The 189,322-nt window shown below is 30.4% G+C and carries 143 protein-coding genes, 6 tRNA genes and 2 pseudogenes; 65 read left to right on the top strand and 86 right to left on the bottom strand.

The genetic code is table 11. The features are described 5' to 3' along the window. From ETU10_RS08310 to ETU10_RS08290, 6 genes are all read right to left on the bottom strand, one after another. Positions 1 to 2,441 (bottom strand): NHL repeat-containing protein (locus ETU10_RS08310; RefSeq protein WP_146311383.1); only part of this gene is annotated, 2,441 nt, incomplete at its 3' end. 108 nt (positions 2,442 to 2,549) lie between these two features. Next, on the bottom strand, positions 2,550 to 3,866 hold the full coding sequence (gene mtaB / locus ETU10_RS08305; protein ID WP_146311381.1) for a tRNA (N(6)-L-threonylcarbamoyladenosine(37)-C(2))-methylthiotransferase MtaB: 1,317 nt from the start codon (positions 3,864 to 3,866) through the stop codon (positions 2,550 to 2,552). A gap of 60 nt (positions 3,867 to 3,926) precedes the next feature. Beyond that, positions 3,927 to 4,661 carry a carbonic anhydrase gene (locus ETU10_RS08300; protein WP_146311379.1) on the bottom strand — a complete coding sequence of 245 codons (735 nt, stop codon included), beginning with the start codon at positions 4,659 to 4,661 and terminating at the stop codon, positions 3,927 to 3,929. Between the two features lie 498 nt (positions 4,662 to 5,159). Further along, positions 5,160 to 5,282 (bottom strand): hypothetical protein, encoded by a 123-nt coding sequence (locus ETU10_RS11360; protein ID WP_260391907.1) that lies wholly within the window; start codon positions 5,280 to 5,282, stop codon positions 5,160 to 5,162. 56 nt (positions 5,283 to 5,338) lie between these two features. Continuing rightward, positions 5,339 to 7,276, bottom strand: a complete 1,938-nt coding sequence (gene gyrB, locus ETU10_RS08295; protein ID WP_146262470.1) for a DNA topoisomerase (ATP-hydrolyzing) subunit B — start codon at positions 7,274 to 7,276, stop codon at positions 5,339 to 5,341. Positions 7,277 to 7,390: 114 nt separating this feature from the next. Continuing rightward, the gene (locus ETU10_RS08290; protein WP_146311377.1) at positions 7,391 to 11,905 is read right to left on the bottom strand and encodes a translocation/assembly module TamB domain-containing protein; all 4,515 of its coding nucleotides are present in this window, start codon (positions 11,903 to 11,905) and stop codon (positions 7,391 to 7,393) included. Positions 11,906 to 11,907: 2 nt separating this feature from the next. Between ETU10_RS08290 and tsaD the strand changes: the two genes are divergently transcribed. Continuing rightward, positions 11,908 to 12,921 carry a tRNA (adenosine(37)-N6)-threonylcarbamoyltransferase complex transferase subunit TsaD gene (tsaD, locus tag ETU10_RS08285; protein WP_146311375.1) on the top strand — a complete coding sequence of 338 codons (1,014 nt, stop codon included), beginning with the start codon at positions 11,908 to 11,910 and terminating at the stop codon, positions 12,919 to 12,921. A gap of 10 nt (positions 12,922 to 12,931) precedes the next feature. Further along, positions 12,932 to 13,555: a hypothetical protein gene (locus tag ETU10_RS08280; RefSeq protein WP_146311373.1), complete on the top strand. Its 624-nt coding sequence runs from the start codon at positions 12,932 to 12,934 to the stop codon at positions 13,553 to 13,555. A gap of 167 nt (positions 13,556 to 13,722) precedes the next feature. On the opposite strand, the gene ETU10_RS08275 is transcribed toward ETU10_RS08280, so the two are convergent. Next, positions 13,723 to 14,529 (bottom strand): M48 family metallopeptidase, encoded by an 807-nt coding sequence (locus tag ETU10_RS08275; RefSeq protein WP_146311371.1) that lies wholly within the window; start codon positions 14,527 to 14,529, stop codon positions 13,723 to 13,725. 87 nt (positions 14,530 to 14,616) lie between these two features. On the opposite strand from ETU10_RS08275, the gene metK reads away from it, so the two are divergent. The 11 genes from metK to ETU10_RS08220 all read left to right on the top strand — a co-directional run bounded on the left by metK (position 14,617) and on the right by ETU10_RS08220 (position 25,430). After that, positions 14,617 to 15,888 carry a methionine adenosyltransferase gene (metK, locus tag ETU10_RS08270; protein ID WP_146311369.1) on the top strand — a complete coding sequence of 424 codons (1,272 nt, stop codon included), beginning with the start codon at positions 14,617 to 14,619 and terminating at the stop codon, positions 15,886 to 15,888. Between the two features lie 14 nt (positions 15,889 to 15,902). Beyond that, entirely contained in the window at positions 15,903 to 16,322 is a 420-nt protein-coding gene (gene ruvX / locus ETU10_RS08265; RefSeq protein ID WP_146311368.1) for a Holliday junction resolvase RuvX, read from the top strand. Further along, the gene (gene def / locus ETU10_RS08260) at positions 16,319 to 16,894 is read left to right on the top strand and encodes a peptide deformylase (protein WP_146311366.1); all 576 of its coding nucleotides are present in this window, start codon (positions 16,319 to 16,321) and stop codon (positions 16,892 to 16,894) included. Before ruvX ends, def begins: the two co-directional genes overlap by 4 nt. Before the next feature lie 36 nt (positions 16,895 to 16,930). Next, positions 16,931 to 17,512, top strand: coding sequence for a DUF5606 family protein (locus ETU10_RS08255; RefSeq protein ID WP_185145085.1), 582 nt, complete (start codon positions 16,931 to 16,933; stop codon positions 17,510 to 17,512). 80 nt (positions 17,513 to 17,592) lie between these two features. Continuing rightward, positions 17,593 to 18,366 (top strand): nucleoside triphosphate pyrophosphohydrolase, encoded by a 774-nt coding sequence (gene mazG, locus ETU10_RS08250; RefSeq protein ID WP_146311364.1) that lies wholly within the window; start codon positions 17,593 to 17,595, stop codon positions 18,364 to 18,366. Positions 18,367 to 18,469: 103 nt separating this feature from the next. Next, positions 18,470 to 18,543: transfer RNA gene (locus ETU10_RS08245), tRNA-Asp, on the top strand. Between the two features lie 24 nt (positions 18,544 to 18,567). After that, positions 18,568 to 18,641 (top strand) — tRNA-Asp (locus tag ETU10_RS08240). Between the two features lie 515 nt (positions 18,642 to 19,156). Then, positions 19,157 to 19,903, top strand: a complete 747-nt coding sequence (locus ETU10_RS08235) for a lysophospholipid acyltransferase family protein (RefSeq protein ID WP_146311362.1) — start codon at positions 19,157 to 19,159, stop codon at positions 19,901 to 19,903. 245 nt (positions 19,904 to 20,148) lie between these two features. After that, the gene (locus tag ETU10_RS08230; RefSeq protein WP_146311360.1) at positions 20,149 to 23,598 is read left to right on the top strand and encodes a glycosyltransferase family 117 protein; all 3,450 of its coding nucleotides are present in this window, start codon (positions 20,149 to 20,151) and stop codon (positions 23,596 to 23,598) included. Positions 23,599 to 23,624: 26 nt separating this feature from the next. Next, positions 23,625 to 23,698 (top strand) — tRNA-Arg (locus ETU10_RS08225). Between the two features lie 334 nt (positions 23,699 to 24,032). Next, entirely contained in the window at positions 24,033 to 25,430 is a 1,398-nt protein-coding gene (locus ETU10_RS08220) for an ArnT family glycosyltransferase (RefSeq protein WP_146311358.1), read from the top strand. Between the two features lie 466 nt (positions 25,431 to 25,896). On the opposite strand, the gene ETU10_RS08215 is transcribed toward ETU10_RS08220, so the two are convergent. The 6 genes from ETU10_RS08215 to ETU10_RS08190 form a co-directional block, all read right to left on the bottom strand. Next, positions 25,897 to 27,342: a BspA family leucine-rich repeat surface protein gene (locus ETU10_RS08215; RefSeq protein WP_146311356.1), complete on the bottom strand. Its 1,446-nt coding sequence runs from the start codon at positions 27,340 to 27,342 to the stop codon at positions 25,897 to 25,899. A 172-nt stretch (positions 27,343 to 27,514) separates the two neighbouring features. Beyond that, complete coding sequence (locus tag ETU10_RS08210; RefSeq protein WP_146311353.1) at positions 27,515 to 29,128, bottom strand: BspA family leucine-rich repeat surface protein; 1,614 nt, start codon at positions 29,126 to 29,128, stop codon at positions 27,515 to 27,517. A 181-nt stretch (positions 29,129 to 29,309) separates the two neighbouring features. Beyond that, complete coding sequence (locus ETU10_RS08205; protein WP_146311351.1) at positions 29,310 to 29,726, bottom strand: hypothetical protein; 417 nt, start codon at positions 29,724 to 29,726, stop codon at positions 29,310 to 29,312. Positions 29,727 to 29,938: 212 nt separating this feature from the next. After that, positions 29,939 to 32,443, bottom strand: coding sequence for an ATP-dependent Clp protease ATP-binding subunit (locus tag ETU10_RS08200; RefSeq protein ID WP_146311349.1), 2,505 nt, complete (start codon positions 32,441 to 32,443; stop codon positions 29,939 to 29,941). A 148-nt stretch (positions 32,444 to 32,591) separates the two neighbouring features. Beyond that, entirely contained in the window at positions 32,592 to 33,482 is an 891-nt protein-coding gene (gene folD / locus ETU10_RS08195; RefSeq protein WP_146311347.1) for a bifunctional methylenetetrahydrofolate dehydrogenase/methenyltetrahydrofolate cyclohydrolase FolD, read from the bottom strand. Between the two features lie 128 nt (positions 33,483 to 33,610). Next, positions 33,611 to 34,837, bottom strand: a complete 1,227-nt coding sequence (locus tag ETU10_RS08190; protein ID WP_146311345.1) for an isocitrate dehydrogenase (NADP(+)) — start codon at positions 34,835 to 34,837, stop codon at positions 33,611 to 33,613. A gap of 170 nt (positions 34,838 to 35,007) precedes the next feature. On the opposite strand from ETU10_RS08190, the gene ETU10_RS08185 reads away from it, so the two are divergent. The 3 genes from ETU10_RS08185 (at position 35,008) to ETU10_RS08175 (ending at position 38,907) form a co-directional block, all read left to right on the top strand. Further along, complete coding sequence (locus ETU10_RS08185) at positions 35,008 to 36,186, top strand: sigma-54-dependent transcriptional regulator (protein WP_146311343.1); 1,179 nt, start codon at positions 35,008 to 35,010, stop codon at positions 36,184 to 36,186. 48 nt (positions 36,187 to 36,234) lie between these two features. After that, the gene (gene guaA / locus ETU10_RS08180) at positions 36,235 to 37,767 is read left to right on the top strand and encodes a glutamine-hydrolyzing GMP synthase (RefSeq protein WP_146311341.1); all 1,533 of its coding nucleotides are present in this window, start codon (positions 36,235 to 36,237) and stop codon (positions 37,765 to 37,767) included. Between the two features lie 93 nt (positions 37,768 to 37,860). After that, positions 37,861 to 38,907, top strand: coding sequence for an ATP-grasp domain-containing protein (locus ETU10_RS08175; protein ID WP_146311339.1), 1,047 nt, complete (start codon positions 37,861 to 37,863; stop codon positions 38,905 to 38,907). A gap of 144 nt (positions 38,908 to 39,051) precedes the next feature. Here the strand turns inward: ETU10_RS08175 and ETU10_RS08170 are convergent, their stop codons facing one another. The 6 genes from ETU10_RS08170 to ETU10_RS08145 form a co-directional block, all read right to left on the bottom strand. Beyond that, positions 39,052 to 39,630, bottom strand: a complete 579-nt coding sequence (locus tag ETU10_RS08170) for a DJ-1/PfpI family protein (protein ID WP_146311337.1) — start codon at positions 39,628 to 39,630, stop codon at positions 39,052 to 39,054. A gap of 129 nt (positions 39,631 to 39,759) precedes the next feature. Further along, positions 39,760 to 41,352, bottom strand: coding sequence for a phosphoenolpyruvate carboxykinase (ATP) (gene pckA / locus ETU10_RS08165; protein ID WP_146311335.1), 1,593 nt, complete (start codon positions 41,350 to 41,352; stop codon positions 39,760 to 39,762). A 147-nt stretch (positions 41,353 to 41,499) separates the two neighbouring features. After that, entirely contained in the window at positions 41,500 to 42,690 is a 1,191-nt protein-coding gene (locus ETU10_RS08160; protein ID WP_146311333.1) for an ABC transporter permease, read from the bottom strand. Further along, positions 42,683 to 43,855, bottom strand: coding sequence for an ABC transporter permease (locus tag ETU10_RS08155; protein WP_246118450.1), 1,173 nt, complete (start codon positions 43,853 to 43,855; stop codon positions 42,683 to 42,685). The genes ETU10_RS08160 and ETU10_RS08155 overlap by 8 nt, the downstream gene beginning before the upstream one ends. Next, a complete protein-coding gene (locus ETU10_RS08150) occupies positions 43,855 to 44,847 on the bottom strand; it encodes an HlyD family secretion protein (protein ID WP_146262491.1) in 993 nt (330 codons plus the stop codon). The genes ETU10_RS08155 and ETU10_RS08150 overlap by 1 nt, the downstream gene beginning before the upstream one ends. Before the next feature lie 8 nt (positions 44,848 to 44,855). Next, positions 44,856 to 46,235 carry a TolC family protein gene (locus tag ETU10_RS08145; protein WP_146262492.1) on the bottom strand — a complete coding sequence of 460 codons (1,380 nt, stop codon included), beginning with the start codon at positions 46,233 to 46,235 and terminating at the stop codon, positions 44,856 to 44,858. 186 nt (positions 46,236 to 46,421) lie between these two features. On the opposite strand from ETU10_RS08145, the gene namA reads away from it, so the two are divergent. Then, positions 46,422 to 47,489, top strand: coding sequence for an NADPH dehydrogenase NamA (namA, locus tag ETU10_RS08140; protein ID WP_146311331.1), 1,068 nt, complete (start codon positions 46,422 to 46,424; stop codon positions 47,487 to 47,489). Positions 47,490 to 47,511: 22 nt separating this feature from the next. Here the strand turns inward: namA and ETU10_RS08135 are convergent, their stop codons facing one another. Then, complete coding sequence (locus ETU10_RS08135; protein ID WP_146293409.1) at positions 47,512 to 48,081, bottom strand: hypothetical protein; 570 nt, start codon at positions 48,079 to 48,081, stop codon at positions 47,512 to 47,514. Between the two features lie 206 nt (positions 48,082 to 48,287). On the opposite strand from ETU10_RS08135, the gene pepT reads away from it, so the two are divergent. The 5 genes from pepT (at position 48,288) to trmB (ending at position 54,064) form a co-directional block, all read left to right on the top strand. Continuing rightward, positions 48,288 to 49,565, top strand: coding sequence for a peptidase T (gene pepT / locus ETU10_RS08130; RefSeq protein WP_146311329.1), 1,278 nt, complete (start codon positions 48,288 to 48,290; stop codon positions 49,563 to 49,565). Positions 49,566 to 49,591: 26 nt separating this feature from the next. Next, positions 49,592 to 50,995 carry a dipeptidase gene (locus ETU10_RS08125; RefSeq protein WP_146311327.1) on the top strand — a complete coding sequence of 468 codons (1,404 nt, stop codon included), beginning with the start codon at positions 49,592 to 49,594 and terminating at the stop codon, positions 50,993 to 50,995. A gap of 95 nt (positions 50,996 to 51,090) precedes the next feature. Then, positions 51,091 to 52,281: a glycoside hydrolase family 10 protein gene (locus tag ETU10_RS08120; RefSeq protein WP_146311325.1), complete on the top strand. Its 1,191-nt coding sequence runs from the start codon at positions 51,091 to 51,093 to the stop codon at positions 52,279 to 52,281. 4 nt (positions 52,282 to 52,285) lie between these two features. Next, positions 52,286 to 53,275 (top strand): alcohol dehydrogenase catalytic domain-containing protein, encoded by a 990-nt coding sequence (locus tag ETU10_RS08115; RefSeq protein ID WP_146311323.1) that lies wholly within the window; start codon positions 52,286 to 52,288, stop codon positions 53,273 to 53,275. A 117-nt stretch (positions 53,276 to 53,392) separates the two neighbouring features. Then, positions 53,393 to 54,064: a tRNA (guanosine(46)-N7)-methyltransferase TrmB gene (trmB, locus tag ETU10_RS08110; RefSeq protein WP_146311321.1), complete on the top strand. Its 672-nt coding sequence runs from the start codon at positions 53,393 to 53,395 to the stop codon at positions 54,062 to 54,064. Between the two features lie 58 nt (positions 54,065 to 54,122). On the opposite strand, the gene ETU10_RS08105 is transcribed toward trmB, so the two are convergent. After that, a complete protein-coding gene (locus tag ETU10_RS08105; protein ID WP_146293415.1) occupies positions 54,123 to 54,389 on the bottom strand; it encodes a FoF1 ATP synthase subunit delta/epsilon in 267 nt (88 codons plus the stop codon). Between the two features lie 16 nt (positions 54,390 to 54,405). Beyond that, complete coding sequence (gene atpD, locus ETU10_RS08100) at positions 54,406 to 55,923, bottom strand: F0F1 ATP synthase subunit beta (RefSeq protein WP_146262501.1); 1,518 nt, start codon at positions 55,921 to 55,923, stop codon at positions 54,406 to 54,408. 126 nt (positions 55,924 to 56,049) lie between these two features. On the opposite strand from atpD, the gene ETU10_RS08095 reads away from it, so the two are divergent. Further along, a complete protein-coding gene (locus ETU10_RS08095) occupies positions 56,050 to 56,973 on the top strand; it encodes a bifunctional riboflavin kinase/FAD synthetase (protein ID WP_246118449.1) in 924 nt (307 codons plus the stop codon). Positions 56,974 to 57,031: 58 nt separating this feature from the next. On the opposite strand, the gene ETU10_RS08090 is transcribed toward ETU10_RS08095, so the two are convergent. From ETU10_RS08090 to ETU10_RS08080, 3 genes are all read right to left on the bottom strand, one after another. Next, the gene (locus ETU10_RS08090; protein WP_146311319.1) at positions 57,032 to 57,460 is read right to left on the bottom strand and encodes a hypothetical protein; all 429 of its coding nucleotides are present in this window, start codon (positions 57,458 to 57,460) and stop codon (positions 57,032 to 57,034) included. A gap of 194 nt (positions 57,461 to 57,654) precedes the next feature. Beyond that, positions 57,655 to 58,965: a M28 family metallopeptidase gene (locus ETU10_RS08085; protein WP_146311317.1), complete on the bottom strand. Its 1,311-nt coding sequence runs from the start codon at positions 58,963 to 58,965 to the stop codon at positions 57,655 to 57,657. A gap of 27 nt (positions 58,966 to 58,992) precedes the next feature. Further along, on the bottom strand, positions 58,993 to 59,679 hold the full coding sequence (locus ETU10_RS08080; RefSeq protein WP_146311315.1) for a hypothetical protein: 687 nt from the start codon (positions 59,677 to 59,679) through the stop codon (positions 58,993 to 58,995). Positions 59,680 to 59,946: 267 nt separating this feature from the next. Here ETU10_RS08080 and ETU10_RS08075 point away from each other — a divergent pair, with 267 nt between their 5' ends. Then, positions 59,947 to 61,605 (top strand): M23 family metallopeptidase, encoded by a 1,659-nt coding sequence (locus ETU10_RS08075; protein WP_146311313.1) that lies wholly within the window; start codon positions 59,947 to 59,949, stop codon positions 61,603 to 61,605. Then, the gene (locus tag ETU10_RS08070) at positions 61,592 to 64,057 is read left to right on the top strand and encodes a TonB-dependent receptor (protein WP_246118448.1); all 2,466 of its coding nucleotides are present in this window, start codon (positions 61,592 to 61,594) and stop codon (positions 64,055 to 64,057) included. The genes ETU10_RS08075 and ETU10_RS08070 overlap by 14 nt, the downstream gene beginning before the upstream one ends. On the opposite strand, the gene ETU10_RS08065 is transcribed toward ETU10_RS08070, so the two are convergent. From ETU10_RS08065 to ETU10_RS08055, 3 genes are all read right to left on the bottom strand, one after another. Beyond that, positions 64,041 to 64,562 carry a hypothetical protein gene (locus ETU10_RS08065; protein ID WP_146311311.1) on the bottom strand — a complete coding sequence of 174 codons (522 nt, stop codon included), beginning with the start codon at positions 64,560 to 64,562 and terminating at the stop codon, positions 64,041 to 64,043. The two genes, ETU10_RS08070 and ETU10_RS08065, sit on opposite strands and share 17 nt — an antisense overlap. Positions 64,563 to 64,655: 93 nt before the next feature. Beyond that, a complete protein-coding gene (locus ETU10_RS08060; RefSeq protein WP_146311309.1) occupies positions 64,656 to 65,195 on the bottom strand; it encodes a hypothetical protein in 540 nt (179 codons plus the stop codon). 45 nt (positions 65,196 to 65,240) lie between these two features. Beyond that, positions 65,241 to 66,032, bottom strand: coding sequence for a DUF2797 domain-containing protein (locus tag ETU10_RS08055; RefSeq protein ID WP_146311307.1), 792 nt, complete (start codon positions 66,030 to 66,032; stop codon positions 65,241 to 65,243). A gap of 148 nt (positions 66,033 to 66,180) precedes the next feature. Between ETU10_RS08055 and ETU10_RS08050 the strand changes: the two genes are divergently transcribed. The 4 genes from ETU10_RS08050 to dgt all read left to right on the top strand — a co-directional run bounded on the left by ETU10_RS08050 (position 66,181) and on the right by dgt (position 72,843). After that, positions 66,181 to 67,197, top strand: a complete 1,017-nt coding sequence (locus ETU10_RS08050) for an RNA ligase (protein WP_146311305.1) — start codon at positions 66,181 to 66,183, stop codon at positions 67,195 to 67,197. A gap of 164 nt (positions 67,198 to 67,361) precedes the next feature. Continuing rightward, on the top strand, positions 67,362 to 69,062 hold the full coding sequence (locus ETU10_RS08045) for a formate--tetrahydrofolate ligase (RefSeq protein ID WP_246118452.1): 1,701 nt from the start codon (positions 67,362 to 67,364) through the stop codon (positions 69,060 to 69,062). Positions 69,063 to 69,472: 410 nt separating this feature from the next. Continuing rightward, positions 69,473 to 71,254, top strand: a complete 1,782-nt coding sequence (locus ETU10_RS08040; RefSeq protein WP_146262510.1) for a hypothetical protein — start codon at positions 69,473 to 69,475, stop codon at positions 71,252 to 71,254. Between the two features lie 215 nt (positions 71,255 to 71,469). Further along, entirely contained in the window at positions 71,470 to 72,843 is a 1,374-nt protein-coding gene (gene dgt, locus ETU10_RS08035) for a dGTP triphosphohydrolase (RefSeq protein ID WP_146311303.1), read from the top strand. A gap of 12 nt (positions 72,844 to 72,855) precedes the next feature. Here the strand turns inward: dgt and ETU10_RS08030 are convergent, their stop codons facing one another. The 13 genes from ETU10_RS08030 to ETU10_RS07970 all read right to left on the bottom strand — a co-directional run bounded on the left by ETU10_RS08030 (position 72,856) and on the right by ETU10_RS07970 (position 98,942). Beyond that, positions 72,856 to 74,730, bottom strand: coding sequence for an acyltransferase family protein (locus ETU10_RS08030; protein ID WP_146311301.1), 1,875 nt, complete (start codon positions 74,728 to 74,730; stop codon positions 72,856 to 72,858). A gap of 1,255 nt (positions 74,731 to 75,985) precedes the next feature. Continuing rightward, positions 75,986 to 76,444 (bottom strand): hypothetical protein, encoded by a 459-nt coding sequence (locus tag ETU10_RS08025; protein ID WP_146311299.1) that lies wholly within the window; start codon positions 76,442 to 76,444, stop codon positions 75,986 to 75,988. Positions 76,445 to 76,614: 170 nt separating this feature from the next. Next, positions 76,615 to 77,091 carry a hypothetical protein gene (locus ETU10_RS08020; RefSeq protein WP_146311297.1) on the bottom strand — a complete coding sequence of 159 codons (477 nt, stop codon included), beginning with the start codon at positions 77,089 to 77,091 and terminating at the stop codon, positions 76,615 to 76,617. Positions 77,092 to 77,098: 7 nt separating this feature from the next. Continuing rightward, entirely contained in the window at positions 77,099 to 78,250 is a 1,152-nt protein-coding gene (locus ETU10_RS08015) for a hypothetical protein (RefSeq protein ID WP_146311295.1), read from the bottom strand. 15 nt (positions 78,251 to 78,265) lie between these two features. Next, positions 78,266 to 79,354: a hypothetical protein gene (locus ETU10_RS08010; RefSeq protein WP_146311293.1), complete on the bottom strand. Its 1,089-nt coding sequence runs from the start codon at positions 79,352 to 79,354 to the stop codon at positions 78,266 to 78,268. Continuing rightward, complete coding sequence (locus tag ETU10_RS11315) at positions 79,341 to 81,134, bottom strand: deaminase domain-containing protein (RefSeq protein ID WP_246118447.1); 1,794 nt, start codon at positions 81,132 to 81,134, stop codon at positions 79,341 to 79,343. Before ETU10_RS11315 ends, ETU10_RS08010 begins: the two co-directional genes overlap by 14 nt. A gap of 69 nt (positions 81,135 to 81,203) precedes the next feature. Then, positions 81,204 to 84,560, bottom strand: coding sequence for a fibronectin type III domain-containing protein (locus ETU10_RS08000; RefSeq protein ID WP_185145084.1), 3,357 nt, complete (start codon positions 84,558 to 84,560; stop codon positions 81,204 to 81,206). 11 nt (positions 84,561 to 84,571) lie between these two features. Continuing rightward, positions 84,572 to 86,380, bottom strand: coding sequence for a hypothetical protein (locus ETU10_RS07995; protein WP_146311289.1), 1,809 nt, complete (start codon positions 86,378 to 86,380; stop codon positions 84,572 to 84,574). A 48-nt stretch (positions 86,381 to 86,428) separates the two neighbouring features. Further along, complete coding sequence (locus ETU10_RS07990; RefSeq protein WP_146311287.1) at positions 86,429 to 87,796, bottom strand: PKD domain-containing protein; 1,368 nt, start codon at positions 87,794 to 87,796, stop codon at positions 86,429 to 86,431. Positions 87,797 to 87,823: 27 nt separating this feature from the next. Beyond that, positions 87,824 to 91,120 (bottom strand): T9SS type A sorting domain-containing protein, encoded by a 3,297-nt coding sequence (locus tag ETU10_RS07985; protein WP_146311285.1) that lies wholly within the window; start codon positions 91,118 to 91,120, stop codon positions 87,824 to 87,826. Positions 91,121 to 91,122: 2 nt separating this feature from the next. Then, on the bottom strand, positions 91,123 to 93,192 hold the full coding sequence (locus ETU10_RS07980; protein WP_146311284.1) for a fibronectin type III domain-containing protein: 2,070 nt from the start codon (positions 93,190 to 93,192) through the stop codon (positions 91,123 to 91,125). Beyond that, positions 93,193 to 97,638 (bottom strand): hypothetical protein, encoded by a 4,446-nt coding sequence (locus ETU10_RS07975; protein WP_146311282.1) that lies wholly within the window; start codon positions 97,636 to 97,638, stop codon positions 93,193 to 93,195. It abuts the gene before it with no gap. A gap of 1,217 nt (positions 97,639 to 98,855) precedes the next feature. Further along, positions 98,856 to 98,942, bottom strand: a tRNA-Ser gene (locus ETU10_RS07970). 324 nt (positions 98,943 to 99,266) lie between these two features. Between ETU10_RS07970 and ETU10_RS07965 the strand changes: the two genes are divergently transcribed. Further along, entirely contained in the window at positions 99,267 to 100,340 is a 1,074-nt protein-coding gene (locus ETU10_RS07965; protein WP_146311280.1) for a tyrosine-protein phosphatase, read from the top strand. Positions 100,341 to 100,405: 65 nt separating this feature from the next. Here the strand turns inward: ETU10_RS07965 and ETU10_RS07960 are convergent, their stop codons facing one another. Next, a complete protein-coding gene (locus tag ETU10_RS07960) occupies positions 100,406 to 101,059 on the bottom strand; it encodes a metal-dependent transcriptional regulator (protein WP_146311278.1) in 654 nt (217 codons plus the stop codon). Between the two features lie 106 nt (positions 101,060 to 101,165). Between ETU10_RS07960 and ETU10_RS07955 the strand changes: the two genes are divergently transcribed. Beyond that, positions 101,166 to 103,214 carry a TonB-dependent receptor plug domain-containing protein gene (locus tag ETU10_RS07955; protein WP_146311276.1) on the top strand — a complete coding sequence of 683 codons (2,049 nt, stop codon included), beginning with the start codon at positions 101,166 to 101,168 and terminating at the stop codon, positions 103,212 to 103,214. Positions 103,215 to 103,500: 286 nt separating this feature from the next. Here ETU10_RS07955 and ETU10_RS07950 read toward each other — a convergent pair whose 3' ends face one another. The 8 genes from ETU10_RS07950 to ETU10_RS07915 all read right to left on the bottom strand — a co-directional run bounded on the left by ETU10_RS07950 (position 103,501) and on the right by ETU10_RS07915 (position 111,518). After that, entirely contained in the window at positions 103,501 to 105,240 is a 1,740-nt protein-coding gene (locus ETU10_RS07950) for a sensor histidine kinase (RefSeq protein ID WP_146311274.1), read from the bottom strand. 29 nt (positions 105,241 to 105,269) lie between these two features. Then, positions 105,270 to 105,965: a response regulator transcription factor gene (locus ETU10_RS07945; RefSeq protein WP_146311272.1), complete on the bottom strand. Its 696-nt coding sequence runs from the start codon at positions 105,963 to 105,965 to the stop codon at positions 105,270 to 105,272. 7 nt (positions 105,966 to 105,972) lie between these two features. Then, positions 105,973 to 106,647: a phosphate signaling complex protein PhoU gene (gene phoU / locus ETU10_RS07940; protein ID WP_146311270.1), complete on the bottom strand. Its 675-nt coding sequence runs from the start codon at positions 106,645 to 106,647 to the stop codon at positions 105,973 to 105,975. Positions 106,648 to 106,663: 16 nt separating this feature from the next. Beyond that, positions 106,664 to 107,449 (bottom strand): phosphate ABC transporter ATP-binding protein PstB, encoded by a 786-nt coding sequence (gene pstB, locus ETU10_RS07935; protein WP_146311268.1) that lies wholly within the window; start codon positions 107,447 to 107,449, stop codon positions 106,664 to 106,666. After that, positions 107,434 to 108,222 carry a phosphate ABC transporter permease PstA gene (gene pstA, locus ETU10_RS07930; RefSeq protein ID WP_246118446.1) on the bottom strand — a complete coding sequence of 263 codons (789 nt, stop codon included), beginning with the start codon at positions 108,220 to 108,222 and terminating at the stop codon, positions 107,434 to 107,436. The genes pstB and pstA overlap by 16 nt, the downstream gene beginning before the upstream one ends. Positions 108,223 to 108,299: 77 nt before the next feature. Further along, positions 108,300 to 109,166 carry a phosphate ABC transporter permease subunit PstC gene (pstC, locus tag ETU10_RS07925; RefSeq protein ID WP_146262696.1) on the bottom strand — a complete coding sequence of 289 codons (867 nt, stop codon included), beginning with the start codon at positions 109,164 to 109,166 and terminating at the stop codon, positions 108,300 to 108,302. A 45-nt stretch (positions 109,167 to 109,211) separates the two neighbouring features. Next, positions 109,212 to 110,261: a phosphate ABC transporter substrate-binding protein PstS gene (pstS, locus tag ETU10_RS07920; protein ID WP_146311256.1), complete on the bottom strand. Its 1,050-nt coding sequence runs from the start codon at positions 110,259 to 110,261 to the stop codon at positions 109,212 to 109,214. A 201-nt stretch (positions 110,262 to 110,462) separates the two neighbouring features. After that, complete coding sequence (locus tag ETU10_RS07915; protein WP_146311254.1) at positions 110,463 to 111,518, bottom strand: nucleoid-associated protein; 1,056 nt, start codon at positions 111,516 to 111,518, stop codon at positions 110,463 to 110,465. Between the two features lie 107 nt (positions 111,519 to 111,625). Here ETU10_RS07915 and ETU10_RS07910 point away from each other — a divergent pair, with 107 nt between their 5' ends. Together ETU10_RS07910 and ETU10_RS07905 are read left to right on the top strand one after the other, a co-directional pair. Continuing rightward, entirely contained in the window at positions 111,626 to 112,222 is a 597-nt protein-coding gene (locus ETU10_RS07910) for a WbqC family protein (protein WP_146311252.1), read from the top strand. Between the two features lie 16 nt (positions 112,223 to 112,238). Then, a complete protein-coding gene (locus ETU10_RS07905) occupies positions 112,239 to 113,930 on the top strand; it encodes a S8 family peptidase (RefSeq protein ID WP_146292942.1) in 1,692 nt (563 codons plus the stop codon). A 68-nt stretch (positions 113,931 to 113,998) separates the two neighbouring features. Here the strand turns inward: ETU10_RS07905 and ETU10_RS07900 are convergent, their stop codons facing one another. Beyond that, positions 113,999 to 114,388, bottom strand: a complete 390-nt coding sequence (locus ETU10_RS07900) for an SRPBCC family protein (RefSeq protein ID WP_146262691.1) — start codon at positions 114,386 to 114,388, stop codon at positions 113,999 to 114,001. Between the two features lie 33 nt (positions 114,389 to 114,421). On the opposite strand from ETU10_RS07900, the gene ETU10_RS07895 reads away from it, so the two are divergent. After that, positions 114,422 to 115,018: an NUDIX hydrolase gene (locus ETU10_RS07895; protein WP_146311250.1), complete on the top strand. Its 597-nt coding sequence runs from the start codon at positions 114,422 to 114,424 to the stop codon at positions 115,016 to 115,018. Positions 115,019 to 115,081: 63 nt separating this feature from the next. Here ETU10_RS07895 and ETU10_RS07890 read toward each other — a convergent pair whose 3' ends face one another. From ETU10_RS07890 to greA, 4 genes are all read right to left on the bottom strand, one after another. Further along, positions 115,082 to 118,258: a DUF5686 family protein gene (locus tag ETU10_RS07890; protein WP_146311248.1), complete on the bottom strand. Its 3,177-nt coding sequence runs from the start codon at positions 118,256 to 118,258 to the stop codon at positions 115,082 to 115,084. Positions 118,259 to 118,448: 190 nt separating this feature from the next. Then, positions 118,449 to 119,108 (bottom strand): ATP-dependent Clp endopeptidase proteolytic subunit ClpP, encoded by a 660-nt coding sequence (gene clpP / locus ETU10_RS07885; RefSeq protein ID WP_146262688.1) that lies wholly within the window; start codon positions 119,106 to 119,108, stop codon positions 118,449 to 118,451. 63 nt (positions 119,109 to 119,171) lie between these two features. After that, complete coding sequence (locus ETU10_RS07880; protein ID WP_146311246.1) at positions 119,172 to 119,561, bottom strand: HIT family protein; 390 nt, start codon at positions 119,559 to 119,561, stop codon at positions 119,172 to 119,174. 5 nt (positions 119,562 to 119,566) lie between these two features. Beyond that, entirely contained in the window at positions 119,567 to 120,037 is a 471-nt protein-coding gene (gene greA / locus ETU10_RS07875; RefSeq protein WP_146311244.1) for a transcription elongation factor GreA, read from the bottom strand. A 144-nt stretch (positions 120,038 to 120,181) separates the two neighbouring features. Here greA and ETU10_RS07870 point away from each other — a divergent pair, with 144 nt between their 5' ends. The 5 genes from ETU10_RS07870 (at position 120,182) to ETU10_RS07850 (ending at position 123,894) form a co-directional block, all read left to right on the top strand. After that, positions 120,182 to 120,577, top strand: a complete 396-nt coding sequence (locus ETU10_RS07870; protein WP_246118445.1) for a hypothetical protein — start codon at positions 120,182 to 120,184, stop codon at positions 120,575 to 120,577. A gap of 70 nt (positions 120,578 to 120,647) precedes the next feature. Beyond that, entirely contained in the window at positions 120,648 to 121,697 is a 1,050-nt protein-coding gene (thiL, locus tag ETU10_RS07865; protein WP_146311240.1) for a thiamine-phosphate kinase, read from the top strand. 110 nt (positions 121,698 to 121,807) lie between these two features. Beyond that, entirely contained in the window at positions 121,808 to 122,365 is a 558-nt protein-coding gene (locus ETU10_RS07860) for a 30S ribosomal protein S16 (RefSeq protein ID WP_146311238.1), read from the top strand. A gap of 6 nt (positions 122,366 to 122,371) precedes the next feature. Then, positions 122,372 to 122,887, top strand: coding sequence for a ribosome maturation factor RimM (gene rimM, locus ETU10_RS07855; RefSeq protein ID WP_146311236.1), 516 nt, complete (start codon positions 122,372 to 122,374; stop codon positions 122,885 to 122,887). Positions 122,888 to 122,940: 53 nt separating this feature from the next. Continuing rightward, positions 122,941 to 123,894 carry an acetyl-CoA carboxylase carboxyltransferase subunit alpha gene (locus ETU10_RS07850; RefSeq protein ID WP_146311234.1) on the top strand — a complete coding sequence of 318 codons (954 nt, stop codon included), beginning with the start codon at positions 122,941 to 122,943 and terminating at the stop codon, positions 123,892 to 123,894. A 712-nt stretch (positions 123,895 to 124,606) separates the two neighbouring features. Here ETU10_RS07850 and ETU10_RS07845 read toward each other — a convergent pair. Both ETU10_RS07845 and ETU10_RS07840 read right to left on the bottom strand, forming a co-directional pair. Beyond that, positions 124,607 to 126,472, bottom strand: coding sequence for a glycosyltransferase family 9 protein (locus ETU10_RS07845; RefSeq protein WP_146311232.1), 1,866 nt, complete (start codon positions 126,470 to 126,472; stop codon positions 124,607 to 124,609). A 31-nt stretch (positions 126,473 to 126,503) separates the two neighbouring features. Continuing rightward, complete coding sequence (locus tag ETU10_RS07840) at positions 126,504 to 127,148, bottom strand: 4'-phosphopantetheinyl transferase family protein (RefSeq protein ID WP_146262679.1); 645 nt, start codon at positions 127,146 to 127,148, stop codon at positions 126,504 to 126,506. Positions 127,149 to 127,307: 159 nt separating this feature from the next. On the opposite strand from ETU10_RS07840, the gene ETU10_RS07835 reads away from it, so the two are divergent. Beyond that, positions 127,308 to 127,381: transfer RNA gene (locus ETU10_RS07835), tRNA-Arg, on the top strand. 231 nt (positions 127,382 to 127,612) lie between these two features. Here the strand turns inward: ETU10_RS07835 and ETU10_RS07830 are convergent. Continuing rightward, positions 127,613 to 129,760 (bottom strand): endonuclease MutS2, encoded by a 2,148-nt coding sequence (locus tag ETU10_RS07830; RefSeq protein ID WP_146311230.1) that lies wholly within the window; start codon positions 129,758 to 129,760, stop codon positions 127,613 to 127,615. Between the two features lie 254 nt (positions 129,761 to 130,014). Between ETU10_RS07830 and ETU10_RS07825 the strand changes: the two genes are divergently transcribed. The 5 genes from ETU10_RS07825 (at position 130,015) to purH (ending at position 134,545) form a co-directional block, all read left to right on the top strand. Further along, positions 130,015 to 130,677, top strand: coding sequence for a hypothetical protein (locus ETU10_RS07825; RefSeq protein WP_146311228.1), 663 nt, complete (start codon positions 130,015 to 130,017; stop codon positions 130,675 to 130,677). A gap of 391 nt (positions 130,678 to 131,068) precedes the next feature. Then, on the top strand, positions 131,069 to 131,428 hold the full coding sequence (locus tag ETU10_RS07820) for a DUF1573 domain-containing protein (protein ID WP_146262677.1): 360 nt from the start codon (positions 131,069 to 131,071) through the stop codon (positions 131,426 to 131,428). A gap of 25 nt (positions 131,429 to 131,453) precedes the next feature. Beyond that, on the top strand, positions 131,454 to 131,828 hold the full coding sequence (locus tag ETU10_RS07815; protein ID WP_146311226.1) for a DUF1573 domain-containing protein: 375 nt from the start codon (positions 131,454 to 131,456) through the stop codon (positions 131,826 to 131,828). A gap of 141 nt (positions 131,829 to 131,969) precedes the next feature. Continuing rightward, positions 131,970 to 133,010, top strand: a complete 1,041-nt coding sequence (locus ETU10_RS07810) for an SRPBCC family protein (RefSeq protein WP_146311223.1) — start codon at positions 131,970 to 131,972, stop codon at positions 133,008 to 133,010. Between the two features lie 26 nt (positions 133,011 to 133,036). Then, complete coding sequence (gene purH / locus ETU10_RS07805) at positions 133,037 to 134,545, top strand: bifunctional phosphoribosylaminoimidazolecarboxamide formyltransferase/IMP cyclohydrolase (RefSeq protein WP_146311221.1); 1,509 nt, start codon at positions 133,037 to 133,039, stop codon at positions 134,543 to 134,545. 88 nt (positions 134,546 to 134,633) lie between these two features. Here the strand turns inward: purH and ETU10_RS07800 are convergent, their stop codons facing one another. The 6 genes and pseudogenes from ETU10_RS07800 to ETU10_RS07775 all read right to left on the bottom strand — a co-directional run. Further along, positions 134,634 to 134,909, bottom strand: a complete 276-nt coding sequence (locus ETU10_RS07800) for an RNA recognition motif domain-containing protein (protein WP_146262673.1) — start codon at positions 134,907 to 134,909, stop codon at positions 134,634 to 134,636. 230 nt (positions 134,910 to 135,139) lie between these two features. Further along, positions 135,140 to 135,529: a VanZ family protein gene (locus ETU10_RS07795; protein ID WP_146292930.1), complete on the bottom strand. Its 390-nt coding sequence runs from the start codon at positions 135,527 to 135,529 to the stop codon at positions 135,140 to 135,142. Continuing rightward, on the bottom strand, positions 135,498 to 135,875 hold the full coding sequence (gene gcvH / locus ETU10_RS07790) for a glycine cleavage system protein GcvH (RefSeq protein WP_146311219.1): 378 nt from the start codon (positions 135,873 to 135,875) through the stop codon (positions 135,498 to 135,500). Before gcvH ends, ETU10_RS07795 begins: the two co-directional genes overlap by 32 nt. Before the next feature lie 33 nt (positions 135,876 to 135,908). Continuing rightward, on the bottom strand, positions 135,909 to 142,985 hold the full coding sequence (gene sov / locus ETU10_RS07785) for a T9SS outer membrane translocon Sov/SprA (protein WP_246118444.1): 7,077 nt from the start codon (positions 142,983 to 142,985) through the stop codon (positions 135,909 to 135,911). Between the two features lie 12 nt (positions 142,986 to 142,997). Further along, positions 142,998 to 143,579: a Holliday junction branch migration protein RuvA gene (gene ruvA / locus ETU10_RS07780; protein WP_146311217.1), complete on the bottom strand. Its 582-nt coding sequence runs from the start codon at positions 143,577 to 143,579 to the stop codon at positions 142,998 to 143,000. A gap of 125 nt (positions 143,580 to 143,704) precedes the next feature. Further along, positions 143,705 to 144,976: pseudogene (locus ETU10_RS07775) on the bottom strand (malic enzyme-like NAD(P)-binding protein); the annotation flags it as partial. Between the two features lie 294 nt (positions 144,977 to 145,270). Between ETU10_RS07775 and ETU10_RS07770 the strand changes: the two are divergent. The 5 genes from ETU10_RS07770 to tig all read left to right on the top strand — a co-directional run bounded on the left by ETU10_RS07770 (position 145,271) and on the right by tig (position 154,163). Continuing rightward, positions 145,271 to 147,592, top strand: a complete 2,322-nt coding sequence (locus ETU10_RS07770) for an ATP-dependent helicase (protein ID WP_146311213.1) — start codon at positions 145,271 to 145,273, stop codon at positions 147,590 to 147,592. Positions 147,593 to 147,831: 239 nt separating this feature from the next. Then, positions 147,832 to 149,061 carry an ABC transporter permease gene (locus ETU10_RS07765; protein WP_146311211.1) on the top strand — a complete coding sequence of 410 codons (1,230 nt, stop codon included), beginning with the start codon at positions 147,832 to 147,834 and terminating at the stop codon, positions 149,059 to 149,061. Then, positions 149,062 to 150,174 carry a DUF3810 family protein gene (locus ETU10_RS07760; protein ID WP_146311209.1) on the top strand — a complete coding sequence of 371 codons (1,113 nt, stop codon included), beginning with the start codon at positions 149,062 to 149,064 and terminating at the stop codon, positions 150,172 to 150,174. Between the two features lie 348 nt (positions 150,175 to 150,522). Further along, positions 150,523 to 152,559, top strand: coding sequence for a methionine--tRNA ligase (gene metG, locus ETU10_RS07755; protein ID WP_146311207.1), 2,037 nt, complete (start codon positions 150,523 to 150,525; stop codon positions 152,557 to 152,559). Positions 152,560 to 152,810: 251 nt separating this feature from the next. After that, entirely contained in the window at positions 152,811 to 154,163 is a 1,353-nt protein-coding gene (gene tig / locus ETU10_RS07750; RefSeq protein ID WP_146311205.1) for a trigger factor, read from the top strand. 665 nt (positions 154,164 to 154,828) lie between these two features. Here the strand turns inward: tig and ETU10_RS07745 are convergent. After that, positions 154,829 to 155,503 carry a hypothetical protein gene (locus ETU10_RS07745; RefSeq protein WP_146262662.1) on the bottom strand — a complete coding sequence of 225 codons (675 nt, stop codon included), beginning with the start codon at positions 155,501 to 155,503 and terminating at the stop codon, positions 154,829 to 154,831. A 103-nt stretch (positions 155,504 to 155,606) separates the two neighbouring features. Here ETU10_RS07745 and ETU10_RS07740 point away from each other — a divergent pair, with 103 nt between their 5' ends. Continuing rightward, complete coding sequence (locus ETU10_RS07740; protein ID WP_146262661.1) at positions 155,607 to 155,999, top strand: hypothetical protein; 393 nt, start codon at positions 155,607 to 155,609, stop codon at positions 155,997 to 155,999. Here ETU10_RS07740 and ETU10_RS07735 read toward each other — a convergent pair whose 3' ends face one another. Continuing rightward, on the bottom strand, positions 156,000 to 156,962 hold the full coding sequence (locus tag ETU10_RS07735) for an endonuclease/exonuclease/phosphatase family protein (protein WP_185145082.1): 963 nt from the start codon (positions 156,960 to 156,962) through the stop codon (positions 156,000 to 156,002). Between the two features lie 83 nt (positions 156,963 to 157,045). Continuing rightward, entirely contained in the window at positions 157,046 to 159,514 is a 2,469-nt protein-coding gene (locus tag ETU10_RS07730; RefSeq protein ID WP_146311201.1) for a heavy metal translocating P-type ATPase, read from the bottom strand. A 125-nt stretch (positions 159,515 to 159,639) separates the two neighbouring features. On the opposite strand from ETU10_RS07730, the gene ETU10_RS07725 reads away from it, so the two are divergent. Beyond that, positions 159,640 to 159,711, top strand: a tRNA-Arg gene (locus ETU10_RS07725). A 68-nt stretch (positions 159,712 to 159,779) separates the two neighbouring features. Here the strand turns inward: ETU10_RS07725 and ETU10_RS07720 are convergent. The 3 genes and pseudogenes from ETU10_RS07720 to ETU10_RS07710 form a co-directional block, all read right to left on the bottom strand. Continuing rightward, a pseudogene (locus ETU10_RS07720) lies at positions 159,780 to 159,983 on the bottom strand (class I SAM-dependent methyltransferase family protein); the annotation flags it as partial. Positions 159,984 to 159,995: 12 nt separating this feature from the next. Then, the gene (locus ETU10_RS07715; protein ID WP_146311197.1) at positions 159,996 to 160,634 is read right to left on the bottom strand and encodes a SanA/YdcF family protein; all 639 of its coding nucleotides are present in this window, start codon (positions 160,632 to 160,634) and stop codon (positions 159,996 to 159,998) included. A gap of 36 nt (positions 160,635 to 160,670) precedes the next feature. Beyond that, entirely contained in the window at positions 160,671 to 161,075 is a 405-nt protein-coding gene (locus ETU10_RS07710; RefSeq protein WP_146311195.1) for a helix-turn-helix transcriptional regulator, read from the bottom strand. 141 nt (positions 161,076 to 161,216) lie between these two features. Between ETU10_RS07710 and ETU10_RS07705 the strand changes: the two genes are divergently transcribed. Further along, positions 161,217 to 161,474: a hypothetical protein gene (locus ETU10_RS07705; RefSeq protein ID WP_146262655.1), complete on the top strand. Its 258-nt coding sequence runs from the start codon at positions 161,217 to 161,219 to the stop codon at positions 161,472 to 161,474. 156 nt (positions 161,475 to 161,630) lie between these two features. Here the strand turns inward: ETU10_RS07705 and ETU10_RS07700 are convergent, their stop codons facing one another. Then, positions 161,631 to 161,843 carry a heavy-metal-associated domain-containing protein gene (locus ETU10_RS07700; protein WP_146311192.1) on the bottom strand — a complete coding sequence of 71 codons (213 nt, stop codon included), beginning with the start codon at positions 161,841 to 161,843 and terminating at the stop codon, positions 161,631 to 161,633. A 187-nt stretch (positions 161,844 to 162,030) separates the two neighbouring features. Here ETU10_RS07700 and ETU10_RS07695 point away from each other — a divergent pair, with 187 nt between their 5' ends. Then, on the top strand, positions 162,031 to 163,350 hold the full coding sequence (locus tag ETU10_RS07695; RefSeq protein WP_146311190.1) for an aspartate kinase: 1,320 nt from the start codon (positions 162,031 to 162,033) through the stop codon (positions 163,348 to 163,350). Positions 163,351 to 163,479: 129 nt separating this feature from the next. Next, complete coding sequence (locus tag ETU10_RS07690; RefSeq protein ID WP_146262652.1) at positions 163,480 to 164,793, top strand: Na+/H+ antiporter family protein; 1,314 nt, start codon at positions 163,480 to 163,482, stop codon at positions 164,791 to 164,793. A 110-nt stretch (positions 164,794 to 164,903) separates the two neighbouring features. Here ETU10_RS07690 and ETU10_RS07685 read toward each other — a convergent pair whose 3' ends face one another. Both ETU10_RS07685 and ETU10_RS07680 read right to left on the bottom strand, forming a co-directional pair. Beyond that, complete coding sequence (locus ETU10_RS07685; protein ID WP_146311188.1) at positions 164,904 to 166,187, bottom strand: DUF6080 domain-containing protein; 1,284 nt, start codon at positions 166,185 to 166,187, stop codon at positions 164,904 to 164,906. A 182-nt stretch (positions 166,188 to 166,369) separates the two neighbouring features. Beyond that, positions 166,370 to 167,548, bottom strand: coding sequence for an acetyl-CoA C-acyltransferase (locus ETU10_RS07680; RefSeq protein WP_146311186.1), 1,179 nt, complete (start codon positions 167,546 to 167,548; stop codon positions 166,370 to 166,372). A gap of 208 nt (positions 167,549 to 167,756) precedes the next feature. Here ETU10_RS07680 and ETU10_RS07675 point away from each other — a divergent pair, with 208 nt between their 5' ends. The 3 genes from ETU10_RS07675 to dusB are packed head-to-tail and all read left to right on the top strand — an operon-like array spanning position 167,757 to position 170,037. After that, complete coding sequence (locus tag ETU10_RS07675; protein WP_146311184.1) at positions 167,757 to 168,257, top strand: GbsR/MarR family transcriptional regulator; 501 nt, start codon at positions 167,757 to 167,759, stop codon at positions 168,255 to 168,257. Positions 168,258 to 168,286: 29 nt separating this feature from the next. Beyond that, positions 168,287 to 168,997, top strand: coding sequence for a YqjF family protein (locus ETU10_RS07670; RefSeq protein ID WP_146311182.1), 711 nt, complete (start codon positions 168,287 to 168,289; stop codon positions 168,995 to 168,997). A gap of 56 nt (positions 168,998 to 169,053) precedes the next feature. Next, positions 169,054 to 170,037 carry a tRNA dihydrouridine synthase DusB gene (gene dusB / locus ETU10_RS07665; RefSeq protein WP_146311180.1) on the top strand — a complete coding sequence of 328 codons (984 nt, stop codon included), beginning with the start codon at positions 169,054 to 169,056 and terminating at the stop codon, positions 170,035 to 170,037. Between the two features lie 10 nt (positions 170,038 to 170,047). On the opposite strand, the gene ETU10_RS07660 is transcribed toward dusB, so the two are convergent. Then, positions 170,048 to 171,406 carry a WG repeat-containing protein gene (locus tag ETU10_RS07660; RefSeq protein ID WP_146311178.1) on the bottom strand — a complete coding sequence of 453 codons (1,359 nt, stop codon included), beginning with the start codon at positions 171,404 to 171,406 and terminating at the stop codon, positions 170,048 to 170,050. A 257-nt stretch (positions 171,407 to 171,663) separates the two neighbouring features. Between ETU10_RS07660 and dprA the strand changes: the two genes are divergently transcribed. From dprA to ETU10_RS07640, 4 genes are all read left to right on the top strand, one after another. Next, on the top strand, positions 171,664 to 172,749 hold the full coding sequence (gene dprA / locus ETU10_RS07655; protein ID WP_146311176.1) for a DNA-processing protein DprA: 1,086 nt from the start codon (positions 171,664 to 171,666) through the stop codon (positions 172,747 to 172,749). A gap of 73 nt (positions 172,750 to 172,822) precedes the next feature. Further along, a complete protein-coding gene (locus ETU10_RS07650; RefSeq protein ID WP_146311174.1) occupies positions 172,823 to 173,392 on the top strand; it encodes a YceI family protein in 570 nt (189 codons plus the stop codon). Positions 173,393 to 173,528: 136 nt separating this feature from the next. After that, on the top strand, positions 173,529 to 174,047 hold the full coding sequence (locus ETU10_RS07645) for a YceI family protein (RefSeq protein ID WP_221410378.1): 519 nt from the start codon (positions 173,529 to 173,531) through the stop codon (positions 174,045 to 174,047). Positions 174,048 to 174,492: 445 nt separating this feature from the next. Then, on the top strand, positions 174,493 to 174,858 hold the full coding sequence (locus ETU10_RS07640) for a septal ring lytic transglycosylase RlpA family protein (protein ID WP_146262642.1): 366 nt from the start codon (positions 174,493 to 174,495) through the stop codon (positions 174,856 to 174,858). A gap of 29 nt (positions 174,859 to 174,887) precedes the next feature. Here the strand turns inward: ETU10_RS07640 and miaA are convergent, their stop codons facing one another. From miaA to ETU10_RS07620, 4 genes are all read right to left on the bottom strand, one after another. Next, positions 174,888 to 175,799: a tRNA (adenosine(37)-N6)-dimethylallyltransferase MiaA gene (miaA, locus tag ETU10_RS07635; protein WP_246118442.1), complete on the bottom strand. Its 912-nt coding sequence runs from the start codon at positions 175,797 to 175,799 to the stop codon at positions 174,888 to 174,890. Then, positions 175,786 to 176,097 (bottom strand): YkvA family protein, encoded by a 312-nt coding sequence (locus ETU10_RS07630; protein WP_146311170.1) that lies wholly within the window; start codon positions 176,095 to 176,097, stop codon positions 175,786 to 175,788. Before ETU10_RS07630 ends, miaA begins: the two co-directional genes overlap by 14 nt. 430 nt (positions 176,098 to 176,527) lie before the next feature. Further along, entirely contained in the window at positions 176,528 to 176,959 is a 432-nt protein-coding gene (locus ETU10_RS07625) for a hypothetical protein (protein WP_146311169.1), read from the bottom strand. Next, a complete protein-coding gene (locus ETU10_RS07620) occupies positions 176,956 to 177,465 on the bottom strand; it encodes an acyltransferase family protein (RefSeq protein ID WP_146311167.1) in 510 nt (169 codons plus the stop codon). Before ETU10_RS07620 ends, ETU10_RS07625 begins: the two co-directional genes overlap by 4 nt. A 143-nt stretch (positions 177,466 to 177,608) precedes the next feature. Between ETU10_RS07620 and folE the strand changes: the two genes are divergently transcribed. The 3 genes from folE to ETU10_RS07605 are packed head-to-tail and all read left to right on the top strand — an operon-like array spanning position 177,609 to position 180,137. Further along, on the top strand, positions 177,609 to 178,277 hold the full coding sequence (folE, locus tag ETU10_RS07615) for a GTP cyclohydrolase I FolE (RefSeq protein WP_146311165.1): 669 nt from the start codon (positions 177,609 to 177,611) through the stop codon (positions 178,275 to 178,277). 3 nt (positions 178,278 to 178,280) lie between these two features. Then, positions 178,281 to 179,756, top strand: a complete 1,476-nt coding sequence (gene cysS / locus ETU10_RS07610) for a cysteine--tRNA ligase (RefSeq protein WP_146311163.1) — start codon at positions 178,281 to 178,283, stop codon at positions 179,754 to 179,756. Positions 179,757 to 179,774: 18 nt separating this feature from the next. Further along, entirely contained in the window at positions 179,775 to 180,137 is a 363-nt protein-coding gene (locus ETU10_RS07605) for a hypothetical protein (RefSeq protein WP_146311161.1), read from the top strand. 100 nt (positions 180,138 to 180,237) lie between these two features. Here ETU10_RS07605 and ETU10_RS07600 read toward each other — a convergent pair whose 3' ends face one another. The 8 genes from ETU10_RS07600 to ETU10_RS07565 all read right to left on the bottom strand — a co-directional run bounded on the left by ETU10_RS07600 (position 180,238) and on the right by ETU10_RS07565 (position 189,106). Beyond that, positions 180,238 to 180,864 (bottom strand): HAD family hydrolase, encoded by a 627-nt coding sequence (locus tag ETU10_RS07600; protein WP_146311159.1) that lies wholly within the window; start codon positions 180,862 to 180,864, stop codon positions 180,238 to 180,240. A 95-nt stretch (positions 180,865 to 180,959) separates the two neighbouring features. After that, positions 180,960 to 182,138 (bottom strand): MFS transporter, encoded by a 1,179-nt coding sequence (locus ETU10_RS07595; protein WP_146311157.1) that lies wholly within the window; start codon positions 182,136 to 182,138, stop codon positions 180,960 to 180,962. A gap of 78 nt (positions 182,139 to 182,216) precedes the next feature. Then, entirely contained in the window at positions 182,217 to 183,710 is a 1,494-nt protein-coding gene (locus ETU10_RS07590; protein ID WP_146311155.1) for an NAD(P)H-hydrate dehydratase, read from the bottom strand. 33 nt (positions 183,711 to 183,743) lie between these two features. After that, entirely contained in the window at positions 183,744 to 184,250 is a 507-nt protein-coding gene (locus ETU10_RS07585; protein WP_146311153.1) for a DNA-3-methyladenine glycosylase, read from the bottom strand. A gap of 23 nt (positions 184,251 to 184,273) precedes the next feature. Then, the gene (locus tag ETU10_RS07580) at positions 184,274 to 185,272 is read right to left on the bottom strand and encodes a 2-hydroxyacid dehydrogenase (RefSeq protein WP_146311151.1); all 999 of its coding nucleotides are present in this window, start codon (positions 185,270 to 185,272) and stop codon (positions 184,274 to 184,276) included. A 41-nt stretch (positions 185,273 to 185,313) separates the two neighbouring features. Next, complete coding sequence (locus ETU10_RS07575) at positions 185,314 to 186,456, bottom strand: 2-methylaconitate cis-trans isomerase PrpF family protein (RefSeq protein WP_146311149.1); 1,143 nt, start codon at positions 186,454 to 186,456, stop codon at positions 185,314 to 185,316. A 145-nt stretch (positions 186,457 to 186,601) separates the two neighbouring features. Next, positions 186,602 to 188,692, bottom strand: coding sequence for an FISUMP domain-containing protein (locus tag ETU10_RS07570; protein WP_146311147.1), 2,091 nt, complete (start codon positions 188,690 to 188,692; stop codon positions 186,602 to 186,604). A gap of 54 nt (positions 188,693 to 188,746) precedes the next feature. Then, positions 188,747 to 189,106, bottom strand: a complete 360-nt coding sequence (locus tag ETU10_RS07565) for a hypothetical protein (RefSeq protein WP_146311145.1) — start codon at positions 189,104 to 189,106, stop codon at positions 188,747 to 188,749. Positions 189,107 to 189,322: the final 216 nt, after the last annotated feature.

Here is a 189,322-nt window from a genome sequence, read left to right as displayed (position 1 = left end):
TCTATGCTTTGGTTTTTCTTGGTTTGTTGTTGGTTTTCTTGCTTTTTAAGTCTTAATACGGCCATGTATTCTTCTCCATCTTGGGTTTTTGTTCCGCCTATTAATATTTTACCGTCGGGCTGTACTTGTACAATTTGGGCATCTAGGGATGGATCTATGATATATATGCCTTGGTTGGCAAAATTTATGTCCAATTTGCCTTCTGGAGTTAATTGTAGAAGTTGATTTTCTCCTTGGGTGGTTTTGGCGTGTATTAGCACTTTGTCGTCAGACAATATTTGGTAGGTAAATGTACTGATCTCTAATATCGAATTTAAGTCTACTTTTCCGTGGGTTCCATAGCTTAGATCTGGATCTCCATCGGGTAAATATCTTTCTAGTTGGGTCATACTTTTGGACAATATTTTATGGTCTGACTGTACTTTTATAGGACCCCCTTTAAAGGGGGTAAATGTTTGGTCAATAGATCCATTGGAGTTAAAACGTCTAATATAATCTGGAATTAGCATGCTATTAAGAGATCCATCTGAAAAAAATTTTCCTTCTACTAACAATTGATCGCCTTGCAATGCTATACTCTGGATTTGATTTTCGTCTTGTGCATTTATTAAAAAATCTTTGTCAAAGGTAAAGGTATTATCTAAGGTCCCGTCCGGGTTATTTCTATATATATTCTGTTCTGCTACTAACAACCCTACCGCGCTAGGAAAATATTTTTTTCTTATAAATATATATTTCCCATCCGCTTGAATTGCTAATACATCCGAATGATTGCTACCTCTATCCATGGAAGGCGTGCTATTTAATAGTAATCCATTATTAGTATAACTATTGATATAAGTTCCAACAGTTTTAATACTTCCATCCATGGAATTAATTTTTAAAAAACCATTAGAATAAAAAATGTTTTGCCCTAGACTTAATGGTGAATACTCATTTTTTATAGGATTAAATCCTGAATCAAAGCTACCGTTTTCTAACAACCTCCATATGGTTGATGAGCCTAGCAATAATTTATTATCCGGTTGAACTCCCATAGTGAAGATGCTTTGCTTTTCAGAAGGTATAGGATAAATCATTTTTCCGCCTTTACCAAAAGTTAAAATAGGGTTTCCTCTTTGATCAAATTTATATAATGTTAATCCATATGTTTCCTCTCCATTGTATCCACCTATGGCAAGTATATTACCATCTTTAAGTTGTATGGTTCCAATAACATTACTTTCTGAAAGTGTTTCTTGAAAATTAGTTAAATTTATTTTACCCTGATTTCCAAAATCAGTATCTACTGTACCGTCTGATTTCAGAAGAGATAATGCGCCTTTGTACATAACTTGATTAGGGAAATTTAATTTTATCCCTCCCAAAGAACTTGCAGATATTAAAAATCCTCCACCTGAAAGCTCTAAAACACGATTATAGTTCATATAAACAGAGCCAATTTCTGGTTCTGTCAAACTACCGGTGGACCCATTAGCATTGGGATTAAAAATAGTATCAATATATTTTAATTTACCATCCGAAGAAGTTTTAGTAAAAATCATACTTGGAAAAGTTAAACCATCATCAAATTCATTTAACCCCAGTATTGAGCCGTCTTTACAAATTTTTATTTTTTGTAAATGAGCATTTATATTAGAGCCTGGTGTTACTCTTACATATTTAATCACGGAGATACCTTGACTACCCTCTCCAAAATTTGTATCTAATATTCCTTCTGAAGTATATTTTATGAGATAAGAAGCCGCTTGATTTAAATTATCATATCCAGATACTGTAGCTCCTATGATTATTTTTCCATCGGGTAAGACTAAAATATCTTCTATAGTTCGATAAACTACAACATTATCAGAGGGTCGTTTTACTTCTTGGGGTAATGGAATATTAATTGCTCCATTATTTCCAAAAGATTGGTCTATCTCCCCTTCGGAAGTAATCCTAACAAATTTCCCTCCGTTTAAGGCTAATATCAATTGATTCCCCTGCATGGAAGCTCCTATATAGTTAGCATCAATTTCTTTGGAAAAATTATAATCATTAGAAACGGATAAGATTCCTTGATTTCCAAAAGACGTATCATAACTTCCGTCAGCCAAAAAACAATGAATGGTTAGAAGATTGGGATTTGTACTCTTTTTTATTCCTATTATTTTATGATCTGCTCTTTCAAAAATTCGATCTAGCGGTATTCGTATTCTTCCATTTTTCCCAAAACTGAAATCTTGCGTATAATCTTCATTTATTCGTATAACTCCTGTAGTTCCTGATATAAGTATTTTTCCATTGTGTAATTGAACATAATCGGTGGCAAATTGTTTGTCTCCTTTTAGTTGGTGTAGGGCCATACCTTGGTTACCATAATTGGTATCTACCTCATATTGTTGTGCTTGGAAGAAGCTAAACAAAAATATACATACGAACAGAGTAAATTTTTTTTTCATAAGTTAGTTTAAATTGAGTTGTAAAGATATTAATAATTTATATTAAGTTAAAAATATGATTCTTAAAATCTTATCGTTTTTTAAGTGTGCTTTAGATATTTGAATAGATTAGATATCAATTTCAACATTACCTAAATGATCAATGGTATTCAATGATACTTTTTCTAGTTGATTTATAGATTGCTCCTGATAGTTTTTTGTTACCCGCACATAATTTTCTGTGTAGCCATACATCTTTCCATTTTTATTTTCATGTTCCCAAAGAGCCATTTTAACTTTTCCTAACTGAGATTCATAAAAAGCTTGCCGTTTTTTTTCTGAAAGTATTTTTAACATTTTGTTCCTTTTTTTTCTTTCCGATATTGGAACAATGCCTTCCATTTCAATAGCTTCTGTATGATCTCTTTCGGAATAGGTAAAAACATGTAAGTAACTAACCGGTAAATTTTGAAGGAAAGTATAGGTTTCCATAAATTTTTGTTCTGTTTCCCCGGGGAAACCCACTATTACATCCACACCAATACAGGCATCTGGTAAAAGCTCTCTAATTTTATAAACCCGATCTTCATACAGGTTAGTGAGATATCTTCGTTTCATTTTTTTTAATATATCATCGCTTCCGGATTGCAAGGGAATATGAAAATGGGGAACAAATTTTTTAGATTTACTTACAAATTCAATGGTTTCATTTTTTAATAAATTGGGTTCTATGGATGAAATCCTAATTCTTTCAATCCCTGAAATTTTATCTAATCCTTGTACTAAATCTAAAAAAGTATGTTCATGTTTTTTATTGCCGTATTCTCCCTTTCCATAATCGCCTATATTTACTCCTGTTAAAACAATTTCTTTAATATTTTTATCGGAAATTTCTTGGGCTTGCGATAGAACATTTTCTAGGGTGGACGAACGAGAAATTCCACGGGCTAAGGGTATGGTACAATATGTGCATTTGTAATCGCAACCGTCTTGTACTTTTAAAAATGCTCGGGTTCTATCTCCTATGGAATAAGAACCTATAAAGAAATCGGCTTGGTCAATTTCACAAGAATGTATTTGAGTTTCTGACTCCTTATGAATTTCTTGAAGATACTTATGAATATTAAATTTTTCTTTTGCTCCTAAAACCAAATCAACCCCTTCAATTTTTGCTATTTCCTCGGGCTTTAATTGCGCATAACAACCTATAATACAAACAAATGCTTCAGGATTTATTTGCAAGGCTCTTTTTACAATGGTTTTACATTCTTTATCTGCATTTTCAGTTACTGAACAGGTATTAATTATATAAATGTCAGCAGCTTCTTCAAATAATACTTTTTGAAAACCTTCCTTAAGTAATTGTCTTGCAATGGTTGAGGTTTCTGCAAAGTTTAATTTACACCCCAAAGTATAAAAGGCTACTGATTTATTTTTCTCTAACATGGTACAAATTTAATATTTTGCCATAAAAAAATCAGTAGCCTTATTTTTTTATTTGTTAATTTAATTATTTTCTACCCTTCTTCCATTTAAAGGCTGTATCGGTCTATTATTACTTTTGGGTAAATGTTTTGCGATATCTTCTATCTCATGTTCAGACATTAAAATAGGGTTTTTAAAAATAATCCAAGTGACATTTTCTGCACAAGGGGGTGTAGTTAATGATCCTATATAAGTATAAAAAGTTTTATCTTTAGGATATAATTTTTCAGGATTGAATGACACATGTACCTCTTGGTTTTGTTCTTTACCTAAATTTTTAAAAACCTTTAATCTTTCAAAATATGAGTTTTCATCCCCCTCTTTAACCATCACTCCAATCACCAGTACCTTACCATCCATTGACCTATGCACAAAATGTAATTCTAAAGGATAACGCACACCATCAATTGTATGCTCTGATTCTTCATGAGCATGAAACTGTGCCAAGGTAAAGTCTTGACCATTAAAATTAATCGAACTTCCTTCTTTAAAATCAAATTGCAGAGAATGTCCATTATCTTCTATCTTTTCAATCTCACCAGAACCGTATTGAAATTTCAATTTTGGTAATTTCTTGTTCTTTGTGGATTTATAAATATCTATGGGAGATTGATATTTTCCTTTTCCACATTGTTCATTCCCTTTAATCTCTCCCCAATGTTCCGGTGATTCAGATCCCTCGTATCCCCAGTGATGTTCTTGAGAGTTTGAAAATGAAAAGGAAAGTATTCCTACTAAAATAAGTAATTTTTTCATATTTAATTTTATTTTTAATTGGCATTCAAATTTATGAAACCTATTAATTAAATATGATATTAATTTTCTAAATCTATAATGGATTTATAGGAATAAAATAATTAAACAAAAAAACAAGAATAGGAATATTCTTGTTTTTTTAAATATTAATGAAATAAATTAAAACATAAATCCTAAGGTGAAAAATATATCATGTCCATAGGGGGAATATTTATCTTGTATTAATTCATAATTTAACTGCAAAAGAAATGTCTTTAAATACAAACCACCACCTACTGAAAAGGCTGGTATAAAGTGATTTTTAGTTGTTTTAATATTACTATTAGAATACTCTTTCTTTTACCAATTATTCATGACTTCAGGCTTAGCGCTTAAAACTATCCATTTTAAAGGAAAATAATTAGCAAAGAGGTTAATGCCTAGCATGTTTTCTATATACTTATAACTATCAAATTCAAAATCCGTAAATAAATCATATTGATTGTTGGATTTTCCATATCAATAACCAATTCCCGCTCCCACAATAAAATTATCAGTGAATCTATATCCTACCTGCGGAGAAATTCCAAGAGACCAGTAATTATTAGATACACTAAAACTAAAATCTCCACCATAGACCATTTTTTGAGAATCAAATTTAGAAATGTTTTGTGATTTAAAATTTGATATAAATAATTTTATACATCAATGTTTGCATAAACCGCATTCTTTTCAATAAATTCTCTCCTCGGAGGTACATCGTCCCCCATAAGCATTGAAAATATTCTATCAGCTTCCGACGCATTATTAATCGTCACTTGCCGAAGTGTTCTTTGTTGAGGATTCATTGTAGTATCCCAAAGCTGTTCAGCATTCATCTCTCCTAAACCTTTATATCTTTGTACTGTAAATCCTTTGCCTTGTGAATTTCCAATTTCAGCAGCAATTTCTTCCCTATGTTTATCGTCCCAAGCATAATACTCTTTATTTCCTTTTTTAAGTAAATATAGCGGAGGTGTTGCTATGTATATATACCCTTTCTCAATCATTTCTTTCATATAACGGAAAAAGAAAGTAAGTATTAAGGTTGTGATGTGTGAACCATCTACATCGGCATCTGTCATAATCACAACTTTATGATAACGTAGTTTGGTAAGATTGAGCTCCTTTGAATCTTCTTCAGTACCTACGGAAACTCCTAATGCTGTGTATATATTTTTTATTTCTTCGCTCTCAAATACTTTATACGTCATGGCTTTCTCCACATTAAGTATTTTACCTCTTAAGGGTAGTATGGCTTGAAAGTTTCTATCTCTACCTTGTTTGGCAGTACCTCCTGCGGAATCTCCCTCCACCAAAAACAGTTCGCTTTCTTCAGGTTTCCGTGATGAACAATCGGCTAGTTTTCCTGGTAAACCGCTTCCGCCTAAAGGGGTTTTTCTTTGTACTAATTCTCGTGCTTTTTTTGCCGCTTGCCTTGCTTTAGCCGCTAATAAAACTTTTTGAACGATTTGCTTAGCTTCATTGGGATGTTCTTCTAAATAGTTCGTTAGCATTTCGGATACTATTTTATCCACGGCTGAACTTACCTCTGAATTTCCTAACTTAGTTTTTGTTTGTCCTTCAAACTGTGGTTCCATAACTTTTACGGATATCACAGCAGTCAAACCCTCACGAAAATCATCTCCAGTTATTTCAACTTTTTCCTTGGCTAAATTAATATTTTCATCTGCATATTTTTTTAGCGTCCTTGTTAAAGCTCTTCTAAACCCTGTAAGGTGGGTACCTCCTTCATGGGTATTAATATTGTTTACATAAGAATGTATATTTTCTGTATAGGAGGTGTTGTAACGCATGGCTACTTCCACAGGTACTTCATCTATCTCTCCTTCCATATGGATAATTTCTTCCATCAAAGGCTCTCTATTTCCATCTACGAATTCTACAAATTCCTCCAATCCTCTATCAGAGAAAAATGTTTCAGACTTTTCTGTTCCATCTTCTTCTAACTCTCTTTCATCTGTAAGAGTTATTGTAATTCCTTTATTTAAAAACGATAATTCCCTTAAACGGGTTGCCAAAGTATCATAATTAAAAATGGTTTGGCTAAAAATGGTAGAATCCGGTATAAAATTTACTTTGGTACCGGTATGTTCTGAAGTTCCTATTTCTTCTACGGAAGATTGTGCTACCCCCTTAGAATAGGTTTGTTGGTATTTTTTTCCGTTACGGTTTACAGTAGCTATAAGTTGTGTAGACAAAGCATTTACACAGGAAACTCCCACACCATGCAAACCTCCGGAAACTTTATAAGAATCTTTATCAAACTTACCTCCTGCTCCAATTTTAGTCATTACCAATTCCAAGGCTGATAATCCTGTTTGGGTATTTATATCCACGGGTATACCACGTCCATTATCTTTGACTGTAATTGAATTATCCTTCCCTATAATTACATTTATTGTATTACAGTAACCGGCAAGTGCTTCATCAATAGAGTTATCAACCACTTCATATACTAAGTGATGTAAACCTCTTATCCCTACATCCCCTATATACATGGACGGACGCATACGAACGTGTTCAATACCTTCTAATGCTTGTATACTATCGGCTGTATATTTTTGTTCGCTCATTTTATATTATGTGAAAATTTTGTATTAAATAATTTTTAGGTATTTACAAAAATACGAATATTTAATGGATTTATTTCATCCGTTAATCTTTTATAAGTGAAAATCATTGACGATTTATTTCATAAATTTTAGATAGGATAATGTGTCTTTTTTAGCAGAATTTTCTTCTTTTTTAGATTTATCTTTATCTTGATCTTTTTTTGTATCTTTTTTCTTAAAAAGTTCTTTAAAGCTATTGAAAGATCTTTTATATATGATACTTCCTCCATATGCTTGATTATCGGCTCCTGAATTTGAAAGTAATGAAGTTTCCAAACCAAAGGTAGAGGGTTTAGAAAATCCACTGATAATTAGTGAACCGTCTGCATCTGTGGATACGTCGTAATTAATTTTCGCACCATAAGTCCAAACATCAGCGGCGCTTTTTTGTTCTAAAGGCATATTTACGGATCCAATGATTGATAATCTTTTATTGAGATGCAAGGTGGGATCTAATGAGATTCTATCACTTGTATTATCTACTTTAGAACCTGCATTGTAAGATGCATTCAATGAGAAGGAATTATTTATGTTATTGATTACGGAGGTTAATTGTTTTAAAACTACATCGTAAGCAGAAGATGCGTAACTACTTCCTCCCATATTACTAGCTATGAAATTTCCAAATAATACTATTCCTGCTACTTGATTAAATTTCTCTCCTTCGTTGTTGTTTAATTTGGTTTTTAATTGTTCAGCAATGGAAGAGGACACATCTGCATTAATGTCAAAAGAAATTTCAGGTTTTGCTAAATTACCGGTTAGTAATGCTGTTACCGTTACATTGGAGGCTGGTACAGTTCCTATACCTAAGTAAGCACCTATATTACTTACAGATTTTGAATAGGTCGCTTTGATATCCATAATAGCAGCTGTTGGTGCTTGATTTTCCCATCGGATGGTACTTCCCGGGGTGATGTTAAAGTCTTTATTCAAAAACATCTTATAGTAGTACTTACTATTCTCAGCAATCGTATAGGTTCCATCCATGGTAATTACTCCGGATTGATTCATTTTAAATTTCAAGTTTTCAGTATTCCCTCTTACTTCTATATTATCCCCAGTTTCATCACTAATTATTATTTTTACTACTGAATTACTATGTGCGGTTACCTCTGCATTAATGGAAAATCCGGTAGGGGGTTTTTGTTCTGAAACAGGTGCATCTTCGTCTTTTTGTTCTGGCAAAAATTTTATATAGCTAATATCTGTAGCATTTGTGGTACTACTACTGTTTATAGTCAGCGAGCTACCGTTTAGGGCAGTTGCTTTTGCCGAAAGCTGAATTCCGGAAGCAGTAGATCCGGTTAATGAAAAATTTCCTGAGGCATAAACGGTTCCAAAAAACAAGTCATTATCTGTAATGGTTGTATTTAAGACTAATAATCTATTCGTGGAAAATTCTAAATCCATGCCCCATTCAGAGAAATTTTTAGTCATTAATGGCCCAAATACATTCCCTATCGTTCCGTCTTTAGTATCTCTTAGCTCAATATTGTCTAGAAGAAATATTCCATCAGAAATCTGTAAATCTTGATCTTTGGTTAGCTCATAATCTACTCCTGTAAAATTTAACTTAAATCCTACTTTGGACATTGTTAGTATCCCTTGATATTTAGGATTAGTTATATCTCCTGTTATATGAACTTCGCCAGTAGCTGTTCCTCTAAATCTAGACAATATACTTTGTAAAAAACTGCCAATGGGTGCTACATTCATTTCATTGGCAATAAGGTTAATATCTAATTGTGCCGGTAAACCTTTCTTATTTTGAATGTACCCATTAACTAAAAAATGTTTTCCTTTAGAATCTTCTAATTGAGCATCTATTTCATACTTATTTTCTAAGGAATTATAAATAGCGTCTACGTTTAAGTTGCCTAATGCTTCTTTATTAAATTTTAGACCTTTAATTTCAAAATCCACGATGGGTTTAAATTCTTTGGAAGTTTTAAGAATTTCCACGGTTCCGCTAGCTACACCTTCAAAGGTCATATCTTTAAGCAAATTGGCGGGAATTACTTTTTCTAAAAGAACATTATTCAGGTCTAAATCAAAATTATAGTTGTCGTTAGAAGAATATTCGCCTGAAAGCATTATTTCTGAATCTGTTGATCTTAAACCAATTTTTTGCAAACTCAACTTACCAGTAATAGTGTTGTATATTGCTATTGCTTCATTTGATTTAAATTCAGGATTTAAAGTCCATACTGTTTGAGGCATTTCAATATCTGATGGCTTAAATCCAAAAATAACATCATTCCCTTTTCTTGTTTGATATAAATTTAAATCAAAATTTGTTTTATTATCTTTGGTTTTTCCATAATTAAATTTAGTTGAAGCGAATAATGAATCATTCCTTTTAAAGCCAGAAAAATTTAAGTCGTTGATTGAATTATTTCCGATGCTTAAAGAGGATAAATTGCCCATAAACTGTTTGAGACTATCTGCCGTGTTTATAAATATATTGGGATTTTTTAGCTTTATGTTATCATAGTAAACATATTCTGAAATCATTTGCACTTGCAATTGGTTCTTATCTCCAATATATCTTCCCGTTAATGTTGTTCCTGGGGAAATATTAGCTTTAATCATTAAAAGATCAAACAAATCTTTTTGTACATCAAGAATAAATGAAAATTCTTTTCCTTTAAAAACTTTCTTAGGTTTATAGTTTACCAATAAACTTCCGACCCCTTCTTGCAACATGGCTGGAACTTCATTGAGCTTATAATTTCCATAAATATTTGCTGTAAGCATATTTGATGAGAAAATATCTAAATTTCTTAATCCATTGTCCATAGACGTTTGAATATTTATATCGTTGTAAGGAATTGGAATACTATCTTTAGTAATTGTTATGGAAGTAATATTAATTTTCCCCAATACATCATCTATGGTACTAAACTTAACATCTGCATTTACATCTCCTCTAAATATGGTATTTTTATCAACCACATTAGTAAAGTAAGAAATATCTAATTTATTGATTTCTGCATCAAAAGTGGTCTTTATGGTTTTCTGCGAGAAATCCAGATTCCCTTCAAAGTTAAAGGCTACGTGCTGATCGTTCGTATTAATATTACCTTTAAAAATTTTGTTATTGATTTTACCAACCACTGAAATTCCATGGATTTCTCTGTTATTCATCTGTAAATTAGACAAATACGCGTCAAATTTAGTATCCAAGTGATTCATATCAAAACCTTTACCATCAAAACTTATTTTAGACGTTATAGGACCTAAAGCAGAGGTCTTGGTAAATGGTGCTAAATTCAAATGATGGGTATTTAAAGTTCCTTTATATGTAGGAACATTTCCTGAATAATTGGATAATTGAACATCTGCAATTACCTCACCTATAGAACTTACAACTCTTCCTTTTGCTAAAATTTCCTGTTTATCTAAAGAAAAATCGCCTTTGTAATTAGCAATACCGACGTTGGAAAATACTTCCGGAATTTTTACTGATATAAATTTCGGCAACCATTTCGTTAAAGATGTATAAGATGTTTGCAAATGAGCTTTTTCCGTTAATAATGAAATGGATTTTTCCTTGTCGGAAGAAGCCATATCTTTAATAAATAAATAAGGAGCAGAATATATGGTATTCTCAGATGAAATTATAGGGTTAATCAACTTAAGATTATTTAACGTTCCTTCCGCTTTGGAAGAAGCAACCATTGTAGAATTTGAATCCCAGTCTTTAACAAAATAGCGTATGTCTTTTCCGGAAATTTTACTTCCTGGTTTTAAATCTAGATCCCAATTTACATGGTCTGAAAAATTAGTCATTCCATTCTCTTTTGTATAAGAGAAGATTAATTTCCCTAAAAGTAAAGAGGTATCTGTTTGAAAAAATAAATCTTCAAAAGCTAATTTTGTATCGGAATAATGTACTTTCCCTTTTATTTTACTAACATTATAACTTTCATTACGTCTAATTCCTTTAAATCTTAATTCATCAACCGTTACTTGTACATCTGAATTAAATACCGATACGGATGGAGCTTTTAGATATAAATGACTCGCATCTAACCAATATTGATCATTAGTAGGTAAATTTTGATTTACTATGGATAATTTACCATCAACAAGGTCTACTTTAACCCTTAATTTAAAGTCTTTGTTGGATGGCTCGTCAGATTTAAACTTTGTTATAAATTTATTAAAATTATCAGTATTTTCTCCCTTATAGGTAATAACCTGTACTATAGGTTTATTTAAAGTTATCTGATCAATTTCAATATCATTTACCTTTTTAATAAGTATATTTTTTAATAATGAGATTGTATTGGCATAAGCCTTTAATTCTTTTATTTGGATGAACTCATGTTGATGATGGTCTTTTACTATAGCATCATGCAAAATTATATTTCCTAAATAATCAACTTCTATACTTTGAACTGAAATTTCTGTTTTAAATTTATCATTTAGAAAACTTAAAGCTTTTTGTGCTATTTTTTCTTTAACTGAAGGTAAATTTAGTATAATTAATAGAGAGATTGCTATTACAAAAAAGAATCCTAAGGAGTACAAAGCTCCTTTCAGTATTTTAGTGAATATATTTTTTATTTTTAACTTTGCCATAAATGAAAACACCCATTATTTTAGGAATTGAATCGTCATGCGATGATACTTCAGCTGCAATCATACAAGGGAGAAAAATACTTTCAAATGTTGTGTCCACTCAAAAAGTACATCAAAACTATGGCGGAGTAGTTCCAGAGCTTGCCTCCCGCGCTCACCTTCAAAATATTGTACCTGTAATAGATCAAGCAATTCAATTAGCAAATATAACTAAAAAAGATATAAATGCGATTGCTTTTACTAGAGGTCCTGGTTTGTTGGGTTCCTTATTAGTGGGCACTAGTTTTGCTAAATCTTTGGCAATGGCTTTAAATATACCTCTTCTTGAAGTGAATCATATGCAAGGACATATTTTCGCCCATTTTATTGAAGAGGATAATTTAGAATCTCCTAGCTTTCCGTTTTTATGTTTAACAGTTAGTGGTGGACATACACAAATTGTGAAAGTAAACGACTATTTCTCATTCGAAGTTTTGGGTGAAACTTTGGACGACGCTGCTGGTGAGGCTTTTGATAAGATTGGTAAACTTATGGGTTTAAACTACCCTGCCGGGGCTATGATAGATCAATTGGCGCAATTGGGAGATCCAGAAAAGTTTAAGTTTCCCATACCAAAATTAGAGGGTCTAAATTTTTCTTTCAGTGGAATAAAGACTTCCGTAATGTATTTTTTACAAAAAAATCAGAATAATCCATCATTTATATCAGAGAATTTAAAAGATCTATGTGCTTCGGTACAAAATACAATTATTAAAGCCTTGCTCGTAAAAGTAGAAAAAGCTGTTGAAAGAACAGGGATTAAAAATATTGCAATTGCAGGAGGAGTTTCTGCCAATTCTGAATTAAGAAAAAAATTTAAAGACCTAGAAATTACTCATAATTGTAAAACTTATATACCTATAATAGAATACACTTCAGACAATGCTGCCATGATAGCAATTGTGGGTAGTTTAAAATACGAGAGAAGTTTATTTACAGATTTAAATGTTTCTGCATCTGCTAGATACCATTTATAATTAAAAATTTATGAGTTATAAAATTATTGCATGCTTCTTTTCTATTCTTACACTTTTCATTTTAACTTCATGCAATAAAAAAACTACGATTTTTGAAGAAAATTTTAAAAATAATTCCAACCGTTGGGATACCTTAACTTCTGTTTATATCTCAAATAAGATAAAAAATAATCAGCTCGTTCTAAGCAATCAATTAGATAATATTTTAAATAGCTCATTAATTCGTTTAGATTTTTTTAAAACGGAAGATAAATATTCCATTTCAAGCAACTTGATTTTTGATAAATTTTATGGAAACCATGGCTTAGGCGGACTAATTTTATTTTCTGACAGTAAAGACAATCCAAAAAATTTTATTTTTTTTGGTGTTAATTCACAAAATGAAATTGTAATTTCAGAAGAAAATGCTTCACCCAACCTTTCCAAAGTTTATTATAAGCAAAAAAATCAAGCTTATAAACAAGGCGAAACCAATATATTTAAATTAAAATATTTAGATAATCATTGGCAATTTTTAGTGAATAATAAACCCATTGTTACAATTCAAAATCAGTTAAAAAATAATTATTACATGGGTTTTGGAGTTATTAATTGCCAATTAACTTCCAATCATATCATTATTGAATCTGAATAAATTTTATTTAATAGTAAATTTTAAAAAATTCTTATAGTTATATTTTACTTCAAATTACTCCGCTACTTTTTATATAGAAGAAATACCAATGTATCCATTGGTATTTCCTAGCATAGTATAAATTTTATTTAAAAAATTAAATTACAATTATCTTACCTTTAATTGGATCATTTCTTTTTGGAAGCATAGTAGTATTCTAATGCTTTTGGCATAATCCTATTTAAGTCTTCAATTCTGTTTTTCGGATCCGGATGGGTAGATAAGAACTCCGGGGTTGAACTTCCCCCTGTGGCTTCAACCATTCTCTCCCAAAATATAGGAGCTTGTCTTGGATCATAACCTGCCATAGCCATTATATATAATCCCATTTCATCAGCATCGGATTCCTGTTTACGACCATATTTAAGTAAAGTTACACCACTGGCTACGGGGTAAAGTTCACCAATCACTCCATTTAACAACTGATTATTGGTCACTCCCCCTAACAATTGTCCGCCTAATTGTGAAACATATGTTTGAGAAATCTTCTCAGCGCCATGACCTGCCAACGCATGTGCAATTTCATGTCCAAGCACAACAGCTAATCCTGTATCATCCTTACAAACAGGTAAAATTCCAGAATAAACGGCTACTTTACCACCAGGCATACACCAAGCATTAATATTTTTAGGATCCTCAATTAATACAAATTGCCACTCATACCCTTCCAAGGCAGAAGATTTCCCAATCGAAGCATAATATGCTTCCGCTGCGGCCTTAATTCTATTTCCAACCTCACTTACTTCCTTTGCATCTTTAGTACCCTTAATAATCTTGCTTGAGGTTAATACTTGACTATATTGTTGAAATGAAGAAGGTAAAATCTGGGAATTAGACACAAAACTTAATGATTTTCTGCCTGTTAGTGGATTGGTTGCACAAGAGGCAAGTGTTAAAGCAATCCATGTACTTACTAATATTTTTTTAACTTTCATATTTAATAATTAATCTCAATTATATAGTAAATTTATTAATTAAGTTCTTAAATTTGCAAAATTATATAAAATAAAATTTTAGAACATATGTCTTATTTATTTACTTCCGAGTCTGTCTCAGAAGGACATCCAGATAAAATAGCTGATCAAATTTCTGATTCTATTTTAGACAATTTTTTGGCTTTTGATTCTGAGTCTAAAGTTGCTTGTGAAACTTTAGTTACTACAGGACAAGTGGTATTGGCTGGAGAAATAAAATCTAATACTTATATAGACGTTCAAAAGATAACTAGAGATATTATAAAAAAAATTGGTTATACCAAAAGCGAATATAAATTTGAAGCAGATTCTTGTGGTATTTTATCTGCTTTACATGAACAATCGCAAGATATAAACAGAGGGGTTGACAAAGAAAAGAAGGAAGACCAAGGAGCTGGAGATCAAGGAATGATGTTTGGTTATGCGACCAATGAAACCAAAAACTATATGCCATTAGCTTTAGATATTTCTCACAATATACTAAAGGTTCTAGCTAAAGTTCGTAAGGATGGAAGTGAGATGACTTATTTGCGCCCAGACGCTAAATCTCAAGTAACTATTGAGTACGATGATCATAACAAGCCTAAACGCATTGATACCATAGTTTTATCCACGCAACACGACATGTTTGATGAAGACGAAAAAGTAGTTCTAAATCAAATAGAGAAAGATGTTAAAAATATTATTATTCCTAAAGTAAAAGCTCTTGCATCTAAAGAAATCCAAGACTTATTTGACGATAATATTATTTACCATATAAACCCAACTGGTAAATTTGAAATTGGAGGTCCTCATGGAGATACAGGGTTAACAGGTAGAAAAATTATTGTAGATACTTATGGCGGAAAAGGCGCACATGGTGGTGGAGCCTTTTCAGGAAAAGATCCTTCCAAAGTAGATCGCTCTGCGGCTTATGCAACCAGACATATTGCTAAAAATTTGGTGGCTGCCGGGGTTGCGGATGAAGTTTTAGTGCAAGTATCCTACGCTATAGGGGTTACAAAACCTTGTGGAGTATATATTAATACATTTGGAACTTCTAAAGTTGAATTAACTGATGGTGAGATCGCTTTAAAAGTTGAAAAACTTTTTGATTTAAGACCTTATTCCATTGAAAAACGTTTAAAGTTGAGAAATCCTATATATGCTGAAACTGCCGCTTACGGACATATGGGAAGAGATAATGAAACAGTAGTTAAACGATTTGAAAGAAGTGGTGAAAATGGTAAAATTGAAGTTAAGGAAATTGAAGTGGAATTGTTTACATGGGAAAAACTTGATTATGTGAACGAAATAAAATCTTCTTTTAACATTAATTAAACATTAAATTCAAAATGCCTAAAATCTTAGCCATTGACTTTGGCGAAAAAAGAACGGGTTTGGCTGAGACTGATGATCTTCAAATCATTGCAAGTGGACTAGCAGGAATTCTTACTAAAGACTTAATCTCGTTCTTAAGTAAATATATGAAGAATAATTCCGTACAAAAAATAATAATAGGTCTTCCTACTCGTTTGGATGGTACCATGTCTGTGATTGAAAACTCTATTCAAGAATGCATTAAGAAAATAAATTGTTTATTTCCTAGCGTTCCTATTGAACGTATAGATGAAAGATTTACCTCTAAAATAGCCGCTCATGCCATAAGTTTAAGCGGTAAAAATAAAAAGCAAAGAGAAAACAAACATTTGTTGGACGAAGTAAGTGCTACTTTAATTCTTCAAACTTATTTAGATAAAAATATTAAGTTATGATTTTACCTATATATGCCTATGGTGAGCCTATATTACGAAAAAAAACTATGAATATTGATAAAGATTATCCTGAATTAGATAATCTTATTGTTAATATGTTTGAAACTATGTATAGAGCCAATGGGATTGGTTTAGCAGCTCCACAAATTGGCTTAAATAAAAGACTTTTTATAATCGATGCTGCTCCACTTGCAGAAGATGAAGAATACTCTGACCTTAAGAATGAACTTCTGAATTGTAAAAAAGTATTTATTAATCCTAAAATTATTCATACAGAAGGAGACCCTTGGAAATTTAATGAAGGTTGTTTAAGTATTCCTGATATAAGGGAAGATATTGCAAGGCCAGAAAAAATCACCATTGAATATTACGATGAAAATTGGAAATTTCATACAGAAACATTTGGGGACATTAGAGCACGAATTATTCAGCATGAATACGATCACATAGAAGGTATTTTGTTTACAGACCTTTTATCGCCTTTAAAAAAGAAATTATTAAAAAGTAAATTAACACAAATTAGTAAAGGAAAAATTAAGGTGGATTACAGAATTAAATTTCCATCCAACTAAAATATTTATTAAAAACTAAAATTATAACTCAAACATATGGATCTTACTAAAGTTATATCTATTACTGGAAAGCCTGGTTTATTCGAACTTTTATCGCAAACCCGAGGAGGATTTATCGTTAAAGATTTAGATGCACAAAAAAAATCATCTATCAATGCAAATAGCCAAGTAAGTTTAATACAAAACATCTCAATTTATACCCAAGATTCTGAAGTTTCTTTAATTTCAGTGTTTATCTCCATAGCACAAAAACACAATTTTCAAGAACTGAAGTTTGAGAAAAATAATTCTGAAGCCTTACATTCTTTAATGAAAGAAGTACAACCGGATTATGCTCAAGATAGAGTTTACAATTCCGACTTAAAAAAACTTTTCTCATGGTATAATATTTTGATAAAAAATAAAATTTTAACAGAAGAAGGTGTTAAAACTTATTTAGCAAATATGGCACAGGTGGAAGCAGAAAATAACCAAGAGGTTTCAGAAAACAACCAAGCCCCGCTAGATATAGAGGTTACTGAGAGAAAAGCTTCTAAAAAAGCTGAGAAAAAAGAATCTAAGCCTAAAACTAAATCAGAAGAAAAAAGTAAAACTTCAAAAAAGAAGATTGATCAATAAAAGCATAAAGCTTAAAAAATCATAAGTTTATTAAGGTATCAAATTTTTTGATACCTTTTTAATTTAATTTTTACTTGAATATGAGTACTAGAGAAAAACAATTGGAATCTTTTAATAAACTCTTAGATATTATGGATCAACTAAGAGAAGAATGTCCTTGGGACAAAAAACAAACCTTCCAAAGTCTGAAGGATCTAACTTTGGAGGAAACTTATGAGTTGCTAGAAGCTATAGAAAATAAAGATTTCGAAGAGATAAAAAAAGAATTGGGGGATCTTATGCTTCATCTAGTATTCTACTCTAAAATTGCTTCGGAGAGTGATAAATTTGATATTGGCGATGTACTAAATTCTATATGTGATAAACTTATTTATAGGCATCCACATATTTATGGTTCAGTAAATGTAAAGGATGAAAATGATGTGAAACAAAATTGGGAAAAATTAAAATTAAAAGAAGGAAGAAATTCCGTTCTTGAAGGAGTGCCCTCCTCCCTACCATCAATGATCAAAGCATACCGAATCTTAGATAAGGTAAAAGGAATAGGCTTTGATTTCAAAAATGAATCCGAGGATATAAATAAAATTAAAGAAGAAATTGAAGAATTTGAGAATGAGAATGACTTAGAAAATAAAGAGAAAGAATTTGGAGATATTTTATTTTCACTTATAAATTTTGCACATAGACAAAATATAAACCCTGAGAATGCATTGGAAAAAACGAATAGAAAATTTATAACAAGATTCCAGACTATGGAATATTTAATTAAGAATAAAAATTTAGAAATTGAAAATCTATCTTTGAATGAATTGAATTTTTTTTGGGATGAAGCAAAATCCATATGTAATAAATAAAATCCTATATTTTTACTAAAAAAATTTGTAATATAGAAAAATGCTATTATCTTTGCACCACTAAAAAATAATAGTTCAGTTATTAATTTAACGACTATATAATGATCCGGTAGTTCAGTTGGTTAGAATACCTGCCTGTCACGCAGGTGGTCGCGGGTTCGAGTCCCGTCCGGATCGCTAAATTTTACATTTTACTACCTTGATCCGGTAGTTCAGTTGGTTAGAATACCTGCCTGTCACGCAGGTGGTCGCGGGTTCGAGTCCCGTCCGGATCGCTTTAAAAATTGATAATGATACATTATCAATTTTTTTTTACATATATATATAAGTTTTTGTACTTATCCTATTCCATTGTAAAATATATCATTAATCTACTTTAATATAAATTAATACATTGCATATAGTTTATTAATCCTATTATTTTGTTTACTAAATTTACATCTGAGATGGTCTAACTTTTGCTTTTAAAAAAATTTTCTGTAATCTTTAAACATTATTACTTTTTCATGCTTTTTAGATACCAAATAGCTTATATTACAAATCTTATCCATAATATCTTTCAAGATGGAAATAAGCAAATGATTGGAAATATTAATTTAATATCACTAGTCATCTATGGTTATTTTAAATCATTTAAATATATTTAGAAATTCAGACGTTGATTTTTTCCAAGATATAGATATTGACTTTCTAAAAGTAAAATAGCTTTTGTTAAAATTTAAGTCTATTAAGTAAATTTTGTATAAAGTTTAAAAAAATTTTAAAATCTAAAGATGTTCAATAACATAATATGAAAAAAATTATCGCATATCCTCTTTCAATAATTTATTATTTATTGTTTGGGTCTACACTAGTAATCTTTCATTTCATTCAATGGATCTGTTTAAATCTTTTTGGTTATGGTGCACATAAAAAAAGTGTAGATATCATGTGTTTTTTTCTGGTAGCAAATACTTATGTTTTAGGAACACGTTATAAGGTTTTAGGGTTAGATAAAATACCTTCCAACGTGCCTTTAATTATAGCGGCCAATCATCAAAGTTTATACGATACAACTAGTATTGGATGGTTTTTTAGAAAGTTTCATCCAAAATTTATTAGTAAAATTGAACTTGGTAAAGGTATACCTAGTATTTCATATAATTTAACCCACGGCGACTCCGTTTTAATCGACAGAAAAGATCCTAAACAATCGTTATCAGCAATAAAAACTATGGCTGAGTATATTGAAAAAAACAATAGAGCGGCTGTTATATTCCCAGAAGGTACACGAAGTAAAACAGGAAAACCTGGTATGTTTGCAAAAGCAGGTCTTAAGATACTATGTAAGAATTCACCATCCGCATACGTTGTACCTGTAACTATTAATAATTCATGGAAAATGACGCTTTGGGGAGCATTTCCTATGGGCATTGGAAATTGTATAGAATTATTAGTTCATGATCCCATAAAAGTAAACAGCATGTCATTGGATGAGTTATTTATAGAAACCGAAAATCAAATTGTTAATCATATTAACAATGATTATATAGTTTAAATTTAATTTCATAAAATTTTTTTGAATTGATTTCTTTTGAATATATATTTTAAACATCTAAATAAAATCTTGATCATCGATCACTTATATCTCACTTTATCATATAATTTTAAAGTACAACAATAATTACTTTAATCCTTACTAAATATAATTCTTTTACTTCATTATTTTTTTGTTAAAATACAACCGTATAAACAACTAAAAGTAATAATATTAGTATATTCGCGAGGCATAATTTAGGGAATATGAAATTAAGTTTTAAAAAACTAAACAACCTTGTAGGATTATTAGTATTTATCATTGCTGCAATAACATATTTATTAACCATAGAGCCTAATTTTAGTTTTTGGGACTGTGGTGAATATATTTCTTCCGCTGTAAAGCTTGAAGTTACTCACTCTCCAGGAGCCATATTTTTTCAGTTGTTAGGAGCTGTTTGGGCCATCTTAGCTATGGGTGACGGTACCAAATATTCTTTGGTTATCAATGCCATGTCTGCAATTATGAGTGCTTTAACCATTCTATTCCTTTTTTGGACAATTACGCATTTAACAAGAAAACTTTTATTTTCTAAAATAGAACTTGATGATTTAACTGCTTATCAAAAAGCTACTTTAATACTTAGTGGTGCAGTAGGTGCGCTAAGTTTTACTTTTACAGATACTTTTTGGTTTTCAGCTGTCGAAGGTGAAGTGTATGCAGCTGCATCTTGCTTTACGGCTTTGTTACTTTGGTTAATGTGTAAATGGGAAAATGATGACAGTTCTAGATCCGATCGATGGATTGTTTTAATTTCTTTAATCATTGGTTTATCCGTTGGCGTTCACTTAATGGTAATTTTAATCGTACCTACCCTAGGCTATATTTACTATATAAAAAAGTACACATTTACTTGGAAAAGCTTTATAATAGCTAGTGCAGTCATTGGATTTGTATTCATATTGGTATTTAAAGTTATTTTCCCTTACACCATGTCCTTTTTTGGTAAATCGGAAATTTTCTTTGTAAATAAACTACAAATGCCATTTAACACGGGTTCAATTTTTGCCTTTATTGTTATTGTCTTAGTTTTCTATTTCGGTTTAAAATATACACATAAACATAAACTAAGTTTAGTACATACCATAATACTTTCAATTTTATTTATGTTAATAGGTTTTTCAAGCTGGTTAGCTTTGCCTATTAGAGCTCAGGCTAACACCCCCATCAACCTAAATGATCCTGACAATGCAATTGGAATGCTAGATTATTACAACCGTGCGCAGTATGGAGATTGGCCCGTATTTTATGGTGCAAATTATACCGCTTACTTAGATCCTAACGGTATCATTGGTACAGAAGATAACGGTCCTATTTATGAAAAAAATGAAGAAGAAGGTAGATATATAGAAACCGGTAGACGCTTTAACTATAAATTTAATCCTGAACATATAAGCCTCTTACCTAGAATGTATAGTCCTGATGCTGGAGCTATGGAAAATTATGGTTTAATGGAAGGTTACCCCAAATTCTCATTAAATCCCTCATTCTATCAAAATCCAGAGGCACAAAAAATTTATGAGGATTTAAATTCTAAACTAGAAAATGGAAGCATTAGAATAAGAGATTACCAAGTTGCCAAACAAAATGATTTATTAAAGGTACAGAAACCTACACTGGGTCAAAATTTAGATTTCATGATGACCTACCAGATGGGATATATGTTTATTCGTTACTTGTTATGGAATTTCGTAGGAAAGCAAAATGATATACAAGGCAATTACGAAAGTACTAAAGGAAATTGGATTAGTGGAATTAATTTTATTGATAAAATGCATTTGGGAGATCAGAGTAAACTTCCTGCTACCTATGTAAACAAAGCAACGAATAAATATTATTTTCTTCCTCTAATACTTGGTTTTATAGGATTTTTCTTTCAACTAAACCGAGATCCTAGAAGAAATTTTGCGTTAATTGCTATTTTCCTACTTTCAAGTGTTGGTATTATTTTATACACAAGCATTAAAGCTTTTGAACCTAGAGAAAGAGATTATGCCTTAGTGACTAGCTTTTTTACATTTGCCATATGGATAGGATTAGGCGTATCTGCCATCATGCATCAATTCAAAAAAAATAATCAGAAAAAAATCGGCTTAATTTTAGGAATTTTAACTCTTGGAATCCCTCTTTTAATGGGTTTTCAAAACTGGGACGATCACGATAGAAGCAGAAGATATACTGCCTATGATTTTTCTAAGAGTTACCTAGAAGGATTGGATAAAAATAATCCTATACTTTTTGTGTATGGTGACAATGATACTTACCCACTATGGGCTTTGCAAGAAACGGAAGAATTTCGGCCAGATGCCAAGGTTATTAATTATACTTTACTAGGAACTGCATGGTACATAGATCAAACACACAGAAAAACATATTCCGCCCCTTCCCTCCCTCATTCATTATCACATGAAGAATATAGAGACGGTGTTAACGATCAAATAATGTTGCTAAATAAGAATTTCTGGAGCCAACTTTTCCAGCAAATTCCTGCCAAGGATCTTCCAGAAGAATTTATTAAGTTTAAAAAGTTTGCAACTCAAGATAGCCTTTCTGCTAAAGAAGCAATAAATTTTTTAAAAAATAAAGATGATCAAAAAAGCCTAAAAAATTTACTTGCGACTGTCTATGATGATAGAGATCTTAATAAAGATGATATTGGACTACTTCCAGTAAATAAATTCTATATACCTGTAAATAAAGAAAATGCTTTAAAATATGGAATTGTAAAACCTGAAGATGCTGATTTAATGGTAAATGACATAGTTTTAACCATAGGAAGATCTTCCTTAGGTAAAGATGGACTAGCCATGCTAGATTTATTAGCCAATTATAACTGGGATCGATCTATTTACTTTAGTTCCGGAGGAACTTACTCTCCATCCAATCTAATGTATGCGAACAATTATTTAGAATATCAAGGCTTAGTATCAAAGCTATCACCTATATATACTCCTAATGATGAATTAGGGAACTTAGGTAGAGTGAATCCTAACACTCTGTATCAATTAGTAAAAAATTATAAGTTTGGAAATTTAAAAGATCCCAAAGCTTATTTTGATGAAACTTGTAGAAGTAATATCATTAATTACCGCATATCTTTAGGTAGAACGGCTAAAGAATTAGCTAATATTGGTGAAAATAAAAAGTCTAATGAAATACTTGAACTAATAAATACTGAAATTCCTTTAAGTATGTATCCCGCAACTCCTTCATACAATTCTATAATTACTTCTTACCTACAAATTGGTAAAGAAGAAGAAGGATTAAAACTTGCTGATATTTATAAAAATCAATTACTTGACGAATTGAACTATTATTTATCACTATCCCCTAAATCACAGACCTTTGTTATTGATGACATGGATAATCTTTCTAATTCCTATACCTATTTAATTAGTGAAATTGCCAATACTTATTTAAAAATGAATCAAAAAGAAAAGGCAGTTAAATTCATAGACAATTCAATGAAACCTTTGGACAAAAGATTGCAAGAATTTAAAACATTAGGGAAAAATAGTAAAAATACTTATTCCGCTTCCTTTAATAATTTGAAGTTTTCTTATGGGCAAATGTTTCAATTATTGCATTCTATAGATTCAGTTTATGGAAAACAAAAAGCAGAAGAAATATTGAATGTTTACGAGGAATTAAAATAATATTTTATAATATTGCAAAAAATTCAGGCTGCGTAGTTCAACTGGATAGAATATCAGATTTCGGCTCTGAGGGTTGGGGGTTCGAATCCCTCCGCGGTCACAAGGACAACTCGCTATATTAGCGAGTTGTCTTTTTTTTAAAGATTTAGGAAGATAGTATAAAAGATAAAACATTGGAAAGTATTGTTATAGAGAAAATCTTAGCTTTAAGTCGTGAAATTAGACAATACTATTGACAAATTAAACTCCATGTTAATAAATAAAATTTAGTGAAAGTCCACAACACAGAAAGAATTTTAATATATCGAAAGAAAGAGCATAATATCGAAAAATAAAATATTCGTTTACATTCTTAGAATTCTTTATTGTATAGGAGATTTATACATAAGATGTAGCTAAATTTTAATGAATTACAAATAAAAAAAAACTAAAATATGAAAATTTATAATTTACCATTTATATATCTCACCTTTTCTGTGTTTTTATGTTTACTCATGCCCTATCTTGTTCAAAGAGGTATGTTTTTAGATGGTGTAACCTATGCTACTATGTCAAGAAATTTTGCGGAAGGAATATCTACTACCCAAAAACCTATATACACAGATTTATATCCATTTTACGAACAACCTGTGCTTGGCTTTTTGATACAATCTGTTTTTTACAAAATATTAGGCAATAGTATATACGTAGAAAAAATTTTTTCTATGCTAATGGCTGTTTTAAGTCTTATAGGATTAGTATTATGTTGGAAGATATTTACTAAAAAAACTTCCATATTATTTTCTTTCTGGATGCCTGCTTTAATATGGATAACAATCCCTTTAGTCTCATGGACATTTAGCAATAATATGTTAGAGAGTATAATTACTGTATCAAGTATTTTTTCTGTCTATTTTTCAATAAAGTCATTTCAAAAGCAAAGATTTCTATATACAATTATATCTTCTATATTTATAATTTTCGGCTTTTTAGTTAAGGGTCCCGTTGGAATTTTCCCTTTAGTTACGCCTATAATTTTTGGTTTTATTTTCAATAGAAGAAAAGAGGGTTTTTACAATTTTATCCTAACCTTCATTTCATGTATTTCAATATTATTACTTATTTTTTATACTTTTCCTGCTCTAAAAATCAATATTATAAAATATTTTGAGGTTCATTTATTACCTGCTATTAAAGATGAAAGAGAAATAAGTACCAAATACAGAGGTTTTATAATGTGGAAAGCCTTAATACAGCTATGTATACCATCAATTTTAGTATTAGTTTTCATCTTTATAAATAGATATAAGAGAATTAAAAATGAAGTCCCTTTTTTTAAAGAAGCCTTATTTTTTGTTTTAATCGCATTATCTGCATCATTACCTTTAATGATCACCCATAAACAACGAAAATATTACTTAACCACCTCTCTAATTTATTATAGTCTAGCTTTTGGTTTTTTATTAGCTCCATGGGTAAATTATTATATAAAAAAAATAAATTTAAAATATAGAAAAGCAATAATATATGGTTCCTTTTTTTTAGTATTCATTACTATATCCATTTGTATTATCAGATTTGACAAATACTCTAGAGATAAAGAATTAATTGAAGATGTACTTTATATATCAGACAAGCTCCCTCCACACACTGTTATATCTTTCGAAGATTGTTCTAACTATCTATTAAATGCGTATATGTATCGTTTAGGGTATTTAAACCTTGACTGCTCAGATGATAAACATATATACTACTTAACTGTTAAAGAAAATAGTTTACCAGATAATTTAAAAAACCTTTATGTAAAAGAAAAGGAATTAAATATATATACCTTATATAAGAGAATAAAATAATTAGTTTTTGATACATATTTGTTACAATTATACGTAATAAACAAATAACTAAATCAAAACTATATCCCTGCACGTTCACAATTGCTTATAAATCAAGAATAAATAACACTTAAAAAACAGACTATACATTTATAAAACATTTGTTTATATAAATACAGCTAAAATGGAAAAACTAATTCAATTATCCTCTTTTAAAACAAACTTTAGAACAAATAAAATCTTTGTTCTAATGAATACCAGATTTGTTCTAAGAACACAGCCTAATAAAAAGGGAGAGCATCGTATGTATAATTATATTTCTTAAAAGTAAAACAGAAAGTAATACTTATATTTATTTCTAATAAAAATGTTTACCTCCCCCTCACTTTTTTATAGGATTATTAAGGAGAGTATTTAAGAAATACAACCAATAAAAAAGCAAGAAGTTTAATCTTCTTGCTTTTGGTGGTAAATATTTAATTTATTTTTAACCGAAAGGAGTACCTGAAAACATATCAGTTATATCTATAGCAATACTTAAATCTAATTGCGGTTTGGTAACTAAAGAAGAACAGCCACTAAACATATTAGAAAAAATTAATCCACTAGAAGTATTTAATTTAGGAATACTTGTTAAAGCAGTACAACTACTAAACATTCCTGCAAAATTAGTACCCTTAGAGGTGTTAAAATCTGGTACACTTGTTAAAAAATAACACATATAAAACATACCTCCAAAGTTTTCTCCCTTAGAAGTATCTAATTTAGGAATGGTAGTTAAAGAATTACATACCGCAAACATATAACCGAAATCAGTACCTTTAGAAGTATCTATTAAAGGAATTGTTTCTAAAGAAAAACATCTTCCAAACATATTGTTAAAATTTGTAATATTTTTTGTACTAAATTTAGGAACTTTCTTTAATTCAAAAGCTTCAAAAAACATATCCTTAGCACTTGTAAGCCTTTCTCCATCCGATACATCAGGTAAATAATGCATCTGCGCTCCTTTAGGAGTTATTCTAACAGCTGTTTTCTCTTTATTATACCATCCAAAATACCCGGTATCAATCCAAGCTTCTTGTATGGTAGGTAATTGATTTTCTGATCCGCTTTCTGATTCGTTTTTAGGATATAATTTAGCTATAAAGGCTTTATCTCCTTCGGATAGTTCGTAATTAGCTAGTAGTTTTAGGGTTTGGGAACGTACATAGTAGGGCCATGCCATTACAGAGGCTTCATCAAGTTCTTTGGTTTCTAAGAGTTGTAGGGTATTTTCTGAGGTTAGGGGATCAAAGACATATTGTCTTATTTCTGCCCAGTCCATAGTATAGCCTTCAAAGAAGTCTTCCCAATAGGTTTGTAGTTTTTCGGGGTTTCTCCAATATCCGTTCTCTGTCCATTGTTGGTGTCGTTGTTCGTAGTCTAATCCTAGGATTTGTCCAAATACTCGTAGTACGTCTCCTTTGAATTGTTGTTCATCTTGGTATTGTAAGCCTCCGAATACGGCGGTGGGTTGATTGGGATCACTTATTTTTTTTGCGTCGTTCCCAGTATAAGACCAGGTTAACCAGTCATTTCCTTTCCAGTCAAAGGCGATTCGTACGTCTGCTTTTTGTCCGGATTCTACATAGTGGAATTGGATTCCTGCGTATTGTTCCCATTCGCTGGCTATGTCTTTTATTTTTTTTATTATGGTGGGATCTGTGGGAGTGTTGATAAATTTAATGTATATGCCTGCGTCTTGATTCCATCTTTTGGAGCCGTCGGAGACTCCTAAGCTTTGTACTCCGATTGGGGTTTGGGTTCCATACCAGCGTATTTGATGCAAAGTGGGTTGAACTTCATTTTTGGTAATGCCATCGGTTAGGTCATCACTACAGCTACTTAATAGCAAAAATAAACAACTAAAGATTAATAAAATTTTTTTCATTTTTTATGTTTTATATTTTGTAAATATATTTACTTATATATTAATTAAGTATAAATAATATTATTATTTATGTTTTTTATTTTACTATTTATACTCCAGAAAGAAAGGTAATTATTAAAAAAGCAAGTAGTTTAAACTACTTGCTTTTGGTTAGACATCTATTATTTATTTTTTAGGCGAAAGGGGTACCTTCATACATGTCTTGTACATTTGCTGTAGCAGATATATTTAATTCCGGTTTGGTTTTTAAAGATTTACAACCTGCAAACATTGAAGTAAAAGTAATTCCTTTAGAAGTATTTAATTTAGGTATAAAAGTTAAGGAAGTTGCTCCTTCAAACATATAATTAAATCGAGTTCCTTTAGAAGTATCCAGCAAAGGTATAGTTATTAAAGAAGTACATCCATAGAACATAGCATCAAAACTAATACATTTAGAAGTATCAAGATGGGGTATAGTTTTTAATGTGTTACAATTGAAAAACATACCTCCGAAGATAGTACCATTAGAAGTATCTAAGGCAGGAATAATTGTTAATGAATTACAACCTGCAAACATTGCTCCAAAATTTGTTCCTGAAGAAGTATCTAATAAAGGTATACTAGTTAAGGAGATACAATTGTAAAATATATCTTCAAAATTAAGTCCTGAAGAAGTATCATACAAAGGTATAGAAATTAAAGAACTACAATTAGAAAACATACCCATAAAGTTCTTAATGTTTTTGGTATTAAATTTTGGCGCTTTTTTTAATTTAGAATTCAAAAACATATGTTTAGCAGAATTTAACTGTTCTCCATCCGATACATCCGGTAGATACTCTTGTTGTTTACCCAATTCTGTTATTCGAAGTGCCACTGTACCCTCTTTCCACTCTAGACCAGTATTTGAAAGTGTTCTCCACTCAAAATACCCGGTATCAATCCAAGCTTCTTGTATGGTAGGTAATTGATTTTCTGATCCGCTTTCTGATCCGTTTTTAGGATATAATTTAGCTATAAAGGTTTTATCACCTTCAGATAGTTCGTAATTGGCTAGTAGCTTTAGGGTTTGGGAGCGTACATAGTAAGGCCATGCCATTACAGAAGCTTCATCCAGTTCTTTGGTTTCTAAGAGTTGTAAGGTGTTTTCTGAGGTTAGGGGATTGAAAACATATTGTCTTATTTCTGCCCAGTCCATAGTATAGCCTTCAAAGAAGTCTTCCCAATAGGTTTGTAGTTTTTCGGGGTTTCTCCAATATCCGTTCTCTGTCCATTGTTGGTGTCGTTGTTCGTAGTCTAATCCTAGGATTTGTCCAAATACTCGTAGTACGTCTCCTTTGAATTGTTGTTCATCTTGGTATTGTAAGCCTCCGAATACGGCGGTGGGTTGATTGGGATCACTTATTTTTTTTGCGTCGTTCCCAGTATAAGACCAGGTTAACCAGTCATTTCCTTTCCAGTCAAAGGCGATTCGTACGTCTGCTTTTTGTCCGGATTTTACATAGTGGAATTGGATTCCTGCGTATTGTTCCCATTCGCTGGCTATGTCTTTTATTTTTTGTATAATCGTGGGATCTGTGGGAGTGTTGATAAATTTGATGTATATGCCTGCATCTAGATTCCATCTTTTGGAGCCGTCGGAGACTCCTAAGCTTTGTACTCCGATTGGGGTTTGGGTTCCATACCAGCGTATTTGATGGGAGGTGGGTTGAACTTCGCCTGTGGTAATGCCTTCGGCTAGGTCATCGCTACAGCTACTAAATAATAATAGCAAGCAACTAAATATAAAGAAAAGTTTTTTCATTTTTTTATGTTTTATATTTTGTAAATATAAAACATAAAAAAATATTAATATAAAAAAGTGATATTTTATATTATTTATTTTTGCTTTATGTTTGAACAATTAAATGTATAAATATTATTTATTGAATAAATCAAAAAAAAGAGTTCCTAGAAACTCTTTTTCATTTTAATAATTCAAATATCTACTTAAATGGATTTTCAGCCAAAGCTTTGGGGTCTAATCTAATTCGATTAATTCCTGATTCTGCATACATAGCCGGAACATCTTCAGCTACACCTTCAATCAGTAAAGTATCCTTAGCTGGGAAATGATAAACTTTATTGCTATAAGAAAATTGGTTATTATTTATGTAAAAGTCTACTACTAGAAAAGCATCCACCGGCTGATCTGTTGTATTTACCACCATACATGTATAATAAACATCGTATTTTAATTCTCCATTGGTATTAATAGGCTCATTTTTAGATGCAATTAAAGTTGCTTGGTACTGAGGAAATTGATTGGCTGACAGACCTTTAGGAATATCATCATCTGAAGAACAAGAGATAGTTATTCCAGTGATTAATAGAACAATCGATAATAAAAAAATGTTTTTCATGTTAAATTTTTTTTCAAATATATAAATTTTTTATACCTAATTAACATAAATAATACTTTTTCAAATAGATATCCTTTAATTTGAAAGAGTTTAATTTATCAATTATACAAAATTTAAGATATAACGAAATGACTTATTGATTCACAAAATAAAAAAAATTGAACCAAGATTGGCTCAATTTTCTTTCAATTTATATTAAAACTATTTTATTGTTATTTAGATAGTATACACACTTTAGTTCCATTTTTATCCTCGTTCAGGTCTATCTGAATAAAATCTCCTTCGTGGATTGAAGTATTAATAATTTCTTCCGCAATGACGTCCTCAATATATTTTTGGATTGCTCTTTTCAAAGGTCTAGCTCCAAAATTTTTATCCCAACCTTTTTCAATGATAAATTCTTTTGCCTCTTGGGTCAATTCAATTTTATATCCTAATTTTTCAATTCTTTCATAGACTTTTCCAAGTTCAATATCAATTATTTTAGATATATCTTCCTTATCTAAATTATTAAATATAACAACATCATCAATTCTATTTAAAAATTCAGGAGCAAAAGTTCTTTTTAGTGCATTTTCTAAAGTTGATTTAGCCCTAACTTCTGAATTAGATTTTTTGGCTGAAGTACCAAAACCTACCCCATCACCGAACTCTTTTAGTTCACGAGTACCTATATTAGAAGTAAGAATAACGATCGTATTTCTAAAATCTATTTTTCTTCCTAAACTATCTGTTACATGACCATCATCTAAGATTTGCAGAAGAATATTAAAAACATCTGGATGTGCCTTTTCAATTTCATCAAGTAAAATAACGGCGTATGGTTTTCTCCTAACAGCTTCAGTAAGCTGTCCACCTTCTTCATATCCTATATATCCCGGAGGAGCACCTACTAATCTGGAAACCGCAAATTTTTCCATATACTCACTCATATCAATTCTAATTAAAGCATCTGGAGAATCAAACAATTCCTTAGCCATTACTTTAGCCAATTGAGTTTTACCAACACCTGTTGAACCTAAAAAAATAAATGTACCTATGGGACGGTTAGGATCTTTTAAACCAGCTCTATTTCTCTGTATAGCCTTAACCACTTTATCTACTGCCTCGTCTTGCCCTATAATCTTGCCTTTCATTAAATCTTTCATTTGAGCCAGTTTTTTTAGCTCTCCTTCTGCTACGCGTTGTACAGGAATTCCGCTCATCATTGAAACCACTTCCGCAACATTATCTTCGGTTACAATTTCTCTTTTTTCTTTAGATGCATTTTCCCAATTTCTTTGTGCCTGAGCCAATTTAGCCTCTGTTTCTTTTTCTAAATCTCTTAACCTTGCAGCCTCTTCATACCTTTGCTGTTTAATAGCTGTGGTTTTATTTTCTCTGGCATCTTCGAGCTCTTTTTCATAATTTAAAATTTCCTGAGGAACTTTTATATTTTTAATATGTACTCTAGAACCCGCTTCATCAAGCGCATCAATAGCTTTATCTGGAAGATATCTATCTGTAATATATCGCACAGTTAAAGCAACACAGGCTTTTATAGCTTCATCGGTATAAACTACGTTATGGTGTTCTTCGTATTTATTCTTAATTTGTTTAAGAATTTCCTCTGTTTCTTCTGGTGAAGTTTGTTCAACAATTACTTTTTGAAAACGTCTTTCTAAAGCACCGTCTTTCTCAATATATTGTCTATATTCATCTAAAGTAGTAGCACCTATGCATTGAATTTCTCCTCTAGCCAAAGCGGGCTTAAACATATTTGAAGCATCCAATGAACCGGTAGCTCCTCCTGCTCCAACAATGGTATGTATCTCGTCAATGAAAAGAATAATATCTGAATTTTTTTCCAATTCATTCATTATAGCTTTCATTCTCTCTTCAAATTGTCCTCTGTATTTAGTACCTGCTACTAAACTAGCTACATCTAGCGTAACAACTCTTTTTTTATAAAGTACTCTTGAAACTTTTTTCTGAACAATTCTCAAAGCCAATCCTTCTGCTATTGCTGATTTACCTACTCCAGGTTCACCGATTAACAATGGATTATTTTTCTTTCTTCTACTTAGAATTTGAGAAACTCTTTCAATCTCTTTCTCTCTTCCAATTACAGGATCTAACCTTCCTTCTTCGGCAGCAAGTGTTAAATCTCTACCAAAATTATCTAAAACTGGTGTCCTACTTTTTGATGTATTAGGGGCCGATTTAGGTGCTTCATAACTTCTATCCTCTCCTTCCTTTTCATCTTCAGAAAATTCATTTACTACTTGAGCAGGAAAATCGTCTTGAAATTGAAGTTTATATTCATCTCTAATTGTTTTAACATCAACATCATATTTAGAAAAAATATGTGTTACCGGATCTGATTCCATACGCAAAATGCATATCAATAAATGAATGGTTTCAATTTCTTGACTTTTAAAAAGTTTTGCTTCTAAAAAACTAGTCTTCAAAACTCTTTCTGCTGCTTTAGTAAAGGGTATTTGATTTCTATCTACTTTAGAATTTGGATTTACTACATTTAATCCTTCAATTTGATGTCTTAATTCTCTTAAATCTATATTTAAACTTCTAAGAACTGTTAAAGCTTTACTATTGCCTTCCCTTAACATTCCTAAAATAAGATGTTCTGTTCCTAAATGATCACTACCCAAACGCAATACTTCTTCATTGCTGAAGCTTATTACATCTTTAACTTGTTGTGAAAAATTTTCGTTCATGTACAATTTTTATAAATTTTAATGGATATAATAAAATCTAAAATCCATATAAAACTTTAATTTCATTTATCATGCCAGCCTAATTTAGCCATATTTAGAGAGCTTATTTATGACTAAACATCCTTTAAATGACATAATGTCGTACGTGCTAATTATTTACTATATTTTTACGTTTATATGAAAGCATAGTATTTTTTAATAGCATGGCACGTGTCATTGGTCCTACTCCTCCTGGTACAGGAGTGATCCAAGAAGCTTTTTGTGATACACTTTCAAAATCTACGTCTCCGGCAAGATAAAAACCTCGATCTTTAGAAGAATCTTCTATACGAGTAATTCCTACATCAATAATTACAGCGCCATCTTTAATCATCTCAGCTTTTAAAAAGTGTGGAGAGCCTAAAGCTGTAATTACTATATCCGCTTTTTTAGTATATTCCTCTAAATTTTCAGATTTGGAGTGTAACAAAGTTACTGTAGCATCTCCAGGATTTCCTTTTCTACTCATTAAGATACTCATAGGTCTTCCTACGATATGGCTTCTGCCAATTACTACAACATCTTTACCCACAGTTGAAATTTTGTATCTTTCTAACATTACCATAATTCCAAAAGGGGTAGCAGGAAGAAAAGTTTCCATATCTAAAGCCATTTTTCCGAAATTTTCAGGATGAAAACCATCCACATCTTTATCCGGATTTATAGCCATGATTATTTTTTCTTCATTTATATGTTTTGGAAGGGGTAATTGAACAATAAATCCATCTAAAGAATCATCCTTATTCAATTTATCGATTTCATTAAGAAGCTCCTTTTCTGATGTTTGATCTGATAATTTAACTAAAGTTGATTTAAATCCAACAGCTTCACAATCTTTAATTTTATTATCCACATATGTCATGCTAGCACCATTATTGCCTACTAATACTGCTGCTAGATGTGGAGGTCTTAGTCCATTATCTTTATATCCTTCAACCTCTTGTTTTATTTCAACTTTTATTTGCTTTGATAATTTAAGTCCGTCTAAAATATTAGCCATTGATTTAATTTGTTTAGTACACAAATATAACAATTCTAATTGTCTGTAATTTTAGTTTAGCTAAGATTTAAATAAAAAAAACTGTCAATAAATTGACAGTTCTTTAAATAACTTATAAAATTAAATGATCAATTTAATTTCTGCTTTAGTCCCTTATCTATAGCATCTAAAAAATCTTCTGTATTTAGATAATCCTCTTTAGTCATATTCTTCCCTTTAACTAATAAAGCTAAATCTTTGGTCATTTTACCACTCTCCACGGTTTCTATACAAACTTTTTCTAAAGCTTCTGCAAAGGAGACTAACTCTGGGGTATTATCTAATTTACCTCTATGCATTAATCCTCTAGTCCAAGCAAATATGGATGCAATTGGATTTGTTGAAGTTTCTTTACCTTCTTGATGTAATCTAAAATGACGAGTAACTGTACCATGAGCAGCCTCTGATTCCACAGTTTTTCCATCCGGTGTAACTAGAACAGAGGTCATCAACCCTAGAGAACCAAACCCCTGAGCTACGGTATCTGATTGTACATCCCCATCATAATTTTTACAAGCCCATACAAATCCACCGTTCCATTTCATGGCAGAAGCCACCATATCGTCGATTAAACGATGTTCATACGTAATACCTATTTTTTCAAACTCTGTTTTATAAGTATTTTCATAAATTTCTTGAAAAATATCCTTGAATCTGCCATCATAAGCTTTTAAGATTGTATTCTTCGTAGATAAGTATAAAGGCCATTTTTTGGTTAATGCCATTTGAAACGAAGAATGTGCAAATCCTTTTATAGATTCATCCGTGTTATACATGGATAATGCAACACCATCCCCTTTAAAATCATATACTTCCCAAGATTTAGATTCTGAACCATCATTGGGAGTAAAAGTCATCGTTAATTTTCCAGCACCTTTGGTAATAATATCAGTTGCCTTATATTGATCTCCAAAAGCATGTCTTCCTATAACAATGGGTTGTGTCCAACCTTGTACATAACGTGGAACATTTTTCATTATAATAGGCTCTCTAAATACTGTACCTCCTACAATATTTCTAATAGTACCATTGGGAGATTTCCACATTTTTTTTAGATTAAACTCTTTCACACGAGCTTCATCCGGTGTAATGGTTGCACACTTGATAGCTACATTGTACTTTTTTGTTGCTTCTGCCGAATCAACTGTAACTTGATCGTTGGTTTTGTCTCTATTCTCAATACCCAGATCATAATATTTTATATCAATATCTAAATATGGTAATATTAATTTGTCTTTGATAAATTTCCAAATAATTCTTGTCATTTCATCCCCATCCATTTCTACAACAGGGTTGATTACTTTTATTTTTCTCATGATTTTAATGATTTCTTTTTGATCTTATTCAAATATAATAAAATTTGTAATAAAAACATACTATTTACATTACTCAAATAAAATTTTTTTACAATTTTAAATAGAGTTTTTTAATAAATGCAATCCTTAAAGTTTTTATATATTTGTTCATCGTTAAAACTATTTAACCTATGGCTAAAATTTTAATTGTTGAAGATGAAGAATCAATTCGAAGAGTTTTAAAAAACATTCTTATTGATGAAAATAAAAAATTTGAAATTGATGAAGCGGATGATGGAGTTAAAGCCAAAGAATTTATAGATAAAAATGATTACGATCTTGTAATTTGTGATATAAAAATGCCTAAAATGGACGGGGAGGAATTGCTTAATCTAGTGATGGCTGACAAACCAAACCTTCCTTTTATTATGATATCTGGGCATGGTACTATTGATATTGCTGTTAATTGTATAAAAAAAGGTGCTTTCGATTACATTTCTAAACCTCCTGATTTAGGAAGATTATTAAGCGCGGTAAGAAATGCCCTAGACAAGAAGCTTTTAATTCATGAGAACCAAAAACTTTCCAATCAAAATAAAATCTTAAAGAAAAAAATCAGTAAGAAATATGAGATGATTGGAGATTCTAAGAGTTTAGAAGAGATAAAAAATATCATTGATAAAGTTGCTCCTACCGATGTTAGAGTATTTATTTCTGGTCCTAATGGCACTGGAAAAGAATTGGTTGCACATTCTATACATGAGAAAAGTGAAAGATCCAATAAACCTATGATTGAGGTGAATTGTGCAGCAATTCCATCCGAGCTTATAGAGAGCGAATTATTTGGACATATGAAGGGTTCATTTACGGGTGCAATAAAAGACAAACCTGGAAAGTTTGAGCTAGCAGATCAGGGAACTTTATTTCTTGATGAAATTGGAGATATGAGTTTATCTGCTCAAGCCAAAGTATTACGTGCTTTGCAGGAAGGTAAAGTTAGTCGTGTAGGTAGCGATAAAGAAACTTCGGTTAATGTTCGAGTGTTGGCAGCAACAAATAAAAATTTAAAAGAAGAGATTAAAGAGGGTAGATTTAGAGAAGATTTATACCATAGAATTTCTGTTATTGAATTAAAAGTGCCTGCTCTTAAAGAAAGAAAAGAGGACATTCCTCTACTTATTTCTCATTTCTCTAAACTAATTGCGGAAGAACATGGTTCAAAAATTAAGGAATTTACTCAAGAAGCAATTCAATTATTACAAAGTTTTGAATGGACTGGTAACATAAGAGAATTAAGAAATGTGGTTGAAAGATTAATAATCTTAGGTAATGATCCTATTACCAAAGAAAATATAAATAGCTTTTGTTAAACATTAAACACTTAAAAACTATATTTAAAGCATTACATATTTAGATAAATGAAAAACGGTATTATTATTTTAGATTTCGGCTCTCAGTATAACCAATTGATTGGACGTCGAATCCGTGAATTTGGTGTGTACTCAGAAATACTCCCATACTATACTCCCATTGAAGAGATCTTAATCCATGAACCTAAAGGAATTATCCTATCCGGTGGTCCTTCTTCTGTTAATGCTGAAGATGCACATCTTATAGAAAGAAAAATCTACGAATTAGGAATTCCTATTTTAGGTATTTGTTACGGTATGCAATTAACATCTAAATTATTAGGAGGAGAAGTTACTGAAGGTAAAAAAGGAGAGTATGGAAAATCTGAATTTAATATTATAAAAGATAACGCAATTGTTAAAGATGTTCCTAAAAACAGCACCGTTTGGATGAGTCATTTCGATGAAGTTTCAACTTTGCCGGATGGATTTGAATTAATAGGAAAATCTACGAATTCAATTGCATGTATAGCAAACGATGAGAAAAAAATCTATGCCGTACAATTTCATCCAGAGGTTTCCCACACTGAACACGGTTCTTCTTTAATTAAAAATTTCGTTTTTGAAATTTGTAATTGTGAAAAAAATTGGGAGTTAACCGATTTTATCCAGACAGAAATTAAAAGAATACAAAAAGTTGTAGGAAATAAGAAGGTTATTTTAGGACTTTCTGGTGGTGTTGATTCTTCCGTTGCAGCCGTTTTAATAAATAAAGCCATTGGTAATCAGTTGACTTGTATATTCGTAGATACGGGTTTACTTCGTAAAGATGAAGGAGATAAAGTAATGGAGATTTACGGCGAGCATTTTAATATGAATATTAAACGTGTGAACGCACAGGAAAGATTCTTTTTTAAACTTAAGGATATTGAAGATCCTGAAAGAAAAAGAAAGATAATAGGTAACGAATTTGTCTATGTTTTTGACGAAGAAGCTAGAAAAATTGAGAATGTTGACTTTTTAGCGCAAGGAACTATTTACCCAGATGTTATTGAATCTCAATCAGTCAAAGGACCATCTGCAGTAATAAAATCTCATCACAATGTGGGTGGACTTCCTAAAGAAATGAATCTTCAGCTATTAGAACCTTTACGTGAGCTTTTTAAAGATGAAGTTAGAAAAATTGGGGTTGAATTGGGAATTCCAGAAGAATTAGTCTACAGACATCCATTCCCCGGTCCTGGTTTAGGTATAAGGGTTTTAGGTGCGGTTGATGAGGAAAAAGTGAGTATCTTACAAGAAGCAGATAGTATTTTTATTGAGGAATTATATAAAAATAATTTATACGACAAAGTAAGTCAAGCTTTTGTTGTCTTATTACCCGTAAAATCTGTTGGAGTAATGGGCGATGAGCGCACATATGAATATACGGCAGTTATACGTTCTGCTAATACGATAGATTTTATGACAGCCACATGGTCTAAATTTTCCTATGAATTTTTAGAATTAGTATCCAACCGTATCATTAATGAGGTGAAAGGTATTAATAGAGTAGCATATGATATTTCTTCTAAACCTCCTGCTACAATTGAATGGGAATAAATTATTCAACGATATAAAAATCCTAAATTAACAGTTTAGGATTTTTTTTTATATTTTAGAAATACCTAAGATTTCTTTAATATGACCAATCAAATGCAAGTTGCTATTCTATATCAGGCCCATGAACCGCCTTGCATTCATGGTGTTCATAAACCCATGAAAAAAGGAGGATATTCTGATAGTGGAGCTGATATAGCTTACGCTTTAAAACTTTCCCAAATATCCGTTGTAACACCTATTCAAAATCCTGATCTATATTTAGATACCGATTGGGTATTTCCTGATACAGAACAAGGAATTAATGAAGCTATTGAAAAAGGAGCTAATATATTATGGTTAAATACTGTTTTGTATAAGGATCATCCTATTGTTAAATACTTACACAGAGTAAATTTGGTTGGACAAATACCTGAAAATGTAGAAAAATACGACGATAAATTTCAAACCAATGCATTACTAAAATTAAATAATCTTCCTGTTCCCCATTCAATTTTAATTTCTAGTAAAGATATAAATTACTCAAATTTAAAAAAATTAAATTTTCCTATAGTTATTAAGCCTATAAGAGGTAGAGGTAGCCAAGGGGTTACCAAAGTAAATAATTTTGAAGAACTTTTGATAAATATTAATTTATCATTCGAAGAAAAAATTTATGGGACTTCTTTATACTTAGAAGAATACCTACCTGGGAACGAGTTAACCATAACCGTAATGCCTCCGGGAAATTATTCTTTAAAAAATGGAACTAAAACATTTTCTGACTATTGGTGTTTACCTCCCGTAAAAAGATTTAATCATAAAAATGGAATAGCACCTTATAACGGCACAGTTGCAGTGGCAAATAATAGTAAAGTTCTTAATAACGAAGATCGCTCAAATAAATCAATTCAACAATTAATGATTCACTGTGAAAAAGCAGCAAAATTGGTTCAAGCCAAAGCTCCCATAAGAATTGATTGTAGAGCTAACGATGAGGGAAATTATTATTTATTTGATTTAAATATGAAACCTAATATGACTGGTGCTTCAAGACCTCATAGATCCGATCAAGATAGTCTTTCTGCATTAGCTGCAAGAGAAATCGGTTGGTCCTACTCTGATCTGTTAATTAATATGTTAGGGCAATATTGGAAGTTGTAATCAGTAAAAGCTAAATATTATCAAATTTTACTCTTATTATTAATTTATATTTTACTTCTATATACAAATTTGAGTAGAAAAACTCTTATAAACAAAAAATCTCCTTTAGAATTAAAGGAGATCTTTTTAAAAATAATTCTATATTTAAAATGAAACGTTAATTCCTAACATTTTATAAAATTCTTTTAAAATACTAACATTACCTGGCCATGCTGGTGAGGTTGCTAAGTTCCCGTCTACAACAGTTTCTGAAGGCCCTACCTTCTTATAATTCCCTCCGGCTAATTCCACATCAGGAGCAACTGCTTCGTAACAAGTAAGGGTTCTGTCTTTTATAACCTGCGCTGCTGTTAACACTTGTATACCATGACAAATTGCAGCTACAGGCTTATTCTCTTTAAAAAAATACTGAGTAATTTCAATAATTTTAGGATTCAAACGAATGTACTCAGGAGCTCTTCCACCGGTAATAAATAAACCATCGTAGGAATGAACATCAACCTCATCAAAAGATTTATTTATTGTAAAATTATGACCTCTAAGTTCTTGATAGGTTTGAAATCCTACAAAATCATGAATGGCAGTGGCAATAGTTTCCCCTGATTTTTTCCCCGGGCATATTACATCCACTTCAATTCCTAAAGATAAGAGTGCTTGATAAGGAACCATTAATTCGTAATCTTCTACAAAATCTCCTGCAAATATTAAAACTTTTTTACTCATTACAATTATTTTTAACTGTTACTATTACTAAGTTAGTAAATTTTATCTGGTAAAATATTTTTGTAATAAAATAGTAATAAAAAAAGCCTGAATAAGTATATTCAGGCTTCTAAAAAATTTTTTAAAAAATTAAAGTTGAGGACCGGCAGAAACTAGTTTTTTTCCTTCTTCAGTATCTGTATATTGTTCAAAATTCTTAATGTATTTAGATGCTAAATCTTTAGCCTTAACTTCCCAATCTGAAACATTGGAATAGCTGGTTCTAGGATCCAAAATATCTGACACTTGTTCTAATTGAGTAGGAAATACCAAATTTAAATATGGAATTTTGTCTTGTGGAGCATTTTCAATGGAACCGTCTATTATTGCATCAATAATTGCTCTAGTATCTTTTAAAGAAATTCTTTTTCCTGTCCCATTCCATCCTGTATTAACTAAGTATGCTTTGGCTCCATGCTTTTTCATTTTTGAAACTAAGGTTTTAGAATACATGGTAGGGTGCAAGGATAGAAAGGCTTCCCCAAATGCTGGAGAAAAAGACGGCTGTGGTTCTGTAATTCCTCTTTCTGTTCCTGCAAGTTTAGAAGTATAACCACATAAGAAATGATATTGCGCTTGTTCTTCATCTAAGATTGAAACTGGTGGCAATACACCAAAGGCATCCGCAGATAAATATATAATTTTCTTAGCATGCCCGGCTTTAGAAGGCAATACAATTTTGTTAATAAAATAGATAGGGTAAGATACTCGAGTATTTTCGGTTATTGATTTATCAGTATAATCTACTGATCCATCTGGTTTAACCACCACATTTTCTAACAAGGCATCTCTTCTTATTGCTCTCCAAATGTCTGGTTCCTTTTCTTCCGTCAAATCAATAACTTTGGCATAGCACCCACCTTCATAGTTAAAGACCCCATTATCATCCCAACCATGTTCATCATCTCCAATTAAATATCTCTTTGGATCTGCGGAAAGTGTAGTCTTTCCTGTGCCTGATAAACCAAAATAAACAGCAACATCCCCATCTTCTCCCACATTTGCTGAACAATGCATTGATGCCATTCCTCTTAAAGGCAAATAATAATTCATCATAGAAAACATACCTTTCTTCATCTCTCCTCCATACCAAGTTCCACCAATAATCTGTACTTTTTCTGTAAGATTAAACATTACAAAATTTTCAGAATTTAAACCTTGTTCTTTCCAATGAGGGTTAGTTACTTTAGAACCATTCATTACTATAAAATCTGGTTCTCCGTAATTTTCTAATTCGTATAAAGAAGGACGTATAAACATGTTTGTAACGAAATGTGCTTGCCATGCTACTTCCATTACAAAACGAACCTTCATTCGGGTATCATTATTTGTACCACAAAAAGTATCAACTACATATAATTTTTTATTGGAAAGTTGATCGGAAACAATTTTTTTTAAACCTTTATATATCTCGTTGGTTGTGGGCCTATTTATATTTCCGTCCCACCAAATGGTATTTTCAGTTACTGCATCCTTTACAATATACCGATCTTTAGGTGACCTACCTGTGAATACTCCTGTTTTAACAGAAATAGCTCCAGTTGAGGTAACCTCACCTTTTTCAAATCCTTGATTCTTTGGATCAATTTCTGCTTGAAATAATTGTTCATAAGTAGGATTATGCATAATTTCTTTAATACCTTTTATACCGTGCTTTTCTAATGATTTAATTAAATGTCCCATAATCTTTGGCTTAAACTATTATTAATTTTGATTCGTTTCTATCACGAATTTACAATTAATACTTTGTTTAATTATCTCAATATCTTATGATAATACTCAGTTATAACTAATTATTAACCAATATATATCATACGTTTTCAATGAAATCTATCTTTTCTTTGAATAATAATAAATTCTTTTCATTGATAAGACTGCCAGTATAAAATAAAACAACGCAACTCCCCAAAGATTAAACCAAATAGGTTTTATTTCTGATAATGTTGCACCGTATTGGTTTATGGCTATAAATCCTCTAGAACCTAAGGTAGAGGGTGAAAAAATGGAAATTATTTCAATCCATTTGGGGAAAGATTCTTTGGGCCAAGACAATCCGCATAAAAATAATGCCGGAATGGAACTTAAAGTAATAACCATAACAGCATCTTCCCTCTTTTTAAATAAATTCATCAAAAATATACCCAAAAAACAAACTGCGAGAAAAAAAGGCAAAAGAAATAGTATTGCTTCCCAAGGATTGCCTCTATGAGGCAAATCAAATATGGGTACAACTAATCCCATTTGCAAAATGATTATTAGAGTAGAAATTAGGCCGTAGGCCCCTGAGCGACCTAAAACAATAAACAAGCTACCTAATGGTTTTGAAATAAAAGGATAAGTTTTCTCAAAATTCCCTTTTTCTCTTTGTGTTCCGCCCAATACTCCTATGGTTGTTAATTGCACTAACTGCAAAGCAATTATAAAAACTACAGGCATTAAAAATGTGGCATATCCGGAATTTATATTGAATAATGATATGGATATTGGCTGTACAGACCTTCTTGCAGAAGTAGCTTCAGTCTGGGTTAAGCCGGAAGACATAAGTTTACTTACTTCTACCTGCGCGCTTAAAGTGCCCACGGCTGTAACAACTGCCTTTTTCATCTGCTTATAATAAAGCATATAAGAAGCGTCGTAATAGGCTGAAATAGTTGCTACTTGACCTTGTTGTATTTTTGAGGAAAAATTACTAGGAATAAATAGTATACCATCTATTTTTCCTTGATTATATAATTCTTTTGCTTGATCTATACTAGTAGAGTTATGAGTGACTTCCACTTGTTGTGAAGCATCTAACATTCGTATAACTTTATGGCTAAGCTGGCTTTGGTTCTGATCAACCACAGCTATAGACACTTTGGTAATAATCTCGTTAGAATACACATAGGTATAGACAAATCCTACAATCAGGGGCGTTATTATATAGGTTGTGTAGGCAGCTGAATCTGAAAAAATTAATTTTAATTCTGTTGTAAAACTATTCCCGATAGTTGCTAAGTATTCAAAAATTTTTTTAAGCATGGTATCCGCCTTTTTTTAGCAATATTCTATATTTATAAATGGATAAAAAGCCAATAATTATAAATATACCAAATGCTAAGTAATAGTTTAGTTCCAAATGGTTGAATGATATGCCTCTTATAGCATAATCTACGATTAATCTTAAATAGGAAGTGAATGGGAAGATATAATTTATATATTGTACTACTATAGGCATTCCCATAGCAGGAAATGTATAGCCCGTAAAAGAAAAAGATAGGGCTGCAAAACCTCCGCCAAAAGTTAATGCCGATCTTAGATCTTTTGAAATGCTAACAAAAAATATTGACATGAACTGACATACTACTATGAAACACAAAAAAAATAAATTTATAGCAAAAAAACTGCCTTGCAATGGAATTTTTATATAATAAAATAGAAGTGAGTTCATAAAAAAACCGATAATTGTAAAAACAAGGGTATATGGCAAAATTTTCCCCCAATACACTACCCATATATTTTGACAACCTTGTTCTAATAGTTGGTTTCCATTATTATATTTTAAAACATTTCCTAAAACATATATGCTAACCACCATAATAACTATTTGTAATGCCATGGGCATTAAAGCTATATTTAAATAGTAAGAATAATTCGTATAGGGATTAAAAAGAATATGCTCATCAATTTTTATGGGTACAGTATTAGCCATTGCTTGAGAGGGCATTTGACCTTTTTTATTTAAAGTCTGCAAATGAACGCCAGCTGAAAAAGTAGATGCAACTGTTTGAAAAGCACTATTGATCAAACTACCAGCTAATATATATTGCCCATTGTAATAGCATATGACATTTACAGAATTCCCTTTAAACAAATTTTTTTCAAAATCTCTAGGTATTACGATTAAAGCATAAGAGTTTTCAGATTTAATTTTTTTTTCTCCTTCCTTATAATTATTTACTGTACTTGTGAATTTTAGAGTTGGAGATGCATCAAACATCCTTATTAATTTTCTGGATGTTTGTGTATTATCTTGATCACACAATACTACGGGTAAATCTCTAGGTACACCCGAATACATTAATTTAGAATAGTAAAAGAATATTGCAACAGGAACTATAAATATGAATAATAACAATCTAGGGCTAGTAAATAACCTAATAAACTCTTGTTTTAGAATTGATAAAAAGCCCTTAAACATTTCCATTATTTTTTCAAAGATTTTTGATTGACTAAAGCAGTCATACCTGGACGTAAACCTTTAATGGGTTCTACAGGATAGGCTTTAATTTCAAAAGTTTTCATATCAAAATCTCCTTGAGTTTTGGTAGCATTCCAAGTAGCAAAATCTCCCTCAGCAGCTATATATTGCACTTGCAACTTAACCATTTGATTGTTTAATGCTGGGATTTTTGCTTCAAAGGTTGTTCCTTGACGGAAATAAGGCATTAAATCTTCTTTTATATTAAATACAACCCAGACATCGTTCAAGTCGACCAAATTAATAATAGTATATCCGGTGTTTACTAACTCTCCTCTATTGGGAATAATTTTTAAAACTTCAGCATTAGCAGGTGATACCAATTCTGCTTCTTTAATATAAGCTTCTACCTCATCTACCGCTCCTTGAGCTTGATTCAGTTTCGCAGCTGCCGCTTCTTTATCTTCTACACTTGCACCACTTAGTAATAATTTATAATTTGAATGTGCAGCATCAGCTTGGTCTTTGGTTGCTAAACTTTGCGCATAGGCCTCATCTCTTTTCTGAGCGGATACTACTTTTTCATTATATAAATTTTGCATACGCATGTAGGTCTTTTGAGCTAGCTCTGAAGCTGCTTTCGCTTGCTGCCATACGTTGTAAGCTGCTTGAATTTGTTCTGCTCTTGCCCCTTTTTTGGCTTTTTCATCCATGGCTAAAGCTGCTGCTCTCCCCGCTTTTGCCTGAATAAGTTTAGCATTTAGCTCAGGTGTACTAAGAACTGCTAGTAATTGACCTTTTTTTACTTGATCTCCTTCTTTCACTTTAATTTCTTCCAATCTACCGGGGATTTTAGGAGCAACATTGATTTGAGTGGCATCAGCTTGACCTTGAATGTAACTTTCTTCTGGTTCACTCATAAACCAAATGGATGTTCCGATAAGAGTAGCTATTACTATTATACTAAGTATGGCAGTTATGTATTTACTTTTTTTCATTCTAGTTTTTATTGGTTCATATATTGTATAAATTCTTGACTTAATCCACTATATTCTAGTAAAGAAGCTAAATCTATTACATAATTATATCTTGCTTGTAATTTTTGTAAAAGTATGCCTGAAAGATTCATTTCTGCATCCACTACATCTAGGGATGTTGCTAAACCTTCAGAAAAAGATAAAGATCTGGCTCGCAAAAGCTCTTCTGCTTGATTCACCTGAACATTAAAACTTTGTATTTGTTCCTCTTGTTTTTGTAAATCATTATAAATTTTTTCGATCATTGTTTTAATATCCGCATGCGCTTTTTTTTCGTAAAGTTCTGCGCTCTCTTTAGTTGCTTTAGCCGCCCTAATTTCATTTTTACTTTGAAGTCCTTCAAACAACGGATAAGTCAATCCAACACCTAAAACCCAAGGTTTGTCATTTTTATCTCCAAATCCTAAAGGAGTGTTATGCACTAAAACTGTTTGACCTAAGGCTAGTACAGTTGGATAATAGCTAGATTTTTTAGCTTTAACGCCTTGTTCTGCAAGTTCTATTTGCAATCTAACCTTTTGCAGTTCCGGATAATTTGCAATTGCAGATTCTTGATAATATTCTAAAGGTTGCAAGAAAGGAGTTGTAAAAAAATCTGTAATTAAATCCCCTATTTCCTCTTCAGAATTTAAAGTATTGGAAAGTGCTACTCTTGCCAAAGAAGCATCCTTTAAAGATGCCTTGTACTGCCTATCCGCTTCTGCTACTGCTACATCCGCCTGTAACCTTTCAACCGGTGCGATAATACCATTATCTTCTAATTTTTTAGCATTGTAAAGGTGCCTATTCATGCCTTCCAATATCTGTTTTCTTACCAACACTGCCTCATCTGCTAATTTTACTTGAAAGTAGCGTTGAGCTAATTCTGTAATCAGCTGATTTTTTGTACTTATAAGTTCTTTCTCTCCAATATGAGCATTTATTTTAGCAGCCTCTATCCCTGCATTAATTTTACCACCTGTAAAAACTGGCCATAAAAAATATGCTCCACCAAATAGAACGTCTCTTTTCATAAGGTTGAAATTCCAATCCCCTAATAAATTAGGATTAGGTATACTTAAGATCCCACTTACCCCATTTCTTAGATTGTTTAAATTTGCACTTATGCCTTTATCAAAATATAAGGCTGAAGCATTTAACCCAATTTTTGGATATCGCAGACCCTTGGTCGCTTTTAATTCGAATTCATGTACCTCCTCTTTCTTCTCTACAGCTTTGATCAAATGATTATGATTGTTCATAATGCTCTGAGCATCTGAAAAAGTCAACATCGAAAGTTGAGAAAAGCCTAATCTAGGTAGCAAAAGAAAAGATGTTAAAGATAAAAATAATAAGGATCTTTTTATCATTCTTAATTTATTTTTTAAATTAAAATTCTTATTTTTATTTCTTAATCCAAAAAAATGCTATATTTGCATTTATTAAATTAATTATTTATTACTAGTTTTATATCAATATCATAATAACAGCTAAAAATATACTTGTAAAAGTACCTAAAAATTAATATTTATTAACTTTTTATGTTCATAAAAATCATGCCTAAGTTACTTTCTCCCTTAAATTTAAATCAGATATCATTAAAGAATAGAATTGTCATGTCACCCATGTGCCAGTACTCTTCCGATGACGGTTTTGCAAATGATTGGCATTTTGTGCATTATAGCAGTAGAGCAGTTGGTGGTGTTTCCGCAATTATACAAGAGGCAACTGCAATTAGCCCTAAAGGCAGAATCTCATATAAAGACTTAGGACTTTGGAAAGACGAACATATGCATAATCTTAATAAAATTGTTGATTTTCTTCATAAACAAAACTGTTTAGCAGGGATTCAATTATCTCATGCCGGGCGAAAAGCTAGCACGCCTGTTCCTTGGAATCCTAAAGAAAATTTAAAACTAAATAATAATTATTGGGAAAGTGTCGCCCCTTCCCCCATTCCATTTAATTCCGATTCAGATATACCTAAGGAATTGACAATACAAGAAATAAATAAAATAATTCAGGAATTTAAAGAGGCCGCTCATAGAGCAGATAAAATTGGATATGATATAGTTGAAATTCATGCGGCGCATGGGTATTTAATACATCAATTTCTATCTCCTCTATCCAATAAAAGAACGGATGATTACGGAGGAAATTTTAATAATAGAATTCAATTTCTTTTAGAAATTATTTCTGAAGTAAAAAATGTTTTATCAAAGAAGGTATCTTTATGGGTAAGAATTTCTGCTACGGATTGGATAGAAGAAGGCTGGTCAAACGAAGATTCAATTCAATTGTCCATTCTATTAAAAAATATGGGTGTAGATGTGATAGACGTTTCTACGGGCGGATTGGTAAACGCCAAAATACCTGTACAACCCAATTATCAAGTTCCTTACGCTAAAAATATTAAGAAAGAGACTGGAATAATTACTGGTGCTGTAGGCTTAATAACAAATGCTATTCAAGCAGAAGAAATTTTAGAAAATAACGAAGCAGATTTTATACTTTTAGGTAGAGAATTGTTAAGAAACCCATACTTTCCTATGGAAGCTGCATCAATATTGGGGATTAATCCTTTAATACCACCTCCATATGAAAGAGCAAAAATTGGATTTTAAAAGTTAAATTTTTCTTTGGAACTTATTTATATAATAATACTAAAAATTGTGATTTATAGAGCTCTTCAAAATCCTGAAAGGTTTTTACTGGTGAGTTATTATTTTTTAAATAAACTTTAATAAAGTTTTCAGGTTTTCCTGTATATATTGCTTTCGCCTGCAATTCTTTATCTATGAAAATTTCAAACTCTTGACCTTTAAGACTTCCAAAGGTTAATAAAATTTCTGATTTTATAAATATTAGATTGTAAATGAAAAAATAATACTTCTCATCATTAGTTAAATTTAACGGATCTGATTGATTATTGATAATTAATAATAATTTTTCTTGATTTGGAAATAAAGAATATACATAAATATCTCCTAATTTATTTTTTCTAAATTGGATTATATTTAAGGATGTTCTATATGTAGCTATAACTATTTTTCTGTCTTCCTCTTTATAAGAACTGCAATCCGATGGAAAGTTTTGCTTATTTAAATTTATTACTTTTCTATCTAATTTTTCATAGTTAATATTAGCCTTCAATGGAATATTTCCAATAAGCACTATAAAAATTACTACATAAATTAATTTATCTTTAAGCTTCACTTTTTTTCCAAATGTACTTATTTATTTAATTACAATAATACCTCTTTTATTTAATATTCATAAAAGCTAGTTTTTCATCTTTTTATAAGCTATACTAAAATGAATTGTATTATTGATCCCCCCCTGAATATACATATTCATTAAATACCATAGATTGAATCAATTTTAATTAACTTTGAATTTATAAAATCTATTACAATTTCAAAATGTTTACATTCTTGGATGCCGAATGGCAAAATAAAATTCAAACTCGCTTTTTAAAGTATGTTAGCTTTCATTCTACAAGTAAAGAAGATGTTAATAAAATACCTAGCACAGAAAGACAATGGAAAATTGCAAACTTTATTTTTAACGAATTGATAAATATAGGTTTAACGGAAGTAACTTTAGATGAGAACGGATATATCATGGCAAGTCTTCCTGCTACCTCTAAAATAGATTTACCTACGATAGGTTTTATTGCACACTACGACACTTCCCCAGATTTTTCAGGAGAAAATGTAAAACCCATAATTTGGAATAATTATGAAGGAAATGATCTTCTTTTAAATGAAGAAACCAAATTTTATTTAAGGGTTAAAGATTTTCCTGAACTTAAAGATTATATTGGACAAACATTAATAACTACGGATGGTAGCACTTTATTAGGAGCTGACGATAAAGCAGGAATTGCAGAAATTGTTACAGCTATGGAATATTTAATCAATCATCCAGAAATAGAACACGGTAAAATCTCAATTGGATTTACCCCTGATGAAGAAGTGGGTAAAGGCGCTGATTTATTTGATGTAAAAAAGTTTGGAGCACAATGGGCATATACTATGGATGGAGGTGAAATTGGAGAATTGGAATTTGAAAATTTCAATGCAGGTAGTGTATCCATTCATATAAATGGAAAAAGCGTTCATCCCGGTTATGCCAAAAATAAAATGATCAATGCTGGATTATTAGCCTCTGAATTTAATCAAGCACTTCCTAAAGAAGAAATACCTTTTCTTACTTCGGGTTACGAAGGTTTCTTTCATCTAACACAGATACAAGGGAACGTGGAAAGTTCTTTTTTACAATACATTATAAGAGACCATGATCTTAATCTATATAACAATCGTAAGAAGATTTTATTAAAACTTATAGAAGATTTTAACTCTAAGTATGGAAAAGAAACTTTCACCATTGAAATCGTTGATCAATATTTCAATATGAAAGAAAAAATTGAAAAATGTATGTTTATTATAGATTTAGCTAAAAATGCCATGCAAGAAGTAGGAGTTAAACCCAAAATAAAACCAATAAGAGGAGGAACCGATGGTGCACAACTCTCCTATAAAGGACTTCCATGTCCAAATATTTTCGCCGGAGGATTAAATTTTCATGGTCCTTACGAATTTATACCTGTTGAATCCATGGTTAAAGCTACAGAAGTTATCATAAGTATAGCTAAAAACATCGGTAAGTTTCCATCTGCCCAAAAATTAATTTCATAATAAAAGATAATTTATACACATCGAACATGGACAAAGTATATGAATTCCAGAAAAAAAATAAAGATCGATTTTTAAATGAACTCTTAGAAATACTTAAAATTCCTTCTATTAGTGCTGATTCCAATTATTCCAAAGAAATTATTAAATGCGCAAATGCAATTTCTGACAATTGTGTACTTTCAGGATTAGACAACGTTGAAATTTGTTCTACCAATGGAAATCCTATTGTTTATGGAGAAAAAATAATTGCAAAAGACCTGCCCACAGTTCTAGTGTACGGACATTACGATGTTCAACCTCCAGATCCTTTAAATTTATGGGAAAATGATCCGTTTCAACCCATTATTAAAAAAAACAATATTCATCCTGAAGGTGCAATTTTTGCAAGAGGTTCAGCAGATGATAAAGGACAAATTTTTATGCATTTAAAAGCTCTTGAATCCTTGATAAAAACATCTTCTCTTCCTTGCAATGTAAAACTCCTCATTGAAGGTGAAGAAGAAATTGGTTCTCCTAATTTAGGAGAGTTTATAAAAAATAATAAAGATAAATTTTCATGTGACGTTATTTTAGTTTCAGATACTCATCTCTTTTCGCTAAAAGTTCCGACAATCACCACCGGATTACGTGGTCTCTGTTACTTAGAAGTGGAAATACAAGGAGCAGACCGAGATTTACATTCTGGTTTGTATGGTGGAGCGGTTCCAAATCCTATATATATTTTATCTAAGATGATTGCATCATTAATAGATTCAGAAGGTAAAATAACAATTCCTGGATTCTATGATCAGGTTGATGAACTATCAAATAAAGACCGAGAAGAATTAAATAAAATTCCGTTTGATGAAGAGATTTTTAAAAATTCGATAGGAATTAAAGGATTGGATGGTGAAAAAGGATATAATACTTTGGAAAGAACTTCCATAAGACCTACTTTAGATATTAATGGAATTTGGGGAGGATACACAGGCGAAGGTGCTAAAACAATTATACCATCCAAAGCATATGCAAAAATCTCTATGAGGCTAGTCCCCAATCAAGATCCTGACAAAATTTCTCAATTATTTATTCAGCATTTAAAAAAAATAGCCCCGCCTAATGTTACTGTAAATGTTACTTCTTTTCAAGGTGGAAAAGCCTATGTTCTACCCTCTGAACATATAGGTTATAAAGCTGCAAAAAAGGCAATGGAAAAAGGTTTTAATCTTGAAACTTTGCCTTATAGAACCGGAGGAAGTATTCCTATTATTTCTTTAATGGAAGATGTATTAAAAGTAAAGTCTGTATTGCTAGGCTTTGGACTAGATACAGATGCGATTCATTCACCCAACGAGCATTATGGAATATTTAATTTTTATAAAGGCATTGAAGTCATCCCTTACTTTTATAAATACTACCAACAGATGAAAAAAGATAAATCCCATGGATGAAAATAGATTTTGTGTCGTTACTTCTAATATTTTAACATATGATTTAAAAATTTAATCTTAACTTTTTCGTTATAAAATTTATAAAATGTTTTTCAATGAAAAAAATAAAGATAAATTTTATCTTACTACTTCTTTTTGCAGTTGTAAACTTTTCTTTTGCACAAAAACAAAACAGAGAATTAAGAGCTGTATGGATTGCTAGTGTTTTAAATATTGATTGGCCCTCCCGGTCAGGTTTATCTTCCGACCGTCAAAAAGAAGAATTTATTACCATATTAGACAATGTTGAAAAATGGAATATGAATGCAATAATTATTCAAGTTAAACCTACTGCCGACGCATTGTATAAATCCAAACTAAGCCCGTGGTCAAAATATTTAACAGGAAAACAAGGCGGCGATCCCGGCTATGATCCTTTAGAATTCATAATTGAAGAAGCACATAAACGTAATATTGAAGTTCATGCTTGGTTTAACCCCTATCGTTTAACTCTTGGAAGTGCCAATTGGGAAACATTATCTCCAGATAATATTGCCTTTAAACATAGAGATTGGGTGGTTAAATATGGAAACCAACTACTTTTGAATCCAGGTATACCTGAAGTTACTGATTATGTGGTAGATGGAATTATGGAAGTGGTTAAAAATTATAATGTAGACGGTATACATTTGGATGATTACTTTTATCCTTATAAAATTGGTACTTTGGAATATCCAGATTATAAAGAATATGCTAAATATGGAATTACCTATGCTAGCAAAGAGGATTGGAGAAGAGCCAATATTAATAATTTAGTGAAGAAATTGCACGATAAAATTAAAGCTGAAAATAAAAATTTAGAATTTGGAATTAGTCCATTTGGTGTATGGAGGAATAAAAAAACCGATCCCAGAGGTTCTGAAACTAGAGCTTTACAAAACTACGACGATTTATATGCTGATGTACTATATTGGATGGAAAAGGGTTGGATAGACTATGTAGCGCCACAATTGTACTGGCATAGAGGAAATTCTTCTGCCGATTATACAACCTTGGTTGAATGGTGGAATGAAGCGGCTAAAAATAATAATACCGATTTATATATAGGTTTGGGGGTATATCGAGTTAAAAATTGGAAACTAGAAAATGAATTAATCGAGCAAATTAATATGAACAAAGAATTCTCTTCGATTAAAGGAAATATATTTTTTAGTTACAAATCTCTTTTAGAGAACCCCAAAGATATCATAAATCAATTAACTTCAGGACCTTTCTCAGAAAAGGTTAATAGTAAACTAGTAAAATAATTATATGCTGAAATTCACAGCCAAAGCTTGGGAATGGAAAAGAAAAGGAGAACCTAATGAACTATCTTTAAAAGACTTCATCATTGAAGATCTTAAAGACGATGAGGTTATCGTTCAAAACCATTATATTGGATTAAATCCTGTCGATTGGAAATTAATAGGTGGAGGACATCCAAGTTGGAAAACGGGTATAATCCCCGGCGTGGATGGAGCAGGTATAATTGTAAAGACAGGTAAAAAAATGAATCATTTACAAATGGGAAGCAGAGTTTGTTATCATGCAGATTTAACAAAAAATGGTAGTTTTTCCACACATACAATTGTGAATGGTAAGAGATTGATATATATTCCTGAAAAAGTTAGTGATATCATTGCAGCCTCTTTCCCCTGCCCTGCTCTTACTGCTTGGCAATCTTTAAAAAAAATTCCTGAGATAAAAAATAAATACGTTTTCGTAAACGGAGCAGGAGGATCTGTAGGGTATTTTCTAACTCAGCTTCTGCTAGAAAAAGGTGCTAGAGTGTTTCTAACCTCTTCAGAAAAACATCATCAAGAGTTTCTAAATATGGGTGTGATTAAAACCTTAGACTACAGAGATCCTAGTTGGAAGGATGTTATGAGTGAATCTTTAAATGGTAATCTTTTCGATGTAATTTTTGATACCACGAATAATAGTAATACCAAGGAACTACTTAATTTAATTGGTTATAACGGCCATATAGTTTCCATTCAAGGCAGAATTAAAGAAAATTTACTACCTGCCTTTACCACTTGTATTTCTCTTCATGAAATAGCCTTAGGCGCCTACCATCAATTCGCATCAGAAAAACAAATCAATGATTTAATGATGGATGCTGAACATTTATTAAATCAAATAGGAAGTGGTAAATATAAATTAAGAAATTATAAATTAAGCTCTTTCGATGATCTTCCAGAGCATTTAATGGAAATGAAAAATAACAATTCAGAGTTAAAATATATTGTAAAAATTTAGTTGAACTAAAGGAATAATTTATAAATATTATGATCAAAAATTCTAACAAACTTTCAAAATTCTTATTTATTAAAATCATCTGAATTATATTTACTTTTGTAATTCTAATAAATTAAAATGGGAAAAGATAAGCTTCGGAAGTTTGCAGAAACTAAAACATTTACTAATGTCATTCAACCAACTAGAGATGAAATAGTTAATAACTTCTCTTATAAAGGTAATTGGAATAAGCTTTTTTTTAAAAATTCTAATCCAATTGTATTAGAATTGGGTTGTGGAAAAGGGGAATATTCAGTAGGTTTAGCTAAATTTTTCCCTAATAAAAATTTTTTAGGTATTGATATTAAAGGCGCTCGTTTCTGGCGAGGGGCTAAAACTGCTCTAGAAAACGGTATTACAAACGTAGGTTTCTTGCGTACGCAAATCGAACTTATCGAACATGCTTTTTCCCCTAACGAAGTAAGTGAAATCTGGATAACCTTTCCTGATCCTCAAATAAAATATAAAAGAACAAAACATCGATTAATTAATGAGGAGTTTTTAAAAAAATATAAAAATATTATGTCTTCAGAAGGAAATATCCATCTAAAAACGGATAGCGAGTTTCTTCATGGATATGCGAATGGACTGATTCACGGATTGGGTTTAAATATTATTTCCTCCCATCATGATATTTATGGTGCACCAGAATATGAATTACCTTCTTATGTTAGAGATATAAAAACTCACTACGAAAAATTATTTTTAAAGGAAGGAAAACCAATAACATACTTAAATTTTAAATTTTAGTAATAAAAAAAGGGAATATAAAATTTTATATTCCCTTCTTTTTTATTTATTATTTTATTTAATGACAAAAAATAATACCTTTATTTTTATTAAATTCTAGTATTCCTCCATCTATATTATAAACCTTGTAATCTCCCTCCTCTTCTAAGTGATCATTTAATGAAGATACAGGATCTTTAAGTTTTATTTTTCCTTTTTCTAAAGTTGATACAATTCCGGCGTGGTCTTTCAACATTTGGAACTCTCCTTTAGATCCAGGCAAAACTAATGAGGATACTTCACCATCAAATACAATTTCTTCTGGAGTTAAAATTTGTAATTTCATGAATTTAATTTAAAAATTATTTATTATTAAATTCTGCTAACATTTTTTCACCGTGTTCAATAACTTCCTCTATGGTACCTTTTAAGTTAAACGCCGCTTCTGGGTATTGATCTAATTCTCCATTAATAATCATATTAAATCCTTTAATAGTATCTTTAATATCTACTAAAACCCCAGGCGTTCCCGTAAACTGTTCTGCCACATGGAAAGGTTGAGATAAGAATCTTTGTACTCGTCTCGCTCTGTGAACCACTAATTTATCTTCTTCACTTAATTCTTCCATACCTAAGATAGCTATAATATCTTGAAGTCCTTTATATCTTTGTAAAATTTCTTTTACACTTTGGGCGCAATTATAATGCTCTTCTCCTAATATTTCAGGAGTAAGTATTCTTGAAGTAGATTGTAAAGGATCTACCGCAGGATAAATACCTAAGGAAGCAATTTTTCTATCTAATACAGTAGTTGCATCTAGATAAGCAAATGTAGTTGCCGGTGCTGGATCCGTTAAGTCATCTGCAGGAACGTAAACCGCTTGAACAGATGTAATTGACCCATTTTTGGTTGATGTAATCCTTTCTTGCAAAGCTCCCATTTCACTAGCTAAAGTAGGTTGGTAACCCACGGCTGAAGGCATCCTTCCTAACAATGCTGATACTTCTGATCCTGCTTGAGTAAAACGGAAAATATTATCTATAAAAAATAAAACATCTCTACCCTTTCCTTCTCCTAAACCATCTCTGTAGTATTCAGCCAAGGTAAGACCGGAAAGAGCTACTCTAGCACGAGCTCCCGGTGGTTCATTCATTTGTCCAAATACAAAGGCTACTTTGGATGTTTTTAATGCCTCATGGTTTACCTTAGATAAATCCCATCCTCCTTCTTCCATAGATTTAAGGAAATCATCCCCATAAGAAATAATCTTAGATTCCAACATTTCTCTAAGAAGGTCATTCCCTTCACGAGTTCTCTCTCCAACTCCTGCAAATACAGAAAGTCCACCATGTCCTTTGGCTATATTATTGATTAATTCTTGAATTAATACAGTTTTTCCAACTCCTGCACCACCAAACAATCCAATTTTACCTCCTTTTGAATAAGGTTCAATTAAATCAATTACTTTAATACCGGTATAAAGTACTTCGGCAGAAGTAGATAAATCTTCAAATTTTGGTGCTGATCTATGAATAGGCAATTCACTTGCTTTAGAAACTTCCCCAATACCATCAATTGCTTTTCCAATAACATTAAACAATCTTCCATTTACTTCCTCACCAATAGGCATAGTAATAGGTTTTTCAGTACTTATAACTTCCTGACCTCTAGATAATCCATCGGTTGCATCCATGGCTATACATCTTACTGTATCTTGACCAATATGCTGTTCTACTTCCAACACTAAATTCCCCTCCTCATTATCTCTTACTACCTCTATAGCATCATAGATGTTGGGTAATTGTTCTACCTCATCAAAAATAACATCTATAACTGGGCCGATCACTTGGGATATTTTACCTTTTTTTTGAGTTGCCATATATTACAAAATTCAATAAATATAGTTTTCTTGTTTATTTGCAAATATAATATTTTATTCTAACGAGCTTTTAAAAAAAATAAAAATTATCATACTTTTGCAACGAATTTGTTTGTAAAAGTACTAGTGGAAATATATAGGGGAAATTATAACATACCAAAAAATGAAAAACTTGTTTTTACTTTAGGTATGTTTGATGGGGTTCATTTGGGGCATCAATCAGTTTTAAATTACATAAAGAATATTGCCAAAGAAGAAAAAGGTAAAACTGCAGTTATGACTTTTTCTCCGCACCCCCGTTTGGTATTAAATCCTGAAGCAGACTTTCGTTTACTAACAATTTTAGATGAAAAAATTAGTCTTTTTGAAAAATTTTCTGTAGACTATCTATTTATACAAGAGTTTTCAAAAGAATTTAGTCAATTATCCTCCGAAGAGTTTATTCAAAACATTTTGGTTAATCAACTGAATATACATGCATTGGTTATTGGGTACGACCAACACTTTGGGAAAAATAGAGAATTAAATTATGAAAATTTAAAAATCCAATCTAAAAAATTAGATTTTAAACTATACCAATTGCCTGCTGTAAGTGAAAATCAAGAAATTATTAGTTCTACTAAAATTAGAAACAAACTTTTGAAAGGTTCTATTTCAGAGGCAAATGAATGGCTAGGATATCCGTTTATATTATCCGGAAAAGTTATTGAGGGGGATAAAATAGGGAGAACATTAGGATTTCCTACTGCTAATTTAGAAATTGATCCTCATAAAATACATCCAACCCATGGGGTTTATTTTGTAAAGGTTAAAATTGATAACAATCAATTTTATGGAATGATGAATATAGGAATGCGACCAACAGTTAATGGTGTAAAAAAACAAGTTGAGGTTCATATTCTAAATTTTGATCAGGATATATATGGTAAAATAATTGAAGTCTCTTTCTATGAAAGAGTGCGAAATGAAATAAAATTTTCATCCTTAGATGAACTTAAAAATAGATTAAGCATTGATAAAATGGAGACAATTAAGTTCTTTAATCTTTAGATATTACATATAAAAAAAGTCCATTTGATTAAAATGGACTTTTTTTATACAATTAATTTTACAAATTATCTTTACGTTTTTTAAGAATCTCCTTTTCGGCTTTGTATTTTTTTTCTAAAAGCTTTTTTCTACTCTTTTTTTCGGATTTACTTAAATTATAATTATTCTCAATATTCTTTTTTTCTCTATCGTATTTTTCTTCCAATCTATCTATTTTTTTTTCAAGTCTTTCTTTTTCATTGGAATTAGAAGTAACACCATGATTATTATGGTTATGGTTTTGATTATTTCTAATCATTTCTTGTTTCTTCTTTAAAGATAATTGCTTTTTTCTTTGACCTTTTTCATATCCTGATAAAGATCGATCTTGTCCTATTTGTCTATATTTTTCACCGTACTCTCTTCCAATTTGTGAATTAGACTTTTGTGAAAATAACGCTGCAGATGTAAATAAAAATACAAAAACAGAAACTAATAATTTTTTCATAAATTTTAATATTTAACATGAATTAATAGTATAAACTAAAACTATGCCATAAGTTTATCTTAGTATTTGTATGAATAAAGTAGAAAAGAATGTTTAGCGTACAATTATATAATTCCCTACCATCTAAAATGCTAGAATTCATGAAATTAGTTTTAAAACACTAAATCTTATAAAAAAATGTTTAGTCTCCTAAATTATAAATTATCTAAAAATTTACGAGTTAAGGCAATTAATTGGTTATAACCATACAAGGAAACAGAATTATCATAAATATCATGATACCCACTTTTTCCTCCTAAAGTATAGATATAAAAAGAGGGTACCTGTTTATTATAGAAAGGACAATGATCGCTATTGCACGCACTCCCTCTAGTTTTAACTTCTTTTAAGTAATTATATTTATAATTTATAGATTCTAAAAGATTAAATTGTTTAGGAAACTCTTTACCATTTACTACCTGTATACCTTCTTCTCCAGTTCCGACCATATCAAAATTTATTAGAAATTTAATTTTATTTAGATCAATCAGTGGATGTGCTACAAAGTATTGTGATCCTTTTAAACCTGCTTCTTCCCCTCCAAAAGCTATAAAAAAAGTGGTGAATTTTGGTTTCTCTTTAGTGTATATCTTAGCCATAGATAATAGAAATGCAACACCACTAGCATTATCATTTGCTCCCGGAAAAATAGTATTACCAATTTTACCTAAATGATCATAGTGAGCGGTTAAAACCACTAAACTATCTGAACGCTCTCCAGGAATATATCCTACCAAATTTTGAGATTCAAATTTAGAATCAAAATTTGTTTTTAAATCAATATCAACTTTATCAATATTTTCTGGAACCGATTGACTATTAATAAATAAATTTACAGTTGAGGTTTGAACTGGACTTAACGAATGAATAAATCTTGAGGATGTTTGTTCAATTGCCAAAGGAATATTAATTTCCTCTAATTCTCCATTACTAATTAATTGTGGTATTTCTCTATAAAATTGATTAGCCGTATTTTCCCTTGTACTCAAATTTTCAATGAACCGAACATCAGGAAAAACGACCGGTTTATGGTTCAATCTTTGCATCTCAAGATCAAAGTATGAACGATCTCCCCATTCAAACAAACTATCAATTACTGCAGTATTAAATGGTAATGGTTTAAACGTACCCTTTAAGGAGGGAGACCCTGAACCTACCAAATAATCAATCCCTAGCGTAAGTTGTTTATCATTTATTTTCAATGAGCAATCTTCAATAATATTTACTGGATAAGTAAATGTTTGAAAATAGCTATCCCCTAATTTTAATACTCCAATTTTTTCAAACTGATTGACAATTTCATTCGCAGCTTTTTTCATTCCATCATCGACATAACCTCTACCTGAAAATTCAGGAGAGGTCAGTTTATTTATTACTTGCAAAGCATATTCTTTAGGAGTTTGAGAATATAGAGCTGAATTAAAACTTATTAAAATTATTAAACACAATATATTTAAAATTCTCACAATTTTTTTTATAAAAATATAACTTTTTTATAAAACTCTAGTTCTTAAGGATTCCAATATATTAACAACAATATTTGTTTTTGGATTAGAGGCTGTAGGTTGCACAGTTATTTCTCCAGTAGCATTATTATATTTAAAAGTTAAACCCACATTAGATGTTATTACATTTGCTTGAGGAAAATCAATGGTTACTTGCATTTTATCCGCTGAATACGTAATTCTTGGAGCTCCTACCTGAGTCAAATCATTTGCTCCAGAAGCTAAATTTGAAAGAACAAAGCCAGAAGCGTTACCAAAAGCTATAGTACCAAATAATGTTGCTTGGCTTTGAGCAGCTAAAGATATATTTGTACTAAATGAAAATCTTGCAATCGCATATTTATCAGACAAAGATACAATTGGGAATGCATTTATAGAATTAACAGGAATTAAAATTTGTTGGTCAAAGGTAGTATAATAAATCCCCCCAGTACTGTTGGCTTTATATAAATACCCATTAGGATCAATCATAACATTAACCCCCTTAGAATAATCGATTTGTGTATATTCTTTTGTCCTCCTATCTTTAATGTTTAATCTTACTTCTGGTATTTCTAAATTACCTTGAACGTCTAAATTTGCCAAAGGTTGATCTGTATTAATACCTACTTGCGCTTTTACATTAGTTAAAATAATAAAGAAAAATATTAATATTTTAAAGTTTTTTGATTTCATTTTATTTAATAATTTTAAGTTTAAAATATTTATTTTAATACAAATATAATAAGTGTTATTTAATTTTAAATAACCCAAACAAGCACTTCAATACACAAAAAATTTACCTATTAAATAAAATGATATTCATATTTAGCTCAATTAATACACATATAAAAAACAACTAAATTATATTGATATAAATATATGTGACTTTTCTATTAATAATTATTTTTTTTTTTTTTTTTGATTTTATTACTTTTGATTTTTAAATCAATTAAAAATTTAATGAAAAAAATTGCTCTAATTACTTTTTTTCTTTCAAAACTGTTAATTTCACAAGATTTCCCTAAAGATTTTAGATCTCCCGTTCAAATCCCTATCTCTTTATCTGGAAATTTCGGTGAATTAAGAAACAATCACTTTCATGCAGGTATAGACATTAGAACCCAACAAAGAATTGGTGTAAAAGTTTTAGCGCCTAAAGATGGTTATGTTTCAAGAATAAAAATTTCCCCTTATGGATATGGCAAGGCCATTTATATAGATCACCCCAATGGATATACTACCGTTTATGGTCATTTAAGTGAACTAATAGGGGATATTGACACAAAAGCTAGGGAAGAACAGTATAAAAAACAAAATTATTCTATTGACTTATATTTAAAGCCGAATGAACTACCAGTTACTGAAGGTGATCTAATTGCTCTTACTGGAAATACTGGAGGTTCCGGAGGTCCTCATTTGCATTTTGAAGTTCGAGACACAAAAACTGAAGAAATTTTAAATCCCTTTTTATTTGGGTTTGATATAGCAGATAATGTTCCACCACAAATTAATGGCACATGGATCTATCCTATTGAAGGAATTGTAAATGGAAGCAGAGAAAAAATAATGGTTTCTCAAGGCGGAAATTATTTAGCAGCTGGTAAAATTGGTTTTGGTATTAAAACCTATGATAAACAAAATGCATCTAATAACCTAAATGGAATATATTTTATTAAGACTTATGTCAACGATGAACTTATTTCTGAATATAAAGCAAATAGACATTCTTTTGATGAAAGTAGAGCTATAAATGCAACAATAGACTATAAAGAAAAATTAAATAGGAATAGTTGGATTTATAGAACTTACTTACTTCCTGGAAATACTTTACAGATGTATGAACAAACCCAAAACAAGGGCATCGTTGAAATAGAATCTGGTAAAAATTATTCTATTAAGCTAGTAGCTGGAGATTTTGCAGGAAATACAACTACCCGTTCATTTACAGTTCAGGGAATTGAAAATATATCCACCTCTACAAAACCTGCTAAAGGAAAATATACTGCTGAAATTCTAAAACCTTTAGAAATCAAAGAAAATGGTATTCATATTAAATTTGATAAAGGTTCCTTTTATGAAAATATTGATTTTGATTTTCAACCTTTAGAAATCAATAAATTCAAAATCCATAATTCATCTGTACCTTTACATAAAGCCTTTGAATTAAGTATTAAACCTGATTGGTCTACTTTAGATAAGAATAAAGCTGAGCACTATGTGATTTTTAGACAATCCAACTATGGTCCAGCGAAAAAGCAATATTTACCAACCACCTATAAAAATGGGATTTTCACTGCATCACCTAAAGATTTAGGAGAATTTTCTTTGGTTTTAGATGATATACCACCAACGATTACTTCTCCAATGTTAACTAAATCTAAGCAAGTTGGAAAAAAACTAAGTTTTATCATTAAAGATGCAGAATCAGGAATTAAAAGCTATGATGTATGGATTGATGGTAAATGGATATTGGCTGAATATGAATATAAACAGAACAGTTTATTCATTCCAGACTTATCAAAAGAAGGAATTGATAAAGGATTTCATGAAGTTGAAGTTAGAGTAATGGATGAGGCGAACAATTTAAAAATTTACAAAAATAATTTTGAGAAGCTTTAAAAAAAAACTAACCCTTTGTTTCTCTATAATTACAGTTTGTTTATGGAGCCAATCCATAACATTGTCTGGTAAAATTATAGATAAAGAAGGAAAACCTTTAATAGGGGCAAAAATATCAATTACAGATTCAACCATACAATATTCGGATAGCCTCGGCTTATATTCTATAGCTATTCCGAAAGATAGAAGTTTTACTATTTCCATTCAAAAAAATAATTTTGAACCTGTTGAAAAAATTATAGAGTCAACTAGTATTAACTTAACTCAAAATTTTTCACTTGCCTCTTTAGTAAATAACGATAAAATAGAATATCATTCATCTTTAGAACCGGTAATATTTATTGGTAAAAAACAACCTTCAGATTTAACTTCTGTTGAGCTAGATGTCTCCCATCTAAATTATATGCCAAGTTTAGGCTCTGGTGTTGAAGGTTTGCTAAACACTTTTGCAGTGAGTACCGCTAGCGAATTAAGTTCTAATTATAGAGTTAGAGGTGGAAATTATGATGAAAATTTAGTATACATTAACGGAGTAGAAATCTACCGACCATTAACATTAAGAAGCGGACAACAGGAAGGTATGAGCATTATCAACCCCAATATGGTGTCTACGATAAATTTTTCTGCCGGCGGATTTGAATCCAGATACGGAGATAAGATGTCTAGCGTTTTAGATATTACTTATAAGCTTTCTAAAAAATTTGAAACCTCTCTGGAAGCTAGTTTATTAGGTGGGGGTATAACTTTGGGTTTTGTTGACAATAAAGACCAAAATAAACAAAAGCTCACCGGTATAGTAGGTGCTAGATATAGAAATACCAACTTAATATTAAATACCTTTGACGGAGATACAAATTTCAATCCCGAGTATTTTGATGTTCAAACCTTTGTACAATATAAAATTTCTTCCCTTTGGAAATTGTCTTTCTTAGGAAACTACTCTTCTAACTACTTTAAAATGGAACCTAAATCTAGAGAAGTAGAGTTTGGTACTCTAAATAATCCAATTCATCTGAATGTAACCTATCAAGGAGATGAAAAAGATAAATACCAAACGATGAATGGTACATTAGCATTGCAATTTAACCCTAATGCAAAATGGGCATTTAATCTGGATACTTATGCTTTTCATTCTAAAGAAAAAGAATCTTTTGATATTACTTCTGCCTATCGTTTATACGAAAATGATACCGAAACCGGAAGCTCCATTCCTACATTTGGAATTGGTGGACAGGTAGACCATGGAAGAAATAATTTAGATTTGCTCGTGGCTGGCTTACACCTCAAAACTAAGTATAAAATTTCCTTAAACTCAAATCTTGAAGCAGGTATTCAATACCAAAGAGAAGACACAAGAAATTTAAAAAATGAATGGCAAGTACTAGATTCATTAGGCTATTCAATTCCCAGAAAATTCTTTCCACCGGGGGAAATAGATAATTCAGATTTAGTACTTAACTATCACACAGCTGCAAACAATCATTTAAAAGCAAATAGAATTTCAGGATATTTACAATACACCACAAAATTTTTATTAAAAGACGATACACGTGTATTAATCAATACAGGGATAAGAGGTACTTATTGGGATTTTAACGGAGAAACCAACCTAAGCCCACGAGCACAAATAGCTGTTAAACCTTCTTGGAATCTAGATATGCTTTTTCGCTTCGCAACAGGCTTTTATTATCAACCTCCATTTTATAAAGAAGCTATGCGTTTAGACGGAACTTTAAATAAAAATATTAAATCACAACGTTCCTTACATTTTATTGTAGGAAATGATTTTGAGTTTAAAATGTTCAAGAATCGTCCCTTTAAACTAACTACGGAAATTTACTATAAAAAAATGGACAACCTTATCCCTTATTTTATAGATAACGTAAGAGTAATTTATACCGGTGAAAATAATTCCAAAGGATACGCCTATGGTATTGATGCAAGACTAAATGGTGAATTTGTGCCAGGGGCAGAATCTTGGTTTTCCATTTCTTACGGAAGAACTGAAGAAAATATTGATGGAAGAGGTTATATACCCCGCCCTACAGATCCACGATTAAAGTTAGGATTATTTTTCCAAGACTATATGAAAATTTATCCGCAGCTAAAAGCCAGCGTTAATTTAGTTTATGCTTCTGGCCTACCCAACGGAGCTCCCTTATTTACCGATCCCTATCAATACCAAACCAAGCTTTCTGACTATAAACGGGCGGATATAGGTTTAACCTACGTTTTTGTGGATCAATTTTTAAATAAAGCGAAAAAAGGTTCAACTTGGGAAAAATTTAAAGATTTTTCTATAGGGTTAGAAATTTTTAATGTTTTTGATATCAAAAATACAATTAGTAACCAATGGATCAGAGATATTAATAGCCCCCAGTCTATATACTATGCCGTGCCAAATAAATTAACTGGACGATTTTTTAACCTAAAACTTAACGCAAGATTTTAATGGAATCATGAAAAAGCACTAAATACGGATAGCCCTGATTCAAAGGTTTTAAAGTATCTAGCTGATTGTTTATAATGTATTTATTAGAGATTTGTCTATCAGTATTTATAGCATCATTTAAGTCTTGAAGTTTTAAAATATTATTTTCTATTACATATTTCCCTTTGTAATAGCATTGATAATGGTTATCTATAACAACAATTTGGTAATTGTTATTCTTAAACATCTCTAAACTATAATTTTTTTTATAAGTTGATAATTTAGAGATTGTATCAAATCTATACAAGGGCTTTTGATTGGTAGCTAAATATCCAATAGTTAAACTAATAATTAAAATAGATAATAAAGTTAAAACTATTTTATTTGTAATACTATAGTCACTTTTAAATGTATCTGTTATATATAGGATTATTAGGTTTATAATTGTTAATATACCAATCAAAGGAATTACAAAAATATTTACATAAATATCACTGCAATAGTCTCCAAACCTTTTAGTTAGCAAAAAAAAGACACTAAAAAGTAATATAAGTGTAAAATATTTTAAAATAATTTTTAATAGTATCATCTTAAGTCACAAATAAGAGTTTCTCAAATTTTAAGAATTATTTTTTATTTCATATAGAACTCTTTCCCCCATCATTGTTGTTACATAGCCCATTATTACAACTTTCATTCTTTTTTCATGTATATTAAAAGTTGCATCAATGGAACAATCATAGGGAATAAATATCCAAACAGTTTTACCTTCATTAGGCTCAAGTTGTTTAATATATTTTTCATCACAACCCTGAATTTTAATATTTTCTATAGTTTCTTGGCTTTTATTAATTATAGTAAGCTGTATTGTATTTAATAAAATTAAAAATCCAATTTCATAAATTTTAGCTATTGGGATATTAAGAAAGATAATTAAAATTGTTATAACAATTTTCTTTCTCCCATCTTTTCTAACAAATAATTTATATAATAATAATATTAAAAAGGATAAATTAATAATTATCATTATTAAAACTAAAAAAAAACTGAAGAGAGCCCAAGTATCAGATAAAGTTAAGGTAAATACAGCAAATAAAATCGTTCCTAAAATAAAGGAAATTAAAGCTATATTTCTTCCGATTTTATTTATATCATTCACAGTAAAATTTCATTTATAGATTAATTAAGGTCAAAAAAGTATAAATTAAAATTCTAAGTCTATGGCAAAACCTTCATGGCTACGAATATTAAATGCTAAATGATTTTCAAACAACCAATATTGCCCTTTAATACCGATTAATTTTCCTTCAAATTCAGGAACTTTCTTTAAATTCACTGAAGTTATTTTTAATGGATATTGTACAATAGGATATTTTAGATGAATCATTTCTGATTCTTCTAAATAATATTTTTGAAGGAAATCAGGAATATCATCTTTTAGTTCATCTTTTTTCTTTTCTAAATCAAAAAAAGAAGCTTCCGATTGTAACATTTTTCTATAGTTAGTTTTATCAGAAATTTTTTCTTTTAAAGCAACTTCAATCAATCCAGCCTCATATCTGTTTTCTGTTTCAGCCAATGGAATTGCATATTCAGCACCCTGATCAATCCAGCGGGTAGGAATTTGAGACTTTCTGGTAACTCCCACTTTTATGCCTCCTGTGTTCGCTAAATAAACTACATGAGGTTGCAACTGCGCTTTAGATTCATAGGTTAAATTCCGGTCTTCTTCTCCTAAATGTGCTTTAGAAAGCTCAGGCCTCACCACCCACTCTCCCGTATGTGGAGAAGAAAAATAACATTTTTTACAAAAACCCATCGCAAAAATTTCAACATAATTTTCGCATTCTAAACATTGACAATGGTTAAATTTTACCTTGATATTTTTATTAAGAAGCTGATTTACTGAGATAATTTCTTCTTCAAAATTTAGATAATAGTGTATAGGATTATCCAATTCAGTCACCATTTTGGTAAGCAGCCCTGTAATTATCATAGAATTTAAATGCAAAGGTTATATTTATGAGTAAATATACAGCTTATCGCTAAATTGTATAAAAAAATTATAGAATCAATGGCTCCACGCAAATAAACCGCGTACCTCCTTAATAACTTTGTTACTTTTAAACTAAAAATTATTTTTCATGTTTTCAAAAGATAGATTAGAACAAGCCATAAAGGATGGTTGGATCCAAGTACAAAAACATCCAGAATATCCATGGTACATATATAATTATACACAAAAAACTCAATATGAGAAACATTGGAATGAATTAACGTTGAGTTGCAGAGGATTAATTTTAAATGAAAACTATGAGATCGTCGCACGACCCTTGCCCAAATTTTTTAATTGGGAAGAACTGAATGATGATCAGATCCCAAAGCTAGGTTTTGAAGTTTTTGAGAAATTAGATGGTTCTTTAGGTATTCTCTATTGGGTAAATAATGAACCGTATATTGCTACGCGTGGTTCATTCAACAGCTTACAGGCAAAAAAGGCAAATGAATTGCTATACACCAAGTATAAAAACTTAATAAAAAACTTAAACCCCAGAAACACTTATTTATTTGAAATCATTTATCCTGAAAACAGAATTGTTGTAAACTATGGAAGTAGAGAAGAATTAGTACTTTTGGCCATTATAGAAACTTTCACAGGCAAAGAACTTTCCATGGATGACTTAGGATTCCCCAGAGCTAAAAGAATTTTTGGTATTAACTCTATGAAGGATATGAATAAACATTACGATCTATTAAATGAAGGTTTTGTTATCAAATTTTCCAACGGATTTAGAATAAAAGCTAAATTTCCTGAATATATTCGTTTGCATAAAATAATTACAGAAGTATCATCTATAAGCCTATGGGAAGATTTAAAAAATGGTAAACCTTTGGAAGATTTATTAAAAAATATTCCTGACGAAATATTCCAATGGGTGAAAGAAAAAAGAAACAAACTCACAGACCATTATTTAGAAATTGAAAATCAATGTAAAAAAGATTTTAAAATTCTAAATTCTCGTAAAGAAACGGCTAGTTATTTCCTTACATGCTCCTATCCAAAAGTTTTATTTTCAATGCTTGATAGACGTGACTATAGTCCAATTATATGGAAAATAATTAAACCTGACTTTGAAAAACCTTTGACTAATAAATTTTAAATAAGTCTTGATTTAATGTATAATTAAATAAAATTTCTTCTTATAAAAAACTGATTTCAAAAATACCAGTAACACAGATTTAAATTTTTTGAAACTTTTGATTTATTAAATAATTGAAGAAAAATAGTACCTTTGAAATCAATTCTCAACATTGTTTAAAAACTATGAACCCATCCAAAGATTTTTCTAATAAAATACCTTCAGATATAGAAATAGCTAGATCAACAACCCTTGAATCTATTGATAAAATAGCTGAAAAAATTGATATTCCACAAGATGAATTAATCCCTTACGGAAAGTTTATGGCAAAGGTTCCTTGGAATCTTCAATCTCCAGAAAAACAAAAAAAATCTAACTTAATACTAGTAACCTCCATTACCCCTACCAAAGCAGGAATTGGTAAAACTACCGTTTCTATTGGGTTAGCACTAGGACTAAATAAAATTGGTAAAAAAGCATCAGTTGCACTTCGTGAACCTTCTTTAGGTCCTTGTTTTGGAATGAAGGGAGGAGCCGCAGGAGGAGGATATGCACAAGTCCTTCCGATGGAAAATATAAACTTACATTTTACCGGAGACTTTCATGCAATTACTTCTGCACACAATATGCTTGCAGCTTTATTAGACAATTACAATTACCAAAACCGCGGAACTGACAATGTGGTTACAGAAGTATTGTGGAAACGTGTTTTAGACGTAAACGATAGAGCTCTTAGAAATATAGTGAGTGGATTGGGTGGAACTGCCAATGGCGTTCCACAAGAATCTGGTTTTGACATTACACCCGCTTCTGAAATTATGGCAATTTTATGTCTGGCAGAAGATCCTAAAGATTTAAAAAGAAGAATTGAAAATATTCTTTTGGGCTATAAAGCAGATGGAAGCATGTTTACGGTAAAAGAATTAGGGGTAGCCGGTGCTATTACTGTTTTACTGAAAGATGCCATCCATCCAAACTTAGTACAAACCACTGAAAATACACCTGCTTTTATTCATGGTGGACCTTTCGCTAATATTGCACATGGTTGTAACTCTGTGTTAGCTACCCGTATGGCGATGAGCTTTTCTGACTATGTAATTACTGAAGCAGGTTTTGGTGCGGATTTAGGGGCTGAGAAATTTTTTGATATTAAGTGCAGAAAAGCTGGACTTTGCCCTAAGCTTACCCTTATTGTTGCTACAGCCCAAGGTTTAAAAATGCATGGTGGAGTTCCTCTAAATGCAATTAAAGATGAAAATATACCTGGTTTAATTCAAGGATTAGAAAATCTAAAAAAACACATTGAAAACATTAAGTCTTACGGACAATCCGTAATGGTTGTATTTAATCGATATAATTCAGATACTGAAGAAGAATTATCAATATTAAAAGAATTCTGTTTAAAAAGGAACATTCCTTTAGCCGAAAATAATTCATTTGGACTAGGTGGAGAAGGTGCTGTTGAGTTTGCCAATTTAGTGGTAAAAACCATTGAAGAAAATCCTTCCCAAGATCCAATTCAATTTGCATATAGTGAAGCAGATGGTCTTGAAGAAAAAATTGCTAAAGTCGCTAAAAATATTTATGGAGCTTCTTCGGTAACCTTTAGTAAAAGGGCAAAAAGTAAATTAAAGAAACTTAAGGATACAGAAATGGATAAATTTCCAATCTGTATTGCAAAAACCCAATATTCTTTTTCCTCGGATCCAAAAGCCTACGGGGTTAGTAAAAATTTTGACTTTCAAATCAACGATATAGTAATAAATAGAGGAGCTGAATTTATAGTGGCTATTGCAGGAGATATTATGCGTATGCCTGGCTTACCTAAGCAACCTCAAGCCATGAATATCGACATAGTTGATGGCCAGATTGAAGGTTTAAGCTAGTCAGCAATATTTTTATAATATTTATTTTTTAAGTCTATGAATGATTGTTTATAATCATTCATAGACTTATTTTTTTACTTAAAATTTAATGAATTTAAAAAACTAAGATAATTTTTATTTGAAATGAATAATTATTTTAATGAGAAATTTTCAATTAAATATATATCGCTAAAAATTTACATTTTGTATAGATATATGATATCCGAATACCAAGTTAATTATATCACCCCAATAAAATACACTTAAAAAAGATATAATATTTTTTTTATTATTATATCAACATAAAATAAATAAAATTATTAATAAAATTAAATATCTACCTTATTTGTAAATAATTAATAATTATTACTTTAATAAATTACTATTTTTGTAAAAAAATTAAATATACTTTTCTTTAGAAAATTCATATTATGAAATTAAAAATTCAATTAATTATAGGTATTATATTTATTCAAATTAATTTGTTTTCGCAAGTTGGAATTGGAATAGATAATCCCAATCCACATTCTTTATTAGAAGTTTACTCCCAAAATGCTGGTATACTAATTCCTAGACTTACTGAACAACAAAGAAACAGTCTTACCAGCAGCAACTCTACTGAAATTAACCTAACCGATACTGATAATAGTTTATTAATCTACAATACAACTGAAAACTGTTTTAACTATTGGAATTCCAGCGAGACTGAGTGGAAAAGCCTATGCGGTGTTAAAGGAAAAGCAAAATTTACTATAAATTGTAAAGACATAGTTATAAATGGCGTTTATATAGAAGGTAATAATTTAACTGATTCTGACTATATAAGTGTACCAGTTAATATTACTAAGCCTGGAACTTACAACATCAAAATTATAACAGATAATAACTATTCATTTCAAGCAGAAGGAGTTTTTGATTATATTGGTTCTTATACAATAAAAGTAATGGGTATGGGCACTCCTTTAAAAAAAGGTGAAAATTTATTAACAATTAAATCTCAAGATTTAGATATTTCTTGCGATACTGCAAAAACAATATCTGTACTTCCTGCTCTTGCTAATGTAAATATTCAATGTAGCACAGTTATCGTCGATGGAGTATACGTTGTTAAAAAACCTCTTACTGAAACTAATACTATTGCATTAAACGTCAGCACTACCAATGAAGGAAGCTGGGAAATTACCTCTAATACTGTAAATGGCATTTCTTTTAGTGGCTCTGGAAATTTTAGCGCCGCTGGTACTTATCCTGTAACACTTCAAGGGAATGGAACTCCTATTGAAAGTGGAGAATATACTTTTAAATTAAATGCCAGTGGTAATGGGTCAATAACCAATTGTGATTTTAAAGTTAAAATAGCAGTTAGAAGTATGAAAGTTTTAGGTTTAGGAAACAATACTACCGATGGCGTTTGGAACATTGCTGGTAATCAGAAATTTGGAGGTGTAACCAATTTTACTTACGGTTCATTAATGGAAACCGATAAACATTTCGGTAATAATCAACAAGCAACATTCCCTGTAGAAAGTATTACTATGTTACCTTTATATGGAGAAAGTCCTGATTTAGCTGGCACTATTCAATCATTCAATCCAGATGTTATTGTTGCTGAGTATAACTTTTTAAGTGGTGCTTCGACTTCGGCAGCTACTGTTAATAATATACAGGCACTAGTAAATTTTGTAAATTCTGGAGGAGCCCTTGTCTTATGTATGGACGGAGATGGACCTACAGCTGTAAGAAACCAAAATGCATTATCTATTACTAAAAGTATATTCAATGATGAAAACATAACTGTTAATGGATTAACTACTGCCAGACAATTTTTATTTGCATCCGCTAATAACAAAATAATTGACGGATATTTTTTTAATTTATTAAACCACAACTTGGGTTCTGATGGAGGAAATAATTTTTCATTTACTAATCTTCCTCCAGAGAAAACTGACTATATAGCCTATGCAGGAAGTACTGCTAGTAATGATTATATTTCTTTTAAACATAAAAATAAAGGTTATCTTTTCGTGGGGGATGGGGCTCCCTTTTCCAATAGATATGGCAATATTGCTCCATATAACTACCCTTTAAAATTTGACTCAAGTTTTAATCCATTAGTTAACGTATATTCTACTCCTCCATCTGTAAATTCCTACTTTTATTTAAATGTAATGGCTTGGGCTTTTAATTGGGCTCAAAAACATAAAATTCAATAAATTAGTTTTAGACCTAAATAAATATGACAATACTAAGTTTTAAAGTTATTCATTATGTATATAATTAATTAGTAAAGTTTTTTAAATTAATACTATATTATCGATTTTCTTTATATAGTACAAGATTAGGCTTAATTAAAAAAAATTCTTTAAAGTTTAAAATTTTAAACACTAATCTTTTTTATTAACTTTGAAGACTCTTTTATAATGTGTAGATGGACTTAAATTCATTATTTTCTGATAAACGTACCGGAACTCAATACAAATCAAATAGTAAAAAAGCAGATCCGAGAAGTGAATATCAGCGAGATTTTGATCGGGTCATTTTTTCCACTGCTTTCCGACGGTTACAGAATAAAACTCAGGTTTTTCCACTTCCCGGAAGTGTCTTTGTACATAATCGCTTAACCCATTCTTTGGAAGTTGCTTCTGTGGGACGCTCTTTAGGGAATGAAATAGGTAATTATATTTCAACAAAATATGAAAATCATCTAACTCCAGAGACTAAAGATTTGTATAAACATAGCTTATACAACGTTATTTCAACCGGCTGTTTATGTCATGATATTGGAAATCCTGCTTTTGGGCATTCGGGAGAAGATGCTATCGCCAGCTACTTTTATAGAAATGAATCTGCATTAAAAGATAGATTTACAGAAAAACAATGGAGCGATTTTATTAATTTTGAAGGAAATGCCAATGCTATTCGGGTACTTACCCAACAACAAAACGGTAAATCGGAAGGAGGAATTATGCTCACTTACTCCACCTTAGCCTCCATTGCCAAATATCCTTGCGAATCTATTGCTAAGAATAAAAAAATACTACAACAAAAAAAATTCGGATTTTTCCAAACCGAAAAATCTACTTTCTTAGATATTGCTAAGGAAACTTCTATGTTACAGAAACATGAAGATCCTTTAATATTTGCACGTCATCCTTTTGTTTGGCTCGTAGAAACGGCTGATGATATTTGCTATAATATTATTGATTTGGAAGATGCCCAGCGTTTAGGTTTTATTAGTGCTTCGGTTTGCGAAGAATTATTGCAACAAATTATAACCGAAATTCAGGGAGCTAAGAAATGGCAACGGGTGGGTAAAAAACTTGGTGGAATAGAAGATAAAAACGACCGTATTTCTTTTTTACGTGCGGTTTCTATTGGTACTTTAATCGGGCGATCTATAGAATTATATAAACAGAATTTTGAAAAAATACTAAGTGGTAGTTTGCAACTTTCTATTTTTGACGAAATTAAGCAGGAATGCAAAGCCATTCAGGAAATTGAGAGTTTTTCCATTGAACATATTTACAACCACCGTTCCGTAGTAGAAATAGAAAATGCGGGTTATAATGTAATGTACGAATTGCTGGATCACTTTATACCTCCTATTATAAAAACCAAAGAAGAACGAAAAGAATACGAAAAAAAAGCAATAAAGCTTATTCCTAAGCAATATTTATATGAAGACCTAACCGAATATGAAAGAGTATTAGGCGTATTAGACTTTGTTTCCGGAATGACAGACAACTACGCTACCGACCTCTACCGCAAAATCAAAGGAATTGATATTGGCATGACTTTGTAAATCCATTCTTTTTTATTTAAGAGAAACCCCGCATTCAATTAATTTATTTTTAATATAAGGTGCATATTGCTCTGCACCATAAAAGGTAAAATGGCCAGTATCATGAACATAAGGAATACCAACATTAGAAACTTCCTTTATAGGGAGCTTTAATAAATCTAAATATTTATCATTAAGTTTATCTTTTAAAAGTGTATTTATTTTTAAAACATTCTCCTTTAGAATTTCATCTTGTTTACGAGTAATTGAGTAGCAATTTTTTAGGTAATATTTAGTAGGAAAATCAATATCATAAATCATATTTTGACCTAAAAACAAGGTTTTTACATTGAACTGTTTAAAGTAAGATTCAGTATTATCTATCTTCTCTAATAAATCCTCATTACTAACTGCATAATAAATATAACTAGAACTAATTATTACTAAATCAATATGATTAGAATTTTTAGGAAAAAATTCTTTAAAAAAGTAATTAAAAAAAAACTTTTCTTGTTCTTTCCCTGGATTTGGATAAATCATTGGATAAGCCCCATTGGTTGTAATTTGAATTAAATTATAATCTGAATTTTTGAATATATTTTTAAAGGTCTTTATAAACATTCCTGCATGACTATCGCCTAATAAAATAACATTTTTTTTAGAAGTATCAACTTCAACTTTATTTAAATAAAAATCTAAAAAATTCTGTTTTTTAGGCTGAAAATGATGATTATTATAAGAATATTGAGCTTTACATTGAGTACTTAAAGGATAGTTAGTAGCATAATAAACTAAATTACTTTTATATCTTGTTGGGTAAATAGTACGTATATCTATTTCAGTTAATATTATAGTAAATAATGAAAAGACAATTGAAATAAATAATACAAATTTTACTTTAATAAATTTCGTTTTTTCAATAAAATGATAAGATATAATTGCAAATAATAATGAAATTAATATTAAAAAAATCCTATTTAAAATGTTAATATTTAATGAAAAATATGCAGAAAGCACATAAATCGGCCAGTGCCATAAGTACAAAGAATAGGATATATTTCCTAAATATGTTATTATTTTATTATGAAATAATTTGATATCTACATTTATAAAAATAATAATACTTACAGCAAATACAGGAACTAAAGTTAGATAAGATGGCCACGTTAAAGTCCTATTTGCAATTAATACAAATCCAAATAGTATTACTAGAGAAATTATAAAAATATATTTTTTTATATTATTATTTATTTTAATTAAATTGTAAGAGTAGATAAAAGCCAAACCACCAAACATCATTTCCCATGCTCTTAAATAAAACATATAAAATGCATATGATGGGTTTGATCTACTATATATATTCATTAATAAAAATGAAAGAGCTATTAGAAAAATATAAATTATTTTAAATATTTCAATATTTCTCAAATATATTTTTTTCAACAATAATAATAGTAATGGATATACCATATACAATTGCCATTCTACAGACAGAGACCATGTATGAAGCAAAAAATTAAATTGTGAATAGTAATCAAAATATCCACTATTTAAATAAAAAATGAAATTTGAAAAAAACAAACAACTGGAATAGGCAGATTTTAAATATATAATAAACTGAGTTGGTATAAAAAAATATAATATTATTAGAAAGAATATTAGCATAAATAACAAAGCTGGAATGATTCTTATGATTCTTTTTTTATAAAAAGTTATTAAATTAAACGTATTACTTTGAATTCCAGATAAAATAATACTAGTCATTAAATAACCAGAAATTACAAAAAATACATCCACTCCTACAAATCCACCACTAAATAAAAAAAAATTATAGTGATAAAATAGTACAACTAAAACTGAAAAAGCTCTTAAAAATGAAAGATCAAACCGAAATTGTTTATTGTCCATATACTTTTCTGCTCATGCAAATGTACATATAACAATTATCATATTACCTAATAATATAAAGATTTATTAGACATACTAATAATAATATATATATATATTTATTAATTTAGTAATTTATATTTTAATTCAATATAATTTATATAAATTAATTATTAAATTTATTTTATTTTTTATTAATTTATTTTTTATTAAAACAAAAATTTTTTAATTTATAATCTTTTTATTTTCCAATGATTGAAATTTAGATAAATTGTTTTTATTTTTTGATAGATCATAGATAATAAATGATATTTTAAATATTCACCTGTAAAATATTTAAATATTAAGTTTATAGTCAATTATTTAGGTGTATAAAAAGTTCATAATAATATCTATTTACTACAGCACATTATCATCATAAATTTGCATAGAGTGGAATTGATATATTTGTTTGATTATCTATCTCTCTCTTATATATATTAAATGCTAAAAAAAAATTTTTTTACTTTTTTACTTTTTTTTTAATTTTTATATTAAAAAATTTCCTTATTTATAACTTTTCAATTAAATTACATCTGCCTTTGAACTTTTGTTTATAAAGATCTTTCTACTATTTTATTAATAGGGTTGAAAATGCTGTTTGTAGAATTGTTTAGAAAAATTTTCTACTTTATTATTAAATTATTAAAGTAATAAATTGTAGCCTCTTAATTCTTATTCCAATTCCTTACCTAAGGAACATTTAAAGCCTTAAATATCCTTTCTACCACTTTATATTTAATAGTTTTTTTGTACCTAATCCGATAGGGCGGATTAGGTAACTACTAAATAATAAGCTAAGCTTTCTTGTTTAATTCCTAGCTTTACTATAAGTCTTGTTATATTTCTTACCTGATGTATTTTTTAAGATATCTATCTGTATTATTAAACAAAAGGTTTTAGTAAGAGTAAGTGAAATACAAATAAAGCGCATATATATTTTATATATATCTATATATAGTATAAAATCACCTTTTTATTAGATGACTATTTTTTTTAAATCTTAAAGGAAAATTCTTGTTTTATGTAATTTGTTATATCTATAACTTGTTGTGTATTAAACTCAATACCACTAATTAAAAATCTCTTATACTCATTAATCATTTTCATATTAAGTCATTAAGCATCTAATAAGCCAGATTCTTTAAAGAATTCTGGTTCATCAAAGTCAACTCTAGCTATATCATATAAACAATTTTTACCAAGAGAATGTACTATTTCATTACCATTATTTATCTCAGTTATGTTGGGGGGGGATATATAAGTTAATACTTAGATATTTTTCATTACAATGAGGGCATTTAAAATATAAAAGATCAAATATAGAAGATCTATTTTCAGGAGGAGAGATTAAAATCCAATAGTCATTCAAATAATTCATTTCTATATACGGAAAAACGGTATGGATGCTGTCTATAAATGTTCTGTTTTTATTTGCTGTTGATAATAATCCCAAATTATAAACATAGGGAAGACCTTTATTCTTACGAAATTGTTCGGATAGTATACTTATTTTATCCTTGCAGGATAAACATTCCAGACTTATATCAAACCGAGCCCCTCTGGGAAATGTATAGGGTTTTTGTAGCTCTACTTCCTGCCTTTGGGTAAAAAAATTCAATTCAATATCATATTTTGAAGGTTCTGTTGCTACTTTAATTTTTTTATTGTAGTATTCTTTTACTTTTATTTGCATAGCTCATTATTTTTTTGTCTGTATTACTGTTCCAATATATTGGCTATATTGACCATTGGGTGAGCACTTGATAGTTACTTTTATATAGCTTTTGTCTATCAAGTTCTGGAAACTAGTAAACCCTCCTTCTTTAATGGGCTTATTATTACTAATATTTATAAATTAAGTAGTTAAGCTAGTATTAATAAATAAATTAACTGATTTCTATTTTTTTTTATGTAATAAATCGGTTCTATCTCAAATTTAAAATCTTCTATTGGAGTTCGTTCTTCCCATATTTCATCTACTTCATTTTCCTCTATTTCATAAATAGGATCGTATCCATGGTGGGCATAATTCTTAAGAATTACCTGTAAATCTATAGGTGGATTTAAAACTATTTTATTTGGTTGGATAACTTTAATTATCTGACATCTATAACCTTTATAGTTACATAATGTAATTACATAGTATGCAGATTGAATATCACTTCTTTCTACATCTAAAAACACTTTGCTATCTAATTCATTGTTATTATAACTTTTAAAATTATTAGATAATGAAATATAATTTTTTTCAGTTTGAAGTCTATAAAAATTATCTGAAATACTCCAAAACCTGCATTCAATGCCTAAAAAGATAGCATATGAATTATTTCTTACTAACATAAATTTATTATTTTACATTTATAAATTTTTCTAAATCTTTATTATATATAGCTTTTAATATTTCCATGCCATCATTATGTACTTCCCATATTTCATCTCCCTCTGAAAATCTTAATCTATTAGGCAAATGCCATTCAGAAACTCCTAAAACTCCTCTTTTTCCAGCTGTAAATCCTGTTGCTGTAAATGGATAATCAAACATATCATAAGTTCCTCCTGTAGGAATGATAATCTCTTTGGGAACTTTTAAAGATTTAAATCTAATAACGCCACAACTACCTTTATCTATATAAAAAGGAGTTTTCACATAATCTAACCGTAAACCATTATATATATCTTCATATGATTTTAAATGTTTAGCATCTGAAGCTCTTGACATGAAACCTCCTACTTCATTATAATTTCCATTAATATATTTTTTAGGTATTTCTCTAAGTGTGGAAAAATTAGGTACATCCAATACTTCTTCTTTTAATAGCCTCATATGCTCTCTATTTTTACCAAATTCTTGTAATAATAAAAGAGTGGGCGAAATCAGAGGCATGTTTTCTTTTATTTTATTATCTACATAAAATACTAATGAAGCATTCAATTTTTCTACCTTGTTAAGGGTTATTTCTGTATTATACGCTAGATAAAATAGATCCTCCGGTAGAAAATGACTGGCAGTAAGGGTGTATAACCCTCTCTCGTCATTTGCACAATCTTTAATCTGAAAATTTGTTCCATAGGTAATATTGTAGTCTTCCATTTTTTTTTGTAATATAGAAGGTTTCGACCAGTTGACTATAAATTCCTGATCTTCCAGTAAATCTTTTCTTGGGGCTTTAGGGCTAAGGTTGTAAAAATCCTGCCATTCTTTTACCCCCTCCTTTCTTAATTTATTTTCTATAATGGCTAGAATTATCCCTAAACTAAAAAAATTCTGCCATTGGTATTGGCTTACTTTTAGTAAGCAATGCTCTAATCGGGGTTGTTTTTTTATTGAAAATATTGTGTATGCAATATTCTTAGAATGGGGAGTAGTTTCCAGACATTCAAAATCGGTTTGATAATCCTTATTAAAATTAGGCAATCTTTTTTTTAATACCTCTGCAGAGCGCAGGTACAATCTTACCTCTAAGGGGGCTGTAATCTGTTTTTTATTGTTTGGTTCCATTTGCTATACTTTAAACTAAGAGGGATCTTTGTTTGGAATTTCATCTCCTTTTTCAAAATCAGAGGGTTCAAAACGGCTTCCGTCTATAAATTCAGATAGGGTTAGTACTCGATAACACCCTCTTTTAACTACTCCTATTTTCTCTGGAAGTGAAGAGAGCGAGAGTTCTTTTTCTAAAACCTCTTCCAAAGCCTGGTTCAATCGTTGGCATCCTAAACCAATATCATTCAAAGACAAGGTACAGCAAACACCTTCTATTAAAGGATTTTCTTCTCTCTGATTTAAAATCCAATCCTGGATCTGACTGGATGTGGTTTCTTCTTCAATGTATTGGCGCGTAAAATTTCCTAAAATATATTTTTTAGGTATTTCTATAAGTGTGGAAAAATTAGGTACATCCAATACTTCTTCTTTTAATAACCTCATATGCTCTCTATTTTTACCAAATTCTTGTAATAATAAAAGAGTGGGTGAAATCAGAGGCATGTTTTCTTTTATTTTATTATCTACATAAAATACAAATGAAGCCTCCAGTTTTTCTACCTTATTAAGGGCAATTTCTGTATTATACGCTAGATAAAATAGATCCTCCGGTAGAAAATGACTGGCAGTAAGGGTGTATAACCCTCTCTCGTCATTTGCACAATCTTTAATCTGAAAATTTGTTCCGTAGGTAGTATTGTAGTCTTCCATTTTTTTTTGTAATATAGAAGGTTTCGACCAGTTGACTATAAATTCCTGATCTTCCAGTAAATCTTTTCTTGGGGTTTTAGGAGGGCTAAGGTTGTAAAAATCCTGCCATTCTTCTACCCCCTCTCTTCTTTGTATAGCTTCCATAATAGCTAAGACTATTCCTAAATCAAAAAAATCCTGCCATTGGTATTGGCTTACCTTTAGTAAGCAATGCTCTAATCGGGGTTGTTTTTTTATTGAAAATAATGTGTATACAATATTCTTAGAATGGGGAATAGTTTCCAACCATTCAAAATCGGTTTGGTTTTCCTCATTAAAATTAGGCAATTCTTTTTTTAATACCTCTGCAGAGCGTAGGTACAAACTTACCTCTAAGGGGGCTGTAATCTGTTTTTTATTATTTGGTTCCATTGATCAAAATTAGTTGAATATTGGGAAACATTTGGTTAAATTGTTGAATCACTCCTTGGCAAGAGCTGCAATAAGGGTTTTCTGATACTATTTTTAAGATTCCTTTTATGTCTTTAAAGACTTGGTTTGCCTGCCTGGCTCCTAATTGGTAGGCTAAATCATTGAGCATTCGGTACTCACTATCTACATTTCTAAGCCAGCTTCCTCCTTTGCCTTGAACTACAGTAGCTGTAAATACAGGGGGTGTATTTTTTTTAACATCTTTTGCATCTATAGATTCCCAAATTTTATTGTCTATTTTTTTATTCTGTACTATTCCTTCTAAATAACCTAAATTTCTACCAACTAAATTTTTATCATCTCTATATTTCAATATTTTTTGTATAGCAAGTTCTCTTTCTATAGAAGCTCCTTGGTAAGCATGGTTTAAGTTTAAATTTTTCAGTTTTGCCAATTGTCTTTCTAAAGGAACAATATCTCTTACTATATTTATATTATTCTTATTTTTTTCTACTACTAAAACCATATCTAAACCGGCGTCTAGTATAAAGTTTTTTTGCTGGTACCCATTTTCCAATACTTCGAATACAACACTAGGAGGAATTCCACCCTTAAGAGTATGCAAGGGGGTCATAACCTCAATGGCTTTTTTAGAAAAATGCCAATTTTCAATAATTGCAAATTCTTCCCCATTAAAAATAACTTTTTTATACTCAGACCAACTTGCCCACCAATTTCTCCCATATTTAGCTTCACTATAGGCAGTAAGTTCTGCTTTTACATCTAGTATTTTTTTAGCATCTTGATTACCTATACTTGCTTCTTCAACTAAAATTTTATGAACTTTTGCATCATCCATTTCAGATAAAAACTTAGCTAGTTTCCCTTTCCCTATATAACCAGCTAAACTGGTTATATTCATGGCTGCAGTTACCGCATTGTAAGCCTCTAAAGCTGATTTTAATTCTTTATTTTTAGATAAAGAGCTATTGTTATTTATTACTAAGTTGGTTGCTGCGTTTACTTTCCCCCATTTATCTATAAAAGTAAAGGTCTTAGCCAACCACTTAGTACCGGTGGCTATTTTAGTTACAGGTACAAATAAAGTTATTGCATCTAAATAATTTTGGGAATACTGTTTTATATTGGCTAATTCTCCTTTTTCATAAGCGTAATATAAGAATATAGCCGGTACTACAGCCACATTTGCATTGGGATCGAGTAAGCCTTCTACCAAATTAAAATCAGAATCATCCAATATAATAACAGGTTCAAAAGGCAGGAGTTTTTCGTCTTCCCTCCAATTTAATTCTTGGGTTGTGTAGCAAACTATTTTAGCTTCTTCAAAAGAATTGGTTTGTTTCTCTTCACATTTTTCTTTTACTTCCCAAACACCTTGGGAAATTAATAGATAATTTTTATTTTTTATAAAATGTGCGTGTAATATTTTTTCTCCATCAGACGGATATATATAACTGTTTTGAACTACCGTAAATAAACTTATTTCCTTATCTCCTTTTTTAGTTACTATTCCTTTATTAACTTCATTGAACATGACTATTAATAACCTAACAAAACCTGTAAAGTTATTATCTCCTATGAACAGTACTTGGTCGTCTAATCCGGAAAGTAAAGTTATTAATACCTCATTATTATTGTTCTGTAAGTAATCTAGGAATTTTGAATAATCTTCCGGTTGAATACCATACATTAACTTCAGTAAAGCACTTTCTTTTTTTCCACCTATAAAATTTCCACTAATTAGTATTTTGTTAATCAAAAATTCAATTTCGTTGTAGGAAAGTAATTTTACAGCGCATGCATTTATAGATTTTAAGCTGTCAACCGTTTAACTTATAGAGTGTTCAGGATTCTTAAACTCAAGTAAATGTAAAAGTGTTTGATGTTGTTTTTCTAAACTTTCATCACTTATTTGCTTACAATCAGTAGTGAAATCATCCCTTAATTCTCCTTGACAATAAAGTATCTGTAAACACTTTAAACGTCCATCCTCTACTCCTAAAAATTTTACTCCCGGTTCGCACTCTATAATCTCTGGTGAAGTAAATGTATAAAAAAAGTACTCCTTAGGTATATTCTTATAAAATGTATACCCACTAACACTTTCTTGATCTACGATTACCTTTTCTAACTTAGCTTTTAATGTAGCATCCTTAATGTTTTTTAAATTAGAAAGATCTTTTCTAAGTTCATCAAAACTTATAAGATTGTATCCTTCATGAAGGACTCCAGCTTTTTCTGTTATCGATAATATATAGGTTATTTCTTTTTCATTTTGTTTTGTGACTATTGAAGTCAATTTATTGTGTTGATCAAAAGAAATTTTAGAAATTAATTTCATTTTCTCTTCAGGTAGAGTTGCCAATGCAGTTTTTCCTATGGAAAATAAGTTGCAGTCCATTAGGCTTAAATCAAAATCTATAAAAGATGAAATTTTATTGATTTTAGCTCCTAGAAATAATTCTTGATTTGCTGCCCCCTCGTTTTTATCGTCAAACCAACCGATATGGAGTTGCGGATTTTGAATGGCTGCCCAATCCTGCCGGCTTAGCTTAGTTCCCTGCCCGTAATCCATTAACAGATCTGTTTTCCCTTGGGGAACTTCTTGCGGATGTTTCAGGCTGTATACCCCATGCCCCAGCTCATGGGCGTAGGTTTTAAGATTACTATTCTTAAAAACATAACCAAACTGCCTGCCCAAGGGCATAAACCCGATTTCTCCGCTACTGGCTGATTTCTCGGTAATTAACAGATAGTAGGTAGACGGATCAAACTCCGGCAATTCTTTTACCTTTTGGTTTATTTGCTGTTGTTGTTCGGTATATTGGGCTAGGGCTCCACTTTTATCTGTCGTTATTGTATTGTCTTCCAGAGATAAAACTTCGGATAGATCCAGACTTTCTCCTACGGTAAAGATCCCACCCGCCGGATGATAAACCTGATTCAGATACTTTTCTAATTCTTGCGAAGCAGGCAATTGGGCATTTTTATCTAGTTTTACCAATACCACCCGTGCCGGTTCTTGATCGGTGATATGTACCAAAATAAAAGCTCCGGCGGTTTGGTATTTACCTTTCTGTTTAATAACAGCCTGTACTTCTTCTTCGGCATTGTTGAATCGTCCTTCCAGCGTTAGTTTGTATTGCCCGGAACTTATTTTCTCAGATTTTATGGCTACTCCGTCTTGGGTTCGGAAAATAAGGCTATCCGCGTTTATTTCAGGATCTTCCACTACTACGTTGGCCAACAAATAATCCGTATTTCCATTTTTCACTGCTTTGTAGGGCAAGTAGTAATTAGGATCTATTTTTTTGTAGTTTTTACGTACTTCTTCCGGATCGTTTTTCTCTACAGCATCAAAAGCATAACGAGAATCCGATGCTTGGGCAAAGCTTACTTTGATGCCCTGGGCGGTTAACTGCGTAATGCTTCCTTTTGCATCTACTCCTTCGGTGGTTTTAGGATTGGAAGCTCCCGCTTCGGATAGGATCCCTCCTTCCGTAACATTCCCCTTTTCATCTATGGTATACACCTTTCCGTTACTATCCACCAATTGATAGTCTTTGCCTAAAGGATATTCTACGGTTTCTCCATTTTCTCCGATAATGAGTATCTTATCGCCTTGTACAATGATTTCTTTTACCGGGAAGTTTACTTCTATATCTTTTTTTCCATCATGACCTTCTCCAGTTAGGGTACCTACATCCGACATACCTCCCCAGCTAGGATCGTAAGTGGTATTGATAACCCCGCTAAACAATTGGTAATCCGTATTGATTTGTATTCCTCTGAACTCTACAGCGATCCGTGTGTCTGCAAAGTAAGGCACCGTAATATATCCGGTTCCATTATAAACTCCATTTTGTCCGCTAACCTGTTTTACCTTAACCGTAAAGTCTCCGGCAGAAAAACTTTCGTTTACGGCAAGATTCAGCAACGGGTTTTTATTGGTAATTTTTATTTCGGGCTGTATGCCACAATTATAAGAAGAATCTTTACTTCCCTTTTTTTCCGGAAGGGTAAATTGTTGCAAACCGGAATAAGTATAGTGTTGGGTTAATCCGGTCAGCGGTTCACAGGTTCCGCCCACTCTAAATTCATACGTTGCTCCGGGTTCTAATTCACTGACTTGTACCTGATTATTTTGCGTATAAACATCAAACCATTCGGCTCTGGGGTTTCCTTTTTTACGGAATTGAACATGGTATTTAAGGTGTTGCGGACGTCCCTGCCAATATAGTTTTACTGTTTGGCTACTGAGGGCTTCGCTTAACAAAAAGGTAGGAGCCTCGCAACCGGTACTGTATGTAAAGTAATAAATTTCGCTATATCCGTTATTTTTAAAAACATGATTCTCGGATAATCCGTTGGAAGAAACCGCTTGTACCCTCCAAGCATAGGTTTTGCCCGGGATAAGTGATGGATTAGCCATGGTGTACAATAAAGTAGTGCCATAGGTTTCTTGTGTATAATAATCCGGTGAAGAAAGGAAAGCGGCCCGTGGGTCTATCTGATTGTCCCATAGTTCTCTAAGTTGAAAAAGGTAACGGGTGTTCGGGGCATTGATATGGCGGGGCATCCACTGAAAAATTAGGTTTTGTGGAGTTCTTTCCTGTATATTTTCGCCATTTACCGGTAAATTCAGCAAAGGAGGCTCATTTTGCACGAGGTAGAGAGGAACCGTACTTTTTTGAGATAGTTTTTCGTTTGTCAGAAAATCGTAAACTTCCCAAGAAAATAAATACATTCCTTCGTTGAGCGGTCGGCTGTATTGGGCAGAATTTATGCCTTGTAAGTTTTGAAATTCAAAATAGGCACGTAGGTCTATACTTGAGAATTCTTGCATTACCCCACCGGTCAAATAAATATCCGGAGCTCCTACTACATAATCTTGAGAAACGGCTTTAAAACCACTTCCTTCTATATAAAGTTTTAATTTTACTTTACGGTTTACAACATGAATGTCCTGCATAAGCAACCGCAGGGTAAATTTATTTTCCGTACTTAGTGTATAATCACTAAGCTGGGGGCTATAGGGAGGGACGTAGTAATGGTTTACTTGTACCGGGTATACTTGTGCTTGTATAAAACCGTAAAGAAAAAAGAGAAAGAAAAGTATATTTTTTCTCTGGCTTTGTTTCTTTTTATTTTCTTTATATAGAGTATTCATAGTAGGAAGATCCATTTTCATTAGGTTTAATTGTTGTTGGGTTTCCCCTTCGGAGAGCCTAGGTCAAAAGAATAACCATAGCCAAAGGTTACTGTTAGTTCATTTAAATCAGCAGTAGTTCCTCCACTTTTAATGAGGTAAATACCGGTTAAATTAAAATTATGTTTTTTAAATAAAGTATAAGTAGCTCCGCCTCTCAGATTTATTATTTGGCTATTGGCTTGTTTACTTTCCGAGGTGTTGTAAGAAACTCCTATATTGGTATTCAATGTTTGGTTCAACAGTTTTTTATTTAGAGTTACAGAAGGCCCCCAAGATCGGGAATCGTTATCGGTAATATCTACATAAGTATAATTAAGCAAGGTGCTTATACTTAAGTTTTTTTGTGGAAAGGTTAGGTTATAGGCGGTACTAAAATTATGAAAGTTGCTAGCCTGCCCTCTGCGTATAACACCATCTGTTTTATTCGCACTAGCGGCTAAGGAATAATTAAAGTTAAAATTTTGAGAAAGTTTATCCTTAGCCGAAATATTCCAATTGGCATTTATATTGGCATTTTGCGACAATTGCTCATAGCGAAACGTCTGTAAATATTCTTGTTCAGGATCGTAATAATGATTGATCTGATCAAACTGGTTTAATCGCTGGTTGGTATAAGTGGTAAAATTGGAATAAGAACCGGTGAAGTTTAGTTTTTCTGAAAGTTGAAGCGATGCATTTACGGCTCCTACTATTCTTCTGGTATTTTGCTCTTTGGTGTTTTCTAAGTTGTCTCTTTGGTAGCCTAGATTAAAAGCTATATTTAACCGATCGTTTAAAAATGGGCGGGAACCGTGTACGGTAATATTTTCAAAATCATTAGTAAAATAATAAGCCCCTAGGGTTTCATAGCCCGGGTCTACCCTTTCGTACCCTACGCCCCATTGCATCTTTTCCACCCTAAATTCCAATCCAGCTTTGTAAGCACTGTAATATTGGGTACTATTCTTAGGATTTCCTATGAATAATCCGGACAAACCTCTTCGGTATGAGGAAGAAGCATCCCGGGTATCCCGGGTTATAGCAGAAGAGCCATATTCTGCACTTAGCTTTATATCCTTGGTTATAGCTAATTCTCCGCCTAAACTAAGGGCTAGATTTTCCTTAGGGGTTACCCCTCTATCATCCGGGATATAAGGCAGAGAATTCTTTTCATCTCTTCCATAAAAACCGGAAAATTGGATTTTATAAATTTCTTTTTCCCAGGAAGTTTTTACTCCGTATCCCATTCTTCTAAAAGTTGGAAGGGTTTGGGGTTGAAACTCATCAGGTTTTACAGCTTTTAATAATTGCCCTCCCATAACACTTATATTTAGGGGACCTTCAGGGGTAAGCTCCAATCCTGCTCCGGTAAATTGATGCCCGTCTAAAGTGTAGGGAGAAAAACTCATGGAAGCATCTCCAATATGGGCAGTGATCCATTTCCATTTAGGGTGAATGCTTAGTCTGTTAAACTTATAGGGTACTTGATAGTTTAATTCATTTCCCTGATTGGTAAGACTGTAAGAAATAGGCATGGAAAACGTCAGCCAACTTAAATTAATATTCCCTTGCAGATAGTAGGTAAAGGGTTCTCTTGAACTCCGTTGATTGGAATTATAAAACACACTATTGGCTGTTACAGCTCCATTTATTTTTAAATCTGTCGCTTGAGACATTGCTTCAAAGTCTAAATCCTGGGCTTGCAAACATCCTCCCCAAAAAAGACCTATTCCCGATAAGACATATTGTATGCGTAAAAAATAAGTAGAGATTCTCCTTATTCGTTGTTTGTTCTTAGTAGTAGTTATTTTCATAGATGGCAATTCTATTCTTTATCCTCCTTTTCTCTTCAATAATTTTATTTATTTTGCTGTTTTTTGAACTTTTATATCGCAGATAATAAAAGATTCCTCTCCTTGATTCACCATTTGATTGATTTTTATGGCTCCTTTTCTTCCATCTTGGGTTTGGAAAAGAATTACCCGAGGGGTTGTATTTCCAAATCGTTGAAGTCCTGCAGGATTTTCTTGTGGAGTAAGAGATTGAAGTAAATGATCGTCATTCATACCTTCAAATTGCTCCGGGGAAAGAAGGGTACCGCAATTGCATAATTCTTGGGAGTTAACAAAAATGGTAGGTTGCGCATTGGGTAGGATTGGAAATCCTTCGGAGGAAACTTTATCGGGAGATACAAATTTGTTATACGTAAAGGCAGGACTCAACCCAAAGAAAACCAAATCAATCTGATTACTATTAGTTTCATTTACTTCTTGTGCCGTATAGCTCCGTTGCATTACTGTAGAAAAAAAGGCTCCTTGGGTATTTTGTGTATGTGCGGAATGAATCCCTAATTTTATATTCTTAAATATTCTTAGGTTCGTATCTTTATAAATGGTTATTGTTTGCTCAGACACAGATTGGCTACTTCCGTTATCTGTTTCTAATTTTATAGTATATGTTCCCGGATTTTGATATACTACGGCCGGTTCTTTTTCTGTAGAAACGGAAGGGGTAGCTCCCTCAAAAGTCCATAAATAAGCAGTTGCATTCTTAGATTGGTTTTTCAGCTGAAGGCGCACCGGGGCTTGGTAGTCATTATCAAATAAACTTACTTCCCAATGAAATAAGGAACTTATGTTATCGGCTACGGTTATTATTTTTGATGATCTTTCTTTCTTATTTCCATTATCTACGGTTAGGGTTATTTTATGTTCTCCGGGAGTGGAAAAAATAACCACCGGAGGTATTTTTTCGGTAGAAATAGAAGGCATCCCCCCTTCAAACTCCCATAAATAAGTAAATCCTATCCCTTCCGTGTTATTTTGTAATTCTACCTGTACCGGAGGGTAATTGGCTTGATTATTTATAATCTGCGCAGAAAAATCAATTTTTATGGCATCATAGATCCGTATGGTTTCAGTATAAGTATCTTTCCCTCCATCTTTGTTGGTTACGGTAAGACTTATGGTATATTCGCCCGGAGTTTCATAGGTGATGGTTCCTGGATTTTTCTTATGGGAAGAACTAGGAATTGCTCCTTCAAAACTCCACTCCCAGTTTTCGGCTCCTTCGGATTTGTCTAGTAGATGAATCTGTACAGGTATGGAATAATTTTCTTGTACATATTTTAACTCAAAAGCTGCTTTTGCTTCAATTATGCTATCTTTATAGCAGGATTGAAGGGTTATCATAATACCTAGTAAGCAAAATAAATATTTCTTTAATTTCATAGTCTGGTTGTACGTAATTAGGCGTTTTTAATAAGTAATCATTCTTTTTACCAAAGTGCCTTTGGAGGTTTCTAATACAATAATATATATGGAAGACCCTAAGTTAAGGAGATGATACATTTCTTCATATTCTGATTTACCTTGTATTTTTCTTTCATCAAACAATTGTCCGTTAGTATTAAAAACACGTAGTACTACAGGGCTTTCTTCAGATAGTTTTACTAAAATTTTAAATTCACCTTGATTGGGATTAGGGGTTAGTGTAAATTCTTTGATCAATGGATTTTGGGTAGTTCCCGGATTGGGTAAAGATCTGCTTTGTTCTACGATTATATTTTTTTCAAAATATTGAGAACATTCTCCCTGAGTAGAAGTCAATCCAATGATATAATTTCCCTCTTTTGGAAAGTTTAAAGAGATTTGTTGATCTTCCTGATTATTTATTTTTACGGTATTAGGCACCCACCATTGAGTAGTCTCTCCTTGTGGACGACTTACATTTACAAGTATTACTTCTTCTCCTACGTAGGCTTGGGTCGCTAACAAAAATTCAGCATCTATATCTACATTAGAACGATAAATATTTATTTCATCTACAACTATGCATCCTTGCTCTGTGATTGCCGTAACTCTATAGTTTCCCGGGTCTGTAAGAGTTACCTGGGCAGATGGTGAGAAAAAACCGTTAGAAGATTCCCAGCTGTATGTGGCTGATATTCCCTCTAGGGTAGCATCTAAATCTAATGATTGCCCATTACACAATACTCTATTTCCACCTAAATTAATTTTATATTCTTCTGGATTTTGTATTTCTATTGGTTTAATCGCTATGCAACCTCTGGCATCTGTAACGGTCAGGGTATAAATTCCTTGAGAAAGATGATCTATGGATGCATGGGTATCTCCTGTATTCCAAAGATATTGGTAGGGAGCTACTCCCCCGGTAACTTGTACATGGATAGAACCGTTATTTCCTCCATAACAAGTGGGATTTTCTATACTTTCTTCGATAACTATCTCCCCAGGTTGTTGCAATGCAATACTTCCTTCTACCCTACACCCTGCGGCATCTGTAATTATTACTTTGTACACTCCCGCAATTAAATGATTAATTTGTGGTTCTGTAGACCCTGTTGTCCATTCATAGCTATAAGGAGCTACCCCTCCCAGTGGAATGGCTTTTATAAAACCGTTATTCCCCGGATAACAGGTAATATCTTCTTTTTCAAAAGATAGGGTTAATGGTTCCGGTTGATGTAAGTAAAAAATTTCGTCTTTTTGTTCTGCCAATTCATTATTTATATATTCTCCTAAAATAATTCCGTTGGCATCTTTTACATTAAAGGCATAATTACCATCGGAAAGATAATAAGCTTCCGAAGTTTCTTCTTGATCGGATTGGGTGGTAATTATTTGCCATTGATTCTCCGTTTGTTTTTTCCATGTATAAGTATACGGTTTAACTCCACCACTTACTTTTGCCTGCAAACGTCCGTTTTGAGATTCATCTCTTTGTCCATCCCTTGGATCGTTATCGGTTTCATCTCCATACTCATTTCCTACATTGCAGGAAATAGGAGTATTTAAAGTAATTTTTGCTACTAAAGGGTCTGGCTGTGACAAAATAAATTCCGATTCAAAAACTGTACAGGAAGCTTGATCTGTTGCTCCTTCATAATTGGCATCGGTTACTGTAAGTGTATATTTTCCTGCCGGTGCTCCTTTTAAGGTTATAAACCAACCTTCATTTCCTTCATAAGTGGCTGATTCTACATGGGTCCAAACAGTACCATCTTGATAAGTCCATGTATAATTATATAATTTTGAATTATTATAGGGGGTACCTCCGGTAATTTGTGCTGTTATAGAACCGTTGGTAAAGCCAAAAGCTGAAGGCTCTTTGTAATCTACATATGCTATATTTACCGGTTTTTCAGGTTCGGTTATAATTGCCGTTTGTAGGATTAGTTGCCCCAAACCTATAATATTTCCTTGTGTATTTTTTATTAATTCCCGGGCATAGCATTCGTGGGTATCTTTTACTTGAATTTTATATTCTCCGGGTAATAAATGGGAGATTTGCGTTTTTCCTCCTGTTAAAAAAGGAATCCATTCGGAAATGGTTCCATCGGGATATTCTATTTGATACAGATAGCTTCCCTGCCCTCCTTGTGCTATAATTTCTATAACACCGTCTTGTCCTCCTTTGCAATACACCGGAGTAATTTTGGTTTGAAAAGTTACCGGAGCAGGTTTCTGAATGGTAAATAATACCGAATGGTTGGAACCATCCGTATAGGTAGGAAAGCCTTTATAAAAACCTACTAATTGTACGCGGTAATCTCCTGATGGGAGATTATTAAATGCAGTATTTTCTTCATTTAATTCACGAAGATTCTCATGGGAAGCGTAAAATTCATAAAAATTTCCTGCTAAAGATTTTTTCTGGAGAGTTAAATTTATAGTTTCATTTTCTTGCAATTGTCTATCAAAAGTTAATTTTACACTTCCGTCTGTTTGGTCAAAACAAGAAGTATTTGCTACATTTGTTTTAGTAATATGAGGCGAGGATTGTTTAATGTCATGATAAACTACATTGGAAACATTGTTATTACAGGTTTTTATTCTAAAATAAACTCTTTTATTTTCTCCATTCCATACATAATACTTAGAAAGCTTAAAGTCTATATTCTTTTTGCCATTAAATTCGGGTAAATCCACCCACCGATTTTCTGTAGGTAATGCTCCTTGAGATTGGGCTACCTGATACTGCCAATTGTATGCATTAGGTAGAAAATTCATGGATCCTGCTTTTACAGATATATTTTTTATATCGTCATATCCCAAAATGGTATTGTTGGATTGCTCCAATTCCATAACAGGAAATATATCGAAATTAAAATATACAGTACTATTAGATCGTGATGCTTCTCCATATCCACTAAGGTTAGATGTAGTACATGAAGTTGAAAAATTTACACTTTGGTCAATTATAGCCGGTCCAGCACAACCATTGTTAGCTCCTTTTTTCCCACGCAATTCTGAATAAAAATTGATAGTTACTGGTCTTCGTCCTGAAATTAAATTATCTTCTAATAATTTATCTGTATGTAAATCACCTTCTGGAGATCCTTCATAAATCAATTCTTTATATCCATCACTATAAATAATACTTATTTTTAAAACATTACTACTTGAATTACATCCAGCTCTATTTACATAGTGAGTATAATGGTAATCTCTTATTATAACCTTATATTGTTGAGCATTTAAGGTTTGAAAAAATAAAAGTAATAGACAAAAGAATAAAAGTAATTTTTTCATAGTTAGTAAGTAATTTCAATTGTTTTTACGTTGGAAAATGCCCCATTGGATAAAATGGCTCTTATATAATAAGTATAAGTTTTCCCTGGATATATTTGTGTATCTACTACTCGAGTAAATTTTCCGGGCAACACTTTCCAGGTAGTAGGTTCTGTAGCTTCGTCTTTTTTATATAGGGTAAATTCTACTATTTCCTCTTTTTTATTATTTTCTATACTCCAAAATAGTTCAATGAACTTTTTCTCCCTATTTACTATTGGGGTAATTTCTTTTATTATGTTTTCTGGTAAAAGATTGATAACCTTCAAAGTTAGTTCAGGCGAAACCGCTTCTAATTTTTGGTTGTTTACTGCTTTTAATCTATATACATATTGTTTATTTGGTTGTGCTTTTTCATCTATGAAATTTTGCAGTGTATCTTTAGTCTGAAAAATTATATCCCAGTTTACTTCTTCTTCTTTTCTTCTTTCTAACAATAGGGTTATTCCGTCTTCTGTAGGAGTAATCCAGCTAAGGTTTACCTTTCCATCTTCTATTTTATACGAACTGAAAACAGGGGATGTCGGAGGAATTAGTTTAGGTTTTTCAACAACTAAGGTTTCTGAATAATCTGAATTATTAAATCGTTGGTCAACAGCCACCAATCGATAATATACTTTAGGATTTAGGGAAGCTACTTGTACGGAATCTATAAACAAATTTTCTTTGATGGGTGATACGGTAATTTGAGAAAATTCTTCACCTTCTATATTTGCCCTAAATATTCTATATCCTAATACATCTTTTTCTTGATTAGGTTCCCAGGTTATTTTTACTACTCCTAAACTATCAATCGTTCCTTTTAGACCAATGGGAGGAACCGGGGGAATAGAATCTATGGGTTGTATGAAGGTGGAATAAGAAGTCATTTTCTGATTAGGTGCTTTTCCCACCGCCGTAATGGTTAGATAATTGGTGGGTTGTAAATCCGAATAGATTATTTTTCTCTGAGATACCGGAATGTTATCTGCAATTACTATATAGGGTCCTTGATCGGTAGAGGATCTATTTAATTGAAATTTTTCAATATCCTTTTCAGATTCTTTGGGGAATTCCCATTCTATAATTGCTTCATTTTCGTTTGTGGTAAACTCATAGCTGGTTATTGCCGGAGTATTTTGTAGACTTGAAACTCCGGAACCCGAAACTATTTTAGAATTTTCGCCTTTTTCTCCGAATGGAGATATACCATACACTCTGTAATAATATTTTCGATCGTTTTGTGCCAAGGTATCTATGTAATACATTCTTTTTGCGGGCGAATCAGGAGTATCGTAAACATTGACCAAAGGTGTTTCACTTAAATCTTTAAAATTTATTCCATCTTTGGATTTTTGAATATTGTATGTGGTGTATATATCTTTATACATTTGATATTCCCAAGTAAGTAGTACGCTTTTGTCTTGCCCTAGGATTGCAACATCCATGGGGGCTGGTAAGGGATGATAATTGGAAGGATTACCAATTACTGAATTTCCTTTTATTCTAGCCACATCTTCAGGAACTGCGGTCTTAATTTTATAAATATATACTTCTCCTTTTTTTATTTCTTTATCTATATAACCCCACCCGGCTTTTACTGCAGCCGCAAAATTCATATCCGCAGCAAGTAAACTAAAGGAATACCTTTGCTCTAGTTCTTCTGAAAGGTTAACTATATCTGCTAATTTACCGCTACTTCCTGCTTCTACTAAAAAGCTTTCTCCGTATAGTCCTTGTGCAATTATGGCTGCATTATCATCTTCCATAACCATTTTCTCCCAACTAGATAATGGCTCTGCTTTTATTAATTTCTCCTGAATAAACTTAGGTTTTGATAGAATTTTACCCTCTTTCGAGAAAAGATATTTTTCTAAAATATAACCAAACTCATTGGCTTTTTGCCAAGCCATAGGCTGATCTACTGCCCATCGTAACAAAATCTGATTGGATTGCTCTCGAACTATCATTCGTAAGGATGCTTCTTTCTTTTCTTGAGCAGAAATTAATATTACAGACAATATAGCTAGAATTGAAAAGATAATTTTTTTCATTTAGTTAGACTTTATTCTATTTTTAAAGTTGATAGTTTCTTGAGTTCCTAAAATTCCTCCTGGAAGCCTGTATTTAAGAATTATTCGGTAATTTCCTTCTCTAATAAATTTATAGTCTCCCTTCATTAGGTTTAGTATAGAGCTATTTTCCGGTAATTTTCCATCTACATAATCATTCACTATCTGTCCCAATAAATCTACCCAGTCCAATTTATATTGATAAGGTAGGTTATATTTATAAGGAAAAGTACTTCTGGTCCATTCGGAATTAATGCCATACTCTATATAGGTAAGATAATCGCTATAAATAGGTAGAGACTTGGAGGGAGGAACCCCTAATTCCTGAGTATCTCTATTTTTTATAAAATATTTATTCGCTAATGGATATCCTTGATACAGGTATGGATAAATGTCTTTTTTATAATATTCGTCTTCTAGTATTGCTTCTGCCAATAGTGTTGGAATATTTTCTGTATACTCACTGCCTGTTAATTCAACCCAATCAAAATTTTCGTGATCTTTAATTTTGTTCGTTAGATAGATAACATCTGAATAAATTTTATCCCAGTTGTATGAAGTAACCGTTAAAGAATTTATTTTATTTTTCAAAGTTTTGTATTGAGAAGTTGAAAATTTATAAGACAGCCTTTCAATTTCTCCTTCTTTAGATTTACTTTCTGCCTGATTTTGTTTAATCTCTACCGTATTTTCTTCATCTTCCATACTTTCTTGCTTGTAAACAACCTCTTTTTCATTCGCATTTTTGGAAGATTTTTTAAGATTACTTACTAAGAGGAATTGATAAGTTTGTGATTGTTTCATCTTGGGCAGCGTATAATTAATTTTATTATCTCCTACCATATATTCAAAATCAGTTTTAAGCTGATTTCCCTCGCTATCCACTAATCGTAAAGTACTTTGCCATTGTTTGTCGTCAAACAAATAGCTTTGTCCTCGTTTTAATTGTATGTACCCTTGTTTATATTCGTCCGTGAAAAAATATTTCTGGTCAATAACAGGGTATGAATACTGTATATTTTGTAAAGGTATTATCTCCGGAGCTCCCCCTGTAGTGAAAGTTCTTTCCTCCATTTCTACCGCTTTTTTTCCATCTACGATCAAAGGCTGAAATATTCCATTTTTTTTCTCCATGAAACTTACCTGCACTTTAGCAGTAAGCAATGTATTGGGAGGTAAAATTTCTTTAGAGATAAAATTTACTTTATCTTTATAATCACTCCACTCAATTTTCCCTTCTATTTCTTGACCTGCATTAAATACTTTAAATTGATCTAAAAATATTTTATAGGTTTTATCTCCATCTTCTTCGGGGATCAACAATTCTTCACCAACTTTCATTGCAAATGTTGCTTGAGGTATTGCAAATACATCCGTTTCACTATTGTTATCAGGGGATAAATCTGCAATCATTTTAATCCCACCAATAGGATATTTCTCTGCAAATTCACAATCTTCTCCTAAAGTTATTTTAAACCTAAATTTTCCTTTAATTAGTCCTCCTAAAAGATTATATTGTCCTCCTAAATAACCCCGCATCCAAACTGGGTTAGGGGCCTTTGCTTGAAATAGAGCCGCAGCACCCGCTTTTATAATTGGTATTTTTTTCTTAATAAAGAATAGCTTTATTCGAATTCCTAATTCTCCTTGTAAATAGGCATAAGCCTGACCGTTAGCATACCATCCATTAATCCCTGCTTGTTTTCCTGTATTTATACACTGTGCATCTCCATAATCTCGAAGCATAATATCAAAGCCTCCTCCTGCTATAAATCTGGCATAGAAAGCTAAAAAACGCATATCGCCTGTATCTAAACTAAAATCTGTTCCGAAAGCAAATCCTCTCCCTAAAGACAAAGCATTCTCATCTCTCATATAGCGGAGACGTTCTGTATCAGTCCCTAAAATACGTGATACCATTGGAGGAGGGGGAGGACTTTCTTCTAAACGGTCTCCTATCATTAAATATCCACCCGTATTAATTGAAACCGGACCCACCCCTAATTTAATTCCTAACCTATCACTTGGCCTTCCTAAATAAGCATACCATTCGTTAGGAGAAATATGCATTACTCCTAGTCCAGCTCTATGGTTGGATCCTCTCCCCGTTAACATTCCTGCAACATTTACATAAGTTTCCAACTCTGCGTGGAATGTGTTATTAACAAAATCCTGTTGCATTCCGAATAGGATTTGTATACTCGAAGTACTTTTATCTTCATTAGGATAATCATTTTTAGCTATATCTAAAAGATTTTTTATTTTTTGATTACCTACCATTTGATTAACAATTTTTGAATTTTCGACTTTGCTAATCCCTGTTTTATCTTTCACTAGGGTGTGGAGATTAGACTTTAATTTGGATAGTTTATAAGCATATTTATCGAAATTCATTGCGCTGGCATTTCCATAAAAACCTATTTGGTTTACACCTCCCTTATTATTAAATAATATTTCAAAACCTGCACTTCCTTGTATTGCTTTCTTAGATCCTATGTTTAAGGCTACTGCTGCTTTAACACCTAATCCAATATTTTCATCAGGGATATAGGTTAGGCCTGAATCTAAAGAAGTTGTGTTATCTACGCTCCTTTTCATTTTATAGGAAGCTCCTCCGGCAAAACCTGATAAATTAATTGCGCCTACTCCTAAATTTAAATTTTCTATTGCAGCGTCAACCATCCAATATCGATAACTTGTACTTCCGAAAATAGCATTGCTTGTTATAGTACCAAAACTTCCAAAGGTTACCTGTAAAGAAGACTTAAAACCATCTCCAAAAATCCTATGATTCTCCATAATTTCCAAATTTCCAGTCAATTTAAGCGCTCCCATATCTGCTTTTAATGCAATAGTCCCTACTTCGATTCCTTTAAAACTCCATTTCTGCTTTCTGTTATATTCTTCAAATTCACCTAAGATTGAAAGTCTTGTGAATCCTGAAAATTCACTCTTCTGTGTATCTCCCATTAAATTTATTCGAATACCAAAGTATAGGTTTGCTCCATCCTTATTTGTTGTTATTCCCATTTCAGAAATTGTTATAGGGAAATTCATAAATTTTCTATCTCCTATATGCTTATACCCCATATAATCAACTGCAAACAAAGTTGCCTCTGTCTGCAACTGAAGATTCTGGAAAACAATTCCCTCAAAGCTAATTTTTTCTTTATTAGAATTTTCTTTTAACTCTTTAATAACTAAATCTCCATGAAGTACTGCCTTGGATCTAAATTCTCCTTCTTTTACTTTCAATTCTACATAACTATTGGGCTCTAAATGACCTTTGGCTTTCCATATGCTAAAATCTACAATTGTATCATTCTTAACTGAAATAAGGTATTCTTTTTGTGAAATTATTCCTACATATGATAAGCTTACTTTACTTGAATCTTTTTCTTGCTTAGAAACTGGCAATAGTATCTTTCCATTAAATTCTGCCCCTACTAATGAGTTAGCGGCTAAATTAATCCCTATATGATCTACTGAATAAGCCCAGGCTTTTTCTTTATTAGTTATACCTTCTTTGAGTGGTATAAGATTATCTGCATAAAAATCTCCTGAAACTCCGTAATTATCAATAATGAGATTATGAGAGCCAAACGCTACCTTTTTTTTATCCTTTACCGTTTGAGTAGTCATAAATTCTTTCGGCATTCTCACTTCTACAGTTTCAACATAGATACCTCTCCAAGAATTTGTATTGGGGATAAGTAAATGGTTGTTATAATAGTAATCTGGAAATTTTACAGAAGGACTATTTCTAACATCACTTAAATCTAAAACGGCTCTATTCACATAGAATTGAAAATTGCTATCATAATTTTTTCCATTTCTTTTTTCTTTCAATACAAAACATTGAATACTTACTTCCAATAGCATATCGTTCCAATCAGAAACAACCGTTTGAAATTCTCCTTTTACCCTATTAGGTACAGATTTTTTATAGGTTCCTAATTCATTAGTTTGTGATATTGTAATTTCTTTTTTATCCTCATTTACCTCACCATTAAACTCTATGGGCAAAATAAGATCTCTAGAAAATTCAACGGTTCCAGATACTCCTAATTCTTTAATACCATCACAGTTAACTGTTAAATAAGTAAGTCCTTGTATATATCCTTTTTTATAATCTAATCCACCTCTTAAATTAATTAACCATTTATTACCAGTAAAGGGTATATTAATATCTCCTAAAAGAACTAATTTAACATCTCCCATAATTCCACCATCATGTGAAATTTTAACTTTATCTGCTCCAAAAAATAGTTCATAAGGCTTACCCTTAGCATCAGTTTGAGGTAATCTAACTCTTGCAAATAAGGTTACTTCTGCATATTCCGAATATACAGTTGCATTAATAATCCCCAATGCTGCTTGCATATTACTTCCTTTATCCCCAAAAGTATACTTAATACCTACAGGCAACTCTTGTATATCCTCACTAGAAAAATTATTTATCCATGAGTCGTTTTTTCAACTAATGAAAATGTATTTTTTGCTTCAGAATTTGAATTTAGATTTTGGGCATAAAAAAATTGAAGAAATAATAAATTAGCTATTAAATAGATAATCTTTTTTTCATAGTGAGAATAGTTAGTTATAGTAGCCGCAAATATAATATTAAAAAATAAATTCAATAATATTAATAATAATGTTTATTATAAAACATTTACATTTAATATAATTTAACATAATCTAATTAAATAAATAAAATTATAAATTTATTATTTATTTTAATATAAAACAACGTCTTTAGTTAGTAATTATTTAAATTTATATAAATAATTTCATCTTACTATTTTTGTTGATTGTAATTAATTATTAAATTAAAAGTTTATGAATTATCTCAAATAATGAATAATCAATATGTAATTAAAGCAACTTAATTTCCCATATGAAAGAATTACTAATGAATTTACATTAAAGCAGACGAACCCATTTTTTATACTCTCCCATTTCTTAAATTGTGCTTATGTACTTATAGCTAAAAAGACAGTGCTACATCAATTCTTACAATATTTTCCTTAAATACAGTTTTTAGAACTTATAATTTTATTTTGACAATGATAGTTATGCCAATAACTTTTTTGTTTTTGGGTATTTTTTTAGTTTTACTAGTGTATATTAGGTTTAACATTTTTTTTTGTTTAATGAGTTTTCATTAAGCTCATCTTTTGAGGGATTTTAAATTTGTCAGGTTTTTTCATTCTCTTTCTAGTAAGTTTAGCGAATCCGGATTTAGTGATTTTTTTTAGCGTTTGTGGGGATTTCGTTGGGATAAGGTGTTTTTTTTTAATTTTTCTGATCCCGTTTTGTTCTATGGTTTTATTAGGTATTTTTTTAACTGTATTTTTTACTAGGTACTTATCTTTGTTCTAGTATAAAGCTATATAATTTGTTTGGTTTAAATTTTATACATGGGTTTCCGTACCAGAGTAAAAGTATAAGCTTATTTTATAAAGGGAGATTTTAATATTAAAGTTATTTAACAAATATTAATAAAATCCCCTTAAGGGATGCCTAAGGGGACAAATTTTTTACTTTTAATTACTTTAAATTGTTTTCACATAAGTCTGATACTTATATAATCTACTGATTTTAGTAACTTCAATGATAAATAAACTTAAGTAAAACTAAGATTGCAGAGAGGAAGGGATTCGAACCCTCGATACAGTTACCCGTATACTACCTTTCCAGGGTAGCCTCTTCAACCACTCGAGCACCTCTCTAAATTTTGGTATGCAAATGTATGAAAAATTTTACTTTTTAAATTAATTTTTTTTAATAATCTAAGTGTAAAATTCATATCATAAGATCACTAATTAAATTAAGTTATAAAAACTAATCATTATGCATTTATATTTTTAATTGAATATTATGTAATTGAATCTGATTTTAATTATATCTAAAAAACTATTCATTTAGAAGAAAATCCAATCTTCTCCCCCTAAATTATTAGAAATGAAATCAATACTTAACCAAATCTAAACCAGAAATTATATCTATACATATATCTTTGGCTTCGAAAAAATTAATTAAAGAACCTATAATTTATGAAAGCTATTTTATTTAAAACTGGCATACTATGTTTAAGCCTTACTGCTATAGCTTCTTGTAGCAATGACGACCAAGCTACGGAAAAATTGCCTTCTTCCAGTTCCTTCAAAAGCATTAATTCTTTAGTATCATTGAATTATGATAAAGCTACACAAAAGAATATTCTTGAAGTAAAAAAAGATGGAAATTGGAAGCTATCTAAGTATCCAGATGTCGGTACAAATAATCTTTTATTGAGTCATAATAAGGCTGGTAAGTACTATATTGATAATGATTTGTTTAATTTGTTCACCTTTGAATGGAATGGACATGAAAAAAATATCCTTGGTTTAAGACAATTACCACTAAACACTGTTAAGAACGTAAGAGACTTAGGTGGATTTTCTACTCAAGATGGAAAATTTGTTAAATGGGGTACGATTTTTAGATCTGGAGCTTATAGTGGTCTTTCCCAAAGAGATATTATATATTTAAATTCAATTCCTTTAGTTACCACGGTAGATTTTAGAACTCAAGAAGAAAAAGATAAAACGAAAAATTCTTATATACTTTCTGTTAAAAACAGAATTGAAATACCTATAGGTTTTGGAAATATGTCTACAGAATATATAACTCAAATTCTAACTACAGGAACACCTGAACAAGCTAAGGAATTCATGATTAATGGGAATAAAGCTTTTGTAAAGGATTTTCAACCTGAATATAAAAAGTTCTTTGCTTTGCTAATGGATCCTAAAAATACTCCTCTTATGTTCAATTGTACCGCTGGTAAGGATCGTACAGGCTTTGCAAGCGCTTTATTCTTATCTGCTTTAGGGGTAGATCGCGAAACTATAATTAACGATTATCTTTCAAGTAATAAATTTATGGAAGTTACCATGGAAAGTATGAAGAATTTATATGGAGATACACCTTTAGCAGAAAACTTTTATTATGTATCATCAGTACAAAAAGAATATATTGAAACAGCATTTTCTACCATTGAAAAGGAATACGGAAGTGTTGAAAATTATTTAAGAAATCAATTAGATGTAGATATAAATCTTTTGAGAAGTTTATACCTATATTAAATATATAAGATTAATAAAAGGTAGGGGTTAAATAATAACCCCTACCTTTTATTTTTTTAATGTTACTACTTAATCAGTAATTTATCCGTTACCATACGACTTAATGTAACTGTTTCACCTGTTTTTAAAATTCTAATCTTCATATTACCGTCAAAATTATCAACTGATTCAATTTCAAGTTCTAAATTTAGACTTAGTTTTTTTGAATTTAAATATTCCAAAAACTCTTTAGAACCATTAATAATTGCGGATAGTACAACAACCTGTCCTTCTTTGCTTTCACTTAGTTTTTTAAAATTTACCCATTGCATATTGCCATCTAGATCTGGAATTGGTGAACCATGAGGATCAAACTTTGGATTACCAAGGATTTCATCCATTTTATTAAAAAATTTTTCTGAATGAATATGCTCTATTTGCTCAGCAATTTCATGAACATCCTCCCATCCAAAGCCCATTTTTTCAACTAAAAACATTTCAGTTAGCCTATGTTTTCTAAGTATTAAGGCTGCCTCCTTCTTTCCTTTCTTCGTTAATTTAAATGGTTTATAATTTTTATAATAAATAAGTTCTTTATCCGCAAACTTTTTCATCATGCTATTCACTGTTGGCATTTTTATATCTAAAGCTTGACTTAAAGCTAAAGAAGAAACTTCTTCTTTCTCATCAGCTAAAAGATAGAGTGCCTTTAAATAATTTTCTTCTATGGATGAATACATATAAGCAAATATAATAATTAATAATACCAAAAATAAAAACAATTAACCTAAACTTATTGTTAGCTTAATCTAATTTTATATTTTTGTATTTCTAATTTTAGAATAAATGAAATTTTATTTATCACTGGTAAATTTTTTATTTTTAACACAATTTATTCATTCTCAAACTTATACCGATTCATTAAACTATTTAAAAAATGAAGTTAATGAATTAGATAAGGTTATAATAACAAGTAAGAAAAAGGATATTAAAAAATCTGAAAGCCCTATACCTACTACAATAGTGTCCTCAGAATTATTAAAAAAAAGTGGTGCCACTAATTTTTTTGATGGCATAGGAATGATTAACGGAATACAATCTCAAGTCAATTGTAATGTTTGTAACACAGGAGATATTCATATTAATGGTATGGATGGGCCTTACACTTTAATTTTAATTGATGGTATGCCTATCGTTAGCGGTTTATCAACCGTTTACGGATTAAATGGTATTCCTTCTAGCATGATTGATCGAATAGAAATTGTAAAAGGACCCGCATCTGCTCAATATGGTGCTGAAGCCATGGGAGGTGTTATCAATATTATAACTAAAAATCCTAAAAAAGCTCCTTTATTGAGTACAGATTTATCTGGATCTAGCTGGGGAGAAATAAATACAGATTTAACTTTAAAAATTAAAGCTGGTAAAAAAGTTTCCAGTTTATTAGGGTTAAATTATTTTTATTACGATCACCCTATAGACAAAAATCACGATGGATTTACAGATCTAACCCTGCAAAATAGAATTTCTATTTTTAATAAGTGGTCTTTTAAGAGAAATGAAAATAGATGGGCTGACTTTGCTTTTCGCTGGATCAATGAAGATCGATGGGGAGGTCAAATGAATTGGAACAAAGAATACAGAGGTAGCGACGAGGTATATGGTGAAAGTATTTATACGAAAAGGTTGGAAGCTCTAGGTACTTATCAACTACCAATTAAAGAAAAGGTTTATACTCAATTTTCCTATAATTGGCACAATCAAAATTCTTGGTACGGGAATAAGCCTTTTATGGCTACACAACAAATTCTTTTTGCTCAAACTTATTGGAATAAGAATATTCATTCACATAATCTTATGATGGGTGGTACATTTAGATATACCTATTACGATGATAATACCCCGGCTACAGCTTCTTCAGATGGATTAAAAAATAAACCATCTCATAGATATTTACCCGGTTTCTTTGTGGAAGATAATTGGATTTTTAATGATAAGAATAACTTGTTAATAGGATATCGTTATGACAATGATAATATTCACGGTTCAATTAATTCACCTAGAATCGCTTATAAATATAAACTAGACTCTAAAAACACTTTCCGTATGAGTCTAGGAAATGGTTTTAGAGTTGTTAATATATTTACAGAAGACCACGCCGCACTTACAGGGGCCAGGGATGTAATTATTGAAAACACTCTAAATCCTGAAAAATCCTATAACTCTAATATAAATTATACCACGTATATAACTACCAACAACTTTAATTTAAATTTAGATATTACTGGATTCTACTCTTATTTTACCAATAAAATTGTTGCAGATTTAGATACGGATCCTAAAAAAATTATTTATAATAACTTAGACGGACATGCGATCTCTAATGGTATTTCTCTTGATACTGAATGGACCTTTACTTTCCCCTTAAAAATTACCACAGGAATTACTTATATGAATGTTTATACGAGAGAAAAAAATGAAAATGGGATTTTTGAAAAAAAGAATCAATTGTATTCCCCCAAATGGTCTGGTAATTTCATTTTAAATTATAGTTTTAAAAATAAACTATCCATTGATCTTACTGGTACTTGGAAAGGTCCTATGCTATTACCCATTCAACCTAACGATTATAGAAAAGAATATTCCCCATGGCAATGGATCGCTAATATACAAATTACCAAAGGCTTTACAAATGGGTTTGAAATCTATGGAGGAATAAAAAATTTATTAAATATTAAACCTAAAAATCCTTTGATGCGTCCTTTTGATCCTTTTAATAAAACAGTGGATGATCCGATAAATAATCCTTGGGGATATACTTTTGACACGGCTTACAATTATGCTTCTTTACAAGGAATCAGGGGATTTCTTGGAATAAGATATACAATTTTTTAATAAAGTTAACCTTGTAGTTAACTTTATTAAAAATTTAAATAATCGTTTAATTATTAACTTTTACAAAAAAAATTTTAATTAGCATGTACAAGAAATAAACTTCAGCTAATAAATATTAACAGCCATATTTTCTTTCAAAGAAATAATTTAATAGTAAGCCTAGATTGAATATTAAATTCTTGGAATAATTTCAAGAACTTTCCTTTTGAATTATTCTACATTTTTTAAATTAATGAACTTCTTTAACAAATTGGTTTTATATTTAAAATCTTTTCAACTTAAATTTCTAAGTTTTCTTTAATGTAAACAGAAATGTAAGACCCGAAGGGATATTTTTTTTAATAAATATTTCTCCTCCATGAAGTTGTATTGCGTTTTTAACAATGGACAAACCTAATCCAGTTCCCCCATTATTTCTTGTTCTCCCCTCTTGTGCTCTATAAAATCGTTCAAACAACCGATTGAAATATTTCTCATCAAGACCTTTTCCCGTATCACTATAGGAGAAGTATAAATAACTTTCATCTTCTTTATAGTTATCAATAATTATCTCTATGTTTTCTCCTCCGTAATTAATTGAATTTTCTATAAGATTCTGAAAAACAGAAAATAAAAGAGTATAATTCCCTTGTAGAGTAAGTGCTTTATCAACTAATAAATTTAAATGTATTTTATTTGCTAATAACCGATCTGATAAATTAATTCTTACTTCCTGTATTAATTGATATATTGAAACAGGCTCCTTTTTAAATTGTTCTTTTGCTTCTTCTAATTTACTTATTAGACCTATATCTTCTACAAGATCAGACAAACGTATGGATTGCTGATAGGCTTTGTTTATAAATAATTGTTGTTTATCTAAAGGTAACGTTTGTTCATTCAAAGTTTCTAAATAGGCTCGAATACTGGTTACCGGAGTTCGCAATTCATGAGTAATATTGTTTGACATCTCTTGTTTAATCAAGCGTGTTCTTTCCGCTTTTGTAATGTCTTTAATTTGTATTTCAAAACTATTATCTTTAAATTTTATAGCTTCAATTAACCAAACTTTATCTTCTTTATAAATGGTAACTGAAGTATGGTTTTGGTTTTCATCCGTTTTGGAAACAAATTCTGTAACGGGTCTGAAAAAATCTTGTTTAAAAATTTCTGTAAGTTCTAAAGATGGCTGATCTGTAAGTAAATTTATATATTGTATCAATTGGGAATTATAATATATTACACTATTATCGGAATTAAAAATGCCTACTCCTTCTTCAACATGTTGAAAGTGAAAAATAATCTTCTCTTGTTCTTGTTTCAATTGTTTTTCACTTTCCAGTTTTTGTTGAAATATTTCTTGAAGCTCTTCCCCTACTTCCCCTAAATCATCGTCTTGAAAAGTTACTTGTGCTGATAAATGTTTTCCTTCTTTTACCTGACTTGCCAACAATTTTAGTTGTACTATAGATTTATTAAAACGATTGGCAACAGCATTCAATAAAATAAGTACCAATATAAAAATTATAATGGTTAAGTAAATAAAGGCGTTATCCGTTTTAAAAAATTTCTGGGTTTGTATATTGTAAGGCAAAGCAACCCGTACAAAATAGTTATCAAACAATTGGGCATAATACATATATTCATGCTGTGTGGATACAGATTTTCTTATATTTATACCTCTATCTCTTAAATAGAGCGTCTGTTTAATTTCTGGTCTATTTAAATGATTCTCTAATTTTTGAATATTTTGAACATCATTGTCATACAAAACTTTTCCATCTCTTGCAATTAAGGTTATTCTTATATCTTTAGGTAATAAATCTGCAAGATGGTTTACTTTAGAAATTTCTAAATTGTTCTTTAGCAAATGTTCTTGTTGAACATAGTTATGTATAATTTGTGTATAATTGGCTAAGGAATTTTCTAAAGCCTCTGTTTTAAACTTTTTTTCTTCTTTTTGCTGAAAAAAAACTAATACAAAGGAGTACAATGCGAAAATTATTAAGAAAGTAAAGAATATTTTGTGTTTGTAGGACAATTTCATTTTTAATAAAGCTTGAGTATGTATTTTTTTTAATGAGAGAAGCAATATCCGTAACCGGTTTTGTTTATAATAAACTTTCCATAATCGCCAATTTTTTTCCTAAGTCTAGCAATATGAACATCAACCGTACGCTCTAAAACATACTCATCTTCGTGCCAAACCCTAGTCAATATATCGTTTCTAGAAAATAATTTGTTTTGATTTTTAAGTAACAATAATAAAATTTCAAATTCAGTTTTGGTTAAATTGACTGATTGATCATCAATACATACTTCTTTTCGATCTGTATCGATTGATAGATTTTTAACTTTGAGAATCGATGATTTATTTATTATTGAATCGTCAACTTTTCCGGTTCTCTTTAAAATACTTTTAACTCTTGCTATAACTTCTTTTACAGAAAATGGTTTAGTTATAAAGTCATCAGCACCAATGGAAAATCCAGTTAGAACATCATTTTCAGTATTTTTAGCCGTTAAGAATATAATGGGTATATCATTGTTATTTTTACGAAGTTTTTCTGCCATTTTATAGCCAGATATCCCTCCCATCATTACGTCTAAAAGAATTAAATGGTAAGTAGAATTATCAATTTTTTCCAGTGCTTGCTCCGCAGAATCAGCTAAGTCTACAACATATCCTTCATTTTCCAAATTAAATTGGAGAATCTCTCTAATATCTATTTCATCGTCAACAATTAATAATTGAATCTTTGCGTCCGTCATAATATTTTTAAATTATTTTATGTCGAATATCTTTCCCTTCTGTTAAATACACTACAGCTTCCGCTATATTGGTTGCAGCATCTCCTATCCTTTCTAAATTTTGATTGATATAGCCTAAAGGAAAAATGCTTTTTAAATCGTTATCATTAATTTTTTTTTCAATAAGAACTAATTCTAAGTTGTTATTTAGATTGTAAAAAAGCTGATTTACTTGTTTGTCATCTTTAATAACCTGATAAGCCAGCTCAGTATCCTCCGTTTTAAAAGCTATTAATGTATCTCTTACCATCTGATTAACCAAATCTAGCATAGCTAAGAGCTGCTTACTCTCTTTTTGAAAGTAGGAGTTAGAAACATCCACTTTTCTAAGTAAGTTAACTATATTTAAAAGCTGATCTCCTATTCTTTCTAAATTGGTGGTGCTATCTTGATAAGCAATTATCCTTCTAAGATCTGCTGCTAATGGATTGAAAGTAAAGATTGTAAAAACTACTTCCTCTCTAATTTTCATTTCTAAACGATCAATGATAATTTCATTCTCATTAAATTCCATGTACAATTCATCAATGCGATTGTTAGTAAGAAGTTTCTGAGTGATTTGAAGTTGAGTTAACACAGTTTTTGAAATTAATTCAAAATCATTTAGTAATATTTCTAATTGTTTTATTTTTATAGGTAACATGGATGTAAATTTGTATTTAGCTAAAAACTCCGGTTAAGTAATCTTCTGTTCGTTTATTGGAAGGCTTGGTAAACATTTGTCTTGTTGAATCATATTCAACTAACTCGCCTAAATACATAAACATTGAATTATCAGAGATTCGGGCTGCCTGTGACATATTATGGGTTACAACGAGTATCGTATAGTCCTTCTTTAAATCCAAAATCAATTCTTCAATTCTATTGGTTGAAATAGGATCTAGTGCTGAAGTAGGTTCATCCATTAATAAAACCTCAGGTTTTAAAGCTAAGGCTCTAGCAATGCATAATCTTTGTTGTTGCCCACCGGATAAAAAGGTTCCTTTTTTATTTACAGAATCTTTGACTTCCTCCCACAAACCTACGTTTCTCAAATTTTCTTCTACAATTTCTTTTTTTTGGGACTTTTTTAGTCTAATACCATTTAATCCATACCCAGCCAAAACATTTTCAAAAATACTCATGTTAGGAAATGGATTGGGACGCTGAAATACCATACCTATCTTTCTTCTTACCAATATGGGATCAATGGAAAGAATATTATTATTTTTTAATAATATTTCTCCTGAAATTTTAATGTTAGGATAAAGCTCATGCATGCGATTTATAGCACGAAGTAAAGTACTTTTTCCACATCCTGAGGGGCCCATGATCGCAGTAATTGTATTTTCATTGATGGTAGCATTAACTTTTTCTACTGCATTTTTACCTGGAGTATATGATATACTTAAATCTTTAAATTCTAAAATCGGTTGTTTTATGTTTTTTTCTATTGAATTTTCCATTTTTTTGAAATTGATTTTGCTATCACATTTATAAATAGGATAACTAATAATAAAAGCAAAGAAGAAGACCATACCAAATCTGATAAATTGGGATCGTTATAAAATTCCCATATCAGTAAAGGTATTGCACTGGTTGGTTCTGCTACATTCCAGTTAATGGTTGAAGCTCCTAAGGCTGTTACCAGCAGTGGAGCAGTTTCTCCCATAACTCTAGATACAGCCAATAATGAACCTGTAAAAATTCCTCCAAATGCGGAAGGCAATAATACTTTAAAGATAACATTGGTATAAGATCCTCCTAAAGCTAAAGCCGCTTCTTTTAAAGTAATTGGTAACATTTTAACACTTTCTTCTGTAGAACGTATAATCATCGGTAACATCATAATAGCTAAGGCTACGCTACCAGCTAACGCAGAATAAGAATGCATAGGTTTAACTACCCAAATATATACAATAACTCCTATTACTATTGAAGGGATACCCTGCAACAAATCTGTTAATGAACGAATCAACTGTACGTAAAAATTATTTTTCTTTTCTGCTAAAAATATACCTGTAAATATTCCTACAGGTATAGATATTAATATAGCCATAGCTAGAATTAATAAACTACCGGTAATTCCATTTAATATTCCGCCAGGTATTAAGTCATCACTCATTTTTGCTAACATTGCATCCATAGAGGTTGGAGCAATCTCGGTAAATAAACTAAAATTAAATTGTTTATATCCTTTTTTTATCAATTCCCACAATATAAGAAATAATGGAATCATTGAAATGAAGGAAATTATGCAAATAATGTAAAAAAATATTTTACTTTTTATTTTTCTATAGGTTAGATTTGAGGTTATCATGATTTAGATTTGTTTACAGGATTAATAACTCTCATGCTATATTTAGCTATAAAATTGATTATAGCTGTTATTAAAAATAATAATAGTCCTATGGCTATTAATGAACTTAATTTTAATCCGCTTGCTTCTCCGAATTGATTGGCTATAATACTTGCCATAGTGTTTCCTGTATCTCCAATAGAAGTTGGAATTAAATTGGTATTACCGATTAGCATTGTTACAGCCATAGTTTCTCCTAAAGCTCTCCCTAAAGCCAATATGTAAGAAGTAAATATTCCTGAACCAGAAAAGGGCAATGAAACTTTTGTAATCACTTCAATTCTTGTAGCCCCCAAACTATAAGCAGCTTCTTTTAAATCGTTGGGAACCATGGATATAAACTCTGTACTTAAAGAAGAGGCATAAGGTATTATCATTATCGATAAAACTAAGGAAGCGGCTAAAATACCAAATCCACTACTATTTACACCCAAACTTACTAATACTGGGCATATAACATAAAACCCCCATAGTCCATAAACTATGGAGGGTATACCTGCTAATAAATCTACAATAGAACTAACTATGGAAGAAAGTTTGGATCCTTTAAAGTATTCTCCGTTAAATACAGCAATAGGAAAGGAAAAAAATACACAAAAAACTAGAGCTAAAATGGACGTTAATAATGTGCCTGATATGAAAGACAATGCTCCATATTGTTCATTTTTTGGATCCCATTGATCTGAGGATATAAATTTAAAAATTCCTATTTCAGAAAATGCTTTTAAACTTTGAATCACTAATGCATATACAATCCCTGTAGTTATTAATAAAATAATTATAGAAGATAAATAAAGTAAAACTTTAAACAATCGATCTTTCATTGAGTCATCTATATGTAAATAGAAATATTTTTAGTTTTTTTAATATTATTCAGCAACTGGTTTACCGTTATAAGTCATGGTATTTAAAATAGCATGAACTCTTTCAACCGCTTTTTCCGGAATTGGCGCATAGTTCAAACGAGAAGCACCTTCCTGTGACTCTGGGCTAACTATAAAGTTTAATAAATTTTTTAATGCTTGCGCTTTTTCTACTCCTCTGTTGTTATAATCTTGTTCTTGATATACAATGATCCAAGTAAAAGTACTTATAGGATATGCATCTGGAGAACTTGAATTAGTGATCATTATACGAGTATCGTCCGGCAAATCAACATTGGCTGAAGCTGAAATACTTTTAGAATTAGCTTCAATAAATTTTCCTGAAGAATTTTGCAAAGCTGCAAAAGGTATATTTTGTGCTAAAGCATATTCAGACCCTATATAACCAATGGCTCCTTTTGTTTTTGAGATAATTCCCGCAATCCCAGGATTACCCTTTGCTGCTATACCTTTAGGGAATTCTAAAGATTTTCCTGCTCCAATTTTATCTTTCCATTGCTGATTAACCTTAGACATATAATCTGTAAATACAAAAGTAGTTCCGCTTCCATCGGATCTATAAACAGGAGTTATTTCTAAATCTGGGAAATTTATTTCCGGATTAATCTCTTTAATTTTTGGATCGTTCCAGTTTTTGATATTACCTAAATAAATATCTGAAATAATAGACGATGTTAAATTAATTTTGTCTATCCCTGGCAAATTATACGAAAGAACTACAGCTCCCATGGCAGTTGGAATATGCAAGATATTCCCTCCCATTTCTTTTATTTCTTCTTCAGAAAGGTAAACATCTGTAGCACCAAAGTCAACCGTTCTGTCTTTTAAGCTTCTTATACCGCTTCCACTTCCAGTTGCCCCGTAGGTAACTTCATTCCCTGTTTTTTTAGTAAAATCTTTAAATACTAAAGTGTAAAATGGGGCTGGAAAAGTTGCTCCTGCTCCGGACAATTTAGTGCCTTTTTTTTCTCCTCCGGAATTACAAGCAACTAAAGCTATTAGAGCTGTAAATAATAAAAAAATGTTTTTTTTCATTTTCAAAATTTTAAGCAATAATAGCTTTAATTCGTAACAATTATATTACAAAATTGTTACGATATAGTTAAGTAGTTATAATTAACAAAGGCAATAACTGGATTAAATAAACACATCTGTTGAAATGAATTTTAGATTTGATTTAAATAAATTTATAAACCAAAATTTTTAATTTTAATTAGAGTAATGATAAAAAATAAATTATAATTCAGAATTGTAATATACTTTATAGTAAAACATTTTTTTATCTTCATCATACCCCTGTTCCATAAAATCTTCTGATGATTCTGGAGAATTAATATCTAGTTTTATCTGTATATGAGTATCAAGCTTTATATCTGTTTTTATTTTTCTTTTCTCACGATTTAAAGCTACTGTAGAAACATCAAAAATTTCAGAAAATTGTAAAGCGCTTGTCTCGGAGTATTCTTTTTTGTAATTCTTAAATTCTTCGGTTACCCCATAATTATCCAATAATTCTTTTTCTAAAAGCTCTTGAGAAATGGTCTCGTTTTCATTAAAAACTTGTAAACAATTGCCAATAAATTCTGTTTGCACTTTTTTTCCTTTCTCTTCCAAAATGTATTGTTGCGAAAAATCTGACAATAAATGAATATAATTCTTTGTTTGATAAGCATCGTCTTTTATGTAATCTACATCTAAAAATGATTTTTTCCAATATTCTGATTCTACTTGAGCATCGTCATGGGTGAGTACTAAATATCCGGATTCTTTTTGTACATTCAAAATAACACAACCTTTATCCAAAGATGATTTTAGTCGATACCCTTTTTGTATAGCCATTTCAACAATATCTGATTCACGAAATCTTAGAAATTTATTTTTGTTTTCCAACTTAAATATCCCAATACCTTTTACTTTAGATTCTTGCCCTACATCTATCCCTTCTAATAAGGCTATAAAAACTTCACCTTTTTTTATTTGTGGATGGTTCGAACGTTCCAATAGATGATCCAATACTTTATCTGAGAATTCTACAAAATCTTTATCTTCATCAAATATATCTTTACATAAAGTATATAAAACATTGAAGTTTATATCTTGTGTATAATGAGTAAATTGATAATATTCTGACTGGTTTTTAAATGGAGTTATGAAGAAAGGTTGCAATTCTTCTTCTTCTTTTTCACTTAAGTGAAAAAGATCTCCAGCATAAACATTCTTTTCTTCTCTTAGCTTATTACCAACAGATTGTAAAGTCAGTTTAGTTATTAGCGCAGTTCTTAAATTAATCATTTTAATTTATAATCTTTAAAATTGTACAAAAATACCTTTTAATTCTCTCTCTTTAAAATTCTTATTCCAATGGAATTAGTATTTTTGTCATTAATAAAGAAATTTGTATGGTTCTATTGCCTTGTTTTTACTTTGCCCCTATTTCGTATTACAATGTTTGGGGATTACATAAGGATAAAGCTATTGAAAGGTGGGAGAATTTCCCCAAACAAACTTATAGAAACCGATGTATTATTCAGGGAGCCAATGGTAAACTTCCATTAATAATTCCTATTGAACATTCTGGAGCTCGTATCATTAAAGATATAAAAATATCTTACTCAAGCGCATGGCAAAAAATTCATTGGAAATCATTACAATCTTCCTATCAAAGTTCTCCTTACTTTGAATATTATGAAGATTCATTATCAAAAATTTTTGAAAAGAAGGAGACTTTTCTTTTTGATTTAAATTTGAGTACTTTAGAGTGGGCATGTAAAATTCTTGATTTAGACAACAATTTTATTTATACTCAGGAATACATTCAAAAATCAGAAATCATGGATTTTAGAATTTCATTTAATGCTAAAAAAAATGATGAATATAAAAATCCATATTATATACAGGTTTTTTCTGATCGATTTGAATTTATGAATAATCTATCAATTTTAGATTTGGTTTTCAACGTTGGTCCGAAATCTGCTAATTATATTAAAACATTTTAAAAAAATACATATTTAAATGAAAAAAATACTTTTAAGCTTAGGTATTATATTTACAATTACCTCAGCTTCTTTAACTGGACAGGTGGTTAGTCAACCGGTTGATTCTACCTACTTAAAGAACTGGTATCATCAAAGTTATGAAAAAACTGGTGTTTTTGGAGTTGGAACTAATGAAGCTTTAGACTTTTTAAAGTCTAAAGGGTTAAAACCCTCACCAATAATTGTTGGTGTTATAGATAGCGGTGTACAAATAGACCATCCTGATTTAAAAAACAATATTTGGGTAAACATAAAAGAGATTGAAAAAAATGGAAAAGACGACGATGGAAATGGATATATTGACGATGTATACGGTTGGAGCTTCATAGGTAATAAAAATGGGAAAGATGTAGATCATGATACTACTGAATCTACTCGTATAGTTGTTAAATACGAAAAGTTATTTGAAACCGGAGACCCTAAAACCAACGAGTCCAATCGCAAAAAATATTCAAAAGAATTTAAAGAATACCAAAGAGCGAAAGCGAAATATGACGAAGACTATGCTGAGGCACAACAGAATTTAAACCAAATAAATTCTCAAAAAGCTATGATAGGACAGATGACTTATGCTTTACAAGAGGCTTTAGGTGATAAACCATTAACAGTAGCAAATGTTAAAGCGGCTACATTCCCTAATGATCAGATTAAACAAGCATTCTTACACATGTCTGAAGATGAAGAAATTAGCGGTAAAAATGCGGATGAAATTAAGAAAATGTTTGATGAGCAAATAAAAGATGCTGTGGATTATTATTCCAATAAGTTAAATTATATGCTTAACAAAGAATACGATCCTAGAGGAATAGTTGGAGATAACTACGAAGATGTTACAGAGAAATTTTATGGAAATAACCAAGTAGAAGGTCCTGATGCTTTACACGGAACACATGTATCTGGAATTATTGCAGCAGAAAGAAACAATCATATAGGAATGGATGGCATTGCTGGTGATGTAGCAAAAATATTAGTGGTTAGAGCTGTACCAGATGGGGATGAAAGAGATAAAGATGTTGCTAACGCAATTATTTATGCTGTGGATAACGGAGCAAAAATTATTAATATGAGCTTTGGAAAGCCTTTTTCTCCTAATAAAGAAGTAGTATGGAAAGCTATGAAATATGCTGAGAAAAAAGGGGTTTTACTGGTTCATGCTGCGGGTAATGATAATATGAATGTAGATACGGAATATAACTTTCCAACCAATTTTAAAGATAATGAACATAAATCATTTGTAAACAATTGGATTACCGTGGGTGCAAGTACTAAAGATAGTTTAAAACTCAAAGCTTCTTTTTCTAATTATGGAAAAGAACGAGTAGATATTTTTGCACCGGGTTCTGAAATTTATTCTACGGTAACGGGTAGTAAATATAAATTTTTACAGGGTACAAGTATGGCTTCTCCGGTGGTTGCTGGATGTGCTGCTCTACTTTGGTCTTACTTTCCAGGTTTAACTGCTGAACAGGTAAAAGAAATTTTATTAAAAACTGCTAATGTATCTACAGTTGCAACAACTGCAGGTGGAGAGAGTGATAATAGTCCTAAAATCACAGTTCCTTTCAATGAACTTTCCATGAGCGGTGGAGTTGTTGATGTTTATAAAGCAGTAAAATATGCTTATGAACATTATCCTTCTAAGGAAACTAAAAAATCTTCCAAGAAATAAATTGTTTAAAATGAAAAATCCTGAATTATAAATTCAGGATTTTTTTTGATTATATTTTTGAACTCTTATTAATTTTCTGATATACCTTCAGTCAATGATTTAATAAGATTTTTAAGGGGTTTCTCAACCATAGCAGATATAAACATATTAAATTTTCCATCGAAGCTAAATTGCACATGGCAAGATTGCTCATTAATATTTTCAATTCTAAGGGATAAATCAAAATTTAAAGTTTCTTTGGCAGAGGTTAAAATTATCTTTGAAAATGGTTCTTTTTCCTTAAACTTTAAAGCTATTTCAGGCATACCCTTTAATGCAAAAACAAATCCATCTTCCGTAACCTCAAACTTCTCAGTATTTTCAGGCATAAAGCTTTTAAATTCTGAAGGATTTTCTGCTTGTTTATAAACTTCCTCGGCTGATTTATGAACAACTATTTTATCTCCCTTTATATTCATTTTTTGTATTTTTGATAAAACTTAAAAAAACAAATGTACAAAATTTCAGTAAACGAAAAATTTCTATCCATAGGCAAAAAAAAAGTTAAAGGTGCCATTAACTTACCTTATAGCCCTACTAGCTTTCAAACATCTTTTGAACTGCTTTACAATTCCAAAGAAGTTCGTTATGTAAATATTTTTTCTAAAAATAAAAAAAAGACTTGGGCTAAATTTCAAGAATTTGCATTGCCCATTTATGCTGCTGGTGGAATCGTACATAATCAGTTGAATGAATTTTTATTTATTAAAAGAAATGGAATTTGGGATTTACCAAAAGGGCATGTTGAAAAAGGTGAAAGCTTTGAAGAAACAGCCCTAAGAGAAGTTGAAGAAGAATGCGGAATTAAAAATTTAGAATTAAAGGAATTTTTAAAAACTACTTATCATGTTTATTATTCTAAAGATCAATATTATTTAAAAGTTGTACAATGGTTTTCATTGTTTTACATGGAAAATAAAAGTCCTAAACCGCAAATTGAAGAAGGTATTGAGATGGTTAAGTTTGCTTCTAAGAAAGAAGTGTCTACGTTTATGAAAAATACATATCGTACTATTTATGGTCTTTGTAATAAATATATTCTTAAATAAAAATTTTATAGTTAAAAAAATGAGAATAATTAAATTCTCATTTTTTTAGATTATAAATTTCAATTAAAAAGAATACTGCATACCAAATTTAATTCCAAATTTATTTACCTTTTTAATATCTAAATAATTTCCTCTCCAGTTAAAATCTACTCTAAAAATTCTTAGATTTCCAAAACCTATATTTTCAATTCCAAACCCATATTCATAGTAAATGTCTTTATTAGGTGCAACATATTCAATATTGGAAGCATTCATGCTTTTGGAACCATCGGAAATATCTCCCCAAGCTCCTCTGAAAATAAGAACTTCTCTTAGTTGAAGTTTTTTAAGTAGAGGTATATAAGAAAATATTCTCCCGTTAAAATGATGTTCCAAGTGCATGGTTGCATATACATCTGTGACAAAGTCATAATAATTTAATAAGGCAAAAGTATTAGGAATGATTCCGTAAGATTGATTCCCCGGTATAACGCCTAAAAGTGATACGGGTAGTTTGTTAAATGTTTTTCCAAATTCCGTAGTTATATCGGTTCTACCAATAGGTCCCCAAAGTATGGGTTGGCTATACATGAATTGAACTTTATCATAGTTAAATCCGCTGTTAAAAGCTCCTTTAATTCCTCTTACATATTTTAAAATAAACGTTGGCGCTAAAGTTGTATGTTCAAATCTATCTAATCCATATCGTGAGTATTTGGCTCCCGGTCTAGCTTCAACACTAAAGGTAAGATGTGTATCATATAAATCTTGCTTTATGTTTCCAAATTTATCGTAATAACCAATGTCAAATTTTTCAGGATTTGCTGATTTTATAAACTGATACGTTCCATCTAATCTTAATTGAACATTTTTCCATGGCTCTATTGAAACAAAGGCGTTTGTTTTATTTACAGAACTTAGAAATTCATTACTACCTCTTGATATAATTGATGATGAAGCAAAAGATCTACTCATTATACTTTCTCCTTCAGTTAATGATACTCCTAATTGAGATATATCTCGTTTAGTACCTAAACCAATAGTAAATCTATTGAATTTATTAAACATTAACCTACCTTCTGCTCCATATTTAACTTGCTCATCTTTAAATCCATAGGCTGTATAACCTTCTAGTCTCCACATATCATTAGGAGTAAAATAGGTTCTAGCACCCAATCGTAGTCGTAATCCTTCTACATCATTATACCCTATAAATTGGTATAAGTTACCTATATCAATAGCTTTGCCTACATTTACATACCCTGAGGATAATATTTGCACCAAATTAGTTATGTCTCTATAAAGTTTTGTTTTGGAAACCTTTGTAATTACTTCAGTCGCTTTCAAATCGTCATCAGATAATTTTTCTAATCTATGTTTTTCCCAAAATTGATCTTTTTGTTTATAGGCTCCTCCAGATATTGGTTCCCATTGTTCATCTAAGAGTGTATCAATTTTACTTGATGGCTCATCAAATAAATAATTGTCATAGATGAGAGTTCTTTTTGCAAACATACCTTTAGATTTATCTTTTTTCGTAATTAAAGACATATCCAGGTTGGTGTAATACTTTAAAGGCAAAAACACGGAGTCATTAACGTTTTTATAATCAAGCTCCATATAAATATCTTTTACAAAATTTACATTAATACCAGAGGCTGCTTGTAATGTCGCATGTTTAACAGCATATGTATCGTATGTAATGTAAAGGTCACCCTTAAAAGTTAATTCATTAGCTCTTCGGGGTTTATATTTTAAGTAATAGCATTTTACAGAGTCAACCATTACAGTATCAACTAACATATAATCATAAACTGAAAACCCTATGGTAGCAACAGGGCTGGTAAAACCTTTGTTAAAGAAATTTAATACATTGTCATAAATATTAACGTCTTTATAAAGGTTTTTAACTGTATTTGCTATAATGTCGTTATCACTAGGTACTCCTACTGATCTATTACCTCTAAGAAAAGACTTTTCTCGCTTGGATGGTTTATTCTCTCCTACCACTTGGGTAATAGATTCGTTTAAAAATACAGGAAGATATGTTTTCCCAAGGAAAGCTGAGGTGTCAATATCCTGAAATGTAATATCTAATTTTTTAAAAATTTTCTTACTTATAAATGCACTATCAATATTATTTAAATCAAACTCAATTTTCTCGTACTCATTATATTGATAGTTATTAAAATTTTTCAATCCGTTGGTTTTCTTTCTCTTCCAAACTTCCTGCATAATTCTATAGGCGGGATTTTCCTTTTTAGGTATTCTTTTGGGTGGAAATCCTTTAACTACAACTCCTTCTAATTTATCTGACTTAATAACTTCTCTTTTTTCTTTTTCTTCAATTTTATTTGAAAATTCTACGATTAGGTTCGAATTATTACCTTTATCCAAGGTTACATACTTTACATCAAAATCATTGGTATAGATAGCTAATCTATTTACATTTGAATCATCTTGAATTTCAAAGTATCCATTTTCATCAGAATTTGTAAAGTTCTGAGTCCCTTCAAAAAAGATAGTAGCATCCGCAATTGGTTCATTTTTATCCATATTATAAAGATGTCCATTCGCTTTGTAATAATTTATAGAGTCTGTATGAATAATTAAAGAATCATGATCTATTTTTTCTTTAAGATTTGTTTCATTACTAACTATATACTCAGAATTTGGATTGCTATTACTATTAGAAAAATTAATTTCTAAATTTAAGTTATCTCCTTTACTTAAAGGAACTGATTTGATCGGATACTTATTAGTATCTATAAATATAGAATCGGAGAACTTTCTATTTATGATTTCAAAAAAACCATTCGAGTCTGAATAGGTTTGTACATGAGAATCCTTAAAAAATATTCGTGCATTGGTAATGGGTTCTTGATTTTCTAAATCTTTAAGCGTACCTGTTACTTTTACATATTCCTGAACCAAAGGGTGAATTGGTGATTTTTTTTCGAGATCATTAGAAGAAAATTTGATAATTATATTTGAGTCTTCTTGAGAATGAAGTGGAATGATTTTCTTTTTATATCCTAAAGCTATAATTACTAATGAGTCACTAGTAGTATTAGACTCTAAATGAAAAGTCCCATCAGTGTTAGTCAGAATCTCTGCTTGTGGATGATTTGAAAAAGATATTCTAACTCCTGAAATAGGCCTTTGAATATCTTGATTAATGACTACTCCTGATATTTTAACCTGTGCAATCATGATCAATGTTTGCAATAACACAGATACAAATAATATTTTTTTTAACATAAAGCAATAGTTATAATAAAGAAAACTTTCATTTATTTGATAGTAATATCATTTAAACGAAAGTTTCTTTTAAAAATTATATTTTATAAATTTTAATAAGAAATATATTATAACAAATAATTTCTAATGTGTTAATTTTAAATTTTATAATAGGATATTCATTTATTAAATGTAAGATCATTTAATAATTTTAACGCTTTTCTAAAACCTCATCTATTAATCCATATTCTTTAGCTTCACTAGAAATCATCCAATAATCTCTATCAGAATCTTTTTCAATTTTTTCGAAGGATTGTCCTGAATGAGAAGCTAAAATCTCATACAATTCATTCTTTAATTTTAAAATTTCTTTAAGGGTAATTTCCATATCGGATGCTTGTCCTTGAGCTCCACCTAAAGGTTGATGAATCATAATTCTTGAATGTTTCAATGCCGATCTTTTACCTGGTGCTCCTGCTGTTAATAAAACTGCTCCCATTGAAGCTGCCATTCCTGTACATATAGTAGCTACATCAGGTTTAATAATTTGCATAGTGTCATAAATTCCTAAACCAGCATAAACACCTCCTCCTGGTGAATTTACATAGATTTGAATATCCTTAGAAGAATCAGCACTTTCTAAAAACAACAACTGAGCCGTAACGATATTTGCAATGTGATCATCAATGGCAGTACCTAAAAATATGATTCTATCCATCATTAATCGAGAAAAAACATCCATTTGAGCAACATTCAATTTCCTTTCTTCCGTAATATAAGGAGTCATTGAATTAAAATATTGATCCATAGTTAAACTACTAATTCCTCTATCTTTTACCGCATATTTTTGAAATTCTTTTCCTAAATTCATGGTTATATTATATTTATATTAAAAAATGTCTAAGTTTCACTTGATCAGCATTGACCAATGTTTTTAAAGGTACGATTTAATTTTGTTTGCAATAGTTTCAAATTCGTTAACTGTTAATTTCAATTTTTTTTCAAATTGTAAATCAGAAGGTTCATTTAATGGTATTAAATGAACATGTACATGAGGAATTTCTAATCCTTGAACTACCATTCCAACACGCTCACATGAAATAGCTTTTTTTACAGCTTGGGCTATATAGTATGTATACGACATTAGTTCATCATATTCCTCTCTAGGTAGCTCAAATAATTGGTCTGTTTCTTTTTTAGGAATTACCAATACATGTCCTTGAACGACTGGAAATGCATCTAAAATAGCTATAAATTTATCATCCTCAGCTATTTTATAGCAAGGAATTTCACCAATTATAATTTTAGAGAATATACTACTCATGGGTATTATTCTAATGAAATTTCTAAAATTTCAAAATCAATTTGATTTCCATTGGGCAAAGTTATTTGGGCTGTCTCTCCCACTTCTTTACCTAAAAGACCCTTTGCTATAGGAGTATGTACTGATATTTTATTTGCTTTCAAATCAGTTTCTGTATCAGGAACCAAGGTATACTTTAGCTCTTGCCCATTAGCTTTATTTTTGATTTTCACAGAACATAATATGGCAACTTTTGAAGTATCTAACTGGGATTGATCTATAACTTTTGAATTTGAAATAATATCTTTTAGTTTAGCTATTCGCATTTCTAACATACCTTGAGCTTCTTTTGCTGCATCATATTCAGCATTTTCAGACAAATCACCTTTATCTCTTGCTTCAGCTATTTGTTGCGTAATTTTAGGTCTTTCAATTTGTTCTAATTGTTCAAGTTCTTTTCGCAATTTTTCCAAACCTTCTTTCGTTACATAACTCATGATACTTATATTTTTATTAGTTTAGTATATATAAAAAATAATCCGACTTTATATTTTCGCCGGATTATTTGAATTACAAAATTAAAGAATTTTATTATGATAAAAAAAAATATTAATCTCTTCTTATTTTATTTAATTTTTTCATTGTTTACCCATTGCACAAATGGCGATAAAACAATAAGTTGTTTCCCCTACACAAGTATAAACGTTGCATTAGATTTAGGTTTACCTAGCAACCAAAATCTTGCAAGTATTAATGGTTATGTTTACGTACAGGCTGGTCCATTGTCTGGAACGCGTGGGCTTATAGTAATTAATACATCTCAAGGCTTTGTAGCCTACGATAGAAATGCCCCTCATATTTGCCCATCAGAATCAAGCACTTTGGAGGTTGTGGACGATTTTTATATTTTATGTCCTGACGATGGTGCTCAATGGCTGTTTAACGGTCAACCTATTGGTGATAAAGCTGCTGGAAGACCTCCAAAATCTTATCCTGCACAATTAATTGGAAACATGGTATATATCAATTACAATTAATTTATTTTAAATTTGTTCGCAAGGATCATTTTTCCTTTTTAAAAAAAATTTAAAATTTATTAACTAATAAATGTTTGACAATAAAAATTTATATAAAACTCCTATTTCAGAATATGGAGAATTTGGTCTTATAGAGCATCTTACCAAGAACCTTTCACTATTTAATTCCTCAACTCTTAAAAGTATAGGAGATGACGCATGTGTTTTAGATTCAAAAAATAAAGAAGTTTTAGTTAGCTCCGATACACTTGTCGAAAATATTCATTTTAACCTTACATACACTCCTTTAAAACATTTAGGATATAAAACAGTGGTTGTAGGAATAAGTGATATCATTGCTATGAATGCCATACCAGAACAAATATTAATATCTATAGCTATATCTAATCGATTTCCTGTTGAAGCATTAGATGAAATCTATGCAGGTATTTCAACTGCATGTAATTTCTATAAAATAGATTTAGTAGGTGGAGATACAACTTCTTCAAACCTTGGTTTAGTTATAAACATCACTACTATTGGATATGCTAAAAAGGAAGATATAATTTATAGAAATGGCGCAAAACCCAATGATTTACTTGTAGTTACAGGGGATTTAGGAGGGGCATACTTTGGATTACAAGTATTAGAAAGAGAAAACGTTGCTTTTAAAGCAAACCCTAATTTACAACCAGATTTAAATGATTATACTTACTTATTAGAAAGACAGCTTAAACCTGAAGCTCGGGTTGAAATTAAAAATCTATTGGAGGAAATGCAAGTACACCCTACTTCAATGATTGATATTTCTGATGGATTAGCTTCTGAAATTCTACATCTATCGCAAAAAAGCAATGTTGGTTTTTCTATTTATGAAGATAAAATACCTATGGATAATCAAGTCATATCGACAGCCTCTGAGTTTGGAATAAATCCTGTAACGGGTGTATTGAATGGAGGGGAAGATTATGAAATACTATTTACAATACCCGTAAGTGAACACGACAAAATCAAGCATAATCCAAATTTTTCAATTATTGGCCATGCAACACAAAATAATAAAAACTTTTTAATAACTAAAGGCCAAAATGAATTTATTCCATTAAGAGCCCAAGGTTGGGAAGCCTATTTGAAAAACTAATTATTAACATTCTCACTGAAATTAAAACTTGTTAAAATAAAACATATTAGTATCTTTGCGAGATTAAAAAATAAAATTTTGGGACGGGTTCCCACTAATACATTTAATTTATGGCAGTTAAAATCAGATTACAAAGACACGGAAAGAAAGGTAAACCTGTTTATCACATTGTAGTGGCAGACTCTAGATCTAAAAGAGATGGTAAAAACATTGAAAAATTAGGTATCTATGTACCTACAACTAACCCAGCAACAATTGAGTTAAATTTAGACAAAGCGGTTGATTGGTTAGAAAAAGGTGCACAACCTTCTGACACAGCTAAAAGTATTCTTTCATTTAAAGGTGCATTATTAAAAAAACATTTAAATGGTGGAGTAAAAAAAGGTGCATTTTCTGCTGAAGATGCTGAAAAAAAATTCCAAGATTGGTTAGAACATAAAGAAAAAAGTATTCTAACTAAAAAAGAAAAATTAGTTTCATCTAAAGAACAAGCTAAAAAAGAAAAGCTTGAAGCTGAGAAAAAAATTAATGAAGCTCGTATAGCAGCACAACAAAAAGCTCTTGAAGAAGAAAACCAAGAAATAGCTAATGATGCTGAAGCTCCAGTAACTGAAGAAAATACTTCCGCAGATACTGAAGAAAATAAAAATGAAGAAACCAACGCTTAATAGCTTATGCTTTTAAAAGATTGTTACTATGTAGGCACAATCACTAAAACTCATGGTTTAAAAGGACATCTAGTTGCTAAATTAGATACTGATGAGCCAGAGGCATATGAAAATTTAGAATCGGTATTTATAAATATAAATGGAATGCCGATTCCTTTTTTTTTAGTAGAATGTCAGCTTCTTAATAAGAATTCTTTACGAATAAAATTTGAAAATACTTCTTTAAATCCACAAGAATTAATAGGCAAAGATATATATCTACCTTTAGAATTTTTACCTCAACTATCAGGAAAGCAATTTTATTACCATGAGGTAATAAATTTTAATATACTAGATCAAAATAATATTTCTGTTGGTAAAATTATTGAAATTAATGATCAATCCCCACAATCATTATTTAGTATTGAACTTTTAAATTCTAAAAATATTTACATACCTATTATAAATGATTGGATTATTGAAGTAAATAGAAAAGAACAGTATATTAAAATGAATTTGCCAGAAGGTATTCTGGATATATAAGAGTCCTTATCTATTATATAAATTTAAAACCTTATACACAAAATACTTTATAAATGGAATATTTAGATTTTGAACTTCCTATAAAAGATTTGGAAGAGCAATTGAGTAAATGTATTGCTCTAGGTAAAGAAAGTGGAATTAATATTGACTCCGCTTACAAAGAAATTGAGGAAAAAATTATAAAAACCAAACATAGCATTTACGATAAGTTAACCCCATGGCAAACTGTTCAATTATCTAGACATCCTAGCCGCCCCTACTCTTTAGATTACTGCATGTCAATCACCGATAATACTTTTATTGAATTACACGGGGATAGAAATTATGCCGATGATAAAGCTATGATAGGTGGAATAGGCAAAATAGATGGCAAAAGTTTTATGATCATCGGGCAACAAAAAGGTAAGAATACTAAAGAAAGACAATTCAGACGTTTTGGTATGCCTAATCCTGATGGTTATAGAAAAGCTTTACGTCTAATGAAAATGGCTGAAAAATTTAATATCCCAATTTTAACCTTAATTGATACTCCTGGAGCTTATCCTGGACTTGAAGCTGAAGAAAGAGGGCAAGGCGAAGCTATTGCAAATAACATACGCCAAATGTGTAGTATTGAGGTACCGATAATTTCTGTAGTTATAGGTGAAGGGGCTAGCGGAGGTGCTTTAGGCATTGGTGTCGGTAATAAAGTTTATATGATGGAATACAGTTGGTACTCTGTAATCTCTCCTGAAAGTTGTTCATCAATTTTATTTAGAAGTTGGGAATATAAAGAAGTTGCTGCAGAAAGTTTAAAACTAACCCCAAAACATTCTTACGAATTAGGGATTATTGACGGTATAATTAAAGAACCTTTAGGAGGTGCACACTATCAACCTCAAGAAGCTTTTAATTCATTGAAATCAAAAATCTTAGATGCTTATAATGAACTTGAAAAATTAAGTCCAGAAGAATTAGTTGAACATAGACAAAATAAATTTATCAATATAGGAGATTATAACGGCTAAATACAAATAATAAATAATAAATAACAAAGCACTAAAAAATTTAGTGCTTTTTTTGTATATTCATTTTTAATAGAATATCATGCTTATAAAAAATTAAAACTATAGGGATCAATTCTAAAATAAAAAGCCCTACTTTAAAATTAAAGTAGGGCTAAAACTAACTACTATGAAAATTCACTGCCTTATGAATACTTTTTAATATTCAATTTACGTGCCAATTCATAACTATAAACGGATTATTATAATATGAACTTAAATTCAATTTATAAGATTAAAATGTATGAATCAAATTACTATAGTATAATTCTTAATATATAAAAAACCCTACTTTAAAAAATTAAAGTAGGGTTAAAACTAACTACTATGAAAATTCACTGCCTTATGAATACCTGTTTATAAACAATTAATATGCCAAAATAATTCTTTATTTTATTTTTTTATTTAAAACGATATAAAATAAAAAACCCTACTTTAAAAAATTAAAGTAGGGTTAAAACTAACTACTATGAAAATTCATTGCCTTATGAATACTTGTTTATAAACAATTAATATGCCAAACTTAATAATTATATGTTTTACACATTAAAATATAAAAAATAAAAAAAACCTACCTCTAAAAAAGGTAGGGCTAAAACTAACTACTATGAAAATTCATTGCCTTATGAATACTTATTATTAACCAATTTGCATGCCAATATTTAAATATTTAAAACTATTTTTTCTCCTTCCAGAATTTATCTAAATATTTGTATCTATTATATACATACCTAGCATATATTTTGGATATAATAAACCCTTCTTTTCCATCTAAAATCCCATATTGAATGATGTAATGATGAAAAAAACGATATAATGGTTTTATATAACGATGAAAAAAATTTGCTTTTTTACCTTTTTCAAATAATTCTTTTGCTTTGAGTTGGGAATAATGATCTAATTTATCTTCATAACTCTTAACGGATGCCAATGAATAATGATCAATTTTATTTTTTAAAAATCCAGGTTCAGAATTGTAAATCATTTCTTCATGCACTAATTTTGATGCTTTGTACTTGCATTTATTTTTTTTGAATAAACGTATTACTTTATCATTTTTCCATCCACTATTTTTAATATGCTTATTCTTAAAATAAAAATTTCTATATACCCAATATGCATCTTTAGCATGTGGATCGTTAATAGTCATTAATATTTCCATCTTTAAATCAATAGGAATTCGCTCATCTAAATCAAAAAATATCACCCATTCATTTGAAACTTGATCTATTGCATAATTTTTTTGATTAGTAAAATTGTCAAATTTTCTTTGTAAAAATTTTACTTTATTGCTTTTTTCAACCAACTCTTTAGTAGAATCAGTGCTATAAGAATCAACAACAATTATTTCATCTGCAAAATCAATATCTTTCAAAAATTTATTGACATTATTTTCTTCATTATAAGTTATACAAACTGCCGAAATTTTATTTGATGAATTTAATATTAATTCTAAATTACTTTTTTGTTCAATTTTTAACGTCTCAGTTATAAATTCATGTATTTTAGGGATTACCTTATTTGTATACATTAATTTATAAAAAGGTTCTGGATTATTTAGTATTTCTTTTATAGAATATAACTTGTAAATCTCTGGAAAAAGATCTGTAAGATGAAAACTTTGATGAATTGCTAAATTTTCATAACATCCCCAATCTTTCCTAAACTTATGTGGTGAAAAAATAGAATATGTTGGTATGTTTAACGCTTTAGCTATATTAACTGAGCCTCCTTCATTTGCTATTAGGGCATCACAATTAGATAAAATTGCAGCAAATTCCCGAATATTATTTCCTAAAATTGAAGTAAATATTTTTTCTTTTTCTACTATTTTATCTAGCAAATTTTCAACCTCTTTGAATTGTTCAGGTATATAATTAAATAAAAGATTTACATCATAGGAACTTAATATTGAGTTTATTAGTTCAGCCATATAATTTAATGGCCATGATTTTTTTAAAGAACTCCCCAATACACCAATTATTAAAACAGGTTTTTTATAATCTACTCCATTTTCATACATAATTTTTTTAGAAATATCTTTTTCTTCCTGAGTTAAAAAAATTTCTGTTTGAAAATCTAAATTTCTAAATGGCCTCTTTAAAATTGAACTTAGTAATAAACATCTATTTTCAATGGATGTACATTGAATAACTTTGGGTAGACTTTCTTCTCTATGAGTTTTTGTATAAAGATATTTAAAAAATGGCTTGTCATAACTAATTTTTACTTTCGCAGTGGAAAATAAAGTCATTATCCTACTCTGTAATTTTGCATAAGGATCAATTAATATATCATATTTTTGATTTCTTATTAATTTTGAATAGGCTAATAGAACAGAAATTTTTTTTAGTTCCTCATTGTTAAAAGTTATAACTTTATCTATATAAGGATTATTTTCCAAAATACCTTTTGCTTTATCGTAGCAAAAAAAATGTATCTCAGCTTCTTTATTCTCTAACTTAATATTTTTAGCCAATACACTAGAGACTAATACATCACCAATAAATTTGTTTTGAATTATTAGGATTTTATTTTTCACCAGATGAAATTTATATAAATATACTTATTAATTATTTAGATGATCCAAAACCATAATTTAAAACATATGCCATGTAATAATTATTAATTTTTTTATAATTCGCAAAATATTTTGAACTTGATATATTATCTGTAATCCAACAAATAATATTTTTATCCATATTTAATTTAAAGGGTTCAACCCTATAGTGATTTAAAAAAGACCATAAATTTCCTTGATGAATTTTATATAATGCTTCTTTTAAGCCCCAAATAATATGTAAATAATCTTTTTGATTGTCTTTAGGAATAAAGCTGAATTCATCTTCTCTTACAAACTTTTCCTTTATGTTTTCAATTTTCTTATTTCTCTCCAATTCAATATCTACTCCAATTTGAAATGAAGAAGCTCCAACACATACCATTCCATGAGAATGAGAAATAGAAATATTATACGTTCCCTCAACGTAAGGCTTACCTTTATCAGTATACTTCACGTTATTGTCTAAACCTAGGGCCATCAAACAAGCTCTTAAACCCAAATATTCTCTTTTTCTTTTAGGGGTTAATAAATTATAGGTACTTAATCTATCTTTAGACAATTTTAGAATTCTTAGTAAATCTTCATTTGTTTCACTAACTTTCCATGTAACAATTCTTGTAAAATAATCCGGAATTATAAAGTCAACAACAGGCATTTATTAATGATAATATTTTAGTAAATATATGAATTTAATGATATACATTAATATTCATCAGTTTATATATTTTGATAATAATGTTTTAAAAAAAATCTGCAAAATAATTTTAATAATAAAAGAATATATATTACATTTGCAATCTTAAAAATTAGTATCGGCCGCGTAGCTCAATTGGATAGAGCGTCAGATTACGGCTCTGAAGGTTGGGAGTTCGACTCTTCCCGCGGTCACTAATATTTAATATTAATTCTACTTAATAGTTTAGTTTTTTTTACAAAAATTATATTAATAACTTAATAGTAGTTATCACTGGAACTATATTAGTATCTAGCCTAAAGTTCTAAATTCTATTCTACACAAATTGTATGTATTTTTCCAGCTTAGGAAATGTTAAAATTTTTTGAATGTTCATTGCGTTTAAATTGATTAAATAAATTTATAAATCTAATTTTATTAAATATCTATACTTTCTCTAACTCATATACAGAAATCTTAGTAGTAAATAACCCATAATTTAAAAATACCATCTCTCCTTCTATTTTATCAATTGTTGCAGCACTTGTACTGCCTTTAATTTTTACTTTACGCTTTTCTTTCATCCACTGTTTCACACGATCAACTGTAGTTTTTATTTCTTCTATTTTTGATGCTAGAAGTTGTTCTTTTATATCTTCCTTTTTTAGTTCTATCTTTACTTTATTTCTGTGCTTTTTAGTTTTAATTTTATCAACCTCCGAAATTTGCGAATTTTTAAATTTTTCTTGCTCTAAAAGTTTGGAAAAATCTTTAAAAATATCCCTTTTACTTTTCCCATTAGTATAGGCATCAATAAATCTTTGAGTTTTTCCTCCTAAGAAATTTAACCGAGATTCATCCTCATATAATTTCTGGAAATTTATTAATTTTTGTTTATAAAAATTTATAGTGTCTGATAATTGTTTACTTTTTTCACTTGAATGATCTATTTGTTTATTTAAACTCCCCTTCAATCTTTCAATATTATATTTCTCTTGTTGTAATCTAACAATCGTCTTGTCAAGGTCAATTTTATTAGTTTCTATTTTTTTCCTCGCCAATTGAATGATTTCTGAAGGTATATTATTTTTCTCTGCAACTTCAAAAGTAAACGAGCTCCCAACTTGACCTATTTCTAATTTATATATAGGTTTTAATGTTTTTTCATTAAATAACATAGAAGCATTCTGGGTATGTTTCAACTCTTCTACTCTTAATTTAATATTTGTATAATGGGTAGTTATAATTCCATAGGATTTTTTTTCATAAAAATATTCCAAAAAAGCTTCAGCTAGGGCACCACCTAATTCCGGATCAGATCCTGTACCGAATTCATCAATTAATAACAATGTTGAATTATCAACCTGTTTTATTATTGTATGCATTTTTTTTAAACGAGAACTATATGTACTTAATTGATTTTCAATCGATTGATTATCCCCTATATCTGTTAATATTTTATTGAAAAAACCTACTTTAGAATTAGGGTGAACTGGTACTAATATTCCACTTTGAATCATTAACTGAATTAACCCCACTGTTTTTAAAGTTATACTCTTGCCTCCTGCATTAGGACCTGAAATACAGATTATTCTAGTATCCTTGTTTATGCTTAAGGTTTGTGGGATGGTTTGTTTTTTTTCTTTTACATTATTTAATAACAATATAGGGTGATAAGCCTCTATAATCTGTATTTCTTGATCATTAGATATATGAGGTAATATCCCATGAATTGACTCTGCATACCGAGCCTTGGCTTGAACAACATCCAACTCATATATATACTTTTGATAGTTAAAAAGTAATGGATAAAACTCATAAATTTCCCGCGTTAAATCAGCTGAAATTTTTAGAATCTCATTTTTTTCTTGGTTGGATAATTCAATTAATTTTATATTCAAATTAGTCACTGATTCTGGTAAGATAAAGCAAATAGAACCAGTTTTGGAAAAACCTAAAACTCTTCCTTTTACTGATTTTTTTAAATTTGATTTTACAGCTAGAACTCTTTGATCATCAATTACACTTTCTTTAATTTCATCCAAATACCCACTTTGAGCATAATATGATAACGATTTATCAAAATTTTGTTGAATATTTCTTCTTGTGATCTGAAGTTGCTCTCTTATGTATTTTAACGAAGAAGATGCTTCATTTTTTATCTCTCCAAAACGATTAAATACATTATTAATTAATGAAATTATATTCTTGTTGTATTCTATATGAGATATCTGCTTGTGAAGAGTAGGAAAATATTCTTTAAATTTTTCAAAATGTACAATTAATGAATTAACGAGTTTGGAAAGATCTCTAATTTTTAAAAATGATTTTGATTCAAGAGTGAAATTATCAATTTGAAGCATTTTTAATTCTGTATCAATACATTCAAATTCCTTAAATGGAATGAAGTTCTCATTCATAAAACTGCTTAAATATTCATTAACACAGTTTAGTGCATCTTTAATCTTCTCCTTTTTAAGTGGATGCAGATTTATAACCTTTTCTTTTCCGTAATCAGAATAGCAATAAACTGCAATTTCTTCAAGGATTTTATAATATTCAAGTTCGTTTAAAGTATCTCTAGCAATCTGCATTTTTCAAACGTTTATTATTTATCTACAAGTTTATAATTACAAAAATAAAGTATTTAAACTTATTAATATCCACTCTACACTAAACGCAATGATCTTATTACTACATATATTGATTTTGTAAAATGAAATTCATTTAATTAACACTTTAATTCCTAATATAAAAAATTATATTAATTTATATTATATTTACATAATTATTAACATTAAATATTTTTTTTACAAAAATAAAAGGATTAATTTTATATTGTATTTCTTTGATAAGCACCAACACTTTTTCTCAGGTTGGAATTAATATAGATCAGCCTACTGCAACACTTGATGTAAATGGCGATTTAAAAGTTAGAGGTGTTATAGACCAAAATAGCCCAATTGCAAAAAATTCAAACAAACAATTTTACATCTCAAATAAAGTTTTAGTTATCAATGATAATAGTACAATACACTACGACACTAACATCATCAAAAATTCTTACGTTAAAGGTGGAAATAGTTCTAACTCAACCTCATTAATTTCTCTTGATGGTATTTCAGGTTGGAATAAAATTGCTTTTGAAAATATTGCATTTGATTATAACAATGAATATGACTTAAATAGCTATGAATTTATTGCCAAAAATAGTGGAATATATGCCGTATATATACAATACACCACCTCTAGTTTAATCTCTGCTTCAAACGTAGGTGTTGGTATTTTAAAAAGAAAAGCCAGTGAAATTACATATACTTTAGAAGCGGAAGAATCTTTTAGTAATGTTTCAGTTTTAGGGATTAGCGTTTCTCCACCTACAAGAAAAATTTTTTCCATCATTGATTTAGATAAAGGGGATGCTATAACCTTTGGCGCTTCAGGGCTGTCCTTATCTATTCAACTACTCGGAGGGACAGATACTTATTTTACCATATTTCAAATTAAATAATTATAAATTTAATTTGAAATTTTTTAAGGATTATAAGACATTATAAATTAAAGTATTTATATAAATACTATTTTATTAAACAGATAAATATATCTTGAAAAAAACCCCGTGTTAAAAAACACGGGGCCAAAACTAACTACTATGAAAAATTTACTGTCTCGTAAATTACTTTTATACTCACAAACACCATGCCGTTTTATGATTTTAACGCTTTATTTTCTAAAAATTTTATATACTATCTATTTATAAGTAATTATTAAAACTATTGAAATTCTAATTTACTAAATTAACATAAAAAATAGAGATTAAATTACTTATATAAATGTTTCCACAAATTTAATAATCTATAATTTTTTACTTAACTTCACGTTATGAATAATAATTTCTTAATATGAAAAAGCTAGTCTACATTTTTTTATTATGCAATTTTTCGTTTTTAATAGCGCAAAGCATTTCTTTAGATAAAGATGTTATAGATTATGGAGATGTAAGGTTAAATTCTGATGGTCATAAGTCATTTACAATAACTAATAAAGGAAATAAACCTTTAATTATTTCTAACGTTAAATCTTCTTGTGATTGTTCTATTGTATCATGGACAAAAACCCCTATTCTTCCTGGCAAAACAGGTCAAGTAAACATCTCTTATAATACTAAGATTAAGGGGAAATTTTTAAAATCTATTGAAATATATAGCAACGGTTTAGATAGTCCTAGAAAAGTTGTAAAGATAAAGGGAAACGTTTTATAAATATTAAATTCAAAAAAATATAGTTATGAAAAAAATAATTTTGAGCACTTTTTTTACACTTGGCGCAATAGCATTAAGTAATGCTCAACAATTAAAAATTGTTAATTACAACAATAATATTGTAGAATACGGAAATATTGAAAAAGGTTCTGAAGGAAAACGCATTATAAAAATTGAAAATACTGGAGATAAACCTCTTATTATTTCTAATATAAAGACTTCTTGTGGTTGTACTGTTCCTAGTTGGACTACAACTCCTATTGCCCCTGGTAAAAAAGGTGAAATAGTAGTTACTTATAACACAAGCATTGTAGGTAATTTTAATAAAACTATGGTTATATCTTCCAATGATGTTGAAAACCCAGTCTTAAATGTTACAGTACAGGGCAAAGTCAATTAATTTAACCTATACTTTTATAATATAATAAAAAAAAGCACTATTCAATAATAGTGTTTTTTTTAATTTGAAATATTAAATGAAAAATAATTTGTTTTTGTAGCTTTGTAAAGCTCTATAAAATATAGATTTCAAACAAATTGCATGAGAAAAATTCTGAATGTTTTTTTATTTATACTTTTTCTGTTAATTATTGCAGGATGTATTCTTCCTTACTTTTTACCTAAAAATATTGAAATTTCAGCTTCAAAGAAATTAACTAACCCTATAAGTGAAGTTTTTTTGGAATTTAATGATCTTGAAAATTTCGGTAGCTGGGGACTACTCACTGAACAGGATTCAATAAACACAAGAATTAATTATTTTTCACCTTATAAAGGTAAGGGTGCTAGCCTGACTTGGAAAAATAAAAAAAATTATGAAATTGGAAATGGAGAATTTAAAATCTTAGAGAGCATAATAAATAAGAAAATAAAAGCACAGATTATTTTTGTTAATTATGGCATATTATGCTCTGAAGATATTTATTTTAAATCTTTAAAAGAGGGAACTTATATAAAAGTATCATTAAAAACGCAAGATTTTTCATATTTTAAACGAATTTTTGCTTATTTAAATGCTGAAAATTTACAAGAAATTTTAGATGAATCCTTAAATAGATTAGAACTAAAATTAAATAAGAAAAATATTCCACAACAACTAAAACTCGGAGAATCTGATTTTATTGACAAAAAGAATGTACAATTATTAGTTGTAAAAAATGAAACTACTACTGATTCTGAAGAAATTTCTAAAAATTTACATAAATCTTTTCATACAGTAAATCAGTATATGGTTGATAGCTTAAATTACAGCCTTTTAGATATAAAAAATCCTATAGTTTATTATACCAATTTTGATACTATAAATAAATCTGCCACCTATTATGCAGGATATCCTGTAAATAATTTGGATATAATTCCAAATGATAATATTAAACTTATTTCGATCCCAAGTGGCAAGGCAATATTTACACCTATTAAAACTACTAATCTCAATTTATTAAATTCAAAATATACTTTAGATAGCTACGCTAAAGAAAATGGCATTAAACTAAAAAATCAATTTTGGCAGGAATTTAATGATTTCCCTACTTCCAATGATGATGAAATTAGAGGTAATGCCTTTTATTTAATAATTGAATAAATATTAACATTCATAAAAACAATTTCATGAAGAGAGCTCTAATTAGCGTATCGGATAAAACAAATCTAAAAGATTTTGCGCTATTTTTAATTTCCAACAATTACGAAATTATTTCAACCGGCGGAACCTTTAATTATTTAAAAAACAATAATATTCAAGTAACAGATATTAATAAGGTAACGAATTTTCCAGAAATGCTAGACGGTAGAGTTAAAACTTTACATCCAAATATCCATGGAGGATTACTTGCTCTTCGTGATAACGATGAGCATCTTGAAACAATTAAGGAGTATAATATAAAACCGATTGATTTAGTTGTAGTTAATTTATATCCATTTTTTGATAAATTAAATACTGGATTAGCAGAAAATGAGATGATAGAATTTATTGACATTGGAGGTCCTTCTATGTTACGTTCAGCAGCAAAAAACTTTAAATTTGTTACAGTTATATCTGAAATTAATGACTATAAACTTGTTGAAGAAGAAATATCTTCCAATGGTGAAACATCCTTAAAAACTAGAAAATTATTGGCAGGAAAAGTATTCAATCTAACATCTGCTTATGACGCTGCAATATCAAGCTATATTCTTCAAGATAGTTATCCTGAATATTTAAATTTATCTTATAAAAAAATTCATGATTTAAGATATGGTGAAAACCCTCATCAAAAAGCTGCACTGTATGTAGACATGACAAAAGAGGGATCTATGAAAAATTTTGAACAAATTCAAGGCAAAGAGCTTTCATTTAATAACTTTAGAGATATGGATATGGCTTATAAAGTTGTTAATGAATTTTCTGAAATTGCCTGTTGTGCAGTAAAACATTCTACACCATGCGGGGTAGCCCTTGCAGATTCAGTTAAAAATGCATACCAAAAAGCATACGATTGTGATCCTGTCTCCATTTTCGGAGGTATTGTTGCGTTTAATAGAGAGGTTGATGCTGAGACTGCGGAAGCTATACTCCCTTTATTTTTAGAAATTGTTATCGCCCCTTCTTTTACTGAGGATGCCTTGAAAATTTTTTCTAATAAAAAGAATTTAAGAATTATAAAGGTTAATCATCCATTAGTTGATGAAGTAGAATATATTAAAGTTGATGGTGGATTATTAGTTCAAGACACTGACAGGGAGAATGCAACCAATTTTGAAAATGTTACAAATGCTTCTCCAAGTGATGAGCAAATGGAAGACTTAATTTTTGCACAAAAGATTGCTAAACATGCAAAATCTAATGCAATTGTTGTTGCTGCTAATAAACAAGCCGTTGGTATAGGTTCTGGTCAAACAAATAGAATATGGGCTGCAGAGCAAGCAATCCAAAGAGCTATCGAGAAAAATAAAGAAAATCTTGTATTAGCCTCTGATGCTTTTTTTCCATTTAAAGATGTAGTTGATGTTGCTGCAAAAAATGGGATTAAAGCAATTATACAGCCTGGCGGATCAATTCGTGACAAGGAAAGTATTGAAGCATGTAATGAATACAATATTCCTATGATATTCACAAGTCTAAGACATTTTAAACATTAAATTAAAAAAACCTGCTTTTAGCAGGTTTTTTTTTAGAAATATTTATTAAAGTTATATATTAAATATTTTACTTATATACTAAAGTAAATTAATAATTTCTTCTAAAGTTATTTCTAGGTCTGTCATCTTTTGGTCTTGCTTCAGCAACGTTAATCACTTTACCGTCAATCTCTCTTTGATTTAATTCTTCAATAGCTGTATTTGCCTCATCATCTGACATTTCAACAAAACCAAATCCTCTTGATCTACCTGTTTCTCTGTCATTTATGATTTTAGCAGATTGTACATCTCCATATTCAGAAAATAAGTCATGTAAATCATCGCTGGTCAACCTATAATTAAGGTTGGAAATAAAAATGTTCATATAAAAATTTTAAAAATTGATAAAAATTGTGACCGTCTTAACTTAGAATTAATAATAAGTTTCAAAAATCTCAATGCGCTAATTTACATATTTTTATTTTATAATAAGCAAATAATTTTAGAAAATTTAAAATTGAATTATTGGTATTGTTTTTAATTTCCTATAATTTACTTAAGGGGATTTATAAGAATTACAATTTTTTATAATAATTATATTTACATTAAGTGAATTTATCTAAAACCAATTATTAATCTTGCAATTAACAAACCTAACAAACAACCTATAAAATCAGCTAGTATATCAAAATACTCAAACGTCCTCCCTAGTTTCATGAATTCTTGTAGAATTTCAATTAGGATTCCATACAATGAAAACAGTATTAAAAAAATTATAGGTTTTTTATGCAGATATGCAAACCTTCCTAATATAAATAAGATAAAAAAAACTGTGGTATGTATAACCTTATCATTATAGAATGTAGAAATTATTTTTATAGATATATTATCTATCTGAGAATTTCCTCTTAACAATAACCATGTTAATAATAGAAAATATGAATATAATACTATTCTTAAAAAGGCTTGATTTCTATGCAACCAAACTCTTATATTCTTCAGCATTTAATAACCCTTCTGTTGATGATAACTTTGTTAACTCTACTTTAATGATCCATCCTTTTCCGTAAGAGTCTGAATTGACTAATTCTGGAGAATTTTCGATCTCATTATTAATTTCTAAAATTTTACCTTCTATGGGCATAAATAAATCCGAAACGGTCTTTACCGCTTCAACTGTACCGTAAACATCTCCTGGATTTAAAACTTTTCCTACCGTATCAATATCTACATAAACGATATCCCCTAACTGATTCTGCGCATAGTCTGTAATCCCAATATAGGCGATATTATCATCAATTCTAATCCACTGGTGCTGATCGGTAAACCATAAATCCTTCAAGTTATTCATTTTTTCTTATTTTTAGATGATTTACAAATATAGTTAATTTCCAAATGTAAAGGTCGCACTCAATCCAGCCCTTATGGTTGAAAGTGGGTAAGCAGTAGATATCTTATATTTAGTAATCATTTGTTCATAGAAGAATTTTAAATTAAAGTTTTTAGTAAAGTTATAATCCGTCGAAAATTTAATTGATACTAAATTTTGACCTCCAGTAATTTGTGAATCTTCATCTAAAATACGTCTTACCACTGTTTTGTTATCTCTTAAAGAAATATCTCCTCTTATATTTAAATCTCCAACAATAGATTTAGTATTTCCTCTATAACGCATATTTAGTTTTAGGTTCTTAACTATGTATCCTAAACCAAATACAACTTCATTTCCGTAGTCTTCTTGTAAGGTATAGTTGGTTAAACCTAATGAGAAAATTCTATCCTTATTGTAAGATAATCTTATCTGTATGTTGTTTCTCATAGTAACGTCAAATCCTATTAAAGGACTAAAGCCTTCAGACATGACTACTGTACCATAATTATAGTAATTGTATAAATTTGACATATTTGTTCCGGCTGACATCGATTGATTGGCGTAATAGTCTGGATTGGTTTCTACTCCGTTAATCGTATAGTTTGAAATATAAGAATGATTAATTCTAAATTCTTGGAACCAATAATTTATAAACGGAATATTTTTTAATCCTCCATAAGACAATGCCCAGTTGGGAACCGGTATTCCTCTTTTATATCCTAAGCCTTGTTGATTTGGATTTTTACCGGTAAAAGCAGATACAAAGGATGGCATTAATACCGCTGAATTAGAGAGTCCATAACCGTCAATATAACCATCATTATTTGAATCTATCATTGGTCTACCTTGAGAGGCAGCTACTCTTCCAGATATAATTTTTGAGTTTTCAATCATCTTATTATATACGTAGTCGGATGATTTAAATGCGGTTGATATTGAAATTACGGTGGAGCTAAACATAGCTGATTGTGATTCGTAAGTATTTAATCTTTGCCCCGTAATTGGATCTACTAAATTATACCCAGATTGGGATAGAGTCTTTTGATGATTTCTCATGATATTTAAATCAATCTGTAAACGATTGATGGGCTCCAATTGCAGATTAGCGGTAATCTGAGAATTTTCGGTTCTAACATATGGGTTTGTCATATATTCATTGAGAGAAACCCATCCCTCTGTTACTGCTTTATTTCTTAAATCAAATTGAGAACCGAATAAAAACCCAAAAGTAGGTCCATTCGTAGATCCGGCATAGCTACCTACTCCAAAGAAATTAGGCGAAGATAATAATCCAGGTAAAATAGTTCCCCTATTTTCATTCACTTGAACTTGGCCTCTTTTAAATCCACCAGCTATCATCCACAAATAATCGGTAGGTTTATATTTATTTTTTAATTTATAAGACCTAAAAGGCTTTGGTTTCTTTAATGAAAAGTTAGTTGTATAAACGTTATTTAGGGAGTCAATTTCTGATTGTCTTTTTCTTTTTCTTTCCTCAAAGGATTTATATGCCGGGAAGTAATTATAAAATTTGTTAAAATCTACACTTCCCATAATATTTATGGTTTGTGCATTTTGTGCAGTATTTCCTAAACTTCTTTTTCTTGGATCTGTATTATTTAGGTCATATTCAAGATAAGCAGTAGAACCAGTCTGCCAATCGTATTGACCTGTATACCCCACTTCTAAAGATGTAAAATCCATATAAGGAAGTAAATGAATGGGAACTTTATAATTTACTTGTAACTTTTGATTGTAATTGATGGGTCTGCCTGAATTTAATATATTGTTCCAAATCATGTTCTGATCGGGCATTCCTCCTCCCATTTCATCTAAAATTGTTCGTGTGGCTGATGAATAATCAATTTTTAAGGATTTAGTTAAATTGAAACCTATATTGTATTGCCAGCCAAAAAGAAAATTATTAGCAAAACTTGGCTGATAATTGTTGGAACTTCCATTTAAATAGGCGTTTATATCTCGATATTGGAATTCATTATAGGTTCTGGCTATATCTGTTCTGAAGGAAACTCTAACAGGAATAGGGTTGAAATTGGTCTCTTTTAGTAATTTTAAATATTTTGCAAACCTGCTTGTGTCTTGTACTATTGCTAATTTTTTAAATGGTTGGTAATATTTTCCTTTAGGTGTGAAATTATAGTTCAATGATGCTTGTAAATCTTTATTTATGTAATAAGAAGTATAAATGTCTCTTCTATAATCTACAGAATAGGAAAATGAAAGTGCGAAATTTTCAATATCATAGAACTTTGATTTGGATCTGTTTACTTTTTCTTTTCTTAAATTAGTTACAGATACATTTCTTTGAGTTGAGTAAGTACCTACAATTTTTTTAAGTTCATTTTTGCGAGGATCATTTTTTAATTCTACATCGTTATCCAAAGGATTGTATTTAGGTTCAATATAGGTTTCTGCTATACTAACACTTACCGGTATTTTTAACCCCCATTTTTCTGGTAACATTTTATCTACATTCACAGAAGCATTCACCATGTATTGCTTAGTTTCGTCTTGGCTTCTTTCACTGGGTTTACTATCCAGTGCTCCAAATCCTACAGATTGGTAAGTTCCAGTAGCAGAAACTTGTGCAAAATCTGCCAGATTGAACATTAAACTAGCATTGGCTGCATACCCTCCTTCATTGTCAATATCTGTCAACCGTAGCTCATTCAACCATAAAATAACATTCTTACTACCTCCAGAGGTGCTTCTTACCCCCATCATAATAGAGGATATTTGACCTACAGAAGGTCTACCTTTCACATAAATAATTTTATTATCTTCTCCTGTAATGGTACTTCTGTATCTTATATTACTATTGTAAGGATATAATTTATCTTTCTCACTTTTTGCCGCTACTAAATCACTTAAAGCTAGCTCTATGGTATTCTCTATTGGCCAAATTTCCAACGGATTGGCACTTGATGAGGCTGGCGTATATTTAAGAGAAATTTCATATTCATAGTAGTTGTCAGACAAATCACTTCCAAGTCTTATAAAGAACTTGGTGTCTTTGTCGTAGATGTTACTTGAAGTATTTAACATATCTTCGGCATGAACATACATTTTTAACATTTTATAACGTCTCATGTCTAATGAAACATTCTTATAAATTCCTCTTGGTTCAGATTCTTGTAAATTTTTAACTTGTAATTTTAAAGATGCTTCATTTTGCATTTGAGTTCCTGTTATACTACCAAGTACTTCTCTATTCACACCAGGAGGCATCACATAAGGTGGTCTGGCTGTTGAATTTTCTTCAAGATTAACGGAACTTATAATTACATTATCAATTGGTGCTGCGGAAATAGTTCCTTCTTGATTTACCTCTCCCGAAGCTCCACTAAGATCTGAGATATCTCTGTCGTATAACCTCCAATCACTTCTAACCAAATCCAAAGTTGCAAAACGTAGGGTTGCAGTATTTGTAAACCCTTTCATCATCATTCTTATGTAACGTACATTGTTTAAAATTTCTTCCCTACCGGTAGAACCAAAATCTGAAACTGGAATTCGAACTAAATACCATGTATTAACTCCTTTTTTTCCGTTAGGTAAAGTTGATTCCCAAACTTTTTTATCTGCAATGTATTTATTGTTTGGATCCCTTAAATCAGAATTGGTCAAACTTAGTTTATATTGGTTATAGTCTTCTGTTTCATCTAAATTAAAATCCCTATTCAAGTCTTCAGAATCTGGAATAGCCGTTGCTGCGTCTACTGAATTTGAGGGTGAATTATTTTCTAAATTTCTATAATATCTATAACGTTCAATAATCGATTTACCATCAGCGGCTGAATCCCAATTACTATCCAAATAAAATACAAAATCATCTGCGGCTGGGTCTAATAAATTTGTTATTGGATTGATATAATTGGCATAATCTCCGATATCAACTCCAATACTTTCATAAAATGCAGCTTCTTCACTACTCATCAAACCATCATACCCTACATCCTGTCTCCTTCTGGCTTCTCCTTCTGTGTCAAAAGTATAAAGTAGGGGATAATTTTTGGGCTGTCTTCCAAGTTTAGAATAAGTTAACTGACTTTCATCCTCTACAATACCATTTTCGTAAAACATGTATCCATCTTTCAATACATCCTCAGATACATTTCCTAAATGTATCAATAATTCTGGATGGTCACCCAATGGATTTGATTCTGGAAACTTGCTATCTGCATAAGGGTCCATCATCCAAAATTCAAGGTATTCTATATTCGACTCTATAAAGTTGGTTACGGTTATAGGTCTCATTAATCCCCCCCATCTAGTTTCATAATTGGTAAAAGCTCCCAATTCGGAAGGATTATAATTATAAGGTCCTCTTTGTTGTGGATAAAAGGAAATATCAAATGTATTTAAGTAGGTTTCATTTCCTGCAATATAATCTCTATTTGTAAATATCTCCCTGTAACTTACTCTTCTTTGTAGGTGTAGTGAGAGTGCATCGGTATTAATACCTTTGGGTTGTCCTCCTCCTACTCCATAAAATCTAGGATCAATATTATACCAACTTGTTAAAGCTCTTCCATCTCCATTTCTAATATCATTCATCAAGGCAGGGCTAAATTCTCCATACAATTCTGGCTTACTAGCTATACCCCAGTAAGCGGGATCTTTTAAACTTATCTTTGACGAGGTAGTTTCAAAATCATCTATGTAAGATTGATCTCCTATGGTTGAATTTTCTCCCGGTAGTAATGCTGCCCCTTCCACTTTTAAACTTAAATTTGATTTGGCTTCTGTTTTAACACCCGGAAATAAATTTGCCAATTTGGTTAGAAAAGGCATTTCCTTATTAAACATTAAATTTAAACCAACCATGGAATTGTTCACTGGCTCTGAACCATATTGCACTTTAGATGTTAATGGTCTCTCCTTATAATTTAGGTAGGTTGCACCTACCAATAATTCTTCACTGAATTTATGCTCTACATTCAACCCCATAAACCTTTTTTTCTGAAGATTAAAGGCATATTGATTTTCAAGGCTTATATTAATCGGGACTCCAGAATTTTTATAAGTTTCATTAATAATAGTTACAGTACCCATCTGATAATCCACCACATAATCTGCTCCTTCAGCCAATGTTTGACCGTTAGCGGTTACGGTCACAGAGCCTCTTGGAACATTAAAGGCACCTAAGGAAATTCCGCTTCCAATAGTTCCTTTAAACTGTCCTTCAATGGTATATCGGTTTGCTAATGGATTTGCTGTTACAACTGCACTGTTTTTTAAATTTGAATATAATTCTTTAAAAACGTATTGAGAAGCGACAGATTTACTTTGCAAATAATTCCCAAAGGGTTCAATCTTTGTAAAAATTAGCTTGCCTTTTTCTGAATTAATGGTTATTCCTTCAACATAATCAAAAATTCCATCCCCTATACCATTGGGTGTTAAATCGTTATTTTGATTTAATCGATCCCAATTTAATAAATGTATAAGGGTTTGGTTTTGAACCTTAGGATCTGGTATATAATTAATTTTTCCTTGTGATGGATCTTTAAAATGGACATTTAGTCTAAAATCTTCCGGAGTAATTTGATTTGCCTCCAAAGAATAAATATTTTTCATCATCAAATCCCACATGGGAGACTGGGTAGAAACTACTTGATTCGGTTTTAATAATTTAACCACTAATACGCCGGACTGTTCTGTTGAAAATTCTCCAACCTTATAAATTTTACCCGGTGTCCTAGAGTCTGTATATTGAAATGCTACTGCTAAAAGTTGATCGTTATTCAGTTTTTGATTTAATGATATATATCCTAACTGTTTATCGTAGGTAAATTCTGATTCTGCTAATTTTTTTACTCTACGGTTAGTTACAAAATTTTCTCCGCTAGCATAATTGACTAAATTTCCTTGATAGTCTGGAAGAGCTACTCCATTTACAGCATTGTAAACGGTGGATACATCTCTAATAGAATTACCAAGTGCTGTTATGGAAGTATAAACGCCTTGATTGGAGTTATCTGGCATTTCCATTAGAGAATTCGATTCTCCCAAATCCCTAAGTGCTAATATAGGATGTTGTTCTTGAAGATTAGAATTTCCTAAATCTATTCTCCAAACTTCCATTCTGGTAATATCTATAGTAGAACCTATTACTGGATAATTCTCTAAAGATTTATCGTATTGGTTTCTAAAGTAATGGGTTAAAAAGTAATGTTGATTTTCTTCATAATCCAAAACTTTAATATTAAATGTATTAATAATACCTCCGCCTTGTACAGTAATATTTCTAGCTTCCGATTGCTGTTCTGAAAAAACCGTGGTCAATGATGTGTTACCAAATTGAAATTCACCTTTAACCCCGAAAAGGGATTGAGCACCTGTAATTAAACTTGTGCTTAAGGGCATACTTACATTTCCAAATTCAATATTTCTAACAATATTATCCTCTCCTCCATTGATTCCTCCTGGTTTCCAAGCCAAATTTATTCTATTTTCAAAATCAAACCCTGCTTGTGTATCGTAATTAACTCCTAGGTGAACATTATTCCCTACACTTCCCTGTAAACTTAATTGTATTCTTTGTTTAATGTCAATCGTGAAATTCTGTCTATTTTGAGGTAATAATTGTGGGTTGTCAATTTTTTGGTATAAAATCCCCAAATCAAAAGACGCATATCCAGAAGGTCTTAATTCAATTTTATTACCGCCAAAAATTTTTTCAAATAATTTAGATCTTACTGTTAATTGTGGAATAAAAGATTTATTTTCAGATTTTCTATTTTCTTTTTGTGCTCTACCAATTTCATCTTGTTGTCGGGTACGATCTTTATAATAATCGTCTAATTTTTTTTGAATGACATACTGAGTATATTCATCTGACGTCATAGTTATAGGCGTACCCACAACTACACCACCTACTTTAGGGTACAGTATATATCCCCCCGTTTTATAATCGTAATAAGCTTCATAATTAATAGGATCTTCAAGTTTCAAGCTTTGATCTTGATCGGAGATTGATTTGTCATTATTTTCTTGCGACCAAAGGAAATTTATTCCTAAGGAAAGAAAAATAAAAAAAAATAGGCAATAATGAATTTTCTTCAAAGTATTCTCTGTTTATAAATTTTTCAAAGTTTGTTTAATAAGGTCTTCTAAATCAATATCAGGGTTACTATCTAAAATTTTATCCATTAATTTTTCAGATATTTTTTTGGATATACCTAATACTTCTAGTGCATTTAACGCTTCAATTTTAGTTTTATTGCCTGATACTTTTTCTAAGCTGTCTGAATAATCTAAATGGATGATTTTATCTCTTAAATCTAATATTATTCTTTGAGCTGTTTTAGCACCTATTCCCTTAATCTTTTGTAAAGCTAGGTTATTGCCATTGGAAATGGCAGAGGCTATTTCTGAGGAAGACATGGATGATAGCATCATAATAGCTGAGACTGGTCCTAATCCATTTACACTTATAAGCAAGTTAAATAATTCTCTTTCTGCTTTAGTTGAAAATCCATACAACAAGTAAGCATCTTCTCTAACTATTTCCTGTATATATAAATGTACTTTGCTTTGATTTTGTAAAGCAGTGTACGTTTGCAGACTTATAGTAGCAAAATATCCCACTCCATTGCAGTCAATGACTACACTAGAGGGGGATAATTCGTATACATTCCCTGATAAATGAGTTATCATAAAATTAATATCTTTATGCGAAAATAAGTATAATTTTTCACTAAAGAATTACAAGGAATTTACAATTATAAAAAATTCTTTGTTTTATACGTGATTTTAAATTAAGAATTTTTAGGAGTGATGTTTAATCTTTCTTCCAATTCTTTTTCATAAGCCTTCCAATCCGTAATTGCTTTTCTTGATACTCCACTTTCAATAGCTGCTTTTGCTACAGCCATGGAAACTTTAGTAATTAATCGTTTATCAAAAGGTTTTGGTATTATATAATCTTTTCCAAATTTAAGATCTTGAATGTTATACGCTTGTTTTACATCCTCAGGTACAGGTTCTTTAGCTAATTCAGCCAATGCTCTGACAGCTGCTAATTGCATTTCTTGATTTATATCTGTTGCATGAACGTCTAAAGCTCCTCTAAAAATATATGGAAAACCTAATACATTATTCACTTGATTAGGATAATCACTTCTACCGGTGGCCATAATCACATCATTTCTAGTTTCAATGGCTAAATTGTAGTCAATCTCTGGATCTGGGTTAGCCATTGCAAAAACTATGGGATGGCTATTCATAGAAAGTAGCATTTCTGGAGATACTATATTGCCTTTAGAAAGTCCCATAAATACATCGCTACCTTTCATAGCATCTTCTAAAGTTCTATCAGAGGTTTCTACAGCAAATTCAAGTTTTTCTTCATTTAAATCTGTTCTACCTTTATATATCACTCCTTTACTATCGCACATTAATATATTTTCTGCACTTGCTCCTAAGGCCTTGTATAGTCTAGTACATGAGATGGCTGCAGCCCCTGCCCCACTAACAACAATTTTAACTTCTGAAATCTTTTTTCCTGATATTTCTAAAGCATTTAATAATGCGGCAGCAGATATTATTGCTGTACCATGCTGATCATCATGCATTACAGGTATTCTTAATTCTGCCTTTAACCTTCTTTCAATCTCAAAAGCCTCCGGAGCTTTAATATCTTCTAAATTTATACCACCAAAGGTAGGTGCAATAGCTTTTACCACTTGTATAAACTTTTCCGGATCTTTTTCATCAACCTCAATATCAAAAACATTAATCCCTGCAAAAATTTTGAACAGAAGCCCTTTACCTTCCATCACAGGCTTAGAGGCATCGGGACCTATATTCCCTAATCCTAATACCGCTGTACCGTTTGAAATAACAGCTACTAAATTTCCTTTACCTGTATATTTATACGAATCAATAGGATTTTTATTTATAGCTAAGCATGGTTCTGCTACCCCAGGGGAATAAGCCAATGCTAAATCTTTTTGTGTAGAATGAGGCTTTGTAGGTATAACCTCTATTTTACCTTCCGGTTTAGAACTATGATATAATAAAGCTTCTTCTTTTAATTTACTGTCTTTAGGCATATTTATTTTGTTTTTAATTATATTTTACAGCCCGTAAAGTTAATATTTTTATAAATTACAATAGTTAAAGATTTTCAAGTTATTTAATTAAATAACTTAATTAAAAGCTATAATTATATGGCATGCAAGCAACTAATGATCGCAAAAGAATTATTATTTAAATAAATCCTAAATGGATTAATTGCATTGTATTTATTAATAATCTTGAATTATACCATATTTATGGAGATACATAATTTTAGATTATATTTAAAAATTTAACTACTAAAGTAATTTTATTACCTTTGAATTGGTATGAAAGACTTATTTAAAGATTTAAACGAGATTCAAAAACAAGCAGTTAGCACTACAGAAGGTCCTTTAATGATTATTGCAGGTGCTGGTTCTGGAAAAACTAGAGTTTTAACTTATAGAATAGCTCATCTAATAGAAAAAGGAATTGATTCTTTTAATATATTGGCATTAACCTTTACGAATAAGGCGGCAAGAGAAATGAAAGAAAGAATTTCTTCTCTAATAGGAGGAACAGAGGCTAAGAATTTATGGATGGGTACTTTTCATTCCGTCTTTGCCAGAATTTTACGTGCAGAGGCTCATAAACTAGGTTTTCCATCTAATTTTACTATATACGACTCTCAAGACAGTGTAAATGTAATTAAAAAATTAATTTCAGAGATGCAACTGGACTCTGACATTTATAAACCTAAACAGGTTCTAGGGAGAATTTCCAGTTATAAAAATAATTTAATTACGGTTCGTGCATACTTTAATAATCCTGAATTAATTGAAGCTGATCAAGCAGCAATGAGACCTAAAATAGGTGAAATCTATAAAGCGTATGTGGAACGATGTTTTAAATCCGGAGCCATGGACTTTGATGATTTACTACTTAGAACCAATGAATTATTAACAAGGTTTCCTGAAGTACTAGCAAAATACCAAGATCGATTTCGATATATTATGGTGGATGAGTACCAAGACACCAATCACTCCCAGTACCTTATAGTTAAAGCTCTGGCTTCACGTTTTGAGAATATTTGTGTTGTCGGTGATGATGCACAATCCATTTATGCTTTTAGGGGAGCCAATATCAGAAATATATTAGATTTTCAGAAAGATTATCCGGATGCCAAAATAATACCCTTAGAACAAAATTATCGATCCACCCAAATTATTGTAGAGGCAGCCAATGAAGTAATCGCTAAAAATAGAGATCAACTTGAAAAAAATGTTTGGACGCAAAATAATGAAGGTGATAAAATACCTTTATATAGAGCTCTTTCTGATGCAGATGAAGCAAATTATGTAGCCGCGGAAATTTTTAATTTAAAACTTACTCAACAAAAAAGAAATAAAGATTTCGCTATTCTTTATCGTACCAATGCTCAATCTAGAGCAATTGAAGAAGCATTAAGAAAAAAAAATATCGCTTATCAAGTCTATGGTGGTTTATCCTTTTACCAAAGAAAAGAAATAAAGGATTTACTTGCATACCTCAGAGTATTAGTTAACCCTAGGGACCAAGAAGCTTTACTAAGAATAATTAATTACCCTGCAAGAGGCATTGGAAATACTACTTTAAATAAATTAATAGTAGGCGCCGATCAACAAGACAAACCAATTAACGAAATTCTTGAAAACATTGAGTTATTAGGACAAACCATAGGTTTAAACAAACCAACCATTGAAAAACTAGCCAATTTTTGGACGATGATTAAAAGTTTTCAAGTTTTACTGAAAACTGAAGATGTTTACGAAGTGGCTATGAAGGTGGCTATAACATCTGGGATTCTTAAAACATTAAAAGAAGACGACACCCCCGAAGGTATATCTCGAGTAGAAAACGTACAAGAGTTAATGAATAGTTTGCAGGGCTTTGTTGATGAGCAAAGACAATTGGAAGATGGAGATCCTAGTTTAAATTATTTTCTAGAAAATATAGCCTTGGCTTCTGATCTTGATAATGGTAATGAAGAGGATGATAAAGTATCTCTTATGACCATACATTTAGCGAAAGGACTGGAATTTCCAGTAGTTTTTATTGTAGGTTTAGAAGAAAACCTATTCCCTTCCCAAATGTCTTTAAATACAAGACAAGAATTAGAAGAAGAGAGAAGATTGTTTTACGTTGCACTTACTCGTGCCGAAAAGAAAGCTTACTTTACTTATGCCACCACGCGGTTTAGATGGGGTAAAATTGTGGATGGAGAACCTAGCCGATTTCTAGAGGAAATTAATAATAAACATTTAGAAATATTAAATATTGAATTTAAAGGTTCTACTAAAAATCGTTCAGGTTTAGATTCAGATCTTTTTGATGGTGATTTTTCACCACGATATCCGAAAGGACCAAACCCTAAATATCAAAATAAACAAGAACCTCCAAGATCTCCACAAAATTTGAAACCTATATCTAATGCTAAGTTAACCCATCCTGTTGGAGGATCACTCTCAGATTTAAAATTAGGAGATCATGTACTTCACGATCGATTTGGCAAAGGAATTGTTAAATCCATAGAAGGAGATCCCGAAAATGCGAAAGCTTTAATTGACTTTGAGAATGAAGGAGAAAAAAAACTTTTATTGAAATTTGCTAAACTTAAAATTCTTAATTAATGAATGATTTTATTAAACATCACTTTTATAGTAGTGAAAATGATAAGTAAATTTAATTCAATTTAAAAGTCTACTTAGTATAATTTAATTATTCTCTAAATTGAAATTACTATTTAGACTAGAATGTTAATTAATTTTTTTAGTAATTCATTTATAAATTTATAGATTTAACAATGAAATCAAACGAAAAATTATTTATATAAATGCCAAATGTTTAACTTTGAACAAAAATTTCAACCTTGAATTTTACTTGGTTTATATCAAAAAAAATAGCTTTTTCTAAAAGTAATAAAAAGAATCTTTCTCAGATTATTATTAGAATCGGTCAAACAGCAGTTGCCATTGGAATTATTGTTTCAGTAATCACCTTAGCCATCGGGATTGGGTCAAAAAAGGCTATTAAACAAAAAATGGCTGATTTTAATGGTCACATTACCATAAAAAGTTATGACAGCAACAATTCTTACAATAGCTCCAAACTTAATAAAGAAAATGTTGAAATTGATAAAATCAAGTCTAATCCTTATGTTTCTGAGGTTTATCAATATGCCACCAAAAGTGGGGTCATTAGAACTGAAAAAAATTTTGCTGGCGTAATTTTAAAAGGTGTTTCTTATGATTTTGATCGAAATAGATTTAAAGAATTTATTATAAGAGGTGAAATCCCTAAATATTCTGAAGATTCAGTTAATAATGAAGTTTTATTGCCTGAAAAAATTGCAAAAGAAATGCAATTGGATGTGGATTCATCCTTTGTCATGTTTTTTGTAAGAGAAAATGATTCCCCCATTTACCGTAGATTCAAAGTAAAAGGTATTTATAGGACTGACATTAAGCAAATTGACGATGTATTTATAATTGGTGATATTAAACACATTCAAAAGTTAAACGGATGGTCGCCCAATGAAATTGGTGGATACGACATTTTTATTGATGATATAGAAATGTTAAATGAAGTTTTTCCATCTATTGAAGAAGCAGTGGGTTTTAATAACTACGCTGAAAAAGCTACTACAACTTTTTCACAGATTAATGATTGGATTCAAATTTTTGATACTAACATATTTATTATTTTGACCATAATGATGGTGGTGGTAATCATCAATTTAATCATGGTGCTAATCATCTTAATTATTGAAAGAACCAATTCTATAGGTATGCTAAAAACACTAGGTGCTTCCAATAACCAAATCAGAAAGATTTTTATTAATTATACATTAATCATAATGGTTCCAGGCCTTGTTATAGGTAATATAATTGCTATTATTTTACTATACATACAGAAAATTTTCAAAATTATAAAGTTAAATCCAGATAATTATTACGTTAGTTCTGTACCTGTTTACATCAATTTTTGGCATATAGGTATAATATCAGTTTTAGCTATAGTAATAAGTGGAATAGTTTTACTTTTTCCTTCTTATTTAATCTCTAAAATATCTCCAATTAAAGCATTAAAGTTTCAGTAAATGAAAATTTTGAATAAAAAAATAAGTTTAACTCCCACCAAACTCTTATCTTCTTTAATCATTCAATATTTTATTTACCAAATTTTAATGATGGGTATAAATCCTACCGGAGGAAATTGGTATTTTACTATTTTACTGAAAATAAAATATTCATTTAATACTTTTTTTGGAAATTTCAAACTATCCATTGGAGATTGTTTTTATATACTGCTAGGTATATTATTTATTTATAGTTTATTTAAAATAATTATTTTCTTGTTTAAAAAAGAAAAAAGTAAAGCTATTAAGCACTCTATATTTATTTTATTTACTATAAATTTTTTGTATGGCTGGTTTATGTTATCATTTGGCTTACTATACAGTCAAAAGCCTTTTACAAATTATCAACAAAACAAAGAGCATAATTATTTAGACGATTATAAAATAGTTGCCAATCATTTATTAAATGAATGTATAGAGCTTAGAGAAAAATTACCCTCTACAAAATCAGGAGAACTTTATATAGGCAATGATATCATTAATGAACTTTACCAAGAACAAAGTGCTGTTTATGGAATACCCCTACAAAAGAGTAATGTTAAAAATTCTTTGTTCTCCTTATGGCTTACTAAAATTGGGGTTTTAGGTTACTACAACCCATTTACAGGAGAGGCACAAACTGTAAATGGACTACCACCTACCTCATATCCATTTACAATAGCTCATGAAATGGGACACCAAGCAGGAATTGCAAGAGAAGACGACGCTAATTTTTATGCTTTTTATATGGGAGAATCTTCTTCTATTCAAAGTTTTCAATACAGTGTAAAGTATAAGGCCTTGCAATACATCCTTAGAGAAATCTATATAGACGACTCTACTTTTGTTCATCGAATTATAAATAATTATTCCACTCTTATGAAAAAAGATAGAGAAATAGAAATTAAATACTATTCCCTCATCTCAGATTTAGGATCAGACGCTTTTTCCGTTTTAAATAATGCATACTTGCGTAGTAACAGTCAAAACGAAGGCATCGTTGCTTACAATCAAGTTTCTAATATGATCGTTAATTTTTATAAAGGACAATATCCTTCACTATTTACAAATGAAGCGCTTATAAAAGGCAAATAACAATATTATATAATATTGTTCTATAGGTTGTTTTATAAATAACACAATAAACTGCACCAATAAACCAACTATTCTAATAAATTCAATCATTGATTACATATTATAGAGATAGTTTTATATACAAATTTACTTATTTCATTATATTTTTAATTAGATTTAAAATAGAATTCCCATAAGCATATAACTTCTAATATTGATATTGAATATACGATCTTGCATATTAACAACTTTATTCAAGATCATTTTACCGATACAAAATCACGGTTCTTTTACAATCCATTTTAATATTTTGTACCTTTGAAAAATTATTTAACCTGTATAAAAATATTATAAAAACATAACACTTAAATGAGTCGATATACAATTACTACCGCACTTCCTTATGCAAATGGACCATTACATATAGGACATTTGGCTGGTGTATACATACCTGCCGATGTCTATGCTCGATTTTTAAGAAGAAAAGGGCATGATGTTATATTGATTGGTGGATCCGACGAACATGGAATACCAATTACCATACGGGCAAAAAAAGAAGGAATTACACCCCAAGATGTGGTAGATAGATATCATGAACTCATGAAAAAAACTTTTTATGATTTGGGTATTTCTTATGATAATTATTCAAGAACTACTTCCGATATACATAGAGAAACAGCTCAAGAATTTTTCACTAAACTCTACAAAGACAATAAGTTTATTGCTAAAGACATTGAACAATACTACGATGAAAAATCTAGAGAATTTTTAGCCGATCGTTATATTGTAGGTACTTGTCCCAAATGCGGAAATATAAATGCTTATGGAGATCAGTGTGAAAAATGCGGTTCCACCTTAAGTCCTGAAGAATTAATTGAACCTCACTCTATGCTCAGTGGAGAAAAACCTATATTAAAAAAAACTAAGCACTGGTACTTGCCCCTTGAAAACTATCAAGAATTTTTAACCCATTGGATATTACAAAATCATAAAAGTGATTGGAAACCCAATGTATATGGACAAGTAAAATCATGGTTGGATGACGGATTAAAAGCTCGAGCTATGACTCGTGATTTGGACTGGGGCATACCAGTCCCTCTAAAAGATGAGGATGGGAAAGTATTATATGTTTGGTTTGAAGCTCCTATTGGTTATATCTCATCTACTAAAGAATGGGCTAAAAATAATGAAAAAGATTGGGAACCTTATTGGAAAGATAAAGATACTAAATTGGTTCATTTTATCGCAAAAGACAACATTGTATTCCATTGTATAATTTTCCCTGCTATCCTCGAAGCTCATGGAGAATATATATTACCAGACAATGTACCAGCCAACGAATTTTTAAACTTAGAAAACGATAAAATTTCTACATCAAGAAATTGGGCGGTATGGGCGCACGAATATTTACAAGATTTCCCCAATAAACAAGATACACTACGATATGTTCTGTTATCTAATGCCCCTGAAACCAAAGATAACAATTTTACATGGAAAGACTTTCAAACCAAAAATAACTCGGAATTGGTAGGTATTTTTGGTAATTTCATTAACCGAGTTTCTGTTTTAATGCAGAAGTATTATGAAGGCATTATTCCAGAAGTATCCATTTCTAATAATTTTCCAGAAATTAAGGAAATTAGTCAAATAGCAAAAGAAATAACTTCCTACTTAGAAAAATATGAATTTAGAAATGGACTTAATTCCCTAATGAAAATTGCACGTTTAGGAAATAAGTTCTTTCAGGATCAAGAACCATGGAAGCAGATTAAAGAAAATCCGGAAAAAGCCAAGGAAAGTTTATATATATCTGCACAAATAGCTGCCTATTTAGCTCAGTTATCAGAACCATTTACACCTTTTACCTCAAAAAAAATAATGGATGGTTTAAATTTGAATTACGTTTCTTGGAATGATTTAGAAGAAGGAAAAATTCTTTTACCGTCAGGTCATAAAATAAATACCATCGATTTACTTTTTTCTCCTATAGAAGATGATGAAATTAAAGCCCAAATTGAGAAATTAAAAAATTCAAAAAAAATAAATCAAATGACAAATAAAAATTCTGAACCGTCTAAAGAAATCATCAGTTTTGAAGATTTTGAAAAGATTGATTTAAGAGTGGGTACTATATTAGAGGCTAAAAAAGTAGAAAAAGCAGATAAACTTTTACAATTTAAAGTAGATACAGGAGTTGATATTAGAACCATTGTTTCTGGCATTGCAGAAAGCTTTACGCCAGATGAATTGATCGGGAAACAAGTAACCGTTCTTTTAAATCTAGCCCCTAGAAAAATACGTGGAATTGAAAGTCAAGGAATGCTTCTTTTAGCAAAAGATGAAGAAGGTAAGCATGTTTTTTTAACCCCGGATAAATTTCTTAGTAATGGTTTATCAATAAAATAAAACATAATTTTCTTAATTTATTTTTAAGCATGTTTATTTAATTAGACATGCTTTTTTAAATTGAGGAGAAAGTAAATGGTCACCTACAAAAATCTTAAATCATAGTGTGTTTATTTTTAACCCATGTTTTAAAAATTAACTATAATAAAATTATAGATATAATAGTTCAATGTATTGCCTTTAACGATTAAATTTCCATTTTTTAAATTCTTTTTGTAGCTTTGCGAGCTATATCAAATATGCATATATAAATGAATGTTACACAGAATAAAATAGATAATTTAAATACTGTTGTTAGTATTACTATTAAACCGGAAGATTACAAACCAAAAGTTGAAAAAGCACTTAAAGATTACCAGAAAAAACTAAATATGCCTGGTTTTCGAAAAGGCAAGGCACCTATGGGTATTATTAAGAAACAATACGAAGGTGCAGTAACTTTTGAAGAAATTAACAAAGTATTAAATGATTCTTTAAGTAACTACATTTCAGAAAATAAATTAAATATTTTAGGGCAGCCTTTACCTAAAACTAATGACAATTTAGATGTTAATGCAAATGAATTAACTTTTGATTTTGAACTAGGTTTAGCGCCTGAATTTAGCGTTGATCTTTCAAAAGCAAAAATTGATTATTATAAAATTGAAGCTAGCGAAAAGGAAATCAATGAAACAATAGAGAAAATGCAAACTCAATTGGGTCAAATTATAGATGTTGATCAAATTGAAGATGGCGGTCACTTCTCTGCTCAGGTTGAAGAAATAGATGAAAATAATCAATCAATTGAAGAAGGAATAAAAACTAATATTACTTTTATAGTTGACGATTTAAAAAATAAAGACTTATTTATAGGTAAGAAAAGCGGAGAAATCATTGAAATCAATGCTCAAGAAATTTTTAATGACCCTCATCAACTTCAACATTTTTTAGGATTAACCCACGAACAGGCTCACGATTTTAATGGTAAATTAAAAATAACGATAGAAAAACCTTCGAAAAGAACAAAAGCTGAAGTAAATCAAGAACTTTTTGATAAAGTTTATGGTAAAGATAAAGTTTCCTCAGAACAAGAATTAAGAGAAAAAATAAAAGAAGAATTAGAGGGTTATTATAAAAGAGAGTCTGACAATAAATTCATGAATGATTCTGTTGAATGGCTTTTTGAAAATATAAATTTTGATTTACCTGAAGAATTTTTAAAAAAATACATTAAAAATTCATCTAAAGAGCCTTTGAATGATGATGAAGTCAATTCAGAATATGAAAAATCTGAAAAAGGTCTACGTTATCAATTAATTGAAGGACAAATACTATCTGACAATAAAATAAGCATTCAATACAATGATCTTGTTGAATTTACTAGAGATCAAATGAAACAGCAATTTGCAATGTATGGATATAATGATATTCCTGAAGCTGAACTGAATAAATATGTTGCTAATGCTATGAAAAATGAAGAACAAGTACGTCAAGCTTCTAACAATTTGATTCAACAAAATCTATTTAATATTTTTGATAAGCAAATTGGAAAAGTGGAAAAAATTGTTCCTCTTGAAGAATTTAATTCAATAATTAAAGAAGAAAATTCTAAGTCTAAAATTTAATTTCTACATAAAACGATATAAAAAAAGCTAAGTGAATATTTTACTTAGCTTTTTTTATATCGTTTTTCATCCTTAATTACATTGAATTGTATCTTTCAAACATCAAAATATAGATTAAGTATCACTAAAAAAACCACCTAATAAATTAGATGGTCAAAATAAATATTCCCTAAAAATAAATGTTGTAAATGTTAAATTAGTCTAGTTAAAAGTTTATTTATTAGTTATATTAGTGTTATTAGCTCTTAATCCTAGTTCCTATTTATTTTAAATTAGCTCTTATATAAAGTTTTTTAGTGGTGTATTTTTTAATACACTACAAATATATAGACTTTTTTCTAAACACAAACATTTTTGTTGTTTTTTTTCAATTAATTATAAAAATTTTAACAAAAAAAATCTAATAAAATTAGATAATTAAAATAATTATTCCCCAATAAATAAATATTGTAAATGTTAGAAATTAGTCTAGTTAAAAGTTTATCCACTAGTTATATCAATGTTATTAGCTTTTAATTCTAGTTCCTATTTATTTTTTAATCAGTTCTAATAAAGTTTTTTTGTGGTATATATTATTGAATATTTTACAACAAGGTCACTTACTAATAAAAACCAGTAAGTGATATAGAAAATTTTCAATTCTTCTTATAAAGAACTATTTTAAACTATAATTCAAAATTCAAATTTGCATTTTCAAGAATTTTTTTCTGTCTTTGTTCTAACACTCTCTTAACATTGTGAAAAACCCTTCCAGTTAAACTCCTTGCCCATCCCTTTCTTCTTAATGAGGGAAGCATTTTCTCTAAAGAATCAAAATGACTGTAGAGCATTTCAAACTCTTTTTTTTGTTCTTGTTCTTCATCTACAATATTCATTATCTCAATTCCCAATATTCTTCTCAGTTTATTTAATTCTTCTTTGGCTTTTAAAATTTCCTCTGTAGTAAAGTAATCATTTTCATAATCATTAAATTTTTCACAAATTTTATTAATTTCCTCTTGTTCTTCTTCAATAATTTTTAATGGTGATTTTAATGATATTTCATTCCATAATGATTCCAGCCATATTTTTATCTTTTCATAAACATCAGTTTTTTTATTTAAAGTAAAACTATCATAAGATGAATAACGACCAGGCACACATTCTCCATATATTTCATATTCATCTTTTTCTTCTTTAAAATGATTTTTATCTTGAAACATTATATAATGCTCCGGATTAATTAATGAAGTTATATTTAAAGTATCTTGAATAATATTAATTTTAAAATCAATATATTCAAAATGAACATCCTTTTGAAAAACATCAATTATATTATCTAATAAATCTTGTTTTATCATAGTATAAATAATTTTGATAATAAAAATATTGATAAATATCTATCTTATTTTGTATCTTTGATTACAAATTTATAATTTTTTCTATATTGTTGTTAATAAAGTTATGAACACTAAAACTAAATTTACCATAGATCGCCTTGTTGAATTTATGGATTTTAAATGCCTTAATGATAATCAAATTACCAAAATTGCAGGACTATCCATTGGATTAATTGGCAGAGCAAGAAAAAATAAATCTGGCTTGCATACAGATACTATTGAAAAAATATTAATTACATTTCCTGAATTAAATCCTACTTGGTTATTAACTGGAAAAGGTAAAATGCTAATTATGGATAATCAATCGGTAGATGATAATAATAAATACTCCGAAACTTCTAATTCTGAAGAATCTAAAGATAAAGATTTTCTTTTTGAAGTTTTCTCTGCTCAAAAAGAAATTATTCATTCTTTAAAGAAAAAATTTTTTAAAACTGAAGAATCTTTAAAAAAATAATTATCCTTGATTGGCTGTTTCAATGACAACATATACAGGATAATGATCGCTATACCCCCCAAGGTATCTACTTCCTGTATAAGTCCTCCATGGAGTGCCTAATTTCCCTCTTTCTTTATTTTGTAGATAGGACTTGTTGAAAATTTCAGCTTTTTTATAAATTAACTGACTTTCTTTATTAAAGAATGAGGCAGATAATAGGATTTGATCAAATAAAAGACCTTTTTTGTGATGATAAGTACTATATTTTCTCTCAGAATATAGATTTTCATAGGGATTGTAAAAATCTGTACTATTTAAATCTGATTCATATTTTTTACAATGAAGTTCTTTAGTTAAATATTCAGCTGTAGGATTTTCGTTTAAGTCGCCCATTATTATGATCTGAGCATCACATTCATTGTTAAATATTTCATCAATTCTTTCTCTTAATTTGTGTAATAATACAATACGTTTAGGTTTATTGCTATCGTTTTCTCTTTTTGAAGGTAAATGTAGAACGAAAAAATGTATGTCTTTTCCAACGAATTTTCCTTGGGCATAGGTTATATCTCGAGTATAATCTCTTACCCCTTGGTTGTTGTAAACAGGTATGCGAATAAAATCGTATTTTTCAAGAGTAAAAAATTCTTTGTTATAAAAAAAAGCGGTATCTATACCTCTTTCATCCAACGAATCGGTATGCACATAACCATAATTGGCGCGAAATGGAAATTCTTTCAATAATTCTTCTATAACTTTTTTATTTTCAATCTCGCATAATCCAAAAAATGTAGGTAAGCGGCTGGTTTCTTCCTCCCCTATTAATGATATGGTTTTCGCAATTTTTATAAGTTTATGCTTGTATCTGTTTAACGTCCAAGATTTTTTACCGTAATAAGTATAATCATCGTCCAATTTATTTTTATCTTTAACTATATCGTACAAATTCTCTACATTATAAAAAGCTATGGTATGGTGCATTTGTTTAAATTCTTTAAACAAAAATAGCTTTTTTTCTTGCCTTTTTGGAATTTGCATGTAAAATAAACACTATGTCGCTAGCATTAACTTCTATATTTTAAGAGTAAACTATTTCCTACTACACTTAAGCTACTTAGTGCCATAGCTGCCCCTGCTATCATTGGATTTAGTAAAAATCCATTGATAGGATACAATATCCCTGCCGCAATAGGAATACCTATAAGGTTATATATAAAAGCCCAGAACAAATTATGTTGAATGGTTTTAACTGTACGTTGGGAGAGTTTTATCGCTTGTGGAACTTTTAATAAATCACCAGAAATTATGGTCATTTTTGCTACTTCAATAGCAACATCGGAACCATTTCCCATGGCAATACTTACATCGGATTGTGCCAATGCCGCGCTATCATTTATTCCATCCCCTATCATAGCTACAACAGTATTTTTCCCTGAATGTGCTTGAATTGATTGAAGTTTCTTAACATAATCAATTTTATCCTTAGGAGAAACTTCTGCTTTATATTTTTCTATTCCAACTGTTTTAGAAACTTCTTTAGCCGTATGTTCATTATCTCCCGTAAGCATCACCACCTCAATACCCATTTGTTTCAAATAAGCGATAGCTTCAGAAGAAGATGGTTTAATAGCATCTGAAATAGAATATGCGGATAAAACTTTTCTTTCGCTACCGAAGAATATTACTGTACGAAATTGTTTGAATTGTTCCAACATCCATTCTTCTACATCATTAGATATTAAAACTTGTTTTTCCTTCATTAAGGCTAAACTTCCAACAAAATAGTTTATATTTTCGTAAGTAATTTGAACACCTTTACCTACTATATTTTCTAATTGAATATTTGAAATAAATTTTGGAGAATCAGTTTCTAAATTTTTTACCACAGAATTTGCCAAAGGATGATCAGAAGATTTCTCCATACTATAAAGAAGATTTACTAGGTACTGATCTTTTGGAACAAACCATTTAGAATCATATACTTTAGGCTTGCCTTCCGTGATAGTTCCCGTTTTATCTAAAACTACCACATCAATATTCTTTGCAGCTTCTAAGCTTTCCGCATCTTTAATTAGTATTCCTAATTCTGCTCCTTTTCCTATGCCTACCATAATTGCTGTGGGTGTTGCCAAGCCTAAGGCGCAGGGACAAGCAATCACTAACACAGTTACCAAGCATTGCAACCCGTAAATAAATCCATGGGTTCCTCCAAAGAATAACCAAATAAAAAAAGTAAAAAAAGCAATACCAAAAACGATCGGTACAAAAATCCCAGCTATTTTATCAACCACTTTTTGCACCGGTGCTTTACTTCCTTGAGCTTCTTTAACAGATTTAATTATTTGTGATAGTAAAGTTTCGCTCCCCACCTTTTCCGCTTGATATACAAAACTTCCCTTCTCATTTAATGTTCCAGCATATACATTTGAATCTTTAATTTTCTCTACGGCTAAGGGTTCTCCACTTATCATACTTTCATTAACAAATGAAGACCCTGAAATAACTTTGCCATCTACTGCTATTTTTTCTCCTGGTTTGACTAGAACTTTCATTCCTTTCTGTATAGATTTAATAGGTAACTGGGCTTGCTTTCCATCTTCATATATTACAGTTACAACTTTAGGTTGTAACCCTACTAATTTTTTTATGGCTAAAGAGGTATTTCCTTTCGCTTTTTCTTCTAGTATTTTACCTAACAATACAAATGAGATTACCACTGCAGATGCTTCAAAATAAACATGCGCACTCAATCCTTTATTTTCCCAAAAATGTGGAAATAAAGTATTAAAAACACTATAAATATAGGCAACTCCCGTACTACAGGCCACTAATGTATCCATATTAGCAGAACGGTGTTTGGCTTGTTTATAAGCTCCTATAAAAAAATTTCTTCCAAAAATAAATATTACTGGAGTAGCTAAAATCCACATTGCAAAATTAGCCCAAGGTTGATGCATGAGTTTAGGTACCATAGCAATAACAACCAAAGGTATGGAAAACAACAGGGAAGCTATAGTTTTAAATTTTAATTGATGAAAATTTTTCTTTTGAATATCTTCCAAAGCTTCCTGACCTTCCTCACTTTCATCAATTAACAGATCATAGCCTATTTCTTGCAAAGATTTTTTAAAATCTTCCGGTGTGATTAAACTTGGAATATACTCAATGGTTGCTTCTTCATTGGCATAATTTACAGAAGCGGAAATAACTCCAGGCTGAAGTCTTAAAACATTTTGGCTACTATTGGCACAGGAAGCACAACTTAACTGTAAGACTGGATAATTTTTTTTGGTTGTTTGTATCTTAAAACCTAGGTCTTTCAAATTATTAAACACATCCCATATAACCTCTGCTTGATCCTCTCCTTTATCTATCTCAAAACTTATATTCTTGGTATTAAGATCTATTTTAAGATTTTTAACACCATCTAAATGATTAACTCCGTCAGAGATAATTTGAATTTCATGCTTATTATTTAAATTAACTATACTTAAACTTACCTTTTTAGGAGAAAAATTGTTTTCAACACTCATTTTATACTGCTATTCATTACTTATTGATATCTACACAAATTATTCCATATTTCTAAGCCATATTCTGAAATTTAGGAATTATGTTCATTTAGATATTTTTTCTTAAATTCGCCAAATTAAAATTCGGCCTCATAGTTCAATGGATAGAACAAAAGTTTCCTAAACTTTAGATGTGAGTTCGATCCTCGCTGGGGCTACAACAATAAAAAGACTTAAATTATTTATTAACAATATTTTAAGTCTTTTTCTATATTTAGATGTAATATTAAAAATTATACTCTTCCACAAAACACGGTAAGTATTCAAAATCATCAATCAACATATTTTGCTTATGCACTTGGTTATATTCAAATATCTTATCAAGTTCTTTTTGAGACCGTCTTCTCATAACCCAATCTTTATCTTGATGGCTATTCAGCACATAAGCAATCATTTTTAATTGAGGATGTCAAGGCTGACCTGTATAAATAAAACTTTATTACTAAGGCAACTTTATTTTTTCGCCTAAAAATTTGGGTTGTTTATTTAGAATTAAGTCTATGAACATTTTTACCCGCGCCAGTTTTTCTCTAAGCATGGTTTTAAATCCATAATAAGCCGTAACGTCTTGGGCATTGTAGCCAATGGCATCTATATCGTAATGGAGAGCTAGGGTAACTGCCCTTTCGTTATGAAATTTTTGCGATACAATCGTAAATTTATTTTGCCCAAATATTTCTTTCATTCGGACAACCGAATCCAGAGTTCTCAATCCAGCATTATCTAAAAATATACTATCGGCGGGCACTCCTGCTTTTACTAAATCGTCTTTCATGTCTTGGGATTCGTTGTAGTCTTTCTGGCTATTATCTCCACTTACTACAAAAATAGTAGCTTTGCCTGCATGGTAAAGATCGGCAGCTGCCTTTATTCGGTAAACAAAATATAAATTATTTTGTCCGCTTTGCAGTTTTTTTGAGGTCCCTAAAACCATCGCTACCCGATTGGCCGGAATTTGTTCCGTTGAATCGTACAAATATTTTTTAGATAAACGGGAAACTGCCCAATCTGCCAGAACAATTATTACTAGAAGTAGTATAACAAATGCTATTGCAATTTTCAATAATTTTTTGAAATTCATAAAATTTAGAAGTTAGTTTTAGGTTGGCCATTGAGTTTACTTCTCTAGCAATCTTTCAATGAGATCATTTTTTTCTTTTATCATACGTTCATATAATACTTCTTTCTCCGTATATAATTCTACTATTTTATCTATGGGGTTGAAAGTTGGTTGATAGCTTACAGTAGATGCATTATCATGATTATTAAAAGTATTAGCTACAAAATTCAAAGTTCCTTCATCATTAAAATTCTCAATAGCCTCCACTGGTATTTTTAAAACCTTAGCAATACGTTCCAACATATCCTTTTCCAGCTCTTCCTTTGCCTCTAGCTTAGAGACAGTTGCTTGGGTAACATCCAACTCAATAGCTAATGTCTCTTGTTTGACACCTAGCATTTCCCGTAATCTTTTTATATTTCTTCCTTGATGTACTCTTTTATGGGTGGTATCTAAATTCATATTTTATATCTATTTAATTGGTTTACAAAAATAAAAAATATAATATGCGGAAAATATATTTTGTCTCTGTAGTTATATTTTTTCTGTTCAATATTTGTAATCCGATAAAGTTATACTTTTTTTGTATATTAAAATTCAAACATGGGAGCACTTTTAAAAGAAATAAAAGAAAACCGAGGGCTTCGTTTTATGAATATCGGAGCAGTAAATTTCCAAAATTTAAGTTTTAATATTATATCAATTATTAATAGCTGTCAATCTCACCTCTTTAATTATAAAAAAGAATGTAATAAGGATTTTATAATAGATGTTTTAAATTTATTAGAAATAGCTAAATCCCTTATACCTCATGGGGAATTTGAATTGTTAGATCGGTTGGATAAAATATCGGAAAATTAGTATTTTAAAGTTTGAAATGTAATCTTAGTAAATACTAAAATTTAAAGCAAGCATTCTTCAAAAATATTAATAATAAATAAAGATAAATTATGACTATGGGTTCAATTCATAAAGTCTAATTTATCTTTACATTAATTATAAAAATTTATTTACTGATTATTCTATCTTCTGAATCGTAAATCCGGCTTTTTTTACAGCCTTTACCACCTCCTCTTCTATTTCATTAGACCCTTCAACGGTAAGAATTTTTTCTGGGTTAGTGGTATCTACCTCCCATTTAGTAATACCTTCCACTTTAGACAAAGACGGAGTAACCGCTTTTACACAACCTCCACAATCTATATTTGTTTTAAATTTTAATGTTGCCATAAATCTATTTTTTTTACTAGCTACGGCAAAATTCATGCTAATATATATAAGTAAGATCTATATAAAAAATTATATATCTTCATCCAGATTATGAAATCAATTACATTTTAATGCAAGTGTATAAATATCATTCTAGCAAATCTATACAATTACTTATATTTGTAAGGATCTTATAAAAAAATAACAAATGCTAGTATTAAAATTTGGTGGCACCAGTGTTGGAAGTGCTGAACGTATTAAAAATTTAGCGAAATTAACAGAAAATTTTTCGCCTAAATTAGTAGTTTTATCTGCGATGAGTGGAACTACCAACGCTTTGGTTGAAATATCTAATGCTTTGTACGAAAAGAATTCTGCTAAAGCTAATGATTTAATTGAAGATTTAGAAAAAAAGTACCAAGTTGAATTAGCTAACTTATATAAGAATCCTAGCATACTAGATAAAGCCAAAGAATTTATAAATACTCACTTTAATTACCTTCGTTCTTTTTTAAAATATCCTTTATTTACAGAAAAGGAAGAGAAAGTTATCCTAGCGGAAGGAGAATTGTTAAGTACTACCATGTTTCATTATTATTTAAGTGAAATTGGAGAAAAGTCGATTCTTTTACCAGCTTTAGATTTTATGCGTATTACTCGTGAAAATGAACCCGATATGGTTTATATTGAAAACCATATTAAAGAGGAAATGAAGAAATATCCGGATATAGATTTCTTCATTACACAAGGATACATATGTAGAAATGCGCAAGGAGATATTGATAATTTGCAACGCGGTGGTAGTGATTATACGGCTTGCATTATTGGTTCTGTTTTAGATGCAAAAGAGATACAAATATGGACGGATATTGACGGAATGCATAATAACGATCCTCGATTTGTGGAAAAAACACATCCTATTCAAGAACTGAGTTTTGATGAAGCTGCAGAACTTGCCTATTTTGGTGCAAAAATTTTACATCCTACGTGTATACTACCCGCTCAAAAAAGAGGAATTCCGGTGGCTTTGAAAAACACAATGCAACCGGAAGCTCCAGGCACTTTAATTGGGAATTTAAAAACGCCGGATGGAATACGTGCAGTGGCAGCCAAAGATAATATATTCGTAATCACCATAAAAAGTGGTAGAATGTTATTGGCACATGGCTTTCTAAAAACAATATTTGAAATTTTTGAAAAATATAAAACATCCATTGATGTTATTACAACTTCTGAAGTTGCAGTTTCACTAACCATAGATAATTCTAATCACTTAGAGGCTATTGTGCATGAGCTTTCAAAAATTGCACAAGTGGATGTTGTTAAAGATCAAACCATCATTGCTATTGTGGGAAATATAGCAAAAAACAAAGCCGGATATGGAGTGCAAATTCTTGAAGCTTTTAAAGAAATTCCTTTACATATGATTTCGTATGGAGGTAGCGAACATAATGTAACAGTAGTTATAGATAGCGAATATAAAAAAGAAGCATTAAAAGCTCTAAACCATAAACTTTTTGGCTATTAATTTGATAAGTAGATATTTAAAAAGGCGAAAAAATATTTAATTTTTCGCCTTTTTACTTTAAACCATATTTAATTTTTTAAAAATAAAATACATTTGCAACAAATCTAAAATTTAAAATAAATAAAATCAATGAATGCTGTTCTAATCGCCGTTTTAATAATGCTTATTCTTTCAGGACTTCGGGTACATGTTTTAATTAGTTTATTGGTGGGATCTATTACCGCTGGTATATTAGCAAACATGTCTCTGTCTCATACTATGGAAGCCTTTAACGAAGGAATCAAAAATGGCGCATCAATTGCATTGTCTTACGCATTGCTGGGTGTATTTGCAATTTCTATCTCAAAATCTGGATTGCCGCATGCCTTGTCTAACATTATTATAAATAGCCTAACCCATGGCGGTAGTAAAACTAAAATAAAATGGCTGTTGATTACCGTTATTGGTTTAGTTAGTATTTCTTCTCAAAATATTTTACCTATCCATATTGCTTTTATACCTATTTTAATTCCTCCTTTATTGTTTGTAATGGCTAAATTAAATCTAGACCGAAGAATGATGGCCTGCATTATTTCATTTGGTTTAGTTACCCCTTATATGTTCCTTCCGATTGGATTTGGTAATATCTTTTTAAATGAAATTCTAATGGCAAATATATCTAAAGCAGGTATGGATGTATCCAATGTTAACGTTATGGAAGCTATGAGTATTCCTGCTCTAGGTATGTTATTCGGGTTGCTTTTTTCAATTTTTATTTCTTACAGAAAGCCGAGAAAATACAGTGAGGGTAAGATAAAAAATACGGAAAAGCTAGAAATTAAATTAAATAAAAGATCCATTTATATATGTTTGATTGCCATTGTAGTAGCATTTGCCGTGCAACTATATTCAAACTCTATGATTTTAGGTGCTCTCGCTGGGTTTTTATTATTTGTTGGTACGGGAATTATTAAGCGTAAAGAGGTTGATGATACTTTTGTGGAAGGTGTTAAAATGATGGCTATGATCGGTTTTGTTATGATAACTGCCCAAGGATTCGCAGAAGTTCTTAATGAAACCGGTGAAATACCTAGCCTTGTAAACGCCAGTATTTCTTTATTTTCAGAAAATAAAATTGTAGCATCCTTCTTTATGTTACTTGTGGGTTTAATTATTACTATGGGGATTGGTTCATCTTTTTCAACCATTCCTGTAATAGCTGCAATTTACGTTCCCTTATGCATAAAAATGGGCTTTTCTCCTATGGCAACGGTATGTTTAATTGGTGCAGCAGGCGCCATTGGAGATACCGGATCACCTGCTTCTGATTCTTCTTTATCTGTTACAGCCGGGCTAAATATCGATGGTCAACATGATCATATAAAAGACACTGTTATACCAACATTTATACATTATAATATACCTCTTTTTTTAGCCGGATGGATTGCATCCTTAATGTTATAAAAAATATTTTGTAGTCTTTGTGATATATTATCAATCTAGATATAGTAATTATTTACAATATCTAGATTGATTTTTTTTAATATAGAAATATTTTACGTGTAAAATATTTATCAATGGGGAAATTCAATTTGAGCCAAACGAACAAACTCAATGATTTCAAATGTATTATTATAAATAATATAAAGTCCTAGAATACTTAATACTATACACAAAACATTATAATATTTTTTTGAAGAATTTCTATAGAAAGACCATCCCAGAAGAATTGGTACAATAAATATGAAATGCCCACCGTAGATTATACTTTCAAATAAACCCAATTTCAAGATCATATGAAGAAAAAAATCAATACCAAAAGAAATTACAGGTATCCAAACTAATCTTGAATTATAATTTTTAAATATGCCAATTAATATTATTATAATTATTGCAAATATGCATAAATATTGTGTCCAAGAATCATAAAAATAAGAATATATTCCTCCTAAATTTTCTGTACCCCAAACATTAGTTTTTGAAAGATAAACGCTTGGAAATAAAATATTACCACCAAAAAATTGTGAAATAAAATATTCATGAATCCCGTGTTCCAAATTCTTTAGAAATGCAAACATTTCAGCCCTCTCCATATTAACACCTAAAAATTCAAGCACTCTAAACCTAAGCGAAGCAAGTATTATTAAAGTAATTAATAGTGATGAAATAAAGAGTTTTTTAATTACATTAATATAATTTTTTTTGTTAAGATTCTTCTCAAATAAAATTGGAATCACTGCTTTCGGCGTATTAGTTATGGTTTGCCCTCCAATCAATGTTCCTATAAAAACATAATATAAGGTATGAATTTTTTTATTATTAGAAATAAAATAAGAAACTAAAAATATATTAAGCGATAGTAAAAATAACGAGAAAGTAAATGTTTCTGGTGTAAATGAAAGTAATAAATTACATGTATAAAATGTATACGGAAAAATAATAATTAAAGTTTCTTTTATATTTAATTTTAAAATTTTAGTTAAATATTTATATACGAATAAATTTGAATAGGAAACAAAAAAAGCGCACAAAAAAACTACTATTAAAGTATATATTTTAGGACTATACCCTACTGCATTAATAATATAATTTAAACAAATAATAGGAAAGTATAAAATTCCATTGATGGGATGTGTCACTTCAAACATACTTCCATATTTTAAACATATGGAATTATCAAATCCAAAGTACATATCAACTCTACCATCTTTATCAATAATATCAGTTGTAAGAGATAAATAAACTCCAATTGGATAATATAAAATCAATGAAAATAATAAAACTAAATATTCATACTTGGTTTTAGGTAAAAGAATTGATAAATAATCTGTAATGACAGTAAATTTACGCTTTTCCATAAAATGCAGTTTTTTTTAATAGTTATAAATATTTGTAAAATATTAATTTAAAAATAATTCTATTATATATTTTTTAATTTTCTCGCAACTTAATTAAAATAATTTAATTGTCACATTAAAATCCATTATAAATATGATAAATATATACTTTATCATTCATAATTCAATATAACAAAATATCATTAAATTCTTTCAATAATAATAGCGCTAGCACCTCCACCTCCGTTACAGATCGCAGCTGCACCATATTTTCCATTTTTTTGTTTAAGTACATTTATAAGTGTTACAAGTATGCGTGAACCACTATTCCCGAGAGGATGCCCCAAAGAAACAGCTCCCCCATTAACATTAATTTTATCCAATGATAAATTTAAAATTTTAGCATTTGCCAATCCTACCACTGAAAAAGCTTCATTAAATTCAAAATAATCTATTTGATCTAAAGAAAGATTTGCTTTCTCCAATGCTAAAGGAATTGCTTTGGAAGGTGCTACTGTAAATTTTGAAGGCTCGTAAGAGGCATCTGCATATCCTATAATTTTAGCTAAAGGTTGTAAATTCAATTCTTGTGCTTTTTCCATTGACATTAAAACTAATGCAGAGGCTCCATCGTTTAAAGTAGAAGCGTTCGCAGCAGTTACAGTTCCTTCTTTAGAAAATACAGCAGAAAGGCTTTTCAACTTATCAAAATTAATTTTTTTATATTCCTCATCTTCTGATATTACAGTTGGATCTTGTTTCCTTTGAGGAACAGGGACGGAAACAATCTCATCCTTAAACCTCCCCTCTTCCCAAGCTTCTTTTGCCCTAGTATAGGAAGCAATTGCAAATTCATCTTGTTCTACTCTTGAAATCCCATATTCTTTGGCGCAAATATCAGCAAAACATCCCATATGTTTTTGATCATATACATCCGTTAAACCATCTTTAATTAGTCCATCTAACATTTTTTGATCTCCAAATTTGCTTCCAATTCTTCCATTGGTTATATAATAGGGAACTTGGGACATGGATTCCATTCCTCCAGCAATTACCGTAGTATTATCTCCTGCCTTTATGGTTTGAGCTCCTAATATTACTGACTTCAACCCCGAAGCACATACTTTATTTATAGTTGTACAAGGTATTGTAGAAGACAAACCTGCTTTTAATGCAGCTTGTCTTGCAGGAGCTTGCCCAACATTGGCTTGTAAAACATTTCCCATAAAAACTTCTTGAATTTGCGAAGGACCTAAATTTATTTTTTTTAAAGCTCCTTCGATAGCTATAGCGCCTAATTCAGTAGCAGATAAAGAAGAAAGGCTTCCTAAAAAACTTCCTATGGGGGTTCTTACTGCAGATACTATTACAACTTCTTTCATGTATATTATATTGGAATGGTTTAATTAAAAGTAAATTTACCAATTATAACCTCAAAACCATACATTTATTTTATTTGGAAGTACAAATATTCATAAATCAGAAACTTTACAGCTACTTTTTTTGCATAGTAATATAATCTTTAATTAAAATATTTTCAAATATTTCAGAAATATTTGAAAATTAAAATATTTTTTCTATTTTTAATCTATGGAATTACAAGAAGCTAAAGAAAAATATATTCAAACTTGGGGGACTTTGGCTTCTCAATGGGGAACCAATCGTACCATGGCACAAATTCATGCATTATTGTTAATAAGCCCAAAAGCTCTATCAACAGAAGAAATTATGGATGAATTAAAAATTTCAAGAGGAAATGCAAATACAAATATTCGTGCTTTGTTGGATTGGGATCTTATAACTAAAGAACTAGTCCCTGGAGATAGAAAAGAATATTTTAAAGCAGAAAAAGATATTCTTGAGATGTTTAAACGTATTGTAAAGGAAAGAAAAAAAAGAGAATTGGAAAGCATTGTTTCAATCATGAATGAATTAAAGGAAGTAAATGATTCTACTAACGAAGGAAAAGAGTTCAAAAAAGTGATAGGTGAAATTTACAAGGTAACTAAAAAATCCAATCGCATTATCAATTCCATACTTAAACTAGAAAACACATGGTTTTTTGATAAAATTTCAAAATTATTGAATTAATCATTTATAATTAAATAAACCCTAACCTTATGAATTTTTTAACTGCTGAATGGAGAAAATTAGTAATGATTAACTTTATTATACCTCCAGATATAATTAGTGATTTTGTACCTAAAGGAACAAAGATAGATTTATGGAATGGAAACTGCTATGTTAGCTTAGTAGGTTTTATGTTTTTAAACACTCGTGTTCTAGGCATTCCTATCCCTTTTCATATAAATTTTGAAGAGGTAAACCTTCGTTTTTATGTGAAGAGAGAGGAGAGCAACTTAGTTAAAAGAGGGGTTGTTTTTATTAAAGAAATTGTCCCTAAAAATGCAATAACCTTTGTTGCAAATACTTTATATAAAGAAAATTACAAAACTTTACCCATGTCTCACCAATGGAATTTAGAAGATAATTTAGCCATTAAATATAATTGGAAATTTAAAAATAAAAATTATTTTATGGAAGCTATTGCATCTTCTAAAAAAGAACAACTAGGTATTGGAACTGAGGCTGAATTTATTGCTGAACATTATTGGGGTTATACAAAAGTCAATCCGCTAAAAACAACTGAATACGAAGTAACTCACCCCAAATGGGAAAAGTATCAATTAAAGGATTACAACTATTCAATAGACTTTGGAGAGCTTTATGGCGAAGGTTTTTCCCTATTGAATGAACTAAAACCTTCTTCTGTATTCTTAGTTGAAGGTTCTGAAATAGCTGTTCAAACATTTAGAACGATTCATTCATAGTTAAAAAAATAATTAGATTTAATTTTTAGCTGTACATTTACAAAAAATTTAAGGTTTTGATAAAAATTGGCAAAATAAATTTCCCCGAATTTCCTTTTCTATTAGCTCCTATGGAAGATGTAAGCGATCCTCCTTTTAGAAGGCTCTGCAAAATGGAAGGTGCTGATTTAATGTATTCTGAATTTATCTCTTCAGAAGGTTTAATTAGAGATGCTATAAAAAGCAAAAAAAAATTAGAGATTTTTGACTATGAACGCCCCATTGGTATACAGATTTTTGGAGGAGATGAAGAAGCTATGTCTCTTTCCGCTAAAATTGTAGAGACTGTACAGCCGGATTTACTAGATATAAATTTTGGTTGTCCAGTAAAAAAAGTTGCCTGCAAAGGTGCTGGTGCCGGTGTTTTAAAGGACATTGACCTAATGGTAAAACTTACTAAAGCAGTGGTAAATAGTACCAAACTTCCGGTAACAGTAAAAACCCGTTTGGGATGGGATGAAAAATCTATTAATATTGATGAAGTTGCTGAACGCTTACAAGATGTAGGTATTCAAGCTCTTACAATTCATGCACGTACTCGTTCACAAATGTACAAAGGTCATTCCGACTGGAATTATATTGCTAGGGTTAAAAACAACCCCCGAATCCAAATCCCTATTTTTGGAAACGGAGATATTGACTCTCCAGAAAAAGCGCTTGAATTTAAAAATAAATACGGTGTTGATGGTATAATGATAGGTAGAGCAGCCATAGGAAACCCGTGGATATTTAAACAAATAAAACATTTTTTTAAAACGGGAGAATTACTCCCCCCTCCTACACTAAAAGAAAGGATTGAAGCAGTTAAAAAACATGCGCTTTGGTCTACGGAATGGAAAGGAGAACGAACAGGTCTACTTGAAATGCGACAACATTATTCCAATTATTTTAGAGGAATCGCTGATTTTAAACCCTATAAATCACAACTATTATCCACCCTAAGTATAGATGAATTAAATTCTATTTTCGATACGATTTTGACAGAAAAAGATATTCTATGAATTATATAACTTAATAATAATTAATATTAATTAAGATCACCGCTACATATCCTAATGCATAAGCTAAATATACAAAAACTGTACCTATCCCGGCCAAGATGCCACTTGCCCAGCCTTTTCTATCTTTATCGTTTTTAATACTCATTCCCTCATAATCCGTAAATTCCTCTTCTACAGTTTGATTAAGAAGCTCTAATAATTTTTTCTTATTTGTTATTTCAGTTGAAAATAAAACTTCCCCTTTATAATTTATGATCTTCCATCTTTTCTTGGAATCTTGTGCTAAAAAATTTTGAGTGAGTTCATTAAATTCAATATTTAGATAGTTTTCAGTTAGTTCTTCACCATTTAAATTCAATAACTTACTTCTTTTTTCTATAGTTGCTATAAAAACTCCTTGAGGGGTATCTTCTATATGGACGTATTGAAACGGAACTAATAAAGTACCATCATTTTTAACAACTCCAAATTTCATATTCTCTTGTTTAATGCTATATGAATTTTGACTTAATAAATAATCTTCCCCTAGACCTCGGGAGTTATCTAAACTTACAAAAAATATTTGTCCATCCTCCTCTTGAACCTTTATGAATTGGGAAGATAAAGCAACTATATTAGTATAATTTATCGGTAATATTTCCTCATTATTATAGTTTATCAACCCCCACTTATCCCCATTTTTTACTTTAAAAAAAGATTTACCTAAAGGAATAATTTCATTCCAAACCACTGGAATGATTACTTTACCAGTATTTATGTTAATCATTCCAACAAAATTATGACTATCAAATACCTTTGCTAGATAAGGATCTTCTTTTCTAGATGGACGCATATATTCTATGGATTTATACAACGGTGGTATAACTTCCTTTCCATCTATACTTAAAGTACCATAAAGTCCATTTTTCAGCACATGATAATACGAAGGGCTGATAGAAAGAATCTTGTCATATTTATAAGAAGTATAATCATTTTTATTGCTAACTAATACAACTACTGATTCTGATTTTTTATCGGGTTTTCCTATAACTATAATTTTATTCTCATTAAAATTTTCGATAGGTACATGAATCTTTTCAAATGTATATGGAGATGAGATAATTATTCCTTCCTTAGAATAAATGATCCATTGATCTTCCTTATAAGCAGCAAACCCATCATCATTGATGGCTTTAATTTTATCATATAAGATTGGAATTATAACTTTATTTTCATATTCATTTACTACCCCATAATTCCCTTTTTTCTTTTTAATAATTAATTTTTCATTTCTAATTATTTTAGTGGAATCATGAACTGGAGAATAAAAACTATATAAGTGTAAAGAATGTAAAATTAAAATAAATAAGACCCAACCATATTTTTTCATAGTTCTGTGATAATAATTATAAATATTGAGTAAATACTATTTTAAGATAACGCAGAAAAATTACAATTCAGTATAATATTTTACAATTTCATAAATTCAAAAATGAAAATTTAATATTGTAATAACTACTATTGTATTTGTGTTTAAATATAAATTATTGAATAATATTATATTTCATTTAATTTTATTCTAGGTTAAATTAATACTTATAATTTTATCTTATTTTTATATTTTTGATTTATTGAAAAAAATATACTTTGGAAAAAGAAATACTCTATCTACTAGCACTTTACAATTGTCCAAAGATTGGTGAAAAATTTATAAAAAAACTGATTCATAAATTTGGATCTGCTAAAAATGCTTGGTTCGCAGATCCTAAAGATTTATTGACTATACCAAATTTAGGAAAATCAAATATTCAATTTATCGGTGATGAAAATTATTTTTCCCAAGCTGAAAAACAGTTGCAAGAATGTACGAATAATAACATAAATATAGTTCATTTATGGGAGAATAATTATCCATTTCTATTAAAACAATGCTCAGATGCACCCACCTTACTCTTTTATAAAGGAAATATAAATTTTAATTTACCCAGTATTAGCATTGTTGGCACACGTAAAATGACTTCTTACGGAAAATTATTCACTGAAAATTTAGTTGAATGCCTAAGCTCTAAAAAAATAAATATTATTAGCGGTTTAGCCTTAGGTATTGACGGATGTGCTCATAAAAAAGCCGTTGAATTCAATATTCCTACGATCGGTGTATTAGCCCACGGACTAAATCAATTATACCCACCTCAACATGAATCATTGGCTATGAATATGTTAAAAAATGGAGGATTAATTTCAGAATATCCGGTTCATACTAAACCTGAAAGAACACATTTTATACAGAGAAATAGAATAATAGCCGGTTTATCATCCATAACTATTATTATTGAGTCAGCATACGGTGGTGGCGCAATTAGCACCGCAAAATTTGCAAATTCCTATAATCGAGAAGTTTTCGCTTTACCAGGAAGAATCACTGATATTTCAAGCCAAGGATGTAATCAATTAATAAGAAATTTAGAAGCTCAAATAATTACTCAACCTAAAGATATTCTTTCATTTTTAGGAGACTCAATAAACAAAATAAAACAACCGGAACTATTTCCAAATCTGCTTGAAGATGAAGAAATAATTTACAAATATTTAAAAACAAACGGTAATACTTCAATAGATACTTTAGCTGTAGAACTTAATTTAAGTACTTTTCAACTTATGCCCATCCTACTAAATTTAGAACTAAAAAATATAATTAAATCCAATCCTGGAAAATATTTTGAAATCGCATAATATATTATTTCTTATCCTAAGTCAAGAATTTTTTGTTATACAACAAATAAGTTTGCATTAAAATTTACAATCAATGAAAAATATTTTAATAACTATTACCTTAGTACTTACAACAATTTTAATTCCTGCTCAAAAATTAACCTTAGACCCTAACCATGCCAAACTAAAATTTGACGTCACACATATGACGATTTCCACCATAGATGGCGAGTTTAAAAAGTTTTGGGTGGATTTAGATTTTAATAATCCTGATTTTTCTGATGCTAAATTTACAGTAACTTCAGATATCAATTCCATAGACACTGGAATTGAGGCAAGAGATAAACACTTAAAGTCCGCGGATTTCTTTGATGCAGAAAAATATCCTAAACTAAAATTTGTTAGTACCTCAATAATTAAAGAAAAAAAGGATAACTATGAGTTAAAAGGTAATTTAACCCTACACGGAATTACAAAACCTGTTAGTTTAAAAGTTAAATACAACGGTTCAATCTTAAATCCTATGACAAATCTTAAGACCTACGGTTTTACTATTTCAGGTAGATTTAAAAGATCAGATTTTGAAATTGGCAATAATTTCCCAGAAAACATAGTCAGTGATTATGTGAATATATATTCCAATTTAGAATTCACAGCCAATTAGTTTTAACTTTTAAGATTAGTTCAAATTATAAAACAGATTCATAAATAATATATTATCAATATAAAATTCGTAACAAAAACCCTTACATCAATCCTTAAAAAGATTATATTTATACAAAAAAACAATAAAAAATATTATTATGGCACAATGGACAATTGACAATTCGCATTCCGAAGTATTCTTTAAAGTAAAGCACATGGTAATTTCAACGGTTACAGGTGAATTTACTAGTTTTAAAAGTTCAATAGTTTCAGAAACTGATGATTTTACCAATGCAAAATTTGAATTTTCTGCGGATATAGATTCCATAAATACTAAAATTACTGATAGAGACAATCATTTAAAATCCGCTGATTTTTTCGATGCGGAACAATATCCTACCTTAAGCTTTCATAGTACTTCTGGCCTTCAAAACAATTCAATAAAAGGGAATCTTACTATAAAAAATGTAACTAAAGAGATTATTCTAGATGTTGATTTCGGTGGGGTAATTAATGATCCTTGGAATAACCAACGGGCCGGTTTTGAAATGACAGGTAAAATTAGTCGTAAAGAATTTGGTTTGACTTGGAACCAATTAACTGAAGCTGGAGGTATGGTTGTTGGAGATACGGTAAGACTTATCATCAATGCTGAATATATTTCTCAGAAATAAGTCAAAAAGAAGTGCATTAAACGTTTAATGCACTTCTTTTATTTAAGTAAATTGAAGGAATAATTTGAATTCATCTCTAAAATTATTTAATCTAATAATCTTACCCTATAAACAAATTCAATATTCCCAGCCAATTGCCAAAATTTTCAGACATATTTTTTTCCGTTTTAATAAATTTCATTAATTTTTTATAAGCCAACCTCATTAAATGACAAGTATAAAAAGCTACTTTGTATAGGATTTATTAACTCAATGGAATAAATAAATTAAATTGACATTAAAAAAACTTCAATTATCAATTTTGACAAGGATAAAATTGATAACTTTTGTCGTTGTAAAATATTAATGTTCTGGGAATCTTTAGCAAAACATTAAGCTAAAAACTGATTGTACATTTCTTGTACACATACAATAAATTATATTTTTCAGCAGTTTATATACTACTATGAGACTTTCAAAATTTATATTACTAGCTACATTATTTTTATTTTTGTTTTCCTGTGGCACTAATTATACTCCTACCTATAAGAATGCTACGGTAAGTTGGTATGGCAAACCATTTCATGGTAGAACAACGGCTAACGGAGAAAAATATAATATGCATAAGCTAACAGCTGCACATAAAAAACTACCCTTTGGAACAAAAGTGTTGCTTATAAATCCAGAAAACAATAAAAAAGTAATCGTTAGAATTAATGACCGGGGTCCTTTTGTTGCAGGTAGAGAATTTGATTTGAGCAAGAAAGCTTTTAGTAAGTTAGCTCCTAATCAGCGAGGAATTTTAAAGGTGAAATATAAAATTCTAAAATAATTTTAACTTAAATCTTGAATGTTAGAAATTTACTTTTCTAATAAATTCTTAATAAATTGGATGACTGCGTCTTTATCATTATATGGAAACCAGTGTACAGATAAATCTTTTCTATACCAAGTTAATTGACGTTTGGCATATCTACGTGAATTTTTCTTTATTTCTTCGATTGCTTTATCCAAACTTATATCTCCATCTAAATATGAAAATAACTCTTTGTATCCTACCGTTTGTAACGCATTTACATGCCGATACGGCAGTAAAGTTTTAACCTCTTCCAACAAACCATTCTGCATCATTTGATCTACTCTAAGATTTATTCTATCATATATAATTTCTCTAGGAGCTTCTAAACCAATTTTTATGGTTGAAAAATCTCTTGATTTCAAATTCTTTTTCCTAAAAGAACTAAAAAGTTTACCTGTACTTCTAAATACCTCTAAGGCACGTATTACACGCATGGGATTCTGAAGATCTGCAATTGCATAATATTCAGGATCAACATTCTTTAACTCAGATACTAAAAATCCTATTCCTATTTCATTAAGCTCACTTACAAGGCTATTTCTAATTTCTGGATCTACATCCGGAAATTCATCCAAACCTTCATTTATCGCTTTTTCATAAAGTCCAGAACCTCCAACCATCACTAATTGATCGTGCTTTTGAAAAAGAAAATTTATGACTTCTATAGCCTCTCTTTCAAAATCGCCCACTGAATAGTCTTGCTTAATGCTTAAATTTTGAATAAAGTGATGAGGAACCATATCCAATTCTTCATCAGAAGGACAAGCCGTACCTATTTTCATCTCTTTATAGAATTGACGGCTATCACAAGAAATGATTTCAGTATTTAAGTATTGGGCTATCTTTATTGATAAACTGGTTTTTCCTATGGCCGTAGGCCCGACTATAGAAATAAGCTTCTTATTTGATGACAATGATAGATTCTTTTTGTTTTTCCCATTCTCTAAACTTATCTACTTCTTTGAATAATTTTGATAATGCCAAAAAAGTAAGAGTGATATCATCTAATATTCCTATCCCAACTAAGAAACCAGGAATAAGATCCAAAGGAGAAATTACATATACAATAACAAATAATGATATAAATAAATTTTTTATTCCAGGTTTGTAATGCCCCAGTAAAGAAGCTCTAAGCATTCTGAATAAATCCGGAAACTTAGATAAAAATCTTCGATGGGTAAATATTATTCCTATTAATTTTTTTAATTTCATTTAAATGCTAAAAAATAATTCATATATGTACAGAGCAATTTGCATTCCAAATCCTATAAATATTAATGATTGCCACACTTGCATTTTTCTTCTCCACATTTACCTTTTTTATTGGACAAAAAGGTATCTTTAAATAAACGTATTAAATAAATCACTGAAAAAATTACAATTGCTAAAATAAAAATGTATTGTATATAAATATTCATACTCAAATTATTATTTAGATTTATTCTAACAAAGATACGTTATTAAATATTCTAAACATTTTTTAAAACATTTTTTTAAATATCGGAAGCTTCTTCAATACGTATTTAGTTAATATAGTTGTAATAAATACCGTAATTACTATAGAAAGAAACCATTTAATAAAAATAGGAATATTAGCATTAAGTAAGAATTGCAAAATTAACATTAAAAATATTTGGTGCAACTAATAGATTCCATAAGAATAGGGAGAAAAAAAATGAATGATTTTTTGCACTGATCCATGAACTCTCATACATAGAATAATCAATAAAAAAGTTATGAATACAGATGCTAAACTATAAAAAATAGCTTCAGCGATTTGTTTTTGCCCATCGGTAATAGGATTGAATAGGTTCATTTGAATTGTAATAACGCCCACCATAGAAATGAAGTAAATGGAAAGAAAAATTTTTAATGAAGGCTTCCAACCATTCACTTTAAACCAATGCTTATTTTGAGCATAAATTCCTAAGAAAAATATTAAAAAATAGCCCATAAATCTTGCTGGTTGAAAATATAAAAGATAACCTACATTGGTCCACCCATTCGCAGGCTTATAATATCGAGTAGATAAAAAATAAGCCACCGCAGTAAGAAAAATTGTAGAAAGTATCATCCTTGAGGTAGCAATATTAAAAAACTTATTTTTTTTGGTAATGCACATGCATAAATGATAAAAAATAAAAATAATACTCCTAAAAACCAGTAATGCGCTTGCTGATAAAATGCTCCTAAGAAATCATTGAAGTAAAAAGAGATTAAAGGGATTGAAGGATAACCATAAGCAGACATAGTTAGTCTGGAAAAAAATGGAGCTATAAATAGGACTCCTAACATCCAAGGGAGGGCTATGTGTATTGTTTTATTCAATATAAAAGAACGCTTCCCTCTTTTCATTAAGGAATTCGGCGCATAATATCCAGAGAGAAAAAAAAGAACCGTCATAGGGAAAGTATCCAAAATTATGACTAAATAAGTAAAACCTAAACTTCTTTTGGGATTGATTACATACCACCATTCCGGTACATAATCCATGAAAGTCATTGCTGCATGCAGAGTAATGACAAGTACTACCATAGCAAAGCGAAGGTTGTCTATACCCATTTCTCGTTGATTTTTCATAATCCTATCCGTAAAATTTTAAAATACCTATCATTTAACATACCATTTACCCCATTAGTTTACATAAATAACGCTGTATATATTTTTTATTTGCTTTAAAAAAAACTTATTTTTGTAAATATTAAATTTGAGAACCATACACTATGTTCAATACCGACGATGAGGAACAAGATCATTTTTCCCCTACTGAATATACTCCGTTAAGAGAGGATGCTTTTACTATTTCTCCTGAAAAAAAACAGGAATTGATTCAGCACCACTTTACTGAAATTATGAAAATTCTAGGGCTAGATATGAAAGACGATAGTTTGCAAGACACTCCAAAAAGAGTTGCTAAAATGTATGTGAATGAAATTTTTGGTGGCTTGCTTCCTGAAAATAAACCTGCCATATCTACTTTTGATAATAATTATAAGTACAAACAAATGCTTATTGAAAAAGATATCACGGTTTATTCTACTTGTGAACATCATTTTTTACCTATTATTGGTAAAGCACATGTGGCTTATATTTCTAACCAAAAGGTTATAGGTTTATCTAAGATAAATCGTATAGTAAACTATTATGCCCGAAGACCTCAAGTACAAGAACGTTTAACCCGACAAATTGTGGAAGCTTTAAAGGAAGCTTTAAATACTAAGAATGTTGCTTGCGTTATTGATGCTAAACATTTGTGTGTAAATTCCCGAGGAATTAAAGATACTAATAGCAGTACAGTCACCGCTGAATTAAGCGGAAGCTTTCAAACCAACCCAACTACTCGGAAAGAATTTTTACATTACATTGGGATTGATTCTCACTTTAAAATTTAATTTATGCGTACCTATAAAAATAACAAAATTAAGCTATACAATTCCCTGCATAAACAAAAAGAAGATTTTGTTCCTGTACACGACGGATTTGTTGGCATGTACGTTTGTGGACCTACTGTATACAATAAGGTACATTTGGGCAATTGTCGTACATTTTTATCTTTTGATATCATTAATCGTTATTTGAGACATTTAGGATACAAAGTTAGGTATGTTAGAAACATAACGGATGCCGGTCATCTTTTGGACAATGAAGAAGATAAAATTTCTAAACAGTCGGTATTAGAAAAACTAGAGCCCATGGAAATTGTGCAAAAATACACCTTAAATTTCCACAAGGTTCTTGAACTTTTAAACCTTTTACCTCCAGATATTGAACCTACCGCTACTGGACATATTATTGAGCAAATAGAATTAATTAAAAAATTAATTGAAAAAGAATATGCCTATGTATCGGAGGGTTCCGTGTACTTTAATGTGAAAAAATATGATGATGATGGGGGAAATTACGGTGAACTTAGCAAACGTAAAATTGAAGATATGGCTGCCAATACCCGGGAGCTAGATGGTCAAGACGAAAAAGAAAGCCCTCAAGATTTTGCTTTATGGAAAAAAGCATCTCCAGAACATATAATGAGATGGTCTTCCCCTTGGAGTGAAGGTTTTCCAGGCTGGCACTTAGAATGTACAGCGATGAGTACAAAATATTTAGGCGAAGAATTTGACATTCATGGTGGTGGTTTGGATTTAAAGTTTCCACATCACGAATGCGAAATTGCACAATCCAAAGGTTGTTTTAATAAAGAACCCGTACGATATTGGTTGCATGCGAATATGCTTACTTTAAATGGTCAAAAAATGAGTAAATCTACGGGAAACACCATTCTTCCTGAAGAATTAATTTCTGGGGATAATTCTTTTTTTGAAAAGCCTATCCATCCTATGGTCATACGTTTTTTCTTTTTACAAGCACATTACCGAAGCGTTTTAGATCTTTCTAACGATGCTATGATGGCTGCTGAAAAAGGTTTTTTAAGACTTACCTCTGCCATAGATAAACTTAGAACTATAAAACCATCGTCAACCTCAAGTTTCAACGTTTATGAATGGGTAGATAGTTGTTACCATGCATTGAATGATGATTTCAATACACCTGTTTTAATTTCTCATTTATTTGATGCTGTAAAACTAATCAATAGTTTAGATCTTAAAAATGAAACACTTTCGGAATCTGATTTACATATATTCACGCAAGCCATTCACAATTTCTTTTATGATGTTTTAGGTCTTGAATTGTTGACAGATTGCTTAAATGATAACGATAAACTTGACCAAACAATTAAAGTTTTAATTGATTTAAGAAATAAGGCTCGATTAGAAAAAGATTGGAGTTTATCTGATGAAATTAGAGATCGTTTAGCGGCTAAGGGTATCGTGTTAAAAGATGGTAAAGAGGGTACCACTTATGAAATTGAATAACAATTTATTAAAACTTATATGAAACTTAAATATTTATTTTTATATAGCGTTGGGATATACTTCTTAATTTCCTGTTCCCAGAATAAACAACAAGAGAAGACATCTATTATACCTGCGGAAGATATCATCAATATTTCAGTAGCTAAAAAAGCAAAAGCTAAAATTACTGGCGAGAGAATGGCTATCAACATTGGTAATTCTGATTCTGATGTTTGGACGATTGTCTACACCGATAATCAAGGTAATATACATTCAACCATTTTAAAGAAAAATTCAGAAAATTTAAACCAAATAGGAGATAGTATAACTATATATTATGACGATAGTACTCCTCAAAGTTTACCAATTTTCGAAAGTCAGTATTTAAAATTAGCGAAATAATTGGTAAAACAAGCTTAATCAAATATTACTTTTAGATATAACCTATAATGGTATTTTGTTTAATTAATAAACAGGATTGAAATTTTTAATCTTAATAATATTATACTAAATCTTCGATCGGAAGATGAATAAAATTAGGATAAACTTTTTTTACTTTTTCTTTCAACGAAATTTCAGAATTGGTTGTGGAAAGCGCTACAACTTCCATACCTGCTTTCAAACCTGCCTCAATACCTGCAAAGGAATCTTCAAAAACTATGCATTCGCTAGGCGAAGAATTTAATTTTTTAGCCCCTAATAAATAACATTCTGGGTCTGGCTTACCCTTCTTTACATCACTACCTGTAATAACCACATCGAAAACATTTTCCAAATTCATTTTTCTTAAGGCTATTTCTGTTTTTGGCTTTAAAGAGCTGGTTACTAATCCTAGTTTAAAATTATTTAATTTTAACTTATTGATAAATGGTACAACACCAGGGATATTTTCATAGATCAAATCATTGGCTTCAAATTCATAAACCTTGTCAAGAAGCTTCTGGATTTCAACTTCCGAAGAATTTTTGAAATACCTCTTAATGATATCCGGCCAACGTACGCCTTTAACTTCGCTTAAAAATGTCTCTGGCAAGTTATATTCTTCAATAAAAGATTGTAAAAAAATGTCATATTGCACTTCGGTGTTTGCGACTACACCATCCATATCAAACAAAAAAGTTTTAATCATTGATGAGAATTAAAATTTGTTATAAACCTTTAGTAAAGATATATATTTATTTTAATTAAAAATAAATATAATAAACGTGTTCAATTTAAATGCTTTTATCCCTTCAAAGCTTTTTTACCGGGTAAAAATACGGTTAAAAGTCCTATTAAAGGTAAGTAGGAACACAAAGTATATACATATTCAATACTTGTTTTATCGGCTACTTTACCCAAAATTGCAGCTCCTAATCCACCCATTCCAAAGGAAAAACCGAAAAACAAACCTGAAACCGTACCCACCTTACCAGGCACTAATTCTTGGGCAAAAACCAAGATGGCTGAAAATGCTGAGGATAAAATTAATCCTATAAGTATGGATAAGGCAATCGTCCAAGACAAATTTGCGTAGGGAAGTAGCAAGGTAAAGGGTGCTACTCCCAAAATTGAAATCCATATCACGTATTTTCTCCCTATTCTATCTCCTATGGGACCTCCCATGAAAGTCCCTGCTGCTACTGAAAACAAGAAAATAAACAGGTAAATTTGGGAATCTTGCTCAGTCACTGAAAATTTATGCATTAAATAAAAGGTATAGTAACTAGTTATACTGGATAAATAAAAGGCTTTAGAAAAAACTAGGGCTAATAATATAACTAATGAGATTACAACAACTTTTCTAGATAATTTTTTTGTCTCAGACACCTGATCATTATTACTCTTTTTGTTTTTATATTGAGCCGTGTACCATTTGCTAACTCTAAACAAAATAAAGGCGCCTAATAGAGCACATAAGGAAAAATATCCCATGTTTTGTTTTCCGTACGGGGTAATAATTAATGCGGCAAGTAATGGTCCTAATGATGTACCTAAATTACCTCCTACTTGAAAAAAAGATTGTGCAAATCCATAACTTCCCCCAGAAGCTAAACGTGCAACTCTGGAAGATTCCGGATGAAAAATTGCCGAACCTATCCCTATCATTGATGCTGCCAATAATATTATATGAAAATTAGTTGCAAAAGCAAGAACAATAAATCCAAACATAGTAAGTAGCATACCTATCGGTAAAGAAAAAGGTTTTGGATTTTTATCTGTATAAATTCCGATTAGAGGTTGTAAAAAGGAGGCTGTACATTGATATGTAAATGTTATAAGACCAATTTGCGAAAAGGTTAAAGAAAAATCACTTTGTAAAATTGGATAGATAGCTACAAGTATAGATTGCATCATATCATTTAATAAATGAGAGCCACTGATACTGGTAAGAATAGTTAAATTAGTTTTTTTACTGATCATCTACTTTTTATATGATAACTAAAAAAATAATTTCTGCCTACGAATAGGTAGAAATTATAAATTTTTTAGGTTTAAAAATTATTTTTTCAAAGTTACAAAAACTTCTGATAAATAATTTATAATATCTTGCGCCGTCATGGCTTCTTGAGATTTTTTTAATGCTGCAATATCTCCAGCTTTTCCATGTAAATAACATCCTACGATTGCTGCATCAGTGGGTGCATAAGATTGGGCTAGTAGTCCGGTAATTATTCCGGTTAATACGTCACCACTACCACCCTTCGCCATTCCTGCATTACCCGTAGGGTTGTAGTAACATATTCCTAAAGGAGTTAAAACAGTGGTATAATGTCCTTTTAAAACTATATGGATTTTTAATTCAATAGCTTTTTTTCGCGCCAATTCACATTGTTCTAAACTGGAATTTGTTTTCCCAAAAATTCTTTCAAACTCTTTGGGGTGCGGTGTTAGAATAGAATTTTCTGGAATTGATTTTAATAATTTTTTATCGGTGGCTATAATATTTAAAGCATCAGCGTCTAACACTAAAGGCTTATTTTCATTTTTTAAAAGTTGTTCAAATGCTCCCTTAGTTATATTATCACTTCCTAAACCTGGACCTATCCCTAAAGTATAATCATTAACCAATAATTCGATGGTTTCTACTATTTTTTGTCCTGCACCATGAAAAATGGCTTCTGGAGCTAGTGTTTGTAGTATTTGATACCCGCATTCTGGAGCTAATGTATGTACGATTCCTGTGCCAACTCTTAATGCTGCATTCGTGGATAAAGCAATTGAACCTACTTGTCCATAACTACCTCCTATAAGTAATGCTTTACCAAAGTCTCCTTTATGTTCAAATTTTTGTCTTTTACGTATATTATTTTTAATATAATTACTACTTATAATATAGTTATCTGTTGACTCATTTTTAATAAAATCTTGATCTAAATCTAAATCAATAATATGAACATTCCCTGTATATTCCGCACCTTCTTTATGTAAAAACGATCTTTTAATAAACCCAAAAGTCAAAGTTTCATCTGCTTTAAAAATGGTTTGATTTTCTTTAGGAAGTTCATCCGAAGGTAATCCTGAAGGTATATCTATAGAAATTTTTATAGCTGAAATTTGATTAATTTTATCTATGATTTTTTTTTCAATTCCATCTAAAGATCTATTTAAGCCTATACCAAACAAAGCATCAATAAGAATTGTAGAATTGAAACTTTCAATTTCAAAAGAATCATTATCAATAAACTGTACAGAATTAGGAAATCTATCAAAGTTTATTTGGGTATCTTCTGTAAGATCATCTTTAGATTGAAGCATTAGAACTTCCACCTCATAATCCCCCTCTACTAACATTCTCGCTAATGCTAATCCATCCCCACCATTGTTTCCTTTTCCACAAACTATATAGAAACTATAGTCTTTCGTATACCTCTCTGTTATCCACTTGTAGCAGTTGGTAGCAGCTATCTCCATTAAATCTATTGATCTTAAATTTTTGTTTTTTATCGTGTGTTCATCACACAATCTAAGTTGCTCTTTTTTAAAAATTTTCATTAATTTAATTACTTTCTTTTTTCAATCTTTATTTTATATCGTAAATCTCCAGCATATACTTTTCCAAGGTTCCTCTGCATAATCTATACCTATTCTTGGTGTTTTCTTAATATTTTTAAATGATTTATAATTTTCAACCCATATTCTTTTCGAATTATAAATATCCTCTCCATAAAAGCTATGATCCAGCTGTAATTTTCTACCCAACCTTCCGGGACCTACACAATCTTGCACGGATCTTATTAAAACCGCTTGTGGATGTTCCGCTTTCCCTGTAACAAAATTTAACATCCAATATTTACCATAGATTAAATACACATAAATTTTACCCCCGTCATGGTACAGTATCTCCGTTCTTTTAGTTCTTCCTTTGCTTGCATGACAGGCCATATCTTCTTCCCCGATGTAAGCCTCTGTTTCAGTAATAATATATTCATGAATTTCTTTAGTTTCAAAAACTCTTACAATTTTTTTTCCTAACAAACTTTCTGCAACCACTAAAGCGTCTTGATAAAAATAATCTTTACCAACCCTATCCATAAAATATTATTTTATTAGAAGCTTTAAACCAACTCAGCCGATTTATTTTCAATAGAATTAAATTCTTTTAATTGTCTTAAATTATCTAAAGTGACTAAGGCTATTTGACTTAACGCCTCTTCTGTGAAGAAGGCTTGATGTGCGGTAACTAAAACATTCGGAAATGATAATAATAATTGAATAGTTTCGTCTTCAATAATCGTTTCAGATAAATCTCTAAAAAAAAGCTTATCTTCTTGCTCATAAACATCAATTCCTAATGCTCCTATTCTTTTTGATTTTAATCCCTCTATAATTGCCCTAGTGTCAATTAATCCACCCCTACTCGTATTGATTAAATAAACCCCTTGCTTCATAACACTTATAGTATCCTTATTAATAATATGATGAGTTTCTGGGGTTAAAGGACAATGCAATGAAATTATATTTGATTGCTTTAAAAGTTCTTCTAAAGATACGTAGTTAAAACCTTCACTTATTAATTCATCATTAGGAAAAGGATCATACAATAAAACATGGGTTCCTAATGATTTTATCGTTTTAGCAAAAACCTTTCCTATGTTTCCTGTACCAATTACACCTACTGTTTTACCATGTATCGTTGTACCTAACAATCCATTTAAGGAAAAATTTTGCTCCCTTACTCTATTATATGCCTTGTGAGTTTTTCTATTAAGAGTTAAGAGCATTGCTAGCGTATGTTCTGCAACAGCTTCCGGAGAATAAGCAGGAACTCTACAAACTTTTAAACCGTTTCTCTTTGCTGATTCTAAATCTACATTATTAAATCCTGCATTTCTTAAGGCAATATATTTAATTCCTTTTTTAACTAGTTTGTTAATTACTTTATCATTTACTACATCGTTTACAAAAACACAAATAGCCTCCGAATCTTCAATAATATTTACAGTGTGCTCATCTAAATTAGATTCAAAAAATTCAAGTTCGAACTTGAATTTTTCATTGCATTCTTTAAAGAATTTAATATCATACGGTTGGGTCGAAAAAAAAGATATTTTCATGCTTTATTTAATTTTTTTTAATAATTGGTATGAATAAATATTTACAAATCCACTTCTACTTCTCCTCTTATTAAAACTTTTGCTGTTCTAAAAACAGTACCTCTTATTGCTTTTATATCTTCTTTATCCATTTGTATTTCTGAATCAACAGAAAGTGTACCATTGCAATGACCTATAATAATTTCTTCCTTTACAGATTCATCCTTCACAATTTCATTAACAATAGTTCCGGGTATTTTAGCTGCAATTGCTGTACAAATTCCTCCAGTTATAGCATAGGTTGGATGTAATTTGCCCATGGAAAGCATTCGAGCGGATAAATGATAATCCTTTTTATCAATCTTACTATTATTTACAGTTGTGTAAGTTTCTGGTTTAGAAACAAAACAAAACTTAGGAATTGCTGGTATTTGTTTAGCTTCCTCTAAATTTTTAGCTATGCCCATATAAACAGCAGCCGTTTCACGAATAGCTAACATTTTATCTAACAATTCCTTATTATCATCGATATCCTCAGGTAACTCAACACCACTAATCCCTAAATCTTCTGCTTTAACAAAAACTAAGGGATTGGAAGCATCAACCATTGACACTCTGAATTGCCCCAAACCTACAACATCCAAAATATCTACCACATTACCTGTAGGCAATAATTTTCCAGTTACAGCTCCACCTGGATCTAAAAAATCTAATTGTATTTTAGAAGCGGTTCCAGGTACTCCTGAAATTGAATAATCGCCCTCGTAGACAACCTTTCCATCTTTCACAGGCACATGAGCCACTATCTTCTTATTGGTGTTTGTATTGTAAATATTAACTAGGGTTATAGGCTCCTTAATACTATCTACCAATTTTTTTTCAATTGCAAAGGGACCTACTACTGTTGACATATTTCCACAATTTCCCTTACGATCAATCAAAGTTGATTTAGTATCAACCTGCGCAAAAGTATAATTTATAGCATTTACTCCCTCCGTCCGTTTACTTATAATAACTGCCTTGCTAGTGGTTGAAGTCCCACCTCCTAAGCCATTAATTTCTCTACCAGAAGGATCGTTACCTCCGTAAATATTCGTTAATTCTTTGTCTTGCTCCGTAAGATCTTTAGATAAATCAGATTCTAAGAAGCAACCACCTTTACTAGTTCCTCCTCGCATCCAAGTGCATGGAATTATTTTTTTCATGTTTAACTTTATAAATATTTTTAATATATCAATATTTATACCCTAAATCCTTAATACTTGTTTATTTTAAACAATAGATTTATACTTTAAACTTATTTACATTTATACAAAAAAACTCTGAAATAAATTCAGAGTTTTTAGTATTTTATAAACTTGAAGCAGGCGGATCTTTTTTACAACGTACACTAAATTTTTTATCTAGCGAGTAAGCTTTTGTGTAGATATTATTACTGCTTACACTATAATATCCATTTCTACCATAGCTTTGCTTTACTCCATCTTTTGGGGAAGCTGTACTAGATGTCCATATAAATCCAAAGGTTCCAAAATTCGCAAAGGTTCCACCCAAAACAGTAGCAAAACTATACCCGGCATATAAAAAATTGAATCCTACACGCTCAGTTGGACTTATCGGATTGGATTGTCCAGCATAATCTGTCCCAAGATTTAGACAGGTTTCTTTAACTGCAAGACCAACAATATTGGCAGGAGAATTATTTTCAATACGAGAATAAATACTGTAATTCTTTGAAATCTCACCTATGATATTAGTTCCAGCAATATCCGTAATACCCACTAATTGTGCATACTCAAGGCTCGATGGTAAGTGCCATCCATAAGGACATATACCTTGAACTTTAGAAATATCTTTAGTCATTTCATTAACATTACTATTAATCCTACCCATTGTAGCTGCATTCCAATTGTATAACAAACCAACTCGCTCATCATTGTTAAAGTTTTTCTTATCTTGGGCATTATTGCTATCACCTGTATCTGCTGGATATGAAATGTACGGGGCATTAACTGTAGCAGATTTTACATTAAATATTGGATTAGTAGCTGATACAACCGTACCATCCGATCTTTTAGGATCATATGTTGTAGCAGCTAAATTAGTAATCATCCAACGATTATCATTGGAAAGAGGATCATTGGCTACAAAGCTTCCAGATAAGAATATATTACCATCTTGATCTCTGTGCCAAGCTATTCCACTGATCTCTTGAGGAATATCTATACCAGCAGCTGTATCAGCAGCAGTTCTTTCTTCAAGTGTAGCAAGTGCTAACCAATCCGTTTTAGACTTAACTCCTTTAAAACCCAGAAATTCTACCCATTGAAATAAAGTCCTTGATGCATTAGGAGAACAAAGATAATAGCTCAAAGTTAAATCATTAAACCTAGGTGGATTTTCTGCATCTTTTAAAACCACTGAAGCTGATGTAGACATACCTGAAGGATTTTCAAGAGTAATTTGTAAAGGATTAATATTTGCTTTATCGTCTTCTCTTTCACTACCGAATATAGTTTCATCTAGTACTACAACTTTAGAATCTACTTGTAACCCCTTTACAGTCTCTGGGGATGATATATTTGTAACTTTCCATTTGGCATTACTATGTATATTACTCACAACCGATATAGATTCTCCAACTGCAGGAGAGGCAATAGTTTTTTGTTTATGTAAATATTTGCCCTCAACGGTCAAGGCTTTATTGGTTTGATTAACAATAACAGGCTTAAATGCGGTTTGCGTAGTAGAACCATCGCTTACGGAAAAAATATAGTTTGATAGATTAGTTTTAAATGGGTTACCAGGTTTTTCATCTTTTACATCCTCTGGAGCCATGGAAGTGGGCATTAACTCTATAATTGCCACTGGAGCTTTATAAATGGATAAATCTACAGGTTGATAATCAACTTTATTATACAGTGCAGAATTTTCTACATTTTGAAGCTGCAATGTAGCTTTTTCATTTTTCCAAGTTACTACAAAGGTCATTTTAGTAATTCCTCTTTTATCTTGACCACTAGGAACATATAGAGTATCAGGATATACAGATATGGGACCCGTTCCAAATTCCCCGTTAGCACATTTTTTCAAAGGAATCCATTCTTCTCCATTCCAAGAATATATACCCTTACAAAAAGGATCAACTTCACTAACATTGTATACTGTTAAGCCAGTATGAATAAGCTTTTGATTACCTCCGTTATCAGCATCAGCAATTGAAAAGTCACTAAAAGTTAATTCATTAGCATTTACCAATTCAACACGTGGAAGCACCAAACCTCCCTTTGCAGTAATATTATTTGCATCAGGTTCTTGAGCTTTTAAATCAAGAATACTCCCTTTTACAGGCTTAGACAAACTCCCAATTGTTACCTGTGAATTAAATTTTAAGGAAAATAGAAAAAAAATAGAAATGAAATAATAATAAGCTATTTTCATTTTAGTAAATTTTAAATAAATAATAATTGAACAAAAAAAATAAATGAATAAATGCTATTCTTGTAATAACCACTCAGATCCTGACCAAACATATATTCCTTTTTTAAAGGGTAATGTTTCATTTACATTATAAACAATCATACCTGTATGCTTTAATTTTTGTCCTCCCTCATCCAGATCATCAGAAATGGTAAAATCACTAAATGATAATTCAGTGGGACTTTTTAGCTCAACACGTGGAAGTAATATCCCAGCTTTTGCAGTAATATTTTTATTATCAGGATTAAATTGCTTTATATCTAAAATACTTCCCTTTACAGGCTCATTAAGACTCCCAATGGTGACCTGAGAATTGACGGATAATACAATTAAAAAAAAACAAAATTTTGTAAAAATCTTATAATTGAAACACATAATCTAAGTTTAATTGATAATAAATCTTTAATTTTTACAAATATATAAAAAATTTAAGTAATAGAGTCATAATAATTTTGAATAATAGACATGAATTTAATATCAAATTAAAAAAAATATATTTATTTTCATATACTTAAAACGAACTGCCTATTTGATTTATGAGACGTTAATGAATAATAAATAACGAAAATAAGAGTTAATTATTATATATAA

The sequence above is a fragment of the Apibacter muscae genome (genome assembly GCF_007845595.1).
Classification (GTDB): Bacteria; Bacteroidota; Bacteroidia; order Flavobacteriales; family Weeksellaceae; genus Apibacter; species Apibacter muscae.
The sequence above is the reverse complement of the archived record's forward strand: the minus strand, read 5'-3'. Positions and strand labels throughout refer to the sequence as shown.

Bases quoted from the DNA above. Each gene is read 5' to 3' on its own strand.
- ETU10_RS07800 (WP_146262673.1), bottom strand. From the start codon at position 134,909: ATGAACATTTTTATTTCCAACCTTAATTATAGGTTGACCAGCGATGAT.
- ETU10_RS07890 (WP_146311248.1), bottom strand. From the start codon at position 118,258: ATGTTAAAAAAAATATTATTTGTATCTGTGTTATTGCAAACATTGATC.
- ETU10_RS08235 (WP_146311362.1), top strand. From the start codon at position 19,157: ATGAAAAAAATTATCGCATATCCTCTTTCAATAATTTATTATTTATTG.
- ETU10_RS07630 (WP_146311170.1), bottom strand. From the start codon at position 176,097: ATGAAATTAAAAAAATTAATAGGAATAATATTTACCCATCGAAGATTT.
- ETU10_RS07745 (WP_146262662.1), bottom strand. From the start codon at position 155,503: ATGATAAAACAAGATTTATTAGATAATATAATTGATGTTTTTCAAAAG.
- rimM (WP_146311236.1), top strand. From the start codon at position 122,372: ATGCTTTTAAAAGATTGTTACTATGTAGGCACAATCACTAAAACTCAT.
- ETU10_RS07905 (WP_146292942.1), top strand. From the start codon at position 112,239: ATGAAAAAAATACTTTTAAGCTTAGGTATTATATTTACAATTACCTCA.
- tsaD (WP_146311375.1), top strand. From the start codon at position 11,908: ATGAAAACACCCATTATTTTAGGAATTGAATCGTCATGCGATGATACT.
- pstS (WP_146311256.1), bottom strand. From the start codon at position 110,261: ATGAAAAAAAACATTTTTTTATTATTTACAGCTCTAATAGCTTTAGTT.
- ETU10_RS07820 (WP_146262677.1), top strand. From the start codon at position 131,069: ATGAAAAAGCTAGTCTACATTTTTTTATTATGCAATTTTTCGTTTTTA.
- ETU10_RS07620 (WP_146311167.1), bottom strand. From the start codon at position 177,465: ATGAAAAATCAACGAGAAATGGGTATAGACAACCTTCGCTTTGCTATG.
- ETU10_RS08215 (WP_146311356.1), bottom strand. From the start codon at position 27,342: ATGAAAAAAATTTTATTAATCTTTAGTTGTTTATTTTTGCTATTAAGT.
- ETU10_RS07585 (WP_146311153.1), bottom strand. From the start codon at position 184,250: ATGGATAGGGTTGGTAAAGATTATTTTTATCAAGACGCTTTAGTGGTT.
- ETU10_RS08000 (WP_185145084.1), bottom strand. From the start codon at position 84,560: ATGGATCTTCCTACTATGAATACTCTATATAAAGAAAATAAAAAGAAA.
- ETU10_RS07960 (WP_146311278.1), bottom strand. From the start codon at position 101,059: ATGTATTCATCCATAGAAGAAAATTATTTAAAGGCACTCTATCTTTTA.
- ETU10_RS07715 (WP_146311197.1), bottom strand. From the start codon at position 160,634: ATGAATTTCAAAAAATTATTGAAAATTGCAATAGCATTTGTTATACTA.
- ETU10_RS07945 (WP_146311272.1), bottom strand. From the start codon at position 105,965: ATGACGGACGCAAAGATTCAATTATTAATTGTTGACGATGAAATAGAT.
- ETU10_RS07850 (WP_146311234.1), top strand. From the start codon at position 122,941: ATGGAATATTTAGATTTTGAACTTCCTATAAAAGATTTGGAAGAGCAA.
- atpD (WP_146262501.1), bottom strand. From the start codon at position 55,923: ATGGCAACTCAAAAAAAAGGTAAAATATCCCAAGTGATCGGCCCAGTT.
- greA (WP_146311244.1), bottom strand. From the start codon at position 120,037: ATGAGTTATGTAACGAAAGAAGGTTTGGAAAAATTGCGAAAAGAACTT.
- ETU10_RS07760 (WP_146311209.1), top strand. From the start codon at position 149,062: ATGAAAATTTTGAATAAAAAAATAAGTTTAACTCCCACCAAACTCTTA.
- ETU10_RS07770 (WP_146311213.1), top strand. From the start codon at position 145,271: ATGAAAGACTTATTTAAAGATTTAAACGAGATTCAAAAACAAGCAGTT.
- ETU10_RS07995 (WP_146311289.1), bottom strand. From the start codon at position 86,380: ATGAAAATAACTACTACTAAGAACAAACAACGAATAAGGAGAATCTCT.
- ETU10_RS08050 (WP_146311305.1), top strand. From the start codon at position 66,181: ATGTTTTCAAAAGATAGATTAGAACAAGCCATAAAGGATGGTTGGATC.
- folE (WP_146311165.1), top strand. From the start codon at position 177,609: ATGTTCAATACCGACGATGAGGAACAAGATCATTTTTCCCCTACTGAA.
- ETU10_RS08205 (WP_146311351.1), bottom strand. From the start codon at position 29,726: ATGAAAAACATTTTTTTATTATCGATTGTTCTATTAATCACTGGAATA.
- ETU10_RS07670 (WP_146311182.1), top strand. From the start codon at position 168,287: ATGAATTTTTTAACTGCTGAATGGAGAAAATTAGTAATGATTAACTTT.
- mtaB (WP_146311381.1), bottom strand. From the start codon at position 3,866: ATGTTAGAGAAAAATAAATCAGTAGCCTTTTATACTTTGGGGTGTAAA.
- ETU10_RS07580 (WP_146311151.1), bottom strand. From the start codon at position 185,272: ATGAAAATATCTTTTTTTTCGACCCAACCGTATGATATTAAATTCTTT.
- ETU10_RS08010 (WP_146311293.1), bottom strand. From the start codon at position 79,354: ATGGAACCAAATAATAAAAAACAGATTACAGCCCCCTTAGAGGTAAGT.
- ETU10_RS08020 (WP_146311297.1), bottom strand. From the start codon at position 77,091: ATGTTAGTAAGAAATAATTCATATGCTATCTTTTTAGGCATTGAATGC.
- pstC (WP_146262696.1), bottom strand. From the start codon at position 109,166: ATGAAAGATCGATTGTTTAAAGTTTTACTTTATTTATCTTCTATAATT.
- ETU10_RS07740 (WP_146262661.1), top strand. From the start codon at position 155,607: ATGAACACTAAAACTAAATTTACCATAGATCGCCTTGTTGAATTTATG.
- ETU10_RS08170 (WP_146311337.1), bottom strand. From the start codon at position 39,630: ATGAGTAAAAAAGTTTTAATATTTGCAGGAGATTTTGTAGAAGATTAC.
- ETU10_RS07735 (WP_185145082.1), bottom strand. From the start codon at position 156,962: ATGCACCATACCATAGCTTTTTATAATGTAGAGAATTTGTACGATATA.
- trmB (WP_146311321.1), top strand. From the start codon at position 53,393: ATGGGAAAAGATAAGCTTCGGAAGTTTGCAGAAACTAAAACATTTACT.
- ETU10_RS08230 (WP_146311360.1), top strand. From the start codon at position 20,149: ATGAAATTAAGTTTTAAAAAACTAAACAACCTTGTAGGATTATTAGTA.
- ETU10_RS07895 (WP_146311250.1), top strand. From the start codon at position 114,422: ATGTACAAAATTTCAGTAAACGAAAAATTTCTATCCATAGGCAAAAAA.
- ETU10_RS08155 (WP_246118450.1), bottom strand. From the start codon at position 43,855: ATGGAAATGTTTAAGGGCTTTTTATCAATTCTAAAACAAGAGTTTATT.
- ETU10_RS08190 (WP_146311345.1), bottom strand. From the start codon at position 34,837: ATGAGAAAAATAAAAGTAATCAACCCTGTTGTAGAAATGGATGGGGAT.
- ETU10_RS08080 (WP_146311315.1), bottom strand. From the start codon at position 59,679: ATGAAATCAAAAAACTTTAAAATATTAATATTTTTCTTTATTATTTTA.
- pstA (WP_246118446.1), bottom strand. From the start codon at position 108,222: ATGATTCCATTATTTCTTATATTGTGGGAATTGATAAAAAAAGGATAT.
- ETU10_RS08115 (WP_146311323.1), top strand. From the start codon at position 52,286: ATGCTGAAATTCACAGCCAAAGCTTGGGAATGGAAAAGAAAAGGAGAA.
- ETU10_RS08045 (WP_246118452.1), top strand. From the start codon at position 67,362: ATGAACCCATCCAAAGATTTTTCTAATAAAATACCTTCAGATATAGAA.
- ETU10_RS11360 (WP_260391907.1), bottom strand. From the start codon at position 5,282: ATGGTCTATGGTGGAGATTTTAGTTTTAGTGTATCTAATAATTACTGG.
- gcvH (WP_146311219.1), bottom strand. From the start codon at position 135,875: ATGAATAACTTGAAGGATTTATGGTTTACCGATCAGCACCAGTGGATT.
- tig (WP_146311205.1), top strand. From the start codon at position 152,811: ATGAATGTTACACAGAATAAAATAGATAATTTAAATACTGTTGTTAGT.
- ETU10_RS07965 (WP_146311280.1), top strand. From the start codon at position 99,267: ATGAAAGCTATTTTATTTAAAACTGGCATACTATGTTTAAGCCTTACT.
- clpP (WP_146262688.1), bottom strand. From the start codon at position 119,108: ATGAATTTAGGAAAAGAATTTCAAAAATATGCGGTAAAAGATAGAGGA.
- pstB (WP_146311268.1), bottom strand. From the start codon at position 107,449: ATGGAAAATTCAATAGAAAAAAACATAAAACAACCGATTTTAGAATTT.
- mazG (WP_146311364.1), top strand. From the start codon at position 17,593: ATGAGTACTAGAGAAAAACAATTGGAATCTTTTAATAAACTCTTAGAT.
- folD (WP_146311347.1), bottom strand. From the start codon at position 33,482: ATGGCTAATATTTTAGACGGACTTAAATTATCAAAGCAAATAAAAGTT.
- ETU10_RS08120 (WP_146311325.1), top strand. From the start codon at position 51,091: ATGAAAAAAATAAAGATAAATTTTATCTTACTACTTCTTTTTGCAGTT.
- ETU10_RS07595 (WP_146311157.1), bottom strand. From the start codon at position 182,138: ATGATCAGTAAAAAAACTAATTTAACTATTCTTACCAGTATCAGTGGC.
- ETU10_RS07605 (WP_146311161.1), top strand. From the start codon at position 179,775: ATGAAACTTAAATATTTATTTTTATATAGCGTTGGGATATACTTCTTA.
- guaA (WP_146311341.1), top strand. From the start codon at position 36,235: ATGAAAAACGGTATTATTATTTTAGATTTCGGCTCTCAGTATAACCAA.
- ETU10_RS07880 (WP_146311246.1), bottom strand. From the start codon at position 119,561: ATGAGTAGTATATTCTCTAAAATTATAATTGGTGAAATTCCTTGCTAT.
- ETU10_RS08105 (WP_146293415.1), bottom strand. From the start codon at position 54,389: ATGAAATTACAAATTTTAACTCCAGAAGAAATTGTATTTGATGGTGAA.
- def (WP_146311366.1), top strand. From the start codon at position 16,319: ATGATTTTACCTATATATGCCTATGGTGAGCCTATATTACGAAAAAAA.
- ETU10_RS07830 (WP_146311230.1), bottom strand. From the start codon at position 129,760: ATGCAGATTGCTAGAGATACTTTAAACGAACTTGAATATTATAAAATC.
- ETU10_RS08055 (WP_146311307.1), bottom strand. From the start codon at position 66,032: ATGATAATTACAGGGCTGCTTACCAAAATGGTGACTGAATTGGATAAT.
- ruvA (WP_146311217.1), bottom strand. From the start codon at position 143,579: ATGATAACTCATTTATCAGGGAATGTATACGAATTATCCCCCTCTAGT.
- ETU10_RS07915 (WP_146311254.1), bottom strand. From the start codon at position 111,518: ATGATTAATTTAAGAACTGCGCTAATAACTAAACTGACTTTACAATCT.
- ETU10_RS08275 (WP_146311371.1), bottom strand. From the start codon at position 14,529: ATGAAAGTTAAAAAAATATTAGTAAGTACATGGATTGCTTTAACACTT.
- ETU10_RS07815 (WP_146311226.1), top strand. From the start codon at position 131,454: ATGAAAAAAATAATTTTGAGCACTTTTTTTACACTTGGCGCAATAGCA.
- ETU10_RS08040 (WP_146262510.1), top strand. From the start codon at position 69,473: ATGAAATTAAAAATTCAATTAATTATAGGTATTATATTTATTCAAATT.
- pepT (WP_146311329.1), top strand. From the start codon at position 48,288: ATGTTTACATTCTTGGATGCCGAATGGCAAAATAAAATTCAAACTCGC.
- ETU10_RS07680 (WP_146311186.1), bottom strand. From the start codon at position 167,548: ATGAAAGAAGTTGTAATAGTATCTGCAGTAAGAACCCCCATAGGAAGT.
- ETU10_RS07900 (WP_146262691.1), bottom strand. From the start codon at position 114,388: ATGAATATAAAGGGAGATAAAATAGTTGTTCATAAATCAGCCGAGGAA.
- ETU10_RS08255 (WP_185145085.1), top strand. From the start codon at position 16,931: ATGGATCTTACTAAAGTTATATCTATTACTGGAAAGCCTGGTTTATTC.
- ETU10_RS07985 (WP_146311285.1), bottom strand. From the start codon at position 91,120: ATGAAAAAATTACTTTTATTCTTTTGTCTATTACTTTTATTTTTTCAA.
- ETU10_RS07625 (WP_146311169.1), bottom strand. From the start codon at position 176,959: ATGATACTTTCTACAATTTTTCTTACTGCGGTGGCTTATTTTTTATCT.
- gyrB (WP_146262470.1), bottom strand. From the start codon at position 7,276: ATGAGCGAACAAAAATATACAGCCGATAGTATACAAGCATTAGAAGGT.
- ETU10_RS08125 (WP_146311327.1), top strand. From the start codon at position 49,592: ATGGACAAAGTATATGAATTCCAGAAAAAAAATAAAGATCGATTTTTA.
- ETU10_RS07810 (WP_146311223.1), top strand. From the start codon at position 131,970: ATGAGAAAAATTCTGAATGTTTTTTTATTTATACTTTTTCTGTTAATT.
- ETU10_RS08090 (WP_146311319.1), bottom strand. From the start codon at position 57,460: ATGAAAAAATTATTAGTTTCTGTTTTTGTATTTTTATTTACATCTGCA.
- cysS (WP_146311163.1), top strand. From the start codon at position 178,281: ATGCGTACCTATAAAAATAACAAAATTAAGCTATACAATTCCCTGCAT.
- ETU10_RS08175 (WP_146311339.1), top strand. From the start codon at position 37,861: ATGCAAGTTGCTATTCTATATCAGGCCCATGAACCGCCTTGCATTCAT.
- ETU10_RS07860 (WP_146311238.1), top strand. From the start codon at position 121,808: ATGGCAGTTAAAATCAGATTACAAAGACACGGAAAGAAAGGTAAACCT.
- ETU10_RS07600 (WP_146311159.1), bottom strand. From the start codon at position 180,864: ATGATTAAAACTTTTTTGTTTGATATGGATGGTGTAGTCGCAAACACC.
- ETU10_RS08145 (WP_146262492.1), bottom strand. From the start codon at position 46,235: ATGATAAAAAGATCCTTATTATTTTTATCTTTAACATCTTTTCTTTTG.
- ETU10_RS07990 (WP_146311287.1), bottom strand. From the start codon at position 87,796: ATGAAATTAAAGAAATATTTATTTTGCTTACTAGGTATTATGATAACC.
- ETU10_RS08015 (WP_146311295.1), bottom strand. From the start codon at position 78,250: ATGGAACCAAACAATAAAAAACAGATTACAGCCCCCTTAGAGGTAAGA.
- ETU10_RS08200 (WP_146311349.1), bottom strand. From the start codon at position 32,443: ATGAACGAAAATTTTTCACAACAAGTTAAAGATGTAATAAGCTTCAGC.
- ETU10_RS07955 (WP_146311276.1), top strand. From the start codon at position 101,166: ATGAAATTTTATTTATCACTGGTAAATTTTTTATTTTTAACACAATTT.
- namA (WP_146311331.1), top strand. From the start codon at position 46,422: ATGCCTAAGTTACTTTCTCCCTTAAATTTAAATCAGATATCATTAAAG.
- ETU10_RS07795 (WP_146292930.1), bottom strand. From the start codon at position 135,529: ATGCTGAAGAATATAAGAGTTTGGTTGCATAGAAATCAAGCCTTTTTA.
- ETU10_RS08220 (WP_146311358.1), top strand. From the start codon at position 24,033: ATGAAAATTTATAATTTACCATTTATATATCTCACCTTTTCTGTGTTT.
- phoU (WP_146311270.1), bottom strand. From the start codon at position 106,647: ATGTTACCTATAAAAATAAAACAATTAGAAATATTACTAAATGATTTT.
- ETU10_RS07570 (WP_146311147.1), bottom strand. From the start codon at position 188,692: ATGAAAATAGCTTATTATTATTTCATTTCTATTTTTTTTCTATTTTCC.
- dgt (WP_146311303.1), top strand. From the start codon at position 71,470: ATGGACTTAAATTCATTATTTTCTGATAAACGTACCGGAACTCAATAC.
- ETU10_RS08290 (WP_146311377.1), bottom strand. From the start codon at position 11,905: ATGGCAAAGTTAAAAATAAAAAATATATTCACTAAAATACTGAAAGGA.
- ETU10_RS07950 (WP_146311274.1), bottom strand. From the start codon at position 105,240: ATGAAATTGTCCTACAAACACAAAATATTCTTTACTTTCTTAATAATT.
- ETU10_RS08210 (WP_146311353.1), bottom strand. From the start codon at position 29,128: ATGAAAAAACTTTTCTTTATATTTAGTTGCTTGCTATTATTATTTAGT.
- ETU10_RS08185 (WP_146311343.1), top strand. From the start codon at position 35,008: ATGGCTAAAATTTTAATTGTTGAAGATGAAGAATCAATTCGAAGAGTT.
- ETU10_RS07690 (WP_146262652.1), top strand. From the start codon at position 163,480: ATGAATGCTGTTCTAATCGCCGTTTTAATAATGCTTATTCTTTCAGGA.
- purH (WP_146311221.1), top strand. From the start codon at position 133,037: ATGAAGAGAGCTCTAATTAGCGTATCGGATAAAACAAATCTAAAAGAT.
- ETU10_RS07660 (WP_146311178.1), bottom strand. From the start codon at position 171,406: ATGAAAAAATATGGTTGGGTCTTATTTATTTTAATTTTACATTCTTTA.
- ETU10_RS07640 (WP_146262642.1), top strand. From the start codon at position 174,493: ATGAGACTTTCAAAATTTATATTACTAGCTACATTATTTTTATTTTTG.
- ETU10_RS07575 (WP_146311149.1), bottom strand. From the start codon at position 186,456: ATGAAAAAAATAATTCCATGCACTTGGATGCGAGGAGGAACTAGTAAA.
- ETU10_RS07700 (WP_146311192.1), bottom strand. From the start codon at position 161,843: ATGGCAACATTAAAATTTAAAACAAATATAGATTGTGGAGGTTGTGTA.
- ETU10_RS07910 (WP_146311252.1), top strand. From the start codon at position 111,626: ATGGTTCTATTGCCTTGTTTTTACTTTGCCCCTATTTCGTATTACAAT.
- ETU10_RS08030 (WP_146311301.1), bottom strand. From the start codon at position 74,730: ATGGACAATAAACAATTTCGGTTTGATCTTTCATTTTTAAGAGCTTTT.
- metG (WP_146311207.1), top strand. From the start codon at position 150,523: ATGAGTCGATATACAATTACTACCGCACTTCCTTATGCAAATGGACCA.
- ETU10_RS07650 (WP_146311174.1), top strand. From the start codon at position 172,823: ATGAAAAATATTTTAATAACTATTACCTTAGTACTTACAACAATTTTA.
- ETU10_RS08150 (WP_146262491.1), bottom strand. From the start codon at position 44,847: ATGAAAAAAAGTAAATACATAACTGCCATACTTAGTATAATAGTAATA.
- ETU10_RS07695 (WP_146311190.1), top strand. From the start codon at position 162,031: ATGCTAGTATTAAAATTTGGTGGCACCAGTGTTGGAAGTGCTGAACGT.
- thiL (WP_146311240.1), top strand. From the start codon at position 120,648: ATGTTTGACAATAAAAATTTATATAAAACTCCTATTTCAGAATATGGA.
- ETU10_RS07840 (WP_146262679.1), bottom strand. From the start codon at position 127,148: ATGCCTGTTGTTGACTTTATAATTCCGGATTATTTTACAAGAATTGTT.
- ETU10_RS07730 (WP_146311201.1), bottom strand. From the start codon at position 159,514: ATGAGTGTTGAAAACAATTTTTCTCCTAAAAAGGTAAGTTTAAGTATA.
- ETU10_RS07675 (WP_146311184.1), top strand. From the start codon at position 167,757: ATGGAATTACAAGAAGCTAAAGAAAAATATATTCAAACTTGGGGGACT.
- ETU10_RS07980 (WP_146311284.1), bottom strand. From the start codon at position 93,192: ATGAAAAAAATTATCTTTTCAATTCTAGCTATATTGTCTGTAATATTA.
- ETU10_RS08025 (WP_146311299.1), bottom strand. From the start codon at position 76,444: ATGCAAATAAAAGTAAAAGAATACTACAATAAAAAAATTAAAGTAGCA.
- metK (WP_146311369.1), top strand. From the start codon at position 14,617: ATGTCTTATTTATTTACTTCCGAGTCTGTCTCAGAAGGACATCCAGAT.
- ETU10_RS07705 (WP_146262655.1), top strand. From the start codon at position 161,217: ATGGGAGCACTTTTAAAAGAAATAAAAGAAAACCGAGGGCTTCGTTTT.
- ETU10_RS07710 (WP_146311195.1), bottom strand. From the start codon at position 161,075: ATGAATTTAGATACCACCCATAAAAGAGTACATCAAGGAAGAAATATA.
- ETU10_RS08300 (WP_146311379.1), bottom strand. From the start codon at position 4,661: ATGAAAAAATTACTTATTTTAGTAGGAATACTTTCCTTTTCATTTTCA.
- ETU10_RS08280 (WP_146311373.1), top strand. From the start codon at position 12,932: ATGAGTTATAAAATTATTGCATGCTTCTTTTCTATTCTTACACTTTTC.
- ETU10_RS07590 (WP_146311155.1), bottom strand. From the start codon at position 183,710: ATGAAAATTTTTAAAAAAGAGCAACTTAGATTGTGTGATGAACACACG.
- ruvX (WP_146311368.1), top strand. From the start codon at position 15,903: ATGCCTAAAATCTTAGCCATTGACTTTGGCGAAAAAAGAACGGGTTTG.
- pckA (WP_146311335.1), bottom strand. From the start codon at position 41,352: ATGGGACATTTAATTAAATCATTAGAAAAGCACGGTATAAAAGGTATT.
- ETU10_RS08160 (WP_146311333.1), bottom strand. From the start codon at position 42,690: ATGCTTAAAAAAATTTTTGAATACTTAGCAACTATCGGGAATAGTTTT.
- ETU10_RS07565 (WP_146311145.1), bottom strand. From the start codon at position 189,106: ATGTGTTTCAATTATAAGATTTTTACAAAATTTTGTTTTTTTTTAATT.
- ETU10_RS07685 (WP_146311188.1), bottom strand. From the start codon at position 166,187: ATGGAAAAGCGTAAATTTACTGTCATTACAGATTATTTATCAATTCTT.
- ETU10_RS08075 (WP_146311313.1), top strand. From the start codon at position 59,947: ATGAAAAAAATTGCTCTAATTACTTTTTTTCTTTCAAAACTGTTAATT.